Raw genomic sequence first — 230686 nt, 5'->3', positions numbered from 1 at the left:
ATTGTTCCCCTATTTTACGCTTAATTCCGGTTTCTTAGTACACGTTCTGCAGACTTTATTTCTCGTTTTCCCCTCCTTTGCCCCGGCGGCCAAACCCCTCCTGCGTTATAACCTAAACAGTATCTGCTGCTTGCGGAACAGTGCTTTTGTGTTTGCTTTAGGAGCTGAATCCCCTCCTTCTTTCCTCAGCCCAGGGCAGAGAAATGCCCCTCCTCATTGATTTGCACCTGCAGAACGCGCCGCGCGGGAGCACCCAGTACCTACGGCGGCTCTGCATTGCCGGTTCCTGCCAAAACGCAAAAAGAAGGGCTTACCGCTTTTGAAAAGAACCTTGCTGAAGCCAGAAGAAGGGCAGGCTGAACCAGTTGGGGGCATAGCCGAAAACAGTCAGGGCCAGGTTCTGCCAACGGGGCTTTGGGGTCTCCTGGAAGTGCTACGGAGGCAGCCAAGGCGCACCGGCCGTTTCATACCAGCTTGTTTGCAGCCCCAAAGATCAAGGCACAACCGGCTCTCCCCCAGGCGCCCTGCATGAACATGAAAAGCCATCTATCCCGCAGGCCAAACAATAAACCGGCAGGAAATCTGTTTACAAAGGGCTGGTATGCATTAACACCGGCGGCACTTTGTATTTAAACCACATGGCTTCTCTCTTTTCTTCAAGAACCACCCGCTGGGGGATGAAATCGCTGTTAACGCTGGCCGCGGCGCTCTTGCTGGCCCATTTTGCTCAGGCCCAGATCAAACTCAAGGACCTGAACAAGCTCAAACAGGTGGTGAGCGGCGGCAGCCCTCTTTCTTCTGAGGAGATTGGCGCGGCCCTGAAAGAAGCGTTGTCTAACGGCGTGGCCAAAGGGGCCGACATGGTGGCACAGGCAGATGGCTTTTACAAGAACCCTGATATCAAAATCCCTTTTCCGCCGGAGGTGAAGAAAGTGGAGGACCGGCTGCGGCAGATAGGCATGGGCCGCGAGGTAGACAAGTTTGTGCTGGCCCTCAACCGGGCCGCCGAAGACGCCGCCCAGGAAGCCAAACCCATTTTCCTGAACGCCATCAAGCAGATGACCATTCAAGACGCCGCAGCCATTCTGAAAGGGCAGCCAGATGCCGCCACCCAGTACCTGAACCGCACCACCTCGGCGCAGCTGCATGAAAAGTTCAAGCCTATTATTCAAAGCTCCCTCAACAAGGTACACGCCACCCAGTACTACGCCACGCTTATCACCGCGTACAACAAAATACCGCTGGTGCAGAAGGTAAACCCAGACCTGGACAACTACGCCACCCAAAAAGCCATTGACGGCCTGTTCACCATGGTTGCCAAAGAAGAGAAGAACATCAGGCAGAACCCCGCGGCCCGCACCTCAGAACTGCTGAAAAAAGTATTCGGCTCTTAAAAAGGTTGATGGTTCTACACAAGCGCCATCACGCAGCCGGTGCCAGCCTCAAAACCCGTGCCTGGCGGGACAACAGGTTGTTTCCCGGCTACCTTCACTGCCCGGCAGCAGCTCCGCATTGCAGAACGTGCTATGCAATATGTAGCGCTGAAGTCATTTTTAAGTTGCCAAAGTGACACCATGGTGTTAGCACCCGGCAAGTCTGGAGACCCGCGCCAGCGCCAGCGCTGAGAAGTCTGCAGAGCCTGGCATCTACCAGCCCAGGGGCTGATCCCCTGACTCTGCCCCAATACCTGATAGCGCCCGGAGGACCTGCAAGCGGCTGCGCCAGTAGTGCCCCAAAGGCTGTTTTCGGCTTGTTTTTCTAAAAACAGGCCAAAAACGCACGTATCATTTACAGCCGCATCTTTACCCCCAGGGCCAGGTTGAAGATCTTGGCGGGGCTCAGGTACCCGGGGTTCTGGATGTACGAGATCAGGTATTCGCCCATGGTGCCTACTTCATAGTAACCACTGAACCTACGCAGCTTTTCTACCCGCACCAGGTTCACCTGCCCCCCCGCGAAGAGGTAATAGTGAATGGCCGTAGAAAACCGGTAGTAGCGGTTGGGGTAGCGGGCCAGAAAACGCTCTGAGGCAAAGAAATCATCGCCAAAGGTATAACTGATCTGCATGCCCAGGCTGAGGGGCTGCCAGTCCAGCGTTTTCACCGGCACCGGTTTCACCGGAAAAAAAGTGGACTTGACGGCCACGGTGTAGAGCCGGTCACCCGCCAGCTTCTGGGGCAGGTAGCCGAAGGAAAAATCAGTTTCCAGCCGGCGGTTGAAAGACTGTTTGCCCACGCCCACTGAAACCAACCCAATACTCCCGGCAAACTGAGCCTTGAGGTAATAAGGGGTCAACGGCTTCTCCTCCTCCTGCGCCAGAGAATCTGCCACTTCCTGGCTAAAGGCGGTCTTACTTAGCAAGAAGCAGCCCAGCAGCAGCATGTAAAGGTATCCTTTCATCTTAGAAGTCAATTTTCTCCAGGCTGTAGCCGCCGTCCCAGAGTTTAAGGTAGGTAAAGCCTCTCTCCTTTACTGTGGTGGTGACGTGGTAGAGAATGCTGGGGTCATTGTACCGGGTCTCTGTCTGCCAGCTGTGCCTGTGCCCGTGCAGGCTCAGCGGCACCACCCCGCTTTGCGCCAGGGTCTGGTGGTACGGCAGCTCCAGCTGCGGGTCAAAATCTCCGTCAAACGGAGGCACGTGTGACACTACCACTGCCTGTGTCCAGGGGGCGTCGGGCTCTGGCGTAAGCTGCTGCTGCAGCCAATCCAGATCAGGTACCAACCCGTTGAAGCCGTACTCCCGGCCATTGGTGTCAATGAAAATGAACTTGGTATGGCCATAGACAAAAGAATAGTTGAACGCACCGTACATCTCACTGTAAACCGTTCTGGCGTTGCCCAGCATGTCATGGTTGCCTATCACGGTGAGGTACGGGTACTTCAGGTTTTTCATGATGTCATGCACCCACCTGAACTCCTGGGAGAGCCCAAAGTCTGAGATATCGCCCAGATGCACCACCAGGTCAATGTGGGGGATGGAATTGGCCTTGTCTACAAAGTCAACAGTGGCATCATAGAAGCGCTGGGTATCTCCCATCACCAGCAGCCGAAGCGTGTCTCCCGGCGCCTGCGCCAGCAGGCGGGCAAGGTTCTTCTGGGTGAGGTTCTTCTCGCTGTCCTTGAGTCTGATCTGGTTGGGGTGGTATTCAAAAATCCCCTCGCAGGCCGAGAGCAGCAAAAGCAGCAAAGGGTAGATCAAGAAGGGGATGCGTTTCATTCTTTTATTTTGTACGGGAGCGGCAGGAGCTTACACTTATAGCAAAAAACCTGTTCAACAGCCTGATGCACTTATATTGCCTATGGCCTATATAGAAGAGACAGATTGCCAACCTGCTACCCCTATCTAATATTTTATTGGCTTTAACTAATATCCGGCTCAAAAGTACACTTCTCTGCCGTGGCGGCCTCACAACTCAATGATACCTTTTAGTATAGCTGCTGGGCACTGTTCCTGCCGCCACCCCTCCTGGCTTCGCCAATTATTCATATAACACTCTGGCTAACAACACACTACGCGCTACGCCTTAACTTTATCAAATCCTCTGCCGCCCTTGGTGCTATAACTTTTCTGGTAGCAGGTATAGAAATGTATATTGACAAACGGGGCAGACAGACAAGCACAAAAGGAGCTCGCGGCAAGGAGGCTTTCCCCCTTCCCCGCCTTTGGGTGGGCTTTTCTGTTTTTGGGCTGTTTTGGCCAAAACAGCCCAAAAACAGAAAGTTGTCTTGGCGTGGGTGCTAAGAGCAGTAGCGGGCTTTTTCTTCGGCGGCCATGGTAAAGCCCAGTTGGGCCGCTTTGGCCAGCAGAGCGCAGCTGCGGGGCCCGTCATGCTGCGCTCTGGCAATGAGGGCCTGCAGGTAATAGCCGCGGGCGTTGCCGGGGTCTTGCGCCAGCGCCTGCCGGGTATCTTGCAGGGCCTGCCCCCACTGCTCCAGCCGGTAGAAGGCGTAGGCCCGGTGCAGCAGCGCCTCTGCCTGCAGCGTTTGCCTACCTGGCGGGTGGGTTAGAAAGCGGGTAAGGTCATTGACCGCCGCCTGCCAATTGTCTTCCAGCTGCAGGTGCGTAATGGCGCGGTCATGGTAGACGGCGGTGAGAGTGGGGTCCAGCTGCAGGGCGCGGTTGAAATCCCGGAGCGCCTCCTGGTACTGTTTCAGCTGCAGATAGCATTTGCCCCGGGCGGCATGCCAGGCGGGTTTGGGCACCTCTGCCTGCTGCACAAGCACAGAATAGTCCAGCGCGGCCCCTTCTGCGTCATGCAAGTGCCCATGCCTGATCTCGGCGCGCCTAAGCCTTGCCTCCGGCTCCTCCTGCCGGTACTCCAGCACGGCAGAATAGGCGGCCTCAGCCGCTTGCCACCGCTGTTGCTGCACGGCCAGGGCGGCGTCTTCCTTCGCCCGGCGGGCGGCCACGCTCTCCCAGCCCAGTTTCAGGCCCCATACCAGCAGAATTACCAACAGCACCACCCCTGCCACTATCTGCACGTCGCGCCGGGAGAAGCGGGAGCGGCGCTGCGGCCGCTGGTGGTAGGACCGTTCCCGGAAACCGGCAGGCGGGCGGGTGTGGTGGTAGCGGGGCACGCTGTAGGCCTGCGCCTGCCGCTGCTGCTGCTCATACTGGCGCTGCAGGTCAAAAGCGGCCTTGCGCCTGGGGTTAGACAGCACCTGGTACGCCTCGTTCACCTGCTTGAACCGCTCCTCGGCCTGCCCGTTGCCCGGGTTCTTGTCTGGGTGGTAGCGCAGCGCCAACCGCTTGTAGGCCGCCTTTATCTCGGCGGCCGAGGCGTTGGAGGGCACTCCCAGGATATGGTAAGGATTTGGGCTCAAGCAGTATAGCGTAAAGGTACCGTCTGCAAAAGTACGAGTTACACGCCGGAAGAATGGTAGCCGGCGCCTGTTTTTGGCTTATTTTCTGAAAAACAGGCCAAAAACAGAAACCGTCTGCGCTGGCGCAGGTTATCCTGTCTGTGCATATTTGCGTAAGGGATTTGGAGGCATGCCCGTTAAAGAATATTTTCCGGCACTATTCCCGTATATGCCCTACGCACCATCAACTATGAAAAAATAATGGCAAACGAAGACAAAAGCAGAACAGACAGCATCATTGGCAACCTGGTGGGGTACATAGACACCCGCCTTGACCTGATCAAACTGGACCTGCAGACCAAATTGAAGAGCATCTTTGTCAGCACCATACATGGCGTGCTGCTGGGGCTGGTGGCGCTCATGGTGCTGCTGTTCCTGAACCTGTTTATTGCCCTGCTCCTGAATGATGTTTTAGACAGCCAGTTCTGGGGCTTCGGGATTGTCACGCTTTTTTATCTTATCTTGCTCGTCATTTTACTGGTAGGGCTGGACAAGAAGGTGTTCCAGGGCATGGCCGACAAGGCGTTCAGGAACACTATTTACAAAGCCGATGAATCTGACCAAACCATTTAACTTCAACCGTTGCCATGAGCGAACTACACAACCCGCTTTTTGAGGACCAGCGTGAATTTCTGGAGCGTCAAAAAGAAGAATATAAAAACGCCTTACTCAGTGATGTGGCTGACATCAAAACCCAGTCACAGCAGATAGGCAAAAGCATTGCCGTGGGCGCCGCCCTTCTGGGGGGCATCTACCTGCTCAGCCGTGCCCTGAACGGGAACAAAGAGGAGAAGGCGCATAAGAAAAAACTGAAACGCCTCAACGCAGCTAAGTTCAAAGGTGCTGAAGACCGGGCCTGGATCTCCTCTATTCCTGAGGTGGAAGATGACGAGCCGCTCTACAGCGCCATTGAGCGCACCTACCCGGCCGTGTACCACCCCTCTGCTGGCACCCTGTCTACGGCGCCCAAACGGGAGAAGGCCCCGTCTGCGTTGATGGCTTTCTTCAAGTCTGACCTCTTCAAGCTGATTGAGCAGCAGTTGGCCACTATGCTCATGGTGTACGTGACCAAGATGATAGAACAGCAAATGAAGGCCCCAGAAGAGCAGCCGGTTCTGGTAGAGCAGGTGGCTATTGAAGGCATGGTACCCGTTGAACCTCAGGCAGACCTGAATGCCCCAGCCCCGCAATACTAACCTGTTTTCTGCGGCAGGCGCGCCAGCTACCGCCTACCGGCGGAAACACTTAGCCGTTCTCCTGGACCCGGACCACCTCACCGTGGCCCGCTGCCAGGAAATTCTGGCCTTAAGCCACCGCCACGGGGTAGACTTCTTTTTCATGGGCGGCAGCCTGATCTCCAACCCAGACCAGACGTCGTTTGTGAGTTACATCAAACAGCACAGCAGCATACCGGTCATTTTGTTCCCCAGCAGCGGCCTCTACATTGACGCCGCCGCTGACGGCCTGCTGCTGCTCTCGCTTATCTCGGGCCGCAACCCAGACTTCTTAATTGGCCAGCACGTGACAGCGGCCCCTCTGCTTAAAAGCAGCGGCCTAGCGCTCTATTCAACCGGGTATCTCCTCATTGACTCTGGCCGGCAGACTACCGCGTCTTACATGAGCGGCACTACGCCCATTCCGCATGACAAGCCCTCTATAGCCGCCTGCACGGCACTGGCGGGCCAAATGCTGGGCCTCCAGCACATGTACCTGGACGGCGGCAGCGGTGCCATGTACCCGGTGAGCCCCGCCATGATACAGGCGGTTAGGCAGGCGGTAGACGTGCCCCTTATAGTGGGTGGCGGCGTGAACACGGCAGAGAAAGCAGAAGCCGCCTGGAAAGCCGGCGCCGATGTGCTGGTGGTGGGCAACCATATTGAAAAGCAGCCACAGTTTATCTCTGAGGTGAGCGCGGTGAAGGAACGGTTCAACGTTGTATTGCCGCAGGCATAACCCTTGCGTTGCGCCGGCTCATTTAATTGCCTATCTTAGCCTTTGTTGTTGAACCACACCCGCTGTGATACCCTATAGCCACTCTATACGCGTTGCGCTCGCCCAGCCCTTTCTGGGGTTGGTAGCCGCATCACAGCATGCCGCTCTGCGGGATGTGCTAAACGGCTATTGCCTCTATTTTTTCGCTACGCCCAAGGCCTTCATTAAATAAGCCGGGAATTCCCGGCCTCCCCTTTGGTGCCCCCATGTACGGTGAGGGACGGCAGCAGCAGCAGCGCCGTCCCTCACCGTACATGGGGGCACCGTGTTTTTCCCAGCCTGCTTCCAAAGCCCTTTGCCTTTTCTACCACTTCCCGCCCGCGGCGGAAAACCATTTCCTTATACCGCAGCCGGGCTTGCTCTGCCTGGGAGAACAGCTTAGCCACCAGTAACCTATTTTTATATGAACGTGATTTATTTAACTGAGAAAGACCATGAGCGCCTGCACCAGCTGGTACAGCACCAGCGCACGGTTGGCGCGCCGCAAACGGTAGAAAACCTGTGCCAGACACTTCGGCTTGCCCACCTTATTCCGTCTGAGGAAGTACCGGAAGACGTAGTCACCATGAACTCGCTGGTACGCCTCAAAGAGAAGAAAAGCGGCACCGTAATGGAACTGACCCTGGTGTACCCAAAAGACGCAGACATGAATGCCCGCAAGATCTCTGTGCTGGCACCGGTAGGGGCGGCTATTTTAGGCAAGAAGGTAAACCAGGAGGTAGAATGCGCCGTGGCCTCCCGCACCCTTGCCTACCGCGTAGAAGAAGTAATCTACCAACCAGAGGCCGCGGGTGACTTTTTCCTGTAGCAGAACGTGCACACCCAGTGTAGTCATCTTTTCTGGCTTGTCTCCCGCACAGCTAGGCACCTGTACAGAAATAGTCAGGTATCAACGCTTTGCCATTCTGGAAGAACCCGAAGGACGAATGGTTGTAGCGTCAAGGAAATGCTGCCCTAGCTGGCTACCAAGATCCTTTCAGGATGACAAAATGTATAGATGTTCTTGCCACTGCACTTAGTTTCTGTTTTCGGCCTGTTTTTCAGAAAACAGGCCGAAAACAGAAAAGCCCGCAAAAGCGGGCTTTTCAATGATTTGTTTTGCGCGGTTACACGTTCATTGAGGACTCACGGCGGCGCATTTTACCGGCCGGTATCCCAAACATCATCTTGAAACGGCGGCAGAAGTAGGCGGTGTCTTTGTAGCCCACGTCTTTGCCAATCTCCCTGATGCTCTTCTTGGTGGTACGCAGCAAGAATACGGCACGCTCCATGCGCTGGTACTCAATATAGTCTTGCGGGTTGATACCGGTCAGCATTTTGAAATACTGCCCTACATAGTCTTCAGACACGTTGGCCACGTTGCTGAGCACTTTGTTAGACAGGTCACCGCCCAGGTTCTCCTTGATGTAGTTGAACAGGTCAATGAGCCGCGGGTCTTTGAAGTAGGTGCTGTTGGTGGCCAGCTGCTCCACAAACATCTTGTTCTTTAAGATGTAGCGAATCACCTCTACCACCATCTGCTCTGTGTACAGGCTAATGATGCGCTCCTTGCCCGGCAGGTCCTGCATGCTCTCCTCTACAATCTTGATGATGAGCGTGGCCAGTTTGTTGCTGGTGATCACAAACGCCGGCACCTCCAGAGACGTGAAGAAGTTCACAGAGTCAAACACCTTGGCTTCAAAGCTTACAAAGCTGTGGCTGTCTTCAGCGTCACCAATCAGGTCAAGGTCATTATTGCTTCTAAAGAACTTGTCTTTGGTGGTGATGTAGTCATCATTGGATATTACCCTGCTTTCTGTGTCACCATAGTAGATCTTGGTGCTGCGCCCCCCGGGGATGAAGAGCAGCTGTCCTTCTTCTACAATTTGCTTGTCGTCACCAAAGGCCACAATCCCGTTGTGCACCAGCATCAGGTTGTTTCCTACATCATAGTAGTTGCGCACGGTGAGTGGCTGCTGCAATACCAGGTTTTTAGCCTTGATATAGCGCACCTTCAGCGACTCAATTATTTTATTGTAATCTTCCATGTAAGGGTACTAGATTAAGGGTTGCTGTTTTTGTTGATATTCTGAGTTGTCTGTCGGCTTAAAACTAGCACTTATCTTTTAATTTATCAAACTGTATTAAAAAATATTTATAATCAGACCTCCTCTATATTCTTAAATATCAACCCCAAGCCCCTGCAAAACCCTCTTCTATTTCAATATCTCCCTAGAGATTACTATTTTCTGTATTTCTGACGTACCCTCGTAGATTTGGGTGATTTTGGCATCACGCATCAGGCGCTCCACATGGTATTCTTTCACAAAGCCGTAGCCGCCGTGAATTTGCACCGCCTCTACCGTGGTTTCCATGGCCACCTTAGATGCGAACAATTTTGCCATAGCCCCAGATTTTGAATAATCCCGATGTGCGTCTTTGTCTGCCGCAGCCTGCAAACATAACAGACGGGCGGCATCAATATTGGTGGCCATGTCTGCCAATTTGAACTGAATGGCCTGGTGCTGAGAAATAGGCACGCCAAACGCCTTGCGCTCCTTAGCGTATTTCAGCGCCAGCTCATACGCGCCAGAGGCGATGCCCAATGCCTGGGAGGCAATGCCAATGCGGCCGCCGTTCAAGGTAGACATGGCAAACTTAAACCCGAAGCCGTCTTCGCCAATGCGGTTCTCTTTGGGCACTTTCACGTCTGTGAACATGAGCGAGTGCGTGTCTGACCCTCTAATGCCCAGCTTATTCTCCTTCGGCCCTATCTCAAAGCCGGGGGTGCCTTTTTCTACAATCAGGGCGTTGATCCCTTTGTGCCTCAACTCAGGGTTGGTCTGGGCAATCACCAGGTACACAGAGGCGGTGCTGCCGTTGGTAATCCAGTTCTTGGTGCCGTTGATCACATAATGATCGCCCATGTCAACGGCCGTGGTGCGCTGCATGGTGGCGTCTGAGCCGGCCTCTGGCTCAGAAAGGCAGAAGGCGCCAATGATCTCATCGCTGGTGAGGCGGGGCAGGTATTTCATCTTCTGCTCCTCAGACCCGTACTTCTCCAGCCCCCAGCACACCAGTGAGTTGTTCACAGACATGACCACAGAGGCAGAAGCGTCTACCTTAGAGATTTCTTCCATGGCCAGTACATACGAAACGGTGTCCATGCCGCCGCCGCCGTATTTGGGGTCTACCATCATGCCCAGGAAACCCAGCTCCCCCATCATCTTGATCTGCTCTGTGGGGAATTTCTGGTGCTCATCCCGCTCAATCACCCCGGGGAGCAGTTCATTCTGGGCGAAATCTCTGGCGGCCTGCTGCACGGCCAAGTGCTCTTCTGTTAGTTGGAATTCCATATAGTTGTGGCTCTTACGTTCTTGTAACTCTTTCCTTAGCTTAAAGATACAGAAAATTTAGTATGCAAGCAGCATACCTTCTTTCCTTTTACGCTTACAAAGCTAACATTTGTTTGGTTTGTATAAAATACCTCTTCCTCTCCTGGCCCTGCGCTTCTTTTGCCTCCCAGACACCCGCCAGCCCTTACCCCTGCCTTTCTGTTTCTAGGCCGTTTTTCCCAAAACAGATCAAAAACAGGTGTTGCCCGCTAAGCAGCACAGCCTGGCTTCCTGACGCCATTTTTCTGATTAGCATTCCTACGGCAAAGGATCACAGCAAGCACCTGCCGCTCTCCTGACGGGGCTTACCACTCCACCATACCCTAATGACCAACAAAAAAAGAGGGCAGTGTAAACTGCCCTCTTTTACAATTAATGTTCTAAGAAAGTTACTAATCTCTGCGGCCAAACAGGAAAGAAGCGTAGTACAGCAGCGTGGCCAATGAACCAAGCGCAGCCACCACATAGGTCATGGCCGCCCATTTGAGGGCGTCTTTGGCCATACCGTGCTCCTGGGTGGTAACCACCCCTCTGGTGCTCATCCAGGCCAGGGCGCGCTTACTGGCATCAAACTCTACCGGCAGCGTGACAAAGCTGAACAGGGTGGTTAAGGCAAACAACGCCACCCCAATGGCCAGCGGCAGAATGGTGGTCTGGATCAGCAGAATCCCGATCAGCAGAATCCATTGCATGTAGCGGCTGGCCACACTCAAGGCTGGCACCATGGCCGACCTGAATTTCAGGAACGTATAGGCTTTGGCGTGCTGCACCGCGTGCCCGCACTCGTGGGCGGCTACGGCGGCGGCGGCCGCTGACCGCGCCTCATACACGTACTCACTCAGGTTTACCGTCTTGTCTGCGGGGTTGTAGTGGTCTGTAAGCTTGCCAGGGGTAGAAATCACCCGCACATCTGTGATGCCGTTGTCTGCCAGCATCATCTCAGCTATCTCACGCCCGCTCAGCCCTGAGCTGATGCCCATTTTTGAGTACTTCTCAAACTTGCTCTTCAATGTCCAGCTGACCAGCGCTGAGGCCAGCATCATGACAATCATTATTATCCAAATCCCTCCCATAGTAGTATCTCTTTAGTTTTTAGTGTAACCGGTGTTGGTCGGCCAGGACTTTTGCCACCACCTGTGAAGTAGAATACCCCTGCACCAGCGGAATAGTTTTCACTTCGCCACCGTTTGCCAGCACCACCTCATGGCCAACAATGGTTTCTACGGTGTAGTCATCGCCTTTCACCAGTACGTCTGGCTGCACGGCTTTGATGAGTTCATAGGGGGTTTCCTGATCAAACAACACTATAGCGTCTACAAACCAAAAGGATGCCATTACCCTGGAGCGTGACATTTCGTCTTGTAACGGGCGGGTGGGGCCCTTTAACCTACTGACAGATTGGTCAGTATTGAGGCCCAGCACCAGTTTGTCACCCAGCAGGCGGGCTTTCTCCAGGTAGTCAACGTGGCCCATGTGCACAATGTCAAAGCAGCCGTTGGTGAATACCACTTTCTGCCCCTGCTGCCGCCATTGGGCCACTTTGGCCAACAGCTGCGGGAGTGACAAGATCTTTTCTTGGGAAGGAAGCATAGTAAAGGTGATGATTCTAGAAGAAGAACGCCAAAAGCGGGTATTCTGTTTTAGGGCTATTTTTCAAAAATCAGGCCTAAAACAGCTAGGCCGTCTGTTCTACCAGGGCCGCCTCTTTCTTTTGGCCTACCACGCCGGCAATCAAGCTAACCGCGCCCATCACCACCACCTGCAAGGCGCCGGTGGTATGCACAATGAGGGCATAGGCCATGCCTGTCTCTAACGGCACGGCATACAACAGCAGGGCGGTACGCACCAGAATGTGGTACACACCTATGCCGCCCTGCACGGGGGCAGACATACCCAGGCCGCCTACCACCAGAATGGCCATGCCGGCCTGCCAGGAAAGCCCAGAGGTACCCGGAAGCGCAAAGAAGGCCAGGTACGTAGTGAGCCAGTAGGAAAACCAGATAAAAACCGTGTGAAAGACAAACATGCCTTTCCGCTCCATCTTCCTGATGCTGAAAACACCCACCCACAGGCCGCGCACAAAGCCGCTCACCTTCTGGAAGAGGAGGTTTCTCTGCAGCCGCTCAATGTTTTTGTATACCACCCAGGCCCCCAGAGCCCCTCCCAGCACCCCTACCGCCAGCAGCAGGTACAGCGTCTGCAGGTTCTGCTCCAGTTTCTGGTATTTGTCTGAGAAGATCCCCAGGAAGAATTCATGCAGCCGGTCAGACTCCACCAGCAGGGTAACGCCCATGCACCCCAGCAACATGACCAGGTCTATGACCCGTTCGGTAATGACCGTGCCCAGGGAGACGTTGACCGGGACATTCCCGGAGCGTTTCAAGAAGGTGCACCTGATTACTTCGCCGGCCCGCGGCAGCACCACATTAGCCAGGTACCCCACCATCATGGCGTGGTACGTCTGCCAAAAGGAGGGCTTGTACCCCAGCGGCACGTACTGCATCTGCCACCGCACCGCCCGGCTCAGGTACCCCAGCAGCGACACCACCAGGGTGAGGGCCACCCAGAAGTAGTTGGCCTGCGCCAGCTGCGCCTTCACCACGGCAAAGTCAATGCTGCGCAACGCATAGGCCATCAAGAAAACCGAAACCGCTAAGAGCAGAAGATACTTTAGTACGTTTACGACTTTCTTCATAACCTGGCGCCAGGGGTTATACTAAGCGGTTGTGCTGGTCTGGGAAAATAACGGTGGGCTCGTGGCTACGGGCGTCTTTGAAATCAATGAGCGCATATGAGATGATGATGATCACGTCTCCCACCTGCACCTTGCGCGCCGCCGGCCCGTTCAGACAGATGGTGCCGGTGCCCCGCTCCCCTTTTATTATATAAGTCTCAAAACGCTCCCCGTTGTTCACGTTCACAATCTGCACCTTCTCATGCGGCACCATGTTGGCGGCGTCTAAGAGGTCCTCGTCAATGGTAATGCTCCCCACGTAATGCAACTCTGCCTGCGTTACCTTGGCTCTGTGTATTTTGGATTTAAGAACTTCGATCTGCATCAAAATAATCTAAAAGAATGCAAAGTTATAGATTATTTATGAGACAAACAGGTGCCGCCCCTGGCGGAAATCAGGATCAGGGGCTCAAACATTGCCTGTGCCCAGTTCGGCACTTCTGTTTTGGGGCTGTTTTCTGAAAAACAGCCCCAAAACAGAAGTGGCTTTGGCCCTTACGGCTGCAGCAGAAGGTTGTCTATTAACCGCACCTCGCCTAAGAAAGCAGCCAGGCACAGCGCCACCCTGGGCGCTGAGGAAATCTCCTGCACCGGCTGTAATGTGTGGGCATCTACCACCTCCAGGTATTCAAGCCTCACCTCTGGGAACGTGCCCAGAAAGGCCACGGCCTCCTGCTGCGCCTGCGCCACCGGCACCTCCCGCAGCCTGGCCTGCAGCAGCTGCAGCCCCTCATACAGCCGCGGCGCCACGGCCCGCTGCTCAGGCGTGAGCCGCCGGTTGCGGGAAGACATGGCCAAGCCGTCTGCCTCTCTTATGATAGGGTAGCACACCAGCTCCAGGTCAAAGCTTAAATCCTGCACCATCTGCTGTATAATGGCAAACTGCTGCAGGTCTTTCTGCCCAAAGAACGCCTGGTGGGGTTTCACCAAATGGAACAGCTTGCTCACCACGGTGGCCACCCCGTTAAAGTGCCCCGGCCGGTGGGCACCTTCCATGACCCGCTCCAGGTCTCCAAAGTCAAAACTCAGCTTGGCCTTCTGCGCGTACATTTCTTCCGCCGAAGGCGCAAAAAGCACATCGCACCCTGCCTCTGCCAGCAACAGGGCATCATTTTCTAGAAGTCTGGGGTACAGGCGGTAGTCTTCTGCGTTGTTGAACTGCGTGGGGTTCACAAAAATACTGCAGACGGTGATGTCATTCTGACTTTTGGCGGCCTTGATGAGCGAGAGGTGCCCCTGGTGTAAAGCACCCATGGTAGGGACAAACCCAATCTTGAGGCTTTCCCTACGCAGCTTTTCAGTGTGCTGCCTGATATCAGATAAGGAAGAGAGCTGCAGCATTTGGCGCGGCTGATTTAAAATGGAATGAGTAAAAGGGGGCAAAGGTAGGATTTAAATCAAATAAATTGAAAATCAGCCAATAATTGCTTAATTTTGCATCTCGCAATGACTATTGCCTGTTCAAATTTAACACATTCCAACCTATGTCCAAATTGAGAATCTTATACGCGGCCACAGAGATTGATCCCTTTCTGCAGACAACAAAAGTAGCAGAATTCCTGAGGATGTTGCCCCAAGCTATGCAAGAGCGCGGGATGGAGGTTCGAATTTTTGTTCCAAGATTTGGGCTGATCAATGAGCGTAAGAACCGTTTGCACGAGGTGGTTCGCCTCTCAGGCATTAATATTGCCGTGGGCGAAGAAGAGAAACCCCTGATTATCAAGGTAGCCTCTATCCCCAACGCCAAGCTGCAGGTTTATTTTATTGACAACGAAGACTATTTTCACCGGAAGTCCGTTCTGGTGGACAAAGACAATAAATTTCATGCAGACAATGATGAGCGTGCCATCTTTTTCTGCAAAGGCGTGTTAGAAACGGTGAAGAAACTAGGGTGGGCCCCAGACATTGTACACTGCAATGACTGGATGACCAGCCTGATTCCGCTGTATTTGAAGAGCACTTACAAGAATGACCCTATTTTCAAGACAGCCAAGTCTATTTTCTCTGTTTACAACAATGAGTTTGCCCACAAGTTTGAGGGTGACCTGCTGGAGAAAGCCAGAATGCTGGACATTGAAGACGAAATGCTCGCCAACCTACGGGCCGGTGACTTTGGCGCCTTCATTAAAATGGGCATGCAGTACGCTGACAAGGTGATCAAATCAAATGAGGACTTCAGCGACAATCTGAACGCGCTGTTCCAGGAATACAACAACACCAACCAGATCAACACCCTCAACTCAGACGAAAATACCTTAGACTCTTACTTTGACCTGTATAATGAACTGGCGAATTAGTAAAGCAGCAGCCGTCCTTTTTCTTTCTTCCTTCCTGTTTTCTTCCTGTGAAGACCCTACGGCCATTGGCCTGGAGCTTCAGGAACCCGGGTCATTGATAGGCGTGACGTACACAGACACAGCCACTATCAATGCCTCTACCGTTCTGCTGAAAGACTCTATTGTTGCGTTAACCGCCGCCCGTACCCTGGTGGGCCGGCTGGAAGACCCGGAGACGGGCACCGTTACCGCCAGAACCTTCACAGAGATTTCGCTTACCTCCAGCAATGTGGCCTTTGACCCAAATAACGGGGCAGACTCGCTGGTGTTACGGTTAGACTATGACTATTACTATGGTGATACGCTGCAAGCCACTACCTGGAATGTACACAAGCTCACCAATGGCTTTAAAGATGACACTACCTACTTCACCTCTGGCCGCATGCCTTATGCCCCAGAGGTGTTAGGTTCTGTCACCTTTACGCCCCGCCCCCGTTCTACCTATGTCACCTTAGGCGGCACCAGCGGCACAGATACGTTAACCAAAGGCAACCCCGTGCTGGTGAACATCAAGCTGAACACTGAGGCCGGCAAGGCTTTGGCCAATGAGATCCTGGCCCAGTCAGACAAAGCCCCTTTGAAAACGCAGCAGAACTTTATCAACAGTTTGTTGAAAGGGTTAGCTATTGTTCCGGCTGCCGGCTCTACTAAGAATGTGCTTGGGGTAAACCTTACCTCTATTAACACGTCCCTCACCCTCTACTATACCTCTAAAACAGATAGTAAAGGGAAGTCTTATACCTTTGTGCCCAGCGACCGGTTCTTCAACCAGATACAGGGGGACAGGGCAGGAACAGCCTTAGCCAGTTTGGTCAACAATGCCAGTTCTATCTCTTCTGAGGCCGCCGGCTTCCAGACGTATTTGCAGGCTGGCACAGGGCTGGTCACTAAATTAACGTTCCCGTATCTGGCAAACTTCAGAAAGAACCAGGCCGGAGAGAAGAGAGACCTCCTGATTAACAAGGCAGAGCTGATTATTCCGGTGAAGGCTTCTACCGTGACGTCACAATACCCGTTGCCTAGCATGGTGACGCTGCTGGAAGCCACCACCAACAACCGTATTTCCCTTTCCAACTCTTACCCGGTTCCAGTACAAGGCGAAGGTACCGGCCAGGGCGCGGTGCTTGTGTATAGGGAGAAAGAGAAAGCGTACGTGGTCAACATCACCACCTACCTGCAAAACCTGCTGTATGAAAGACGGGTGAGCAACGGCCTCATTTTGTTCCCGTCTAGCCTTAGCTCTAATTTGTCAGCCCCCACCGCCAATGCGCAAACCATTAACCGTGCTATCATAGAAGCCAACCAACGCTCTGATAATACGGGAACTAATAAGATCAGACTAAAGGTTTACTACTCAACTCCTCAATAAAGGATTTTATTACAACAGCTAAACAAAAGAACTACTTACATGTGTGGAATTGTAGCCTATGTGGGGCAGCGTGAAGCTTGCCCTATCATTTTAAAGGGATTGAAACGCTTAGAGTACCGCGGTTATGACAGCGCCGGTGTAGCCCTGTTAAGTGACGGCAATCTGAATGTTTTCAAAAAGAAAGGAAAGGTTGCTGACCTGGAGACACATATTGGGGAACAGAATACCAGTAGCCATATTGGTATTGGGCACACCCGCTGGGCTACCCACGGGGAACCCAATGATGCCAACGCGCACCCCCACTATTCCAGCTCAAAAAAGATAGCCATCATTCATAATGGCATCATTGAAAACTATGCGGCCCTGAAGCAACATTTGATCAACAAGGGCTACGAGTTCCACAGTGACACAGACTCAGAGGTGTTTGTCAACCTGATTGAGGACATCAGGGAGAACAACAATGTATCATTGGCAGAAGCCGTGCGTCTGGCCCTCCATGAAGTAGTGGGCGCTTATGCCATTGTGGTGATTTCCCATGACTCTCCTTCGCAACTGGTAGCCGCCCGTAAAGGAAGCCCGCTGGTGATTGGCATTGGCCAGGGAGAGTATTTCCTAGCTTCTGACGCCACCCCCATCATTGAGTACACCAATGAGGTAGTGTACCTGAATGACTTTGAGATTGCCGTGATCAGAGACGGGCATCTAGACATCCGGACCAAAGAAGATGTGGCGCAAACGCCTTACATCCAGAAGTTGGAACTAGAGCTGGAGTCTATTGAAAAAGGAGGCTACCCGCACTTCATGCTCAAAGAGATTTTTGAGCAGCCCCGTTCTATCCTTGACAGCATGCGCGGTCGTTTGGTGGCAGAGAACACGCAGCTGACCATGTCCAGCATTAGAGAGTACGCCAACCGTTTCAAGAATGCTGAGCGTATTATCATTGTTGCCTGTGGCACCTCCTGGCATGCTGGCCTGGTGGCAGAGTACATGATTGAAGAATTAGCCCGTATCCCGGTTGAGGTGGAGTACGCCTCTGAATTCCGGTACCGGAACCCCATCATAAGAGAAGGTGATATTGTCATTGCGATTTCTCAGTCTGGTGAAACCGCAGATACCCTGGCGGCATTAGAGTTGGCCAAGTCAAAAGGTGCTTTGATCTTTGGGGTATGTAACGTAGTAGGCTCTTCTATTGCCCGCGCCACTGATGCGGGTGCCTATACCCACGCCGGCCCGGAGATTGGGGTAGCCAGTACCAAAGCTTTCACGGCCCAGGTAACGGTTCTTACGCTCATCTCTATGATGTTGGCAGAAATGCGGGGCACCATTGAGGCCTCTGCGTTACGCCAGCTGATGATGGAGATGGAGCAGATTCCGTCTAAAGTAGAGAAAGCGCTGGAGCTAGATGCCGAAGTACAGGTGATCTCAGAAATCTTCAAAGATGCCACCAACTTCATCTACCTAGGCCGCGGGTTCAACTTCCCGGTTGCCCTGGAAGGCGCCTTAAAGCTGAAGGAGATTTCTTACATACATGCAGAAGGGTATCCTGCCGCTGAAATGAAGCACGGCCCCATTGCCCTCATTGATGAGAACATGCCGGTAGTGGTCATTGCCACCAAAGACAGCTCTTATGAGAAGGTAGTGTCTAACATCCAGGAAGTAAGAGCCCGTAAAGGCCGCGTAATTGCCATCGTAACCGAAGGGGACACCGTAATCCCGCAAATGGCGGAGTTCGTGATTGAGGTGCCTAGCACCCATGAAGCACTGGTTCCGTTGATTTCTGTGATTCCTTTGCAGTTACTCAGCTACCACATTGCCGTACTGCGCGGCTGTAACGTTGACCAGCCACGTAACCTGGCTAAGTCTGTGACAGTAGAGTAATTCCTCTCCATACCCATAAAACAAGAAAGGGAAGCATGCTGCTTCCCTTTCTTGTTTTATGCCATACCTGTTTTCGGCCTGTTTTCAGAAAAACAGGCTGAAAACAGCATCAATTCTTCTGGCACCTACCTAAAGTTCACGGTATCGCAATGGGGAACAAAGCCAGCCGATGGAAAGAAGGCGCTTGTTTTAGAGCTGTTTTCAGAAAAATAGCCCAGAAACGGAAAGTCCTGCTGAGACATACCGGCACTTCTCCCCTAGCCCGCCGCTAAAATCCTGAAAAATTTAGCCCGGCCATTAAACTCTGGAAAGCTTTTCACATCTATAAGGAACAAAGCAACCCGCACCCCAAAACACAAGGGGCTCAAGGCCTTACCGCGCGTTCTCACCAGCAGTGTACAAACCCATCACCCTATGCACAGGTATATGAAAAAGACAATCCAGCTTTCGTTTCTCGTGACGCTCCTGCTGGTAGCGGGGCTTTTCTTCTCCTCCTTCGGGGAGAAACATACGTTGGCGGCCAAAGCGCCGAAGTTCCCTTACAAAAAAGCGGGCCTCACTGAGCGGCAGGCGGCGGCCCATTTGCTCAGCCGGTTCACCTACGGCCCCAAGCCCGGCCAGGTAGACGAAGTGGTGGAACTGGGGCTGGAGAAGTGGTTTCTGCAACAGCTAACGGCAGAGTTACCAGACCAGGACCTCAGCAAACGGCTCGCCGAATTCCCTACGCTCAAGATGACGAACCAGCAGATGGTGCAAACCTTTCCGCAGGGCGGGCAACTGGTGCGCATGGCCGTGAAAGACGGGGTCATTGAGCAGGATAAAGTGAAAGCCGGCTTCGCCGATAAAGACGCCAAAGAAGAATACCGCCAAAAGCTGGGCGACTATCTGAAACAGAAAGGCTACCGGCCCGAAGGCGATTTGTACAAAGAGCTCATCAGCCAGAAGATTCTGCGCGCCACCTACACCCAGAACCAGCTGCAGGAAATCCTGACCAGCTTCTGGTTCAACCACTTCAACGTGTCGCTTACCAACAAGAATTGCTCGCCCTACATTCTGTCTTATGAGCGTGACGTGATACGGCCCAACGCGCTGGGGCAGTTTGAAAAGCTACTGTTGGCCACGGCCAAATCGCCGGCCATGCTGGCGTACCTTGATAATTTTAAGAGCACCGTCTCGGCAGAAAGCCTAAACCCCACCCAGAAAAGAGTGGAGCAGCTGAAATTGCGGGCGCTGGAAGAACGGCAAGCCAAAGACACCTCGGCCCAGAACATGCAGATGCTGGAGATGGTGAAACAAGCCCAGAAAAAGCAGGGCCTCAATGAGAACTACGCCCGCGAAATCATGGAACTGCACACCTTGGGCGTTGACGGCGGTTACACCCAGCAAGACGTGACCCAGGCCGCCCGCGTGCTCACCGGCTGGACTATCAACCCCGCCATTGACCGTTACAACGTACGCGGCAAAAACGCCTATTCTCCCAAGCGCCTGGAGGCCATGACCAAGCAAGGCTATGTCTTTGAAAACGACTTTGTCTTTGCCGCCAACAAGCATGACAAAGGCAAGAAGGTAGTGCTGGGCAAGGTATTCCCCGCCAACGGCGGATATGAAGAAGGGCTGGAGCTTATCAAGATGCTGGCCCACCACCCGTCTACAGCCAAGTTCATCTCCAGAAAACTGGCCATACGCTTTGTGAATGACAACCCGCCGCAGAGCCTCATAGATAAAATGGCCAAAACGTTCACCGAGAAAAAAGGTGACATTCAGCAAGTGTTGCTGACCATGGTGGCATCGCCCGAATTCTGGGGGAAAGAGGCGCTGCGAGAGAAAACCAAGTCGCCGTTTGAGTTGGCCATCAGTTCGGCGCGCAGCCTGAACGCCGAGGTGAAAGCGCCTTACCAGCTCTACAACTGGGTTTCTAAGATGGGCGAGCGCATGTACTACTACCAGGCCCCCACCGGCTTCCCAGACAAAGGCACCTACTGGATTAACACCGGCTCATTGCTCAACCGCATGAACTTCGGGCTGGCGCTGGCCTCCCAGCGAATACCCGGCGTGAGCATAGACCTCATGGCCCTGAACCAGCACCGCGAGCCCGAGAGTGCCGAAGCCGCCCTGGCCACCTACAGCAGCTATTTAATGCCAGAGCGGGATTTGCAGGAAACCATTAAACGCCTCACCCCCTCGCTCAACGACCCCAACTTCAGCCGTAAAGTAGACGCCGCCGCTAACCAGCACACCTCTATGGCATCGGCCGGAGGCCAGGAAGAGGAAGAAGAAAATGAGGCCATGATGAGTACGCCGCGCCGCGGAAAGGTGAAAAGCAGCGGTAAAAACCTGGGGGCAGGCAAGGCGCTCTCTCCCAAAGCCCTGCAGGCGAACAACGGCAACAACACCATGTTGGCGCAAGTGGTAGGCATCATCATCGGGTCCCCCGAATTCCAGCGCCGGTAATTTATTTCACCTGACTTTAAATGACACTGATATGACCACCAGAAGAGGTTTTTTGAAATCTGGGGCGCTGGCCTTGTTTGCCGCCGGGCTGGGCGGCGTGCCCAACTTTCTGGCGCAGGCCGCCAGCAGCTACAAACTGTCACGGCCGTACAAGCGCAATAAAATTCTGGTCTGCATCTTCCAGCGCGGCGCCATGGACGGTCTCATGGCCGTGACGCCGTTCACCGACCCGTATCTGCAGAAAGCCCGTCCCGGTTTGTTCATGACCGCGGCCAAGTCCTCTGCCAACCCGCTGTTTGACTTAGATGGAAGGTTTGGTTTGCACCCGGCCATGCGCGCCTTTGAGCCTTTGTTCCGGGAGAAGCGGCTGGCCATTGTCCACGGCATGGGCTCACCCAACCCCACCCGCTCGCATTTTGACGCTCAGGACTACATGGAAGCCGGTACGCCCTTTGACAAAGGTACGGCCAGCGGCTGGCTTAACCGTGCCGTGGGGTTGATGGGCCATGAGGCCGCTACGCCGTTCCAGGCTGTGAGTTTGACGTCCAGCCTGCCCCGTTCGTTCTACGGTGACCACGCCGCCGTGGCCATCAGCAACCTGCAAGACTTCGGGATACAAATGCGCGGCAACCTGAAAGGCACCAACCTGGCCTCCCGCAGCTTTGAAGATTTGTATGACCAGACCTCGTCCTCGCTCCTGAACCGGACCGGCAAAGAAAGTTTTGAGGCCGTGAAAATGCTGAAACAGGTAGACACCAAGAAATACACGCCCGCCAACAACGCTGATTACCCCAACAGTCCGCTGGGGAATTCTTTGAAGCAGATTGCGCAGCTCATTAAGATGGACGTGGGCCTGGAAATCGCGTTCGCCGAATCTGGAGGCTGGGATACCCACTACAACCAAGGCACCGCCCAAGGCACCTTCGCCCGGAATGTAAACGACCTGAGCCAGAGCATCACCGCTTTCTGGACCGACCTAAGCGCTTATCAAGACGAGGTGGACGTGATGACCATGACCGAATTTGGCCGCACCGTGCACCAAAACGGCAGCAACGGCACCGACCACGGCCGCGGCTCCTGTATGTTTATCCTGGGCAATGACGTAAACGGCGGCCTGGTGCATGGCAATGTTCCTGTCTTAGCCAAAGAAAACCTGGAAGACGGCCGTGATTTGCCCGTCACCACTGACTTCAGGAGCATTTTTAGTGAAGTAGCCGGAAAGCATTTGCAAATTAAAGATGACCGCGTGCTGTTCCCAGACTGGGAGGGCACTAAGATTGGGGTGATGCGGCAGGGATAAGAGTTGTTTTGATTTAAATGGGAAAGGTGGCTGAAGGCTGCCTTTTCTGTTTTCGGCCTGTTTTGGCGAAAATAGGCCGAAAACAGGTTTTCCTTTTCAAGTCATTCTGAGAGTAGTCGAAGAATCTAACGAAGATTCCTTTGGGCAATGCATAGTTCGCTGTTCCCCTAGAAGTGCCGTTTACTTCAGTGCTTTATTGCTTCTATTTCCATTGTTTCCGCTAAGCGCTCACGGCCGCGGGGCCCCGTCCTGGCGGTGAGCACTGCTGTTAAAACTAAACCTTCGGTTTTGCCTTCGGCAGCGTATTAACAGAGGCGCTCACCGCCAAGACTGGTTTCTGTTCCTTTCCTGCTAATGCTTTTCTAATTACAATTTGTTTGCGGGTAACTGCTGTCGTTCCGCTAGCCTATGGCGGGCCCGTGCTGCGCACATCAGTCAAGGGGAATATCCCTTTCTCATGTGACTGTATTACTCTCTGCTGGCGTGTTGCTGTTGGCAGAGATGTCCGTGCCTGGACCACGTCGTTACGCGTAACGACGCTACATTCTCTAGTTCAAGTTTGAAACTTGGACCTAGAATGCGGGAAGTGTTCAACTTCCCTGAGGCGTAGCCTTAAACTACTATATCTGGTACTCCCCCTTTGAAGGGGGCGGAGGGGGATGTTTACACCTGCCGGTCCACGCTTTCCAGATATACGGACTGGTTGTGACATTCCCCTTGGGGTTCCCGGTGGTTCCCCTCCTCAGAGAGTTGAATTCAAGACAGCGCCACCGCATTGCCGCCTGCGCAAAAGACCTCGTAGCGTCCGGAGGACCTGCGAGCGTCTGCGCCAATTGCCGTTTGTGACCTTTTTCGCCAAAACAGGCCGAAAACGCAAAACATAATTTCTAAAACTCTTCGCCTTTCAGATACTTGGTCTTGAGCAGCGGGCAGATTTTATAGCGTTCATCTTTGGTATCTTCATAGACGGCGGCCAGCAGTTCATAGACATGCTTCACGCCAATGCGGTTGGCCCACTCAAACGGCCCGAAGGGGTAGTTGGTGCCCAGTTTCATACCCAAGTCAATGTCTTCTTTGGTAGCAGTGCCTTCCTGCAGGGTATAGCAGGCTTCGTTGATAATCATGCAGATGACGCGGGGGGTGACCATGCCAACGCGGTCTTCCACCAGCTCATAGAGCGTGGCCAGGAACACGCAGGCTTTGTCAACTTCGCGTTTAGATTCCTCGCGCAGCACACTTACTTCTAAGATTTCACGGTTGAAGAAGGTGGGCAGGGCGTTCACGCCGCAGAGGTGGAAGTTGACTGATCCGTGGGCAGCGGCCAGGGCGGCCAGTTGCACGGTGGCGGCGTTGCAGAAGACAATGAGTTTTTCGCCTCTTCCCAGTTCATTGTATTGGGCCAGCCGCTCGGGCTGCTCGTGCAGTAAAAAGTCAAACACCAGGTGCGCCTGCGGCAACCAAACGGCCAGTTCCTCAGGGGTGGTGGTGTGAATGTAAGCCCGGTTGGGGAATTTCAAGCTGAACTCTGCCTCCTGCTCGGCGGTAGCCAACACCAATGTATTCATAATTCTGTACCTTTAACGGCATAAAGATACAGATTAAACCTCTCCGTTTATGGCAACTACCATCATAGAAAGCAAACAAGCCCCCGCCCCCATTGGGCCGTACAGCCAGGCCGTGCAGGCGGGCAACACGTTGTATATCTCCGGACAAATTGCGCTGAACCAGGAAACCGGGCAGCTGGTGCAAGAGGATATCCAGACCGAAACCCACCAGGTCATGAAGAACCTCCAGTACATTCTGCAAGCCGCAGGCATGGATTTTACCAACGTGGTGAAATGCAGCATCTTTGTGAAAGACCTGGGCAACTTCGCCGCCATCAATGAAACCTACGGCAGCTATTTCACCAGCAACCCGCCCGCCCGCGAGACTGTGGAAGTTAGCCGCCTGCCCAAAGACGTGAACGTGGAGATTTCCTGCATTGCGGTGAAGTTTTAATGAGTGAATGCGTGAGGGAGTGAATGCGTGAATGAAGCAATGGGTGGAAGTACGATTGAGGGAAATGAGTTTCTGTTTTCGGCCTGTTTTCAGAAAAATAGCCCAAAAACGGGAAATGCACTTCTTCTTTCCTTTTAGTTATCCCTTCAAACTCACGCATTCAGGCTATCACTCCCTCACGCATTCGTTCATTCCTTAACTCCTTCCATCATTGATTCCCTCATTGGCCTTCGCCTCATTGGGGCCGGGTTCGTTATTGACGGGCGCATGCCCCACCTCCACTTCTTTGTTAATCACCCGCACCGCGTAATCTGAGGGGTAGATGCTGGTGCCGTAGCGGCGCGCGTAGACCAATGTGAACTGCGCGCCAAAGAACACCACCTGCGAGGTGTAGAAGACCCAGGTGAGCACAATGATGATAGACCCGGCGGCACCGTACAGGCTGGCAAAATCGCTGTTGCCCAGGTAGAAGCCCAAAAGGCTTTTCCCAAGGGTGAAGAGCACTGCCGTCACCAGTGACCCTATCCAGACGTCTGTCCAGCGCACCATGGCGTCTGGCAGAAACTTGTAGATCAGCGCGAAGAGAAAGGTAATCACGCCGGTAGACACCACCAGGTTCACCAGGCTCATCATCTGCAGAAAAGAATCGTCTACGCGGTTGGTCAGAAAGTTAGTGATGGCCACCAGCGCCGTGTGAATGATCAGACTGACCAGCAGCAGAAAGACAATGGCCAGAATCATGGCAAAAGACAGCACCCTGTCCCGCAGGAGCTTCAGGTACTCGTTCCTTGGCTTCGGCTTCACGCCCCAGATCTGGTTCAGGCTTTCCTGCAGGGAGACAAACACCCCGGTGGCCCCAATCAGCAGCGTGATCACCCCAATAATGGTTGCCCAGTTGAAGTCTGAGGAGCGGTTAATGCTTTCCACCATCTGCTGAATATCAGTGGCGCCTCTGCTGCCCAGCAGTTCCCGCAGTTGCCGGTACACCTGCCCCCGCACCTGATCGCGGCCAAAGAACGCCCCGGCAATGTTGATCATGATGATCAGGATAGGCGGCAGCGCAAAGACGGTATAATAGGCCAGGGCCGCCCCCTTCTGAAAAGAGTTGTTGTCTAAGAAGTCCAGCGCGGTCTCTTTGGTTAAACTCCAGGCTTCACACAGTCTCTTTTTCAGCATTGGGTCAGGTTTTCCCCTTCATACGTATGCCGCCCCAGAGGTTGTCTGAACCCGCTGAAAAGCAGCCGGTTTAGCCTTAAAATCATAAGAAAAGGAACTGAAACGGTATGGCCGCGGCGGTAGAGCGCACGTTTGTAAGGTTTTAGCGGCAAAAGCTTTACCGTAGCCGGTAAATACCGTACTTTTGCACCTCCATTCAAATTGAACAACATGGCTAGAGAAGTACGAGTACGCTTTGCCCCCAGCCCTACCGGCCCTTTGCACATTGGCGGGGTGCGCACAGCGCTCTATAATTACCTGTTTGCGAAGAAAATGGGCGGCAAAATGCTGCTGCGCATTGAAGATACTGACCAGACCCGCTTTGTGCCGGGCGCGGAACAATACATATTCAACAGCCTGGAGTGGTGCGGCATTCAATTAGATGAAAGCCCCCTTCACGGCGGCCCGCACGCCCCCTACCGCCAGTCAGAACGCAAGCCCATGTACATGGACTATGCCCTGCAACTGGTCAACGCCGGCCACGCCTACTACGCCTTTGACACCGCTGAGGAACTGGAAGCCATGCGCGAGCGCCTGAAAGCTGCCAAAGTAGCCACCCCGCAGTACAACGCCATTACCCGCGCCACCATGAAGAACTCGCTCACCCTGCCAGAAGATGAGGTGAAGCGCCGTCTGGAAAGCGGGGAGCCCTACGTGATTCGCCTCAAAGTGCCGCGCAAGGAGGAGATCCGCCTCAAAGACATGATCAGAGGCTGGGTGATGGTGCATTCCTCTTCTATTGATGACAAGGTGCTGATGAAGAGCGACGGCATGCCCACCTACCACCTGGCCAACATAGTAGATGACCACCTCATGGAAATCACCCACGTGATCAGGGGTGAAGAGTGGCTGCCCAGTGCCCCTTTGCACGTGCTGCTGTACCGCTACCTGGGCTGGGAAGACACCATGCCAGAATTCGCGCACCTGCCTTTGCTGCTAAAGCCAGACGGCAACGGTAAACTGAGCAAGCGCGACGGCGATAAGCTGGGTTTCCCGGTGTTCCCGCTCAGGTGGGTTGATCCCGTAACGGGTGAGGTTTCCAGCGGGTACCGCGAGAGCGGCTATCTGCCAGAGGCGTTCATCAACTTTCTGGCGTTCCTGGGCTGGAACCCCGGCACGCAGCAGGAGCTTTTCACCATGGAGGAACTGATTGAGGCCTTCAGCATTGAGCGCATTGGCAAGTCAGGCACCCGTTTTGACATTCAGAAAGCCCGCTGGTACAATGAGCAGTACCTGAGAGCCAAGCCAGACGCAGAACTGGCGCAGTATTTACTGGCGGCGTTGCCGGAACAAGGCATTGACTGCACCCCAGACCGGGCCGAGAAGATTGCCGGCCTCATGAAGGAGCGCGTGACCTTCCCCCAGGATTTCTGGAAAGAAGCCTCTTATTTCTTTGTAGCGCCTACCCAGTACAATGAGCAGGTAGCGGCCAAGAAATGGTCTGCGGCGGGCGCAGCAGCGTTTGAGCAGTTCAAGAACGAACTCAGCACGCTCTCTGACTTCAACGCAGATACCGTAAAGGCACTGCTCCTGCAGATTCTGGAGCGCAACGGCCTTAAAATTGGCCAGGTGATGCAAGCCCTGCGCATTGCCTTGACCGGGGTAGAGGCCGGCCCAGACCTAATGGCTATTATTGAAATCATTGGCCGCCAGGAAACCGAGCGCCGCATTGACGCGGCCTTGGCCAAACTGGCGCAGTACGCCGCGTAGATTCTCTTTCGCTTTACTTTAGATTAAAGCGAGTATTTTGACTTCCGTTTTCGGCCTGTTTTCTGAAAAACAGGCCGAAAACGGAAGTTTTCTTTTGGCCTCTGCGGCCCTAGTACCATGTTAATTGCTCATTTACTTTTCCCTTCCTGTATCTCTTCTTCTGACTTTCATCACCTCTTTTTTGTCATCCTGAAAGGAACTTAGGGAACAGTGGGCGAACGGTAGTAGCATTGCTTTTCTAGTTCGCCCCCAAGATTCTTCCAGAATGACAAAAGGGAAAAATAGTACGAGAAATAAAGGTGTAAAGCTGGAAACTCTCCCAACTATGCCGTGCAAGTTACTTCAGTGACTTATAACGCTTGCAAATACTCCCCCTTTGAAGGGGAATGTTTATACCTGCTGGTCACGCATTCCTGACATTCCTGTTTTCGGCCTGTTTTGGCCAAAACAGGCCGAAAACGCAAGCCTCTCCCCTGCCTTCCGCTGCAGGCGTGCAAACGGGTTATCCTTCTGCTTCAGTTTTGCGTTTTAGTAGAATCAATAGGCTGCACCCTTTGGCTGCGGTTTTATCACACCAACTAGCATTCTACTACCATGGCGAAGAAAAAAGCAGATAACAGCAAAAAAACCGACAAGCCAGAAAAGAAGGCGCGGGTACACCCGGAGCTGGAGGGCTTTGAGATCAAAATCAACCCGCTGGGTGATATCTCCTCCAATTTCAACATTGACCAGCTCAATGAGTTTCTGGACCGCAACGTAACTGACAAGAAACTGGTGGGCGACCAGGGCAAGAAGCGCGTGCAGGAGGAAGACGAGGAATATCCTATTGAGGAAACCGTGGAGGAGGAAGAGAACGAGGAAGATTTTTTCAAAGGAAGTGCTAACTTGGCAGACGATGAGGACGAAGACGACGCGCCCAAAGAGGAAGACGACGATCTGGCCCCTAAAAAACCAAAGCGAAAGTAAACCCAACTATGAAATCACACGAGATTGACTACCGCATCTTCGGCTCAGATATTCAGGTGCTGGAGGTAGAGCTGGACCCCCAGGAAACCGTCATTGCCGAGGCGGGCGCCATGGTGTACATGGAAGACGGCATCCGGTTTGAAACCAAAATGGGCGACGGCTCCAACCCCAGCCAGGGCTTTCTGGGCAAGCTGGTCTCTATGGGCAGCCGCATGATTACCGGCGAATCTCTGTTCATGACCCATTTCACGCACCGCGGCTACAGCAAGGCCAAAGTTGCGTTTTCGGCGCCGTACCCGGGCACCATCATGCCCATCAACCTGGCAGACTTCCCCAACGGGTTGATTGTGCAGAAAGACGGTTTCTTAGCCGCGGCGCTGGGCACCAAGATTGCCATGCATTTGAACCGCCGGTTGGGCGCGGGCTTCTTTGGCGGCGAAGGGTTTATCATGCAGCGCATTGAGGGCGACGGCCTGGCCTTCATACACGCGGGCGGCACGGTAGTAGAACGCCACCTGCACAACGAGACGCTGCGCGTTGACACCGGTTGCGTGGTGGCCTATGAGAACGGGATTGACTTTGATATTCAGCAGGCGGGCGGCCTTAAATCTATGGTTTTTGGCGGCGAGGGTCTGTTCCTGGCCACTCTGCGCGGCACCGGCCGGGTATGGATCCAGTCTATGCCGGTGAAGAAGCTTATCCAGGCCTTGATGCCGCACGGCGGTAACGCCAACAAAGAAGGCGGCTTGCTCAGCAGCTTTCTGGAATAGAGGGCACCTCTCTCCCCATCCCACAAAGTCCGGCACCACCGGACTTTTTTTGTGCCCATTTGCCAGGTTATCTCTCGTTTAATATCTCAACTTTACATTTTATATAAATTTAATATAGTTTATTATTCACATGCTACAAAAACACTTGTTAGCTTTGTAACGAAATAAATATTAGCTTTCACTTGCGCTCCCCCTGCGCCATGCAAAGAACTGCTTCTTTTCAGTCAGCCCGGGCTTTCACTTTCAGTTCCTGAAACAGCACCAGTTATGACCCGGGCAATCATCACCTCCTTTCTTTGGCTTTCGCCGCTGTTCTCTATGGCAGCCAGCTTTACCTCTGTCAAAAACGGCAACTGGTCCAGCCGTTCTACCTGGGGCTCTAATGGCATTCCGGCCGCCAACATCAACAACAAGGATGTCGGTCATCATTGACCATGTGGTGAATGCCGGTGCTTTGAAGATAAACAATGGGGGAACCATGTATGTTAACCGCCACCTGATTGTAGACCAACTCACCCTGCATGGCCCCAGCTCCAGAATTTACGTGGCGGCAGGGGCCGTGCTGGAGGCCGCTGAAATTAACGGCAACTGGGAGAATGTGATTTATGAGGAGCCGCTGCCGGTCACCTGGCTGGAGTTCTCCTGCAAGTCAGACGGTAAGGCGCACTCCCTTTCCTGGGCCACGGCCCAAGAGGTCAACAATGACTACATTGCCTTAGAATACGCCACACATGATCTGGTTTTCAAAGAGATTACCCGCCAGGCCGGCACTAACACCGCCTCTCCCGCTTACTATTCGTTCACCCATGCTTTTCCGGTGAAAGGCACCAGCTACTACCGGTTAAAGCAAGTTGACTATGACGGCAAGGCCACTTACTCCAAGATAATCTCAGGCACGTTTCATGCCTTCACCTACCAGCTATCAGCCAGTTCGCTCCAGATGAATACGCCCGTGACCGGCAGCGTCTCCCTGATCAGAACAGACGGGACTCCCGCCGTAGAAAAAGTTTTGAATAAAGAGGATCTGCTCCGTTTCCCTTCCCTGCCCGCGGGTATGTACATGCTGCGCATTGAGAGCCCGCAGTACAAAGGCCTTCACAAAGTGTACCTGCGCCAGTAGCAAGATACGCACAGCGCGGTCAAACACTCCCGCTCCAATTGGTAGGTGGGGTCTCTGTTTTTGGCCTGTTTTGGCCAAAACAGGTCAAAACCAGGTTTTCGGCCGTGGCCGAAAGGGATTAGGAGAGTTGGTTCACCTGCAGAATCTCCTCCAGGTACTCGCGGTTGTTGGCTAAGCGCGGCACTTTGTGCTGGCCGCCCAGCTTGCCTTTGTATTCCAGCCAGTTCAGGAAAGCGCCATGCGGGGCCACAGTAACCAGCGGCGCCTGCAGCGCCAGGTCTTTCTGTCGTTTGGCGTCATAATCTGAATTGACCTCGCGCAGGGTTTGGTCCAGTACGCGGGTAAAGGTTTCCAGGCTGGAGGGCTGCCGCGAAAACTCAATCACCCACTGGTGCCCACCGCGGCTTTTGCCCTCAAAATAGACCGGGGCGGCCGTGAAGTTGGTGATGGTGGCACCGGTGGCGGCGCAGGCTTTGGTGATGGCGGTTTCTGCGTTCTCCACTACTACCTCTTCGCCGAAGGCGTTGATAAAGTGCTTGGTGCGCCCAGAGATTTTGATGCGGTACGGGCTGAGCGAGGTAAATTTAACGGTATCGCCAATCTTGTAGCGCCACAGGCCGGCGTTGGTAGAGATGAGGAGCGCGTAGTTCCTGCCCAGTTCCACCTGGTCAAGGGTAAGCGCCTGCGGGTGCTCCTCTTCTGCCTGCTCTATGGGAATAAACTCATAGAACACGCCGTAGTCCAGCATGAGCAGCATCTCGTCCAGCAGCTCAGGCTCATCCTGTATCCCAAAGAAGCCTTCTGAGGCATTGTACACCTCCAGGTACTTCATCTTCTCACTGGGGATCAACTGCCTAAACAGCTCGCGGTAGGGGCCAAACGCCACGGCGCCGTGCACAAACAGCTCCAGGTTAGGCCAGATCTCAGTGATGTCCTGCTTGCCGTAGGTCTCCAGCATGCGGTTCAGGAGGACGTAGGTCCAGGTGGGCACGCCTGAGATGCTGGTCACGTTCTCTTTGGCGCAGATCTCCACCATCTTCTCAATCTTCTCCTCCCACTTGTCCATAAGGGCCACTTTGAGCGGGGGCGTGCGCATGACCTCGGCCCAGATGGGCAGGTTCTGCATGATCACCGCAGACACGTCTCCGCAGCGGGTGTTGCTGTTGAAGTCATTGGGGTGGTGGCTGCCGCCAATAGACAGCGCCTTGCCTGAAAACACCTTGGTCTCCGGGTAGTTGTTGGCGTAGATGGAGAGCATGTCTTTGCCGCCCTTGTAGTGGCATTCCTCCAGCGCCTCCGGGGTTACGGGAATAAACTTGCTGCGGGCGTTGGTGGTGCCAGACGACTTGGCAAACCACTCTACCTTACTGGGCCACAGCAGGTTCTGCTCCCCCTTCATGACCCGCTCAATGTACGGGTACAGGTCTTCATACGCGCTAATGGGCACCCGTTCCTGAAACTCCCGCACGCTCAGTTTATCGGCGTAGCCGAATTTCTGGCCCCACTCAGTGCCCTTGGCGGTATTGATCAGGTGGGAAAACAATTCATTTTGCACCTCATGCGGATATTTCCTGAAGAGGTCAATCTGATGGATCCGCTTCTTCATCACCCAAGACACAATTGAATTGAATATCTCCACGTGGTAGGTATTAGTTATTCGTTGCTAGTTGTTCGTTCTTCGGCGCAGCCGATTTGTTAGTGGTAGTTTTGGTCAGAATCTTATAACGGTCTCCCCATGTTGTCATTCTGGAAGAATCTTGTGGGCGAACTAAGAAAGCAATTATTCACGTCTAATCAACTTGTCGTTTCCGGCTTGTTTTTCAAAGAGTAGCCCAAAAACGGCGGCCAAAACTTAAACTTCTGCTTGTACTGCTCTCTGCTGATTTGGTTGCTGGTTATGGCGTTGTTGTTACCGCTTTTCTAGTTCGCCCACTAGATTCTTCCAGAATGACAACAGGGAGAAAGCATTAACGAAAAGCAATGAGCAATAAATTAACAATCAACCGTTCACTAAACCTTTCTTTTCAGCTCAAAATGCTTGCCCAGGTACACGCGGCGCACCTGCTCATCGGCGGCGAGCTCTTCGGCAGAGCCGGCTTTCAGGATTTTCCCTTCAAAAAGCAGGTAGGCGCGGTCTACAATGGAGAGCGTCTCGTTCACGTTGTGGTCAGTGATGAGAATGCCAATGTTCTTGGTTTTGAGCTTGGCCACAATGGTCTGGATCTCTTCTACCGCAATGGGGTCTACCCCGGCAAAGGGTTCATCCAGGAGCACAAAGCTGGGGTCAACGGCCAGGGCGCGGGCAATCTCTGTACGGCGGCGCTCACCCCCTGAGAGCACCACGCCTTTGTTTTTGCGCACGTGGGTGAGGGAGAACTCCTCCAGCAGCTCCTCTACCTTCTCTTGCCGCTGCTGTTTGTTCTTATCTGTCATTTCCAGCACAGACATGATGTTCTCCTCAACGGTAAGGTCTCTGAACACAGAGGCCTCCTGCGCCAGATAGCCCACGCCTTTCTTGGCACGGCGGTACATGGGCAGCTGGGTGATGTCTTCCTGATCCAGAAAAATATGCCCCCCGTTGGGTTTCACCAGCCCCACAATCATGTAGAACGAGGTGGTTTTACCGGCCCCATTGGGCCCCAGCAGCCCCACAATCTCTCCCTGGTTCACTTCCACGCTCACGTTGTTCACAACGGTACGGGTCTTATATTTCTTGAATAGATTTTCTGCGCGTAAGATCATTAGGGTAAAATTAGGCAATAAACCGCAATTGTTATACTGTAACGAAAAGAGCCGCCTGCTACGCATAGCAAACGCAGAAGGTTACCTGCTGCTTGGTATTTTTTAAACAACTTGATATAAATTTTTGATCATTTCTTGCATCAGAGCTTTAATCACCCTAACTTTTAATTCCCTTTAGTACAAATACTTATCTGTCATGCATGCATTAGTTGGTGCAGCCAGCCGTAGGGTAGCGGTGGCCGTAACTTTTTTAGTAATTTGTTTGGCGCTGCAAGGAGCGAAAACAGACAACCTTTCCTTTTTGCATGGAATTGATGTGTCTCGTTACCAGGCAGAGGTGAACTGGGCGCACGTGAAGGAGTCTAACATTGCCTTCGCCTTTATCAAAGCCACAGAGGGCAATTTTTTAAAAGACCGCTACTTTGACCGCAACTGGGAGTACAGCCGCCAGCATGGCATCAAGCGCGGTGCCTACCATTTCTTTTTACCCTGGGTACCCGCTGAAAACCAGTTGGAGCATTTCAAACGCACCGTGAAACTGGAACCCGGCGACCTGGCCCCGGTGCTGGACGTGGAGACCATTGCCAAAGACATTACAGACGCTGACCTGCGCAGCAACATACGCGCCTGGCTGGAAGGTGCCGAAAAGCATTACGGCGTAAAGCCCATCATCTACACGTACCAGGCGTTCTATGACCGCAAGCTCAAAGGGTATTTCCCGGAGTACCACTTCTGGATTGCCCGCTACAAAGACATGGAGCCCAACGTTCACCCTGGTGACAAGATGGCGTTCTGGCAGTATTCTGAAAAGGGCCTGGTAAAAGGCGTTTCCTCACCCGTTGATGTGAACTGGTTTTACGGTGACCATGCGGCCCTGAGCAAGTATTGCGTTCCCGCCCCCGCGCCAGCAGCCCCCCAGCCAGAAGAAGCCCTGGCGCAGGCTGAGGCGTTTTAGGCCTGTTTTCAGAAAAACAGCCCCAAAACAGCCTGCATGTTTTAACAAAAAATTGAGGGCGCCCCTCTGCCTCCTATCAGGCAGAGGGGCGCTTTTTCCTTTTGGCAAGCAGCCAACCCACCACCAGGCCAACGGCTGCGCCAAGGTAGTACGGCCGTGCCGAAGAGACGGGAATAAACCTGGTCTTTTTGGCGGTGATGACAAAAACACCTTTCGGGATGGTGAGCAAACCGGCTCCGGCACCAGCGCCTTCCCCTTCTTCATCATTGGCACCGCCTACTTCTTTTCGGCCTAGCCCGTAACCGCCACCCAGCCCCAGCGCCACCTGCGCCACGGGTATGATGGTTTTGCCCTGGGCTTCTATGGGTGCCCCGAAAATATTTTGGATAGAGGCATTCTGGTTGAGGCTAGCCGCAACGGTACCGGTTGTATTTATTTGTTCCGGTGAGGGGAGCGTTGGTTCCATATTGACTTCAGTTGGTTGTTCCTGCTTCTGTACCGGGTTTTTTATCTGAAAGTTGCTGTTGAGGTGGGGTTGGCGGGAAACAGAAACGCCCGGCCGCTTTTACGGCGGCCGGGCGTTTTGGACCTGTTTTTCTAAAAATAGGCCAGAAACAGGTTACTTCTCTGTAGTGGGCTGAGTCACGGTGGTGGTAGCCGGTTGCTGCCCGGGGGCAGGTGTGGCCGTGGCGGGTTCCTCAATCAGCTCCAGGCCGTATTCTTTGCCTTTGACTAGGGTAGGCACCCCTTTCTTCATCCAGGCGGGCTCTGGGGCACCTTTGAGGTAATGGTCAAAGAACTGCGACATGCGCACAGACAGGTCTTTGCGGTTTTTGCGCTGCATGAGGTTGTGGGCCTCGCCGTTGTAAACCAGCAGCCACACAGGCTTGCCCAGGCGTCTCAGCGCCATGAACATCTCAATGCCCTGGTACCACGGCACAGCGCCGTCATTGTCATTGGCCATCATCATGAGCGGCGTCTCTATCTTGGGCGCGTAGAACAGCGGCGAATTCTCAATGTACTGCATGGGCTTCTCCCATAGCGTACCGCCTATGCGGCTTTGGGTGCGCTCATACTGGAACTGGCGGCTCATGCCACTCTCCCACCGTATTCCGCCGTAGGCGCTGGTCATGTTGCTCACCGGTGCCCCGGCCATGGCGGCTTTGAACAGGTTAGTGCGGGTCACCAGGTACGCCACCTGGTAGCCGCCCCAGCTCTGCCCCTGTATGGCCATGTTCTTCTCGTCTACAAACCCTTTGGCGGCCAGCATCTGCACCCCCGGAATAATGCTGTGGTAGGCGCTTTCACCGGGGTAGCCGTCTTTGTACACAATGTCTGGCACAAACACCAGGTAGCCCTGGCTCACGAACAGCGGGATATTGATGGTAGACGCACTTGGGGCGGGTGAACGGTAGTTGTGCAGGGTCTCAGCGTTGCGCTCATAGAAATACACCAGCATGGGGTACTTCTTCTTCGGGTCAAAGTTCTCAGGCTTGAACAGCAGGCCGTCTAGCGGAATACCGTCATCTGAGCGCCAGTTCACCAGCTCTACGCTTCCCCAGAGGTATTCGCTCTGCTGCGGGTTGGCGTTGCTCACTTTCTCCGGATTGCTGAAACTGGTGTTGGTCACCCACACGTCTGGGTACTCCTGAAAGCTGCTCCTCCTGAAAATGAGGCGGTCACTGTCTTGGGCCTTGCGGATTCCTGTGTAACTGTACGGTTCCAGCAGGATTTTCTGCGGCGCCCCGGCCCTGGTCACATGGTCTGTGTAGAACCCAGAGCCCTTGGTTTTCAGGTCAAAGGTGCGCAGCAGGATTTTCTCATCTGCCGGTACGGTGCGTTGGGTTGGGTTCAGGCTCACGTACCGGAACTGCAGGTTGTTCTTTCGGCCAAAGCCATCTGTGATGTTCACAGCCGCCGCTTTCCCGGTGGGGTCCAGGCGCCAGATGTCATAGCGGTCGTTTACCAGCAGATGGGCGTCCTCTTTGGTCCAGCCGGTGAGGCCGTAATCATCTGGCAGCGCGGGAACGTCGTTCTGCTCGTCATAGAAGGCAACGTTCAGCTTTTTGGTGAGGTTGACAGGTGTGCTGGCTTTCACGCCCATGGCCTTCCAGGAGCTGTCCTGGGGTTCATACCAGTACAGGTACTTCCCTTCAGGAGACAGTCTGGGGTTGCCGCGGGTGGCTTTCACCACCAGCTTGCGGCGGCCGTCTTTGAGGTCAATCAGCCATACATCTTGCTTAGAAGGGGTGTCATAGCCCACACTCAGGAGGTAATTCACGTTGCTGGTGCCCAGGGCCACATCTGCGCTACGGGTAGGGTTGAGTGACACGTCTGGGATTTCAGGCGTAGCCAGTTGCACCATTTTGCTTTTCTTGAGGTCATACACCGCCAGGAAAGAGCGCTTCTGCTCACGCTCCAGCTGCTTGAGCTGCATGGGCTGGATCAATGGGTCGCGGTAGGTCCAGATGTCCAGGCTTACTTTGTCTTCGTCCAGTTTGGTGGTGTCTTTCTCGTACTGCGTAGGACGCGGGAACGTGCCAAAGAAAAGGCGGTCGCCTTTCTCGCTGAAGCCTAGCTGGGCGTGCTCACTCACCATGTACTTGGCGGGCATGCCTTTGGCGGCGGTGTCGGCCAGGGTTTTGGCGCGGCTGTCTTTGGCGGTCCAGTGCAGCAGCTGGAAGTAGCGCAGGTCTTTGCCCGTGCTGTCTTTGCTGGCCACAAAAGCCAGCTGCTCCCCCGCTTTGTCAGCCACCAGGTTCTTATACGTGACGCGGCCGCTGTCAACGGCCATAGATTTACGGGTGGCGGTGTTGAAGGCAAAGACGCCCGCCTTGTGCAGCGAGTCTTTCTCTGACTTCACCAGGAACAGGCGGTTGCCCTTTTCTGAGAACAGGTAGTCAGTGACCCGGTCAAAGCGGTATTCCTGGCCCGTAGGCAGGTGGCGCAGCACCAGCTCAGTGCCTTCGTCTTTTTTGGCGGTGGCGCCCCTGGCACCGCCTTTTGCGGCAGCCGCAGGAGCAGCGGCCGGTGCTTTGGCCTTAGCCGTGTCTTTGGCGGGTTTGGCCGGAAGCGGCGCCTCCAGATGATACGCCAGCCACTCCCCGTTTCTGCTGGGCAATTTGTAGGATTTGACCCGCGCCACGTACTGCGTCTTGCCGCCTTCCAGCTGGTAAATGGCCAAAGAGTCTTTGGGCATCTCTTCTGGCTTCTTCTTTTTCAGCTTGGCCTGGCGCGTGGCCGCGTACTGAGGCTTGATCTGAAATATAGCAAAGCGGCTATCTTCTGTAAAAGCCTGTTTGTAGCCCCGGCTGAACTGTTTAGAGGTTTTGTTGGCCAGGTTTTGCAGGTGCAGCACGCCGTCTCCCTCCTGCGGGTTCACTGCGTACAGCAGGTATTTTCCGTCTTGGGAGAGGGAGTCGCCGTCAACGCTTTTCCAGCTGTCATAGACATCATGGGTCAGCGGCTTTTTGGCGGTGGTTTGCTGCGCCTGCACGGTCAAGGTGCCCACGCCCAGCAGGAGCCCGGCCAATAGGAGCTTTGTGTTCATCTGTAGTTGGGTTGTTTGTAGAGAGGCTGAAAATACACTTTTTTAATCAGGAGATACGAACGTATAGCCGGGTAAATCCTGTTTTGAGGCTGATTTCAGAAATATAGGCCAAAAACAGACGCCAGAGGGCAGCTCCCAGACGCCCCCCTGCCGGGAAGTGAATAAAAAAAACCTGCCAGAAGCCAGAAGAAACCTTACGTTCCTGCTTACCCAGACCTGCTTCCACTGGTTTTTCTGCGGCAATGGGGCAACGGGTCAAACCTGCCTGCAGGGCGCTGCCCGGTAAGCCAAAACTGCTTTGCCAGCCCCCGCTCTGCCCCTTCTGGGTACTGACCTATTTTCCTATATGTTCCAGGGGAACGGCGTATACGCCCTTACCAGGCCCCCAGCAAGAAGCGTGAGCAGAAAAAGATGCAAAAGGAGTTGCCGCCGTTTGCCAAACGGGACGTTCAGGATGAAGGGAAAACCTTATAGAACTCCAGAAAAGAACTCAGGCACAGACTTGCCTGCCCGCCAAATGCGTTTTGGGCCTGTTTTCTGAAAAACAGGCCCAAAACAGGCCTCAGAAAGTAATGCTTATTCCGCGAAGCGGATGTCTTTGATACGCAGCTGCAGGGTCACATTGCCCCTGAACACGTTCTCCTCAATGCAGTAGCACACGTCAAACGGGATACCTTTCTGGATGCGCGGGTAAAATTCGGCCATGCCGAACGCAATGGCGTCAAAGAACACGTCACCATCCTGGGTAAGGCGCAGCTTGAGGTGGGCGTCACCCACCACTCTTGCTGAACCAGACTCATACACGCAGGTGCTCAGGAACACGGGGGCCATGTTGCCGGGGCCAAACGGCTCCATCTGTTTGAGAATCTTGAAGAATTTGGGCGTGATCTGCCTGAACTGCAGCGGCATGTCTATCTCTACCATGGGCACCAGCTGCTCCTCTTGAATTGTGCTGGCCACAATCTGCTCAAACTTCTCCCGGAACGCCGGCACATTCTCTACGGGCAGGGTGAGGCCCGCCGCGTACATGTGCCCGCCAAACTGCTCCAGCAGGTCTGAACACGCCAGAATAGCCTGGTGTACATCAAAGCCGTGCACAGAGCGGGCGCTGCCGGTGGCTTTGCCGTTAGACTCAGTGAGAATGATGGTGGGGCGGTAGTATTTCTCTATGCAGCGTGAGGCTACAATACCCACCACGCCTTTGTGCCAGCTGTCTTTGAACAATACGGTGGAGCGGGCGCTGCGCAGAAAATCATCTTCCTCTATCATCTGCAGCGCCTCTTTGGTGATGCTCATATCATGCCCGCGCCGCTCTGAGTTGGAGATGTTGATGTTCTGGGCCATGGCGTGGGCTTCGTCTTTGGTTTGAGCCAGCAGCATGGCCACTGAGCGCTTGGCATCCCCCATGCGGCCGGCCGCATTGATTCTGGGCGCAAACCCGAAGACGATCTGCGTAATATCCAGCTCTTGGCGCAGCCCTGCCAGTTCACGCAGCGCCTCCAGCCCCGGCCGCAGCTGCCGGCTGCTGTTCATGCGCTGCAGGCCGTGGTAGGCTAAAATGCGGTTCTCGCCGGTGATGGGTACTATGTCTGCGGCAATGCTCACCACCACCAGGTCCAGCAGCTGGAACAACGGCTCCTGGTCAAACCCCTGCTGCTGGCAGAACGCCTGCATGAACTTGAAACCCACACCGCAGCCCGCCAGCTCTTTGTACGGGTACGGGCAGTCAGCCCGTTTGGCGTCCAGCACGGCTACGGCCTCTGGCAATTCATCATCTGGCAAGTGGTGGTCACAGATGATGAAGTCAATGCCTTTCTGGTTGGCGTACGCTATTTTGTCAATAGATTTAACGCCGCAGTCCAGGGAGATGATGAGGGTGAAGTTGTGCTCCAGGGCGTAGTCAATGCCGGTAAAGGAGATGCCGTAGCCCTCTGCGTAGCGGTCTGGGATATAGTACTCAATGTTGTCCCTGAAAAAGGGCTGCAGAAAGCTGAAGACCAGCGCCACTGAGGTGGTGCCGTCTACGTCATAGTCGCCGTAAATGAGCACCCGCTCCTGCCGGTGCAGGGCGTCTACCAGCCGGTCAACCGCCTTGTCCATGTCTTTGAGCAGGAACGGGTTGTGCAGGTCATCTAACGAGGGCCGGAAAAAGGCTTTGGCTTCTTCAAAGGTACAGATGTTGCGCTGGCAGAGAATGCTGGCCAACGCAGAGCCAATGTTCAGGCTGTCAACAATATTCTGTACTTTTACGGCGTCCGGCGCTTCCTTAACAACCCATCGTTTCTGCATCTGCTGTCTGCGGCTTAATCTGTGGTAAGAGGCGCAAAAATACGAATTCTGTGATAGAACCGGGCACTCCCTTTGCTACCTAAGTGTTGCAGCAGGGTAAATGATTCCATTTTAGCCTTACTTCGCGTGAAAAAACTGAAAGAGATTTACCACAAGTACAAAGACTACGGTTTGGTAGACGGCCTTATGTACCTGTCTTTCTTCCTGTTCCTGGCCCTTCTGTTCCTGTTTTTCAGGGACTAGCGTTTTGGGGCTGTTTTCTGAAAAACAGCCCCAAAACGCAATTTGCCCCTCTTCCCCGGTTTTATCTTTTTAATTCCCGCCCTCATGCCCTCACCTGTTTTTCACTCTTCCAAAAGTAAAACTGTAGGTTTCATTCTATGGGGAGCCATGCTACTGCTGGTGGTGACCGTGGGGCAGGTGCTGCTCACGCGGGAGTTCACGGCAGGCACAGCGGCCTTGGCTTTGTTCCTGGTGCTGGTGCTGGCACTGCTCCTCTGGATCTGGTTTGGCACCTATTACATGATTGACGGCACTATGCTTGTCTATGCCTCAGGCCCTATCAAAGGGAAGATTGACATTCACACCATTACCCACATCAAGCCCAGGGAAAAACTTTGGTCTGGCCTGAAACCGTCTCTGGGCTTAGACGGTCTGGTGATTTATTACAACAAGTGGGACGAGATCTATCTGTCTCCTAAAGAGAAGGAGCAGTTTATACAGCAGTTGCGGCAGGTGAAGGAGGAGATTGTGGTGGAGGGGTAGTGCTCCCTCTAAAGGCTAGCCCTTTTTACGCTTAAAGCTGCAGCCTTACTTTTTAAACGAGACATAGTGCCCTGGCTCTTTGCCCTCCAGACTCTCAATGTGCAGCTCTGAGACCCCGTCAAACCTTGTTTTCGCCTCTTTTACCACGGCTTTTCTTTTTCCTGCAAAGATCAGAGTGTCATGCTGGAGTTTGAGGTTGTCTGAATGCAGGATATCCCCTAGCCGGTACCCGTGACTGTACTTCCAGGTTATGGAAGTTATTTCCTCCTTCTCCAGCTGGCAGGAAGCCAGTAAGAAGACCAGTATCCCGTAGATGTACCTCTTCATATCTTGCAGGTTTGTTTAGAAGCTTCTGTAAAAGTGGTAGCCAGACTTGTTCCCAGTACTTCAACTATCCTTCTTTCCACATGTGGGGAAAACTGTTTTTGGCCTGTTTCTGGAAAAACAGCCCGAAAACAGCATGCCCCACTGCAACGCTAGCCGGCAACTGCCTACACCCGGTCTCCCCGCAGCTTTCTGAGGCGCTTTCTGGCCTCAGCCACAAACACGCTGCCAGGGTGCTTCACCAGCAGCTGGTTGTAGAGCTCCTGGGCTTTCTCAGGCTGTTTCAGGTTCTCTTCATTGAGCTGGGCCAGCAGGAACAGGGCGTCATCTGAGAGAATGTCATATTTAGGGTTCTCTATGATCTTCTGCAGGTTCTGGGCGGCTTCTTCAAACTTACCCGTCTGTTGCAGCAATTCCGCCTTGCGGAAATAAATCTCATCTGTGAGGCTGTGGCCGGGGTACTTTACCAACAGGCTGTCTAAGGCGGTTAGGGCCTCTGGGAACTTGTGCTGGAACACCAGAAAGTCTATGGCGGCGTATTCTTTGAGGGCCACCGCCGAGGTGTCTAAACCGGTATTGTCAATGATGAGCAGGCTCAGGTCAAGGGCGTCATTGGCGATCTCGCGGCTGGTGGCCAGCTTGAGAATGTCCAGATGGCTCTGGGCCAGTTCAAAGTCGCCTTTGTAGTAGCTGAGGCGGGCGTTTCGCAACTTGGCCTCATGCCCCAGCGGCTGCTCTTTATGGGATTTCTCCACCTGGCTGTAGAGCAAGGTGCTTTCCCACGGCTCCCCGCGCAGCAGGTACACATCTGCCAGCGCCAGCTTGGCTTCTGCCACCACGTTGGGCTGGGCCCGGGGCATGGCAATGACTTCCTGCAGGTTCTGCACGGCCTGCGCCTGGTTGTCCAGGTAAAACGCCTGCAGCTCCCCCAGTTCTTTCAGCACTTCGGCGGTGCGTTCATGGCGCCCTAGTTCCTGCAGCAGCTTCTCATAGTCTTGCGCCAGCAGCTTGATTTTTTCATAGTTCAGGGGGAACGTGTTCTTCACCTGCTCTTCCCGGGCTTTGATCACCCGCTGCCGGGCCACCGGATAGAGGTCACCGTTGGGGTACTGCTGCTGCAGGTAGGTGTAGCCCTCAATAGCGGTTTCAAAGTCTTTGTTCCGGAGGCTGATGTCTGCCAGGGCAAGCACGCGCCCGCCGCCGCCCTGGGTGCGCCGGTCCAGTGCCCGGGCCTGCAGAAGGGCCGGCCCGAAGTCTTTGCGCTGCAGCAGGGTCCAGATGAGGAGTTCGGCTACATCGGTGTCGTCTGGGTTGGCTTGTACGGCATCCATCAGCTTCTGCTCCAGCAGCGTAAGGGAGGCGTCATCTCGCAGGGCGTTCTGCAGCATGTTCTGGGCAAAGTTGAGCGGCACGCCGTCATTCTTTATCTGCCGCAGCACCTCTTCTATCAGGGCCTCTGTTTTGCGCTGGTACGCATAGAGCTGCATGAGCTGTGGGGCGAAGGTTTTCTCGCTGCCGCTGATCTGCCTCGCCTTCAGATACGCCTGCTCCACGTACTCCATCTGGTCTGCCTGCTGAAAGCCGGCGGCAATGCCGTACACATTCTCTGGGGTGGTACTTTGCACTACTTGCGCCCACTTTTTCTCAGCGGCCGCGCCATTGCCGGAGGCTTGCAGCACCTTGCCCTCATCAATGTCATACTGGGGCACTGACGGGAATTTCTTCTGCGCCCGCTTCACCAGTTTATCAGCTTCTTTGTAGTTGCGCAGCGCCAGAAGGGTTTTAAGATAGTCTGGGTACACCAGGCCAAACTGCACATCCTGCTCAACCAACTGGCGCAGCAACACCTCTGCCTTCTGGTACTCACTTTGGCGCAGGTACTCTTTGGCCAGGGCCATCTGCTCCGGTACGCTTTGCGCAACAGACGGCAGCGGGCTCAGGCCAAAGCACCAGAAACCTATGAGCAGCATCACTAGGAACCTTCTCTTCATGGTATACATCCCTTATCTTCTGTTCTTTAACGTAACGGGCGGCTATACAATATACTGTTTTTGGCCTGTTTTTCAGAAAACAGGCCAAAAACGCAGGTAAAAAAGAAGAGCCGCGCTGGTGGCGCGGCTCTTACCCTATTTAAAAAAGTCTCTATTGCTTAGAAGAAGCGTACGCGGTTGTCTTCAACATTGGCATTTTTACGTACCGCCTCATACAGGGCGCCCTGCACTCTACCGGCGCGCAAGCCCACCAGCTGCTGCTTCACGTTGTTCAGGTCAGTGATGGGAGGGGCTGGGGCAAGGGCTGTTAACTCTACCACTACCACACCACCTTCCCCTTCAATAGGCTGGGTACGCTGGCCTGGCTTCAACCCGAAGGCGCGGCCAATGGCTACCGGCTCAAAGCCTAAGCCTGGCACGTTGGCCGTAGCCAGGGTAACATCAGTGGCTGGGCGAACAATGGCATCTGGGCCGTATTTGGCAGCCGCCTGGTCTAAAGAACCAGAGATGGTACCTAGTTTCTCTTTGATCTTCTGTGCTTTCAATTCATTTCTCACGGCCGCGGTCAGTTCATCCCGGACATCTTCTACCTTGGCAGTGCCTTTCTCCCGCTTGCCGGTTAAGACCGCCACCACAAACTGGTCATCAAGGGTGATCACAGGGGAAACATCTCCCACTTCCGTGTCTTCGCCGTACGCCCAGCGCACCAGTTCACGGGCATTTGCCAGGTTGTTGATGTTACGGTCAGCCGCGGCAATGTTTTTGGCTTCAGCTTTAGACAGGCCTTTCTCTTTGGCTACTTCCTGGTTAAAGTCTTCCAGGCTTGAGCTGGCAGAGGCAAGGGCGCTGGCTCTGCTGTACGCATACTCGCGGGAGTTGTCGCTTGGGGTTAAGGCGCGGGTCAGCTGGGCTACCTGGTAGGTCTTGGTAGTCTTAGGCTCAGTGATTTTAACAATATGGTACCCGTAATCAGTCTCTACCAGGTTAGGCAGAAGACCGGCACCGGTGGCACCAAACACGGCTTTCTCAAACGCAGGCACCATACGGCCTTCAGTGAACCAGCCTAAGTCACCTCCCATAGAGGCGGTTCCGTCTGTACCGTGCTGGGCAGCCAGCTGGGCAAAGTTGGCGCCCCCTTTAATCTGGTTCAGCAGGTCCTGGGCTTTGGCTTTGGCCGCGGCTTTGGCCTCTGGCGTGGTATTCTCTGGTTTGATCAGGATATGGCTGGCGCGGGCAGAGGCAGCACCACCGTTCTTAGTGCCAATAATTTTGTACAGGCTGAAGTTGCCGTTCTGCACAAAGGGGCCGTAGATCTTGCCCTGCTCCAGAGACTCTTTCTTCAGCTCCTCAGGCAGCTCGTGCGCCGGAACAAACGCCCCGTTGAAAGGGGTGTCAGACTCAGCCTTCACAAACAGGGAGTCATTCTCAGTGGTGGCAAAACGGGAGGCCAGTTCTGCGGTCTCGGTTTGGTAAGCAGTGCTGTCTTCTTTAGAAGGTGCCACCGGTACGGTCACGTACGCAATAGAACGGCCTGCCTCTACTTCAAATTTCTTCTTGTTCTTGTTCAGGTACTCGCTCAGCTGATCATCTGTGACCTTGATGGTAGAATCAGCAATGCTGAAGTAAGGCACAAACAGATACGTAAGGCTGGCCTTCTCATTCTGCTCCTGGTTGTAACGCTTGGCTTCTGCCGTGGTCACGTAGTTAGAGAGGGTGAACAGGTTGTAGTATTTGTTGCGCAGGCGGTCTGTAGCCAGATCCTGCTCATATTTGTACCAGGCCGCCTGCTGCTCTGGGGGCAGGTTCTTCAGGTTGCGCAGGGTTTGCTTCACCTGCTCTACGTTGAATTGGCCGGTTTGCGGGTCAGTGAACATCTGCTTCAGGGCAGGGTGCACGTTCTTACCCTGTACCATGTCTACTAACTCCTCATCAGAGACGCCAATCCCCAGGCTTTTGAACTCATCTTCAAAGGCATACTTGAACACCAGTTGGTTCCAGGTCTGCTCACGCAGTGAAGCCATCTCGGCCTCACTTGGCTGGCGGCCGTACTGGTTTGCATAATTGTTTCTGGTCTCCTCAAACAAGGCTTCGAATTCCTGCACTGACACCTCATGCCCTGCAATCTCTCCTACTGTCATGTTGTTTCCGAACAATCTGGAATTTGGCCCCAGCAAATCTCCCAACACAATGAAAATGAGCAAGCCAATGGCAATCGCGCCAATGGCGAAGCCAGACTTCTCCCGAATCTTGTTAATTAATGCCATGTAATTAGTGAACGAAATTTATGCGTTATGCAAAATAATCTGAATAAGTGGTAAAATCAAAATATAAGTATCTAAAGAGCAGCTTATTCTTCTGCCGGTGACTGGCGTACTGACAAATGCACGGTGTTAATGCGGTGTTCATCCATTGATAAGATGCGGATCTCAAAGGGCGGCATCACCACCACGTCTCCCGTAGCGGGTATTTCCTCCAGTACAGACAAGATAAAACCACCCAAAGTTTCATAGTCGCCCTCTGGCAGATTGAGGCTATATTTTTCATTGAGGTAGTCTATTTCCTGGCGGGCACTGAAGAGGTAGCTGCCCGGTTCTGGCAGGGGCTGCTCCAGCAGGTCTTCCTCATCATATTCGTCATTGATATCGCCAATGATCTCCTCCATCACGTCTTCCAGGGTCACAATGCCGGAGGTGCCGCCAAACTCATCCAGCACCAGCGCAATGCTGCGGTGCTCAGTGATGAACATCACAAACAGCTCCCGCGCCAGCATTGCCTCGGGCACCGCTTCCATGGGAGTCAGGATCTCTTCAATGGTCTTTGGCTGGTTGAACAGGCTGAACTGGTGGCAGTACCCCAGAATATGGTCCAGCGACTCCTGGTAGATCAGGATCTTGGAATGGCCGGTTTCAATAAAGGCTTCGCGCAGTACTTCTATGCCTTCCTCCAGTTCAATGGCGTCAATCTCTGTGCGGGGCACCATGCACTCGCGCACCTTCACATTTTTGAATTCCAGGGCGTTGTGAAAGATCTTGCTGTCTACCTCATGGGCGGTAATCATGGCCAAGGTGGCCTCCTCTGCTGTCTGCAGCCTTACAGCAAAAGGTTGCAGGGTGATAGCATTTGCGTAGTTGTCAATTCTGTTTTCGGCCTCTTTTTCTGAAAACAGGCCAAAAACAGCCTGGAACAAGAGCGTGATGGGCGAAAACAGAATCAGGAGAAAGGCCAGCGGCGCGGCGCTCCACCGCAATAAGGCAGAAGGTGTGAGCAGGGCCACCCCTAGCCCCACCAGGGAGAGTAGCGCCCAAATAAGCAGAAAGGTACTTAAAGCGGCCAGCACCGCAGACACCACCGCCGGGAGCAACAGCTGCAGCACCGGGTACAGCAGCCCGTACAAGCCTATACCCAGCAGCAACAAGCCACCTGTGTTTCCCAACTGTACCGTAAGCAGCGTCTGCCGCTCCCGTCTCAGCAGAAAGCCGGTCAGACTGGTGGCGCCTTCCTGGGTTTCCAGCTGAAGCAGCACCCTTTCGGCGTGCCGCAGGGCCACCTCTGCCATCTGGCAAAGCACCAGCAGCGGGGCGCCCACCGCAACCGCTATGTATAGTGAGAATTGCTCCATGGCCAAACAGACGCGGGGTTAGGTGTCTCTCCGCTCCAGGCGGAAAAGCATGACGAAAATGACAGACAGCATCAGGATCCAGTAGCTGTGCAAGATGCCGTTCACCATAGACTGGTGAATGCCTATCACCAACGTCACTACGGCAAGGGCTATGTAGATGGTTTGCTTCAGGTTCATTCGTTTAAGGTAAAGGACCCGGAGAATTTGTCCAGTTTGTAGTTAGAGAAGTCTTCATTGGCGGTGAGCCCCACCCCGGTTACCACTTCCTCGGCACTGGTGATGCGCACAAATTTGTCAGTAAAAATATTACGCTTCTGGCGGTTCCAGTACAGTTCTTCTGTGTTCAACTGCTCGTTCTTCACTATGTTCTTCACCACCACGTCATTCCGGACAAAGTACTGGTCTTTGAGTTTGTCATACTTGCCGTACTTAGACGTCACCATGCTGGTAGGCACGCCGTTTTCATAGAATGTGATGTACAGGCCCTTGGGGTACAGAATATCACCGTTCTCCAGATCCTGCTGCAGGGGGGCGGTCATTTTAAGTTTAATCTGGGCGGAGTCTGAGTAGATGGTTACCTGGTTGTAGGTCTCAGAAACAGGGCCTTTGTAATTCACCGGCTTTACGTTGTCATCTGCGTTCTTACAGCCCACGCCCAGCGCGCCCACCAGCAAAAGCATACAAAAAGAAAGCTGAATCTTCATGGGTCTTTACTACAGAGCCTTTCTTATTACCTATAAATGCGTCAGATACCAAAACAACAGATGCGGGACCTATTGCGCTGGTATCTGACCGTTTGTTGAGTTATGTAATATACGCGTTCTTAGTCAAAGCGGCGTTTAATAAACCACTGGTTGCTGAACGAGATACCCAGAGATACTTTAAAGTATTCTTCTTTGATCCCGGTGCCTTTCACTTCCTGCATGCCAATGGCAAAACCGGTGTTGAGCAGCGCCTGGGTATAATCTGGCGGCCTTACCCCTCTACCCATGGGTATGGAGAAACCCCATGTCAGCCCCACGTCGCTTAGGTCCTGACCACCGCCGTCTGTCATGATCTCAGCAGATCTGTAGTAACCGCCAACGCGGTAGGTAACACGCTTGAAGAAGGAGCTCATAGAACCGGCGTCTGGGGTGATCTCGCCCCCTACGCCAATCTTGAAGCCATCGCCCAGTTCGGCCCGGCCGGCTCCTTTGTCTTGGCTGAAGCCTCTAAAGTCAGAGCCTTTGGTATACGTAAAGTCAGAGGTGGCTACCCAGTTCTTGTTGTTGTCCAGGGAGAAGCCCAGCTGCATCATCTGCGGAAGGGAGGTGTGCCCTTCTGTACTGTCTGTCACTACTCTGCCTATTACGGTCTCATCTAGCAGACGGCTCTCCAAGGCAACCTCACGGTCTGCGCCCAAAGTAGCCTGGGCGGCGTACTTCGCCCCCACCCCCAACACCAGTTTGGGTGACAGCTGCTTCAGGTAATGCGCCCCGCCGCTCAGCATCACCCCGGTGTATTTGGTACTGGTATGCACCACTGCTTTTCTGGGTATGTTCACACTGTCTGCCTTGTCTACCACCGTGGTAGCGGCTTCACGGTCAATAGTCCCAAACAGATAAGACCCGGCCAGACCCAGGGTCAGGCCCTTGCCAATTCTTACCCCGTTAGAGAAGTGCACCTCATTGATACCGCCAGACCCTCTGTACTCATTGTAGGCAGACACGTCTGGCTCCCCGTCATTGATAAGGTCTGGGGCGCCGGGAACGGGTTGTCTTACAAAGGTGTAGTAGTTGACACGGCTGTAGGGTTTCAGCCCCAGGGAGGCGGTCCAGCGGTTAGAGACCGGAATGGCCAGTGACAGCGAGTTGAAGTTTGCCTCCCCGTCTACCTGGGTGTTCTCCCCGTCAGACAGCCTTTTCAGGTCAGAAGAAACAGACACGTCAAAAATTACCCTTCTGTTATAATACAACAGGGCAGGGTTCTGATCATTGATAAGCCCATAGCTTGGGGAGGCAACTCCTACCTGCCCCATGCCCTGGCTCCGTACGTTGCCGGTGCCATGCAGTATGTCGCCCACCCCAAAACGTGAGTAGGGTGAGTTTGAAATTTGTTGCGCCTGTACCTGAGACCCCGCCACCAGGCAGGAAAACAAAAACAGCGCTCTGAAAGGCTTATACATTATACTCAAGAATACGGTTTAACCCGATCAAAACCAGTTCGGGAATAACAAAGATGCGTGCTTTTACTGTACTTTCAAAAAACGGGGCGTCACCGCCACAGAGAATGACCGTCAAGGGTTTGTACTGACTATCATAATACTGAATCATGGCCTCGGCTTCTGCCAGTACTCCGTAAAGGATTCCCCCTCTAATGGCTTCTTCTGTGGTTTTGCCCGGCCTGGGCGGCAGCTCATGCCCTTCCAGCAGCGGCAGCTTACCGGTAAATGCATGCACCGCCTGGTACCGCAGGCCAATACCCGGTGAAATGCTTCCGCCTTGATAGGTGCCATTTGCCTCCAGCAGGTCATAGGTGATGCAGGTGCCTGCGTCAATGACCAGGCAATGCCTGTCTTTGAACAGTACCTGCGCCCCAACCGCGGCAGCCAACCGGTCCACTCCCAGCGTGTGGGGCGTGCCGTAGTTGTTGTTCAGCGGCAGGGGAAGCTGGTTGCTCATCACCAGGGTCTCCCCCGCTACCGGCAGGTACTTGCCCAGTTCTACCGGCTCACTGCTCACAGAAGACGTAATGGCATGTTGCACAGAGACACCCGCCAGTTCTTGGGCCAAGGCCGGAAAACTGGCACAGGCAACCTGCCGCACCAAATGCCCGTCTTCAAAAAGACCGGCCTTGATGCGCGTGTTGCCCCGGTCAATTACCAGATTCAGCATTCTTTGAACGACAGATTACATAAAGTATTTCAGGCGCACCACTTCTTTTTCTGACAAGAAGCGCCAGTTGCCCCTTGGCAGGTCTTTTTTGGTCAGGCTGGCGTATTGCACGCGGTCCAGCGTAACCACGTCATAGCCCAGGCTTTCAAAGATGCGGCGCACAATGCGGTTGCGGCCAATATGAATCTCAATGCCCAGGAACTTGTTGCTTTCCCCCAGCAAGGCAATGTCATCTACAATGGCTTTGCCGTCTTCCAGCTCCAGGCCTTCCTGAATCTGAGCCAAATGATCTTTGGTGATTGGCTTGTCTAGCTCTACCTGGTAAATTTTAGACACCTTGTTAGAGGGGTGGGTCAGTTTCTGCGCCAGCTCACCGTCATTGGTGAACAGCAGCAGACCTGTGGTATTCCTGTCAAGCCGGCCCACCGGGAACAGACGCTCTTTAGAGGCGTTTTTCACCAGGTCCATCACAGTTTTGCGGCCTTCAGGGTCTTCTGTGGTGGTGATGAAATCTTTGGGTTTGTTCAGGAGCACATAAACTGTTTTTTCGCGGTTCAGCACTTTACGGCCATACTGCACAGTGTCTGACGGGGCCACTTTGTACCCCATCTCCGTCACCACCTGCCCGTTTACCTTGATTTCACCGGCGGCAATCAGCTCATCCGCTTCGCGGCGCGAGCAGATACCGGCGTTGGCAATGTACCGGTTGAGGCGCAAGTCTTCATTCCCGTAGTTCTCATCCCGCTTTTTACGGCGCTCCTCGTAGCGTTTCAGGTTGTAGAAAGGGGCCTCCTGAACTTCTTCATCAGAACGGCCGAAGCGGTTCTCCCGGTTGCCTCTGCCTTCTCGCTCTGGGCGGTCTGTACGGCTATTGCCGCGGTCAAACTTGCCATCGCGCTTCTGGAAAGAGGGGCGGTCATCACGGCCGCGGCTCTCCCGTGCCGGGCGGTCAAAGCTGCGGCTGTCACCGTCTCTGCGCGCGGGGCGTTCAACGTTGTTTTCGGCCTGTTTTCCAGAAAACGGGTCATTTTCACGGCGGGTGTCTGGGCGTCTGTCATCAGAACGCTGAAAACCCCGGTCCTCCCGGCGGCCGCCTTCGCGGTTAAACGGCCGGTTTTCCCGGTCGCCGCCTCTTTCTCTGCGGTCATCGCCGCCGCGGGCAAAACCGCCGCGCTCCGGACGGTCGCCAGAGAAGCCTTCTCTTTTGAAGCCACCTTCCCGGCGCTCGCCCCGTTCCTCTCTTCCACCGCCAAAAGATGGGCGGTCATTGTCACGGCGCTCACCGCCCCGGTTGAAACCACGCTCCTCGCGGTTCCCGAAAGAGCGGCGCTCGCCTCTCTCCCCGTTGCGGGCAGCGGCGTCTCTGCCGCTTTCCCAGTTGTCTTGGTTCATGCCGCGGCCACGTCCTTCTGACCGGTTAGAACCACCCTCTCTGGCGGGTCTGCGGTCATCTGGGCGGCGGTTATCGCCACCGCGCGGGCGGAAGTCTGAAGACCGGTCATTGTTGCCTCTGTCTGGTCTCTCAAAGCCGCGGGCCGGACGGAAATCACCGCCTCTGCGGTCGTTCTCCCTTCTGGGTGCGCGCTCCCTGTTCTCGCGGTTGGTGTTTACATCACCGTCACGGTCATCACGGCGCGGCCTTTCAGCACGCTCGCGGTCACCGTACGGTTTTCTATCATTTGAATCTGAGTTTCTGTCCCGGTTGCCAAAGCCTGCTTCGCGGTTGCCGCCTTCTGGGCGGTCAAAGCGGGTGCCTCTGCCAAATACTTTTTTGCCCTGCTCCCATGAATTGCCACGGGGGCGGTTGTTGCCGTCTTGCGGCGTGTCTTCGTTTCTAGCCATGATGGTTGAGTTGCAGTATCGCTACTGTATAAAAGATGTGTGTAAATACTTATTGCGCGGCGGCTTCGCCGATGGTGTTCTCTTCTGGGGCCAGATCCCGCAGCTGCGGAAGGTCTCTGAGGTGGTTAATGCCAAAGTACTCCATGAACTTCTGGCTGGTGCCAAACAGCACCGGGCGGCCAATGGTGTTGGCTTTCCCCTTGATTTCCAGCAGGCCTTTCTCCAGTAGGCGCTGAATGGCATAATCACAGCTCACGCCTCTGATCTGCTCTACCTGAGAACGGGTAATGGGTTGTTTGTAGGCAATGATGGCCAGGGTCTCCAAAGCAGACGCTGACAGCTTCTTCTTGGATTTGTGCTTGAGTAAAATGCTCACCGAGTCCTGGTAAGCCGGCTTGGTCAGAAATTGGTACCCGCCCCCAATCGCGTAGACCTGAAACGCGAACGCGTCAGTAGAGAATTGAGCATTTAACTGCTCAATTCCCTCTAACACATCACTCACGCTCACCTCCAGCACCAGGGCTTCAGAAAGGCATTTCTGCAGTTCTTCAATAGACACCGGCGAGGTGGCGCAAAAAATCAGGGCCTGAAGATGGTTCAGTAACAGGTTCAAGGTACGTGGTTCTTTAAGTTTAGCAGACCCGCAGGTTAGTCGTTGCGCATCATTTTGGCCTCAATGGTGTGCTGCGTGTGCGGCACCGCCTTCAGGCGCTCCTTCGGGATCAGTCTGCCCGTCTTGATGCACACGCCGTAGCTGCCGTTCTTGATCCGGATGAGGGCGTTCTCCAGCTGCTGGATAAACTTGAGCTGGCGGGAGGCCAGCTGGTTCAGGCTTTCCTTTTCAGCGGTGTCTGCGCCATCTTCCAAAACTTTGGCCGTAGAAGCGGTATTATCTGTACCGGCATCATTGCGGCGGCTCAAGGTTTCTTTGATGAAAGCTACCTCCTTGCGGGCATTCTGTAACTTCTCAAGGATTATTTCCTGAAATTCGTTCAACTCCTCTTGGGAATACCGTAGTTTTTCTTCGCTCATGGCTTTACTGTTGATAACGGTGGTTCTGTTGTTTGTTAGTATAGTTTGCTTATGTGTTCCTGGCAACTGCAGCACTTGTCTGTTACAGCTCAACCGCCTTTCCGGTTGCACTTCCCCCCCGTTCTTTCCTTTTTTCAAAGGCATGTTTAGGGAAATTTTGCGCAAAAATACAGTTTTTATTTCGTAAAACTATGCAGAGACTCAAAATGATAGCAGTATTTTACTATTCTTTTGACCTTCTCCTTTTCTGGCTTCTTCTTTCTTGCCCGCCCGGCCTTTTTCACCTTCTTTGGCATCATTTCTGAAACAGGGCACCTACACCTTGTATGATGTATATGAAAAAGCTTCTCTCCCTTCTGTTTCTGGCTCTGTTGAGCGGCTATTCTTCAACAGCGCAAACCGTTACGTTGAAAGCCAATATTCTCAGCCCTGTTGTGAGCACCGGCTCCTTCTTTGGCGAGTACGCGTTCTCTCCCAACCTGAGCGCCCAGCTGGGCTTTTTCTCCACAGGTATCAAAGTGAAAGACACCCGGTTTGACGGGTTCGGCATCACCCCTGAGGTCCGGTACTTCTTTTCCGGCCACGCCCCCACCGGCTTTTACGGGGCCGGCTACCTCCGTTTTCAGGATTTTGACCTAACCCGCGAAGACACCCAGGCCCACGGCACCCTCACCTCTTTTGGCGGCGGCGCGCTGCTGGGCTTCCAGTTCAAATTTGCGCAGTTTCTGGTGGCAGACGTCTTTTTGGGCCCCGGCTTCAATGCCGCCTCTGTGAAAGGCGGCGGGGGCGAAGACAACTTCAACCTGGGCACTTTTGGCGGGTTCAGCCCCCGGGGCGGGATAACAGTGGGGATCGCCTTCTAAAGCCGCCCTTTCGGCGGTGCCGAAATCAGTATTCCGTTTTGGAGCTACTTTCTGGAAAACAGACCAAAAACAGAAAATTGAACATTTTCTGTTTCGCAGGCTTAAAGACCGCAAATACTAAAGACCAGGGAAATAGAAATCATAAGACAGGTTGCTGGCAGGCGGGTTTAAGAAGTAGGGCGTGTTGACATTTAGATCTCACAAGGTATTTTGAGTGAGTTATAGACTTGCTCAAGGTCTTTGAGAAGAGCAACACCTGCCTACCTATTACTCAAAGTAAGGTAGAGCAGGCTAAAAGCGCCTTCCATTTGCCAGTCAAGCGTACTTGTCAACACGCCCTAAAACACCTCTGCAACGGAAGAAGAAGTACAAAGGTAAGCTTTGCCTGAAACCCGTATGACAAGTTACAGAAAAGTTCTTCTGTTCTATTGGGCATTTCTGTTTTCAGGCTGTTTTGGCCAAAACAGCCCGAAAACAGAAAACAACTTTCTCTACCAGATCCATTGTGGGCAGATGATCTTCCTCTTGTTGTTTACCTTAAAGCCAATTAATATCTCATGAGAGCCGGCACTGGCTTCATTTAGTTCAGAGGTGGTGACATCATAAGAATACCCAAAGTCTAACAGGTGGTTGATGTTCAACCCTCCCAACAGGGTAAAGGAATCTTTTTTTCGGTAAGAGAGCCCCACCCACATCCGTTCACTGTACAGCGCCTTAATGTTGAAGTCAAAAGAAGCTGGCGTAGGTGTTGCTTTCCGGTACATAATGGATGGAGTAAGCATCAGATCACGGTTTATTTTTACTCTGTAGCCTGCCGTAATAAAGTAGTGTGGCTCAATCTTTCCGGAGACCGCCGTACTATAGGCATCTTTAAAATCACTCCCACTGTTGATCAAATGCGTGCCAGAGATACCAAGAAAAGCCTTAGAGGTATAAACCCAGATCCCTAAGCTGGCATCTGCCTTGGTACTGCCGGTATTATCACCGGCCAGGGTGGGGTCAGACTGATCTACTGCTTTTGCCTGCGCTGTATTGAAGCTGTTCCTGACTACTCCGGCCGAAATTCCTGTGGAGACATTTAGTACATTGGTAATAGGCAAATGGTAAGCGTACATCAGATTTACGGAGGTGGCTGTCAACAAACCGGCTCTGTCTACCTGGACTATGGCTCCTACGCCATGGTGTGGGTTAACTCTGTAGAACCGGTTGTTCTTGTTCACCCCGCTGCTTTGTGTTACCCCCGTAGAAGAGCGCTTAAATTTGTTTTTTGCGGGGGCGTTACGGTCATTTTTACCAATAGAGGCGTGTATACTTGTATAAAAGGTAATAGGCGACTCCTCAAGACCCACCCACTGCTTTCTAAACGAGGCCCTTATATCTGTATAGCTTTCAATCCCAGCCACCGCCGGGTTAACGACAACGCTATTGGTCATATACTGGCTGTACTGCGGTATCTGCTGCGCCCTTCCCTTCATTGAAACAAGGCCAATGAGCGCCAACCCTAAAACGCATATTCTTACTGCTTTCATTGTTCCTTGCTATTTAATGATGGTGATACTGCCAGAGATGGGAGCCTCATCTTTGTCTAGATACAAAATGTAGTAATAGGCAGAAACTGGCAATGGCTTGCCTTGGTAAGTACCGTCCCACCTGGTTCTGTAGCCCTCTGATGAGAAAATCTTTGCGCCCCATCTGGTAAATATCTCCACGCGGCAGTTAGGATAATGCTCAATGTTCAGAATCTCCCAATCATCATTGCGCCCGTCTTTGTTCTGAGTGATGACGTTAGGAATAAATACTTTAGGAAGCACCGTTACCGTCACCTCATCTGTAGACACACAGCCTTCTTTAGTAGTCACTGTGACCGTATAGGTAGTGGTTTCATCAGGCTTGGCCTGTGTCACGGCTGTGGTAGGTGAAGAAAGATTACTTGCTGGTGACCACACATATTTTATTCCTCCTGCTGCCCGCAGCTGTGTTGACCTTCCTTGAATAATGGTAACATCTGGACCGGCATCTGCCAATGGCGGAACAACTTCTACTTTCACGGGTGTTCTAATGGCACTAGCACATCCCTGACCAGACACTGCCTGCACATAGTAGGTAACGGTCTCATTCAGTGCCGGTGTAACAAATGTGGTGCCGGTGTAAATCACTGCACCGCCCTGCGGCTGCTCATACCATTCTACTGTGCCAGTCGGGTTATTCACGTGTAGGGTCACTGTACCCCCCGGGCAGATACGGGCACCAGGGTTCTGCCAAACAGGAGCCACCGGCAACGGGTACACCGTTACTTTTACTGCCGTACTCGTCTGGCTTTGACAGGGCAGCGAGGTAATCACCCTTCTAAACCATGTGCTCTGTGTCAACACTCCCGGCTGATAATCCCTGCCATTGTTCATACCTGGTGCTGGCGAAAAACCAGCAGTTGGTCCATTAGTGCTTATTTCCCATAGGTAAGAATAGGTACCGCCGCCACCCGCCGGGGCAGAGCCTTGCAGCAAGTTTGGCGTCAACCCGGAGCAGATGGTTTGGGCTGAGGCAATTACATTGTTAGAGACAGGAGCAGCTACTGTGATTTTGACAGGTATACTGATATCTTCAGAGCAAGGTACTGAGGTCACAATTCTACGGTACCACGTAGTGATGCTTAGAGGCCCGGAACGGTAATTTTGATCATTGTTATCACCTGTGGCAGAAGTATAGTTGATACCATCTGTGCTACTTTCCCATACATACGTATAGATCCCGTTGCCACCTGTTGGCAGAACTCCTGCAATCGCTGTCGGCACATCTCCCCTACAAATCAGCTGATCTGCACTTATGAGGTTGTTGCTCAGTGCCGGCAGAACCGTTACCTGTACGTACGCAGAAGTGTTCACGCACCCTCCTGAGAAAACAGTTCTTCTGAACCAGGTAGTGCGGGATAGATAGGCGGGCTGATAATTGGCTACGGTATTATCCCCTTCGGCGGGCCTCCAGCCGCTGTTTGGCCCTACTGTGCTTTCCTCCCACAGATACGTATAATTGCCACTACCGCCCTGGGGCGCAGTACCCGTTAACGCAGCCGGAAAGTTCCCCAGACACAGGGCTTGGTTAAACGATATGCGGTTATTAGAAATAGGTGGGTTCACTCTTATTCTGACAGAGGCACTGTAATGAGGATCACAAGGACCCGCACGTACAATTCTTCTGAACCAGGTAGTCTGCAGAATCATTTCAGGCGCATACGTAGCATTAGTGTTCGCTCCATTGGCTGGCCCAAAGCCACTGTTTGGCCCTACAGTACTGCTTTCCCACAGGTATGTATAGTTCCCGTCTCCTCCTGTAGGCTGCGTTCCCGTCAATGGCAGTGGCGTGGCACCCACACAGATTTCCTGCGCCTCTGTGATGACATTATTGGCAATGTTCCCGTTCACGGTTACCTGCACCGCCGCGCTTGCATTGGCACAGTTCCCAGACGTGACCACTCTTCTAAACCATGAGGTCTGGGTAAGGGTAGAAGCTTGGTAGTTCGCTGCGTTGTTCATGCCTGCAGCATCTTTAAAACCAGAGGTTGGCCCTTCTTCACTTATTTGCCAAAGGTAGACATACCCTCCGTCTCCGCCGGAAGGGCTGGTGCCCATAAGTTGTGCCGGGGCCGTCTTCTCACAAATAGTTTGCGCCTGCTGCACCACGTTATTGGCAATGACAGGGTTTACTGTGATCAGGACCATATTACTCGCCTGCGGCGGGCAAGGTGCAGAAATCACCACGCGTCTGAACCACGTGTTTTTGGTAAGCACCGGTGGTACATACTCTTTCTTGCTGTTAAGACCATCTGCCGGGTCAAAATCATTGGCCAGGCCAGTATAGCTCACCTGCCACTGATAGGTATAACTTCCGCTGCCACCAGAAGGAGTGGTACCTGTTAACGCAGCAGGGCTTTCACCTGCGCAGATTATCTGCGGTGCACTGATGGTGTTCCCCGTGATAGCCTCATTCACGGTGATCTTAACGGCACTACTGATTACACTTGGGCAGGAAGCCCCCGCTTTCACCACTCTCCTGTACCAGGTAGTTTGGGTAAGAATGCCAGGGCTGTAGTGCTGTTGGGTGTTGTTCCCAGCTGCCGGGGCAAAGCCAGAAGTAGCCTCCAAAGTACTTGCCTCCCACACATATTCATATAACCCGTTTCCGCCAGTTGGCAATGTACCCAGCAAATCTGCCGGTACGTTCCCGTAGCAAATCACCTGTGGTGCGGTTACTTGATTATTCTTGATGCTTTCCCGAACGACTACCTGGATGACATTTGAAAAATTCTCACAGCCACCAGACATAACAATCCGTCTAAACCAGATGGTTTGTGTAAGGGCAGCAGCCTGATATGCTTCTTTGGTATTCTCCCCATCTGCCGGCTTAAAGTTACCCAAAGGCCCTACTATACTGCTCTCCCAACGGTAAGTAAAGACGCCATCACCCCCAGTAGGACTGGTAGCCGTGAAGAGCTTTGGCGTATCTCCTTCACAAATCTCCTGACTACCGGTTATGGTGTTATTCGCAATAACTGAATTAACTACAATCTGAACCGTAGGGGAAACATCTTCACACCCGCCCGAGTTAATTCTTCTTCGGTACCATGTAGTTTGAGTTAAGGTACTTGGAGCGTAGTCTTTTGCCGTATTTACCCCAGTTGCTGGTTCAAAAGTAGAATTATCAGCACTTTCTTCCCATAGATATGAATAACTCCCATCTCCCCCGGTTGGCAAAGAACCCCGCAGGGGTACCGGCGCAACTCCGGTACAGATAGCCTGTGAGGCAGAAGCTGTATTATTCTTAATAACTGGATTCACCGTTACCGTCACGCCTGCTCTAGGACTGATACAGCCATTCACATCTGTTACCTGCACATAATAACGGGTAGTGGCGGTGAGTAGCGGCGTGGGGTAGATAGCACCTTGCCCTACAGGTGTAATCTCTGTTTCTGAGGTAAACCATTCATATTTCCCCGTAGTGGAGCCTATTACCCTTAACGTAGCAGAGGCACCTGTACATATCACCACATTATTAACCACTGGTGAAACGGGCAAAGGGTCTACCAATATCTGTACGGCAGAAGAGGCATTGGTACAACCTCCAGAGATGGCCACTCTTCTAAACCAGGTAGTTTGGGTTAATACAGACGGTTGATAGTCCTGGGTATCATAGACGCCTGGTGCTGCGGCAAAACCTGCGATAGCTGAGGTGGTACTGCTTTCCCAGCGGTAAATGTAGCTGGCATCCCCTCCGGAAGGCACAAGACCTGTAAGTTTTGTGGCAGGTGCACTCCCTGTACATACCCGCTGCTCCCCAGTAATATTGTTACCTGTTATACCTGGATTTACAGTGATCTTGATGGCACCACTTGCATTCTCAGCACATACTCCTGAAATGGCTACTCTCCTGAACCAGGTAGGCTCCTGCAATACATCTGGGGTATATTCCTGGTGTATAGCCCCAGGTATAGCGGTGAATCCGCCGGAGGCACTCTCAGTACTCTTTTCCCACCGGTACGTGTAGGCACCAGTACCACCTGTTGGCAAGCTGCCTGCCAGTTGTGCTGGGAGAGCCCCTGCACAGATTACCTGCTCTCCTGAGATAGTATTATTGGCAATTGGCTGCTCCACCGTCACGTGCACTACCGTACGGGTGGCGCTTGGGCAATTATCTTTCACAGCCTCTACATAATAGGTAGTGGTCTGGAGCAAAGATGGGGTTTGAAAAGACGGCCCCTCATGTAAGGGTGAGCCTCCAGTTGCTACAGCATACCATAGGTACTTATCTGCAGGCCCGGTGACAGTAAGGGTAGTGGTGCCGTTGGCACAAATAGTAGTCACTGTTGCTGCAGCAATAACAGGAGCCGCGGGCAACGGCGTAACCTCTACCTTCATAAGAAGGCTTTTCACTGTACAGGCTCCTGATGTCACTACTCTTTGATACCAAGTGGTCTCCATTAGTATTCCCGGCTGAAAATCTTTCCCAACTGCCCCAAGGATCTTTAAGAAGGTAGTACCATTGGTACTTTCCAGCCATTCATATTTAAAGGCACCGTCGCCTCCTTTAGGATTACTGCCCAGAATTACCATTGGAGCAGTGTTCGCACAGATGGTTTGGTTGCCTGACAGGCTATTCTCTGTGATAGAAGGTGTAACAGTAACCTGTATTGTGTTGCTTTCACTCTCTTGGCAAACACCTGCCATGACCACCCTTCTGTACCAGGTTGTCTCTGTTAGGATTGCCGGTGTATAGTCTTTTGCATTTGCACCAGCAATGGCCATAAACCCAGCAGAAGCCGAAGTTGTACTGGCCTCCCAGCGATAGGTATACGTAGCAGCTACCCCTGTTTCAGCACCTCCAGACGGGGTGCTCCCCATTAGTGCCACAGGCGCTGAACCAGAACATATGGTTTGGTCTGTGGTGATGCTGTTATTGGCAATAGGTTGCTGAACCACTATTTTTACGGCAGCACTGGGAATGGAACATCCTCCAGAGCTCACTACTCTTCTAAACCAGGAAGTACCTGTTAGCACCTCTGGCTGGTAGTCACCCACCGTTGCCCCATTGATTGCGGCAAAGCCCGTTGAGGCAGAAGTGGTGCTTTTCTCCCACTGGTAAGTGTACACACCATCACCCCCTGTAGGCACAAGACCTTGCAGCAACTCAGGATTTTGCCCCACACATACCGTTTGGTCAGCAGAGATCTTATTACCAGTGATACCTGTGTTTACGGTGATTTTAAGGCTATTACTCACAGATGCGGCACAAGCCCCAGAAAGCACCTTTCTTCTGAACCACGTATGGGCATTTAAAACACCTGGCAGATAGTTGGCTCCTGTAGCTCCGGAAAGGGTTGTAAAGGTGGCTCCGTCAGTACTGCTTTCCCATTGGTACATGTATGTTCCAGAACCACCAGCCGGGGCAGACCCCTCTAACTCACCTGGGCTGTTCCCCACACAGATGGTTTGTTCTGCCGTGATAGAATTATTGGTTATTGACTGCTCAACCGTTACCTGTACCGGGGTGCGGCTGCCGCTAGAACAATTATCTTTTACTGTTTCTACATAATACACCTTTGAACCAGTTAAGGCCGGAGTAGTAAAATTAACTCCCTCATGTAGGGCAACTCCGTTTTTATCTGTTTCAAACCAACGGTAGTTATCACCTGCCCCGACAGCTGTTAACGTAGCAGTAGAACCGGAGCAAATAGTAGCCGCGGCTACCGTAGGTGCGGCTGGCAACGGGGTCACAGTTATTTTTATAGCGGCGCTGTTCACTGAACACGCTCCAGATTTGACAATTCTTCTATACCAAGTAGTGGCAGTCAAGGCATCTGGTTGGTAATCTTCAGAAGAAATACCCGAAATAGCGGTAAAGACAGAACCATCTGCACTTATCTGCCATTCAAAAACAAAAGAAGTATCCCCTCCGGTGGGAGTGCTTGCATCTATCAGCTTTGGTTGGGCACCAGAGCAGATGGTCTGATCTGGTGATAACGTATTCGCGGAGATGGCTTTTGTAATCTTGACCTCTACCACCCCGCTCTCGCTTGGTGGGCACACCCCTGACTCTACCTTTCTTCTAAACCAGGTAGTTTGTGTCAGAACCCCAGGAGAATAGTTAGGCGTATTGGTATTCGCGATAGCTGTAAAGTCACTGGCAGTAGGCCCGGTGGTGGTCTTTTCCCAAACATAGGTGTAAGACCCCGTACCGCCTGAAGGGGAAGAACCCTGTAAAGTAGCAGCGGTGGTACCCTCGCAGAGACTTTGGGAAGCCGTGAGAAGGACGTTATCAGTAATGGGCACTTGAACCTGTACCGCAATGACATTACTGATAACCGCACATGCCCCTGACTTGGCTCTCCTTCTAAACCATGTGGTTTTATCTAAGGGCCCAGAAGTATAATCTTTATCGTTAGCCCCTGCTATGGCTATATAGTCTGAAGCACTGGCGCCAGTAGTGCTTTTCTCCCATACATAAGAAAATGTTCCCGTTCCCCCCAAAGGCTCTGTGCCCTCTAAGATAGCCGGAGCGGTATTTGCGCAGATGGTTTGAGGCGAACTAATAGCATTATTAGTAATAGGCTCTGTAACTTTCACTTCAATCACATTACTGACCGTACCGGCACAAACACCTCCCGTGACACTTCTTCTGTACCAGGTAGTCTGGGTTAAGCCTGTTGCCAGCTGAAGGCTTTGCTGTGTTGCCCCGGCTATGGGTGTATACTCTATGCCGTTGGTGCTGAACTCCCACTGATAGGTATACACCTCTGAACCTCCAGAAGGCTTTACCCCCACAAAGGCTGACGGAGTCTCGCCAGAGCAGATTGCCTGATCACCGCTAATGGTATTCCCAGTTATTAATTCCTGCACTATGACCTGTACTGCCCCACTTTGGGCAGTGCAACCACCTGAAGTTACCAACCTTCTGAACCAGGTAGGCTCAGTTAAGATATGAGGCGTGTAGTCTTGTTCTGTGGCATTGGCAATATTAGTAAAATTGCTACCATTAGCACTGCTCTGCCACTGGAACGCATATTTCCCATCTCCCCCACTGGGGCTTGTTCCCAGTAAGGCAGCAGGTGCGGCACCTGTACAAATAGTTTGGGGGGTGGAGTTGGCAATGGTGTTATTAGTAATAGCAGGGTTCACGGTCACCTTTACCGCTTTGCTCTCGTTAGGCGCGCACGCTCCCCCGGCCACCACTCTGCGGTACCACACGGTAGAAGTGGGTGACTGACCTGCTGCAAAAGCCAGATGAGGTGCCGTAGCCCCTGCTATGGTGACATAGACTCCATTCTCAGCGTCACTTTTTTGCCATTGGTAAGAATAGGGCGCCCCTCCGCCCGCCGGGCTTGAACCAGTTATCTGGGCAGCGTCTTCTCCTCTACAAATAACCTGCTCACCTACAATGGTATTATCTGTAATAGGCTGCTGCACTTTTATTTCAACAGCTGATAAACTTTCTAATGGGGTACAGGAACCAGACTTTACTGTTCTTTTAAACCAGGTTGTCTGATTTAACGCTGTTGGCTGGTAATCTTTCTCTGTAGCATTCAGAATGTCACTAAAACCACTTGTAGCTGAAGTGGTACTAATAGCCCATGAATAGGTGTATCTGTTATCCCCGCCCTGCGGGTTAGAACCTACTACTTTGGCAGGAGTGGCTCCAGCACAAATTATTTGGTCGCCACTTAACGTGTTATTAGAAATCTGCGGCCGCACCAGCACCTGCACAACATTACTAAAGGTGACACAGGCACCAGATGTAGCTTTCCTCCTGAACCAGGTTGGTACCTGTAGTTTATCTGGACTGTAGTTCCGGCTGTTCCCGTTAGTAGATACAACGACAAAACCGGTTGTAGCCGAGGTAGTGCTAACCTCCCAGGTATAGGTCATATTTTCATCTCCACCAGTTGCCGCGTCCCCGGTGAGTTCCTTAGGAACCTGATCATAGCAAAGGTCCTGATTTCCGCTAATGGTGTTGTTTACAATGGCTGGCGTCACCTGTACGGCTACCGGGGTTCTGGATGAGCTGGCACAACTGGTACTGATTGATTCTACATAATAGGTAGCGCTGGTAGTGAGAGGGCCGGTGGTCAGGATTGTGCCACTGGCATTAACCCCTGCAACAATGGCGGTTCCCCCCTGGCCTGTGGTATACCATCTGTAAGCGTACCCCACAGGTGGGTTCTGTACTGTTAACGTAGCGCCGGTACCTTCACAAATAGTGGCACCTGCTACTACCGGGGCCACCGGGCGCTGCGTTACCTTCACCTGAACAACATTACTGGTTTGGGCACCACATTCCCCAGATGTTACAACTCTTCTGAACCATGCATCTTGGGTTAAACTCACAGACGGGGTATAGCTTTGTTCTGTACTGGTACCGGGTGCATTGGTAAACGTGCTGTTGTCTGTGCTAATCTGCCATTGATATTTGTAATTGACCTCATCTCCTCCCGTTGGTTGAGAGCCGGCAAGAATACCTGGTGTCTCCCCGGCACAAATGGTAGCATAAGCCGGTGCTGAAATGCTGTTAGAAGCAATAGGTTTGGTAACCGTTATAGTGATTGGGGTTCTGATAGCACTAACACAACCAAATTTGTCAACAACCTCTACATAATAGGTAATGGTATTGGCAGGTGTAGACCTATAAATTGCTCCAATAAATCCTGGGGTGACGGCTGTAGCAGAGGTATACCATTTATACATACTGGTACTTTCTGCTCCAGAGACAGCAAGGGTAGCTGTTTGCCCGGCACAGATTGTCTGCCCTGGTGCTGTTGGCGCAGGGGGCAGTTCCCTGATGGTGATTTCTTGTGTAGCCGCAGTAGACGTACCGCACTCATTGGTAGCGGTATAGGAGACTATATAGGTACCCGCCGTTGGGAAATGAATAGATGGGCTTTGGCTTGAGCTGCTTGTACCCGCCTCAAAGGTGGCACCTGGCGTACCTGACACACTCCAATGATAAGTAGAAATAACGCCATAGTTAGCGTTTATGCTAGGCCTATGGTTCTGGCTGCTCGCCGAAAAAGCAATGGTTTGTGCTCCACAATATGCCTGTGCTGACGGGAGCGAAACTGTTGGGGGAGCTTTAACAGTGATTTGGCTACTAGCTGTACTGATTCCGCAAGGGTTAGTAACGGTTAGAGCAATTGTATATACACCACTATTTGTGAAATTAAATATAGGCTCAGCGCTCGTTAGAGTACCAGAAGTTAAGGTATAGCCACTACTAGGAGTTATCGTCCATTTATGGGTCAATAATTCCCCAGTAGATTGGTTTTTTATAGTTACTGGCAAATTTATACATCCACCAGAAGGATTATCAGTTATGTTGAATTTGGCTACAGGAGGAGCAATGATGGAAATATCTTTTTCGATGGTGCTAAGGCCACATCCATTGCGTATAGTAAATTTAACTTTATAAATTCCAGGCTGTAAGAATTTAATTGATATGTCTTTAGTAAACTGCCCACCTAATTCAAATTGCCATCCACTTGCTGGAAAAACCTCCCATTTATATTCTGTATATTCAGTTGTACATGTTCCATTACTTAATGCCTCAACACCTTGATTAGAGATATCTTTGAAATTATATATCTCATTAATGCAGCCTTTATTCGAGCTAGGTGATATAGAAAAATTTGCAGTAGGCTTTTGTCCTACACGGATTGACTTAACATCTAGAGTAGTAGTTCCACATGGGTTAGTAGCTGTTGCTGTTAAAGTGAATTCATTGTTTGGCTTACCACAAGACGATATATTAAACTCATGAGTGATACTATTTGGTATATCCTCTTGTGTATATTCAATTGGCTCACTCCCGTCATTGAATACAAAGGTATACTTAGTGGCAGGACTGTTATTAACAATACCACTAATTGGAAAGGTATAAATTGCATTTGATCCGGCGCAACCTACTGTGTTACCGGGGCTCCCTACCGTAATACTAGGATTACTACCGTTATATACTTGTTGATTAAGGATAGTTACACATCCATCGCGAGTTGCTGTTACTCTTAGATTAAATGATCCTTGTTGTTTATATGTATGTTCTGCTGTTGAGAATGAATTAGATATTTGATGGGAGGAATTATCGCCCCAATCTATTATATAGGTAGTGTTAGATTGAACTAAAGACCTATTCTCAATTCTCACCAAATAATCACTATTAGAAGATGTAGAATTACATTTACTAAAAGCAGGATTACCAGGAGTTCTCGTTAAATCAGCTAAAATTATATCTGGCTGCTGCTTTACCCGTACCGTCTTTATCTCAGTATCAGTGCAGCCCTCCCTGTTGGTGACCGTCAGCTTTACAGAATAGGTTTTTACCCCTCCCCCTATAGACGTGAATACATGGTTTGGATCTTTGTCTGAACTGGTATTGCCAGAACCGGGATCGCCAAAGTCCCAGGAGTACCTAAGACCATCTCCTGTAGAAACATTGGTAAATTTTATACTTGTGCCAGAGCAGACATCATTTGTAAATGTGAAATCTGCCTTGGGCAAATCATGAACCGTTACAATAAATACTTCTGATGTTTTAGACGCACAGGTATCTCCCTTCGCTTCAACCGTATAATTGCCAGACTCTACTATGGTTAGCTTATCACTGGTCTCTGGCAGGGTGGTGTTACCTCTGCGCCACGTGTAAGTGGGCTTTGGATCAGTAAAAGAGGCAGACAGCACCACATTTCCGCCTTTACAGAAAGAAAGAGGCCCTGAGGCCGTAACAGAGACAGTACATGTAGAGCTTTGGGCAAAAGAGCCCACATGAAAAAACACTGACAACAAGGTTGCCCACAACAGGCTACGGTAGAGCTGCGCCATAAAAAGCGATAAAAGAAAAACAGAAGATAAAAAAAATGGAATAGAGAACTACAGGGGGAATAGTACTTTTTAGAGGACAGTTTGAGAAAAGTACCTATGTTGCCTTTCCTCAACCTAAATTATATATATAGTTTATTTAATTAATTAACGTATTAATTATAAGCCGTTTATTAACTTAAATTCTTTGTATAACTCTGTTAGAACAGCTTCTTTAAATCTTAATTATAAAGAGAAGCTACTTATCATTTTCCACTTAGTCTCTGGTGTAAGCGGTTGCCTGCGTCTTTAGCTGCATACAGCTTCTGTTTCTGTCCTGTTTTTCAGAAAACAGCCCCAAAACGCAGGCACCAGCCTACGCTGTAGCCAGACAGAGCCCATGAAAGGGCGGTAAAACAAAAACACTAAACAGGTTCAGAGTAAAACAGAACTTTCAAAACACATCTAGTTTAAAGAAAGACTATACAGTCTTATTTTAAAAGTTCTTAGCTATTCATAGTTTGAGATGGGGCAGGCACAGAAGACCAACCGTTAACGGCAACGTGATCTTCATCATTTTGGTGGGGGAACCAATGAGAGGCAAAAATAATAAAAGCTTTCGTTTTATGTCTAATCTGGTTGATAACTACCTCAAAATAATTCAGTTCAATTAGCGAAACTCTGTTCCCCGTATACAATATGAAGCAGAATCAAGGGCAGTAAGCAAAAAGCTAAGAATTAATTTTCTCTATCTTAAGCCTAAAGTTTGTCTCTTCCCTGTATATGCCATAAGTAAAGAGCTTTACTTTGCCCTTTTACCACCTTTTAGTTTAAGCTTAACATCGGCTAAACCTTGCGTTGTTTATTGAGCTTACAAACTCAGAACCTAACCCAACTTTAACAGCCCAAATGACTATTATCTTAGACAGCTAGAGGAGCGTTTCTGTTTTGGGGCCGTTTTGGCCAAAACAGCCCGAAAATAGAAATACTCCTTAGGCATTTAACAAACCAGAGAGGGCCAGCCGCAGTAACGGCTGGCCCTCTCTGGCACCAGGCGGGGAACCAACTACGGCTAGCTGTTCCCGCCAAAGCTCAGCATCTGGATAGCAGTGGCGGCGGCTTCTACGCCTTTGTTACCGTGCTTTCCGCCGGCGCGGTCCCAGGCCTGCTGCTCGTCATTGGTGGTCACCAGCCCAAAGATCACTGGCTTGTTGTACTTCATGCCCACATGGGTGAGGCCCTGGGCCACGGCGTGGCAGATGTAGTCATCATGCTTGGTTTCTCCTTTGATCACCACCCCCAGGGCAATGACCGCATCAATCTCATAGCTTTGCGCCAGGTACTGCGCCCCCAAGGTGAGTTCAAAGCTGCCGGGCACAGTGTTGCGGTGAATGTTCTCGGGCTTGGCCCCATGCTGCAACAGGGTCTCATAGGCGCCTTTGCAGAGAGCGTCTGTTATTTCTTTGTTCCATTCTGCTACTACCAACCCGAATTTTTTGCCGGAAATGTCTGGCAGGTTGTCTGAGTTATACTCGCTTAAGTTCTTTAGGCTGCTGGCCATTGGAGGTAAAGGTTAGAGGAGTGATTTCTCTTGTTGAGGAATTTCTGTTTTAGGTCTGTTTTCAGAAAATAGCCCGGAAACGTATACGCAAAAGTGCATAAAAAAACGGAGCGGCTGGCCAAAAATAATCTCGGCAGCCGCTCCGTCTAATAAATTTTATTCTGGGTTTATTTCTTTGCCAGGCCTTCAGCGCGCGCCTTGTATTTTTTGGCGTCTGCCACCTCTGCGCTCAAGGGGTAGTCATTAATGATGCGGTCATACACGTCAACGGCCTCAGCAGGCTGGTTGGCCGTTTCATGGGCCATGGCTGCTTTCATGAGGTACTGGGGCGAGAAATAGTCATTGGCTTTGTGCTCTGCCGCTTTCTTGTAAAGCGAGGCAGCCTCTGCGGCCTTGCCTAACTCCAGCTGGGCATCACCCTGCAAAGAGTACGCCCGGGCCTGCAACAACAAATCATCTGAGTTGAACTCCTCCAGGTAATTCAGGGCATCTTGGTATTTGCCTTGTTTCAGCAAGATGGTACCGGCGTAGAAGTTTGCCAGGTTCCCTGCCTTGGTGCTGCCGTACTCCTCTGCAACAGATTTGAAACCGGCATACTGGCCGTCACCGTTCAGGGCTTTGTTCAGCGAGTCAGCCTCAAAGTAGTACTCAGCCTGGAACATGGCCGACAAGGCCTCTGCGTTCTTCGCCTCGCGGTTCTGGTAATACAGGAACCCTCCTACCACAGCGGCAGCAATGGCTACAAAAATCCCGATGAAGAGGTTTTTATGACGCTCCACATAGCTTTCCGACTTTAAAAGGCGGTCAGCCAACGCATCTGGATTCTCTAGCACCTCCAATTCGCTTTCTCGCTTCATTGTGTTAATTGACATCAGTAATGTATGAACTAATAAATTTGAATACTGCTCCAATAAAAAGCCCTGCCCGTTCAACCCCAAATCTTGTGGGAGCGTTCCCGCGCGGCGGTCTTTTTACACCATCACGTACGGATAGTCTTTCTCTACGTAAATATCTGTATATAATTCAGATGGCTCTGGGTACGGCGAGTTTTCTGCAAACTCTACTGACTCCTGTACCTGCGCCTTGATCTTGTTATCAATCTCCTCCAGTTCCTGCTCAGTGGCGAATTGGTTCTCCAGAATGGTGAAACGCACGCTCTCAATGGGGTCCTGGTTCCGGTAGTTTTCCAGCTCCTCTTTGGTGCGGTACTTAGCCGGGTCAGACATGGAGTGGCCTTTGTAACGGTACGTTCTGAACTCCAGGAAGGTAGGTCCCTCGCCGGCACGGGCACGCTCTGCGGCGCGGGCTACGGCCTCATGCACGTCTTCGCAGCGCATGGCGTTTACCGGCTCAGACGGCATGTCATAGCTCAGGCCCAGTTTGTACAGCTCGGTCACGTTAGACGTACGCTGCACCGAGGTTCCCATGGCGTACCCGTTGTTCTCTACCACAAAAATCACGGGCAGTTTCCAGAGCATGGCCATGTTGAAGGCCTCATGCAACGCCCCCTGGCGCACGGCACCGTCACCCATGTAGCAGATGCACAGGTTGCCGGTGTTGTTGTATTTCTCGGCAAACGCCAAACCGGCCCCCAGCGGAACCTGGCCGCCCACAATGCCGTGGCCGCCTACAAAGTTCACCTCTTTGTCAAAGATGTGCATAGAGCCGCCTTTGCCTTTAGAGCAACCGGTGGCTTTGGCAAACAGCTCTGCCATGACCGCGTTGGGTGACGTGCCCAACCCCAGCGGGTGCGCGTGGTCACGGTAGGCGGTGATCCATTTGTCATCTTTGGTGAGGGCGGTGATGGCACCGGCCGCACACGCTTCCTGCCCAATGTACAGGTGGCAGAAACCTTTTATTTTCTGTTGGCCATATAACTGGCCGGCTTTCTCCTCAAACTTGCGCATGAGCTGCATCATCTCATACCAACGCAGGTAGGTCTCTTTTGAAAATGCAGGGGCACCTTTTACCTTTGTCTTCTTCGCTGCTTTCGCGTCCGCCATAACGTGTGTCTGTTATTCGTAAGGGTTGATCAAGTCACATTACTTTGAAAAACGGGCTACTCCGGTTGAGTAGACTATTTTTTCTTCCGTAAGGTGTTATAACACGCGAAATTAAGTAAAAATCTGGAAACAAGTTCATGCTCCTCGAAAATCTACACGTGCTGCACTTCAAGAACTACGAGGAGGCCACCCTGCCTTTTTCTGCGCACATCAACTGTTTCATTGGCAACAACGGCAGCGGCAAAACCAACCTGCTGGACGCCATTCACTACCTCTCCCTCACCAAAAGCGCCTTCACCTCCAGTGATTTGCAGAACATCAAAGAGGGCGAAGACTATTTTATTGTGCGCGGCCGGTTCAAATCTGACGAGAAAGTGAGCGCGGTGCAGTGTTACCTGAAGGCGGGGCAGAAAAAGATTATCACGCTCAACAAGGCCCCGTATGAGCGGGTGAGCGAGCATGTGGGCAAGTTTCCGGTGGTGTTGATCTCGCCGTATGACACAGATTTGATCAGGGAGGGCAGCGAAGACCGCCGCAAGTTCTTTGACTCTCTCATGGCCCAGCTGGACCACAGTTATCTGGACTTGCTCATCCAGTACAATTATGTTTTGAAACAGCGCAACTCGCTGCTCAAGCAGTTCTATGAGAAGCAGTACGTTGACAAGGAATACCTGCAGGTGCTGGATGAGCAGCTCATGCCGCTGGGCACCGAACTAGGCATCAGACGCGCTACTTTCCTGGCTGCCTTTGAACCTGTTTTCCAGCGGCATTACCAACACTTATCCGGCTCCTCTGAGGTGGTGACCTTAGATTACCAGAGCCAGCTCACTAGGCAGAATTATGCCTACCTGCTGGACCAGAGCCAGCGCAAAGACCTCTTGCTGCAGCGCACCACCGTGGGCCCGCACAAAGATGACTTTGTGTTTCTCATGGACGGCAAGAGCGTGAAGAACTTTGGCTCACAGGGGCAGCAGAAAAGCTACGTGATTGCCCTCAAGCTGGCGCAGTTTGAGGTGCTGGCCCAGAAAAACGGACAGAAACCACTGCTGCTCTTAGATGACATTTTTGACCGCCTGGACCAGAAGCGCATTGAGCAGCTCATGCAACTGGTGGCCAACAACACCTTCGGGCAGATCTTTTTGACAGACACGCACCTGGAGCGCACAGACGCCATTCTGCAGCCGCTTTCCAATAACATCAGGCGGTTCCGGATTACGGAGGGGAAAGCAGAGACGATTGATGACGACCTGTAGCGTCGTTACGCGTAACGACGTGGTCCCATGAAACAAAACCGCCCTTTTTGTGAACAATTTCCTCCTGGGCAAAAGGATTTCTAATTTCAAAGGCGCGTTTATCAGGAATAGAGATTATGCTGCTACGAGAGCCACGGCGTTACGCGTAACGCCGCTACGAGAGAATATCGCCTGTTTCTGGCCTTCTTTCTGAAAAACAGGCCGAAAACGCATTTTGCCAAAATGTGCAGAACTGGGGGAAAACCAGGTGGATAAATTCATCTGCCTTAAACCCGGTTTGCGTATAGCAAATACTGTAATTTAGCGCTGTAGAATTAGTATTCGCTCCTTCACGCCGTCACTCCTTCGCCCAATAAAACTATGTCCCTGCGTCCGCTCAACCCCAGAAGTCCGTTCATGCGCAAAGCTGATACCATCAGCTTGAAAGACAGCATTGAAGCCATGCTGAAGGCGTACAAACTGAACGGGAAGCTCAGTGAGGTGCAGCTGGTGAGCTCCTGGGAGAAAATCATGGGCAAGGCCATCTCGCTTAAGACGCAGGAAGTGTTTGTACGCAACCGCAAGCTGTTTGTGCGCCTGTCTTCGGCCCCGCTCAAGCACGAGCTCAACATGGCCAAAACCAAAGTCATCACCCTCATCAACACAGAGATGGGTGATAAAGTGATTGACGACGTGGTGTTCCTGTAGCCCTTTGAGAAATGCTGTTTTTGGCCTACTTTTCCCAAAACAGCCCCAAAACGCCCTATGCCCACAGACGCTTTCCCTGGCGCCGTTTGCCAAATTACCGGCAAATCCCTCCCCCTGAGCCAGCTCATGCCGGCCAACGCCGTGCGTGAACCCATTGTCCAGCTCATCAAACAGCAGCACCCCCACTGGGACCCCACCGGCTACATCTCGCTGGAGGCGCTGAACCGCTACCGCACTGATTTTGTGGAGGATGTGCTGCAGCAGGAGTACGGCGAACTCTCCCAGCTGGAGAAAGAGGTGGTGAGCAGCATCTCGCAGAACGAGCTGCTTTCCCGCAACGTGCAGACCGAGTACACTGAGCAACTCACGTTTGGGGAGCGCGTGGCAGACCGCATCGCCACCTTTGGCGGAAGCTGGAATTTCATTCTCCTGTTCCTGGGCTTTCTGGTGCTCTGGATGCTGGTGAACATTCTGGCCTTCTTCGGGCGGGCATTTGACCCCTACCCGTTCATTCTGCTCAACCTCATCTTGTCCTGCATTGCCGCGCTGCAGGCCCCCGTGATCATGATGAGCCAGAACCGGCAAGAAGAAAAAGACCGCCTGCGCGCCGAGCACGACTACCAGGTGAACCTCAAAGCCGAGCTGGAGATACGGCAGCTGCACGAGAAAATAGACCACCTGCTCATGCAGCAGGGCCAGCGCCTGCTCCAGATTCAGCAGATACAGCTGGAGCTGCTCCAGGAAATCAACGCGCGCGTGGGCAAAGAGAAGTAGCACTTTCTGTTTTCGGCCTGTTTTTCTGAAAACAGCCCCAAAACAGACATCACAGCTTATAAAAGGCCACGGCGTTGCCGCCGAAAACCAATTCCTGCTCCTGTGGGCTGAACGGGGAGAAATACTCCTGCACAAGGCCCAGCACCTCTGCGTAAGAAGCCGCCACCAGACACACCGGCCAGTCAGAGCCAAACAACAGCCGCTTCGGCCCGAAGACCTCGGCCAGCGTATCCAGGTACGGCGTGAAATCACGTTTCTGCCAGTTTTGCCAGTCAGCCTGCGTCACCAGCCCAGACACTTTGCAGCACACGTTCTCCTGCGCCGCGAAGGCTTTCATGGCCTTTCGCCAGGTCTGGAAATCACCGCCTTTGATGTCTGGCTTGGCCAAATGGTTGAGCACGAAGGGCTGGTCTGGGAAGGCCGCCGTTAATTCTGCGGTGTAGGCCAGCTGGTCTGGGTAAATCAAGATATCATAAGAAAACCCGTACCGCCGCAGCTGCGCAATGCCGTGCTGGAAAGCGGGCTGGAGCATGAGCGCCTTGTCCTCGGCGCCTTGCAGCACGTACCTGAACCCTTTTAGCTTTGGGTGCTGGCTCAACCTGGAAAGCCGCTCTTCAATATCTGCCGCAAAGAAGTCTACCCAGCCCACCACGCCTTTGATGCACTCATGCGCCCGCGCCCACTCCAGCAGAATCTCGTTCTCGTGCTCGGGCTGCGCGGTCTGCACCAGCACGCAACCGTCAAACCCGTGCTCCTGCAGCAGCGGTTGCAGCTCCTGGGGCAGAAAATCCCGCCGTATCACAGCCATGTCTTCCGTAACCCAGGATTCCCGGGCTGGGTTGAATTTCCAGAAGTGCTGGTGGGCGTCAATTCTTGGCATGGGTCTTTCTCTTGAGCGGTGGCAGTGGCCGCAAAGCTACCATTCTTGCGTTAGCGCAACTAGCGCCGCAACTAAGTAAAAAGACAAAAACAACTCTATCCTTTTGTCATCCTTTCAGACTGACAGAGAGGCGAAACATCTATAGATACTTCTGTTCAACAACTTTACTACAGCTACAACGCTTTGAAAGTGTACGTCTGGCCCGCCTTCGTTTCCATGTCTAACAACTGCGTGTGGGGCAGGTTCACATTCCCAGCTTCGGCCTTGGCCGAAACCAAGGGCTGCTTGATGCCCGGTGCCTGGTAGAACGGATTTGGGTTCTCGCCTTGCGCTGGTTTGAGGGTTCCTTTTCCGCTGAGAGCCAAAGCATTGCCTGCGCGCAGCCTGCAGGTGCCGCCTAGTTTGGAATGAATGGTGAGTGACGTGACTTTATGGTTTTCCCAGCGCAGGTCTACCACAAAGCCGCCACGGGCGACCAATCCTTTTACCCCGCCGCTGGGCCACTGGTCTGGCAGGGCGGGCAGCAGGTGCAGCGCCCCGTCATGGCTCTGTAACAGCATTTCGGCTATGCCGGAGGTGCACCCGAAGTTACCGTCTATCTGGAAGGGCGGGTGCGCGTCAAACAGGTTGGGGTAGGTGCCGCCGCTTTCGCCTTTCTCAGCGTTCTGGGCGGGCGTGAGTTGGTCGGCAATGAGTTTGTAGGCGCGGTTGCCGTCTAGCAGGCGGGCCCAGAGGTTCACTTTCCAGCCCATTGACCAGCCCGTAGATTTGTCGCCGCGGTGCACCAGGGTGGTTCTGGCGGCCTGGAACAGCTCCGGATTGGAAAATGGCGAGATCTGGTTACTGGGGAACAGCCCGTACAGGTGCGACACGTGGCGGTGTTGGTCTTCTTTGCGGTCCCAGTCCTGCAGCCACTCCTGCAGCTGCCCGTGCTGCCCCACCTGCATGGGCGGGAGGCGGTCGCGCAGCTGCCGGAGCGTATCGGCAAAGCTTTTGTCAAGGTTCAGAATGGCGGCGGCCCGCAGGGCGTTGGAGAACACGTCAAACACCAGTTGGTTGTCCATGGTGGTGCCTGCGGCGATAGAAACGCCGCTCTGGTGCTTGTTCTCTGGTGACATAGACGGCACCACCACCAGCCATTTATTGGTGGGCTCCTCCTGCAGCACATCTGCGTAGAATTGGGCCGCCCCTTTCAGCACCGGGTAATACTGCTTCAGGAACTGCTTGTCTCCGGTGTACAGGTAGTGCTGCCAGAGGTGCTGCGTGAGCCAGGCCCCGCCCATGGGCCAGAGGCCGTAAAACGCGCCGTCAATGGGGCCGGTGAACCGCCAGATATCTGTGTTGTGGTGCATGTTCCAGCCGCGGGCGCCGTACATTTTGCGGGCGCTCTCCCGCCCCGTCTCAGACAGGTCTTTCACCATCTGGAACAGCGGCTGGTGCATTTCGGGCAGCTGAGTGACCTCAGCGGGCCAGTAGTTCATCTCAGTGTTGATGTTCACCGTGTACTTGCTGTCCCAGCTGGGGCTGAGCTTGTCGTTCCAGATGCCCTGCAGGTTGGCGGGCTGGGTGCCGGGTTGGGAACTGGAGATGAGCAGGTACCGCCCAAACTGGAAATACAGCGCCACCAGCTGCGGGTCGTTGACTTTGCTGAACGCGGCGAGCCGAACATTGATGGGTTTCTGGGCGGCCGCGGTGGTGCCTAAATCCAGTGACACCCGGTTAAAGTAGTTCTGGTAGTGTTTTATGTGCGCAGACTTGGCCTTGGCGTACTTCTTTTTGAGCGCCTTGTTCAGAAAGCTGGCAGCTTTGGCGGCCTCGTCGCCAGACAGGTCCTGGTAGTTCTTGAAGTTGGTGGCCATAGACACGTAAATCACCGCCTCGTCTGCGTTCGTTATTTGCAGGGCATCGGCCGTGGCCGACACTTTACCGCCCTTCACCTTAGGCTGCACCCGTGCCTGGAACCGCACTTTCCCTTTCTTGTTGTCCACATTGCCGGAGGTGCCGGAGAGAATCAACTGCTGCCCCTGCGTCTGCACCTGCTGAACTTTATGCGGGCTACTGGTGCGCAGGGTGCAGGTGATGCTCCTGGGTTTATCGGCGGTGAGCCGAATGATGAGCACTTCGTCTGAGAAAGAGGTGAACATCTCACGGCGGAAGTTCACGCCGTTCACGCTGTACGTCACCGTGGCCACGGCCTGGCCTATGTCCAGGTCACGGGAATAGGTGGTGGCGTTCTGGTGTCCGGGGAAAGAAAGGAACAGGTCGCCCACGGGCTGGTACGGCATGCCGTAGTTGCTGTTGGCGGGTGCCTGCCGCGGTAATTTCTCCAGCGCCAGCGCCTGCGCCTCTTTGTGTTGGTTGGCAAAAATCAGTTTTCTAATCTCCGGCAGGGCGGTGAACAGCTCGGTGTTGAGGTTGTTGCCCGGCTCGCCCGCCCACACCGTCTCCTCGTTCAGCTGCAGCTGCTCCTGTGCGGCTCCGCCGAACACCATGGCCCCTATGCGCCCGTTGCCCAGCGGCAGCGCCTCGTTCCAGTTGGCGGCGGGCTGCGTGTACCAGAGTTTCAGAAGGTTTTGTTTCGGCTGCGCCCTTGCGGATAAAAGGAAGCAGCAAAAGAGCAGAAAGCAACTGGGGGAAACGAATCTTTTCATTTTAAAGGAAGTTGGCTTGCGCAAACGATTGCACAAGCTAGTGAATTTTTACCTCCTTCACAACCTGATCCTGTTGAGTTGAGGTAGACCAGCCGCCACAATTTGTCCCGCCTAACCAGAAAATTCCTGTTTTTGACCTACTTTTAGGAAAACAGCGCCAAAACAGACATGCAAAAAACCATTCCTGAACCAGACATCTACCGCCCCGTCTCCCACTCCCGCACCACCCTCACGGAACTCATGATTCCCAGTTATGCCAACTTTGGGGGCAAGATTCACGGGGGCATCCTGCTCTCGCTCATGGACAAAGTGGCCTATGCCTGCGCCGCCAAACACGCGGGCAATTACTGCGTGACGGTTTCTGTAGACGGGGTGAACTTTCTGCAGCCGGTAGAGGTGGGCGAGCTGGTAAGCCTCATGGCCTCTGTGAATTACGTGGGCAAAACGTCTCTGCTGGTGGGCATTAAGGTGATTGCAGAGAATGTGAAATCCGGTTTTGTGAAGCACACCAACACCTCTTATTTCACCATGGTGGCCAAAGGCGAAGATGATGCACCCACCAAAGTACCCGGCCTGACCCTGGAGACGCCAGAAGATGTGCGCCGGTTTATGGAAGCCCTGCAACGCAAAGAAATAAAGGCGCGCTCAGAGCAGGAGTTCAAAGCCGTCAAAACCCAACTGGAGCTACAGCAGAACCTCTCTACGCTGCTGGGGCAACGGTGCCAGCTGGCATTTGAGCTGTAGGCTGTTTTTAGAGCATGTTTAAATTTGTCTTTCGCGCTGCAAACGGGTATCAAAAGAACCTAACTTTGCCTTTTTCTCGCACTGTAGCGGGGCGTATGCTGCTCAAGAAACCGCTATAGAAGAACCTTTCGCTCCCCGTTTTCGCTTGCAAAATCAAAATTTAAACAAGCTCTTAGCCTGTTTTCTGAAAAACAGCCCCAAAACAGCCTGGCTGGGCAGGAGAGAAAGGCTCATCTTCTACAGCAGCGGCGAGAGCAGCCGGGCCAGCTTCTCAAAGAACTGCTTGAGCCGGGGGCGCTGGCGCCATTCCCGGAGATTGATTTTTTCGGCCTGCCGCAGGTCTGCATAGAAGACATCTCTTAGCTGCTTTGAAATGGCTTCATCATAGACCACGGCGTTGACTTCAAAGTTAAGCTCAAAGCTGCGGTTGTCCATGTTGGCAGTGCCCACCATGCTCACGGCACCGTCAATGACCACCGTTTTGGAGTGGATGAAGCCTTTCTGGTACAAATAAATTTCAACGCCCGCGTGCAGCATGTCATCATAGTAAGACCAGGCCGCCGCGTTCACCAGCGCTGAGTCTGAGATGCCCGGCACCAGCAGCTTTACCTTCACGCCGCCCAGGGCTGCCACCGTGAGTGCCTGCAGAATGCCTTCACCGGGAATAAAGTACGGGGTGGTCACCAGAATCTCCTTCTGGGCCAGGTAAAACGCCTGCAGCAATGAGAACACAATGGTGGGCCTGGGCGAGTCTGGCCCGCTGGCGGCTATCTGCACCAGGGAATGGCCGACAGGGTGCGGCTGGGCAATGAAGTAGTGCTCCTCTGGGTGCAGGTGCTGGCCAGAGGCAAAGTTCCAGTCGCAGAAAAACAGGTACTGCAGGTAGTAAATGCCGGGGCCGTCTATGCGCAGGTGGGTGTCGCGCCAGAACAGGCGGTTGGGGTCTTCTGGCCGGTTAATGTAGCGGTCAGCCACGTTGATCCCGCCTACAAACGCGGTTTGGGCGTCTATGATGATGATCTTGCGGTGGTTGCGGTAGTTGAGCCGGTTGGCCAGCAGCCAGAAGAGCACCTTGTGAAACGGGTACGCCTCTACCCCCGCCGCCCTCAGCTCAGCCACGTATTTCCGCCGGATGGAGCGGCTGCCGTAATCATCATAGATAAACCGCACCTGCACCCCCTCCCGCGCCTTCTGCATGAGAATCTCCTTGATCTGGTTTCCAATCTGGTCGTTGTCCAGGATGTAATACTCCAGATGGATGTGGTGCCGGGCCTCCCGGAGCGCCTGCAGCACCGCCGGGAACTTCTCCTCGCCGTTCAGCAGCAGGGTTACCTGGTTTCTTCCGGTCAACGGGCTCAGGCCGTCATGCAGCAGCAGGTTCACCAGTTCGCGGTACCGCTGCACGGTAGGGTTACTCCCCGCCAGCACTTCCTGTGAATAGGCGTGCACCCGCTCCTCCAGCCGCTGAATGAACAGCTCGTCTTCCACCAGCTTTTTGGAGTACAGCTTCCGCTTCTTATAGTTGATCCCGAAGGAGAAGTAAATCACAATACCCGCCACCGGCACAAAAATAGCCAGCAGCAGGTAGGCCAGCGTTTTAGCCGTAGAGCCGGTGTCATAGACAATACGCAGGCAAACCGCCACCAGCACCGGAATATAGACTATGTTCCAGACCAGTAGCCAGTCAATGTTCTCCAGACTTTTCAGCAGTTCTGCCACACGCGTCTTTGTTCAAGTATTTTCAAGTGCAATAATAAAGATTCAGTGGGAAATGCCTTTACAGTACCCTTTGCCCCCAGGCTGTTTTACCCAAACCAGAGGCATACCGGTTTTGTCTGCTGCAAACAGCACGGCTTTGAGCTGGTTTTCTACCGCGCACGCTGTTCCTTTATTTTTCCGGCTCCCGCCGAAGGAACTTCTGCTCAGGGGCTACAAATATCAACCGGCCCATGGCGTGCAGGGTCTCCCAGTTCCAGCCCCGCATTCTGCCGCGCTGCATGACCAGGCGGTTGTCAGCGCGCGCGGGTTGCAGAAAGTAGTGGAACGTGAAACGGGCTTTCTCCTCCTGCCACCCCAGCATCTGCCCAAACCGGAGCACATTCAACACCAACGTGTCATTCCAGCGTTCTACGGTATAGAACCCGCTCGCAAACTGCCGTAGATCCTGGAGTTCGCCTGGGTTATCCACAGGGGTTAGCAGCTTCTCCTGCTGTGGATAAAACCGCAAAACGGTTTTAGTAGCGGCTGGCCAGAACACAGAGCGGTAGCCAATGTAATACCCTGTATCTGTAGCCACCACCGCGTACCACAGCCAGTTGTTAAAGGGAGTGGGGGTCACAAAATAGCTGGCCGCCTTTAGCTGCCTGTGCCTGAGAGACGCCTCCAGGTGGCTCTGCACCTGCTGCCTGTTGAAAACGGCATACCCTAAGTACAAGCCTGCAGGCACCAGGCCCCACAGCGCCCACTTCAGCCTATGGCCAGAAGACGCTTTTCTAAATAGCAGCAAAGCCAGGGCTCCCAGGCAAGGCCACAAACTAAAGAGCGGGTCTGCCACGTAGAGCAGGTGAAATGAAAAGCGCTCGCTACTGAACGGCAGCAGCAACCCCGTACCGTACGCGTTGCACGCATCCAGCAGGTCATGCACCAGCAGCTGAAGCAGAAAGAACAGGAAAAACTGCGGCCACGGGATCTGCCGTTTCTGGTGCCATCTGCCCGCCACCAAGGTCAGCAATACCGCCATGATCAGCGCCAGCAGAAAGGAATGGGTGATGCCCCGGTGTACCAGCAGGTTTTGGTGCGGCGGCAGCCAGAGCGCAGCCACGGTGTCTATGTCTGGTAAATTCTGGGCCAGCGCCCCCCACAGCAGCGCCCGCCTGCCTACCTTTTTAGAAAGCAGCGCTTCGCCCAGACAGGCACCTATTGCGGCATGGGTCAGTGAGTCCATTTGGTTGTGTGTGCTGTTCTATACGCACAGGACGGTGCAGCGTTTTCTGGCTGTTTTTGGGAAAACAGGCCAAAAACAGGTCTCAGGAAAGCGCCACCTCCACGGCCCGCTCTGCATGCAGCTGGGCTGAATCATACAGGATGGCCGCTGTGTCTTGTGGCCTTATTAACAACCCAATTTCAGTGCAGCCCAGTATAATACCCTGCGCCCCTTGGTGCAGCACCTCCTCCATGATCTGAAGGTATTCCTGCCGGGAGCTTTCCTTCAGGATTCCCTTCACCAGTTCCTCAAAGATAATGGCGTGTATTCTCTCCCGGGCCCTCTCTGACGGAATGATGGTGCTGATGTGGTGGTGCTCCAGAAACCGCCTGCGCAGAAAGTCCTGCTCCATGGTGAACCTGGTCCCCAGCAACCCCACCGTGGTATGCCCCTGGCGGTGAATTTCATGGGCCGTGGCATCAGCAATGTGCAGAAACGGCAGCGGGGTGCTTTGCTCAATCTCTTCGGCCAGCTTATGCAGGGTGTTGGTGCAGAGGACAAGGAAATCGGCACCGCCGCGCTCCAGCTTTCTGGCCGCGTCTACCAGTATAACGCCAAGCGCCTCCCAGTCACCTTTGTGTTGCAGCTCAGCAATTTCAGCAAAGTCAACGGAGTACATGAGGGAGCGGCAGGAGTGTACGCCCCCCAGGGTTTCTTTCACCTTCCGGTTAATGATCTGATAGTAGGTGTCTGAACTTTGCCAGGACATTCCCCCAATCAAGCCAATCGTTTTCATGGTACGGTGTTCTTACTCCGCTTGCTGTGCCGTGAATATAAAACGTCTCTTCTGTTTTAATGCTATTTTCTGAAAAGTAGCCTTAAAACAGAAGAGACGCAAGGGCAGCTGTGGCAGCAGAAAGGTTGAGCTACGCTCCTTTTTACCTGTGCTCCCGCTGTGGATAACTAAACTGTAAAATAGCTTTCCAGCTGCTGAAGCGTGGTTTCATTGGTTTGCATGTCTTCTACCACCTTGCCTTTCTCCAGCAGCACAATGCGGTCACAGACTTCAATCACGTGGCTAAGGTCATGGCTGGAGATGAGCATGGTCATGCCTTGGCTCTTGAGGTTTTTCAACAGGTTCTTCAACCTGATCTGGGAGCTGGGGTCCAGGTTGGCAAACGGCTCATCTAAGATCAGTAGCTCTGGGTTAGACATGACGGCCGCCGCCACGCCCACCTTCTTCTGGTTTCCTTTGGAGAAGTCTCTGATGTACTTGCGCTGCTCCAGGATCTCACCGTTGAAAAAGTCTTTGAAGCTGTCCAGAAACGCCTGCACATCTCCGGTTGAGAGGCCGTGCAACTTGCCAATGAAGGTGAAGTACTCCTCTGGCGTGAGAAAATCAATGAGAAAGCCCTCATCTAGGTGGGAGCCGGTGTAGTGTTTCCAGTCTTCAGTGCTGCGCACGTTTTCGCCTCTGCTGAACACTTCGCCTTTAGAAGGCCTGATCAGGTCCAGAATCATCCGGAAGAAGGTGGTCTTACCGGCGCCGTTGTTGCCTACCAGGCCAACGGTTTCGCCTTTCTGTACCGTTAGGGCCGGAATGTTCACCACGGTTACCCCGTTGTAGCTTTTTTGAAGGTCACGTACTTCTATCATCACTTTTATATTTTAGGCACAAGCTTTTCCAGGTAAATAGCTTATACGGTTGTTAACAATTTATTTTTTCTGACTGATAGCAAACTTATCAACAGGGCTATACCTGCCGGAAACCAGCGGCAATGGCATATTTCTGTTGCTGGAAACGCTTCACCACAATGCCCAGCAGTTGCCTGTGCAGCAGGAACCCTATAATCCCAAACACGCCCAGGGCGGCAATTCCCCACCAGGGGTTGCCCATCAGCCCGAAGGGCAGGTAAATCAGGATAGGCAGCACTAACGCCGGGAGCATCATGATAAACTGGGAGGCCCCCACCCCCTGCCAGTTGAAGGAAGCGCTCTTGCTCAGGTCTATGCGTTTTTTGTTGAAGGTACTCATATACAGGATCACGAAGGTGTTCATGCCAATGTTGTACAGGAAGCAGGCCGTATTGATGGCGACTATCTTGCCTCCTACCTCCGGCATAAACCCATAGAGCAGCGTAACGATATAGGCGGCCACGCAGGTGGGCACAAACATCCAGAACTTGCTCAGGTAGAACGTGTACGGACTCAGACGCTTGGTCAGCAGGGCGTCAAAATGCGCACTCTGCCAGCCCGGCACAAACTGACCGTAGCTCATCATCATAAAGCCCGTCATGAAGATACCTGGGAAGATAAGCATGGCAAAACCGTCTGTGTAGATCTTGTTGGTGTAGAAGATAAAGCCATACGCCAGGAAGAAGATAGACATGGTGACGGTTGACTTTGTGCGTTTGTGGCGCATGATCAGTTTGAGTTCCATGCCCATCAAGGCACCCACCTCGCCAAACTGCTGCAGGAAACCTATCTCCTTAGAGTCTCCTACTTTAGCGGCTTTGCGTACCCGCATTTCCTCTGGGTAAGTATGTTCTATCATGAACTTGTAGTTCACCAGATACACCACCACCAGCAGCACCAACGGGAGAATTATCCACACGGGTTGCATTCCCAACGCATTGAAAAACACGCCTGAGGCTGCCCCTAACGATATATAGCCCAGATAATCTACCAGGGCCAAGGCTACTACGGCCAGTAGAAAGCCTACCGTTACCAAGGGTTTTTCCACCAGCTGGCGCTTAAAGTACAGGGTCAGGAAGTTGTTGGCCAAGGTGATCAGGAACAGCCCCAGCACCCACAGCCAGGCTCCGCCAACCCCATACACCTCTGGCAGCACCTTCAGCGCGAACGGGATGAACAGCATCAGCGGCAGGAAATTGAAGAGGCTGGTGATAGATTTCCACAGGACGAAGTGTACCAGTTTGCCTTTGCCCACCGGCAGGTGCAGGTACGGCTGAATGCCCAGCACCGGCAACTCCTGCATGAAGAACCGAAGCGCCAGATCAATCAGGAAGTAATACAGCAACGCACTGTTCACCACCGTTACCGGATTTTTATCTGGCATTAGTTCTTCCAGAATCTTGTCAAGGAACAGGCTCAACAGGACCACGTACAGCAGCATGAGGAGCATAAAGAAACCCAGCACCAGGTTAACGGCCAGATTCTTCTGCCATACGCTGGACCTGGTGGCCTCTTTCCATTGGTGGGAAAGTAATAGTTTAATCATGAGGGTAAAGGTTGTTTGTTTAGAATGGCTGTTTCCCTGTTAGTCTCCCAAACTCCCTAAATATTACAGCTTTGGCCATGTTTTTCAACTGGAAAGTCAATGGGCGTAAGTTTCCCCACCCACCACCAAAGACATATACTTCCGTTTTCGGGCTGTTTTCATAAAAACAGCCCGAAAACGGAAGTTGCCCCGCCCGCCCGCAGGTTCTCCGGAGGGTATGGGGTCTGTGGAGCGATTAACTGGTGGTTCTTGGCTGATGGTTGGAAGATGGAACTGGCGCGAGACTCCAGACCTCGTGCCCTGGGATAGGGCGATTCTCCAGCCTGGCGGGAAACCGCGGGGAGTTCAGCCATGCGTAAAGCTCACCCCTACCCCCTCCCGGGAGGGGAATGATCTGGAATGCGTGTCCTCCTGTGTCAACATCCCCCTTCGCCCCCTTCAAAGGGGGAGTATCGGAGTGAGTTCTGAGTCCTGAGTCCTGAGTCCTTTCTTTTCATCTTAGGGAATTCAGCCGGAATGAAGCCGCAATGCCTGGTCTCGCTGCCGTGCCGCGAGGGCAGCCAGAGACCGCCCGTCAGCTGTAGGCACGAGTCTGGGGACCCGTGCCAGCGCGGGAGTATCTGGTGGCGTTAGAAGGCACGGAAGTAACTTCCGCGCCATAGAGGAGCTATAGAGGGCAGAGGTAATGTGAGGCTTTGCCTCCTGGCCGCTGCAGACTGCCGCCACCATAGGTCCAAGTTGGAAACTTGAACCAGAGAAAGCGGCAAAAAAGCAGCAATAAGTAAGCAAACAAACAACAATCAACACTTCTGCTAGTGGTACTCCTTTTTAGCACTTCTGCTCTGACTGATGTGCGCAGCACGGGATCGCCTCAGGCTAGCGGAACAGCTGTGGTTACCTACTGGAACAGATATAATCAGTGAGGCTGATCAGGAGAGGAACCCAAACCAGTCCTGGGGGTGAGCGCCTCTGTTATACGGTGCCGAAGGCAACGCCAAAGGCGTAGTTTTAACAGCAGTGCTCACCCCCAGGACGGGGCCCCGCGGCCGTGAGCGCTTACCGGTAAAGATGAAACAATACCGCCAGTAAGCACTGCAGCAAACAGCCCAGCCAAGGGAGCAGCAAACTAGGCATTGCCGTGGCAGTGGCAACTGGCAGTCACCAAACTCAGCATCAAAAAACTCAGCCTATGCAACAGCACACCATGCTCCCCAACAACAAAGGCGGCCTCAATTGGCCCCGTCAAGGGAACCACCACCCCGTATTCCAGCTAGAAGCAGCCGCAGCAACTGAAAAGCCAGCACGTGCGGCACTGCCGTTGCAGCAGTAAGATGAAGACAATGCCGTACTTTCCTGAATTCCATACTACTGCCTACAGCCGCAGCAACAGGAACTACCTAAGGGTCCGTTACTGAAAAAGAAAAACCTGTTTTGGGGCTGTTTTCCAGAAAACAGCCCCAAAACAGGTTCTAAAAGCGCAGAAGAATTCCTCTGGTTACGCTGCTATCTCCAAACTCTCCAACTCACAGTAGGCCCCCTTCAAGGTTTTCAGGTGGTTCCCAAACATCTTCCGGATGTACCACTTCAGGAACAGATACCCTACCACGGCCCCAATCACAAAGCCCACCATCAGGCGAAGGTACATCTGCTCCCACGGCAGATGGGAAATATTGATGCCGTAGGCGAGCTTCAGAATCACCAACTGCCCTGCCACCAGCCCCAGGGGCGCTAAGAGCATGTTGGTCCAGAAATACAGTTTGATGAGCCCGGTGAGCATCTCTGTCAAGTTGCGCAGGGTGGCGCGCAGGTTGGCAGTGGTCACGTTCAACTGCCGAAGATGCTGCAGGCGCGCCCAGAAATACCCTAAAAACGGCAAACAGATCACCATGATCATCACGCACAGGGCTTTCATCACCTCATCTCCCTGCACCACCACCGCCCCAATGCCAAAGAGCACAACCGTGAGCAGTTGCACGCCCAGTTCAAAATAAATGTTCTTCTTGAGTTTGGTCACCGCATTTTCTGTACGGGCTTTCATCAAGCCTGAGATCTGATCCTCAGTAACCTGGTGTACGGCGGCGGCTTGGGCAGCGTACTGCTTCCATGCGTCTTTGAGGTTATCTAATTTCATCATACACCGGGGTTAGGATTTTCTCTAGCTTCGCTTTGATGCGGTTCAACTTCACGCCTACGTTTGATTTGGTAATACCAATGATCTCGGCCATCTCATCATATGATTTATCCTCCAGGTACAGCATTACAATAGCCTTCTCCACCTGGCTCAGCTGGTCAATGGCAGCGTAGAGGTACTTGATTTTCAACTCGTATTCGGCAGAGGTGTCTGGTGCAGCCGGAATCTGCAGGTCTGTATCTGAGAGGGAACCGTAATGCGGACGGCGGCTTTCCTTTCTAAAACTAGATACGGCGGTATTCAGGGCCACCCGGTACATCCAGGTGCTCACCTTAGACTCGTGCTTAAACGTAGGATAGGACCGCCAGAGTTGCAGTACAATCTCCTGAAACAGGTCCTTCCGCTCCTCCGGGTCCCGGCAGTACATGCTGCACACCTTATGGATCAGCGCCTGGTCCTGGGCAATGAGCTTGACAAATTCTGCACGTAAGGCCGGATTTTCCACCGTATTGGGTAAAGGTTTCAGTATTAGTAGCCACCGCCTCCGGTAAATTACACTTTCTCCCAATGAAATCTCACCTCTCCTTTCTGTTTTCGGGCTGTTTAGGGAAAAGTAGCCCGAAAACAGAAGTTGGCGCAGACGCCCGCAGGAGCTGCGCGCATTATCAGGTCTTTGGAGCAGGTGGCACTGTGGGGGCAGACCGCCCTGGAACCCACCCCTACCCCTCCCGGGAGGGGAATGATCTGGTATGCGTGGGGCATATGCGATAGGCCCTGCCTCTTAAATCTCGGCTGCCCGGGATTTGCCATCCCGGACCTATTTACTTGCGAATTTGTAATCTGCGGCCCCTGCAGATCAAACGTGCCGCCGCGTGGATTGCAAATCCCCGTGTACCAGCTTCCGGATTGCAAATCCGGAAGAGCGTGATACCGGGTAGGACTCAACTATATGTGGTAACAAGGGAATTGATCAGGAATGCGTGTCCTCCTGTGTAAACATCCCCCTTCGCCCCCTTCAAAGGGGGAATATCGAGGTGAGTTCTGAGTCCTGAGTCCTTTCTTTTCATCTTAGGGAATTCAGCCGGAATGAAGCCGCAATGCCTGGTCTCGCTGCCGTGCCGCGAGGGCAGCCAGAGACCGCCCATCATCTGTAGGCACGAGTCTGGGGACTCGCGCCAGCGCGGGAGTATCAGCTGGAGTTAGAAGGCACGGAAGTAACTTCCGCGCCATATAGGGCCATAGAGAAGCTATAGAGGCAGAGGTAATGTGAGGCGGCAGCCTCCTGGCCGCTGCAGACTGCCGCCATGGCAGATACAGGTTCCTAAGATTGGATTAGGGGAACGGAGGTGTAAGAAAACCGCCTTTGCGTTTCTGGCCTGTTTTCCGGAAAACAGGCTGAAAACGCCACTCCTCTAACTGAAGGTGCACCTGCCCTGGCTGATGTGCGTAGCACGGGCTCGACTCAGGCTAGCGGAACAGCAGTAGTTACCTACTGAAACAGACAGAGCAAGTAAGAAAGTAGCAGGAGAGGAACCCAAACCAGTCCTGGGGGTGAGCGCCTCTGTTACTACGGTGCCGCACCAGCGGCAAGGCCGGAGGGCCTAGTTTTAACAGCAGTGCTCACCGCCAGGACGGGGCCCCGCGGCCGTGAGCGCTTACCGGAAAAGATGAAACAATACAGCTCGTGAGGCACTGTCAACAGCAGACCAGCCAAGGGAACAGCAGACTACACCTTTCTGCAGCAGCAAGTGCCACCGCCAAGGGGAACAACAGACTACCGCACAGCAGCCCAGCCAAGGGAACAGCAGATTACGCATTGCTACAGGCTGCAGCGGCAAAAATGAAACATCTGATCCAGTGAGGCCCTGCATCCAACAGCACTGACCAGGAAACTACGCATTCCACCAGCAAAGGCAGCCTCAGTCAACCCAGCCTCAAGTGGAAACCAAGACGACGCATGCTAACAGCAGCAAAGAGAAGCTTCAATCAGTGAGGCACGGCATTCAGCCGTCCAGCCAGAGGAACAGCAGATTACGCACTACCACTGCAGCGGCAGCCAAGGCAACCCCTGACCACACATTCCCACCGCAGCTGCCAAAGTAAATTCTGTGACTAGTGGCTATCTCTAACCTGCCCTATTCAAACTTAGCATTCTGCGCGAAAAGGCGTTCCCTCTGTTTTTGGCCTGTTTCCAGGAAAACAGGCCAAAAACAGAACAGATCTTTCTAGCCTTTAATGCTGGAGAAAGCCGCTAGTTCCCCTCCTACCCCCAGGACAGCCTGAGAAGGTGCAGAGACCTCAAAAAAGAAAACCCGTTTTGGGGCTGTTTTCTGAAAAACAGCCCCAAAACAGGTTCTATGCAAATGCTGAACAAAGTGACCAGATCACGGAAAAATACCCAACGACTGGTAACTCACGCCAATCTTCTCAATGGCACTGTAGAAACCGGCGGTACGCAGGTCCTTGATGTTAGGGACTTGCTTCATCACCTCGCGTATCTGGTGATAGGCGGTGATCATGGTGTCTTCCAGGCCGGAGTACACCAGGTCGCGCTCATCAGCGCCGTGAATGATCAGCAGTTTCTCCTCAGCAGAGAGGGTTTTGCCAGTGGTTTTCTCAATAGTGTTCACCAACCGCTTCAGGCTGGCCTCTTCGGCACGTTTGCCCATACGCCCAAAACGGACGTTAGACAGGTTCTTCAGCCACTCAAAATATGAAACGGTCACCCCGCCCGCGTTCAGGTACAAGTCTGGGATTATGATAATGCCGCGCTCCAGCAGAATACGCTCCGCCTCCTGCGTCACAGGTCCGTTGGCCCCTTCGGCAATGATCTTGGCTTTGATGCGGGCGGCATTTTCGCCGTGAATCTGGTTCTCCAGGGCGGCGGGCAGCAGTACATCACACTCATGCTCCAGCAGTTCAGCAGAGCTTTCCAGGAACACGCAGCCTTCATAGCCTTTCAGGGTGCCGTTCTGCTGCCGGAACTTGAACACCGCCTCCACATCCATACCGTCTGGGTTGAAAAGACCGCCTTCGCGCTCGGCAATACCGGTAATGATGGCCCCGGCGGCCTGGCAGTAGTGGGCGGCGTGGTAGCCCACGTTACCCAGCCCCTGCACAATGAAGCGTTTGCCTTCAATACCAGAGGAAAGGCCCAGCGGCTTGATCAACTCTGTATCTTCCAAGGTCTCTCTGATGCCGTAGAACACCCCCAGACCGGTAGCCTCGGTCCGGCCTCTGATCCCGCCTTGGCCCACCGGTTTACCGGTTACGCAGCCCAGCGCGTTGGTTTCGCCATATTTAAAAGTATGGTAGGTATCTGCAATCCAGGCCATTTCACGGGAGCCGGTTCCGTAGTCGGGCGCGGGCACGTCCATGGCGGGGCCAATCAGGTTCTTCTTGATCAGCTCACTTGCGAAGCGGCGGGTCACTTTCTCCAGCATCTCGTCTGAAGAGGTGCGGGGGTTGATCTTCACCCCGCCTTTGGCACCGCCGAAGGGCACATCTACCACGGCGCATTTAAAGGTCATGAGCGTAGCCAGGGCCACTACCTCGTCTTCGTCTACGTGCATACTGTAGCGTATACCGCCCTTGGTGGGCAGCTTGTGGTGGCTGTGCTGCGCCCTGATCCCTTCAAACACATGGATCTGGCCGTCCACTTCCACCGGGAAATTCACTTTGTACACGCTGTTGCAAATCTTGATCTGCGCCAGAATGCCCGGGTGGAGCTGAGAATGTTGGGCAGCCTGGTCATAGTAGTAGTGCACACTATCTAAGAACTCCCGGCCCCCTGAGATTGGTTGACTCATAGTTTCTGCGGTTGGTGGTTTGTGTAAAACGTACTAACCCCTGAGCGCGTTGCTTCTGCTGAAATTGTTCCACGGAGAACATTTTCCCGTTTTGGGCCTGTTTTCAGAAAAACAGCCCCAAAACGGCCCGCTGCCCAAGTTGCGGCAAAGGTAGTATGGATTTCTGCGGAATAATACGGAAATTACCGAATAGAAGACCACCCTTACCACACAACCCAGACATGACCAGTATCTCCTCTTTCGCCCGGGCCGGCGTGGCCGCTTTGGGCATTTTCTTCTTTACGCCCTCCTTGCACGCCCAGGTACTTGTAAAGGCTGACCCCACCATCCAGAACCTTACCCGGCAGGTGAGCGCGCAGGAACTGGAGCGGCTGGTGCGCGGCCTGGTCAGCTTTGAGACCCGCCACTCGCTCAGCAGCACCAAAGACAAAAAGAAAGGCATTGGGGCCGCCCGCAACTGGGCGCAGGCAGAGCTGGAGAAAGCCGCCGCCACCGCTAACGGCCGCATGACCGTGACCCAGGACAGGTATACCGTGAAAGCAGATGGCCGCCGCATTCCGCAGGACGTGGAGATGGCCAACGTGATGGCCACCCTCAAAGGCACTGACCCCAATGATGACCGCGTGTTTATAGTGAGCGGCCACATAGACAGCCGCAACACAGACGTGATGGATGCCACCGGCAAAGCCCCCGGCGCCAATGATGACGGCTCTGGCACCGCCGCCGTGATTGAACTGGCGCGCGTCATGGCCAGACAGACATTTCCCGCCACCATCATCTTTGTCTGCGTGCAGGGCGAGGAACAGGGGCTTTACGGAGCCAAGCATCTGGCCGAACGCGCCAGGAAAGAGAACTGGAACCTGGTGGCCATGCTCAACAATGACATGATTGGCAATTCGTACTCAGATGAGACCAGGCTCCATGACAACACCCGCGTGCGCATCTTCTCTGAAGGCGTACCCGCCCTGGAAACCCCAGAAATGGCGGCATGGCGCAAAAGCACCGGCGGCGAAAACGACAGCCGCAGCCGCCAACTGGCCCGCTACATGAAAGAGATGGGCACCCGGTACGTGCCGCAGCTAGACGTGGTGCTGAACTACCGCACAGACCGTTTCCTGCGCGGCGGCGACCATACCCCGTTCAGCCAGGCCGGTTTTACTGCCGTGCGCGTCTGCGAGATGAATGAAAATTACCAGTACCAGCACCAGAACGTACGCACTGAGAACGGCATCGCCTACGGCGATTTCCCCGAGCACGTAGATTTTGAGTACCTGCGCAAGAACACCACCCTGAACCTGGCCACCTTGGCCAACCTGGCCCTGGCCCCAGCCTCGCCAGAGGAAGTAGGCGTTGTCACCAGCAACCTCACCAACCAGACCGAACTGCGCTGGAAAGCCCCCACCAAAGGCGAAAAACCGGCGGGTTACTACATCCTGATGCGGGAAACGGCTTCACCCATGTGGGAAAAGAAAATCTACGTGGAAGGCACCACCACTACCCTGCCCTACTCCAAAGACAACTACTTCTTTGCCGTGCAGGCCGTTGACGCAGAAGGCCACGAGAGCCTTCCTATTATGCCAAAGCCCATCAGGTAGCGTTTTTAGGCTGTTTTTGCGAAAACAGCCCAGAAACAGCCCGGTTGTGAAAGCAGCCGGGCTGTTTCTGTTTAAACAGAAGGGTAACTTTAGAAGATGCCACTGGCGCAAGCGCCTGCCTGTGTCCACGGTTTGGGTCTACTTTCACAAAAACAGCCCAGAAACGCAAAAGCTATCTTACAAGGCACAAACCGGCGCTTTTGCCAGGGACTAAAAGGTAAACCCTATGCAGCTTTACAACTACTAGCTAAGCGGTCTGGTGCTGCGTCTGTTTCTTTCTTTGCACCGTAGATAAAACTTTGGTTCAACTGTTTCAGCTGTCTTAAGTAATATTACGCATGCTCACCACCTCTACTTACCCACCGGCAGAACGCTCTTTCCTGAACTGGCTCTGGCAGCCGGTAGAAAATGCGCCGCTGGTGGTGTTCAGGTGGTGCTTCGGGCTGTTGCTGTTTCTGGAGACGGCAGGGGCCATTGCCACGGGCTGGGTGCGCCAGAACCTGGTGGAGCCTAAGTGGCATTTTCCGTTCATTGGTTTTGAGTGGCTCACGCCGCTGCCGGGCAGTGGCATGTACTACTATTATGCGGTGATGGCGGCGCTGGGGCTGCTGGTGATGGTGGGCTTTTACTACCGCGCCAGCCTGACCCTTTTCACCCTGATGTGGTGGGCCAGCTACCTCATGCAGAAAATCAGCTACAACAACCACTACTACCTGCTCTTGCTGCTGTGCTTCCAGATGCTGCTGGTGCCCGCCCATGCCTACGCCTCTTTAGACGCCAGACGGAAACCCGCTTTAAAAGCGTACACCTGCCCCCGCTGGTGCCTGCTTATTTTTGTGGCGCAGATGGGCATGGTGTACACCTATGCGGGGGTGGCCAAGTTAGATGCCGACTGGCTGGCGGGCATTCCCATCAAGATCTGGTTTTCGGGCAAAGCCCATTTCTGGCTGATTGGCCCGCTCTTGCAGGAGCCATGGTTTCAACAACTGGTGGTGTACGGTGGCCTGGCGTTTGACCTGTTGATCACGCCGCTCCTGCTCTGGCGCCGCACCCGTGTGTTTGCCTTTGCGGTGGCCGTCTTCTTTCATGGGTTTAACGAGGCGGTTTTCCACATTGGCATTTTCCCGTTTCTGGCGCTGGCCCTTTGCCTTTTCTTCTTTGAGCCGGAAAGCGTTCGGCGCATGTTCCTCCGGAGGAAACCGGCCGTTACGCCTGAAGAGTTTACCCCTCGGCTACCTGTCTCTTGGCGGGAAAAGGCGCTGCTGGTGCTCTTGGGCGTCTACTTCGTTTTCCAGGTTCTGCTCCCGCTGCGCCATTTCTGGTTTCCGGGCAACCCTAACTGGACCGAAGAAGGGCACCGCATGGCCTGGCACATGATGCTCCGGAGCAAATCTGGTGAGGCCAACTTCAAGGTGGTGGCAGACGGCCACACGTTTTGGGTAGAACCCGCTGCACACCTCACCCCCAAGCAGGCCCGTAAACTTGCCGCCTACCCAGACCTGCTCTGGCAGTTCAGCCAGTACCTGGCCCGTGACTTCAAAGCCAGAGGATATCAACAGGTAGAGGTATACGTGCATGCGCAGGCCAGCCTGAACCTAAGACCCTCCCAGCCTTTGGTAGACTCTACCGTAAACCTGGCGGCCGTGCCGTGGCGGCCCTTCACCCCTGCTTCCTGGATTGTACCGCTCCAGGGAAAATAGCCGCAACGCCAACGTTCTGTTTTAGAGCTGTTTTTTGGAAAACAGCCCTAAAACGTTCCCTTTTATTGGCCGCTTTCCTACACAGCAGAATATTCTTCCTTCTTTCCCCCAGAAGACCCTGAAAAGCAAAACTTTTCTGGAGCAGATGGGTAATGCAGGTAAAGTATGTTCAATCTTCTATATTCGGCCGCACGTACACCTTCCTTAGGAAGGCGTCATGGGGTGAAGCGGCGCACTGCTTTTCTTACCTGAAGTTCAAATTGCTACCTATATGCGTCACAACCGTTCTTTCTTCTGGTTCCCTCTGGCCCTGGTGCTCCTGTGTACCGGCATGGCCCCTGCCCAAAAAGTAGGCCTGGTCTTAAGCGGAGGGGGCGCCAAAGGGCTGGCTCACGTGGGGGTGCTCAAGGTGCTGGAGAAAAACCAGATTCCCATTGATTACATTGTGGGGACCAGTATGGGGGCCGTGGTGGGAGCTCTGTACTCAGCGGGCTACTCCCCAGAAGACATTGAAGAACTGGTGCTGTCGCCCAGGTTCCAGTACTGGGTGTCTGGCCGGCAGCTGGAAGACCATGCGTTCAACTACTTCAGCCTGGACCCCTCCCCGGCAGCCCTGAGGTTACCGCTTGTGCTTAAGTCAAAAGTTAAGGTGCAGACCAGCCGGGGCCTGATCAATGACGTGAACCTGAACTATGCCCTGGCCTCTACCCTGTCTGCCGGCAGTGCCATTGCCCGATATAATTTTGACAACCTGTTTGTGCCGTTCAGAGCGCTTACCGCCGAAATCTTTACCCGCCAGCAGATTGTGCAGCGCAGCGGCTCCCTGGCAGACGCCGTCAGAAACTCCATGGCGGTTCCGCTGGCGTTCCGGCCCATCAGGCAGGCAGACGGGCGTTACCTTTTTGACGGCGGCCTTTTCAACAACTTCCCCACAGACGTGATGCGGAAGGAGTTCAAACCAGATGTGATCATTGGCGTGAACGTGGGCGATGTCTCTTTTAAGAAATACCCGCATGAGAAAGATGATGAGATTCTGGGCTCCTCGCTCATTTTCCTGAGCTTTGACGTGGCAGACACCACCGCCGTTGGCCCTGGCGGCGTTTTGATCCAACCTGACCTGGAAGGCTATGCCACCACTGACTTTGCCCGGGTAAAAGAGCTGATAGACATTGGCGTGAAGACCACAGAAGAAAAACTCCCCCAGCTGCAACAGCGCATCGCCAGAAAAGCAGACTCAGTGCAGCTGGAGAAACGGCGGCATAATTTTAGGGAGAAGGCCCCTACCCCCAAATTTGTACGCGTGCAGGTGCAGGGGCTCAAAGAAAGTCAGAATGACTATGTAAGCAAATTTTTTCTCAAGCAGGGGAAAAACTACACCATTGATGAGATTGAAGAGGGCTACTACCGGCTGGCCGCCAATGACTTTTTCAGGAGTATTTACCCGCGCATCAACTATGACAGTGCTGCCGGGGGCTACGTGTTGAGCGTTGATGCCCGCCAAAGCAACAATGCCACCGCAGAGGTGGGTGCCGTGTTCAGCACCCGCCCGGTAGACAACCTCTACCTGGGGCTGGAGTACCGTTACCTCAACCGGCTTCTGTACACCGTGGGTGCCAATGCCAACATAGGCCGGTTTTATTCTGCAGGCCAGTTTGGCCTGCGGGTAAACGTGCCGGCACGGCTGCCTTTCTATGTGGAGCCTTCTGTGATGTACCAGAGCCTGAACTACCAGGACACCAATGATTTTCTAGACCGCGGGGTGGCCGCCAGCACGCAGGTGCGCCTCAGGGACTTCAAGGTGGGCTTGCAAGCGGGCATTAGCCATAACTTCAGGAGCCGGTTTGTGCTGGATGGGGCGTGGTTCTCCAATGAAGACCAGTATGCCAACATGGAGAATGTTTCATCAGCTGACCGGCTGGATGAGACAGATTTAAGTGGCCTCACAGCAGCCGTCCGGTTTGAGCGCAACTCCCTCAACCGGAAGATGTATTCCACCAAGGGGCACCGGGCCGTGCTGGGCCTTAGAGGGGTAAAGGGGTCTGAACTGTACCGCCCCGGCTCTACCGCCCTCGCCACAGACACCAGAGAGGCAGACCACCAGTGGCTCCAGTTTTCGGCCACGTATGAAGGCTATTTCCCGTCTGGGAATGACAAGAGAAGCTGGGGCTACTTCTTTGAAGGAATGGTCAGCACCCAGGGCAAGTTTTCCAATTATAGGTCTTCCCTCACCACGGCCCCCACTTTTCTGCCGCTGCCAGACTCCAGAACGCTTTTCTTAGACAATTACCGCGCCCCCCGTTACGCCGCCGCCGGTCTGCGGTACTCTAACACCTTCTGGACAAGGTTTGAATGGCGCACTGAGGTGTTCACCCACGTTCTGCACCAGCCCTGGAAAGAAGGCGAGCTGCAGCAAGCGGTTAGAAGTTCTACCTTCAGCCGGCCCTACCTCACTGCCAGCTCTGGCATCATCATGCAGCTCCCCATTGGCCCCGCCGCCCTTCATGTCATTCATTATGACAACAGAGTACACCGCTGGTCTGTCTTTGGCCACGTAGGCTTTCTGCTGTTCAGAGGCCGTACGCTGCAATAGAAATAGCCCCTGTGGATAAATGCTCCCGTGTTTTTGGCCTGTTTTCAGAAAACAGGCCAAAAACGTCTTTAGCGGCTCAGAATTCCAGTATTTACGTTTTATAAACAGACGCAGCGGAAAGCATTAATTGCAGGTTATCCACACTATTCCATCTGCTGTTTTTCTTTTCCCCAGAATGCACGGGCAAGAGGACAGTAGCGTTTTCGGCTTGTTTTTCTGAAAACAGGCCAGAAACAGAAGGTCCCTGTTCGGTTAGGGTTGTACCATACCGGGCAGAGAGTTAGCTTAGGGAAGGCACTTGGGGGAGAAACGGTACTAGAGATGGTGGTGGCTACTTAAAAGAAGCGCCGAAAGAAAAAAAAGAACAGCAGGCATCTGCGGTAAACCGCAGAGTGGGGCTGCCTGCTGTCCGGCTATATCTTTGGCTTAGGGAATAAAACCAAAGGAAGAAAGCTCAAAAGGGGAAATGTACTTTTTTGCAAAAGTACAGGAAATAACCTGAAACCAGGTATGAAGTTAGCTCCGGCGCTTTACAGAACCGCTACCGCTCACCCGGCTGTCTACACTGGGGGAACCGTCATAGTACACGTTGCCGCTCCCGCTAATGCTGGACTTGAGGGTAGACTTGGCATTTATTTCGCACTTGCCAGAGCCGCTGATGCTCACCTGGGCCTGGTCAGTCTCAAAGGCATACCCACGCAACGCACCAGACCCGCTGATAGACACTTTGCTCTCTTTGCCTTCGCCTTTCAGCACAATACTACCGGAGCCTGCAATGCGGCTGGAAACTTCGTTTACCCTGGCAGACAGCTTAATGCTACCAGAGCCACTCACGGCCAGGTCCAGATTATCTGCCTTGAACGTATCTTCGCTGGTGATTTTACCGGAACCGGCCACTGCAATGGCTTCTACCCGGGGCATAGTGATGTAGATGTTCACGCGCTCCTTGTTGTTCCAGCTCATGTTCCAGTGGCGTTCTTTGGTTCTGATGTTCAGCTTCCCGTCTTTTACCTCGGTTACCAGATCTTTTAACTGGTCAGCGTCGCCTTCTACCTTCACGCTGTGGGTATTGCCCTGGCGCAGAACAACGTTGGCCGGATAACTCAACCCTATTTTGGTGAAAGCGCCCACGTTCCGGCTCTGCTCCTCCACCAGACGGGCAAAGGTGAAAGAAGACAGGGTAACCACCAAGGCTACAAAGGCAAGCAACGGGAGAAGGTTCAGCTTTTTCATGACAGATTTGGGTTTTGTTACATGCTAAAGATGAAAGAGAAGGCCTGAGGGTTGCTTCTGCAGGCAAAAATTTCTAAGAAAATTTCTGCGGTTCTGTTTTTAGCCTGTTTTTCTGAAAACGGCCCCAAAACAGAAGACATAAAAAAGGCTGCCCAACTGGGGCAGCCTTTTAACATTCACTATACAATAGTCTTCTAGAAATTTGAAGCCGTGGCGGCAGGCTGAAAAGCTCCTTTCAACTGGTGCATCACCCCGTTGGCAAATACCTGGTCAGTGGCCTGCAGCCTAACCCCGTCTACAATGACAGCTCCTTTCTTTTTGCAGATGCGCAGTTTGCCGCCGTTAATGGTTTGCACATCAGCCCCGTCTCTCAGGTCTGCGGCCGTATAAGCCCCTTTGACAATGTGCTTAGACAGAAATGATCTCAACGTTTCTGGTGCTTCGCTCTGGTATTTGGCCAGTGCCTGCGGCGAAGGGGCAAAAAAAGTATACGCCTCCCCGTTAGAAAGCAAGGGCATGAGCCCGGCTTTGGTCACCAGTTCCAGTAACTCCTGTTGGTTGTTCGCTGCCAGCCCCTCGCCCACGCTCATGCGGGCTGTTTTAGCAGACGCTGAGGTTCCCGTGGCCAGAAACGCCTGCGCCTGGCCGCTGGTCTGAATGGCTACCCATAAGAATAGCAATAAGAATATCTTTATAGAATGTAATTTCCGCTCCATCTGTTCCTCCTCTCCTTTAGCCGTTTATAGTTGATTATACGGCACTTCTGGAAAAAAAGATGGAAATCGCTATTTTTAGAAAAGTCCAATTGAACTCCTAATCATACCCAGGAAGGCAGAAAGGTGGCCGGGCACCAGGATCAGGCTCAGGATAAACCCGAAGGCGGCCCCGTAAAAGTGAGCGCTGTGGTTAATGCCGTCATTGCCTTTCTTGCTAAGGTAGTAGGAGTAAAACAGGTACAGCGCCCCAAAAATGTAGCCCTTGATGGGCAACGGGATAGGGAAAATAATCAGCTCTGTGAGGGGGTTAAAATAGATGCTGGCAAAGATAATGGCCGCCACCCCACCAGAGGCACCCAATGAATAGTACCGGCTGTCATTCTTATGCTTGAAGTAGGAAGGCAAATCTGACACAATAATAGCCACCAGGTACAGCCCCACATAGATGATGGCCCCTGTGGTTACCCCAAAGATGCCCATAAACTGCTGCTCTACCACGTTGCCAAAGATGTACAGGGAGAACATGTTGAAGAACAGGTGCATGAAATCTGCGTGCAGGAACCCAGAGGTCAACAACCGCCACCACTCGTTCTGCTGCGCCACACTCTGCGGGTGGTGCACCCAGTTTTCCATCAGGTTCTGGTTCCTCCAGGCATACAGCGAGGCAACTACCGTAATGGCAATGATGATAAAGGTGATACTAAGGGGCATGGAACAGAGAATAGAGATGATACCAAAAGTAAGCTTCTGCCCTTCAAGAACAAAAACCGTGCTGAAGCCTTCATGCGAGGGGAATGAACTTTGTTGAAAATTCTATACCCCTGTTTTCGGCCTAATTTAATAAAAACAGGCCAAAAACAGGAGGCACCACTCCGTTTGTCAACTCTCCCGCTCAATCAGTTGAATAGCCAGAAGACGCAGCAGTTCCTTTTTACTGTTCAAGGCGTTTACCTCATTCAAATGATGCAACCCCTTTTGGAAATAGTGGTTAATCTGGTTCTGGGTCACTTTCTGGATTTCAAGCCCGTCATAAATCTCCTTTACCGCCTGTACCTTCTCCTGCTCATTGGCCGTTTGCCCCTGCCATTGCAACAGCTCCTGCTTTTGCGTGGCAGATGCCCGCTCCAGGGCAGTCAGCAAAAGGTAGGTCTTCTTGTCTGAGACAATGTCACCACCCACGCGCTTGCCAAATTTGGCCTGGTCACCGTACACGTCCAGCAGGTCATCGCGCAGCTGGAACGCCAGGCCCATGTTAATCCCGAACTCTTTCAGATGCCGGGCATCTTCTGGGGCGGCGTTGTTGATAAGTGCGCCCACTTCTAAGGCAAAACCCAGCAGAACGGCTGTTTTCAGCTTAATCATGTTCAGGTACTCGTCAATCTGCACATCTTGGCGGGTCTCAAACTCCATGTCCAGCTGTTGGCCTTCACAGACCTGGGCGGCGCAGGTAGAGAAAAGTCGCAGCACCGTGGCCAGTTTCTCCGGCTCAATCCCTAAGAAGAACTCATAGGCCCGCACCAGCATCACGTCTCCGCTCAAAATGGCGGTGTTGGTGTTCCATTTCTCGTGCACGGTCTCTTTTCCGCGGCGCAGCGGGGCCTGGTCCATGATGTCATCATGCATGAGCGTGAAGTTGTGGAAAACCTCTACCCCAATGGCGGGCATCAAGGCTTTATCCACATCATCATGGAAAAGATACGCCCCTAGTAACGTCAGCACCGGACGCACCCGTTTCCCGCCCAGTTCCATCATATACCGGATGGGCGCATATAGTTCATCTGGCTGCTGCCCGTACGTGAGCGTGGACAGCGTCTGGTTTATTCGTTCAGAGAAATGTGAAATATCCACAGAAGAAATCTTTAATGTTCAAGCCGATTAGCGGCTGAGGTGATCAAATTAGTAATAACGTGGCCATTCCCTAAGTTCTTCCCCTTCTCTCTTGTCATCCTGAAAGGATCTTGGTGGCAAGCTAGAAAGACAACTCCTACTAAAGTTCGTCCACAAGATCCTTTCAGAAGACATAAGGGGGAGTGACACACACCCAAAACTACTGTAAAATCAGGAAACAGGCGGTTTTGTTTTCTGGGAAAGAAGAAAAAAGCGTTTTCAGCCTGTTTTTCTCAAAACAGGCCAAAAACGCCTTTACCTTATTAGCCAACTACTTTTTGGCCACGGTATCAATGAGTTCCAGGTCAATGGTGCGCTCCAGCACATTGGCGGCTTTCACCTCCACAATCACCTCATCTCCAAAAGAAATGATGCGTTTGTTGTTCTGCCCAATGATGCGGTAGTTGGCGGAGTCCAGTTCGTAGAAATCATCCTGCAAATCGGCGAGCCGAACCATGCCTTCGCACTTGTTCTCCTCAATCTCCACGTACATGCCCCAATCCGTCAAGCCAGAGACAATGCCCTTGAACTGCTGACCAATGAACCCGGAGATATATTCTACCTGCTTGAACTTGATGGAAGCCCGTTCAGCGTCTGCGGCGCGTTTCTCCATGTCTGACGAATGCAGGCAGCGCTCTTCGTACTCCTCTTTCTCGGCGGTGTACTGCGCGTGGTTGTACTGGTCAATGAGGCGGTGCGCCATCATGTCTGGGTAACGCCTAATGGGCGAGGTAAAGTGCGAATAATGCGCAAATGCCAACCCAAAGTGGCCTTCCTCCTCGGTGCTGTACTTGGCCTTGGCCATGGTTCTGATGGCCAGGTTCTGCAGCACGCTCTGCTCCGGTTTGCCCTCCGTAGCATCGGCCAGCTTGTTCAGCTCTTTAGAGATGTCTTTGCCTTCCTCCAGGTCTACCTTGTAGCCAAACTTACGCGCGAAGAGCGAGAAATTCATCAGTTTCTCTGGGTCTGGCGCGCCGTGGGTACGGTACACCATGGTGAGCTTGTTCTTGCCTTTGCGCATCTTGTACACATGCTCGGCCACGTATTTGTTGGCTAACAGCATGAATTCCTCAATGAGTTTGTGGGCGTCTTTGCGCTCTTTCACATACAGAGAAAGCGGCATGCCGTTCTCATCCAGCTTGAATTTCACCTCAATGGTTTCAAAGTTCACCGCGCCGTTCTTGAAGCGCTTGTCTTTGAATTTCTTGGCCAGTTCGTTCAGCTTCAGGATTTCCTCTTTGTAATCGCCTTCACCAGTTTCAATCACCTCCTGCGCCTCTTCATAAGCGAAGCGGCGGTCTGAGTGAATGATGGTGCGGCCAATCCAGTACTGGTGTACTTTGGCGTTCTCATCAATTTCAAATACTACGGAGAAGGTCAGCTTGTCTTCATTCGGTCTTAACGAACAAAGTCCGTTAGACAGGCGCTCAGGCAGCATGGGAATGGTGCGGTCTACCAGGTACACCGAGGTGGCGCGGCGGTAGGCTTCTTTCTCCAATCTGGTGCCCGGCTGCACGTAATGCGTTACGTCTGCAATGTGCACCCCAATCTCCCAATTACCGTTCTCCAGCTTTCTTACGCTCAAGGCATCATCAAAGTCTTTGGCATCGGCGGGGTCAATGGTGAACGTGGTCACGTCCCTAAAGTCGCGGCGTTTGGCAATTTCCTCACGCGTGATGACGTCTGGAATGGCGTTGGCTTCTTCCTCTACTTTCTCCGGGAACTCAAACGGCAACCCGTACTCGGCCATGATGGCGTGAATCTCAGCGTTGTGTTCCCCGGCAGGGCCGAAGGTCCGGATGATTTCGCCCGTGGGGCTTTTATTGGGGTCTTCAGGCCATTCGGTAATCTTCACCAGCACCTTGTCGCCGTGTTGGGCATCGGCGAGGCCGCGTTCGCCCACAAATACGTCAAAGTACATGCGTTTCATGTCTGCCACCACAAACCCGAAGCCTTTTGACATCTCCAGCCGACCTACAATCTCTTCGCGCTCACGTTTGAGTACCTCTACCACTTCGCCCTCTGGGCGCTCGTTGGGTCTTCTGCTCTTGCGCAACTGCACGCGCACCGTGTCACCGGCCATGGCGAACATAAGCTTCTCCACAGGCACGCGCACGTCCTGCTCTGAGTCTTCGCTAATCACATAGGCATGGCGGCCGTTGGCCAAGTCTACTTTACCTACAATAGTAGGCCCGCCTCTGCGGGAAGCGCCACCAGAACGGTCACTATCTCTACGGCTGCTGCCGCGCTCTCCGCGCCCGCCGCGGTCAAAGCTACGTTCAGAAGAACTGCTGCCTTTAAAATCTGGGTTGAAGATATAGGCATCTTCCTGCAGGTGAATGAGCTCGCCGTTTTTGCGCATCTTCTTCAACAGCCCAAACACTTCTTCTCGGCCTTCTTTGTCATTGACGCCCAGGCGGCGGTGCAGCTGGCGGTAGGTGAATACTTTCTTAGGCTCCTGGCTGAAAATGTTCAGTAATACTTCCCTGGAGACGGTGCCCACATTTTGGGTACGGCCACCACGGCCGCGCGAACCGCCTCTTTCGCCTTTGGGGGCGCCTTCTTTTCTTCTACTATCAGACCGTGGGGCGGCATCTTTGCCAGCGCCTGGGCCTCTTCTTTTTCTTTCCATTAATTCTTCTCAAAAGTACTTGGCGCATTCTTATTCGGTTCGCCAAGGGTGGCAGTTCATTTTTCTGCCTTATCAATTTATTTCTTTTTTGCTTTCCGCCGCGGCGGAAAACGTTTTTCTGTTTCTGGCCTGTTTTTGGGAAAATAGGTTAAAAACGTCCCTAGATTCAGAGGCAACCTATTGCGCCTTCACTACTTTATATCCCACCCACATACATCTATATTCCCCATTTTATCATTCTGGAAGAATCTTGTGGGCAAGCTAGAAAAGCGTTTACTCAACAGTAATTACCGTTCTTCACCTGTTCCTTTCAGGAAGACAAAAAGAGAGAAAGCTTTTGAATTCCATCTTATCAAGTTCCTGAATTTCTGCGCAGGCTACTTTTCCGTTTTTAGCCTGTTTTGGCGAAAACAGATCAAAAACGCCGGCACAAGCGGACGCTTGCGCCATGGCTAAGTAAATGCAACTGCTGTTTTTGGCCTGTCTTCAGGAAAATGAGCCGAAAACGTAGGCTTACCTTAGCGTTTCGCAAATATATTCATTCGTCTATACTTGCTTTATATGCTTTTCGTTTCTCTTGCGCCGCTAAAATATCTGCTAATTCTCCGGTGGGCACAGCTTGTAGCAACGTTTTGGTGTACGCGTGCTGCGGATTACTGAAAATTTGCGGCGCGGGGCCCTGCTCCACAATCTGGCCTTTGTCCATGACCAACAGGCGGTCTGCCATAAACTTGGCTACTGCCAAATCATGCGTGATGAACAAGATGGTAAGGTGGAACTCGCGTTTGAGGCGGTTGAGCAAGTTAAGTACCTGTGCTTGCACAGATACGTCTAACGACGAAACTACTTCGTCACAGATGATACACGTGGGTTCCAGCGCCAGGGCGCGCGCAATACAGATGCGCTGCTGCTGTCCGCCGGAAAATTCATGGGGATAACGGTTAAAATGTTCGGGGAGCAGCCCTACCGTTTCCAGTAGTTCCAGCGCGCGTTGCCTTCTTTCCCTGCTACTTTTCAACACCTGATGCGCCTGCATGGGTTCCATGATAGCCTCCCCAATTTTCATGTGCGGGTTGAGCGATGCGAACGGGTCCTGGAATATCATCTGGAAGTCTTTCCGGCTTTTACGCAGCTCTTCTTTGGGCAGATTGCTCCAGTCTTTGCCGTTGAAAAGTATCTTGCCCGAACTGGGTTCTATCAACCGTACTAACGCGCGGCCCAACGTAGTTTTTCCACAGCCAGACTCCCCTACAATGGCCATGGTTTCTCCGGGGAAAACTTCAAAGGAAACACCGTTAACCGCAGTTATTCGCTCTTTCTGCTTCAAAAGAAAGCCGCTACTCACAGAGAAGCCTACGTGTACATCTTCTACCTGCAACAGCGGCTGCTCCGGCTCCTTTTCTGGCTGTGGATTGTGTGATTCTGCCGTGATAGGTGCTGCTTTGTCCACAGCAAAAGATGGTTCTGGAGAAAAGGTTTCCTCCCTTGCTACAACTTGTTTATCGGCCTTGGCCGAAAGGAAATCTGCAATGGTGGGCAGCACACTTACCTGCGTCTTGAGCGTAGGCCGGCAGGCCAGCAGGGCTTTGGTGTACGGGTGCTGCGGTTGGGTGAAAATATCAAGGGTGGTGCCTTGTTCCACTATTTGGCCTTGGAACATGACCAGAATCCTGTCGGCCATTTGAGCCACTACGCCTAAGTCATGGGAAATAAAGAGGACCGAGGTGCCGTTTTTCAAGCGCAGCTCGTTCAGCAAGTCCAGAATGGCGGCCTGTACGGTGACATCAAGGGCGGTGGTAGGCTCATCGGCAATCAAGATAGACGGTTCACAGGCCATGGCCATGGCAATCATCACCCGCTGCTTCTGCCCCCCTGACAGCTGGTGTGGAAAACTCCTGTAAATCTTCTCCGGCTGCGGCAGCTGTACCATCTCCAGAAGCCGCAGGGTACGCTGGTACGCCTCTTCTTTGGAAATAGTCAAGTGGATTTGCAAGACCTCCATCACCTGTTTTCCACAGGAGATAACGGGGTTCAGAGAAGACATGGGGTCCTGGAAAACAATGGAGATATCATTGCCCCTTATTTTCTGCATCTGCTTCTCGGGCAGAGAAAATAAGTCTACCTCCCCTAACTTGGGAGAATTGAAAAGCGCATTTCCTGCTACTGTGGCTGACTGCGTCTCCAGCAGCTGCATCAATGACAACGCCGTAACCGTTTTGCCGGAGCCGGATTCGCCCACTATGGCCAACGTCTCCCCTTTCTGCAGTTGAAAAGACATATTCTGCACCGCCTGCACCAGCCCCTGCCGCGTTTGGAACTGTATGCTTAACTGGTCAACTTGTAGAAGCGGTTTTTTCAAGGAGGAGATGTTGAGGGCACTTTTCTTTAGGAGCTATTTTAAAATAAGGAATTGGGGCTTATTCTTTCTCTTTCACAGAGCCGGTACAGGCATCCGTTTCTTTGACACCTGTGAGCCATACCCGCAACTTTTTAATTCTTTCACTGGTGAGTTCTTCCAGAAAGGCTGCCCTGCAGATGGCATGAATGGAGCCATAGTGCCCTGGCTCCCGCTCTGGGTACTTCATTTTGAGTTCAGCATCTCTAAAGGAAACCCAGATTCTCTGTGAGGCTTTGAGATTAGAAATAAAGGCGGTATCTGATTTGTAGTCAGTGAGAATCTTCTGGTACACCTCATTCAATTCTTTATCAGCTTTCTGGTAGTCAGCGTACGCCTGGCGGTTCATTTCGGCCTGCGTCTGCCCAAAGCAGTAACCTGTAAGAAACAAGAAGAAGATGAGGAACAGATTTTTCACACTATGCTTCGTCAAAAGTTTTATGATTCCTGTTTTGGGGCTGTTTTTATGAAAACAGCTCCAAAACACCTTTTTAAATACCCACTAATAAGCCAGGCGGTGTACACCAAAGATAGCCAAATACCCTTACAACCAGAATCTCGTATAGAGGCAAAAGCGAAGCAAATTTGGCATTGGGCACAACTAAAATAGAGATTCTTAAGTAATGGTCTTTACCGCATGATAGGCTTCTGCTTTCAGATCTTCAATACCACACCTTTTTATGAAACACATTCACTACTACGCATCCTTTTTATTCAAGTCATTCTTAGCCGGTATCTTCTGCCTTTTAGTGGCTCAAAGTGCTTCTGCCCAGCATATCTATAAAAACAACTTTAGAACGGGTGTGGGCTTCGCCTATATTGTGGAAGGCGACAACAGCGGCGCCATCTTTACTCAACAGTATACCCGCGAGTTGAGTGACCGGTTGAACTTTTCTATCTCTGGCGAGTACCTGAGCTCGTCCCGCTATGACCAGAGCAAGGAGATTTTTACCTCCCGCAAGGCCTTTGTGATGTTTGATGCCTCGCTTTTCTTTGATTTAATTGAAAGTGAGAAATATTCCATTAGAATTGGCGCGGGTCCGGCGGTGCGGAGACGTTCTGAGGTAGACCTGGTACAGGGCGTCCTGGGAAATAATACCACGCCGGGAACTACCGCCGGTGAAAATTTCATCCATAGCCGGGAGAAGGACTTTGGCGGAAAGGTAGTGCTGGAAAACGACTTCTTCAGTGACAACCGCCTGTTCTTTGGCTGGAGGGCCTCTGGCTACTTCTACAATGCCGGTACGTCTATCTTCTCTGCCGGCCTGACCATGGGCTACTCGTTTTAGTTGTTCGTTCTTGGTTATTTGTTGTTCGTAACCTCAAGATTTTGCGTTTTCGGGCTGTTTTTCTGAAAACAGGCTGAAAACAGATGTACCATAAAAAGAAAGGCCGCTTCTGGGAGCGGCCTTTCTTTTTATGCTTCTACTATGTTTATCTCCTGCGGATTGCTGTTCTCCAGGTTCTGCTTTTGCGGCTGGTGGTTCAGAAACTTGTTCTGGTTGAGAATAATAATGGCCACACCCACAAAAATAGCCGCGTCTGCTATATTAAAGATTGGCCAAAGCGACATAGGCGTTCCGCCAATGAGGGGAATCCAGTGCGGCAGAATCCCTTCCCAGATATCAATGTAGAACATGTCAATCACCTGGCCGTGCAGCCACGGCGTGGGCGCATCATAGGGCGCATTGTCTAACATCACACCGTAGAAAATACTGTCAATCAGGTTGCCAATGGCCCCGCCCAGAATCAGACCTACGCACCAGATCAGCCCTTTGGGGTAACGGTGCTGCACCAGGTAGTAAATCAAGTACCCAATGCCCACTGCGGCTCCCATTCTGAAGACCGTGAGAATAATCTTGCCGTACTCTGAGCCTAACTGCACGCCAAAGGCCATGCCGGGATTCAGCGTGTAGTGCAGCTTAAACCAGTCCCCAAACACCGGGATCTGGCCAGGCAGGCCCATCTCCATGTTGTAATGCACCAACAGTTTTACTACGTGGTCAATGATGATCACCAGCAGGGCGGCCAGATAAAATTTAGTATACTTCATGAGTTATGGTTAACCGTCTGTTTTCGGCCTGTTTTTCTGAAAACAGGCCGAAAACAGACGGCAGTTTATGCTCTATTTCAGGGGTTGCTGATTAGCGGGCTACTTCCAAACGTACCGGCAGGTTGAATTCGTCTAGTTCCAGTACGGTGGCGTCAGTGAGTTCCGGTACCAGCTTCAGCTCCACGGCCTGTACTTCCTCAGAAATATAGGCGCCGTAGGCTCTCAAGGCCGCTGCCACTTCTTCCTGGCCTTCCTGCAGGAACACCCTGATTTTGTCTTGCACATCCAGGCCGCTGTCTTTGCGCAGGTTCTGCAGACGGTTCACCAGTTCGCGGGCCATGCCTTCCAGTTTCAGGTCCTCAGAGATGGTGATGTCCAGGGCCACGGTCAAGGAACCTTCAGAAGCCACCAGCCAGCCGGGGATATCTTCGCTCAGGATTTCCACGTCTTCACGGCTCAGCACGGTGGTTTCGTCTTCGCCCAAGGCGATTTCAAAGAAGCCTTCGCGCTCCATTTTGGCGATGTCTTCCTGTCCCATCTGCTGGATTTGCGCGGTTACCAACTTCAGCTTCGGCCCGAATACCTGGCCCAGACGCTTGAAGTTGGGCTTAATTTTCTTCACCAGAATGCCGGTGGTGTCTTCCAGGTACTCCAGCGTTTTCACGTTCACCTCAGACAGAATCAAATCTTCCACAGCCTGCAGTTGGTTCTTCGTTTTCTCGTCTAAGATAGGCACCAAGATACGGCTCAACGGCTGACGCACTTTAATCATCTGCTTCTTGCGCAGCGAGTGCACCAGCGAAGAAACCGTTTGCGCTAAATGCATGCGCTGCTCCAAATCTACGTCAATCAGGTCTTGCTGCACGTCTGGGAAGAACTCCAGGTGAATAGACTCGGCCTGGCTGCGGCCACTTACGCGGTTCAGATCCAGGAACAACCTATCCATGTAGAAAGGCGCAATGGGTGACGCCAGTTTAGCCACGGTCTCTAAACAGGTGTAGAGCGTTTGGTAGGCGGCGCGTTTGTCCTGGTTCAGTTCGCCTTTCCAGAAGCGTTTGCGGTTCAGGCGCACGTACCAGTTACTTAGGTCATCGGTCACGAAATCCTGAATGGCGCGGGCGGCTTTGGTAGGGTCATAGTCGTCAAAGAAAGCGGCTACTTCCTGCACCAGCGTGTTCAGGCGGGAGATAATCCAGCGGTCACTTTCGGTACGCTGCGCCACCGGCACTTCGGCCTCCTGGAACGTGAACCCGTCAAGATTGGCGTACAGCGCGAAGAACGAGTACGTGTTCTGCAACGTGCCGAAGAAACGGCGCTGAATCTCAGTGATGCCGTCAATATTAAACTTGAGGTTATCCCAAGGCGGAGCGTTCACAATCATGTACCAGCGGGTGGCATCCGGACCAAACCGACCGATGGTCTCAAACGGGTCAATGGCATTGCCGAGGCGCTTGCTCATTTTGTTGCCGTTCTTGTCCAGCACCAAGCCGTTCGCAATCACGTTCTTGAAGGCCACGCTGTCTTCCAGCATCACAGCCAGCGCGTGCAACGTGAAGAACCAGCCACGGGTTTGGTCTACGCCTTCGGCGATGAAGTCTGCCGGGAAGTTCTGCTCAAAAATCTCTTTGTTCTCAAACGGATAATGCCACTGCGCATACGGCATCGCGCCCGAGTCAAACCACACGTCAATGAGGTCGGTTTCCCGTTTCATGGGTTTGCCGCTGGGGCTTACCAACACAATGTTATCCACATACGGGCGGTGCAGGTCAAAGCTGTAATAATCAAAGTCTCCCATCTGGAACTGGGCATTTTCGTCCTCAGCGCCAATGGCTTTTTTCAACAGCTCCTCGGCTTTGTCCAGCAAAGATTCTTTCTCATTAGCCTCTGCGGTTGCGCCCGTCCCTCCTGCTTTGCGCAGCGGGTTTTCAGTCATCACGTCGGCGGCGATGCTGCGCTCAATCTCGCGGTCCAGTTCTACAACCGAGCCGATGCAGATTTCCTCGTCGCCGTCTTCGGTGCGCCAGATAGGCAGCGGCGTTCCCCAGTAGCGCGAGCGCGACAGGTTCCAGTCTACCAGATTCTCCAGCCAGTTACCAAAGCGGCCACTTCCGGTTGATTCTGGTTTCCAGTTGATGGTTTTGTTCAGTTCAATCAACCGTGATTTAACCGCGGTGGTTTTGATGAACCAGGCATCTAACGGGTAATAGAGAATAGGTTTATCGGTGCGCCACGAGTGTGGGTACGTGTGCTCGTATTTCTCTACCTTGAAGGCTTTGTTCTCTTCTTTCAGAATGATGGAGATGATGACATCAGTGTTCTTGTAATCCGGATGACTTTCATCTTCATTGGTGTAATTCTTCACGTAGAAGTCATCTGCGCCCAGCGGTTTGTGGGTTTTGATGTTGTACTTTTGTACGCCTTCCTGCAGCCGCAGCCCAATCTCGTTGATGAATTTGCCCCGTTTATCAACAGTGGGTAACTCATTGCCCAACTCATCTTTAATAGTAAGCGCCGGAATGCCGTGCTGCTTGGCTACCCTAAAGTCATCGGCCCCGAAAGTAGGCGACGTATGTACTACGCCGGTTCCGTCTTCGGTGGTCACAAAATCACCGGCAATTACCTGGAACGCTTGGTCTGCGTCATAGAACGGCTGCAGATACGGCATAAGTTGCTCATACCTTAGACCTACTAATTCCCGGCCAGTGAACTCCTGCACCATCTCATACGGAATAGCTTTGTCGCCGGGCTTGTAGTCTGCAAGAGCTAAGTCTTTGTTCTTCTCAGAGAAATATTTGCCTACCAGCGCCTTCGCCAGCACCACGCTCACGGGTTGGTGCGTGTACGGGTTGAAGGTGTTGATTTGTACGTAGCTGATTTTCTCACCCACGGCCAAAGCGGTGTTAGACGGCAAGGTCCAGGGCGTGGTGGTCCAGGCCAGGATAAAGACATCGCCCGTAGGGCGCGTGAACAGAAAATCTGATTGCGCGTCTCTAGTGACTTTGAACTGCGCCACAATAGAGGTGTCTTTTACTTCTTTGTAGCAGCCCGGCTGGTTCAACTCATGCGAGCTAAGCCCCGTTCCGTCTGAAGGCGAGTACGGCTGAATGGTGTAGCCTTTATACAGGTAACCTTTGTCATAGAGTTTCTTGAGCAGCGCCCAGTTTGACTCTATGTATTGGTTGTCAAAGGTGATGTACGGGTTGTTCAGGTCCACCCAATAGCCCATGCGCTCGGTGAGGTCGTCCCACTGGTGCTTGAAACGCATCACGGTTTCGCGGCAGCGGGCGTTGTACTCCTCTACCGAGATGGTCTTGCCGATGTCATCTTTGATGATGCCCAACTCTTTCTCTACCTGCAGCTCAATAGGCAGGCCATGAGTATCCCAACCGCCTTTACGCACTACCTGAAAGCCTTGCAGGGTTTTGTAGCGGCAGAAAATATCTTTCACGGCGCGGGCCATCACGTGGTGAATACCCGGGGCACCGTTGGCCGAAGGTGGCCCTTCATAAAATACGAAGGTGGGGTTGCCCTCGCGGGTCTCTACCGACTTCTCGAAAACGCGGTTCTGCTTCCAGTAGGCTCTCACCTCTTCGGCCAGACCGGCATAGTCTAATTGTTTATACTCGTTGTACTTCACCTTTTTGAATGTATGGTGGGTTCGCTGAAATTTACGTGGCTGGCGCTTCAGAACGTCTCTTGTCCTGAAGCAACGCTTGCTGAAACCGGCTGCCGCCGACATATTGGCGCACAGCTTCTTTGGCTCAACTTAGCAAAGTTAAGCAATAATTAACTTGTGCACGGGTTCTGCCCGTTTTTTCCGTTTCCGGGCTGTTTTCCAGAAAATAGCCCAAAAACGGAAAAGCCAGCTCAAAGTTCTTAGGTTTCTAAGAGAACATTCTCTCACTGATGCTGGCTAATTAGTGCTGGCGCGAGTCTCTGACTCGTGCCTTTTAGTGCGTGGAGTCTCCAGACTCCCGGTTCCGGCTTATGGTTTCCGGCGAGTCTGGAGACTCGCATCACCTTTGTCACGAGTCAGAGACTCGCGCCAGAAATTGGTAGAACCAATAAACTTCTTTTCCATTTCTGGCCAGTTTTCTGAAAAATAGGCCAGAAACGCAATGTTATTTATTCATGAACAACTGCTGATTTCTACTTGAGCTAAGCCGCGGTAACTAAATCCTGAAAATTTTAAAGAATCCTGAAAATCCTGCTTTTCTTTGCTCCTCTATTTATTCACCTATTCTATGGCTCCCACCCAAATTGTCTCGGTACGTTTTCAACCGCTGAACCTCCCTTTGAAAGAACCTTTTGCCATTGCCACGGGCACACAATACAACGTGGAAAACGTGCTGGTACAGGTGGAGTTATCCAGCGGAATAGTGGGTTTGGGTGAAGCTGCGCCGTTTCCGGCGGTGAGCGGCGAGACGCAGGAAAGCACGCTTTCCACGTTGAAAGGCTTGGAGCCGATGCTGCTAGGGAAAGACGTGCGGGAATGGCGTACGCTGGCAAAAGAATTATCCACCCTCGCCTATGACACACCCGCAGCTCGTTGCGGTGTGGAAATGGCCTTGTTGGATGCCCTTTGTCAACAGTACAACATGCCGCTCTACGTGTTCTTCGGAGGGGTGGGAACTGAGTTGAGTACTGATTTAACCATTACCGCCGGCGATGAAGCCCATGCCGCCGCATCTGCCAAATCTATTGTAGACCGCGGCTTCTCTGTGATTAAAGTCAAAACTGAAGGCGTAGATGTGGACTATGATATTCGCCGTTTGCAAGCTATTCACACCGCCGCGCCCCAAGCCACGTTGATTGTTGACGGGAACTGCGGCTATGATTTGGCCCGCGCCCAAGCATTTGTCCACAAAGCTGTAGAGGCGAAACTTCCTATTATTCTGCTGGAACAGCCGCTCGCCAGGGAAAACTGGGAAGACCTGAATGTGTTGGCAACCTCCTGCCCTTTCCCCATTGCCGCAGATGAATCGGCGCGCAGCGCCGAAGATGTGGCCCGCCTCGCTCAAGACCTAAGCGCGGCGGTTGTCAACATTAAATTGATGAAGTGCGGCGTGCTGGAAGCGCTGCAGATGGCGGCGCTGGCGCAAGTGCATGGCTTGGGCCTCATGATTGGCGGCATGGTAGAAAGCCTGCTGGCTATGACTTTCTCCGCGCACTTTGCAGCGGGCATTGGCGGGTTTGACTTTGTAGATTTAGATACGCCCCTGTTCATTGCCGAGCACCCGTTCACCGGCGGCTTTGACCAAAACGGTCCTTCTTTAAGATTGCAGGCAGACGTGGCGGGGCATGGGGTGAAGATGGCTGCGCCGATGGTTGGGTAAAATTCCTGATAAAGCTTGTGAAAGCGTTTTCGGCCTGTTTTCTGGAAAACAGGCCGAAAACGCTTTTTTGTTTTTTAGCCTCTTATGTAGATACTCCCCCTTTGAAAATAGAACAGATTATATTCTAACTACAAGATGCTAAGGTTGCTCTTCCGGATTTGCAATCCGGAAGCAAGTACGGAGGGGATTTGTAATCCCCGTATCTGCACCTTTGAGCGGCAAAAGCCGCGGATTGGAAATCCGCAGGATATTCAAGTTCGGGATTTGAAATCCCGAACAGCGGTGACATACGCGATAGCAATTATTGGGAACGCCATTACCGGCTGGTGTCAACATCCCCTGCCCCCTTCAAAGGGGGAATATCTACTGGAGTTAGGGAATATCTCCTAGAGTGGAAGGATTATCATGTGGGAAACTTTATTTCTCTATTTCACCACTGTCTGCATCTTTCCACAATAAAAAAGGCGCTCCTGCGGTAGGAGCGCCTTTTGTTTGTTTTCGTTTTTGACCTGTTTTGGTGAAAACAGGCCAGAAACACACAGCTACAATTTCTCGAAAATACGCTTGAAGCTCACCGCATCACCAATGTACTGGCGAAGCTCTGAAATATGCATGCGCTTCTGCTCGCGGCTGTCGCGGTCCCGGACTGTGACGGTGTTGTTCTCCAGGGTTTCGTAATCAACCGCAATGCAGAATGGGGTTCCAATCAAGTCTTGGCGGGTGTAGCGTTTGCCAATGGCATCGCGCTCTTCATAGATCATGTTGAAGTCAAAGCGCAGGTCGTTGAAGATTTCCATGGCTTTTTCTGGTAGTCCGTCTTTCTTCACGAGCGGGAACACGGCGGCTTTTACTGGGGCAATGGCCGGGTGGAACTTCAGGAAAGTACGGGTCTTGGTGTTCTCGCCTTCGGTGATCTCCTCTTCCTGATAGGCGTTGCAGAGCGTCATCAGGAACAGACGGTCGGCGCCTACGGAGGTTTCCACTACGTATGGCACGTAGTTTCCATAGGGTTTGCCGTCTTCATTGAGGTCGTTGTCAAAGTACTGCTGTTTTTTGCGGCTTAGTTCCTGGTGCTGGGTCAGGTCAAAGTCAGTGCGGGAGTGGATTCCTTCCACTTCTTTGAAACCGAACGGGAATTCAAACTCAATGTCAACGGCGGCGTTGGCGTAGTGGGCCAGTTTCTCGTGGTCATGGTAGCGTAGTTTTTCGGCGGGCACGCCGAGGGCCTCGTGCCAGTTACGGCGCATGGTTTTCCAGTGCTGGTACCATTCCATCTCAGTGCCAGGCCGCACGAAGAACTGCATCTCCATCTGCTCAAACTCGCGCATTCTGAAGATGAACTGACGGGCCACAATTTCGTTCCGGAAGGCTTTTCCAATTTGGGCAATCCCGAAGGGTACTTTCATACGGCCCGATTTCTGCACGTTCAGGAAGTTCACAAAAATTCCCTGGGCAGTCTCGGGGCGTAGGTAAATGGTGCTGGACTCCTCGGCCACCGAACCTACTTGTGTGGAGAACATGAGGTTGAACTGGCGCACCTCGGTCCAGTTGGAAGTGCCTGACAAGGGGCACTTTATGCCTTCTGCGATAATGAGTTCCTGTACACCTTTCAGGTCTTCGGCCTCCAGCAGACGCGCCATTTGGTTGAGCAGGTTCTGCTTTCTTTCCACATCACCGGCTTTCTCATACTCGGCGGCTTTCTCCTCTATCAGGACATCGGCGCGGTAGCGCTTCTTGGAGTCTTTGTTGTCAATCATGGGGTCGTTGAACGAGTCAACGTGGCCCGAGGCTTTCCAGGTGAGCGGGTGCATGAAGATGGCGGCGTCAATGCCCACCACGTTCTGGTGCAGCTGGGTCATGCACTTCCACCAAAGTGTTTTGAGGTTGTTCTTCAGCTCCACCCCGTTTTGGCCATAATCATACACGGCCTGCAGGCCGTCATAAATCTCGCTGGACGGGAACACGAAGCCGTATTCCTTGGCGTGCGAAATGATATCTTTTAACTGTGCGTTTTCTGTGGTTTTCTCAGTAGTGCTCATACGCGCAAATATAGGGGTTTTGGTGGCACATACGTTTTTCAATTTGAGAGAACTAGGGTAAAGGCGAAATAGAACCGCATCTTTCTGAGACATTTTACCGCTTTTTAGTAGCGGTTGGGCGTATGTTACCGCAATGTTATCTGATTTAACAATTCGGTAACATTGAAAGGAAATTAAACAGGTACTTTTGGCGTCTTTTTTTTACTCTTTAAATCTATGTTCGGCTTAGAAACTGACTTGTTGATCCTGCTGGTAATCTGTTTACTGGCAGCCTGCGCCTTTGAGTTTGTGAATGGTTTCCATGATACGGCAAACGCAGTGGCCACTGTTATCTACACCAACACACTGCGCCCCTGGGCGGCCGTGATCTGGTCTGGCTTCTGGAATTTCATTGGCGTGTTTGCCGGCGGTATTGGGGTAGCCATGGGTATTGTGTACCTCCTGCCTATTGAGACGCTCATTGACCAGGACGTCTGGCACGGCATTGCCATGATTGGGGCCCTGTTGATCAGCGCCATTCTCTGGAACCTGGGCACGTGGTACTACGGCCTTCCCTCTTCCAGTTCCCACACGTTGATTGGCTCCATTCTGGGTCTGGGGATTGCTTACTCCCTGCTTCCGTCTACCAACGGCGCCACTTTTGCCTGGAGCGAGGCTACCAAAACCGGCATGTCTTTGATTGTGTCTCCGTTCCTGGGCTTCACCCTCACGGTATTCCTGATGTTCATCCTGAAGCGTTTTGTGAAGAACAAGACCATTTTCAAGGAGCCGCATAAACGCAAAGCCCCGCCATTGTGGATCAGAATTATCCTGATCATCACGTGTACGCTGGTTTCTTTCTTCCATGGTTCTAATGACGGACAGAAAGGTGTGGGTCTGGTCATGCTGATTCTGATTGCCATTGTCCCTACCTATTTCGCCCTGGACCATACCAAGAACCCGTTTGAGCTGCAGACCTCGCTGGTAAAAGTAGAGCAGGTGTTGGGCAAAGTAGACAGCACGGTTCTTTCTGCCTCAGATGCAGAGGAACTGCGTAAGTTAAACGCCGAAGTGCTGGAGATGAAAGGGATTTTTGCCGCCAGCGCCGGTTTAAAAGAATTACCCAAAGATGACCGCTTTAAGCTCAGAAGAGACATTCTGCTCATCACCAAAGGCACTGATAAATTGATGGAGAGCAAAGACGTGAGCCTGAGCCCCCGTGACCGTGGTACCTTGAAAGAAGGCGTAACGGGTATGCGGGCTTTCACAGACTACGCGCCTAACTGGGTGATCATGATGATTGCACTGTCACTGGGCATAGGGACCATGATTGGCTGGAAACGCATTGTAAAAACCATTGGCGAGAAGATTGGGAAAGAGCATCTCACCTACGCCCAGGGCGCCTCTGCTGAGTTTATGGCGGCCAGTGTGATTGGCTTCTCCACGTTTGTCTTCAAACTGCCCGTTAGTACTACCCACATTCTGTCTTCTGGTATTGCCGGTAGTATGGTGGCTAACCGCGGTATCAAAAACCTGAACCCCAGCACCATCAGGAACATAGCCATGGCCTGGGTGTTAACCCTCCCGGTTTCTATGTTTTTATCAGGCACGCTGTTTCTGCTCTTCCGGTGGATGTTCAGTTAACCTGTAATTTCCCATAAATTAAAAGGGGGTGCTGATATTTCAGCGCCCCCTTTTTTGTGCCCCGCACCTGCCGTTTTTCCACCTACGGTGTCTGTTGACAAGTTAGAGAAGGGGGCTCACTCTTTGACCTCTTCTTTCTCAAATTATGCCCTTTTTTGACGCGGAGCCGGTATTTTGTATAAAGGTCTCTGGTGGATAACCTTACTTCTACTTTTTCTGTTTTTGAGCTGTTTTCAGAAAAACAGCTCAAAAACGCACTAGGTGACAGAGGTTTCTCCTGCATTCAGGAACTGGCTTTGGTGGGATTGAATATGTACCTGGTAGTTTTTATCTCGTATGTATTTTGATAATTTCAGCTTCTCCTACTTTCAAAATGCCTCAACTAACCCTCCCTAATTTTCATGGCTAAATCAAGAAAGAGTAAAGGTTCGCTGGTTCCTGCCCAACCTTACAAGTTCAGAAAGAGAACCGGTGTGCTGGACCTGCTAATCCGGAAGGAAAAGAACTTTCTTTACTTCATTGCCTTCTCCCTTATTCTGTGCGGGGCAGTTTATCCTTACACGCCGGTGGCCATGTGGGTGGGTTTTGCCTTTGCCGGGTATTCTGCCATTGCCAATGACAGCATCCAGACCATAGGCACGTTCATTGTTTCTAATGAAGACAAGAAATGGTACTGGCAGTGGCTTTTCATGGGCGGCATCTTTCTGGCTACTGTCTTCTACAGCTGGTACATGTTTAACGGTGACGTGACGTACCAGCGGTTGGCTTCTAAAGGCTTTAAAGACACGCCAGAGAATTTTGTGTTCCTGCAGCTGGCCTCCCCGGTGATTCTCCTGCTCCTGACGCGCTTTAGAATTCCGGTGTCTACCACGTTCATGCTGCTGAGTGTGTTCACCATTGACTCCTCCGCTATTTTCAGCATGGTGAACAAAAGCCTGCTAGGGTATGTGGCGGCCTTTCTGGCGGCGCTGCTGCTTTACCTGGGGCTGTCCCCTATCATCAAGCGTTTCATCAAAGGCGAAGCTCATGGCGCCTGGATTTGGGCCCAATGGATCATTAGTGGGTTTTTATGGCACACCTGGCTGGCGCAGGATCTGGCCAATGTGGCGGTTTACCTGCCCCGCCAGCTCAGTTGGGTGGAGTTCTCGGTGTTTGCAGGTTTCATCTTCTTTGGGTTGGCGTACCTTTTTTACAGGCGCGGTGAGAAGATCCAGCATATTATCAATGAGAAGTCTGAAGTACGGGATGTGCGCAGTGCCACCATTATTGACCTGATCTACTCTATTATCTTGTACTTCTTCAAAGAGGTGAACAATATTCCTATGAGTACCACCTGGGTGTTTGTGGGGCTGCTGGCGGGCCGTGAGCTGGGCATGCGCATCAGGGCCAAAGATTCTGGCAGCAAGTTCTCTAAAACCTTTAAACTCATTGGGAAAGACGTTTTCTCTGTAGCCATTGGCCTGGTGATCTCTGTGCTTCTGGCCATTGCCATCAATCCTGCCATCCAGGATGAAATCAAAGCTTTTTTCACACGATAAACCTCCACTCTTACCCAACAAAAAAGGGCGATCCAGATCTGGACCGCCCTTTTTTGTTAGGTAGATGTTTCACGTTTTTGGGCTGTTTTTCTAAAAACAGCCCAAAAACGGCTTTTAGCCTTCGTTGCTTTCAGCTGGCCATAGTACCTCCAGGTTGTCATCCATGTGCACCCCGAAGTTTACGGCCAATAGTTTGCCTTGCTCAAAGTAAAGGTCAATCATCTCCTTGTCATAAGAGAGGCAGGTCACGTTGTCTTCTATTTTCTCTTTCTCAACGCTCTGTATTCCGTGTTGCTTGAAGAGGTCTTCTACCTCTTGCTGGCTTAGTTCAAATATCTTCTTACCCCAGAGGGTCACGTTGGGGTTGGCCGTCTCAATGCAGCTCAAACGGTAGTCGTCTTCCTGGTCAAAGTAGAAGGAGAAGCCAGTGTCCCAGTAGTTCCAGGCCTTGTGCTCAAACTCGTCTTCCTCATCTGACTCTTCTATTTCTTCGGGCTCGCCCATGATCTCTTCCACGTCGTCCATGGTCAAACCAAATCTTAAGTCGCCAATGCCGTAGCCCAGCTTTATCTCATGATCGAATTGCTCTTTGTCCTGTTCCATAGTTTTCTTACGGTTGTATGGTGCCGTTTCTGGCTTACTTTTTATAAAACTACTCAAAAAATACCGGGTATCCACATGTTCAGGCGGCAGAGGCCCTTATTTCTGAACCGGGCCGCGCCCCAGCTCCCCTTTCTCCTTTCCGGTCTGCGCGAGTTTCCCACTTTTCCACGGGTTCCACCTGATATCTATTATAAAATGAATTTTTAAATAAGAATTTTCTTCATCATTAGGGATGTGCAGAAGTGGACAACTGTGGAAAGCCCGGAGTTATCCTGATCAGTGTTAAGAAAGGAGTCTTCTGTTCACATTTTTACTTTCTGCTGTGGATTCTTTTGGGTTCTTCTTCAAGTACTTAAATGGTCTTTCCACTTTTTCACATTCATGGCCGTGGAAAGAGGGTTAAAGTTATTCGCAGGTGAATAACTTTTTGTTTCTGTAGATTTTATTCACCGTCTCCCACATTTTGCTCTTTGCGTGCTATGTTTCACGGTGGGCTACTCTCAATTATCAAGTTTGTTGCGAGTTTATCCCGATTTTTGTCCACAGTTTTCCACGTTGTTTCCACCATTTGTGGAGGAAGGGTCTAATTTCAGAGATACGGCAAAAAAAATTCCTGTTTTCGGGCTGATTTTAGAAAAACAGCCCGAAAACAGGAATGTCAGAAAATGAAAGTTATTGGAAGGGTTGGGTTAAAACGTAAGCGGAGGGCTCATTTCAATTTCCCAATCTGCCCTGATCTCATAGATTTCCGGGTGAAGGATGACTGGTTCGGGTTGCCTTCTTTGGCTTAATAAGCCGTTATCCCATTTTCCGTTGCCATTGGTGTCAACCAGTACCCGTACCTGGTATTTAGCTGGCACCAGGTTTTCCCATAAAACAGTTTTTACGTTTCTGGCCTCCCTGACCACCTTGTTCTCCCGCAGCAGCTGAATGGTGTAGTTTTTTTCAGTCGTGCTGGTGACTACTTTTAAGCTACCGGTATTGGTCTTTTTGATCACTTGTAGCTTAGTGGTGGCACTGGCATACGGTGCCCCAATGAACGGTACTATTTTGGTGGTGTCAATGCTGAGGCTGATTTGACGGGTTGCCTGCAAGGGCAGTAGTAGAGTGGCCTCTGTCTGGTTTTTGTTCCACCTTAATTGTTTTGCGTCTGTAGTGGTTACTGTGGTGGTGGTGTCAAAGACGAGTGTTACGGCTCCCGCCGGATTAATAACTTTGGTAGGAAGCTCAAATCTCAGTTTTAACGTGTCTGTGGCCTTTACTGCGGTTCCATTCAGCACTTCAAAGTTTTTGATGGTTCTGGGTGCTGCTTTCCCAGACAAACGGGTGGTGACTGTATCTGTTCTTTGAATAGAGGCGCTGTCTGTGGCCAGGAACAGCCATTTCTGCTCTTCTGCCACTACCGGGTAGACCCTCACGGTCTTCCCGTTTTCAGTTAAAGTCCATCTAGCCTCACTGGGGGTTGGCTCAATGCTGGTTATTTGTACGTTGGTGAGGCCTTCTGCATACTCTACTTCATACACATTGGTAAAACTTCTTTTGGTGATTACCCGGGGCGGTGTGATGTCTTGGGTATGCAAGATAATGGTGAGCTCTTCTACGGCCGGTTGTACCACAATGGAGTCTGAGGCATATGCTATCAGTTCACTTTCATTGTCATACCTGAGGTTATTGTTGGTTTCTGACAGCGCATAGATGTAATAGTTGCCAACTTTTATGTTCCTGAAGCTGAAGGTACCTGTAGAATCTGCTGTGGTCACATACAGAGGCCGCCCGTTTCTGATCTGAGCGGTGTCCCTGGTTGGGTACAGCAGTACGTTCACGTCTTTTGGGACAGTGGCGCTATACAAGGCTTTTACCGTGCCGCTTACTCTCCCTGAATCTAGCTGGCTACCGGTACTAAAGGTAATGACCACGCTTTTTGCTAAATTTTTCTCTGTGACATCTGCTATGCTGTTTCTGAAGTTAAGGCTGTAGGTGGTGTTTTCCTCCCAGGGTTGCGTGAACTCCAACTCCAGGGTGCCGTCTTTTATCTTCTCTTTGAAGGTAGCCTCTGTATAAGGGGCCACAATGAGCTGGCGGTAAAGATCAATGGTTTGTATGGCTTCATTGAAAGTTAAGACAATGGTTTTAGGCTTTACGTTGGTTTGGCCGTCTTTTGGGTTGGTGCTGAGTAATTTTGGAGCCGTGACATCTTTGGGTCCACCAGAGGGACTCCCAATGTTGGCGCACCCGGTTATCATGAGGAGTGAAACCCAATACACTGCGTTTTTGAGCTGTTTTTTCATTTTTGGCGGTAAAATGGAAATGACCTTATAGTAGCGCTATAAGGTCATTTTTATTTTGTGTGATCGTCTTTTATTTTTTCTGGGCAATAAAGATCTGGCTTGAATAGGAGTTTCCGTTTTTGGCCCCGTGCAGGTTAGACCTGAAACCGGTAAAGAAAGAATCCAGCATCTTGGTTTGCCCGTGCTTGTACTTCTCACTCAGGATGCTCACGTAGTAAGAATCCCACTTCATGGGGAGAACTTCCTTTAGATCCAGCTTGTGCTTTTTCAGAAGCTTCTGCATGCTGGCTTTGTTGAAGTGGTACAAATGCCGGGGAACATCATACGCTGCCCAATCTGCTCCATACTTTTTGGCGTCATATGAATCTGCATTAGGTACGGCAATGACTAAATGTCCCCCTTTTTTGGTTGCCCGCACCAATTCTTTGAGCGTTTCATTTAATGTGTGTACGTGCTCTAACACATGCCAAAGCGTAATCACCTCAAAAGTTTCCTCAGCCAGATTCTGCAGCGGGCCTTGAACCAAGGGTTTCCCAATTTTCTCTTCAGTCTGTTTTCTGGCCTGTTCATTTGGCTCTATGCCTTCTACCTCCCAACCCTGTTTTTGGCACGCCTGCAGGAAATACCCCACCCCGCAACCGTAGTCCAGAATTTTGCCTTTGTTGCCCAAACGGTTTACCAGATCTACTTTGGTTTTTACTGCCATGGACCTGACCAGCCGGTAGGTTTTGTTCAGTAGACCTTTGCTGGTGTCTGAGTGTGAAATATAGGCTTCAGAGGCATAGTATGGACCAATGCTTCCTTCTTCTGGCCGCGGATTTGTGAACTTGAGCTGGCAGTTGGTACACTGCACAATGACAAAGCTCTCCTGGCTCACACTCTTGTCTTGTACTACTAGAAAATTCTTAAAATCTGTTTTTGAACAAATGGGGCAATGGTCTAGCCGTTCGTAGCTCATTCTATTTTCCTAAGTATACCATCAGGATGGAGATATCTGCGGGAGACACGCCACTGATGCGCGATGCTTGTCCTAAGGTTTCTGGCTGTACTTTCAGCAGTTTCTCACGGGCTTCGTTTGAAAGCGCGGTGATAGCTTTGTAGTCCAGCCGGTCTTTAATGCGGTAATTTTCCAGCTCCTCCATCTTAGAGGCCATCTGGTTTTCTTTGTCAATATAGCTCGCATATTTCAAAAGAATAACCGCCTGCTCTAAACTTTCTGGCAAATACTTGCTCAGGTACAGGTTCAGGCTTTCTGAAGATTGCAGCAGATGCTCCAGTTCTACGTTTGGCCGCTTTAGCAGATTACCGGCTTTGGCTCTTTCACTGATGGGGGCAGAATTCAGCGAAAGGAGCATGGCGTTAACTTCTTCTGGCTCTATTCCCTTTTGCTGCAGATACGTCAGTACCTCCTGGGTTTCCTGTTTCTTGCGGTTTACCTTTTGCAGCCGCTCCTCAGAGGCCAAGCCCAATTGGAAGCCTTTTTCTGTTAGCCTAAGGTCAGCGTTGTCCTGGCGTAACAAGATGCGGTGCTCTGCCCGTGAGGTAAACATGCGGTAAGGCTCATTGGTGCCTTTGTTTACTAGGTCATCAATCAAAACACCAATGTATGCCTCTGATCTTTTCAGAACAAACGGTTCTGCGTTATGCACCTTGTTATGGGCGTTAATTCCCGCCATAAGGCCTTGGCACGCCGCTTCTTCATAACCTGTAGTACCATTAATCTGCCCCGCAAAATAGAGGTTTTCCACCAGCTTTGTTTCCAGAGTCAGGTTTAACTGGGTGGGCGGGAAGAAATCATATTCAATGGCGTAACCAGGTCTGAACATTTTAGCGTTTTCAAACCCCTGGATTTCTCTCAGTGCTTTGAACTGCACATCTTCTGGCAAGGAGCTGGAGAAGCCATTCACATACACTTCAACTGTGTTCCATCCCTCTGGTTCTACAAAGATTTGGTGACGGTCGCGTTCCGCGAAGCGGTTGATCTTGTCTTCAATGGATGGGCAGTACCGCGGACCCAACCCCTGGATTCTACCCTGGAACATGGGTGATTGCTCAAAACCCGTTTTGAGAATCTCATGCACCTTAGAATTAGTGTAGGTAATGTAGCAACTTCTCTGGTTGCCCAGTGCCGGAGTATCTGTATAGGAGAACTTTGATGGGTTTTCATCTCCCTTCTGTTCTTCCATGACCTCATAGTTCAGGCTACGGCCGTCTACTCTGGGTGGAGTACCGGTTTTCATACGGCCTGCCTCAAACCCTAGCTGCACCAGTTGCTCAGTAATTCCTTTGGCTGCTTTTTCAGCGGCTCTACCGCCACCTAATTGCTTTTCACCAATATGGATAATGCCGTTCAAGAAGGTTCCGTTCGTTAACACAACGGCTTTGGCCCGTATCTCCAGACCCAAACTTGTCTTCACCCCTACTGCCCTGCCACCTTCTACTATTATCTCTGACACCATTTCCTGCCAGAAATCTACGTTAGGTGTCTGTTCCAGCGCCAGTCTCCATTCCTCTGCAAATCGCATGCGGTCACTCTGAGCCCGGGGGCTCCACATGGCGGGACCTTTAGACATATTAAGCATTCTGAACTGGATCATAGTCTTATCTGTAATGATCCCGCTCATACCGCCCAAGGCATCTACTTCTCTTACAATTTGGCCTTTAGCTACGCCCCCCATAGCTGGGTTGCATGACATTTGGGCAATGGTGTTCATGTTCATGGTTACGAGTAATACCTTCGATCCCATGGTGGCGGCCGCATGTGCAGCTTCACATCCGGCATGTCCCGCCCCTACTACTATTACATCATAACTTGTGAACATGGTGTGGATTACTTTGATGTTTCACGTGAAACATTGTTGATAAGTGAGGTAAAACTATACAGTCTGGTGTTTACAACCTGCGTAGTTGTAAACACGCATCTTCTTTAGAACGCATTATAATTTGGTTTTCTTCGCCTTTATCTTCAAATCCAAGCAGATGAAGAAGGCCGTGGGCCATAACCCGGTGAAGTTCTTCTTCTGGTGAAATGTGGAAAGAGGCAGCGTTGTCCACAATGCGGTCTATACTAATGAAAACATCACCTTCAATAACTCCCTCTACATCGGAATTATCAAAGGTGATGACATCAGTGAGTGTATCATGATCTAAGTATTCTACATTCATCTGATGAAGATATTCGTCAGAACAAAAAATGTAGTTCAAAGATTCTAACTCGAAGGAATAATTTTCTATTATTTCAAAAAGCCACTCTTTAACTCTTTGCTCGTTCTTTACCTCAAACTCTACGTCTTCAGCAAAAAACTCAATGGGCAACTCAGGCATTGGCAATATTGAAGGTTAACGATACGGTGCGGCCGTCATTGCTGAAAGAAACATCATCACAGAGGTTACGCATTAAGAAGATACCTCTCCCGCCCGGGTTCTCCAGATTTTCTGGGGCGGTTGGGTCAGACAATGATTCAGGGTCAAACCCGTTTCCTTCATCTTCTACTTCAAACCGCAGTTGGTTGGGCTCTACAAAAAGAGAAAGATAAACGTTTTTATCCTTATCAAACTTGTTACCATGTCTAATGGCGTTGTTGACAGATTCCGTAACAGCAACCATAATGTTGCCATAGATGTCGTCTTCAATCTGGAATTTCTCACGCGAGTTGTCAATGAAGCTCTCCACGATCCTGATATTCTCAATGATGGACGGAATCTGAATTTTTACTTGATTCATAATATGTTTACTATATCTGAAATGTCTGCAAATCTAATAACCTAATTGCTTAAAATAAGCATCTACTTGCTTTTTATAATAAGGAGTTAAAGCCGGTAGGTTCTGACGGAGCGATTCTGTCTGCTGTTTCTGCCGTTCCTGGTACTTCTGCAATGAAGGTGGAATGCGGGCAGGCAACTCCTTAGCCGTATTCGCTTCCCTTTTTTCATCCAGGTCCCGTTCATTGGCGGCTTTTTCAGCCTGCAGCAATCTAGTCAAAATCTCTTTCTGCCGCATCATTGTCTGCTCCGTGAGACGTTTATTAACGAGATCAGTTTCGGTTTGTTCCATGAGCTTGCCCAAATTGCTGAGATTCTCCCCTGCTTCTTTGCTGCCCGGCGCCGTAGAGGGCGGCGCCAGCTCTTTCATGGCATTGCGCAGCATTTCCTGCTGCGCCGCCAATTTGGCCAGCTGCTCAGACAGCGCTTTGCCGCTTTGCCCGCTTTTTTGCAACTGCTGTATCTGCTCATTCAGTTGCTGCTGCATCTGCCCCATCATACTTTGGCCTTTGCCGTTTTTGCCTTTGCCTTTCTTTTTGCCGGGTCCGCTCTGCTGCGCCGCCATCATAGCCTGTTGCATCTGCTTTTGCACATCACTGAGCATGAGGGCGAGGTTGTTCATAGACGTCATGGCTAACTGCTGGTGGGTTCCCGTTTTACCTAGATTACGGTCTTTGATGGACTCAGAGCTTTTGCGCATCTCCTCCTCCATGGCACCCACTTCTCTGGTCACAAAAGACTGTATCTGCATTACGCGTTTGGCCAGGGAAAGTAAACTGTCTTCAATGATTTTGGCATCATCAGACAGTTTAAGCTGCTGTTGCGCCATAGAAATGAAACGGGGGTCGCTCTGCTGCACGTTTCTAAAGTCTTTCATCAGCTTCTCCTGACCGAAGGATAGAGTTACCAGGTTCTCCAGAATGTCCCGCAGGTGGTCTAAGTTCTGTTGCATCTGCTGCATGTCTGCGCTGGCTTCTTGGCTCTGCATCTGCTGTGACATTTTCTGCATTTTCTGGGCGGCAGATTTCTGCTGTTGGCTGGCTTTCTGGTTCTGCCCTTTCTGCAGTGATTCCTGCGCCCCTTCCTGCTCCTGTTCTATCTGCTCTTGCAGCTGCTCAGTCTCTGGCATGTCTTCAGGGTGCTCCAGCTGCTCGTTCAGTTTTTCAGCCTCTTTGAGGTCTTCCTGCATTTGCTTAAACTGCTCCTGTAGGTTCTTCTGCTCCTGTTGCAGGTTCTGGTCAGCTTTGTTTTTCTGATTAGCCGTTTTATTTGACAGGTCTTCCTGTTTCTTGGCCATATCTTCTAGCTTCTGCATGGCGTTGTCCAGCTTCTGTTCTACCTGCAGCTGCTTGAACATTTCCAGCAGTCGGTCCAGCTCTTTCTGCAGGTTTTCCTCTTTGTTGTTGAGTTTGTCTAGCAACGGCTGAATTTGCGCGGGGTCTGGCTGTTTCTGCTGCAGGAGCTTCTCCAGTTCCTGGTACAGTTTTTTGGTTTCCTCATCCAGCAGCTGGTCCATCATCTTCTGGAGCTGGTCGCGTTTCTCGGCTAGTTTTTCGTTTTTAGGCGAAAACTGGTCCTGCTGCTGGTTCAGCTGCTCATTCATTTTCTTGAGCGCCTCCAGGTCTTCCTGCAGGGCTTTCTTCTTCTCAGCCAGTTCCTGCAGCGCCTTTTTGTCCTGGTAAGAAAGCTCCCGCTTGAGCTTGGTCTTCTCTTCGTTCTGTTCCAGTGATTTCTTGAGTTCCTCTGCCTTGTTGAGCGAAGACTTCATCTGTGACTGCACCTGCTGAGACGTCTGCTCAATTGATTTCTGCAGTTCAGCCGGGTCTGGGTATTTAAAGGTGAACGTAGACGTGCGGGCGCTCTTAGGTTGCGGCACCTGGTCATTGTCAGCCACCTGCACAAAATATTCAAGCTTGTCACCGGGTTGCAGGTTGAACTGCTTCAGGTTGAGCTGGTGGAAATAAGACTGGGTGGGCAGGGAGCCATTAAATGGAATTGAAACCGTTTTGTAGCCTGTGCTACCGTTATTGCCTTTGAGCACCCGGTAATGCAGCGCCAGACGGCTAAAACCGTAATCATCTGAAATGGTTCCCCCTACCACCAGGTAAGAATACATCACCGAATCCCGGAACTGCTCTAAGGTTATCTCAGGAGCCCGGTCTGGGATCACCGTGATCTGGTAAGAGATCTGTTCTTTGTTGCTGGAGTACCGGTTGCGCAGGTGCATGCTGTAACGCTGGCTTTGCATGAAAGTCTTGTTCACTACATATTCCTCGTCTTGCAATTGCGCTTTCACCTTTTGGGCGGGAGCCTCAAACTGTAACCAAAGCGAGTCTGCGTTCTCTGCCGCCAGATGCCATGTCACCTGGGTGCCTTCAGGCACGGTAAAATCGCCGGTGTTGGTCACGGTCTCTGCGGGTTTGCGCAGGTAAGCGGGGTATTTAAGCTCTGCCCGCAACTGCCGTAACGCCGGACGTGCCACCACCCGCAAATGGTTGGTTTTAGAATAAAAACCCGCTCCGGTTAACTGAAAGTCTACTGACTCCTGCACCTTCTGGAACTCATGCACATACGTGTTGCCCTTCTCCCTCTTCAGCGGGATTTCCCTCCCGTCAAGAACCAACGCTACTTCTTCGGGCACTGAATTGCCTTCAATAGATACTTTCAGTTGGAAATCCTCTCCTTTAAAAGCCTGCAGCAACTCATTTTCAATTTGAAACTTAAACGGTGCCTCTGGGGAGTAATGGGTCTTAAAGTTGATAATGCGCTCGGTGCCCTGCACAAACAGCGTAGGGTAAATGAACGCCAGCACCAGTACCAGGACCAAGGGCAGCAGCAGGTACTTGAAGTAAGATTTGTTCTGGGTAAGCTTTATCCTTTCAGGGAACTGGTAGGTGGCCAGTTCTTCTGAGCGCTGCTCTACGCTGGCCGCCACCAGCTCATTGGTCAGGGCCACGTTCTTAAGCTGGAGCAGGTTCAGAAGCCGGTCCTGGATCTCGGGGAAATATTGGGCCACCTGCCGGGCCGCCTGCTCATCTGAGAGCAGCTTTTTCAGGTTGGCCAACGCCAGTAGCGGTGTCCAGAGCCATCTTACCACCGCAAACGCGCTAATGGACAGAAACGAAAACAAGAGAAATGCCCGCACCTCTGGCTGGAAATAAAAATAATACTCCAGCAGCGTGATAAGCAGGAAAGAAGACAGCACCAGCCCCGTTGCCAACAATGCTCCCTTTACCAGCAGGTTCAGATAAAACTTGCGCTTGAACGCCTGAAGCTGCTCTAATACAGTCTGTAATGATCCGGCAGCCCGCATACTTTGTAATTGATTAAAGAAAAGTAGCCCCTACAGCCTCTCAGATAAGATTCTGGAGCACTGTTTCACTATACCCATACGTATTTGATCTGTAGAGTAGTAACTCTTAGGCTTACTAATTTATTGTTAATTCTCTGATTTGACCAAAGTGCCACCTGTTTTTGGCCTGTTTTCAGGAAAATAAGCCAAAAACAGAAACAGAGAGGGAAAATAAGATTAGAAAAGAAGGCCCCGCAGCTACTCCCTCCCGTGCACCTGAAAGGATTTGATAGTTGAACAGGTAAAAGAAGAAAGCAGAGAGAAGTAAGGCGCCTTTCCTGCCACTGCTGTTCTTTGATTGGTACACTGGTTATAGCTTTTCTTGTCTCTGGCGCAAGTACCTGCCTTTGCGGATAGAAGATGTGTATAAGATTGATTCAAACTGCAGGTTTAAGCCTTGCACATGCAGACGCTGGCGCCAGACAGATAAATTCTTCTCAACAGGTTTGAAGCTAAGCACAGAGACAGTAACCTTTAAAGACTTCTTCAATAGTACTGATAACGCTTTATATCGAGCAGGAGTAGAGACCAGTAATTATTTATCTAACTTCTCCACAAGATTCTTCAGCCGTACAGGCATGTAGATATAAAGACAAAGAGTACATAGTTTGTCTTGCTGAAAAGAATCTTAGTAATGAACGGGAATAGTGTCCAATAAATTTGTTTCTAAAGTTTTCCACCTAAATTCTTATAAACTATCAGAGAAAATAAATTTTAAAGTAGTAGTAGACAAATGTTTATGTTCTGAAGTAAGTGTAGAATGGCTCAATTATAATTTGAACATCTGTTGATAGTAAAGTGAGGTATGAACAACAAAAAGCCGTGTTTTCAGCCTGTTTTTGAGAAAACAGGCCGAAAACACGGCTTTGGAAAATAAGATATCTTAGGCCTCTACCGGGTGCATCTCCAGCAGCACCGGGCAATGGTCAGAATGCTTGGCTTCGGGTAGAATAGCGGCCCGTTTCATGAGCGGCTTCAGGTGCTCAGAAACCAGCAGGTAATCAATGCGCCAGCCCAAGTTCTTCTCCCGTACATTAAAACGGTAGCTCCACCAGGTGTAATGATGAGGTTCTGGGTTGAAGTGCCGGAAGGAATCAATGTACCCGTCTTGCAAAAAGCCGCTGAACCAGTTGCGTTCCTCCGGCAGGAAACCAGAACTGTTGGCATTGGCCTTGGGGTTGTGGATATCTATGGCCTGGTGGCAGATGTTATAGTCACCGCAAATCACTAAACCTTCTACAGAGTTCTTCAATTCCCGAATGTACTGTTGAAAATCGCGCAGCCATTCCATCTTGAACGCCTGCCGATGCTCGCCACTGGAGCCAGAGGGCATGTACACGTTCAGCACAGAATACCCGTTGTAGTCGGCTCTGATTACCCTTCCCTCCTGGTCATACTGGTCAATGCCACAGCCAATGCAGACATTCTTAGGCTCTACCTTTGAAAGGATGGCCACGCCGCTGTAGCCTTTCTTGATGGCGGGGTGCAGGTACACGTGGTAGCCAAGTTCCTCAAAGGGGGCTTTGTCAAACTTGGTTACGTCTGCTTTGATTTCCTGCAGGCACAGCACGTCTGGGTTGGCAGCCCTTACCCAGTCAACAAACCCTTTTGTGACGGCCGCTCTTATGCCGTTAACATTATAACTGATGATTTTCATTTGTTCATTTGATCAAAATACTCCAGCGCGTGCCACTTGAGCATTCGCTCCTGCTCTTTTAAATTACAGGCCGGCAGCGGTTTCACAGACTTCCAGTGAGGCCATCCCTCCTGATCAAGTCCTTCCAGTTCATAATAGCCAGACAGGCTGAGCAATTTGCAGGTGGCAATGTGCATGAGATCCTGTTTCTGTTCTTTGGTGAACTCCTGCACCCCCTGCCCTAGCTCCTGCACGCCAATCAGAAATAAAATGGCATTCAAATCTGGCTTCTTCCCAAAAATGCTCTTTATCTCCTGCCGCAGCGCCGCCCACCGGACATCAAAATCTTCTTCGTTCTCCATGGGGGAAATGAATGTGTGGCTGTTAACATGACCAAAAGCAGTGAACTGCAACAGTTTGCTCTATATAGTGCCGGGTAACAGCCAGATAATCAATAGTTTAATTTGTTCTTCTGAATCAGGGAAAGATGATCTGCCTGAAAGCTCAGAAAGAGGTAAGACCTAAACCGTGGGTAAGATCCTCTTCTTTACAAAGCCGTTGCCTATTTCCCTTTCCTGATACTTCCGTTTTCGGGCTGTTTTGATAAAAACAGGCCTAAAACGGAAGTAAAGTGAGAACAACAGAGTTAGGCATTTTCGTTCTTTAACTCTTCCCAATATTCCACGGCTCTCCTGAAATGGGGGATCACAATAGAACCGCCAATCAGGTTGGCGATGGAGAAAATCTCATATACCTCTTCATCAGTGAGGCCGCACTCAAAGCATTTGCCCAAATGGTATTTGATGCAGTCATCGCAACGGAGCACCATGGAGCAGGCCAGGCCCAGCATTTCCTTGGTCTTCACATCTAAGGCGCCTTCAGCGTAGGCGTTGGTGTCCAGGTTGAAAAAGCGCTTGATTACTTTATTATCCGCGGCCATGATTTTTTCATTCATGCGGGTGCGGTAGTCGTTGAATTCTTTTACTAGGCTCATTGTTGTCACAAATTAGATAGGGCGATGTCTGCCTACTGTAAAGTTACACCAAAATCTGCACTTGTTTTTATGCAGCTGTTGACTTCAAGCTTTCGCACGTTATACCAGGATTTTCTGGCGTTGCTTTTCCCGGAGGAATGCCAGGCGTGTGCCGGCGAGCTGGCTATGGGCGAAGAAGTGATCTGTAGCTACTGCCGGATCAAGCTGCCGTACACCAATTTCCACCTCTGCCCTACTGACAATGCCGTGCACCAGGTTTTCTGGGGAAGGGTGCCTGTCCAACTGGCGGTGGCGTACCTGAAATTTCAGGAGAAAAGCCGGGTGCAGCGGCTATTGCACCAGCTCAAGTACCGTGGGCAGGAAGAAGTGGGGGAAGTTTTGGGAAGGTGGTTAGGAAAGAACATGCAGGAGCACGGGGCTTTCCAGCGCATTGAGGTGGTGGTTCCTATCCCGTTGCACAAGCAGAAACTGCAGCAGCGGGGCTATAACCAGGTGGCGGCCTTTGCCAAAGAAATTGCGCAGGCGCTAGAGGTGCCGGTAGCAGAGCAGGCTTTGCAAAAGAAAAGGAGCACCGGCACGCAAACCAAGAAAAACCGGTTATCCCGTTGGGAAGCCATGCGGGAGTTGTATGCCCTCCTGAACCCTGCTGCCATCAAGGGGAAACATGTATTGCTTGTAGATGATGTCATCACCACCGGAGCCACGCTTGAGGCTTGTGCCAATGTCTTGTTAAGCGGTGGGGCAAGTACGGTAAGTGTGGCGGCTATTGCGTATACTTTGTAGGTGTCCCTGTTATATCTGGGAACCTTAATAAATAAAAAAGGAGCCGTTTAACGGCTCCTTTTTCTATAACTAGTTGAAACTGTTCTTTATTTGTTTGAGCCGGTGTTGATCATGGCACAACGGAAACCAATGGTTGAAGTGGCAGAATCCTGCTCCATGAATCTACGCGTTCCGGGTGATAACCAGTAGGCTACGTCTTTCCAGGAACCGCCTTTGTACACGCGCACGGTGTTGGTGATCAATGACTGGAAGCCGGCCACGTCATAGTTAGAAGAATCATCCATTACCCCATTGCGGCGTACCGGGTTCAAGTCTTCTACATCCTGGAAGGAAAGCGGGCGGTAAACATCTTGTACCCACTCGTTTACGTTACCAGCCATGTTGTATAGACCGAAATCATTGGGTGGGTATGCGTATACATACTCAGTGATCATGGCGCCATCATTCAAAGAACCGGCAATACCGGCGTAGTCACCACGGCCCCGTTTGAAGTTAGCCAGGAACTGACCCTGGTTTTTGCCATACGGGTTACGCACCTGGTGCCCATCCCATGGGTAGATACGCTTGTTCAACTGGTTTTCTTCTTCGTCTAACTGCACACCAATCAACGCCTGGGCGGCATATTCCCATTCTGCTTCTGTTGGGAGGCGGTAGTTGGGTAGAACAGCACCAGACTCAATGGGAGGCGTAGCACCTTCAGCAAGGTCCCCGTCAAAATTAGCAGCCAGGCCTTTGTTCACCATGGCGGTACGCCAGATACAGTAGTCCTGGGCTTGCTGCCAGCTCACCCCTACCACCGGGTAAAACCGGAAGCCTGGGTAACGCAGGTAATAATTCACGTAAGGGTCATTGAATGACAACTCACGCTCCCAAACCGTAGTGTCTGGCAAAGCTCTGGTATATACCTCCTCAGAAGAGTCTTTACGTACATAGTGCAGGTATTCCAGCCAGTGAATATTGGCTACTTCAGCTTCATCCATGTAGAAAGAAGCCACGGTTACGGTACGCTCTATGTTATCACGGGTCATGGCTATATCTTCCTCAGAAGAGCCAAGGGTGGTTCTACCGCCTTCAATGAATACAAGACCTGGTCCTTCAGGAATATCACTGTAATCTGCTACGGCAAAGCCACCTTCTTCATCATCATACTCAATGCCGGTAGCAGTACTGGTTTTACCAGGTTTCCGGCTGGTAGGCCTGCTATCCTTAGAACAGGAGCTGAAAACAAGCGCCCCTGCTGCCATCACGTAAATTAGTTGTTTAGACAGTCTCATAAATGTTGGTAAGTACCAGGTAAAATTGTATTCTCTAAACTAGTTATGTCTATTAACACGCAATAATATAGAATTTTAGAAAGCCGGGCAAGCAATCCGATTGTAATTTTTGTCGGTGCCTGATCTTTTAAAGATTTTGAGATAATCTACCTTCTCAAAAGAAAGAGAAATCTCGTGCGTTGGGCCTAAAGCAACAGGACTGGCAGACAGCGGGTGCCGGTAACTATACCCTATTTTGAATCCTTTATGCGAAACGCCCGCCAAACCAGAAATAGTACTGGCGGCGGGTAGATTTTTTTCACCAGGTAACATGCTATATCCCAAACCAATAGTAACGGGGGTGACAATACCGTAAAATGTGGCATCAACGCGTTTAAAGGCACGCTGTTGTGTATACGAGAAAGTAGGAATAAAGCTGACTTCTTTGAAAAAATTTCGTACAAAATACTGTTTAACATAAAACCTGTAGCCGGTGTGAGCCTGAAACACCGGGGGAATGGTATTATCAGAAGATTCACCAAGAGCGGGGGAGTTTAAATGCTGGGCTGAGGTGCCCACCCAGAACTGTCTGGTGAACAGCAGGAAACCAGCGGCCACGGTACCGTAAGATGCCCGTTCAAACGAATTCCTTTCGGCGGTAGGTGAAGTTATAGAGCCGTCAGGGGCTAACTGGTCTTCAAAGACCAGTCGGGAGCTGGGGCTAAGGCTGCCATACGCCGCCTGCAGGCCCACACTCAAATCCAGGTGTTGCCTCAATTTGGTATGGTAGGCGTAAAGAGCGCCCGCCTGTAGCTTGGTGAACCCGCCTGCCGGGCTCCGGTCAGAGGCAAAAGTGAGGCCAACGGCATTCCGGTTCTCAGAAAAACGGTACTCCCCGCTCAGCACCTGGGTGCTGTACCCGCTGTTGGTCCCAGTCCATTGAGAGCTGTGGCCGGCAGTAACGCTGTAATCAGACAATAAACCGGTAAACGCGGGGTTTAGAAATAAACGGTGGGCATAAGGCTGGGACAGGGGCGTCTCCTGGGCCAGAGCAACGGAACTCTGGATGGCCAGAAAACAACCTATCTTTGCCGCTTGCAGTACTGTCTTTGCCTTTAGAGCACGGCACGTAAATTGCAGAAGCTTAAAAAAGCCTATATTCATTTTAAAATCAGTAAACTTACCTGCTCAGTAGACAGCAACAGATATGAAGAAAGTAGTCATTGGCATAGCCGTCTTTTTTGTAGTGCTCATTGCCGCCGCCGCGTTGGTTCCCATTCTTTTCAAAGATAAGATCAAAGATAGGCTGGATAAAGAAATAGCCAAGAACATCAACGCTCAGGTTCTATACGAAACTGATAACGTAAGTCTATCGCTTTTCCGCACATTTCCTGATCTGGGCCTTTCTATCAAAGAGCTGACCATTGTGGGCAAAGACTCCTTTCAGCGCGACACATTGGCGTACCTGCCTGATTTTGCCTTGGGTCTGGACCTCATGAGTGTGATCACCGGTGATGAGATGGTCATCAAATCAATTGAGATGCAGGACCCCCGCCTTAAACTGCTGGTGCTTAAAAGCGGAATGGCCAACTGGGATATTTTCATTCCAGACACGGCGGCCGCGGCCCAGACAGACACGGCAGATTTCAAGATGGGCATTGAGAAGTGGACCATTAACAACGGCCAGATCATTTACCAGGACCTGAGCATTCCGTTTGGCGTGGCGGCATACAACGTGCAGCACACCGGCAGCGGCGATCTGGCCAAAGACGTGTTTGACATGGAAACCCACACCCAGGCAGACCGCTTCACCATGACCTATGGCAATGTCAACTACATTGAAAACAAGAAACTGAACGCAGAGGTGACCCTGGCCATGGACATGGCCAACAGCGTGTATACCTTCAAAGACAACAATTTTAGACTGAATGATTTCGCCCTGGGCATGGACGGCTCTATTGCCATGCCTACAGATGACATTAAGTTTGACTTAACCTTTAAAGCCTTGGAGACAGATTTTAAAAACCTGTTCTCCCTGGTGCCCGGTGTCTTCACAGACAAGTTCAAAGATGTTCAGACCGATGGAAAAGTTGCTTTCAACGGGTACGTGAAAGGTACTTTCAATGAAACCACCCTGCCCGGCTTTGGGGTGGATCTTACGGTGAACAACGGAACCTTCAAATACCCTGATTTACCGCAGGCGGCTAAGAATATCAACGTGGCCATGAGTGTGAAAAACGCAGACGGCAACCTGGACCATACCGTTGTCAACATCAAAAAGCTGCACCTTGAACTGGGGAAAAACCCCATTGACGGGCAAGTGCTGATTGACGGGCTGTCACCTATGAAAGTAGACGGAAACCTGCAGGCCAGGCTGGATCTTGCTGAAATGACCAAGGTTTTCCCCCTGGAAGGCACTACCCTGCGCGGTCTGCTGGATGTAGATGCCAAAGCCAATGGGGTCTACTTTGAGAACCACATGCCTGTCATGAGCGCCAAGCTGAACCTGACCAACGGCTACGTGAAGTCTTCCTCCTTCCCTGCCCCGCTGGAGCAAGTGACCGTGGCATCTACCGTCACCAACACCACTGGCAACGCCATGGACACTGATATTCAGGTCTCCCGCTTTAAGATGCTGCTGGACAAGGAGCCTTTAGAAGGTAGAGTTTCTATCAAGAACCTGAGCCAGCCCCAGTTTGATGCCGCCGTAACCGGGGTGCTTGACTTGACCAAGCTGACCAAGATCTTCCCTATTGAAGGCACCACCCTGAGCGGCCGTATGGCCGGCAACGTGCAGGCCAAGGGCAAGATGACAGACGTAGAGGCAGGGCGCTATGGCAACGTTCAGTCCAGCGGGACCGTCACCATCAACCAGCTAGCCTACAAGAGCACAGATCTGCCGCAGGGCATGCGCATTAACAGCGCCACCGCTACCTTTAACAATGAGCAGGTGCGGCTGCAGCAGCTAAACGGGTTTTTAGGTAAAAGTGATGTGCAGATGAACGGTACGGTGTCTAACTACATGGGCTACCTCTTCTCAGAAAACCAGCCGCTGCGCGGAAACTTTACCTTGCAGTCCAGCAACTTCAATGTGAATGAATGGATGGTAGACGAACACACCGGCCAGGCAGTTCCCGCCTCCACTACCCAGGAGGCGCAGGGGGTTGTGCAGGTACCGGCTAATCTGGATATGTTGTTAAATGCCCAGATAGGGACGGTGGTGTATAACAATCTTAAACTGCAGAACCTCAACGGCAAGGTTAGTTTGAAAGATCAGATTGCCAAACTCGAAGATGTGTCTTTCAATACCCTGGGAGGCCAGTTTTCCACAACGGGCACGTATGATTCCAGGGATTTAATCCACCCTAAATTCGCTTTCGGGCTGAATATCAAGAACCTGGATTTTCAGCGTTCCTTCCAGGCCTTTAACACCATTCAGCAGGTGGCGCCCATAGCCAACCTCCTGAAGGGGCAGTTTTCCACCAACTTTAACCTGAGTGGTGAACTGGGCAGTGACATGATGCCGGTGATGAGCACCCTTTCTGGCAAAGGTCTGGTAGAAGTGGTAGAGGCGGTAGTGACCAACGTGAAGGCACTCTCCAAAATCAGCAGCCTCACCAATTTGTCTGAGGTGCAGAACTTCACCATCAAGAACAAAGGCTTTGCGGCTGAGATAGTGGCAGGTAACCTGGTAATGAAGCCGTTTGAGTTTGAAGTGAAAGACATTAAAATGACCGTGGGCGGTACCAGCAACCTGGGCGGGAAGCTTGACTATGTAGTAGCCATGGACGTACCCTCTGGCAAGGTGGGAAATGCCCTGGCGAGCAAGCTGACCAGCCTGTCTGGGGTGCAGAACCTGCAGGGGCTGGAGCGGGTGACACTGCAGTTAGGCGTTACGGGTCCATACAAAGACCCATCAGTGGCGCTGAAGGGCAGCAGCCTCAAAGCCGAAGCCTCTAATATTGTGAAGCAGGTAGTGACAAACAAGCTGGAGAACGTGCTGAAAGATAAACTGCCAGTAAAGAATGCCACCAACACAGACAGCCTGAAAGCCGAACTGGCCAGACAGCAGGAAGCCGCCAAACTCAAAGCCCAGCAGGAACTGGAGAAGAAGCGGCAGGAGGCTGAGGCAAAAGTGAAAAGCGAAGCGCAGAACCAGTTGAACAAACTCTTTAACCGGACAAAGAAACCAGCTGCGGCCACTCCGGCAGACACTACCAAAAAGTAAGAGGTCTCCACCCTGTGCGCCTCCTGTTTTGGGGCTGTTTTCCAAAAAACAGCCCCAAAACAGGAGGCTTCTTTTTGGCAAGGATACGCCCTCATCCCTTTGGGGTGGGTCTGTGGAAAGCAATGGCCAGACCGGTTTCAACAGGCTCTAAACATTTTCTCCTGCATACGTATAATCGTGCTGCGCCTGCAGTGATGTAATTAACCTATTTCAGAAGTATGAGAAAAGTCTTTTTGTTTGGAATGCTGCTGTTCACAAGCCTTGGGTTCAGCTCCTGTTCAGAGGAAGATGAGGCCACGGGTGCCGCCCGTATGGAGGTAAGATTGACAGATGCCCCCGGCGACTATGAAGAAGTAAACGTAGACATCCGGTCTGTGCAGATTCACCGCGAAGCCAATGATGACGGCTCTGGCTGGACCACCTTAGACAACATCAAACCCGGCGTGTACAACCTCTTAGATTTTGCAAACGGCAAAGACACCCTGTTGGCGAGTGCCACCCTTCCGGCTGGCCGCATCTCCCAGATACGGCTGGTCCTGGGGAACAACAACACCTTGAAACTGAAAGGTGCGAACGCCCGCATTCCCCTCACCACCCCCAGCGGACAAACCTCTGGCGTTAAACTGCAGATCAACGCTGACCTGGAGGCTGATGTCACCTATGTGGTACTCTTAGACTTTGACGCCGCCAAATCTGTGGTGAAACGCGGCAACAGCGGTAACTACAACCTGAAACCTGTGATCAGAACCCTTACCCAGGCAGTGGCTGGCGGTATTAGAGGAACCGTAATCCCGGCAGCGGCCAGACCGGGTATTCTGGTGATCTCGGCGGCCAATGACACCATTGGCGGCTTCACAGATGAGACAGGCCGTTTCCTGATTAAAGGTGTGCCAGCAGGTACGTATAAAGTACAGTTCACCGCCACTGAGCCTTACCAGAACAAAGAAATACCAGACGTTACCGTTACCAATACCCAGATCACTGAACTCCCTCCGGTTGATTTGAACTAAGTACTTGGGCAGAAATTTTCCTGTCTGTCATCCTGAAGAGACCTAGGTGGCGAACTAGATAAGCGCTTATAGGCTGCTACGGCTGTTCGCTTCCTAGAGCCTTTCACGGCGACAAAATGTATGGCTTAAATTTGTCTTTATACTTAGGTGAACGGGCACTGTAAAAGTTATTGCTTATCTCCTGAAGGTCCTTGTCACAGAACAAGGGAAGCTGTCTCAGGTTAGCGCTTCAGATTTTGCAGGGGATATAAGAACTGTAAGAGCTCATCTCTGACTTTTTTGCAAAGTCAGAGATGAGCTCTACGTTTTAACAACAGTCTTTCTATAAAAAGAAAGGGAACCTCTGCAGAGGCTCCCTTTCTTTTTATAGAAGTTTGCGTTTTTGGTCTGTTTTTTCTGAAAACAGACCAAAAACGCTATGGGGTTTACAGTTCCATGTCCTGGCCGTACTGAATGCGCACGTAGGTCACATAGTCAGAGTTGACAGGCTCATGCCCTGCCAATCTCAGGCCACGGGCCACCTGGCCGCGGTGGTAGGTGGCGTGGTTGATGGCGTGGGTCAGAATGTCACGTACTTTGGTAGAATATGCCTTGCCCTGCGTGTTGGTGTACTCAATGGTGCGGTTCAGTTCCGCCTCATCTGCATTGGAGTACAGTTCCACCAGTTTGGGCGACGTCTGCTCATGCAGTTTGTGCAATTCTTCCAGTGAGTGTACCTGCAATACGGTTACCGGGCTTTTAGTGCCGGTGATGCGGGCAATCCAGATAGCCTGGGCGTTCAGCAGGTGGCTGAACATGAGTTGTGAATATTCAGGCAGTTCACCTTCTACGCGGTCAAAGCTTTTCAGCACGCGCCAGTTGGCCCATACATTGTATTCGGCTAGGTTTTTAAGTACGTCGTTACCAGTCATGGTTATGGGTTTGGTATTATACATCATCGGCCTTGGCCGAACAAATTGGGCAAAAGTAGTAAACGGGCGGGTGAGAAAGAATGTTTACCTGAGCTTTTGGAAGAATTGAGCCGCATACGGGGAAAAAACCAGCAGCCCTACCACCACCGCCGTCATAGACGCCACCAAGACCGCGCCGGCCGCTATGTCTTTGGCTTTGCCCGCCAGCGGGTGCCGCCCCGGTGAGACCAGGTTGACCACTACCTCCAGGGCCGTGTTAAACAGCTCAGCCATCCAGACCAGGCCAATGGCGAAGGCAAGCAGCGCCCATTCTGTAGCAGAAAGGCCCACGTACCACCCCAAGGCCACCACCATGCCGGCAGACAGCACATGCCAGCGCATGTTGAATTCAGACCTGAATGCCGCGGCAATCCCGTTCCAGGCATACCCGAAATTGTTCAGCCTTCTTCGTACAAAATGAGGTTTTCTTGGTTCCATGGCGCTTGGGTGTTCGTCTAACCAGATGAATGTTCTGGGGCTGGTAGCAGAGGGTGCACGGTAGAAGGTTTCCTGGCTGGTAACTTCCTGCCACTGCTCCTGAAGGTTCTGTTTTGGGGCTGTTTTCCCAAAACCAGGCCAAAAACAGGAATACAGTTTCAAAAATAGGAACGCCTTAGCCGTGCCACAAGCAGCTAGCTAAACGCTCCTCCCTTGCTGGCGTAGCAGTGGCCTGCTCCAGGAATGCACGACACTGTTTAAAAGGAAGCGCTTTCTGGAATGGCAGGGACCTGACGTTACACTTTAATGATAATGTTCTTCCGGTACATGATCCAGAGAATAATCATCCAGAAAAAGATCCAGGTGAGGGCCCAGGCCAGAGAGGCGTTGTAGGGAGACAGGTGCGGCGTATAGAAGGACTCATACAGCCACGTTTTGCTGTCTACTTCGCCGGTGGGGGTAGAGACTTTGACCATGTTCATGATACGCGGGATCAACCCAGACAGGAAGAAGACGGTGATGGCGTTGACTCCGTACACTAAAAAAGGGGTGGTGAATCTCTGGTATCCTTTCACATCAATGAGCCAGTAGCATACTCCCAGGCCCAGCATGGCCAAGCCGGCTGTATATAAAACGAAGGAACTGGTCCAGAGGCTTTTATTGATGGGGAAGTGCAGGTCCCAGATGAGTCCGGCGCAGGTGCAGATCACGCCCCACACCATAAGCCAGGCAATTTTGTTGCCGGGCTCATCTTTCTGTTTCAACCATTGCCCCACCAATATCCCTATCAAAGCTGTGGCAATGGCTGGCAGGGTGCTTAAGATACCTTCAGGGTCCCAGACTTTGGTAGATTTCCAGAGGTGGCCGGGGAGCAGTTGGTGATCCAGCCAGGCAGCCAGATTGGTGGTTTGTTGAAGGTTCGCCTCCCCTACCCCCGGTACCGGCGCAAACATCATGAGCAGCCAGTACCCTACCAGCAAGGCGGTTATAATAACCAGTTGGGAGCGCCGTTCTGTTTTCAGAAAGATAGAGGCGGCAATGATGAAGACTACCCCAATTCGCTGGAGCACCCCCGGGATACGCACCGTATCAAACTCAAACTTAGGGAACAGCGCTAAGAACAAACCAAGGGCAAACAAGGTGAGCCCTCGCCTTGCAATTCTCAGCAGCGTTTTACCGTGTGTTTCAGGCTTTTGCTTTGCGCCAGATAAGGCATAGGCAATAGACACCCCTACTATAAACAAGAAGAACGGAAACACCAGGTCTGTGGGTGTACAGCCGTGCCAGGCGGCGTGCCGGAGCGGTGCGTAGATCTTGCCCCAATTGCCCGGGTTGTTCACCAAGATCATAGCCAGTACAGTGATCCCCCTGAAAACGTCTAATGAGCGGAGGCGAATGGCAGTAGTTTTTGCTAGGCTCTGTTCCTGTGGGCTGGCATGCACAGATAAATCTGGAGGTGATGTGGTGGGCATAGGTTGTGGTATATGAGAAGTAAAAATAAATGCAGACGAATGGTCTAGCGCTTTAATATATTAACGCGCTATGTCTGGTGGTTTATGGTAATGGCAGTAATATTAAGCTTTTGCTGATAGAATCATGTGATTAAGAGATAGGTTTTGAAATGATTTTAAACAAAGTTAAAAAGTTAGCTTGTTTGATAAATTTAGCTTCTCTATATTTTGGCCGGTTTACAACTGCTCTCCAATCCAAATCATTTGCTCCTGAAGTGTTTAGCATCTTAAATATCATAGAAGATATTTAAAATTATACTAGACCCATTGTGATTTTTTAAAATGCAGGGCTTTTTAAGATCTGCTTTTTATAAAATTATTACTAGGATCACATTCTTTAGGCATAATTGCTTTATCTTGCACATTATTTTGCCTTGTTCTTTTGTTTTACATAACTCAATTATATTGTTCCTCTTCTTTGAAGACTTAGACCAAACAGGCATCAAACAAATTCACAACAATTATCCTAAATCCTTTTCTATGAAAGTAGTATTACGACTTATGTTGTTTGCTATGAGCTTGTTTATAGCTCAGGCAGGTTTTGCCCAAAGCAAGACCATTACCGGGAGGGTGACTTCTTCCGATGACGGCTCCCCCATGCCGGGGGTGAGTGTGGTGCTAAAGGGCACTACTGTGGGTGCTTCTACAGACGGTGATGGACGTTATTCTATCCAGGCTCCTGTAGGCGGCACGCTGGTATTCAGTTTTATTGGCACTATTCCACAAGAGAAGGTAGTAGGTGCCGCCAGTACAGTTGATGTGGTGATGAGAACTGACTCTAAAGCCTTAGATGAGGTTGTTGTAACGGCTTTGGGTATTGAAGAAAGAAAAGCTGCGCTAGGTTATGCCATTACAGAGGTTAAAGGAGCAGATGTGGCACAAACTCAGCGTGAAAATTTTATAAATGGATTGGCAGGCCGTGTAGCAGGTGTTGAAGTAAATGCTACCTCTGGTTTGCCAGGTGCCTCAGCTTCAATTACTATTAGGGGGGTGAGCTCTTTAAGCGGAAGCAACCAGCCTCTGTTCGTAGTTGATGGGCTCCCGGTAAGTAATAATACCTTTAGTACAGCTAATTTTGCTGGTGCTGCGCAACTTGAAAACAGAGGGGTGGATTATGGAAACAGAGCTTCAGATATAAACCCAGAAGATATTGAGAGTATAACAGTTTTAAAAGGTCCAGAAGCTTCAGCGCTATATGGTATAGATGCGGCCTCTGGTGCTATTGTCATTACTACCAAAAGAGGGAAAGTTGGTGCAGCCAGAATCAACTATAGCAATAGCTTCCGGATGGATAAAATTAGAAAATATCCAAAGATCCAGCGAATTTATGATAGAGGTACATTAGGGGTGACAGATGAAGGTTCTACCATCACTACTTACTTTGGTCAGCCATTCCCAGAGGGAACCCAGTTTTATGATAACGTAAAAAATTTCTTCCAAACCAACTACACCCAGAAGCACAATCTATCTGTTTCAGGCGGGACAGACGCTTCAACTTATAGAGTATCAACATCTTATACAGGTAACCAAGGATTTATCCCAAATACAGGCTTAGATAAGTTTACTTTAAGTTCAGCGATCACATCAAAGTTAAATAAATACATCTCTTCAGATGTGACCTTTGCTTATACACACCAAGATGTAGAGTCTATTTTTAATGTAAGCGGCGGCCCTTTATTGGGTCTTTTGTCTTGGCCTTCAGATGATGATGCTAGCGTGTACATGAACCCAGACGGTACTAGGAGATTCTTTACGGCTGGCGGTACAACGGCTTTCCCAGAAATGGAAAATCCATTCTTTAATGTTAACAAAAACTCCAACAACAATGTTAGCGACAGATATATAACTAATGTGAAATTAGTAATTGACCCTGCACCATGGTTGAAGTTTGTAGGTAACGTTGGGTTTGATTACTTTACCCAAAAAATTACGGCTGTTCGTCACCCAGAGTCTAGGCTTTCTGGAACAAGAGGTGGAGTTTTTGACCAAGCAACCAATACGTCAAGAAATTTGAACATCCAGTACTATGCTCAGATTACTAAGAAATTCTTTGGCGATAAATTCTCTACTGATTTTAAATTAGGCAGTGCTGTGAATGACCAAAACGGGTTCACGCAGGCAGTAAATGGTGAAAAATTCCAGGCACCTGGTCTTTATTCTATTGAAAACACAGATCCAACTACTCACAGAGGTAGGAACCGGTTATCTCAAAGAAGATTAGTAGGCGTATTCTCAAACTTGAATTTAGGCTATGGCGGTTTCCTATACTTGAACCTATCTGGAAGAAATGACTGGACCTCAACATTACCTAAAGACAATAACTCCTTCTTCTATCCTTCTGCAGGGTTGAGTTTTGTATTTACAGAACTTGCTCCTTTGGCAGGCATCAAGAATGTACTCTCTTTTGGTAAGATAAGGGCTTCTGCTGCTCAAGTTGGTAAAGATGCGGACCCATATATGATCCGCCCTTGGCTAGAACCTAGAACTACCACCGGCGCTGGCTTCGGATATGCCTTCAACGGGCCTTCAGAATCACTTAATCCAGAAATGACCACTTCTTATGAAGTTGGAGCTGAAATGAAGTTCTTCAATGATAGGCTAGGTATTGACTTTGCTACGTACAAAAAAGTTTCTAAAGAGCAGATAGTAAGAGGTATGCGCTTAAGTTATGGTACAGGATATGTGCTGAAAACATTTAACGCAGGTGAAATAGAAACAGGTGGATACGAGTTTCAAATCAATGCAACTCCATTAATTTTTAAAGATTTTACTTGGGATATTACAGCTAATTATAGCCATAATTATTCTGAGTTAGTAAAATTGCCTTCTTCAATCCCGGAATATTATAGTTCTGATACTTGGTTGTATAATAACATTAGAAATGGTGCTAGGGTTGGCGGGCCTGTGAATTCATTCACAGCGTATGAATATGAAAGAAACAACAAAGGTGAAATTTTAATTAGTCCATCTACAGGTTACCCTATCAGACAGACAACAGACTGGGTAGTAGTAGGTGATAGAACTCCAGATTTCTTAATGGGTATCACAAACACTTTTACCTATAAGAATCTGTCTTTGAACTTCTTATTAGATATTAGAAGAGGTGGCGATGTGTTTAATGCAACGGAACATTTCTTAACAGTTCGTGGTTTGAGCATGAGAACCCTTGACCGCTTTGAGCCAAGAATTTATAGTGGTGTATTAAAAGACGGATTAGAGAATACAGCTAATCCTACCAGAAACAATATTGTGATCAATCCAGCTTGGGACGCAAACTTCTTCTCTGCTACATCAGGTGAAGTTGATTATGTAGAAAAAGATATCAATTGGTTGAGATTGAGAGATGTGACACTTAGATATACACTTCCAACTGCACTATTACAAAGAACAAAATTCGCAAAGTCTGCAAGTGTGTTTGTAACAGGCACAGATCTATTCTTGATCACAAATTATTCTGGACTTGATCCTGTTGGAAGTGCTACAAGTTTAGCTACTGGTGGTAGTGGAGGATATGGCTTTGACTATGGAAACCTGCCAATGCCAATGGGAATAAATGTTGGGATTAATGTTAGCTTTTAATTAAAAACAGGAAGAATGAAAAAAATTATATGTGGTACACTCATAGCAGCAGCTATGTTTGGTTCAGTTAGCTGTGAAGAATGGCTAGATGTAAACACAAACCCTAACGGGCCTGATCAGGTTGTTGACCCGCATTTATACCTAGCACCCATGCTTTCTGAGTTGGCTATTGCCTTACAAAATGATGGTCGTTACATTGGGAAATATACTTCAAACTTTTTCAGTGCAGCTCAGGATGTGACTTGGGATAGACATGGGTATGCTTCTGCCAGTGATGCGGCCGCTACTCTTTGGAGATCTACCTACTATACCATGGGGCTTAACCTGCGGGATATGATCCTGAAAGCAGAAGAGCAGCAGAAGTGGGAATTTGTAGGCATTGGCCACGCTCTTCAGGCCTATAACTGGCAAATGACTACAGACCAACATGGTGAGATCATCATGTCTGAAGCGTTTGACCCAACCAAGTCATCTTTCAATTATGACAAGCAAGAGGTTATTTATGCTGAAGTAAAACGTCTTGCTGAGTTGGCTATAGCTGATTTTGCAAAAGCAAAAGCTAACCCGCATCCTAACCCTATGTCTAAAGATGCAGATTTAATTTATGCAGGTGACATAAGTAAGTGGGAGAAGTTTGCTTATGGACTTCTTGCTATTAATGCCAACCATTTATCCAACAAAAGTAATTATGAACCAGATAAGGTTGTTGAATATGTAGATAAAGCTCTAGCCAGCAATGCAGATGATGCAGCTATTAAGTTTTTGGGTACAAATACAGCTAACTCTAGCTTCTTTGGCCCGTCAAGAGGAAACATTGGTAGCGCAGGTATCAACTTACGGCAATCTAAATTCATTGTAGGTTTATTAGATGGTACTAACCCCGCTCTTCGTGATGTGGAATATGAGAAAGTAACTGTTCCTAATTCGAATCCACCTAGAGATACTGTGCGAGTAAAACTTGTTGCAAATTTGCCAGTACCAAAAACAAAAGATCCTGTAGCTGCCTTCAATACGCAGCACTTAAAAGATCCTCGTATAGCTGCAATGTTGGCTCCTGCTGGAGACGGCCAATATAGAGGTATAGGTTTTTCTGGTACTGGAGAGTATACAACTACTACGCAAAGACCTTTGAACCTTTGGGGTACTGCTTCAGATGTTACGAGTGCAACTACAGTAGGGAAATACTTGTTTCAAAACAATGCCAGCTTTCCTATTATGACTTATGCGCAATTGCAGTTTATAAAAGCTGAGGCCTTATACAGAAGCAATAAAAAGGCAGAAGCTTTAGTTGCCTACAAAAATGGGGTTGAAAAGCACATGGATTTCACAAGGACTTTCCTAACAACTGCAGAAGAAAGAACTGCTTTTGATAGTAGAAAAGCAGCTTACATGACCAATCCGTGGTTAATTCCTACAAATACAGAACCCTCAACGACTCCGGAGGGCTTTCCAATACCGTATTTAACTCTTTCACATATCATGCTGCAAAAATATATAGCGCAATGGGGATGGGGCTTTCTGGAAACTTGGTCTGACTTAAGAAGATACCATTACTTTGATAAGTATGATGAAGCTTCAAGAACAAATGTGCCAGGAAATCCTGTAACGGTTGGATCAGATCTTAACTTGAATGATAATGTATTTACAGCTTTCCAGATCAACCCAACTATGTTTGGGGTTAATGGTGGAATGCCAGCGTACAGAATTAGGCCACGGTATAACTCTGAATATCTGTGGAATGCAGAAGCATTGCGCCAAATTGGTGGTTTTGACGCGGCTTTCCACACATATGAGACTTGGTTTAGCAAGAAAAACTAATTATTGACAGAATAAGTATGAAAAATACACTCAATAAGTTATTCACTATAGCAGCTGCGGCTTTTTTACTTAGCTCTTGTGAAGATAATGCGATTCCAGTGCGTACTGATTATGTTTCTGATGGAGCACTGGTTAAATTGTATAACCACGTAGAAGGTTCGGGAAATGTCAATTATTATTTAAATGATCAAAGGATTACAGCTAACACCGCCTTAGCAAATGGGGCCTTACGGGGTTTAGCTTTTGGTAGTACCTTTCCAAGTACGTATGGTTATGCCAATGTTCCTGCTGGATCATTTAATTTAATTGTGCGTGATACAGCAACCATGACACCGGATACCTTTAATGATACAGCCAAGTTAGCGGTCAATAATTGTAAGCCCGTAACTTGGAAAGCTTTGGCTTCTCCTTATAATAAGATAGCAGAGAAAGCTGTAACGTTAGATAGAGGTGCAAGTTACACAGCTATATTAGTGGGTACACCTGTTGTCATGGGTACAAGAAAGACGGTGCCTGCAACAGATACAAGCCCAGAAATACCTGGTAATTGTGGGCAAATTGTAACGCCTGCTACCTATGAGCTTCTTTTCACTAGAGATAATTTGCCCGCACCTGATTTTTCAAAAGTTTACTTCAGATTCGCTCATAACTTGGCAAATGCTCCATACAACTTTGACGTAGTAGCTACTCGTGCTGCAAAAGCTGCTTCTGGAACTACACCAGCAGTAGAAAAAGTTGAAACAGTAATTGCAACCAATATTGGTTTTAAGGAATTTGGTCAATATGTTGAAGTGCCATTAGGAGATTATAATGTTGATTTCTATAAGGCAGGTACTTGGGGTACCGCTGCTCCTGTAAAGTATTATACTTATACCTCATCAAGTGGAGCTACTACAATTACTTCAATAGCATTAGGTAGAGTTTATACTTTCTTCCTTCGTGGTACTCACAACAATGCACCGAGAGCTGCAAATGTTGATTACTGGAGAGAAAGATAACATCGAATTATAAAACACCTAGACGGCCTATAAAGAGAAAAGCCCCGCTGCACTGCAGCGGGGCTTTTCTCTTTATAGGCCGTTTTGGCCAAAGCAGGCTAAAAAACGGAAGTTACTTCTTTAAACTCCCAATCATATCTTCCGGCTTCACCCACTCCGTAAACTGCTCATCTGTCAACAGACCTAAGTCCAGAGCAGCCTGACGCAGGGTAGTACCTTCTTTATGCGCTTTCTTGGCTATTTTGGCCGCGTTGTCATACCCTACGTGCGGGTTTAACGCAGTGACCAGCATGAGGGAGTTTTCCAGCTGGCGCTTGATCACCTCATAGTTGGGCTCAATACCCACGGCGCAGTGTTTATCAAAAGAATCACAGGCGTCACCAATAAGTCTAGCACTCATAAGTAAGTTATAGATCATTACGGGCTTGAACACGTTCAGCTCAAAGTGGCCGTTCATACCGCCAACTGAGATGGCCACATCATTGCCCATGACCTGGGCGCACACCATGGTCATGGCTTCGGCTTGGGTAGGGTTTACTTTGCCAGGCATGATAGAGGAACCCGGCTCATTCTCAGGGATGATGATTTCGCCAATGCCAGAGCGCGGACCAGAAGCCAGCAACCGGATGTCGTTGGCAATTTTCATCAAGCTCACGGCTAATTGCTTCAGAGCACCGTGGGTCTCTACCATGGCATCATGGGCGGCCAGCGACTCAAATTTGTTCTCCGCAGTTTTCAATGGCAGGCCAGAGAACTCGGCAATCTTCTGGGCCACCAGTTCGGCGTAGCCTTGGGGGGTATTCAAACCAGTACCAACGGCAGAACCGCCTAACGCCAGCTCACTCAGGTGGTCTAAGGTGTTTCTGAGGGCGCGCATGCCATGGTCCAACTGAGACACGTAGCCAGACAGCTCCTGGCCCAGCGTTAAGGGCGTGGCATCCATCAAGTGGGTACGGCCTATCTTCACTACGTGCATAAATTCCTGTGATTTGCTGTGTAGCGTGTCACGCAACTTCTGCACCATAGGCAACGTGGTTTGGGTTACGGCTTTATAGGCGGCAATGTGCATGGCCGTGGGGAAGGTATCGTTAGACGACTGTGACTTGTTCACATCATCGTTCGGGTGAATCTTCTTCTTCTCATCCATCAGGTCACCACCTAACAGAACGTGCGCACGGTTGGCCACCACTTCGTTCACGTTCATGTTGCTTTGGGTACCAGAACCGGTCTGCCACACCACCAGCGGGAACTGGTCGGCCAGCTCACCGGCCAGAATCTCATCACACACGCGGCCAATGATTTCGGCTTTGTCTTGCGGCAGCACGCCCAGCTCAGCATTGGTGTAGGCGGCGGCTTTCTTCAAGATGGCGAAGGCGTCAATGACCTCAACAGGCATTAATTGCCCTCCAATGGTGAAGTTCTCTTTGGAGCGCTGGGTTTGGGCGCCCCAGTATTTATCTGCGGGTACCTCTACCGGACCCATGGTGTCTTTCTCTATGCGTACGCTCATGTTTGTAAGAATATGGTGAATACTTAGATGGCTCAAAACTACGCAATTATTCATAAAAAACGGGAGACAACCTTGCCTCCCGTTTCTGGCCTGATTTCCTGAAATCAGGTCAAAAACAGGCATATTCAATTTAATAGTTAGTTACGCACGCAGATGGAAGATTAGTTAATCCAGAACAGAGGATAATCACCTGAAAAGCTCCAATCTTTAAAATCCCTCATCTTCAAATTAAATCACTCTTGCTGTTCGGGGGGGATATTCCCGAACCAATCTATCGGGGATTTGCTAATCCCCGTGATACGCTTTCTGAACTAGCCGGGAACGGGGATTGATAAATCCGGAAGAGCAGCTGACGTGAGGGAATTGCTAAACTTCCAGCTGGTAAATTGGTGTAACCCAAAACGTAAAACCCCACTTTCTGTTTCTGGCCTGTTTTCACAAAAACAGGCCAGAAACAGAAAGTGGGGCTATTATCAAAATGACGGTCGTGCTACTTGCTACGTGATACAAAATGTTACTTCTTCCGCTTGCCGGCCACGGTTCTGGAAAGGGCGCTTTCATTATGCAAACGGTCAACAGCCGTAATGCCGTAGGTATAGCGTTGTCCCGGCTTGGCCGAAGTGTCTGTGAAAGAGGTTGGGCCGTTGTGTACTTTCAGAATATGCGCCGGGTTCTCCGGGTTGATGGTCTGGCCACTGAGAACGCGGTAAATGACGTAGTAACGGGCGGTTTCTTTGTCTGGGGCCGGAGCCGGGGCATTCCAGTATAAGCTCACACCCTCTAGAGTGGCATGCGCCTTTAGGCCTGTAGGTACCAACGGGGCTACGTTGTCTTTCCAGGGCATGGTAGGCACCAGGGCCGGGTTCTTGTAAAAGTTCTGGCGCAGGCTGTCTTGCACGCCCAGCGGGTTGCTCATCACAGATTTAGAACTGAAGTACACGCTGCCGTGCACACCGCTGTTGGCTCGGTTCAAACGTATTTGGTTTCCGCTTTCCAGCGGATTTGACCACTCTTTAAAGCGGGCATCATTGTTCACGCGGTAGGTTCCCTGGCCAATATAATTGTGTTTCCCGAAGCTGTTCTTAGCCCACCAGTCCAGCATTTTGGCGTAGTCTGCCACGAGGTAGCCAATATGGAAGTAGAGCTGCGGCACGTTGTAGTCAATCCAGCCTTTCTCCAGCCAGCCCCGCACATCTGCGTACAAATGGTCATAGTTGGTGAGGCCACCTTTGGTGTCTGAACCGCGCGGGTCCTGGCTGGCATTCCGCCAGATGGCGAAGGGGCTAATCCCGAACTTCACGTACGGCTTCTCGGCTTTGATGCTGTCTGAGAGCACCCGTATCACCTCATCTACATTATAGCGGCGCCAGTCATCTTTGTTGGTGAAATTAGTGCCGTACTTGGCGAAATCCTCGTCATCTGGAAACGGGTCTTTGGTGGGGTACGGGTAGAAATAATCATCAAAGTGCACGGCGTCAATGTCATAGTTGCGCACCACGTCCATGATAATGTTCACAATGTATGCCCTAACTTCGGGGAGACCCGGCTTGAAATATTTCTTGCCGGCGTAGGTCACAAACCACTCGGGCTTGGTCTTGGTGATGTGTTTGGGTGAGATGTTGGCGCTCACGGTGTCATGGGTGGCCCGGTACGGGTTGAACCACGCGTGGAATTCCATACCGCGCTGGTGGGCTTCCTCAATCTGGAACGCCAAAGGGTCATACGGCGGATTAGGCTCCTGCCCCTGCTTGCCGGTGAGCCAGTGCGACCAAAGCTCTTTGTCGGTCCGGTAAAAAGCATCAGTGGTGGGCCGTACCTGCACAAACAGCGCGTTGATGCCGTTTTTCTGGTGCTCATCCAGAATGTACCGGAACTCCTCCATCTGCGTCACCGCCGACAGCCCTTTCTGACTGGGCCAGTCAATGTTGGCCACAGTGGCAATCCAGACGCCGCGCAGTTCGCGCTTAGGCGACACCTGGGCCTGAAGGGAAAGAGCGAACAACCCCAGCAAAACAGCCAAAAAGGCCGCCGCCCTAAACTGGAAAGATAGCTTCATTGTGAAAAGGATAGGTATTGTGGAACAGAAGCAGCAAGTAAGGCCCTTTCTGTAACTATTGCAACCTTCTTTCGCCCGCCTCCTGTTTTTGACCTGTTTTCAGAAAAACAGGCCAGAAACGCAACTGCCTACTTCTTTCCCTCCTGTAGTTTTTCAAACGGAATATCCATTAACGGAAATCTGCGCCAATCTTTAAAGTCATAGTGCCACCACTCATTATGGAAAACGGTAAAGCCGTGGCGCTCCATGACGGTAATGAGCAGAGTGCGGTTTTTCTTCACCTGCGCAGACACGTGCGGGTAGTCTGGGTGAGACTGTACCACGGTGGCGTCATAGGGAGTGGGCATTTCCAACTCTTTCCCGTCTGAGAGCCGGACAATGGTGAGGTCAACGGCGCAGCCGCGGTTGTGGCGGGAGCCGTCTTTGGGGTTAGCCACGTAGGCCTTTTCCTTCACTTTTCTGAAGAAGTGCTCTGTAACGTGGTACGGCCGGTAGCCGTCATAGATTTTGAGGCCCAGCCCCAGCGGCTTCAGGTCTGCCTGCACTTTCTGGAGGGCATCAGCCACGGGTTTGCGGGCGTAGGCGGCGGCTATTTTGTAAACCGGCTCCCCCACCAGATTGTCAGCCGTGGCGTATTTGATGTCCAGCACCAAACCGGGAACATAAGACTGCAGTTCCACCAGTTCATGGCTGGGGTCCTGGGCCACCTGCTGCCGGTACAGCGCCACGGTAGTCACTACCGGCAGACCGTACCTGTTCTTAGGGATGCTCCCGGGGGCAGTGGCCTGGGGCCAGGCTTCGGCGGTGACGCCGAAGAGGAAAAGCAGCAGCAGCAGGTGCTTTCTCATTTGCGTTGGTAGACTACGTAAGCCAGGATGCCTGAAATCAGGAAGGTAAGCAACCGGAGCCATTCTATGCGGCCGGTGGTGAAATAGGTGAGGCAAAGTGCCGTCCAGGCCAACAGCGTGCCCAGGCAAAAAAGAAACAAGATCAGTTTTCTATTCTTCATGGAATGAGTGTCAGTAAAAGGGGGAGCGCCAAGCCGCCCCCCGCCTGGTTTCTGCTTCTATGGGAGAACAACCGCAGCCGTGAAAAAACTCGTTTTTGACCTGCTTTTCTGAAAACAGGCCCAAAACAGAGAGCTGCCTCACCGGTTGCACAACAAAAGCGAATATAAGGTTTCTTCAGTATTTGCTGCGTACGCGCCCCGCCAGCCAACTCTGTAAAAGAAATTCTGTTTTTGACCTGTTTTGGCAAAAACAGGTCAAAAACGCCAGCTGACACTCTACGGGGAAAAGCCGCCGTGAGGTGTAATAAACTCCCGCTTTCGCCTACTAATATAAGGCTGAACCTCACCACCACCTAATTTCTGAATTCCTCTATGAACAACAAACTTACCCTTGCCTGCCTATCACTGCTGCTGGGCAGTATGACTGTGAGCCCGCCCCAACAGGCATGGGCGCAGGTGGCAAAAAAGACAACCGCTAAGACCTCTGCAAAACCTTTGGGCAGCGCGGCCCCGCAGTTTACCCTCAAGTCTGAGAAATACAAGCTGCCCAACGGCCTGGAGGTGGTGCTGCACCAGGACAAATCTGACCCCAAGGTGGCCGTGGCCATCATGTACCACGTAGGCTCCAACCGGGAGAAGGAGGGCCGTACCGGTTTTGCGCACTTCTTTGAGCACATGCTGTTCCAGAACTCAGAGAACGTGGGCAAGGGCAACTTCATCAAAGCCATCAACCAGGTGGGGGGCTCTTTTAACGGCGGCACCTTTGAAGACGGAACCGTGTATTATGAGGTGGTGCCCAAAGATGCGCTGGAGCGGGTGCTGTGGCTGGAGTCTGACCGCATGGGCTTCTTCATCAACACCGTGAGCGAGTGGGGGCTGGAGAACGAGAAGCAGGTGGTGAAGAACGAAAAGCGCCAGCGGGTAGACAACCAGCCCTATGGCCACACAGACTACGTCATCAAAAAGAACCTCTACCCTGCCGGCCACCCCTACAGCTGGGATGTGATTGGCTCCCTGGAAGACCTGCAGAACGCCACCCTGGCAGATGTAAAGGAGTTCTATGACCAGTGGTACGGCGCCAGCAACGCCACCTTGGTGCTGACCGGTGACTTTGAGACGCCAGAGGCGAAGAAACTCATTGAAAAATACTTTGGGGAGCTGAAAACCAAGCCAGAGGTGAAGCCGCTCCCGCCCATGCCGGTAAAATTATCTGCTACCAAATCCCTGTTCCATGTAGACAATTTTGCCAATGTGCCAGAGTTGACCATGGTCTACCCTACCGTAGAGCAGTACCACAAAGATTCATACGCGCTGAGCATGCTGGGCAGCCTGTTGGCCGAAGGCAAAAATTCACCTTTTGAGAAGATCCTTGTTGAGGAAAGAAAGCTGGCCCCCGGTGCCTCTGCCGGTCAGAACTCCAATGAGATTGCCGGTACGTTCAGAATACGGGTGCGGGCCTTTGACAAAAAAGATCTGGATGACGTGCAGGCCGGCTTGCTGGCCGCTTTTGACAAGTTTGAGAAAGAAGGAGTAGACGCCAAAGAGCTGGAGCGCCTCAAGATCAAGCAAGAGACGGCGCTGTACAACGGCATTTCCAGTCTGCTGAACAAAGCGTTTCAGCTGGCGCAGTACAATGAGTTTGCCGGTGACCCCGCCTTTGCCCAGAAAGACATTGCCATGACCCAGGCTGTAACGGCGCAAGACATCATGAACGTGTACCGCAAGTACATCAAAGGCAAACCCTACGTGGCCACCAGCTTTGTGCCCAAGGGGCAGGAAGCGCTCGCCCTGAAAGGTGCCGTGAAAGCAGATGTGGTAGAAGAGAAGATTGTGGCCGGGGCCGAAGGCGCTAATTTGGGTCAGGAGCCTACCTCGTTCCCTAAAACCCCTTCTAAGATTGACCGCAGCAAGATGCCGGAGCTGAGCAACAATTTCAGCTTTACAGCACCTGCCATCTGGACCGGCCAGTTGAAGAACGGCATGAAAGTCTACGGCATTGAGCAGAATGAGCTGCCGCTGGTGCAGTTCAGCATTCTGATCAAAGGCGGCATGCAGCTAGATGACCAGCAGAAGATTGGTACCGCCGCCCTGGTAGACGCCATGCTCCTAGAAGGCACCAAAAACAAGACCGCCCAGCAACTGGAGGAAGCCATTGGCCAGCTGGGTGCGTTTATAGGCGTAAATGCCAGCTCAGAGGGCATCACCCTCACGGGCAACACGCTGAGCCGAAACTTTCCGCAGGTTATGAAACTGGTAGAGGAGATTCTGCTGGAGCCGCGCTGGGATGAGGCCGAATTTGCGAAAGCCAAACAAGCCGCCCTGAGCCGTATCAGGCAGAACATGGCCAATCCCAATGCCATTGCCTCGCTGGCGTTCAACAAGGTGCTGTACGGCCAAGACAGCCGCTTCGCCTACCCAACCAGCGGCACCATGGCCACGGTAGAGCGCATCACCCTGCAAGACCTGAAAGAGTACTACCAGAAGAACTTCTCGCCCAGTGTGGCCAGCTTCCAGATTGCCGGCAACATAAAAAAAGAAGAAGTGACTAGGGCACTGGCCAGCTTAGAGCAGAAATGGGCCGCCAAGCCGGTAAAGCTTCCGGCACCGGTCACGGCTATCAACACACCGCCTAAGCGCTTGTACTTTATTGACCAGCCAGATGCCAAGCAGTCTGTGATCTACGCGGGGTACCTGGCGGTGCCGGTGAACTCTACAGATTTCGACGTGATGCAGGCCATCAACCACAAACTGGGCGCGGGCTCCGCCTCTACCCTGTTCAACGTGCTTCGTCTGCAGAAAGGCTACACCTACGGCGCGTTCTCAGGTTTCTCCCGCAGGCCAACGGCACCGGGCACGTTTGTGACTTCTACCAGCGTGCGCACCAATGTTACCAAAGAGTCACTGCAAACCATTGGGGAGATTCTGAAGAGCTACGGCACCAGCTACAGTGAGCAGGATCTGGCCACGTCTAAAGGCGCGCTCCTGCGCCAGACCGCGCTAGGCTATGAAACCTTGGGCAGCCTGGTGGGCCTGCTGGAAACTATGAACACCTACAACCTACCCGCTGACTACCTCAAGCGCGAAGAAACCGCCATTCAAGGCCTGAGCTACGCCCAAGCCAGAAACCTGATCAGCCAATATATTGACCCTGCCAAGATGATCTATGTAGTGGTGGGTGATGCCAAGACCCAGCTGGCCGGCCTCAAAGAATTAGGCTTGGGAGACCCGGTGGTGCTGCCCAACCAGTAAAATTTTTAATTAGTTGTTGTGTTGAAAAGGCCCGTTGCAGAAGCAGCGGGCTTTTCTTTTAAACCTGTTTTAGGCCTGTTTTCCTAAAAACAGGCCTAAAACAGGAGTATCAGTTTATAGGCGGGTAGAAAAGCAGCTCAGGCTAACGTCAAAGAAACCAGTCATGTAGCAGTGGGCCATTGAAACTTTGGGCATTGTGCCCCATCTTTGTCACCAGAAACATGACCGGCTGTTTTACAGTTAGTAGACGCAATGGCAAGAAAAAGAGTGATTTGGGCATTAATAGTGGGGGCTTGCGCTGTGGTTGGGGCCTGTGAGCCAGAAAAGCTGGACAGGGGTAAAGAAATGGCCGTAGAGGCTGAACGCCACAAAGTAAAACGCATTACCCAGGAAGACATGGAAGCGTGGGTTCAGGCCGCCGGTGACACCGTGGTAAGCCAGATTGAGGGGGCTTTCCTTCAGCTCGCAGAGAGCCAGCCCAAAGAGCAGGAGCTGTTTGTAGCCCAGCCTGAGAAATTACCCCTGGTGCAGTCCATTCTGCGGCGGTACAAGGCCCGGTTAACGCGTAAAACCTTCTCTTCTGAGACAGACGCGCAGCAAACGCTTGGGCAGGATATACGGGCCGCAGCGGGGGGAACTCTGCCTTCCACCACCACCTTCTCTGTGCCAGAGCAGGAGTTCCTGTTTCAGCGGCCCATCCAGATCAGGCGCCGTAACTGCGCCAGCTGTGAGGAGCCCAGCGTGTTAGACTTTACCGGAAAATCCCTTGACCAACTGCGGGTGTTCTCTGCCCAGGGCAAACCGGGCGGCTTTGAGGTGGGGCAAGTGCGGGGCGTGTGGCAAATTTACTTTCCGCGGGCTAAAGTGATTGAGCAGATTACCCTTAAAACCAAGGTGTCTCGCCGGGGCAGATTCTTCAGCAGTAAACCAGACAGTGTTTCCTCATCCAAATAGCCGGGGCTTGCCTTCTCAGCTATTTCTATTTCAGAACGAAAAGGGCAGTCCGCTCAACTTTCTGTTTCTGGCCTGTTTTCACAAAAACAGGCCAGAAACAGAAAGTTGAGCGGACTTTTTTAGCGGAAGAGGTTCCGCTACGGCCCCAGCGGGAGATTACTTCACCAGAAATGAGTTGCGCAGGTAGCCTACTTTGCCAGTGGCAGTCATGCCCTGTAGAACCGCCTGGTAGGTGGTTTTCTGGTCTGCGGCGTAAAATGTAATCTCGGCTTTGCCGGTGGCGTCTGTCTGCACCGTAGGGCTCCAGAAGAGAGTGGTTCTCAGATCTGGCATGACCACGTTGCTGGTGTCTGGCTTGTCATACTTGGGCTGATAGAACTCGCGGGTCTTGGAGTAGTACAGGCCCTGGTACGTGGCCGTGCCGGGCAGCTGGGCGGCGGCCCCACCGGTAGGAGATGTGTTGGAGCTGCTGGAGCCACCTTTTTTGAGGTTGATGGCAATGACGCCGTTGCCGCCCTGGCCACCGTAGATGGCAGAGGAGGCACCCGGCTTCAGTACCTCAACAGACTCTACCTCATTGGGGTTGATAGACTGAATGAACTGGGCATCAGAAGGCATGCCGTCCAGGAGGTAGAGCGGTGAACCGCCGCCCCGCATGCTAACCTGCCCGTTGGTCACCTGCAGCCCGGCTACCCGCCCCTGCAGAGACTGAATAATGTTAATGCCAGGTGACAGGTCAGAGCCTTTTAGAATATAGTCAGGGGTAGCATGCAGGTTGCCAGAGGCGGCGGGGCGTTCCTCTTCCTTTCTTCCGCGCACAATCACCTGCTGCAGCAGAATGCTGCTCTTGCCTGAGTACTGATCCAGTTTGAGCTGCTCCCGGTTACGCTGCAGGTACGTCCAGACTTCATTTGAGAACGGGGCCGGAACGGGGTGGTACGGTGCCTGCGGGTGCACCTGGATCTGCGGCAGGTTGTTGTCCAGCACCAGCATAGAGCCAACGCCTTTAGAGGATTTGACTACCAGGTTAGAGCTGTCTGTGAAGCTGTCTAACGGAAAGCTGAACTTGCCCCGGTCATCTGTCTGAATAGTGATGGTGCTTTTGAGGTTGTTGAGGTCTGAGATCACCACACTGGCGTAGGCATCTGGCTGACCGGTTAATTTGGTAGAAGTACCACTGAGGTACAGCCCTTTCTCAGCCTTGAAGCTGGTGCTGGGGAACTTGTCCAGCAGGAGGTCTTTCCAGATAAACCGGCGCCAGCCCTGGGTGAGCATGAGGTTGTCTAAAGCGGTGGCCACCTCAGGCGAAGACGAGGTAAAGTAATAAGACGGTTCTTCAATATAGCCTTTGAGGTCTGAGCTCATGAGCAGGTAAGACACAATATTGGCCGCATTGGGTGCCGGTATAACAGCTTTCTGGTCAGTGACGGCGAGGGAAAAATGACCCGCTACGGGGGCCCCGGCCTCATCTTTGGCTTGCAGCTGCAGGGTTACCTTCTCCCGCGGTTTATAGGCCGGTTTGTCTGGGGTCAGGGTTAACTGCAGTTGAGGGGAATGCTTCACAAACACCAGCCGTTCAGCCAGGGGCTCCCCTTTTTCTGAGAAAACCGTGAACTGCACAATGCCCGTGGGGAACTTACTGGCGGGTATCTCAACCTGAAACACATCACGGGCGGTAGGGCTAACGGCGGCATAGAGGATTTCGCCCCGCACCTGCCCCACCAAGGTAAGGGTTTTAGGTCTGCCGGTGCTGTCTGGGCTAAAACCAAGCGTGTAAAATTTAACCCGAAGGTTTTCTGGCGCCTTGCTGTCTACGGTTAAGATAAAACCTTTCTGCTGGGGTTCTGGCAACGCGTACTCTTTGGCCGCCCCTTTGGTGGTGAGCCGTGCGGTATATTTTTTCCCCGCCTCCGGCACAAACCCAAAGCGCCCCATGCCAAACTTCTGGCTCTTGAAATCTAATAGTTTCTGGCCCTGCTGGTTGTAAATGCCCCCCTGTACCTCTTTGCCCAGCCCGTTGGCGTCTACTGCCTTAAACGCAATGGTGTTCCAGAGGCCGCTTACCAGGTTGCCGCCCTCCGGAAAGAACTGGAGGTCAATTTGCTCCTGCTTCTGGGGGAAGGCAATGGTATGGTTGAGAGCCCTGCCCCCCTGCTCTACCGTGAAGTGCAGTTTGGGGCTTTGGCTGGCTCCGTCTGGCAGGTAGAGGCGCAGCAGGGCTTTGCCGTCTGCGTTGGTGGTTATCTTTTTTGAGGAGGCTTTCTTGTCATAGCTGGTAGAATAGGCCACTGCGGTTTGGGCCAGCGGCTTCTCCTGGTAGTTGAGCAGCCTCAGGTTCACCAGAACAGAGTCACCGGCTCCCTGGCGCTTATAGGTAAAGGCGGTGGTGCTGACCAGGTCTGTCTTGCGGGGGCTGAAGATGTTGAGGTTCTGGTGGTAGACATAGTCTTCATCAAAGTTCTGCATCCAGCTGGTGTAGGCCCGCAGGCGGTACATCCCCTCCGGAATATCATCTGGCAGCTCCATGTTCCCGGCCCCCTGCCCTTTGCTCAGCCTGAAAACGGCGGTTCTGAAGAAGGTGTTCTCCGGGGTGATGAGCTCTACGTACAGCACCCGGCTGTGCGTACTGGGGGTGTGGTCATGGGCATTGACCAGATAGGCTTTGAACCAGATATCCTCCCCGGCGGCGTAATACGGTTTATCCAGGTGCAGGTAAACTTTTTCCTGCGGATACCTGTTGTGCAGAAAGGTTAATTTTGCCACCAATCTGTTGATCAAATCTGACTGCTGCCACGCCGGGGCAAAGGCAGAGAAAGCCAGGGCGGCAAGCGGCAGAAGCAGGCAGATACTTATTTTTGTGCGGGTGGAGAGCGGCATGAGCGTATGATGGTGAGGCGGGCAGAAGCTGTTTTCAAACTATCCTGAACCGGAAAGTGTTGAAAGAACGCAGCACAACCTGTCTCTAGTCTTTAGAACTGTGGAAACAATGGTTTTGGCCTGTTTTCATAAAAGTAGGCCAGAAACGCTATCTTTGCAAGTAACGTAACCCAGACCTAAAAATAGAAAATAGATTACACCTATGGCTATTATTCAAGCTACAGATCAGGATTTTCAGAGTGTGTTGCAAAACAACGAGCGCGTGGTAGTGAAGTTTTTTGCTGACTGGTGCGGCAACTGCCGCCTGTTTTCACCAAAGTTCAAGCGCATGGCAGACAATGAGGAGTTTGCCGGCGTGGCGTTTGTAGACGTGAACGCAGAAACCAGCCCAGAGGCGCGCAAGTTAGCCGGTGTGAGCAACCTCCCCTTCTTTGCCGTGTTCAAAAACGGCGAGTTGGTAGAGGGCGCTGCCACCAGCAAAGAGGAGTATGTACAGGAGATGATCAGAAAAACCGTTTAACGTAACATGAAAGTACCAGCAATCAAGAAATTGGTAGAGACGCAGACCATTGAGTCACTCATGGAAGCCGAAGCCCAATTGATCAATGAACAAATGACCGCCTTTGAGATTGAAGGCGCAGATGAAGGGGAAAAACTCACCCACGTGTTTGGCGCCATCTGGATCCTGAACCACATGAACGACCAGGAGACAGATTTTAAAACGGCGCTGAGAGAATTCACGCAGAAAGTAAGAACCTCTATCAGCTAAAACAGGAGAAAGAACATGTTCAGAGTTTGCATGCACTGTCTCTGAAAGCGTTTTATCTGGCGCAAGCCAGGCAGGGCATGTGTTGCGTTTTTAGCCTGTTTTCTTAAAAACAGCCCTGAAACAGAACCCGAGGTACCCATAGAGGCCTTTGGGCCCGCATCCATAGATTCTCTAAACATGCTCTCCTCATAAAAAAGGCTGCCCACGCATGGGGCAGCCTTTTTTATGAGGCAGGCTTAGGCCTGCTATTTCAGAGAGGCAAAAAAGTTGTCTGCGGTTTTCATGCCCGCCTCTGTGCACAACCCCCTGATGTAGTACAGGAAAACACTCCTGAAAACTTCAGCTATGTCAAATTGCTCTGGAGGGAAAAGAACCGGGTTGATCAGCATGCTCAGCTGTTCCATCATGATCTTGGCCACCAGTTGTATGTTGATATCCCGGCGCAGCTCGCCAGCCAGCACCCCCTCATTCAGGAGCTCATGCAGCAGTTGCTTGGTATATTGGTCTGAGTGCTCCCAATACAGTTTCCAGGCATTGGGGTATTTCTCCATGATTTCCTTGAGTACGGTAGGCTGGGTCATTCTAAGGGTTTCCAGGCCTAGCTGCACCACCAGCAGCAGGCGGCGTAAAGGGCTCTGCTCATCCCTGAAAAGCCGTTCATGCTCCTGTTTCCTGTTTTCCAGGTCAAACGTCACCACTTGCGTCACCAGGTCCTCCATGCCTTGAAAGAATTCATTGAAAGTGGCAGAAGAGATGTCAACACGCTCAACCACCTCCTGCTCATTCAGGTGGGAAAGCCCCTCCTGCCTGATAAGCGTCAGTAATTCCTGCAAAATGGTTTGTTTGAATGTCATAGATTTGTATTAGAGTCCTTACCCATAGGCTCCCAACAAAATGGGGTTCTAAAGATACGTTTTTTTGCAAATGAATGATCTGCTTATGGCCCTACAGTGCGGTCATTTTAAGAGAGGGCAAAATCAGAGAAGAAATTTTCCAGCTCCTTGTTGCCTTGCTCTGTAGAGATACCTTTCAGGTAGTAGAGAAAAATGCCCCTGAACACCTCTGCCAGATTAAACCGCTGGGGCGGAAAGAGCGCCCTGTTCAGCAGCACATTGATCTGCTCCAGCAGTACTTTGGTTACCACTTCCAGGTTAAGGTCTTGCCGGAAGAGACGCTGCTGCACCCCTTTGTTCAGGAGCTCATAGAACAGGTGGTAGGTGTGCATCTGGATATGCCGCTGGTAAAGCTGCCAGACCTGCGGGTACAGGTACTCAATCTGAATGAAAAAAGCCGGGGTGATTTTGAGCAGTTCAGCGGCATGGTGCTTGATCACGTTGAGCAGCTCAGAGATGGGGTGGTGTGACTTCGCCAGCAAAGTAAGCTGTACTTTGCGCTGTTCCTCCAGGTAAAGGTTGAGCGCCTGCCTTAGAAAGTCTTCCTTGTTAGAGAACTGCGCCTGGAACTCAGCAGCGGAGAGACCGTACTCCTGCATGATTTTGCGTTGGGAAAGATTTTTCACCCCGTTCAAACTAAACGCCCGCATTGCTTTCCGCAGGAGCTCATCCCGTGCAATTCCCTGTTCCATATCCGTTCAATAGCCGTAAACAAATATAATACTTTTTAGGAATGCAGCAGCAAACAAGGTGGCAAGACAGCAAGAATGGATGGTCATCACAGAAGAGGTGGCGGCAAATTGGCGGCCTGAAAGGCAGATTTCAGGGTGTCTGAGTAAAAAGAGGCCCCTTTCACCCTAACAATGGCAGAAGTTAACATAACCAATTTTGTAACTTTTAATAGAATAGATTAGGCAGGATCCTGAGAAAAGCTTGTGTTCCCCAAGGGAGAGAACCTCCGGTACGCCAATGGCACTGCAGAGAACATGGCACCAAGGGAGGAGGCACTCCGGGAGGGGCTATGGCTTACATCAGGCGGGAACTGTTGTAGAGGGGGCCGGTACCAGCTCCCCTACTATTTTAGCCGAGAGCAGGCACAGCGGTATGCCGCCGCCGGGATGCACGCTACCGCCGGTAAAGTACAGGCCTTTGAGTTTGCCGGTGAAATTGGGGTGCCTGAGAAAAGCCGCCATCCGGTTGTTAGAAGAGCTGCCGTAGAGGGCGCCGCCAAACGAAGACGTGTCTGCCTCAATGCCTTTGGGGTCCCAGACCCGCTCTGCGGTGATAAGCGCCTCTACGTTGGTACCCAGGGCCCGGCTGATCTTCTGCAGGGCATGCTGCCGGGTCTGCTGTATAAGCGTCTCCCAGTCTTGCCCGGTGTTGTGCGGCACGTTCACCATCACAAACCAGTTCTCATGCCCGGCGGGCGCATCTGTTGGCGTGTATTTAGAGGTGATGTTCACATACACGGTGGGGTCTTCTGACACGCTGCCCTGCTGGAAGATATGCTGGAACTCCTGCCGGTAATCCTGGCTGAAAAAGATGTTGTGCAGGTCCAGCTCTGGAAACGTGCGGGAGATGCCCCAGTAGTAAATGAGCGCCGAAGAGCTGCGGGGCTGTTGAAGGGTTTTCTCCGGGGCGGGCTGCTGCGGCAGGAGCCTGCGGTAGGTAGGCACAATGTCCATGTTGCTGACCACCAGCTGCGCAGGGTATTCCCCTTGCTCGGTTTGTACGCCTACCGCTTGCTTGCCTTGCGTGAGAATCTGCTGTACCGGCTCCTGATACCTGAACTCCACCCCCAGCTCCTGGGCCAGCTTCACCAGGCTCTGGGCAATGGCATAAATACCCCCCTCCGGATAAAAAGCACCAATGTTGAACTCCAGATGCGGAATCAGGTTCAGGGTGCCCGGGGCTTGGTACGGGTCTGACCCGTTGTAGGTGGCGTAGCGGTCCAGCAGCTGCACCAGCCGCGGGTCTTTGAAGGCGCGGGCGTTGGCCGCGTGCATGGTGGTGGTCAGCCCCAGCTCTGGCAGAGCGGGCAGGGTTTTCAGCACGTCTTTGCTCAGGTAGGTGTCCAGGCGGTGCAGGGACTTGTGCAGGAATGTGCTTTCAGTGGCGTGGTAGAGGCGGGCAACTTTCTGGAGGTGGCGCTGCAGCTGCTCCTGCGGTACCCCCAGCTTCTGCTCCACTTCATGGGCAAAGGCGTCTGGTTCTGCGTGGGCGGTGAGGCGGGTGCCGTCTGGCCAGAAATATTGCGTTACCACCGGCAGCCGCTGGTAGTTGAAATAGTCCTTGGGGTTTCTGCCGGCCAGCGTGAACAGCTCATCTACCAGATGCGGCAGGGTGAACAGACTGGGCCCGGCGTCAAAGCGGTACCCGCCGGGCAGCGTGAACTGCGTCATTTTTCCGCCATAGCTGGGGTTGGCCTCAAATACGGTGACTTGGAAGCCTTTCACGGCCAGCCGTACCGCCGCCGCTATGCCGCCAATTCCAGAACCAATGACTGCTGCTTTTGCCATGTTGCCAATCTACGCAGAATTGCGCTTTTAGTGAGCATAACTTGCCAGGGCGGTAAAAGGTTTAGCCCGCGGAGGAGCTGGGGAAAACCGCCCGTTTCTGTTTTGGGCCTGTTTTTCTGAAAACAGGCCCAAAACAGAAACGGGAACAGAAACCAGAGCCGCTGGGGAGCGGTAGTTGCACTGCTTCTTTCTCGCTTGTACACGCGGGCTGCTGCCAATTTCAGCCTTGGCTGGGACCGCATATAGTACCAGAATAGTTTTCTGTTTTGGCCCTGTTTTTCTGAAAACAGGGCCAAAACAGCTATTGCACCTTTCCAAAGACTCTCTTATACACCGGTGCCCGCAGGGCAAACTGCGCATACAGGACCGGGTACAGCAGCAGGTCCAGCAGTTTGGAGCCGGTGCGGTACTCAATCTTCTCATGAATGATGCTGTGGGTGCCGTGGTGGGTGACAAGGTGCTGGTGGCGCCAAAACGTGAGCGGGGCGGGTAGCTCCTGCCCTTCGTCTACAAACCAGACCGCGTTTTCACTTTCCTGCCGCTCCGTGATGAGGCTGGTCCAACGGCGGGAAAAAGGTCCGGCTACCAGCGCTACCTCTACCCTGTCGCCGGGGTGGCTGCCGTCAAAGCGTAAAATTTTTAGTTGGGGGAATGGGGGGGAAAGGGCCTTGAACAGGTCTCTGTTGAAAGCCTGCAGAACTGCCTGGTAGTGCTGGGCCACCGGTACCTGTATATGGAGCTTCATGTTGGCCAGATGTGGTTTCTTTTCTTAACCCCCCAACCCAAGGAAAGTTTTGCCAGAGCCTACGCAGGTAGGCCAAAAGAAAGATAAGAACATTGCTTTACATACCCATAGAAATGAAATTAAGAAGTACCTTTTTGCTGGCCTTGGCCACGGTGTTGCTGTCCTTGTCTGGTTGCCATTACGCCTCAAAAAACGTATACACCAGCAAATCCTTTAGAACGGCTGCCAAAAACCACAAGACCATTGCCATCCTTCCGTTTGATGTGCGGGTGGGCCTGCGCCCGAATGAAATGCGGAACCTGACCCCAGAGCGACATTATGATCTGGAGCTGAAACACGGGCGGGCGGTGCAGAGTGCCCTGCAGGTGTACTTCCTGAAGACCGTAAATGCCAAACGGGAAGTGATCTCTGTGCAGGACGTGCGCACCACCAATGCCATTCTGGAGGAAAAAGATATCCAGCCCGAGGAGCTGACCCAATTCATCCCCACTGAACTGGCGCAGCTGCTGGGGGTTGATGCTGTGCTTATGGGCTCCCTTACCACTGAGAAACCCCTTTCTACCGGGGCCGCCCTGGCCATTGCAGCCTACACCTTCTTCTTCACCCCAGACATTACAGACGGTGGCCCCACCAACGCCGGAAACACAACCATGAAGATCTATGACGGGGCCACCGGAGACCTGCTCTGGAGCTATGATAAAATGCTGGCCCGCGGGCTGGGGAGCGACACCCAAACCATTGTGCGTGCCATCACCAGAAAAGCCAGCAAAAAGATTCCTTATGGTAAACTGAAAGCGTAAGCAAGAGCAACTATTTTGGTATGTTTATTCAGGGAAAAGCTCTTTTTCTGCTATTTTTGATCAGGAAACCCTCAAAAATAGTGGCAGGCGGTACCAGTTCCCTACCTACACACCCAATTGAATGACGCTATCTAAGAATTAACCAAACTTTAATACTTAAATCAACCTACACAAACCTTTCTAATGAGACGTACCCTTTTTGTTTTAGTGCTGCTGGCGCTGTTGACCAGCTTGGGGAGCTATGCCCAAACAAAAGAAATTTACACAAACCCTGCCTTTGCTACCATTGCCAAAGAGCATAAAAAGCTGGCTATTCTTCCGTTTGAGGCCTCTATTGGTATGCGGCCTAACCAGATGAAGACCATGACCCCAGAGCGGATCAAAGAAATAGAGAAAAATGAGGGTCTGGCGGTACAAAGTGCATTGCAGACGTATTTCCTGAAAGAAAGTGGCAAAGATGACTATACTGTTTCCTTTCAGGATGCCAACACCACCAATGCCCTTCTGCTGAAGAACAACATCACTGCTGAAAACATCAAATCTTTCACTCCCGGCGAACTTGCCAAAGTGTTAGGGGTAGACGGTCTGATCATGGGTACCTTTAAAACTGATAAGCCTATGTCTGACGGAGCTTCTCTGGCTTTAGGCCTGGCTGTGGGCTTTTACGGGGCTACCAACTCTGGCAAAACAGCTATTAATATCTATGATGGTGGGTCAGGTGAACTGCTCTGGAAATATGAGAAAACCCTCTCCAGAGGCTTGGGCAGCGATACCAGCACAATCATCAACACCATCATGCGCAAAGCTTCTAAAAGATTTCCTTACTCTAAGCTGAAGGCATAAGCCAAGAGTACCATAAACAGAAAGGCATCTGTTCTATTTGGAGCAGGTGTCTTTCTGTTTATGGCCTGTTTTTGAGAAAATAGTCCCAAAACAGCTACATCTCTTTCAAGTATCCTAATGAGTTAAAGCTGATCCCAATTATTAGAAGTCTTGATCTTCTGCGGTCTGCCAATGATCAGATACAGGATGGCGCCTATGAATGGTAGAAACGCAATTACAATCAGCCAGATAAGTTTTTCAGTGCTGTTCGCGAACTTGCTGGAAAGCAGATCAACCACCGCCCAGATCCAGAGAATACCCGGTATGCCTAGAATGAGCAGGAGAAGAAACAGCTCTCCCATTCCAATGTTGCCAATAAACAAAAGGGTGCTTTCCATATGCTTACAGATTTGATTTCAATATACATTTTCTAGATAAAATATTGAATGAAAGGAGATAAGATTTTCAGTTTGGGAAGCAGCAGTAATGTCTAAGGAAGTTCAGTTTGTGCTGGGAGAAAGAGCTGTAGTTACTTCTGGGGCTGTTTATAAAACTTTAACGCCACGTAGTAAACCCAGGCAAAATAGAAGAAGAACACCAGCCGCTGACCTACCGCTGGGAAATCTTGAAAAACAAAAGGCCATGCTCCAAACAAGATGGTGAGCCACGTAAAAAGAAGGGTGGGTTTGATGGCATCTTTCCAATAAATAGAGGTTCTCATTACCGCCGGAAAAGAAAAGGCTGCCATCAGAAAGAATATATAGCTCCCAAAACTCCCAATTGTGTGCAGCAGCATAGTCAGCGTTTGCCTGTTCTCAAAATCTCCCGGAAAAATGCCAGCCAGGGCCATGAAGAGCCCGCTGAGGAGAAGACTGTAGGCGGGTAATTTACTTTTTTTTGCGGTAGCCATATGGCGGGAAAGCCCCCAAGAGAAAAGGACGATCAGCAGCCCAGGCAGCACATAGCCTAACACGTTCCAAAGGACTTTTCGCGGGGCGTCAACAGAACCCAGTTCGCTCACCGCTTTGGTCAATAGACTGTATTCAGGCCGTAAGGCTGCTAAGGCCAGATACGTAACCCAGAACAGAATAGGAGCCACTAAGCCTGGTAGGGCAGCTTGTCTTTGAGTCATGATGATTTGGTTTCAAAAGATGCTCCAAAGCTAGCGGTCTCTCCTATTTCAGAATTTGATCTACATCAAAAAGCATCCTTCTCTGCCCTGATTCTGCTTAAAGTTTCTTGGGTCATGCCCAAGTGCGAGGCCAACATACCCAGCGGAACGCGGGTAGCCTTGTGTTTGGCTGTTTTCAGGAAAAACTCATACCGTTCCTTCGCGGTGTGGAACTGTAGGGAAATAATGCGCTCAGACTGCTCCAGAAAATAGGTTGACATAAGCATGCGGCCAAAGCGCTCCATCTCCGGAAAATCCAGGAAACACTGCTCCAGTTGCTGTAGATCAATACCCATAAGGGCAGACGGCTCCAACGTCTGTATATAACAAGCGTCCGGCACGTTCTTCAAAAAACTGTGAATAGAGGTGATCCACTCGCCTTCGGCGGAAAACTGATCAGTGATTTCCTTCTCTCCCTTCCGGTAGAAAACCCGCACCAGCCCCTTTTCAATGAAATAGGTAGTGGTGCAGACTCTATTGGGTTTGTGCAAGTAGGCACCTTTCTCCAGTGTGTGCTCTTTGCCTATCTGTTGCAGACGTGCCGCTAACTGCTCTGAGACGGGGATAAACCGCTCAATGTGTCTGATCAGGTGGTGGGACATGGCGGTCACTGTAAAAACAAGAGCAGGCGGAGTGCTTAACCTTCTCTGTCTGCTCTTGTAAAAACGAATAAGGCCTAGTTGATATACTTCGTTCTCATGAACTCGTCTACTTTGCTCTGCACAAAGAAATTCATATAATCTTTGATGTTGAGCATATCAGCTACGGCCTGTTTTTTGTCTTTGGCTTGGGTATAGTAGGCCTTGCAGATCTGATACCCGGCCCAGTACATGCCATTGCGGGGGCGTTTTGGTTCTTTGGCATTCAGCCACTCATCATACTTATCCAGGTACATGTCTTTTTTGAAATCATCCCAGATCAACAGTTCGCGGTCATGGAAGGAAGAGTAATCGCCGTCAGTCTTGCCGGTGACCAGTTCGGCCAGGAATTCGGCGGAGCCTTCTACCAGTGCGTATTTGAGCAGCGTGTTCTCTTTTTTCATGCCCTGCTGGTTGAAATGAATCAGCTCATGTGCCACTGTGACCGGAATGTGCTCAAAGTCCATAACCGTTTTCTTCTGCCGGTCACTCCAGTTTTTTAGAGAGGTAGAGGGTGTTTTGCTCATGAGTTCGGTGCCAATGAGCAGGCCGTTGTCTGAGGCGGTGCCGTTAGAGGTAAAACTTCCTATTACAAAATACACATCCGGGAAAACGGCTTTGGGGTACAGGTCTTTGAACTGGGTAAAAGAGGTGTAGATGTGCTTTTTAAAGTCACCCGCTTTAGTGACAGTGGGCTGAATGGAACTGTAGAAACGGTGATTTTGAAGCACAGCCTTAGAAAACGCCTGCTCATTTTTGATCTTACTGGCGAAGAAATCCTCTAACCCGGCGGTGCCTTTTTCAAAGTAGTGCTTCTGGAAAACCTCCGGCGCCTTGGCGGTATCCTTTTTGGCCAATTCAAACGCTTTAAAGAAATTCTCCAGGTCTGCCGTGATGATCTTACTGGAGGTAGCATTCTCACTGTACGCTGGCTTCACAGCGTTGACGAGGCTCTTCCACCGTTTGTCTGCATGCAGCGCCTTTAAATCTGCATCTGTGCTCAGGTGGTCTTTGTCCCGCCAGCCGTTTTTGACCGCCAGGTTCAGGTACGTAAACGCACTCTCTATGTCCTGGGCCATGGCATAACAGCAGGCAGCGTTGTAGTAACTGGATTTCTTCTGGCTCTTGTTCGTAGTAGCCTCAGCAGCCTGCACGTACAGCGGTCCCGCCTGGGCATAGGCTTTCTGGCTGTACAGCTTGGCTGCCTGGGCCGCCGTTTCTGAGCTGGTTTGCCCAAAGGCGGTGATGGCGCAAACCAGAGCAAGTAGAAGGAAGGGTAAGCGTAAGGTCATTGGGTGGGTTTAGGTAGTGGACTGGAGGATGAGGATAATCTGTTTGAATTTTGAAGATAACGGTATTATTTCAAGAAAGCCAAACTGACAGAAGTATTTTAGAGATGATTAAATTGGGGCCTTGAGTTATGCCTGTGAACGTGCAAAGACGTTTATTCCCTCAATAAATTATGTCTAGATAAGCTTTGGTGCAAGCGTTCGTTTGTGTTAATACCTCTCCTGATCAACAAGCTTTCAGCTTTTCTCTCAGTTTAACCGTCGCTCATTTGCTCAAATCCGTGTCTCAGAATAAGCTCGTCGCACTCCTCCTGAAATGTTTTTTTGCTGTGGTGCTCCTCTTGTCTCTTAATGTACTACCTCACTTTGTCTAACATTGATGCTGAGACAGAAACTGCAAAATATTCATCTTGCCACTTAAATTCTGAGGCAGTTAAGCGGTGTTTGTTGATCCAGTAAGAAGATTCGCCTTTGATCAGTTGCGCCACTTTCTGAATAGTCTGGTCTGTTCCCAGCGAAACCAAGCAGTGGCAGTGATCAGCATCCCCGCTGATGAAGTCCAGAAAAATCCCCTTTTCTCTGGCATTCTCTCTGATATGGTTCCAGACCTGTAACCGTAATACTTTGTTGTCAAGCAGAGGCTCTCAGTTTTTGGTAGCCCACACAAAATGAATATATACCTTGATGAACGGCACCTCTGGAAATGTTAATTGATAGATTCGGCTAAAGCCAAGATTTAAATCTATGTTGAATGGGTTAAAACCCATTTCTATTCAAGCCTGCACGTGATATTGGAGTCAATATTTTCTGTTAGCAGGAAGGTATAGTGCACATTAGCGTCTAACTATATATCCCTTATCAATTGGAATGGGTTTTAACCCATTCAACAATTATTCTCCAAACTTTAGCCGAATGCATTTTTCCCGTTTTTGGCCTCTTTTCCCAAAAACAAGCCAAAAACAAATTAACTCAGCAAACTCTCAATATCCTCTTTTGTCAGACGCTTGATCACGGCCTCATCGGTAGAAATCAGATCAGAGACTAATTGGATTTTCTTGTCCTGCAGGGCCAGTATCTTCTCTTCTACGCTGTTCTTGGTGATGAACTTGTAGGTGAAGACGGTGTTCTGCTGGCCTATGCGGTGAGCACGGTCAACGGCTTGGGCCTCTACGGCGGGGTTCCACCAGGGGTCTAAGATGAACACGTAGTCGGCGGCGGTGAGGTTGAGGCCAACGCCCCCGGCCTTGAGCGAAATCAAGAACACGGGCAGGTTGGGGTCATTCTGGAAGCTATTCACCTGCGCCTGCCGGTCTTTGGTGGAACCGTCCAGATAGGCGTACTTGATCTTGCGCTCGTCCAGCGCCGCCCTCACCAAATCCAAGTGCTTCACAAATTGACTGAAGATAAGCACTTTGTGTCCTTCGCTTACCACGTTCTTGGTCAGGCGCAGTACCTCGCCCAGTTTCCCGGATTCGGCTTCATACGTAGGATCTGCCATGAGCGGATGGTTGGCGATCTGGCGCAGCTTCATGAGGCCCTGCAGAAGCATGAACTGAGATTTGCCCGTGCCCTGCTCCTCAATGGTTTTCAGGATTTTGTTGCGGTAGTAAGATTTGGTTTCCTCGTAGGCATGCTCCTGCTCCTCGGTCATCTTGCAGTAGGTGACGTGCTCAATCTTTTCGGGCAGCTCAGTGGCTACCTGGCTCTTGTGGCGGCGCAAGATGAAGGGTTTGATGAGCGCATGCAGGCGGCGGGTCTTGTGCTCGTCTTTCAGCTTCTCAATGGGGCGCAGAAACTCCTTCTTGAAGAAATTCTGCGTACCCAGCAGCCCCGGGTTGATAAACGACATCTGGCTCCATAGATCCAGCGTACTGTTCTCCACGGGCGTACCGGTGAGGATTAAACGGTGCTTTGACTTCAGCTCCCTGATAGATACTGAGGTGTTGGAATTTGGGTTTTTGATGGCCTGTGACTCGTCTAAGATCACATAGTCAAAGACGTACTTCTGCAGGATCTCGTGGTCCAGCCGCACAATGCCGTAAGACGTCAGGATCAGGTCATAATGCTTGAACTGAGAGACGTTCTTATTGCGGTACGTGCCGGTGTAGGTGAGAATACGTAGCTGCGGCGTGAACTTTTGAGCCTCAGCTAACCAGTTATAAATCAAAGAGGTGGGCATGACCAGCAGCGAGGCGCTCTGCGCACCGTGCTCCTTGCGGTGCTGCAGCATGGCCAGCGTCTGCACGGTTTTCCCAAGACCCATGTCATCAGCTAAACAGCCGCCAAAATGGAACTCCTGTACAAAGTGCAGCCAATTGTAGCCCGCCTTCTGGTACGGGCGCAGTTCGCCTTTGAAACCGCTGGGCAACGGCTTGTCTTCTACGGCCTCAAACTCGCGCAGCTTCTCCAGTTTACGGCTCATGGTGACGGTGGCCAGGTTGCCGTTCTGCAGGTCACTGACCAGAGAAAGGTGGTGCTTGTGCAGTTTGAGCTCGTCATCGCCTTCAGAGAAGGCAAACAGCTCCAGGTACTGCGTAAACCATTCCTCCGGAATGATAGCGATCTGGCCGTTAGGCAGCTTGTATTCGCGGCGCTTGGTGAGAATGTGGTTGCGCAGTTTGATAAACGGTATCTCGTACGGCCCAAACCGCACCGTCCCGTAAATATCAAACCAGTCATTGGTCTCGTTGATGCCCACGCTCACGCTGGTCTCGCCAATGAAATAATTCTTGTCAGACTGGCTTTGCTTGACTGTGAGGCCCAGTTCTTCCAGCGCTGATGCATGCGCATTGAGCCAGCTAAAGGCTTTTGACTTGTCCAGCACGGCTTTGCCGTTCCTGATCTCCAGGCCGCGGCTGGCCAGTTCGCGCATCACCGTCTTCTCCTGCTCCAGATCCCGGTGCACGCGGTGGAAGATGTACGAATCTGGCGTTTTCTCCACGTTCACACTGATCTGGCGCGTCTCCTGCGTGCCCACAGTGTAGTCACCGTACTGGAAGTGCAGCTGAAACACAATCTTATCAGCGTCTGATGGTTGAGGGTACTCCTCCTCTTCTTCTTCGCCGTGGGCGGAAAATAAAACGGGGGCGGGTTCTGCCACGGCCAGTTCAGAGATCTGGAGCTGCGGCTGCGGCACGTACCGCTCAGACTGTATCTCAAAACCCTTGGCGTAGACATCAAACTGCTCTACCAGCGGGGCCACAAACTTGCGGTAGTAGCTTTCCTCCACGTTGCGGGGCACCACAATAAACTTCTTATTCAGGAACGGCTGCAGCTTTTTGCCGTCTACCTGCTTCTCAAAGCTGTAGAACACGTCATTGAGCAGCAGCCACGCCGGCTCCTTGCACACCAGCACGGCGTTCTGGTACTGGAACTCCAGCTTTTCGCCTTTGTACTTGATGGTGGGGAAATAGTGGGTATTGTCGTCATTCCGCCGGAAGTGGAACAGCACGGTGGCTTTCTCAGTGGCCATCTGCACCTGCTTCCAGGTGGGTTCACCGTCTTTGCCCATGATAAAGACCATCTTGTGCTGCAGCAGGTCCAGAATCTTAGACATTCTAGCCTGTACGTAGTGGTCAATGGTCTCCTGCAGCAGCTTATCGCCTTTGGCGGGGTCATAGGTCTTGAAGAAGAAGTCGGCCAGGGTGGTTTTCTTTACGGCAAATTTCTTGAACACCGCGTCCTGCTGGATCTGGTCCATGAGCTCAATGAGCTTGAAGTCCACCTCGTCCAGGCGGGCGGCAAATTCCTCGGCATTCTTGCTGGAGATGTTCTGGTGCTGGAGCGTGAGCTGCTTTTTAGAGTTGACCTGCACCACAAAAGACTCAAAGAGATAGCCCAGGTATTCGTGCTCAAAGAGCGAATAAATAACTTGAAAAGGCTGTGTGGTGAATACTTTCATGGCAGAGGCTCGCTATCCCAATCTTGAAATTACTATAAATTCCAATTCGCTGTACAGGGAATGGTAAAATTTTTAGCAAATCAACCTCCGGCAGGCCGTAATGTTTTGAACCGGCAAGAAAAGTAGACGCTTTTTCTGTTTTCGGCGTGTTTTCTGAAAATCAGGCCGAAAACAGAATTCGTTAAAAAGAGAGCTCTCTTCTGCGAGGGGTACCGTTCTTTCTTTCCCCTAATTGGGCGCTAGGGTTGCTGTGTTTGAAAGGAAACAAGGACCGCTCCTGCTGGCGGGGATTGGGCTTACAAGTGGTCTCTGACGGAGATGGCTGCGGCTTTACGGGCCGGTCTGATGGAAACCAGCAGGGTAATGAGAATAATGGCGGCCGCGGTAAGCAGGAAGTCCATGGGCCGCATGAGCACAGGATACGCCTCTACCACTGAGGTGGTCATGCCCATGGAAACAAGGCCGTACGTTTGCTGAATCCAGCAGATGGCCCCGCCTACGGCCAACCCTACAAACGCACCGGTAAAGGCCACAATGGCCCCCTCGGTGAGGAAGATACGCCTGATGGTACCCGGGTCTGCGCCCATAGAGGCCAGAATGGCAATGTCTTTCTGCTTGTCCAGCACCAGCATGGAGAGTGAGAAGAAGATGTTGATAGAAGCTATGAGCAGCACAAAGGTGAACGTGACAAACACAAACAGCTTTTCTACCTTCACAGCCCTGAGCAGGCTCACGTGTTGCTGTTCACTGTTCAGGACCTGAAAGCCGGCTCCTAGGGTGCGCTGCAGGGCGGCCTGTACCTTGTCAATGTTGGCAGGGTTGTGGGTTTTAACCTCAATAGAAGTGCGCTTGTTCTCATAGCCCAGCAGTTCCTGCGCAAAAGCGAGCGGCACAAACACGTACTGGTCATCATACTGCCGCTCAATGGCAAACACCCCGCCTGCCTGAATCCCAATCTGCCTGAACGCGTTCTCTGGGTTGATAATGGTCTTCTTGCCTGCCTTGGGGTACAGGAACTGGAGGGGCGAGAACGGGTTCTCTGGTCTGATAGAGAGCTGGTACTGCACACCGCGGCCAATGAGGGCATATTGCTTGCCGTCGCGTTTGAGGCGGTGGTCGCCGTCTACAATGACAGAGTCAATCTGGTTCTGCTGAAAGAAGTTGTCACTTACGCCTTTGATCTTCACCACCATCTGGCGGTCATTGTAGCGCAGCAGGGCGTTGTCTTCAATGACCTCTGTGATAAGGGCGACCCCGGGTGTTTGCCTGATTCTGTTGAGAAGATCAGCATTGGCCTCAAATGACTTGCCCTGCAGGGCCGTGATTTTGATCTCCGGGTCAAACTTGCCATACAGGGACTTGATCAGGTCCTCTAATCCGTTGAATACAGACAGCACCACAATCAGGGCCATGGTTCCCACGCCCACGCCAATCATGGCAATAATGGAGATGATATTGATGATGTTGCGCTTCTTCTTAGAGAAGAAGTAACGGCGGGCTACTAAAAGGGCAACGTTCATCTTTAAGGTATGCGTGTAAAGTAAGGGCAGGGTGGCGTCCAGCCACCCTTAAGTTCGGTTTACTGTTCTCAGGCCAAAGGGTTTTCTTTTCTGTTGGCCGTAAGCGCCTGTTTATATTTGTCTCTTACGCTGCATAACGCCATAAAAGAACCGGCGTGCACACTTTTCCCGTTCTGTAGCGCTGCTGCTGAAGAACTTTTCCCCGGCTCTTTTCGCCAGTAAAATCAAAATTTAAACATGGGCTAAGGACAGGGGGCAGCACCGGCAAAAAGTTACAGGTGTTCTACTTTCTCCTCTTGCAGCGGCTTGTGCATACACACGCTGCTCTCAATGTTCTTGTACTGGCCGTAGTTAGGGATAGGTGTGTAGCCGTTTTTGCTGTAGAGCCTGATGGCTTCTGGCATGGCCTTCCCGGTCTCTAAGATGAGCTTCTCAAAGCCCAGTTCAACAGCCCAGCGCTCCAGTTCCCGCAGCACCCGGCCTGCAATGCCCTGGCCCCTGAACTCAGGCAGCACAAACATCCTTTTTACTTCGGCGGTAGTGTCTGCATACGGTTTGATGGCGCCGCAGCCTGCTGGCACCATGCCCTGGTACGCCACCACCACGTGCCGGATCATGTCTATTTTGTTAAACTGGGCAAAGAAGGAGTGGTCGTCTCCGTCTCTTACGTGCAGGTCAGCGTCTAGAAGGGCCACCAGCTCTGCAAAGTCTTGGCTGCCGGAATCAGTTCTGAGGAGCTCTGTCATAGGGGGTTGGTTTCAATAGAGCAAGGTACGCAGCAAAACGCAAAAAACTTACCGGGTCAATACGTGCGTTTTTGGCCTGTTTTCTGAAAAACAGGCCAAAAACAGAAAGACAGTCTCTGCTTTTACGGGTTCTGGCTTGGCTGCTGCGTTTCTCCCGGGTAACCTGTTCCTGCTTTGGTCACCGGTAAAGAGGGCTTATTTCCAGGCTTTCACAATAAGACCTGTCCCGGTGGGGTGCTTGCTGTGGGTGTCAAGCCAGTTGAGCAGCAGGCAGAACGGGAAGGTCACCAGGTAATAGAACGGCAACAGCACAAAGAACGCTTTTGACGCACCCAGCATCAGGATTGGGTACTTCATGCTCAGGCGCCACGAGATCTTGCCGGGGGTGCCGTATGAATAGTTGGCCTCCATGCGGGTAAAGCCGGCCGTGCGCAGCTTCTCCTGGATCTCCTGAATGTTGTAACCGTCCCGCACGTGCTCCTCAATAAACGAGCTTTCCTCATCGCCGTGCACGTCTGAGCCGCCCTGGTCAGACGGGGTGGAGATCAGCAGCATTCCGCCGGGGCGAAGCGAGGCGTGAAAATTTTTGAACACGTCCACGTCTTCTAAGATATGCTCCATCACGTCTACAGACAGCACCAGGTCAAACGCCTGCGGGTCCTGGAACGTCACCAGGTCTTCTACCCTGAACAGCACATTGCGGCGGTTGATCTGCCGGAAGAAGTTGTTACAGTCTGCCACCTGCTCGTCTTTCACGTCAACGGCCAGGGTGCGCCACTTGTCACTCATGCCAGACAGATAATAGGTGTACTGGCCAAAGCCCGAGCCGGCATCCAGTATCTGGATGGGCTGCTGCCTTTTGCCTTTGGCCCAGGCCTTCAGCTCCTTGTGAATGTGCCACGAGCGGAGCAGCAGCAGGTCTAGCAGGTTGTAGAAAAGCTTGCGCAGGAAAGGCGTTTTGTTGAACGCTTCGCCCAGGACGCGTTTAATAGGATCGTACTGCATGGGTGGGTTTAGTAGCTGTGGGTGGGGCTGCGGTTATCGGTCACTCAGATCGTCTTCGTCTTCATCTTCCAGGCCTTCCTCGTCATAAAGGTCCTCCTCGTCTTCCTCAGACCTGAACGGGTTGGAGGGGTCTTCTTTTGACTCAGCGGGGATGTCCAGCTCAGAGATGATCTTATCCATCTTGGCGGCATACTCGGCGGTGTCATCCAGATAGAAGATAAGCTCCGGGATCACGCGCACCTGGTTTTTGATGCGCTTGGCCAGTTCATGCCTGATGGTCTTGGAGTTCACCCTGATCTCATTGAGCAGGTCCCGGCCATTGGGGTTGAGCAGCAGGCTCAGGTGTACCTTGGCCACACCCAGGTCAGGTGAAACTTTTACATCTGTGATGGATATATAGGCCCCTTGAAACAAGTGGGAGACGTTGCGCTGAAAGATTTCAGCCAGCTCCTTCTGAATCAGCCGGGCGAATTTTTGTTGTCGTTTACTCTCCATGGTTCAGCAAATATCGCATTAATTTCACATTTTTACCCCACAAACCGCCGCCCACTTTGCAAGGGTGGCTCAGCCGCATGTACGATTGATACGATTCTTCCGCAGTTTGTTCCCGTCTAGGTGGGTGGTGTTGGTGCTGCTGTTTCTCCTGATCCGGCTTCCGTTACTCTTTTTTGGGGTGCCTGCCACGCTTTCTGAGCTGCACCACATGCTCTTGGGGGAGCGCCTGCACGAGGGTTTTGTCCTGTACCGCGATGTGTATGACGCCACCGCCCCGCTTTCAGCAGCGGTGTACTGGCTCCTGGACTCGCTCTTTGGGAAATCTTACCTGGCGCATAGGCTGCTGGCCACGGCGGTGCTGGGCTACCAGGCCTTTCTGCTGAACCATATTTTCAACAGAAACCAGGTGCACCCCTACAAGAGCTTTGTGCCGGCGCTGCTGTACCTGGTGTTTGGCAGTGTCTTTTTTGAGCTGGACGTGCTCTCACAGCTGCTGCTGGGGCAGACGTTCATCATTCTGGCGGTTTCTAACCTGACGGCTATCTCCAAAGAGGCCACCAATGCGGGGCGCCTGTTCAGGGCAGGTTTCATGCTGGGGCTGGCGGCGCTGTTTTACCTGCCGCTCATCTGGTTTCTGGTGCTGGGTTTCTTTGCCATCATCTATTTCGCCTCTAACGCGTTCCGGAGCATTCTCCTGATGCTGACCGGGTTCATGTTTCCGTTTAGTGTGGTGTTCACCCTTTTTCTGTACCAAGATGCCACCCTGCCGTTTCTGGAGCAGGGGCTGGCGTGGTCATGGCAGTTTAAATTTACGTTTGTGTTGCCGTTCTGGCAGGTGGTGAAGATTGCGGCTATCCCGTTAACGGTGCTGCTGCTCTCTTTCTTAAGCCTGCCGCTGGTAAACCTGGGGCTGAACTACCAGGCGCGTTTTCTCCAGTTCATGCTCATCTGGGTGATTGTCTGCGGCCTGGTGCTGATAAGCGGACATGACGGCTCTGCCAAGGGCCTGGTGCTGCTCCTGCCTTTGCTGGGGTATTTTGGGGTGTTCCTCTTCTCCTGGCAGGGCAAGAAGGTCTGGCTCGCTGAAATCCTTTTTCTGGTCTTGCTGGCAGGGGTGGTGGTGATGCGGTACAATCCGCTGGGGTTGGTGTACGCGCCGCTGGGCATTGAGCCGCAGCGGGTGCAGGTGCAGGATAGCCCCCTCTACCAGCAGGTCAGAAACGAGCGTCTTCTGGTGCTGGGGCCTGACCTGAACTACTACCAGCACAACCACCTGGGTTCACCGTATCTGCGGTGGGATCTGGCGCAGCCGTATCTGGGCCGTCTGCACTACTATGATGCCCTGTTCACTGTCTACCAGGACCTGCGGAAGAACCCGCCCACCTATATTGTAGACCAGCAGGGGCTTATGCCGGAGCTGCAGTACAAAATTCCCGCTCTCTTTCAGCGGTATGAACGGGTGGGGAATGGGGTGTTTTACCGCCTGGTGCAATAGCTGTTTTGGAGCTGTTTTCCTGAAAACAGCTCCAAAACAGGTCAAGTTGTTTTTGAGTGGTGGGAAAGGTTGTTGCTATGGAAGTCTGCAGTTGTCCCTTTGGCGGAGCGGCCTGTTTCTGCAGTGGGTAGCTTGCTATTTTCCTGGTGGTGCGGGTTAACGCAGGGTCTCCCTCTTTTCATTGTTGCAGTGGCGTAGTCTGCTGTTCCCCTGGCTGGACAGTGGGATGAGTGCCTCATAGGCTGTGTTCCATTGCTGCTGCAGTTGAAATGCGTAGTCCGCTATTCCCTTGGCTTTGGTGGTTGACGCGGTGCCTCACTCACTGTGTTGTTTCATCTTTTCCGGTAAGCGCTCACGGCCGCGGGGCCCCGTCCTGGCGGTGAGCACTGCTGTTAAAACTACGCCTTTGGCGTTGCCTTCGGCACCGTATTAACAGAGGCGCTCACCCCCAGGACTGGTTTGGGTTCCTCTCCTGATCAACTTCTCTAGCTCTATCTGCCTCTGCATGTAACCGTTGCTGTCCCGCTAGCCTGGGGCGAGCCCGTGCTGCGCACATCAGCCAGGGGCAGAAGTGCTAATTAACAGAGGTGCCACTGGCAGAAGTGTTGGTTGTTCATTGCTGCTTGTTTACTTATTGCTGTTTGCCTGCCGCTTTCTCTGGTTCAAGTTTCCAACTTGGACCTATAATGGCGGAAGCTTTCAGCTTCCATGAGGCGGCAGCCTCACATGACCTCTGCCCTCTATAGCTCCCTCTTCTGCCCCTCTATGGCGCGGAAGTTACTTCCGTGCCTTCTAACGCCAGCTGATACTCCCGCGCTGGCGCGAACCTCCAGACTCGTGCCTACAGCTGACGGGCGGCCTTCCCCGCGGCGCGGCAGCGAGAGCAGGCATTGCTGCTTCATTCGTACTGAATTGCCTAAGGAAAAAATGAAAGGACTCAGAACTCAAGACTCATAACTCAGAACTCACTCTGATGCTCCCCCTTTGAAGGGGGCGAAGGGGGATGTTGACACAGGAGAGCACGCATTGCAGATCATTGTTCGTGTAATTTACTAACACTACGGCTCTTCCAGAGTTGCCCCCCTCGTTGCTTCACCTGTGATCTGTAAGAGCCGCAGATGGTAACTCCCGGGAAGCCGAGCATTCAACCGCCCCCTCCCTCCCCTGAGCTGACGGGCTCAATACCATTAACCGCAGTACTGCCTGCACCAACTGGTTTTCTGACTCCTGTTGCTGTTCGTGTCACTGCTACTTGCTGGTGCTTACCCCATGCGGTCCATTTAGGGCTGCATTGTGAATCCTGCTTTACAAAAAAAAGCCCTCTCTGGTTCTTAAACCTGAGAGGGCTTGGGGCTGTTTTGGGCCTGTTTTCAGAAAAACAGGTCAGAAACAGAAAAGTGGACTATGCGCAGGCAATCTTGTTGACGCGGTTCTGGTGGCGGCCTCCTTCAAACGGGGTGCTCAGAAAGGCAAGCGCCATTTCTTTGGCTGCCTCGTCGGTGACAAAGCGGGCGGGAATGCAGAGAACGTTGGCGTTATTGTGGGAACGGGCCAGCTGGGCCAGTTCTTTGTTCCAGCAGAGAGCGGCTCTCACGCCGGCGTGTTTGTTGGCGGTCATGGCTACGCCGTTGCCGCTTCCGCAGATCAGGATGCCCAGTTCGTACTCCTGGTTTTCCACGGCTGTGGAAAGGGGGTGTACAAAGTCTGGGTAGTCTACTGAAGCCTCAGAGAACGGCCCGAAATCTTTCAGTTCGTGCCCCTGGGCCTCCAGTGCCTGCTTGAGAACTTCTTTGTACTGGTATCCGGCGTGGTCGCCGCCTAAGGCAATTTTCATAGCGGTGGTAATAGGTTAAGAAGTCGCTTGTTCATTTAAACGGGCCACGTCACGGCGCCGAACCATCCAGGAGATGTGAATGCTCACCTCATAGAGCAGCAGCAGCGGGATGCCCATCAACGTCATGCTCAGTACGTCTGGCGGCGAGAGAATGGCGGCTACCAGGGCAATTACTACAATGGCATGTTTGCGGTACAGCTTCATGAGCTCTGGGCTCACCAGCCCCACCCGTGACAGGAAGAACACAATCATGGGCAGCTCAAACATGATGCCGCATGACAGCACCAGTGTCACCAGCGTGGTCACATAAGAAGACAGGTCAAACTCGTTGGCAATGCTGGGGTCTACCTGGTAAGACGCCAGAAAGTTGATAGAGAGCGGCGAGACAATGAAGTACCCAAACAGTGAGCCTATCAAGAACAGGAATGACACAAAAAACACGGCACCTCTGGAGTTTTTCTGCTCGTTTGGGTACAGCCCCGGTTTGATAAACCGCCAGATTTCCCAGAAAAGGTAAGGGAAACCCACCAGTAACCCAATCACAAAGGAGCTGGTCAGGTGCATGGTGAACTGCGAGGCCAGCTCCCGGCTTTGCAGCGTGAAGTCCAGCTCATTGATACAGAGGCCCGGTGAGTTCAGCGCGGCGCCTATCTCACAGAGTTTGCGGTACGTAAAGAAGTCTGTGCGTGACGGGCCCAGAATAATTTCATGGAAGACAATCTCCGGGTAGCTGAATGCCAGGCCCGTCACCACCACAATGGCAATGGCTGAACGAATCAAGTGCCACCTGAGAACCTCCAGGTGGTCTAAAAAGGTCATCTCATGCTCTTCCCCGCTGTGTGCTGCCACCTCTTGAGAACGTTGTGCCATTTAGTTGAGTAATGCTTAGTAGCTGAACAACGGGAACTGTTCCATCCAGTTGTTGATTTCGTTTCTGGTCTGGGTGATGACGGTGTCATTGTCATGGTTCATGAGCACGCGGTCAATGTAGTCTACAATGCGGTCCATGTCCTGCTCCTTCAGCCCCCGGGTAGTTACGGCGGCAGAGCCAATCCGGATTCCGGAGGTTACAAATGGCGACTTGTCATCAAACGGCACCATGTTCTTGTTGATGGTGATGTCTGCTTTGATCAAGGTGTTCTCTGCCAGTTTGCCCGTGAGGTCTTTTGACCGCAGGTCAATCAGCATCAGGTGGTTGGCCGTTCCGCCCGAAATCAGTTTATAGCCTCTGTCTACAAAGCCTTTGGCCAGCATCTGGGCGTTTTTCTGCACCTGTTGCGTGTATTCTTTGTAAGAAGGGGACAAGGCTTCAAAGAACGCCACGGCCTTGGCGGCAATCACGTGCTCCAGCGGCCCGCCCTGCGTACCCGGGAACACACCGCCGTCCAGCAGAGAAGACATCATTCTCACTTCGCCTTTTGGCGTTTTCAGCCCGAACGGGTTTTCAAAGTCTTTGCGCATCATGATCATTCCGCCGCGCGGGCCCCGCAGGGTTTTGTGGGTGGTAGTGGTCACAATGTGGCAGTGCTCAAACGGATCATTCAACAGACCGGTGGCAATCAAGCCGGCTGGGTGGGAGATGTCGGCCAACAGCAGTGCGCCAACGGCATCAGCGGCTTCGCGCAGGGCTTTGTAGTCCCAATCACGGGAGTAGGCAGAGGCGCCGCAGATGATCAATTTGGGTTTTTCACGCCCGGCTACCTCTCTGATCTTGTTGAAATCAATCTCACCCGTCTCTGGTTCCACTCCGTAAAACACCGGCTGGTACAGTTTGCCGGAGAAGTTCACGGGGGAGCCGTGGGTCAGGTGACCGCCGTGCGACAGGTCAAAGCCTAAAATTTTATCACCTGGGTTCAGCACCGCCAGCATTACCGCTGCGTTGGCCTGTGCCCCGGAGTGCGGCTGCACGTTCACCCATTCTACCTTGAACAGTTCTTTGGCGCGGTCAATAGCCAGTTGCTCTGCCTGGTCAACCACCTCGCAGCCGCCGTAGTAGCGCTTGCCGGGTAGACCCTCAGCATATTTATTGGTTAACACGCTGCCCATGGCCTGCATTACCTGCTCAGAAACAAAGTTCTCAGAGGCTATGAGTTCTAAGCCATGCAGCTGGCGCTGGTGCTCTTTCTGGATAAGGTCAAAGATTTGGGAATCGCGTTGCATGCGTTTGATTTTAGTGGGTGCCCAAAAGTACAGCCAATGCAGCAAATTACCAATGATTTGTAAAGGCAGCTTGCCTCTGTGGGTACAGAAATACCTGCGGGCATAAAAAAAAGCCCTGGTGTTCCAGGGCTCCTTTACGGGGGATGGGCAAATCTTATTCTTTGATTAACCGGTGGTTTGTTTTATGCCCGTTTAGCTCTACCGTGACAAAATATAGACCGGGGGCTATGTTCGCATCAATGGGTAGCTCTATTTTGTTCGTGCGGCTTCTGACCTGGATATTCTTCTTTATCAGTTTTTGACCCGTAAAATTTGAAAGGGAGAATGAGATAAGATCATTTTCTTCTGCGTCAAGTTCTACTGTAAGGGTTTTTGTGAAGGGGTTGGGGTACACCTTGGCAGCGTTGGCTTTCACCAGGCCTTTCGCCTCTACTGCAATGACCTTGCTGTACTCACTTCCGCCGTCTATATCAACCTGCTTTAGTCTGTAATAGGTGACTGCCCCCTTTGCGGGAGCCATATCTAGATAAGAATAGTCTGTAAGCACGGCGCTGGTGGTGACTTTGCTGCTGATACGAGCCAACGTGCTGAAATTGCCTTGCCGTAAATCAGTGGTTGACTGCACCTCAAAATAGTCATTGTTCAACTCAGTGGCCGTCTGCCAGATGAGGGCTGTGCCGTTGGCAGAAGAGGTGGCCTCAAATTTGACTAGTTCTACGGGCAGGGTGTTCTCAACAAAGAAGGGGAAAGAGGTGCTGCCCCCTCCTGCCGTGAATGCCACAATCTCTCCCTCGCCCTCTGTGGCCCCTAAGGGGACTTCTGTGGTGAAACCGTTACTGGTGGGGGTGATAAAAGCATTTTTCCCGTTAATGGTGACTGAAGCTATGTTCCCCGCAATGCCCACCCCTTCTACCGTTACCGGGGTGCCAATGGGGCCTCCGTTAGGATTGGCAGCAGTGATGCTGGACACTGTAAAATCAGAGGGGGATTCTGCCAGGCCCAGAATATCATTGATGTACACTTTGCCTGTGACGGCCCCAGGGGGTACTACGCCTCTTACTTCTGTAGGACTAATAAATTCTATACTGTTTGAGAAGATCTGATTCCCGTTTGCGTCTAGAAAATACATGCCGAAGTAGGACGTGAAATTCTCTCCAGTTAGAGTGAGGGTGGTTCCTATACCGCCAGCCTGGTAATCAAAGGATGTAACCACGGGTGGGGCATTGTTCCAAATGATGAATTCTTCCGGGCTGGTGGCTACGGCCCCTCTGCTAGGGAAAACGGTTACTCTGCCTGTAGTAGCGCCCTCTGGCACTATGGCCACCACCTCTGTTTCAGACACAGAGACAATCTCTGCCTCTACCCCGTTGAAAGCAACAGTGGTTACTTGGCCAAGATCAGTTCCAAAAATGGAGATAGATTCTCCTGCAAAGCCGTCTGGATAGTAAAGTTCTGTAATAGGTGAGATGGCAGTCCCTGTCAGGTTAAGTACATAAGAGGGTTCATCTGCATCATTATTGGCAATGGTGATCACTGCCTCTTTGGTGGGAACGGTTGCCGAAGTGGGGGTAAAGGCAACCGTAAAAGTTGTCTCCCCGTTGCCGGGAACAGAAGCGGCGGGTTGAGAAATAATTCTGTACTGATCTGCAGCGCCTCCACTCAGGGTAATAGAAGTGATGGCAAGCGGCCCAGAGCCGGTATTCTTGATTTTGAACACCGCCTGTACAGTTGTGAAAATATTGGGACTGCCAAAGCTGTATGGCGTTGTGGTGATTATTCCCCCGTAAACGGTGCCGTTTTGTTCTACGCTGATTTCAGGGTTAGGCGTAGTGATACTGACGGCATCAAGATTGACAATGGTGGAACCTGCTTTTAATTCATACAGAAACTTAACATGCCTTGTGGTGGGGGCAAGGGAGCTGCTGAAAGCCTTGGCAGATGTAGTCAGCTCGTTCCCGGTGAATTCCTCAACAGAAGTGTAGTTTTTGCCGTCTGCTGATTGGAGCACGTTGAATATCCCTGTAGACAAGCCCGCGCTAGCCCTTAAATTATAGTTCAGTTGGCCTGCAGCCCTGTCAAAATGTATGACTAAACTGTCTCCGGTGGTGTCAAAAGACGCTGAATTGCCCGCATTGTCACCATAGTTAGAGAGGTTGTCTCTGCCCAGTCCTTTTTGTACCCAGCCTGTAGGCAAACCGCTCTGCCAGGGGCCGCCATGCGCAGTAGGGAGGCTGGCAACCTGGGCATAAAGGTCAAAAGCCAGAAAAAAACTCACTGCTAAAAGAAATAGAATCTTACGATCTCCCCTATCGGCCCTCAACTTTGCGTAGCGTAAAAACTGTTTCATGAAGATTTTATTGAAAAATATAAAAAGCCTGCAAAAATTTAAATTTAGGTGGTAAGGGGCAATACTAATTTATAGGTAAATACCTGTAGTAATTACCTTAGTTGTAATATGACATATTAGTTATAATTAATATAACTGGGAGGCATTACGTAAGGGTAATTAATTTAGTTTTATGATTTTCGAATAAAAAATAGAGCTAATTCCTTCTAAATCATTAAGCAACTGAAAGACAAGTAAATAAAAGTTGAATTTAGTAGTGTTTTCCTACATGAAAAAGTAGTTGATCCGAAAGGAATGAAGAAAAGATTGATTTTGCAAGGAGATATTTATATTCAATTTATTGAATGTTTTTGAAGGGATAACTGGAGGAGAAAGAAAATTATTGATTTAAAAAAATAGAAATTTCTTCAATTAAAGTCTATACATTGAATATAGGTAAAACTATATTTTAGGTAATCCATTGGAGGTGACGGAGATCTATTTAACTTTAATAAAGTATGGCGTGTCTTGGTTGGGCAGCCAGTAGAGTTGCCAAGTGTCTAAGTTAAAGCCGCAGAGCTGCCCAAACTCCTCATTTTTGTAGTACACGCACCCGGCGTCTAAATTAATGGCTGCCTTTTTTTTCTTCACTGCTTTCTCAATGGTGGCTTTAGGCACTGGGAGGTGCCCGTGTACCAGCGTTCTGCCGCTCAGTTTCTGCGCCGAAGGCTGCATGCGCTTGATGTTCATGAGCGTGTAGTTCTCTGTGGCCAAGAGGTTGGGCAATGAGAAATCCAGCCCCGCGTGCACCAGTACATAGTCTTCCAGCACCACCAACACCGGTAGGTTCCGCACAAAGCTGAGGTACTGAGCCGGTATCTGACTGAACTGGCCCACCCCAAAGTTCTCCAGCGTTTTCTGCTTGTCTTCGGGTGTGAGCCAGACGGCCTGCTCGCCTTGGTCTACCGCGTCTAGCAGCAGCTGGTCATGGTTGCCGCGCAGGCAGGTGAGTTGGTAGCCCTGCCGCTGCAGCGAAAAGATGTAGTCCAGCACCCCCTGGCTGTCCGGACCTTTGTTGATGTAATCGCCCAGCAGGTACAGGTGGTCGTTCGGCTGCAGCCGAAGGATTTCTTCTACCATCATCTGAAAGGTCTTGAGGCAGCCGTGGATGTCTGTGAGGGCGTAGCGGGCCATGGGGTGATTTCTGGTTTTTGAAATTAAGAGATTGGAAGCTGTAGAGATACTTTCTGTTTCCGGGCTGTTTTTGTCAAAACAGCCCGGAAAAGTGAGGCTTAGGCCTTCTGCTTCTTTCCAAGTCCTTGGGCGGGAATAACAGTGTTGTCATTCTGGAAGAATCTTGGTGGCGAACGGTAATAGCCTTTCCTTCACCGCTACTGCCGTTTGTCGCCAAGATCTTTCCAGGATGACAGGAGCAGATAAGGGGCTATTCCTTTATAGCAAACTCTTTCCTTAAAAGAAAGGAAAAAACCTCATGCGTTACCCGTTCCTGTTTCTGGCCTGTTTTTCTGAAAACAGGTCAGAAACAGACACAAAAAAGCACCTTCTTGTAGGGAAGAAGGTGCTTTTTTGTGAAGACTTTGTTTATCAAGACCCGCCGTAGCTGGGCTTGTCAATGTCTTGCTTGTCTGTGTTGCGGTTTGGGTGCGTACGGGCTTCTGGCACCGGACGCTCCTGGTCATCTAAGTGCTTGGCCACAAGATCCTCGGCCCGTTGGATTTCATCTGGATCGCCGGGGCTTTTCACGCCGGCTTTGCTGATGCCGCGGTTAGATGGGGCGCCTTTGTTTTCTGAGCCTTGGTGGCTGCTGTTATCGCTCTTATAGGGCATGGTGTCCTCCTTTTCTGGTTTGGTTCAACATTAAACAATCGGCCTTAGGGCCTGGATCACGTACCGCGGCCTTCGTCCTCGGTACGCATGTTGTCTTTCGGATGCTCAGTCGCGTCAGCATCTTCGTTCACTGATACGCCGGTTGGGCCGTCTGAGGAGTCAGTGCCGTAGCCAGACTTGCCGTCGCGGTTCCCGAAGCCGCCGCGCTGGGCCTCATTCTTAGGGGCGTCTGCGCCCGGAATGATGTGGCCGGCCATCATGTCTTCCATGTTGCTCGCCGTATCGTCAATCACGCGCACGGGGCGGTCATGCCCGTTGGGGTGGTTTTTATCTTCAGTTGCCATAGGCGCTTGTGTTTAGGTGAATTGGTCTTACCGTTTACTGGTTTCCACGTGGAAAGGTTGAGGCCCTAGCCGCCAATCTGCTCGCCGCCGTTCACGTGAATGGTCTGCCCCGTAATGTAAGAGGCGTCTTCACAGGCTAGGAACACATAAGCCGGCGCCACCTCAGACGGCTGACCCAACCGGCCCATGGGCTGGTCTTTGCCAAAGTCACCTACTTCTTCCAGCGTGGCGGGAATCAAGGGCGTCCAGATGGGGCCTGGCGCCACGGCATTCACCCTGATTCCCTTCTCCGCCAGATTCGCCGATAATGAGCGGGTAAACGCAGTAATGGCGCCTTTGGTGGCCGAGTAGTCCATTAAATGGCTGGAACCGCGGTACGAGGTAATGGAGGTGGTGTTGACAATGCAGTCGCCTTTCTGCAGATGGTCCAGTGCCGCCTGCGCCACGTAAAAATACGCGAAGATGTTGGTCTTGAACGTCTTCTCCAGCTGCTCAGAGGTGATTTCGCGCAGATCATTTTTCTCGTGCTGCTCGGCGGCGTTGTTCACCAGAATGTTGAGCCCGCCCAGTTCAGCCACGGCTTTCTTCACCGCCTCCACGCAGAATTTCTCCTCGCGCAGGTCACCGGAGATGAGCACGCATTGGCGGCCCTCCTTCTCTACCATCTCCTTGGTTTCCTGGGCGTCTTTGTCTTCATTAAGGTAGACAATGGCCACGTCTGCGCCCTCCCGGGCGAAATGCACCGCCACCGCCCGGCCAATGCCGCTGTCGCCGCCGGTGATGAGGGCTTTCTTGCCTTTGAGTTTGTCGCTGCCCTTGTAGCCGTCTCTGATCACAATGGGCTCTGGGGTCATCTTGTGCTCGTCGCCGGGCTGGTGCTTCTGGTGCTGGTCTGGCACTTCCTTGGGTTTCTGTTCTTCTGCCATCTCTGTAGTTGTTAGTTGGTTGTTCTTAGTAGTTCATGTATTCCTAAAAGGGGAAGCACAAACAGATACTGACTTTTGCCTTCCGCCCCTGGTCGATGGAATAAAAGAATACGAGCCCCATTCAGGAAGTGCTGCGTTTTTGGCCTACTTTTCTGAAAACAGGCCAAAAACAGTAGTTGCCGTAACCCTTTACAGAACCATGTGGATAGAACAAGAAAACGCCCTCACCCAGAGCTTCATCTTCAAAGACTTCCAGCAGGCCTTCGCATTCATGACAGCGGTAGCCGCCGCAGCCGAGGAACTGAACCATCACCCGTGGTGGAGCAACGTCTACAACCGCGTAGAAATCAAACTCACTACCCATGACGCCGGCAACGTGGTCACCCAAAAAGACTGGGAACTGGCAAAACGCATTGATGAAGTGGCGGAGAAATACATTAACAATGATTGAGTAACCGTCTCCTTTGCCATCTTGGAAAGATCTTGTGTGCGTACTAGAAAAGCAGGGAAGAGACGCAACTACCGTTCGCAACCAAGATCCTTTCAGGAGGACAAAAGAATAGGGAATGCGTTTTTGGCCTGTTTTTCTGAAAACAGCCCCAAAACGCATTGCCACTCAGAACTCCAGACTCAGAACTCTGAACTCAAAAATGTAGTATCTTTGACCTATGGCCGAACCTGTAGAAGAGACCGTACTGTATTTAGTGCCCACGCCCATTGGCAACCTGGAAGACATCACCCTGCGCGCCATCAGAATTCTGAAGGAGGTAGACGTGGTGCTGGCCGAGGATACCCGTACCAGTGGCAAACTGCTCCACCATTTGGGCATTGAGAAGCGCATGCACAGCCACCACCTGCACAACGAGCACAAGGCCGTGGCGCACCTGGTGGAGCGCCTCAAAAAAGGCGAAAAGATGGCCATGGTCTCAGACGCGGGCACGCCCGGCATCTCTGACCCCGGTTTCTTGCTGGTGCGCGAATGCGTGAAAGAAGGCATCAAGATTGAATGCTTGCCTGGCCCCACCGCCTTTGTGCCCGCGCTGGTCAAATCTGGCTTTAGCACAGACCGGTTCACGTTTGAGGGCTTTCTACCCGTAAAAAAAGGCCGACAAACGCGTCTGCAGAGCCTGGCGCAGGAAGAACGCACCATGATTTTCTATGAGTCGCCGCACCGGGTGCTCAAGACGCTGGAGCAGTTTAAGGAGTATTTCGGAGCGGAGCGCCAGGCCTCAGTGAGCCGCGAGATCAGCAAGTTGTTTGAAGAGACGCTCAACGGCACCCTGGAAGAGCTGGTGCAGACGTTTACCACTAAACCTATCAAAGGAGAATTTGTCATTGTTGTTCAAGGAAGCAAATAATCGTTTTTACCTCCCCCTTATGGCGCTGCTGAGCGCCTTTTTGCTGTGGTTGGGCTGGCCGGTGAAACCGCTGGCTATAGTTTTATTCATTGGTTGGGTGCCGTTCCTGTACCTGGAACAGGCTATTTCGGCTAAAGCCGAACCAAAGCGTGGGCGCACTTTTTTCAAGTACACGTACCTGCTGCTGCTGCTCTGGAACATCTTCACCACGTACTGGGTGAGTTATTCTACGCTGGGCGGCGGCATTGCGGCGGTGGTGTTCAACGCGCTGTTCATGTCTGTGCCCATGATGGCTTTTTTCTGGACCAAGCGGGCGGCGGGCAACACCCTGGGTTACCTGAGCCTGCCCGTGTACTGGATTGCCTTTGAGCAGTTTCACCTCAACTGGGACCTGAGCTGGCCGTGGCTCACGCTGGGCAACGGTTTTGCCGCCCTGCCCAGCTGGGTGCAGTGGTATGAGTACACCGGTTTTCTGGGCGGCTCGCTCTGGGTCTGGGTGGTGAACCTGCTGGTCTTTTTCGCCCTGCAGGCGAAGGCAAAATCTGCGGTGACCAGATGGTTGGCTCCGGCGCTGGCGTTTTTGCTGCCGCTGGCGCTTTCGTTCTTCATTTACAGCCGCTACCAAGAGAAAGGCGCTGCCGCCGAAGTGGTGGTGGTGCAGCCCAACGTAGACCCGTACAAAGAGAAGTTTGAAGGCGGCGAAGGCTATATCCCGTTTGAACAGCAGTTTGCGCGTCTGCTCCAGTTGTCTGAGCAGCAGATCACGCCCAATACCAAATTCGTGCTCTGGCCCGAGACCTCTATCAGCAACGGACTGAACTGGGAAAAAGGCTTTGAAAACACCTCTGTCAGCTACGCGCTGCGTGATTTTCTGGGCCGGCATCCGGGGCTGGAGCTGGTGGGCGGCATCACCACCGGTGACCTTTACCCAGACTCCACCCAGCGCAGCGGCACGGCCCGTTTCCATCCGCAGGTGGGGTATTTTGATGTCTATAACACGGCCATGCATTTCAAGCCGGGCGGGCAGCATGAGTTTTACCATAAATCAAAGCTGGTGCCGGGCGTAGAGAGAACCCCGTACCCCGGCTTCTTCAAGTTCCTGAAAGCATTCGCCATTGATCTGGGCGGCATAGCCGGAAACTTTGGCGTGCAGGAGGAGCGGTCTGTGTTCACCCATTCTCAGGACACGGTATGGTCTGGCGCGCCGGTGGTGTGCTATGAGTCTATTTACGGGGAATACGTGAGTGAATACATCCGGAACGGGGCCAACGCCATCTTCATCATCACCAATGACGCCTGGTGGAGCGACAGCCCCGGTTACAAACAGCACCTGAGCTACGCTTCGCTCAGGGCCATTGAAACCAGAAGAGACGTGGCGCGGTCGGCCAATACGGGTATCTCCGGCTTCATAAACCAGAAGGGCGAAATTGGGCAGCGCTCCGGCTGGTGGGAACAGGCCGCCCTGCGCGGGCAGGTCCGGTTCAACAACGAGCTGACCTTCTACACCCGCCACGGCGAATTCATTGGCCACGGCACCCAGTGGCTGGCCATGGGTTTAGTGGTTTTGGCCGTTGTGCTGGGTTTCACCCGCCGCAGAAGAACGGTGTAGCAATTAATTGATATTTTCTGTTTTCGGCCTGTTTTCCCTAAAACAGGCCGAAAACGTATAGTAACAGACGTACCACTTTTTTAGACACCATGACAGACTTATCCGCGCTCCGCGACCAGGTAGTTACCCTCACCAAAGCAGTAGGCCGCTTCATCAGCACCGAAGCCCAGAACTTTGACCGCTCCAAAATGGAGGAGAAAGGCCTGAACAACCTGGTATCCTACGTAGACAAAGAGGCCGAAAAGCAGCTGGTGGCAGGGCTGGAGCAACTGCTCCCGGCGGCGGGGTTCATCACCGAGGAGGAGACCAAAAACGAACGCGGCGAGGAATACAACTGGATCATTGACCCACTGGATGGCACCACCAACTTCATTCACGGGCTACCGGTGTACTCAGTGAGCATTGCGCTCATGCGGCAGGAGGAGCTGGTGCTGGGCGTGGTCTATGACATTACCCGTGATGAGTGCTACCACGCCATTAAAGGCGGCGGCGCCTACTGCAATGACCAGCGCATTTACGTGTCAAAAGCCGCCACGCTGGCCGATGGCCTTATTGCCACGGGCTTCCCGTACTACAGCTTTGATTTGATGCAGAAGTACCTGCAGGTCATGGGCTCGTTCATGCAAAACTGCCACGGCGTGCGTAGATTGGGTTCTGCCGCGCTGGACCTGGCCTACGTGGCCTGCGGCCGCTTTGAGGGCTACTTTGAATTCAACATTAACTCCTATGATGTGGCGGGCGGCGCTATTCTGGTGCAGGAAGCTGGCGGCCAGGTCACCGATTTCAGGGGCGGCCAGAACTACGTCTTCGGGCGTGAGATCTGCGTGAGCAACAGCCCCGCGGTACAGGAGGAAATGCTGAAGTTGATTGAGCCATTCTGGAAGGAGTAGAGCTGGGGCAGACTTTTATGAACCAAAAAAAGCTTGAGGAACGCTGCCTAATTCTGGAAGAGTTAATAATCTCTACAGCGAAAATCTACAACAGTGAATCAACCAGTCTTGAACAGAAAGCACTTTTAGAAACAATCATTGGTGCAGCTATTTGGTACTTACCTAGTGGACAAGAATTATGGACTGGTAAAATGTCTGTAAAAGCTCTAGAGCATATTAAAGAAGGAAAGCCAAAGAGTCAGTTAACAAAAGAGCATAAGTACCCAAGAAAGCAGGCAGGAAAGCAACTTTTGACAATAAAGTATAAAGAGTTTCAGTCTGGAGAATCAAAACTAGTTGACTTATATTTAAATGAGTATGGGAAGTATAACTACGTTCTGAAATCAGAAAACAGACAATTGGTAACGTTTCAGAAGGATTCGAACTTTATAGATGATGAGACTGCTTACAAAGCTGCTAATATTATTTTATTAGATGCAGCATCCAAAGAGTCTTAAATTGGCTTCCTGTTTCCGGGCTGTTTTAAGAAAAACAGCCCGGAAACAGGAAACCAATCGCCTATGGTACTGTTCAATTCGCTATTTTGGATGAATCAACTAAACAGGCATGGGCGAAACGATTTTCCTTCTGGATGAGAATAGAAAGCTGGTAGAATTAAATGAGGCTACCTATGACTCAGAAGATTTGCTCCAGCAATTGCTGGCAGATTATCCCAATCTTATTTCAGGAAGCCAGATCAACAAGGATAACCCACGGCGGTGGCTGTTGATCTCCCGCGAGTTTGGCGTGCCAGATGAAGAGAACGCTGGTAACCGCTGGTCTTTAGATCATCTGTTTATTGACCAGGATGGGGTGCCTACGTTGGTAGAAGTAAAACGCAGCAATGATTCCAGAATTAGGCGCGAAGTAATTGGGCAAATATTAGATTATGCGGCCAATGCGGTCTCCTATTGGTCCATTGGGGAGATACAGCGCAGGTTTGAGGAGCAGTGCAAAGCCCGGGGCAGTCAATGTGAGCGGGTGCTGGAGGAGTTTTTGGCCGCCGAAATGGAGTCGGAAACCTTCTGGGAACTTACCAAGACCAATCTGAAGGCCGGCAAAATAAGAATGCTCATCATTGCTGACAAAATCCCCAAAGAGCTACAGCGCATCATTGAATTTTTGAACGAGCAGATGCAAACCGCCGAGATTCTGGGGCTAGAGATCAAGCAGTTCATTGGGCAGAACAACCTGAAAACGCTGGTGCCCCGCGTGATTGGCCAGACTACTGTGGCTGAGGACCTGAAGAATATTTCCAGAGGAAGGGCAGATCGCTGGACCCAAGATGCTTTTTTTGATGAACTTTTTAACCAATGCGGCAGTAGAGAAGCTGGCATTGCAAAAGAGCTACTTGATTATTTTACACCTAAAGTTACACGGGTTAGGTATGGAAGAGGGCATCAATTAGGGTCTTACCAGCCTGTTTTCCACAGAAATGGACACGACTATCGGCTGTTTGGAGTATGGACGAATGGATATGTGGAAATGTACTTCCAGTATTACAAAGACCAACCAGCATTTCAACACGAGCAAAAGCGTCTTGAATTATTAGAGCGGCTAAATCAGATTGAAGGTGTTTCTATAGCCAGAGATAAGGTTACAATGCGTCCCAGTTTTCGGCTTCATCTTCTAACAGATGAAAAGCAGCTTCAAAAATTTATTGAAGTGATTGATTGGATCATTGAGGAAGTGCAGAACAGCTAATCATTTCTTGAGCAGTAGCTCCTGTTTCCGGGCTGTTTTTGGGAAAACAGCCCGGAAACAGGAATTGCCTCAGGTATACCTCCCTTTTCTGCCCAAGACTAAACTATTTATACCGTGGCGGGCGTTATCTTTGCGTTATGGTACAGGAAATCATCATCTTCTTGATTTTTGCGGTAGCGGCGGGGTACCTGCTGCGCATGGGCTACAAGAGCTTCTTCGCCAAAGAGGCGGGGTGCGCCAAAGGCTGCGGCGGGGCGTGCTCTGCTATTGACCTGAAAAAGATTGAGCGCGAGATACAGGCGAAACGTGCTTCGGCAAGGCCGTAAAGGAGAGAGGGAGCCTGTAGAACCGGTTTCAGCCTGACAGAAGGAGCAGGCTGAAACCGGTTTTTTTATGCTTCAGGGGTGTTGGTGACAGAATTGATGATTTCTACAAACTGCTCGGCGCGCATGGGTTTGATCATGTATCCTTTCACCTGGGGGTACTTCTTTGCCCGGTCCTGGTCTATCATACTGGTAGAAGAGCTGGCAATGTACAGGGTGACTTCTTTGGCTAACTGCAGTTGGGAGAACTGGTCCAGGAACTGCCAGCCGTCCATGTAGGGCATCTCCAGGTCCAGCAGAATCAGTTCTGGCAGCAGCCCGGCCTCGTGCTGGTGTTGGGTGAGAAACTCCAGGGCTTCCTGGCCGTCAAAGAACTGAAGTACCTTTTCGGCCTTGCCAGAGGTGAGAATGAGGCTTTTGGAGTAGTATTGGTAGATGTTGTCATCATCTATCAGGCAAATGCTTGACAAAACAGTCATTAGGAGAAGTTAAAAGGTTACTATGAATTTGCTGCCTACCAAGGGCTTGCTCTTTACTTGAATAGTGCCCCCCAGGGTTTCAATTTGGTTTTTCACCAGAAAGAGCCCCACTCCCCTGCTGTCAAACCCCTTGTGGAAGATCTTCTTCAGTTTAAAGATGTCATTGCCGTACCGCTTGAGGTCAATGCCCAGGCCATTGTCCCTGACAGACAGCACCGTTCTGCCTTTGGCAGTGTAGGTTTTGATCTTGATATGCGGGTAAACCCCCTTCTGGCTGTACTTGAGGGCATTGCTCAGCAGGTTGTAAAGAATGCTCTCTAAATAAATTTTAGGGTAGGCCACGGTTTCAAGCGCCAGGTCCTCTTCAATGCGGGCGTGGCTGTTGAGAATCTGCCCCTCCAGGGCACTGTAGGTTTTCTCCAGCACCTCTTTAAAGGAGCAGGTGTCATACGCAATGTTCTTGTTCATGCGCGCCTCTACAATGTTCATGAGGTCAGCCAACGTCTCGTTCAGGGCGTCGCTTGATTTGAGCAGCATCTGGAAAGCCGGCACCTCTATGGCCTGCGGCAGGTCAGTGGGCAACAGATCCAGCATGAGCCGCACATTGCCGGCGGGCCCCCGCAGGTTGTGGGAGACAATGCGGTTGAACTCTTCCAGCTGGTGAATCTTGTTTTCCAGGTCATGGGTGGTGATGCGCAGCTTCTGGTTGTTGTCTTCCAGCTGGGCAATCAGATTCTTGGAATGGCTGATGTCTATGATCTGCGAAATGAAGAAAGACGGCTGGCCCGCCGTGTCCCACACCAGTGATACTGAGAGCAGTACCCAGATGAGGTGCCCGTCTTTGTGAAAGTACCGCTTCTCCATCTGGTAAGACGTGATCTCCCGGCTCAGCATGCGCTGCACGTTGTCCAGGTCTGCGCCCAGGTCATCTGGGTGGGTAATGTCCTGAAAGGTTATGGCCTGCAGCTCATCCTGTGTGTACCCCAGCATCTGGCAGAGGGCAGGGTTTACCTCCATCCAGGCACCTTCTGGGGAAACCAGAGCCAGCCCTATAGACGAGAAGTAAAAGGTCTTGGAGAACTTGCTTTCACTGAGCCGCAGCTGCTGCTCAGCCATCTTGCGGTCATGAATGTCTTTGAGCGTGCCCACTAACCGGAGCGGCTTGCCTGAGGCGGAGCGGGTCATGACCTTGCCAGAGGTGAGTATCCATTTGTAAGAGCCGTCTTTGCAGCGCAGCCGGTGCTCTATCTGGGAGGTGGAGTATTCGCCGCGGGTAAGTCTTTTGATAATGCCCATCACCCGGGGTTTGTCATCTGGGTGAATGCGGTCTTCCCACTCTCTTATGTCATTGCTCAGCTCAGTCTCGCTGTAGCCTATCATTTTTTTCCAGGTGTTGGAGAAATAGGTCTCCTGGCGCTCAACGCGCCAGTCCCAGACCCCCAGGCCGCTGCCGTCTACCGCCAGGTGCCAGCGTTCCTCACTCTGCCGCAGTTCATCCTCCAGCCAGTAATGCTCTGTCACATCCAGCAGGGTGACCATGACAAACGCCCCCTGGTTCAGGGTGAGCAACTTGGTGCTGATCTTTAGCCAAGGCGAGATCTTGCCTTTCACCTTGACCCCGGTTAACACATCCTGCTGAGGGGCACCCGTCTGTAATGTAAGCTGGCAGGGGTACTGGTCTTCCGGAATAACTGCCCCAGAGGCATCTACCAGTTCCCAGCCCTCTGGGTGAGAACCGGGGTTTAGCAGCTGTGGCTTGCTGAGGTGCAGCAGTTGGAGGGCTTTTTCATTGAACCCCACAATCTCCGCGGCGCGGTTCTGGAGCAGCACGCCCTCCTCAATAGAGTCAATGACGGCTTTGAAGAAATCTACTTCTGGTAACATCCTGATAGTGAAAATGAAGGCAGCGTATCACTGGGTATCTGCCTGAAACAAAAAGTCTCTTAATAAGCAGGGTCTTATCTATCAGGGGAGTTAAGATAATGGCAGCTTTTCTGGTAAACATAACGTTGCGGGTGCAAATATAATTGCTTTACACCTTACGCGCCTTTACGGCGAAGAATATTATATTTTGAATATAACCCGGCAACAAACGGTTTGTTTTACGTATAGCCCAAATACGAACAAAAGCTATTCACCATACCTAACCATACTAGCTATGCAAGACAAGGAAGAACTTACCAGCCAGCTGAAAGTAGAGGCAAAGCTGAAAAATGAAGGCTATACAGAAGATTTCAGGGTCACAGAAGATAACCGCCTTTGCTCTTACAGCGGTGACAAGAGCTACAGCGTTGATGAAGTAAGAATTGTAGACTTTTACCGCTTTGAGGGCGAGACCAACCCAGATGACATGGCCATTCTGTACGCCATTGAATGCAATGACGGTACCAAAGGCAAAATCTCCAACTCCTACGGCCCGTACGCTGACCAGAACATAGACGCCTTCTTAAAAGAAGTAGAAGACTTGGGTAAGAACATAGATGAGAGCGGCGTGTAAGCCCCCAATCACCAAAAGCAAAAGCGGCCGAAGACTATTCTTCGGCCGCTTTTGCTTTGTCCCGGTCTCCGCCCGTGGCAGAGGGGGACAAAGGAGCCCCCGCACCTTCCTCTGCCTCTGCCGGCTGTGACAACTGCGGAAGTGCCTCCTTGAGCTGGATAGACAGGTCTTTGCCGCCCTTCACCCCAAAGTTGAGCGTACGTATTGGGAACGGAATCTCAATGTTGTGCTGGTCAAACGCCTTCTTGATGCGCATAATGGCCTCGCTCTTGGCGTAGACAAAATCAGTCTGGCGCTTGTACTGGATCCAGTAGCGCACCAGAAAGTTAATACTGCTGTCTCCAAACTCCTCATACACCACCTCTACCTCTTTGCCTGAGATCATGTTGGGGATGTCTACCATGGCCGCCTTCACCACCTGCTGCACGCGCTCCAGGTCCTCTGCATAAGAGACGCCCACCTTTAAGTCAATGCGCCTGATGCCGTAGTGCGAGTAGTTGATCAGGGCAGACTCAAACACCTTGCGGTTAGGCATTTTCACCAGTTCACCGGTTTGCCGCCTTATGTCTACCGTGCGCAGGTTAATGCGCTCAATGGTGCCAAAGTGCTCATTGGTGTCAATCACATCACCCACCACAAACGGTTTCCTGATGGCAATAATCACCCCTGAGATAAAGTTGGCTGCAATGTCTTGAAATGCAAAACCCAGGGCCAAACCTATGATACCGGCACCCGCCAGCAAGGTGGTGACGGTCTTGTCCAGCTTAAGAATGCTCAGGGTGAAAAAAATACCCAGGGCCAGGGTGGCCACGTACACCGTGGTTCCCACCAGGTTATTGAGGGAGCTGCTGTGCGTGAACCGGATGAGAAGTTTATCTGACGCCCGGCGGGCCAGGCGGGCCACTAAAAAAGAGAGAATTAAAACAACCGTGGCCAGGAAAAGCTCAGGCAGCATGAGCACAATCTGCTTGAGCCAGCGCTCCAGTTTACCCCACAAAAGTTGAAAAGCTTCATTAAGTTCAGTCACAGGCGAGCAAGTAAGAGGTCACAGAATTGGGAGCCGCTGAAAGCGTGGCAACAACTCCCATACGAAAGATAACGCGTGCGGGGTACACAAACTAATGGGGCCACGCAAATACCTGCCGCTGCGCCTGCATGACGGTGCAAGAAAGCCACCGGCTGTTTTTGACCTGTTTTCCCAAAAACAGCCCTAAAACAGCTTTCACCAGAGATTACCCCCAGACTTTGGTGCCTTCTGAGCAGTTGCGGCACATGTCTAGCTGGCTCCGGCTTTGCAGCAGCGAACCCCTGAACTGGCGGTAGGCATCACTCTTCCAGAGGTCGTTGAAGGTTTGCTGCTGCAGGTTGCCCAGGCGGTAGTGGGCGTCTTTGTCAAAGCAGCAGGGCACCACCAGGCCGTCCCAGGTGATGACGCAGGAGTGCCACATCTTCCAGCAGCCGTCAATCAGCTTGTTCTTTAAGGAATACGTGCCGTTGGGCTGCGCCTGGTAACGGCTGTAATAATCAATGGTGGGGATGAGCGGCGAGCCGTGCTCATAGTCATAGATCTGCGCGGTCTTAAACCACACGTCATCTACGCCCAGCGCTTTGGCCAGCTGCCTGGCGTCTTCAATCTGGTGCTCATTGGGTTTGACCACCAGAAACTGGAAGATGAGGTACGGGGTTTTGCTCTTCAGTTCGCGCTTGTATTTCACCAGCCGTTTGGTGCCTTCCAGCACCTTGTCCAGTTTTCCGCCCACGCGGTACTGCTGGTACACGTCTTGGGTGGTGCCGTCTAAGGAGATGATCAGGCGATCCAGCCCAGATTCTACGGTTTTGCGGGCGTTTTCTTCGGTTAAATAATGGGCGTTGGTAGAGGTGGCCGTGTAAATGTTCTTGCCGGCGGCGTATTTCACCAGCTCCAGGAACGACGGGTTCAGGTACGGCTCCCCCTGAAAATAGAACAGCAGGTACAGCAGCCGGTCATGCAGCTGGTCAATGGTCTGCCGGAACAGCTCTGGTGACAGCATACCCGTGGGCCGCGTAAACGACCGCAGGCCGCTGGGGCACTCGGGGCAGCGCAGGTTGCAGGAGGTGGTGGGTTCCAGCGAGATGCTCACCGGGCTCCCCCAGTGGCGGGGCTTTTTGGTGAGGCGGGCCAACGCATAGCTGCTCACCACCTGCAGCGCGTTCCAGGCGCGGCGCGGCGTGAGTTTAGATGCTAAGTTGAGTCCGTCCTGTAAAGTGCCTCGGGTCAAGGGGTCAAAGGGCTAAGCAGTGAAGTTCGGCTACGCCGATGCAAGAGTAGCACGTGAAACCGCACCGGTTGGTTGTGCACAAATGCGTTTTAGCGCTGTTTTTGCAAAAGTAGCCCTAAAACAGGAAGTAGCCTACTCCCGGGGTTGCCCTCAGCGCTGAAACCAACCGTCTCACCGCCCGGCCGCAGCGGAAGCTGACTGTAAAATGCGCTAGTGGGCTATTTAGCGCCTGTTTACATTTTAGGTTCATCAGCGAAAAAAGCAAGAGCGAGGTTCTGCCAAAGCGTTTTTTGAGCCTCGTAGCAGCGCCACGAAGGCGCTAAAAGTGCTAGCCAGCTTCTTGCTGTGGCCTGTATGAAAGCATGAAGGCCATTTTTTAAACAGGCTCTTAACCCACACTTTCTTCAGAAGTTTAAAAGAGAAGAAGTTAACCCATGCTGCCGTTTAAGCCGTTCTGTTTTGGGGCTGTTTTCTGAAAAGGAGGCCAGAAACAGCTTATTTCCCCTTTGCCTGGGTTTGGGTCAGGCGGTACTGGTCAATGAGGGCGGCTATCTCGCGGGCACCTTCGGCGTGGCCGGGGCGGCGGGCGTTAGAGCTGATGATGTTGCCGTTGGGGTCAATCAGATAATAACTGGGGAACGTTTTCAGGTCATAGTCTTTCACCAGCTTGGCAGATGGGCTGGCCAGGTGCAGCTGGAGCGCAGGAATGGGTTTTTGGGCTACTTTCTGTTTCCAGGCCTCCAGCTCCTCCCCCACAGACACTTGTACCAGCACCACGTCTTTGGGGGCCAGCTGTTCGGCAAAGAACTTGTACGCCTGCTGGTCAACGGTGCAGATACCGCAGGCGGCGCGCCAGAAACCCAGGTAGACGATCTTGCCTTTTAAGCTGCTCAGGGAAACGCTGTCACCGGTAGAAGACAGCAACGTGAAGTTAGGGGCCGCGCTGCCCATGCCTACTTTTCTGAACTGCTGGTACTGGCCTTTCACGTAGCTGATAAACTGGGGTATTCTTGCTTCCTGCTGAAAATCACGGTACATGGCATCTGTGTCTGGCACGTACCCAAACTTGATAGACTGAGACAGGATGCGGGACATCATCATCTCCCGGGCGGGGCCTTTGAGTTCCTGCTTCACCATGTTGTACATAATGGGGTAATAGTCCCGCTCCGGGTTGCCGCGGCGGTCACTCAGGGCCTTGTGCTGGAAGTAGTTCACCAGAAAGTCAAGGTAGGCCTGGTTGCGCACCGCCCCCGCCTTGTTCAGGTCAATTTCTTTCAGGTAGCCATAATAGCTGCTGGAGAGCTGGGGCGGGAGGCCACCCACCCGCTTGCGTACTTCCGGGTAGGTCAGGCGGTCATTGGCGTAGCTGAACTCAATCTGGGCCTGGGCATATTGCATGAACGCCTCTGAGACGGGGGAGCTTTTGGTGAATTTCTCCAGGAAATCGCGCTGGTCCTGGCGGCGCTCCTCCAGAAACTGCAGGAACTCCTTCTCCCGTTTGTGCACGTTGTCTGGCAGCACCTGGTAATCTTCCTCCTCCTCAAACTTGCGCTCGTATTGCAGCAGGTAAGCGTTCTCATTGGTACCTTTGCCTTTGAATTTGATGCTGTAGATAAAATCATCAGCGTTCACCTTGACATCCAGGTTGTCTCCCGGCTGCAGGAACAGCATGATAGACTCTGAACCGTGCACCAGCTCAGCCAGCATGGGCTCTGCCAGGGGGGCGGTGATAGTGAAGTCGCCGCTCTTAGACAAGGCCGTGGTGTGCGACTCACCGGTGTAGGAGGCCGGTACGGTGTAAATCTCCAGCAGCACGCTGTCACTAATAGGCTTATTGATTTTGCCAGAAATGGTCACCGTTTTCTGCGCCCACGCTGAATAGCTCAGCAGGAGCGTAAGAACCAGAGCGGTCAACAGCTTTTTAGAGAACTCAAGCATAGCTGATAAAATATAGGTTGGGGATGCCGGTACGCGTTGTTGAAAATCAGAACAGGTTACAGGTTGGTTTGTTCCGGCCACTGGCCGCCCCTATGCCAAACTATAAACATGTCCTTACAACATATTCTCCAAAAAACAGTTCAAAACAGGAAATCCTTACCCAAAAAGTCCGCTGAACACTTCCTCTAACCGGCTCACCGCGTGAATCTTAATGGTAAATCTGCTTAAATCTACACCTTTCTTGTTGTACTTGGAAATATAAATATCCTGAAATCCCAGCTTCTCTGCCTCTGAGATGCGTTGCTCAATGCGGTGCACCGCGCGCACCTCGCCGCCCAAGCCCACTTCTGCGGCAAAACAGGAGGTATGCGGAATGGCAATGTCTTCAAACGATGACAGCAGCGCCGCGCAGATAGCCAAATCCAGCGCCGGGTCTTCTACTTTCAGGCCGCCGGCAATGTTCAAAAATACGTCCTGCGTGCCCAGCTTAAAGCCGCCGCGTTTCTCCAGCACGGCCAGCAGCATGTTCAGGCGTTTCACATCAAAACCGGTGGCAGTACGTTGCGGCGTGCCGTAGGTAGCGGGCGTCACCAGGCTCTGCACCTCAATCAGCAACGGGCGGTTGCCTTCCATGGTGCCGCCAATGGTAATGCCGCTGAACGTCTCCTCGCGCTGCGATATCAGGATCTCAGAGGGGTTGCTCACCTCTCTTAGGCCGGTGCCCAGCATCTCGTAAATGCCCAGTTCAGACGTGCTCCCGAAACGGTTTTTGGTGGTGCGCAGAATGCGGTACGTCATGTGGCGGTCGCCCTCAAACTGCAGCACCGTGTCTACCATGTGCTCCAGAATCTTAGGCCCCGCCAGGTTGCCTTCTTTGGTGATGTGCCCAATCAGGAACACTGGCGTGCCGCTCTCCTTTGCGAACTTTAGCAGCTCTGCCGTACACTCGCGCACCTGCGCCACGCTGCCCGCCCCGCTCTCAATAAACGATGAATGCAAGGTCTGGATGGAGTCTACAATCAACACCTCGGGCCTTAGCTGTTCAATCTGCTTGAAAATGTTCTGGGTGCCGGTCTCGGTGAGAATAAAGCAGTTGGGGTGTTGGGCGCCCAGCCGCTCGGCGCGCATTTTAATCTGCTGCTCGCTTTCCTCGCCCGAAATGTACAAGACGCGCTCGTTCTTCAAACTCAGCGCAATCTGGAGCATGAGCGTAGACTTACCAATGCCCGGCTCCCCGCCAATTAAGACCATGGAACCCGGTACAATGCCGCCGCCCAGCACGCGGTTCAGTTCGCCGTCTTGGGTCACAATGCGGTGCTGCTCAGAATAGGTAATCTCGGCAATGGGCTTGGGTTTGGCGGCTACGGTCTGGCTGCTGGAACCCACTTTCCAGGCGGTGGTGGGCGTCACGTCCTCGCGGGCCACCACTTCCTCTACGTACGTGTTCCATTCGCCGCAGGCCGGGCAGCGCCCCACCCACTTCGCCGACTGCGCCCCGCAGTTCTGACAGAAATATGCTGTTTTAATCTTCGCCATAAATAAGAGAATTCCGCGCCGCGGAAAACGGTTCAAGTTAGGGATTTGCGGCTGATAAATACGGACAGCAGAAGAACAATTTCTAACAGAGAAAAACTCCGTTTTTGGGCTGTTTTCCTGAAAACAAGCCAAAAACAGGTATATCTACCATTGGCTTGCCGCCGTTAAAAGAGAAAATAGATCAAGGAGGTAAAAGAATGGAATACAAGAATATAAGAACGGTTTTCTTTGCTTTTTGGGTGGTGGCCCTTGGTTGGCTGGCAGGCTGTAAAACGGCCAACGCGCCGGCAGATGCCAACGCTGAGGCGGCTACGGTGCAGTATAAAAGCATGGCCCCGCAGCGGGTAGACATTAGAGGTTCTATTTTTCAGAGCCGCTATGACCAGGGGCAGGTGATGCTGGAGGTAGAGGGCTTTGGTTCTACCCCAGATTCGCGCTACAACCGGGCGTATGTGCTGGTGCTGCCCACTACCCAGATAGTGGACCCCGAAGGCAAAACCATAAGCCTGAGCGAGCTGCGGCAGGGGCAGGATGTGGCCATTGTGCTGCGCGGCGGTGGCCGGGGCAATTTTGTAGGGGTGGGCGTGGCCCGAAAAGTCTGGCTAGAACAGCGGCTCTGATTCTGGCCTGTTTTTCGTAAATTGCAGCAAAACTGAACTTTACGATTCTCTGCCCTATGGCTTTTTTCTCCCCACGGCGCATTCAGGTTCTGTACGGCCTGCTCCTGCTGTGTTCTTTTCAAGCGCTTGCCCAAGGCGGCAAGGCCCTCAAAATAGCTGATCTGGAGGTGCAGGTGGCGGGTACGGCCCAACCGGTCACGCAGTTCCATTATGCGTTTCAGGCGGGTGATGTGGTGGTGCTGAACCTGGAGAACAAGGCCAAGGTCAACTACAGGCTCACCGTGACCGAGTATTTCTCCAGCTCCCCGCTGTATGCCACCGAGGAAGCCAAGAAGGTGAACAATCTGAAACTCAACATTCCGCAGAAGTCTGTGTACACCATTACGTTGCAGAGTCTGTCTGAAACCAGCACCAGGAGCCACTTCACGCTCACCAGAATCCCGGGCAGCGCAGCCACGCAACATTTCAACACCCACGTGGCCTGGCGCACGGTACAGGACACCACCTGGACCACCGCCACCCAAAAGGTGCTGGTGAAAACCGAGCTGGTGCCGGAGCCGCTGCTGGACAAGACGTTCAGGGTGTCTTCCCGGGCCAGCCTGGGCAGCAACAACCGCACGTATGAGCGCTTTAAATTACCGGCTGGTACCAAGCATTGGGTGTACTGGGTGGGGGTGGGCCAGGAGTCTGTAGAGGCGCTGCAGGAGACGGGCAAAACCCTGGCCAAAGGCGCCTCTGCGTTGCTGACTGGGAGTAACCCGCTGGTGGCGTTCGGGCTGGGGCTGCTGCCGCAGTTGCCCCAGGTGAAGAGCAGCGGCTACATCAGCTACTACCTGTTCAACCAGAAGAATGCCGCGCTGTTCAAGAATGAAGAGGAAGGCTGGAAACCCTACGCTGTGGCCAAGGGGCAGGACGTGCTCAGCGACTACGGCAAAGTGCTGGCCACGCAGACGCCCAAAACCGAAGACGGCTACCTATACCTCGGCTTTGACAACCCCAGCACCATCACGGGGCTTGATTTGACCTTGAAGGTGGTGGCCTTTGTGGAGCAACCCACGTACCAGAACAAAACCATACGCAAGCCCGGCAAGATTAACACCCGCAAAGAACCCATTGTTCCGGCAGATTAATTCTGTTTTTGGCCTGTTTTTCTGAAAACAGGCCAAAAACAGGACCTCACACCAGCCCCCTCTCCCGTGGAGAGGGAGTGTGCTGTTCATCACTTCCATTCATCGCACGTTGCTGCTTTGCTGTTCGGGATTTCTAATCCCGAACTACTCTGTCGGGGGTTTCCTAATCCCCGTAGCTAGCTGGCTGCAATAACGCAGGCACGGGGATTGGTAAATCCCCGACAAACAACTTTCGGATTAATAAATCCGAAAGGGCGATGTTTACATCACGATAGCCGTGCCCCCACCATCTTGTCATTCGGGAAGAATCTTGTGGGCAAGCTAGAAAAGCCCTGATTACTTATTAATGCCGTTCGCTACCAAGATCTTTTCAGGATGACCACATTCTTGATTGATTCTGAAGTCCTGTCTTTCCGTTTTTGGCCTGTTTTTCAGAAAACAAGCCAAAAACAGAAATGGTATCTTTGCGGCGGCTTAGGCTTTACGTTTTGACTTTCATTTATGCCTGTACAACTTCCGTCTTCGTTCCAGAACCGTATGCAAACCCAGTTGGGAGCAGATTTTGCCGCTTTCACGGCGGCTTTGGGCCAAGCCTCGCCTACCAGTATACGGGTGAATACAGGCAAAGCAGATTTGCCATCGGGCTTGCCCGAAGTGCCCTGGACCCAAACCGGCTTCTACCTCCCCACCCGCCCCAGCTTCACGCTGGACCCGCTGTTTCACGGCGGCGCCTACTATGTGCAGGAGGCCAGTTCCATGTTTCTGGAGCAGGCGCTGCGGCAAAGCGTGGACCTGGAGGAACCGCTGGCGGTGCTGGATTTGTGCGGCGCCCCCGGCGGAAAATCGACCCATTTGGCTTCGCTGCTTTCGCCTGAGAGCCTGCTGGTGAGCAATGAGGTCATTAGGGCCCGCGCCGGCATTCTGGCCGAGAACATTCAGAAATGGGGTAGCGGCAACGTGGTGGTCACCAACAATGACCCCAGCCATTTCCAGTCGCTCACGGGGTTCTTTGACGTGCTGGTGGTAGACGCGCCCTGCTCGGGCGAAGGCATGTTCCGGAAAGACCCGGATGCCATTCAGGAATGGTCAGAGGCCAACGTGAAACTCTGCTCAGAGCGCCAGCGCCGCATACTCATGGACGTCTGGGACTGCCTCAAACCCGGCGGAGTCCTCATTTACAGCACCTGCACCTATAATGCTGAGGAAAACGAAGAAAACCTGGCCTGGCTGGCGCAACAGCAAGATGTAGAAACTATAGCCTTAGAGCTGCAACCCTCTTGGCAGGTCACCCAAACCCAGGAACAAGGCATGCACGGCTACCGTTTCTACCCCCACAAAACCCAGGGCGAGGGCTTCTTTCTGGCCGTGGTGCGCAAAACCGGCGGCGACGAAGCGGGCAAATACCGCAAAAGCAAACGGCCTTATCTGGTATCAGCGTCAAAGCAGGAGAAAGCGCTGGTGCAAAACTGGCTCAAGGAGCCGAAAGACTGGGAAATAGTCAAACACCAGGACACCCTCAGAGCTTTACCCGCCGCCTGGATGCTGGAACTGGAGCAGGTGTATGAGAAACTACGGGTGGTCTATGGTGGCATTGAGCTGGCCGAGGCCGTCAAAAACAACGTAAAACCGCTCCCCGCGCTGGCGCTCTCGCAGCACTTGGCCCCAGACGCTTTTCCGCGCGCGGAGGTAGACCTGGCTACCGCCCTCAAATTCCTGCACCGCGAAGACGTTTCCTTAGAAGAAGCCGCCAACGGCTGGGTGCTGGTGCAGTTCAACGGCGTGGGCCTGGGTTGGGGCAAAAAACTCCAGAACCGCGTGAACAACCACTACCCCAAAGAATGGCGCATACGCATGAGCCTGGATGAGGCCCTGCAGCCGGAGAACCTGGCAAAGCAGTTTGTGCTGGGGAGAGTTTAGTATCAAGTATCGCGTATCAGGTAGCAAGACACTGGTTTTCCTGTTTTTGGCCTGTTTTCTGAAAAACAGGCCAAAAACGGAATATTCAAGTCTTTGCGTACCTGTTATGGCGCGGAAGTGACTCCTGTGGCTTATCAAGTTAACAACCTTCTGGCGCGAGTCTCCAGACTCGCGCCTACGGATAACTGGTAGTCTCCAGACTACCCTCGCTGCCCAGCAGCGAAAGGTCCATTCCCGATCCTCTATTGGCTCAAATTTATTTCCATGTCCTCTGAGTCATATAAATAATTGATACACGTTCAAGAAATAACAGGTGGTTCCCGGCGGGTCTGGAGACTCGCTTCATCCCCAGTCACGAGACTGGAGTCTCGCGCCAGTGCTTCTCCGGCAACTGGCGGTTAGAAAAAAACAGAAAGGCCTCTGCCGACATCAAACGGCAGAGGCCTTTCTGTTTTCGGGCTGTTTTCTGGAAAACAGCCCGAAAACAGAAATCACAAGTCTTGCTACTTGATACGCGCTACCTGCTACTAACTATTCTACATACAGCACCAGGCCCTTCAAATACTCACCCTCCGGGTGGAAGATGCTCACGGGGTGGTCAGCGGGTTGGGAGAGGTGGTGCATGACTTTCACGTTACGGCCGGCTTCAATGGCGGCGGCCATGACGGTGCTCTGGAACAGGTCTTTGTCCACCACGCCCGAGCAGGAGAAGGTGAAGATGATGCCGCCGGGCTTGATCTTTTCAATGGCCTCGGCGTTCAGGCGCTTGTAGCCCATGAGCGCGTTATGCCGCACTTTCTGGCTCTTGGCAAAGGCAGGCGGGTCCAGGACAATCACATCATACAACCCTTCTTTGCCGCGCAAGAACTCAAAGGTGTCAATGGCGGTGGCTTGGTGGCGGTCCTGGCCGTGGTTCAGCTCAGCGTTCTGCTCCGTGAGGGCAATGGCTTTTTTAGAGACATCTACTGAGTGCACGGCGGTGGCCCCGGCGTTCAAAGAGTAAATAGAGAAGCCGCCGGTGTAGCAGAAGGTGTTCAAGACGGTTTTACCCTTGGAGTAGTGCGCCAGCAGGGCCCGGTTTTCGCGCTGGTCAATGAAGAAACCGGTCTTCTGCCCCGTCACCCAGTCCACCAGAAACTTGTTGCCGTTCTCGGTGACCACGTGCGGCACGGGCGTTTCGCCAATGAGGTAGCCGTTCTGGCCCTGCTCGGTTCCTTTGCTGGGCAAGGTCTCGGCGCTTTTGTCATACACGGCGGTGAGGGTGCCGTTATAGACTTCTACCAGCGCCCGGGCAATCTCATGACGCACGTGGAACATGCCCACGTTGTGCGCCTGCAGCACGGCGGTGTTGCCGTACACATCTACAATGAGGCCGGGCAGGCTGTCGCCTTCGGCGAAGATGACGCGGTACACGTCTGTCTGGGGGTTGTCCAGGAAGCCCTGCTCCCGGCGGTAGTCCACGGCGCGCTGCACGCGGCTCTTCCAGAAGGCGTAGTCAATCTCCACTTCGTCAAACGAGAAGATGCGCACCGCAATGGAACCCGGCTGGTAGTGGCCAATGCCCAGGAACTCGCGGCGGTTGGTATAGACGGCCACCACGTCGCCCTCCTGCACGCCCTCGTCCATCTTTTTGATGGCCCCTGAGAAAACCCACGGATGAAAACGTTTGAGCGAGTGCTCTTTGCCGTTGTGCAGGATGATAGAAGGTAGTGCGGTCATAATCTGTGGGCTGTGCTTTCGGCTGCGCCGAAGTTTGTTTCTGCAAAAATCGGGAAAAAATATGGCTTTGTGGTGCGGGAGCCGCCGCTTCTTTGTATGTTGGCAGAACAGGAAGCCCAAAGAAGGGGGAATCTGCCTTCTGGATAGCCGCTGGGCCACCAGGACAGAAGCAGGTGTTTTCGACCTGTTTTCCAGAAAACAGGCCAAAAACAGGAATTTTTTGTCCGCTCTGGGGCTAGAGCTGGTTTTTAGCTGAATTTCTGTTTTGGAGCTGTTTTCCCAAAAACAGCCCTAAAACAGAAGCCCAGGGGAAGGCCGTAAATGACAGGGGTGCAAAGACAAACCGGGCCTGTGCTTTTTACCGTGCCTTCTGAAAAATATTTGGGCCGAATGGGAAAGGCTTCCGTAGACCGCCTTTTCACTTTGTGGGCAAGCTTCTGTATTGCTTTTGAATACGTTCACTCAGGCTTAGGGGTATGCCCCGGGCGGAAAGAGATATACCTTAAGAAATAACACAAGGAATAATACATTGAACCATCCCCTTCCCATCATTGACCTGCACTGCGACCTTACCGGGTACCTGGCGTGGGTACCGCAGGCCACAGCCATGGATGTAGACATGATAGGCTGCGCCATTCCGCATTTGCAGGAAGGGCGGGTGAGGCTGCAGGTCATGGCGTTCTTCACCCCCACCGAGCCCGGAAGTGCGGCGTTTACTTTGAAACAGGCCCGGCTTTACAGGGAGGACCTGCTGCAGGCGGAGAGCTGCTTTGCCGGGGTAAACCAGCAGCAGGTGCTGGCGCAGGTGACGCAGGGCGAGCGGGTGGCCATCATGGGGGCTATTGAGAACGCGTCTGGCCTGGTGGAAGAGGACGAGCCGCTGGAAAAGGCCTTTGAGCGGCTGGAGGAAATCATACGCCTGGCCGGCCCGCTGCTGTACATCAGTTTCACCCACGCTGAGGAGAACCGGTTCTGCGGCGGCAACTTTACCCCGGGCATAGGTCTGAAACCAGACGGCGAGGAGCTGCTGCGCTACCTGCACGGCCGCCGCATTGCCCTGGATTTGGCCCACACCTCAGACGCCGCCGCCTATGCCCTGCTGAATTTTATTGATAAGCATGGGCTGGAGGTTCCGGTGATTGCCAGCCACTCCAATTTCAGGGAGGTGTACGGCAACGCCCGCAACCTGCCGCTGGAGTTGGTGCAGGAGGTGGTGCGGCGGGAGGGGCTGATTGGGCTTAACTTCCTGAAGAAGTTTGTGCACCCAGAGCGGCCCGAGGTCTTGCTGGAACATGTGCACTACGGGCTGGAGCACGCGCCGCAAGCCCTCTGCTTTGGCGCAGATTTTTTTCAGGAGACGGGCAACATGGCTGGCGGGGAATCTAATTTTCATGAGGGGCACCGCAACGCCCGGCAGTACCAGGTTATCTTACAGGAGCTGAGGGAGCAGTACCCTGAGACAGCGCTGGCAGCCGTGAGTCACCAGAATGCGCTGAGGTTCCTGCAACGGTTGTGGGCATAAGGTGTCTTTCAGGGAATAGCTGCCAGCCATCTGTAAATGCTCTACAAACTAGTCAAGCTCAGACTTTGGCAGGGCAATCATAAAACCTAACCAGTTTAATGATTGCAGCTTCATGAGCGGCTTCTTCTATGTTAAAAATTATATTTGATCACCTATAGTTTAAATCAATTCTTTCAGTAGATTTATTGATTCATATAGTTTGTATACACTAGCCTATCCCCTTTATTCATGTCCCCAAAATCAAAGATTGCCTTCAGGTTACTGTCTGTGGCCTGCTTTTGCTTGTTTGTTGCTTTTGTCCCCAAGGCTTGGCAAGAGGGAATGCTGGAAAAAATAATTGGTAAGCTTACTTTCTTTGAAAATAACTATCCGCAGGAGAAAGTCTACCTCCATCTTGATAAGCCCTACTATGCCGCCGGGGAAGATATGTGGTTTAGTGCCTACCTGGTGAACAGCTCAGATCACGCTCCTAGCCCCATCAGTAAAGTATTGTATGTTGAATTGGTGAACCCGCAGGATTCCATTGCCCAGCGGGTGGTGCTTCAGATAAAAGAAGGGAAGGGGGCTGGTGATTTTACCTTGTCAGATACTATTCCGGCAGGGCTGTACCGCCTGCGGGCCTATACCAGCTGGATGCAGAACTTTGATGAGGCGTATTTTTATCACCAAAATGTGCAGATCTGGAACCCGCGGGAAAGTGACTTAACCCCTGCTGCTGATTTTGCCTTCAAGCCTCAGGCCAAAGGGGACTCTGTTCTGGTTGACCTGCAGTTACTGACTCCCTCTGCCGCGCCCGGGCCGCAAACAGCGCTTACTTATACCGTGCTGCAAGGGGCAAAAAAGGTGGGTACCCGTAAAGTGACCACCAACCCTTCGGGTAAAACCAAACTCAGGTTCTTCCTGCCAGATACAGATGGTCTGCAGAACGCCCAGCTGCGGTTGGCTTTTGTGCAGGGGCAGCAGACAATCACTAAGAACCTGCTTATACCTAAACCGAACAAGATAGACCTGCAGTTTTTTCCGGAGGGAGGAAATTTAGTGAGCGGGTTCTGGAACACCATAGGTTTTAAAGCGGTAGATGCCCAAGGCCTGGGGGCAGAGGTGAAGGGCGGTATATTTGATCAGAGTGGAAACAAAGTCGCAGATTTTGCCAGCCTCAAGTTTGGCATGGGCCGTCTGGGGTTTATGCCAGAGAAAGGAAAGCGGTATGAAGCCAAGGTCAAAGACGCAACCGGATCTGTGACTACTTATCACCTGCCGCTGCCTTTGGACCAAGGCATGGTTATGGCGGTAGACAATACTAAGTCAGACAAAGTGCGGGTAAAGTGCTATGCAGTTGGGTTTGCAGAAGGCACTGGCAAGCCTACGGGGCTGCATGTGGTAGCGCAAGCAAGAGGTGTCACTTTCTTTGGGGCCAGCAGTGCCACCGGGCGTGATGTCTTCCAGGTAGATATCCCTAAAGAGAAATTTCCTTCAGGGGTGTCGCAGATTACGCTCTTTAATCAGGCTGGCGAACCTCTGGCAGAACGGTTGGTTTTTGTAAATCAAAGCAAGAACCTGAAGATAGCTGTTATCCCAGACAAGCCTGCTTACAAGCCAAGAGAAAAGGCTACGCTGCAAATTGAAGTGAAAGATGCAGCGGGCGCGCCGGTTGTTGGCAATTTCTCCCTGAGTGTGACAGACAGCAAGACGGTAGTACCCGCCCCCCATGCTGCCAACATAGTTTCGTATCTGCAATTGTCTTCAGATCTGAAGGGGTACATTGAGCAGCCAGATTATTACTTCTCTTCTGATCAGCCAGAGGTGCAGCTGGCGCTAGACAATCTTATGCTCACGCAAGGCTGGCGCCGGTTTGTCTGGCAAGAGATCATGAAAGATAAGTTTCCAGTTATGTCTTCTCCGTTAGAGCAGGGGCTGTCAGTGAGTGGCGTGGTAACCCAATATAATGAGAAGAAGCCTGTGAAAGATGCGGTGGTGACTATGTTTGATGTGGCTAAAATGAAGAATATGCTGGTAGGGCAGTCAGATGCGCAGGGAAGGTTCTCTATTGCGTTGCCACCCTTAACAGATAGTTCCAGGGTGGTGCTGCAGGCCAGTAACCAAAAAGGGAAGAGTAATTTACTGGTCAACCTTGAGACGTTGGCTCCTGCTGTTGTGCAGCCCAAGGTGCCTTATGCACCGCTTGCCACTCCGTTGTCTGGCCCACAGTGGGCATACCTGCGCAGCAATAGGGAACAGTTGAAAGTAGATCAGTCTATGGGCAAGGGAGTGATGCTGGGTGAAGTGGTTATCAGAGGCCGTAAAGATCCTGATGCAAACAGAAGTATGGCTGACCGCAGTACCCTTCATGCCCCCAGAGATGTTAGTTACTCCGTTTCTGGCAGCAGATTCTCACCAGGAATAGATATTATCTCCAGTCTGCCTGGAAGAACACCGGGAGTTGCCATGGTTGAGGGTAAGTTGGTGCTCAGGGGGGCGGCAAGGCAATCGTTTGATTTTGGCGGAGAAGGAGGGGCAAGTGAAGCCGGTTCTACAGAACCACTGTACTTGATTGACGGCGTTCGGGCAGACATGGGTATGGCGCAAGCGGTTGATGTGACAGAGGTGGAACGGGTAGATGTGCTTATGCCAGGTGCCCCCTCTGCTATTTATGGTTCTGAAGGGGTGTATGGAGTGATTTCCATTATTTTAAAGAGACCAGGTACGTATGCCGCAAAGACCAATGCCCGTTGGCAAGGTGTAGCAATTTATAGGGGGCCAAAATTTCTGACAGAGCGGGAGTTCTACATGCCCAAATATGATAAGCCGTCTGAGGTGCATGTGCCAGATTGGAGAACCACCTTGTACTGGCACCCCGCCATCAAGACCAATGCAGAGGGAAAAGCGCAGGTGGCCTTCTATTGTGCAGACTCTAAGACAAGTTATATGGCCGTGGTAGAAGGAGTCACTTCAAAGGGAAGCCTAGGTAGGGGTAATGGCGAAATGCAGGTGCGGTAACGGCTATAGAAACTTTCACGCTGCTGCATTTAGGGTCTGTAAGAATATCAATTTAAATTAAAGATGAAGTCAAGGATACGGGTACTGGTTTTCTCCTGCCTTCTGCTGGGGCTGTTCTGGGTTTCAGCCTTTGCGCCTAAACAGTGGCAGGATGCAAGCATGCTGGAGAAGATTCTGGCAAAGCTCGCTGCCTTTGGGAAAAACTACCCGCAGGAGAAAGTCTACCTGCACCTGGACAAGCCGTATTATGCCGCCGGGGAAGACATCTGGTTCAGTGCCTATCTGGTAGACGCGGCGTACCATGTGCCCAGCCCGTTGAGCAAGGTGCTGTACGTGGAACTCATCAACCCCCAGGACTCTGTGTACCGGCGGGCGGTGGTAGACATACAGAATGGGTTTGGGCAGGGTGACTTTGCCTTAGAAGACACTATACCGGCGGGGTTGTACCGGGTGCGGGCTTTTACCAGCTGGATGCAGAACAAGGGTGAAAGTTATTTCTTCCACCAGAACGTGCAGATTTGGAACCCCCGGGTAGACGGTATTTTGCCTGCGGCGGAATTTACGTTCAAGCGGAAGGGCAATGGAGACTCTGTGCTGGTGAACCTGGGGTTATCTAATTATAAAAAAGAGGCGTTGGGCCTGCTTCCGTTTACCTCTGCCATTCAAATGGGTAAGAAAACAGCTGGTAAGCAAAAAGGCACCACCAACCTGGGCGGAGCCGCCCAACTGCGCTTTTACTTACCAGACAATGAAAACCGGCAGCAGGCCCAGTTACTCCTGAATGTGCAGCAAGAAGGCAGGCAAATTCAGAAGGTGCTAAAAATTCCCACCGCCACAGAGAAAATTGACTTGCAGTTCTTCCCGGAAAGCGGAGAGTTGGTGAATGGCATCTGGAGCCGGATTGGTTTCAAAGCAGTTGGGGCCAACGGTCTGGGAAAAGACGTGCAAGGGGAGATACTGGATGAGACAGGGGCCAAGGTGGCAGATTTTAAGAGCCAGAAGTTTGGCATGGGGCGGTTTGGGATGATGCCCCAGGCGGGCAAACGCTATGAAGCCAGGCTGCAAGACAGCAAAGGTACTGTGACCGTTTATCCGTTGCCGTTAGCGAAGGAAAAAGGTGTGGTCATGATGGTAGACAACACTAAGCCAGACAAAATTGTGGCCCGGGTGGTTTTGAATGGCTTCTCGCCCACTGATAGGCCTAAACTTATCAATGTAGTAGGTCATTCCCGCGGCAGGGCATGCTATTCTGGTTACAGCGGTACGGGCAAAGACATGCTGTTGCTGGATATCCCCCGCAAAACGTTACCGGCGGGTGTCATTGAGCTGGCCTTGTTTTCTGAGACGGGTGAACCGTTGGCGGAGCGGCTGTTTTTCATGCATGAATCACAGGGGTTACAGTTGGCTTTAACCTCTCCAAAAGAGGCCTACAAGCCCCGGGAGAAGATAACGATGCAGCTGCAGGCCAAAGATGTGACGGGCAAACCGGTGCAGGGCCGTTTCTCAGTAGCCGTGACAGATGCCAAAAAAGTAGAGGCAGATCCGCAGGCAGGAAACCTGTTCACCCACCTGCTGCTTACTTCAGACCTGCAGGGGTTTGTAGAGCAGCCGGGGTACTATTTCCGGTCACAGGACACAGAAACCCAGATAGCCCTTGACAACCTCCTGCTTACCCAAGGCTGGCGGCGGTTTGTCTGGAAAGACGTGCTACAGGAAAAAGACGTGATGTTGGCTTATCCGCTGGAGCGGGGATTGGCCATTAGCGGAACAGTACAACGGCTTTCGGGCAAGCCCGAACCGGGGGCTGTGGTTACCCTGCTGGGGCTGAAAGAGTCGCCGCTGTTTGTCATGGCCACGGCAGATGCCCAGGGTAAATTCATCTTCGGGGTGAAAGACCTCACAGACAGTGCCAAATACGTGGTGCAGGCGCGCGGGCCTAAAGGCCGAAGCAGCCTTAACGTGCTCTTGGACAAAGGAGTGCCTTTGGTACCTGTAGTTGGGAGGCCCCCTTACGGCCTGCCGCTATCCTTGCTGTCTGATCAGATGTGGGCGTACCTGCGGGGCAATCAGGAACAGCTGCGGCTAGACCAGCTGGCCGGCAAAAGTATTCTCTTAAATACAGTAGAAGTGCACGGCAGAAAAGAAGAAAACGATGAGGTTGACCTGAGGCGGGGTATTCATAGCACTGCTGACCGAACCATCAAAGGCGCAGACCTGCCCCCGGGCCTGGACATCATCAGCAGCCTGCAAGGCCGGGTGGCTGGGCTACAGGTCATCAACGGCGAAATCTCCATGCGCGGTAGCCAGTCGCCGCTGTACTTGCTAGACGGCATGCCCGTAGACGCGGAGCAGATCAGAATGCTCAACTCAGAAGAGGTAGAAACCATTGATGTGCTGAAGCCGGGGCCCATGGCCGCCATTTATGGGCTGCAAGGCGGCGACGGTGTGATTGCAGTCACTTTAAAGCAAGGCCAAAGTGTAGTGGGCAGCAGCCGCAACGAGGGGTTGGCAGCCTATAACGGCTTCCGGTACCAGAAAGTACGGGAATTTTACGCTCCCCGCTATGATCAACCCCAGGAAGTGGATATGCCAGACATACGCTCTACGCTGTACTGGAACCCGTCAGTCACCACCAACGCCCAGGGGCAAGCTGAAATTGCCTTCTATGCCGCAGACCCCAAAACCACATACCGGGCAGTGGCAGAAGGACTTACGGCGCAGGGCCAGCTGGGCCATGCCGTGGCAGAGGTACAGGTGCGGTAATGGCAACTTTTTGCGTTTCCGGGCTGTTTTTAGAAAAATAGACCAAAAACGGCCACGGGCAAATGCAAGGGAAATTCCCTATCTTTGCGGCCTGAATTAAGTAACGCAGAAGATGTTAGATAAACTGGAAGCGATCAAGCAGCGGTTTGAAGAGGTAAGTGAACAGCTTATCCAGCCAGACGTGATCAGCGACATGAAGAAATACAAGTCACTGAACAAAGAGTTTAAGGACCTGGAGAAGATCGTGTCCGAATACGAGCGCTATAAACTGTTGCTCAGCAACATTGAACATACCAAAGTGGTCATTGCCACTGAAAAAGACGAAGATTTCAGGGAGATGGCCAAAGAGGAGCTGGATGAACTCCTTCCGCAGCGCGAGGAGATGGAAGATACCATCAAGGAGATGCTCATCCCCAAAGACCCCAATGACAGCAAAGACATCATCATGGAGATCCGCGCGGGCGCGGGCGGTGACGAGGCTTCGCTTTTCGCCGGTGACCTGTACCGCATGTACAGCCGCTACGCAGAAAAGCAAGGCTGGAAAATGGAAGTCATTGATGTGATGGAAGGCACCGCGGGGGGCTACAAAGAAGTGATTGTGGGCATCAAGGGCGAAGACGTGTACGGCAAACTCAAGTTTGAGTCTGGGGTGCACCGCGTACAGCGCGTGCCGGCCACAGAAACCCAGGGCCGTATCCATACCTCGGTGGCCTCTGTGGTGGTACTGCCTGAAGTGGAGGAGCTGGACATTGAGCTCAACATGAACGACATCCGGAAGGACCTGTTCTGTTCCTCAGGGCCGGGCGGTCAGTCTGTGAACACCACCTATTCGGCGGTACGCCTCACCCACATTCCCACCGGGTTGGTGGCGCAGTGCCAGGACCAGAAGTCACAGCTCAAGAACTTTGACAAGGCACTGGCGGTGCTGCGCTCCCGTATCTATGAGCAGGAACTGGCCAAGAAAAACGAAGAGGAAGGTGCCCAGCGCAAGAGCATGGTAGGCGGCGGCGACCGGTCAGACAAGATCAGGACCTATAACTACCCCCAAGGCCGTGTCACAGACCACCGTATTGGTTTGACCGTGTACAACCTGCCCAACGTGGTTGACGGGAACATTGACGAGTTTGTGGAGCAGCTTAGAATTGCGGAGAACGCCGAGCGCCTGAAAGAAGGCGCCCAAGCGTAAGAAATACCCTGTGAAAAGCGCAGCCTTGGCTGCGCTTTTTTTGTTTCTGCCGTTTTTGGCCTATTTTTCTGAAAACAGACCTAAACCGGATTCCGTAGCCAGACTAGCTGCTGCCGTACCTTTACCCGTTCCTGCATAGATGTTCAATCACCTGATACGCCGTTCCCGCAACGCCCTGCTGCCAAGCCTGGCGCTGTTGTGCGTGTTGGTCTGGTGGAGCGCCTGCACCCCGCAGGAAGAAGAATTCACCCCAGACGCCGGCGCTCTGTTAAGGTTTGAGGCAGATTCAGTGGTGTTTGATACGGTGTTCACAGAGGTTGGCTCTATTACCAAACGCCTGAAAGTGTACAACCCCCACAAGAAGGCCGTCAGAATCTCTGAGATCAAAGTAGGGGGATTGGGAAACTCCCCGTTTCAGGTGCTGGTGAACGGGAGACAGGGGCCACAGCTGCACGGGGTGGAGTTATTGGGCGGTGACAGCCTGCTGGTCCTGGTGAAAGCGGCCATCAATCCCCACGCAGATGACACACCCTTTCTGGTAAATGACTCCATCCTGTTTTTGACCAACGGCAATGAGCAGAAGGTGAAGCTGGTGGCCTACGGCCAGAATGCCACCTATTTCCGGCGCAACTACCAGACGGCCTGTGCCGAGACCTGGGCCGGGAAGAAGGCATTTGTGATCTATGATTCTGTGACGGTGCCGGCCGGCTGTACCCTTACCATAGAAAAAGGGGTGCAGGTGTACCTCCAGAACAAGGCCAAGCTGAAGGTGCTGGGCACGCTCAACGTAATGGGGACCCATGAGGAGCGGGTGCGGTTCCAGCAGATCAGGCAGGAAGAGCCGTATAGAAATGCCCCAGGGCAATGGCAGGGCATTGAGTTTCGGGCGAGTAGCCCGGGGAGTGTGCTGCGCTATGTAGAGATTAAAAACGCAGTGACGGGCTTAAAGCTGATGGCGCAGGGGGCTTCTTCCCCTGAGGTCACGGTAGAGCACGGTTTCCTGAAAAACATGCTGCAGGCCGGGGTGCTGAGTGTGGGGGGAAAGGTGCAGCTGGTCAACAGTGTGGTCACCAACTGCGGGGAGTATGCCTTGGCAGGCCTGGGGGGCGGGAACTACAAAATCCTGTACAGCACCATTGCCAACTACAGCAGTGACTTTATCAGGAATTCGGCCTCTGTTGTTTTTCAGGAAAGATATGTGGTGGAGGGTAAGGTGCAGCGGGAGGCGCCGTACCAGGCAGAGGTGGTGAACAGCATTCTGTGGGGCCGTCTGGACGAAGAGCTGCAACTGGGCGGCATGGGGGCGGGATCAGGCCGAAGCATCAGGTACTCGTTCGTGAAAACCCTGCTGCATAAAGGGGAGCTGGAGGCCGGCGCCCTGCGCAATCAGGTGAATGTAGACCCCAGGTTTGTAGACGGCGAAAAATTCAACTTCCAGCTCATTAAACTTTCTCCCGCCAACAAAGCGGGCACTCCCCTGCCCGGCCTCCTGCTGGACTATGAGAACAAGCCGCGTGACCCCGCTACCCCAGACGTAGGGGCCTTTGAAGTAGACTTTTAATGCATTCTTCCCGCCTGACATGAAATGGTTTCAGAAAACGCTTCGTCTGCCCGCCGTGAAGCGAGGCTTTCATCTTATCACTGATCTGCTGGAGGCACAGCTGCCTGAGCTGGAGGAGATACAGATAGGGCTGGCGCATATTTTTATACAGCACACCTCGGCCAGCCTTTCTATCAATGAAAACGCAGACCCCACGGTGCGGCATGACTTTGAGCAGCATTTTAACCGCATGGTGCCAGAGAACGCCTCATATTACCGGCATACCTTAGAAGGGCCAGATGACATGCCCGCCCACCTCAAAGCCTCTATGCTGGGGGCATCAGTCACCATACCCATCACCAACGGAAGCTTCAACTTAGGCACGTGGCAAGGGGTCTATCTCTGCGAGCACCGGGACCACGGCGGCAAGCGCACGGTGGTGGTAACGTTGCAGGGGAAGTAAGCTGATCACCTCCCGTTAGGGAGAAGGAAGGAGCGTCCTGGTTTGGGGCTGTTTTCAGAAAAACAGGTCATAAACAGGAAATATTTTTTCAGACAAAAATGGTTGATAGGCTGCGCACTCCCTGCGGGCGCAGTGGCCGTTAAAATGTATTTGTGTGCTTAAGCCGCCTGGCGCTGACCGTATTGTAGGACCTGCCAAAATGAGCTAAGTTCTGTTTTAGGCTTGATTTTCTGAAAACAGCCCCAAAACAAGATGCAGATAAGTATTCCTTTGGCAAATGTCTCAGGTATGATTTCTAAGACAGGAGAAATCCCTGCCGGGTAGAAAAAAGAACCTGCAAAAACCAAATTAACGGCACGCCGAAAACAGATTTTGGCTACTCCTGTTTTGGGGCTGTTTTCAGAAAAACAGCCCCAAAATAGCCCCAAAAAGGTTCTTCGGATTCAGGCAGATGTAAAGCGCAGGGTACTGCGGGTAGCTGTGGGCAGCAAGCCATTGTTGCCAGAAACGTGTTAATAAGGGCAAACAGAAACGTGCAGTTACCGCTTCTTGAGCGCCTCATAGATTTGGGCATAGGTGGGGGTGGGTACACCCAACTGCTGGCCCAGCTGCACCACGTAGTCCGTCAGGGAATGCACCTCAGTGGGTTTGCCCGCTTTGAAATCACTGTGCATAGAAGAGGTGGCACCCGCCGGAATATTCTCCAGGCGGGTAAAAATCTCCTGGGCAACCGTGTCTGGCAGGGAAATGTGTTTGGCGGCGGCCACCGCCGTGATTTCAGATAAAAGCTGCCGCAACAGCTCCTTGTTCTGCGCCTCTGTGACTATGCCTTTAAAGTCAGCGTCTGCGTAAGAGGTGAGGGTGGCGGTAGAAGAAATGAAAACATACTTCTGCCAGATAGTCGCCTCAATGTCTGGGGCCAGCGTGGCCTGCATGCCAGCGGCTTTAAACAGTTGCTCGGTTGCCTTCAGCTGGGCTGGGGTGCCCTGGGCGGCGCCAAAGAACAGAGACCCGAAGTTGCCGTTCACCGTCACCCGCCCGGGGGCGCGCAAGCGGGAGAGAATGTACACGCAACCGTCCCAGACCTCGTTCTGCGGGTAAACGGCCTTAATACGGTCACGGGAGTCTACGCCGTTGAGCAGTGGCAGCAGAACGGTATGCGGGCCAATGCACGGGGCCAGCTGCTGCAGGCTCTGCTCCAGGTCATAGCTTTTGGTGCAGCAGATGAGCAGGTCTACCCCGCCTATCTGGGAGGCGTCTGAGGAGATGAGGCTGGGGCGGACGGTAAAGTCTTCCTGAGGGGTTTCAATGCGCAGGCCGTGTTCTCTGATCTCCCGCTCGTTTTCGCCCCTGGCGATGAAGATGATCTCAACTTCGCCTGAGGGGGCATAGTGCCGTGCCAGTAGGCCGCCAAAGTACCCTCCTACCCCTCCTATTCCTGCAATGGCAATTCTTTTCATAGTTGTGTGCTTGTGGTGGTGTGTGCCTTGTCATGTACGATGGGCGCGGCGTAAAAGGATTGGACGCCGTGTTACTTCTGCTGTACTTTCCCTGCCACACTGTACCGCTGGGGGCCCATGAACATCAGTTTCTGGGTTTCGTCTAGCGAGTAGCTCTGTAGTCTGGGGGAAGCAGCTGGCTGCAGTTCCAGGTGGAGCTTTTTCTGCGTGTTGAACAGCATATTCTCCTGTACCAGGGTTGCGTCTACCTGTACCAGCTGACCCTGGGCGTCAAAGGTGTAAGCCACGTCACGCACGGTGGCGTCTGCCTCTTCTTTGGCGCGGTACCGGTGCACCGTCTGGCCGGCGGCGTTGGTGGTTTTTTCTTCCGTGAAGGCGCCCAGCAAGGCAGGTTTGTTAATGTCTGCCTCGGCAAACGGACCCAGCTCCTCTGCCCAGTTCAACTGGCTGAACGTTTTGGTCTCCTGCGCCTTGCCGTTCTCAGAAACCGTTTTGGTTACGGCTGCCGTTGCCTGGTGCAGGTTCTGTGCCTCCTGGTTCAGATAGGCTTCTAAGCCAAAAGCCTGCTGCTTGCTTTGAGCCGCGGTAGGCGCTGGCTGCTCCTGGCAACTGCTGACCCAGACGGCAAGGGCGCAGCAGGAAAGGGTAAAGTATTTTTTCATCATAAAGTAGTACGAAGGTAGCATTCTAACTTCTCACCTGCTTTTGTTATTTCGCAACAGCAGGTTTCCCCGGTGAAAGCATAAGAACAGATCTTTCCTGTTTTTGGGCTGTTTTCAGAAAATTAGCCCAAAAACAGGATTCTGCAGGAGGCTTCTTCATGAACAGTATCTGCCATCCTGGAAGGGGCTGCGGGGCAAGCGGTAGCGGCTTTTCCAGTTCGCCCACAAGATACTTTCTGTATGACACTGTGGAGTTGGTTTGGCATGTTTTTCAGATCATGGCTAAACTTCTGTTCATAAGCATTAGAGATGAAAGACCGCTATTCCCCAGGTGCGTTTTGGAGCTGTTTTCAGAAAAACAGCCCTAAAACAGGAAATGCGTTAGCCTCTGTCATAAGAACTAACGCATTTCCTGGTGGTTTTGTATTCCGGTGAGGTTAACCGGCAGAAGGAATCAACAGTGAGGTACCGGTCATGTCTGCGGGGGGCTGTACGCCCAGCAATGCCAAAACGGTGGGGGCTATGTCTCCCAGTTTGCCGTCTTTCAATTCTCCTTTATAAGACTCGTCTGCCAGAATGAAGGGCACCAGGTTGGTGGTGTGGGCGGTGTTAGGCGTGCCGTCTGGGTTGCGCATCACATCTGCGTTGCCGTGGTCAGCAATGATGATGCTGGCGTAGTTGTGGGCTAGGGCGGCGGTCACCACCGCCTGGGCGCACTGGTCAACGGTTTCTACGGCTTTCACGGCGGCTTCAAACACGCCGGTGTGGCCCACCATGTCTGGGTTGGCGAAGTTCAGGCAAATGAAATCTGCGGTCTCCTGCTCAATCTCCGGCACAATGGCGTCTCTAATGTCAAAGGCGCTCATCTCGGGCTGCAGGTCATAGGTGGCCACTTTGGGCGACGGGCACAGCAGGCGCTTCTCGCCGTCAAACGGTTTTTCACGGCCGCCGGAGAAGAAGAAGGTCACGTGCGGGTATTTCTCGGTTTCCGCTATGCGAATCTGGGATTTGCCAACCTGCTCCAGCACCTGGCCCAGTGTGTTGGCCAGGTTGTCTTTGTCAAAGATGGGTTGCACGCCCACAAAGGTGTCATCATAGTTGGTGAGCGTGTAGTAGCGCAGGTTCAAGGGCTGCATATCCTGCTCCGGGAAAGCGCGCTGGGTCAGGGCCTGCGTGATTTCACGGCCGCGGTCTGTCCTGAAATTGAAACAGATCACCACGTCCCCTTCCTGGATCCTGGTCATGGGCTCGCCGTTCTCGTTCAGGCAGATGATGGGCTGGATAAACTCGTCGGTCACGCCTTCGTCATACGACTCCTGCAGGGCTTCGCGCCAGTTGACAGAGGCTCTGCCCTGCCCTTTCACCAGCAGGTCATAGGCCAGCTTCACGCGCTCCCAGCGGTTGTCACGGTCCATGGCGTAATAGCGGCCAATAATAGAGGCAATCTTGCCGGTGGTGGTGTCCAGGTGGTTCTGCAGGTCTGTCAGATAGCCTAGGCCGCCTTTGGGGTCAGTGTCACGGCCGTCTGTGAAGGCGTGCACGTACACCTGCTCCAGCCCCTGCTGCTGTGCCAGCGAGCAGAGGGCTTTGAGGTGGTCAATATGCGAGTGCACGCCGCCGTCTGAGACCAGGCCAATCAAATGAACCGGTTTCTGGTTCTCTTTGGCGTACTGCCACGCATCTTGCAGCACCGGGTTCTGGCCTAAGGTATTCTCTCTGATGGCTACGTTGATGCGCACCAGGTCCTGGTACACCACGCGGCCTGCGCCCAGGTTCATGTGGCCCACCTCAGAGTTGCCCATCTGGCCTTCGGGCAGGCCCACGGCTTCGCCGGATGCCTGCAGCCGGGCGTGCGGGAAACGCTGGAACAATGAATCAATGAATGGGGTATTGGCGTGCTCAATCGCCGATACGGAAGGGTCTGTTCCCAGTCCCCAGCCGTCTAGAATCATCAAAAGTACCTTCTTGCTCATGCGCGTAAAGATACAAGCCTCTGGTTAAAATGCAGCTAAAACGGGTTGGTTCTCTCAAATTGCTGTATATTTAAGCAGTGAAACCGCCTTTCCTTTGGCATAGTTTTGGCTTAACAACAGGTAAATCTGCATAAACATAGACATGAAAAATTTGAAGAGATGGCTGGCAATGGCCGTGGTGCTGATGGGAATCTTGGTGGGTGCCGGACAAGTGGCGGCCCAATCTGACATTATGGGGGGCGTGCAGTCTGCCATCAAAGCCGGTTCCTCCCGTGACCTGGCCCGCTATTTCAACTCTAAGGTAGAAGTGAGCATTAACGGTGACAACGCCAGCTACAGCCAGAGCCAGGCAGAAATGGTGCTGCGCAACTTCTTCGGGAAGAATGCGCCGGTCAGTTTCAGCTTTGAACACCAGGGTGGCTCTGAAGACGGCCAGAAGTATGCCATTGGGAAATATACCCACAAAGGCGGCCGCTACAACGTGGTGGTGCGGGTAAAACGTTACGGTGATGCCTATAAAATTGACACCATTGAGTTTAAATGAGTGAAACGTTAGATTTTAGACTTTTTTCTGAGCTTTCTCCAGGAATGATGTTCTTGTAGATAAAGAGGCGTGTTGAGGTGAAGTTATAAGGTAGCGGTTAAAGGCTTGAGATTTAGTTGTTTAATCATTGAATCCGCATGCTTTGTGCCACCTAATGTTAAAACTTCTATCTGGCGTCTTATGTCTAACATCTAACACCGTAAAATTTATAATAGACTGGTTTTGGTCTTATCACAGAAAAGGCACCGAATGTTCGGTGCCTTTTTTTATTTTTGCACCGTGAAAGCACCGTACCTTACCCCAGAAGGCATTAGGGCATTTATCCGGCAGGCCCTGCAGGAAGACGTCAGAGACGGCGATCACTCCTCGTTGGCCGCCATTCCGGAAAGTGCCACCAACCAAGCCAAGCTTTTGGTGAAGGATGAAGGCGTGTTGGCGGGCGTGGAGCTGGCCTGGAAAATCTTTCATGAGGTAGACCCTGCGCTAAGGCTGGAGGTGCTGCTGCAAGACGGGGCGCAGGTGCGGTACGGTGATGTGGCCTTTACCGTGCACGGCAAGGCGCAGTCTATCCTAACCGCTGAGCGGCTGGTGTTGAACTGCATGCAGCGCATGAGCGGCATTGCCACTTACACGCAGAGCATTGCCAAACTGATTGAAGGCTCCGGTGCCAAACTGCTGGACACCCGCAAGACTACCCCCAACTTCAGAATGATGGAGAAATGGGCGGTTCTGATAGGCGGCGGCACCAACCACCGGTTTGGGCTGTTTGACATGGTCATGCTCAAAGACAACCATGTAGATTACGCAGGCGGCATAAAACAGGCTATCAAAGCCACGCATGAGTACCTGCAGAAGCTGGGCAGGCAGTTGAAGATTGAGGTGGAGACCCGTAACCTGGACGAGGTGCGGCAGGTGCTGGAGGTAGGCGGCGTAGACCGCATCATGCTGGACAACTTCAAGGTGGAACTGCTGCGTGAAGCCGTAGAACTGATTGGCGGTAAGTATGAGACTGAGGCCTCTGGCGGGATCACAGAAGAAACCATCAGGGCCGTGGCCGAAACCGGGGTGAACTATATTTCAGTAGGAGCCTTGACGCACTCCAACCGCAGCTTAGATTTGAGCCTGAAAGCGTTTTAGGGTATCAGGTAGTACGTATCAAGACAGAAGAGGAAAGAATAAAAAACCATTTAAGGTAGTAACGTAGGAAGCAGCAAGTTGGCAAGACAGTAGTCATGATACGTGATACTTGCTACGCGATACCATTGAGTTATGCAGCAACCAAACCAAAGAGGCGGACACCGCGTGGCGCAACAGCAGCCATCCAATCCGCTGGCCATTAAGACGAAGAAGAACCAGGTAGACAAGAATGACTACGCCAAAATGGCGCTGGTGCAGGTCTGGAAGAAAGAGTGGTGGCGGGCATTGATTCCGCTGGTGCTGATTTCCCTGCCTGCGGTCTTTGACTTCTCCTGGTGGTGGATCAGCATTGCCGTGGTTGTGACCATTCTGTATGTGCTGGTGCGCTCAGCGCAGGTGATGGGCGTGACCCAGATGGAGCAGAGCAGCGTGCTGTTTGAGCGGGTCATGTTTGAGATTGACCAGCGCCAGATCCTGATGAAGCGCAATGACCGGGAGGGCATGGCCCTGCAGTGGGACATGATTGACAGCGTAACCCAAACCAAAGATGCCTATAAGATGTATCTGAAGGGCCCAACCCCAGATCAGCTGCCGGCAGGTTTCAGAGGTTGGCTGGCCAAAACGTTCAACGTGCCTATCTTCCTGTACCTGCCGCACCGCATCTTCAACAGCCCTAATGACTTAAAGCTCATGGATTCGCTGCTGCGCCGTAAGAACTTTCTGGCCGCGTAAGCGTCTAACCCTACTAAAACCCGTTTTTGCCTTAAACTCCTGAGAAATGATAAAAAATATTCTTTCCGTTTTTGCCGTGGCCAGTGTGCTGGTTTTGTCTTCTTGCAGCAGCGAACCGTCTGACCTGCGCCCAGAAACCAAAGTGTCTGTTGACTCTGTGCCTCCGGGGCACCGTAACAATACGTCTAACATTGATGCCGGCTCTTACCAAGAAGGGCATGATGATGTGTACATCAACCATGATGAGCATGCCAATGAGATCAAGAAAGAGGTAGAGGGGGTGCCGGCCTCACAGAAAGCCACCAACGCTGAGAACGTAACCAACCACAAGTAATACGTTTGACCGTGAACCCGTTTCTGGCCTTCTTTTTAGAAAACAGGCCAAAAACGGGTTCACTTTATTTTACCCTTATGAAAAAGAATGTAAAGGCCTTACTGCTTGCTTTGGCGGTTTTCTCGTTTGCCGCCTGCCAGTCTTCTTCTAAAGAGGCCCCCCAGGCAGAGGCGGGCGTAGAAGGCGCAGCAACGGTTGCGGCAGACAGCACCTCGGCCGCAGGCCGGCAAATGGCGTATATGTGCCCCATGGAGTGTGAAGGGAGTGCGAGCATGCAGCCCGGCAAGTGCCCGGTATGCGGCATGGACCTGGTAGAAAACCCAGACTACACGCCGGCAGACTCCACCATTACACAATAACGGGTACGCCCACGCCCGCCCTTGGGGCGCGGATTTCAGATTCTATCCTTTCCCCCTCCACCAATGGCACAGCCGGCAGATTGGTTTAGCACCTGGTTTGACTCTCCGTATTACCATGTCCTGTACAAGAACCGTGACGTACATGAGGCGCAGCGGTTCATGGACAACCTCCTGGCCTATCTGCAGCCCAAGCCTACCTGCCAACTGCTGGACTTAGCCTGCGGAAAGGGAAGGCACGCCATTTACCTGAACCAGAAAGGCTATGACGTGACCGGGCTGGACCTGTCAGCCCGCAGCATTGCCTATGCCCGGCAGTTTGAGAACGAGCGCCTGCATTTTTACCGGCATGACATGCGGGACGTCTTTCGGCCGGAGGCGTTTGACCTGGTGCTGAACCTGTTCACCAGTTTCGGGTATTTTGCCAATGACTATGAGAACGTGGTGGCCTTGCGGGCAACCACAGCGGCGCTCAAACCGGGCGGCAGGCTGGTGATTGACTTCATGAACACCCCCAAGGTCATCTCGCGGCTGGTGGCCAGGGAAACCAAAGAAGAGGCCGGCATTGCCTTTCATATTACCCGGCAGGTGGAGCAGGGGTTTCTGGTGAAAACCATCAGGTTTCAGGACCGGGGGCAGGAGTTTGAGTTTGTAGAGCGGGTGCGGGCCTTGCAGTACGGGGAGTTTCTGGAGTACTTCGGGCTGGCGAACCTGCGGCTGCGGGCTGTCTTTGGAGATTACCAGTTAGGGCCGTTTGACCCCGAAAAGAGTGAACGCATGATTTTCGTGCTGAAAAAATAAGACCATGGTCATAGCCGTAGCTATTCTTTTTATCACTGTTTTAATGGCGGGGTGGCTGGTGCGGTTTCTGCCGCAGAACAACCAGCGCTGGCTTAAGTTGTTGCTGGCCTTTAGCGGGGCCTATCTGTTCTCCCTTACCATTCTGCACATTCTGCCAGATGTGCTGCTGAGTACCCAGGAACCGCACCGGGTGGGTTTTTACATCTTGGGCGGGTTCTTTCTGCAGTTGGTGCTGGAGGTGTTCTCCCACGGGATTGAGCACGGCCACATTCACGCCCACGGTGGCCATGGCCATGGGGGGCAGCACAGCCACTCAGTGCCGGTGCTGCTGCTGGTGTCTCTGATCATACACTCGCTGCTGGAAGGCAGTGTGTTGATTCAGAGCAGGATGGCGGCGCAACAAGCCCATGAGCACCTGCACACGCACGCCCACGTGGGCGATAACTTCTACCATATTCTGGCAGGCATTGCCCTGCACCATATTCCGGCGGCCATTGCGCTCATGTCTGTGCTGGTAGACCGATTACACAGCTTCAAAAAGGCATTTGGGTATCTGCTGCTGTTTGCGTTGGCGGCACCGGCGGGGTTGCTTTTTAGTAACTATGTGGCGCTGGAGCAGCTGCTCTCCGGCGAGGCCTATACGGTTCTAACGGGTCTGGTGGTAGGCAACTTCCTGCATATTTCCACTACCATTCTGTTTGAAACCAGCCCGGAGCACCGCTTTAACCAAGGGAAGCTGTTGGCAACCCTTGCCGGGGCGTTTTTAGCGATTGGGGCGGGGATGTTGTAGGGCACTGTTTTTAGCCTGTTTTACGAAAAACAGGTCAAAAACAGGTTTCCCAAGCCTGTCTGGGCTCTTCTTTTATCAATTTGAATCCCTCCCTTTGCTGTTGTGATGCATAGTTGGCTGCTCCGCTGGCTTAGCCGGTTGGTGCTACCTGAGTTTGATAACTGCCAATTGCTGCCGCTGCAGTGCATAGCCTGCATGTTCCATGCTGCTGTTGCAATACAATGCGTAGTCTGCTGTTCCCCTGGCTCTCCCGTTTGCTGCGGTGCGAAATCCTATTGCTGTTTCATCTTTTCCGGTAAGCGCTCACGGCCGCAGGGCCCCGTCCTGGGCGGTGAGCACTGCTGTTAAAACTACGCCTTTGGCGTTGCCTTCGGCACCGTATTAATAGAGGCGCTCACCCCCACGACTGGTTCAGGTTCCTCTCCTGTTACTGCTTGTGCTATTATGTCTGCTTCAGTAGGCAATGGTTGCTGTTCCGCTAGCCTGAGGCGAGCCCGTGCTGCGCACATCAGTCAAGAGCAGAAGGGTTGATTGATCATTGTTGCTTGCCTGTTGCGATGGTTTCCCACATCCCGCGCTGGCGCGAGTCTTCAGACTCGTGCCCGTCTCTGCCTGCCCTCGCGGCGCGGCTGCGAGACCAGGCATTGCTGCTTCATTCGTGCTGAAGTACCTGAGATGTAAAGAAAGGACTCAGAACTCATAACTCAAGACTCAGAACTCTCTTTGATACTCCCCCTTTGAAGGGGGCGAAGGGGGATGTTTACACAGGAGGACACGCATGCCAGATCAATACCCATGGTGCTACATATCGTTGAGCCCTGACAAGCATTGCGCTCTTCCGGATTTGCAATCCGGAAGCTGGTACACGGGGATTTGCAATCCCCGCGGCGGCACGTTTGATCTGCAGGCGCCGCAGATTGCAAATCCGGAGGTAGCAGGTCCAGAATGGCAAATCCCGGACAGCCGAGGACATGCATTGCAGATCTACGGTCACCCGGCACTTGCCCCACGCATTCCAGATCATTCCCCGCCAGGGAGGGGTTGGGGCTGGGATCCACGTATGGCTGAACTTCCCGCGGTTTCCCGCCAGGCTGGAGAATCGCCCCATCTCAGGGTACGGAACCGGAGTCTCGCGCCAGTCCCATCTTCCAACCATCACAAATGCCCAAAGGGCTCATAGCGTCTGCAGGGCCTGCGGGCGTCTGGGCCCATTTCTGTTTCTGGCCTGTTTTTCTAAAAACAGCTTGAAAACGAAGAAGTGAACCTAAACTTAGGCCGCGTGTGTATTTTCGCGTAGAAGGAGTAACGTCTGGTTTAAAGGCTGAGATATGAAAAAATCTGTGATCTGGGTAGTGGTGCTGCTCCTGCTGGCGGCGGCGGGCTACTGGCTTTATAAGCGGTACGGGCAGGGACCAGAGTACTCCCTGTACAAACTCAAAGAGGCCGTAGACGCCCGTGACATGCAGGCGCTGGAAAAATATGTAGACGTGGAGCAGACCACCACCAGCCTGCTCAACCAGACGGTGCAGGCCGGAATGGCCGACCTGCCGGAGCAGGAACGGGCCATGGCGGCCATGTTTCTGGGTATGGCCATGGCATCACACAAAGACCAGATGCTGGAGGCCATCAGGGAGCAGGTGACGCGCTATGTGGAGCAGGGTCCGGCAGAGGGCGGTCCGCCCGCGGGGGTGACGCAGCAGGAGTGGGAACAGGTGCAGGCGCTGCTGCCCATGCAGAAACTGCTGGAAGAAAGCCAACTGGCCCAGAGCAAATTGGAGGGCGTCTCGTACGTGAACAGGAAAGACTCGCTGGCCGTGGTGGGGCTGGACCTGCGGGTGCCGTCCAGGGCAGAGCCGGTGGTGGTAGAGGTGCAGATGCGCGACCGTAACGGCTACTGGCAGGTCATTGGCCTGCCCAATGCGGGGCTGGTGCTCAAAGAACTGGGGCTGCTGGAGCTCTGGCGCAACAGCCGAAACCTGCCCAGGCTGAAGCTGCGCATGTAATAAGAATACTTTTCCTCGGCGGTGCCGAACCCGAATTTTTCAACCCATGTAGGCACATTTGCTGTTTTTGACCTACTTTTCTGAAAACAGCCCCAAAACGGCGGCGGCTCCTAACTCATGAACCATATCCTTTTGATTGACTGCCCAGACCGCAAAGGGCTGATCTTTACCATTACACAGATTGTCTTCGGGGCAAACCTGAACATCACCAGCAATGACGAGTTTGTAGACCGCCAGCGCAATCATTTCTTCTTGCGGGCTGAACTGGCCGGCGAGGTGCAGCCCCCGCACCTGGTGGCGCAACTGCAGGCCGTTCTGCCGCCAGAGGCCCACATCAGGCTGGTGCCGGAGCGTAAGAAAGACATTGTGGTGCTGGTTACCAAAGAGCACCACTGCATTGGCGATCTGCTGCTGCGCCATGAGTACGGCGACCTTAACGCCAACCTGCTGGCCGTGGTGGGGAACTACGCAGAGCTGGAAACGCTGGTGGCACGGTTCAACATCCCGTTCCATTTCATTACGCACGAAGGCAAAACCCGGGAGGCGCATGACGCCGAGATGGCGCAAGCCATACAGGCCTACAACCCCGAGTACGTGGTGCTGGCCAAGTACATGCGCGTGCTGAACCCCCAATTTGTAGAGCAGTTCCCCAACCGCATTATCAATATTCACCACTCGTTTCTGCCCGCTTTCATTGGTGCCAATCCTTATAAGCAGGCGTTTGAGCGCGGCGTGAAGATTATTGGCGCCACCGCCCATTTTGTGAACAATGAGCTGGATGAAGGTCCTATCATTGCCCAGAACGTGATCCAGGTGAACCACGCCCAGAGCGCCAGAGATATGGCGCAGGCGGGGCGTGATGTGGAGAAGATTGTGCTGGCGCAGGCGCTTAAGCTGGTATTCTCAGAGAAGGTGTTTGTGAACAACAACAAGACCATCATCTTTTAGGGATTAGACTTCCTGTTTTGGGGCTGTTTTTCTGAAAACAGCCCCAAAACAGGAAGTCCCTTTCGGCAGGGCCGCCCTCTGTTGCCCGCCCAGCTGCTGGCGCAGATGTTAACGTCCTGTTAAAGTGGCGTATAGATGGTGTAAGTCACGGGGGTTCTGCTAACTTTACTGAAGTTAGTTCTGAAAGAAGTTCCACGTTTTCCCCCTTGCCTGCCCATGAAAACAAAACTACTGTTGCTGCCCGTGCTGTTTAGCGGGGCGCTGGCGTCTGCCCAAACCCCCTCTGGGGCCCTCACGCTAAAACCGGCCCAGCCGAAAGCAGGCCAGGAAATCAAGCTCACCTATAACCCCGCCGGTACTAACCTAGCCAACGCTTCATCGGTGACGGCGCTGGTGTATGCCTACAATGATGACAAGCCCAACGTGCAGGAGGTGGCCATGGCCAAAACCAAGAACGGCTGGGAAGGGAACTTCAAACCCGCCCCCGAGGTAGACGGGGCCGTGGTGCTGTTCCGGCACGAGGAAACTATTGACCACAACAAAGGCAAAGGCTATTCCTTTTACCTCTATGATGCCAAAAAGCAACCGGTGGCGGGAGCGGCGTTTGGGCTGGGGGCTATGCGCGCCGAGTGGGGCTCTTTCATTGAACTGGACCGCGATCCCAAGCAGGCGTTAGAGCTGCTGGAGCAGGAGGAGGCCCGTTTCCCGGCCCGCAAGCGCGAGGTGCTGCCCATCAAGCTCTACACCCTCATGGCCGTGTATAAGGGAGACGAAGGAAAACAGAAAGTAAAGGCTGAGCTGGATGCCCTGAGCAAAGAACCAAACCTGACCGTGAAGGACCTCTCTACCCTGGCTACCTACTACGGCCGCGTGGGCGAAAAAGAGAAAGCCGCGGCCTTTGCCGATCAGGTGAAAGCCAAAGAGCCCAAAGGCGAGTACGTGCAGAGCCAGCGCCGCATGGCCTATTTCATGGAGAAAGACCCAGACAAGCGCAAGGAGCTGGCGTTTGCCTTTGCGGCAGATTTCCCTGCCTATGAGCAGCTGCCCAGCCTGTTGGGCAGTATTGCCATTGACTATGCCGTAGAAGGCAAGATGCAGGAATTTGAAAGCCTGCTGCAAAAGTATCCTTCGGTAGGCACGTCTGGCACGTATAACTCGGCGGCCTGGAAATTGTATGAAAGCGGCGAGAACCTGCCCCAGGCCAAAGCTTTGGCCCAGAAAGGCTACCAGCTGGCCCAGAAGGAAGTGACCCAGCCAACTGCCAAGAAAGATGAGTTCACCCCTGCCTCAGACTGGAAAAAGAGCCGGGAGTATGCCTTAGGCCAGATAGCCGATACCTACGGGGCCATTCTCCTGAAAGAGGGGGACAAAGCCGGGGCCGCCCAATACCTGGCTGAGGCGTACACCTACACCCGCGGCCGCAGCACCAGCATCAATGACCGCTACGCCGAGGTGCTGGCTGCCAGCCCAGACCGCGCCCGCGCCCAGAAAACGTTAGAAGAGATAGTGGCCAGTGGCAACAGCACCCCCAAGGTGAAAGGCTACCTCAAAGACCTTTACACCCAGGCCAAAGGTGAAACCGGCTTTGATACCTATTGGGCAAAAGTAGAGGTCCCGGCCATTGAGAAGCTTAGGGCAGACCTCAAGAAGAAGATCATATCAGAGAAAGCCCCCTCGTTTGAGTTGCTAGATTTGAACGGCAAGCCCGTTTCACTGGCGTCTCTGAAGGGCAAAACCGTGATAGTAGACTTCTGGGCCACCTGGTGCGGCCCGTGTGTGGCCTCTTTCCCGGGCATGCAGCAGGCCGTGAACAAATTCAAAGACGATGACAAAGTGGCCTTCGTGTTTGTGAACTCCTGGGAAAACGGGGAAGACAAGAAGAAGAGCGCCGGTGACTTCATGGCCAAGAAAAACTACACGTTTCAGGTGCTCCTAGACGACCAGAACAAGATGATAGAAGCCTACAAGGTGACGGGTATCCCCACCAAGTTCGTGTTAGACGGCAACGGCAACATCCGGTTCAAGAGCGTGGGCTACTCTGGTAACAACGAGAAGACCGTGCAGGAGATCAGCATGATGGTAGAACTGCTCAAGCCGGAACTGCTGACCAGTGTGCAGTAAGCAGATATTTTTTCAAAAACAGGAGAGGCCAAAGCAACAAGTTTGGCCTCTCCTGTTTTCGTCCTGTTTTGGCCAAAACAGGCCGAAAACAGAAATTCTAAAATCATAAAAGCAGCGTCTGTTGCTCCGTTTTTTGGAGTTCAATTTGTGGCTGATTGAAGATAAAGGTCAGCCTATACCATAGGGCAACAGCAAAGAACAGGAGCAGCAAAACCTCATAAAGCCAAAGTTTAGACCTGAACCTCTTATCAAAAATTGCTCTAACCAAGAGAATTAAGATAAGCAATACCGTGAACATCAATAGACCAATCCCTAAAAGCCCGTGCGGGTCAATTGGGGCAACGGCTATCATGATAGAGAGCAACAAGTGCCCTCCTAGAAAAGCTATTGCCCAAATATCATAATACCCTCCCAGTTTCATTGTCTGTTAGTACATCTTGGGCAACTCAATTCCCTTGATCTTGCGGTATAAACTAATGGCAGTGCTGTCTGTGAGCCCAGAGATAAAGTCTGTGATGTTCAGGATGCGCTCATAAGCATCTGTCGCAATTTTCCGGTCACGGGCCAGGTACTGGTCTGGGATCAGGTCCAGGTATTTTCTGTGGCGGCTGGCGGTGGGGTTGAACACGGCTTTGAGGAAGGCATCCAGCAAACCGCCCAGCACCTCAAAGCCGGCGGCCTCAATCTCCAGCACGGGGCGGTTGCGGTATATCTTCTCAATAGACACCGCCTTGATCTGGTCTAGGGCCGCCTTCTGCTGGATCTCATTGATGAGCGGCTGGTCATACGTGCCTGCCAGAATGGCTTCTTCGTGCCGCAAAAAAATAGCGGCGCATTCCTGAATCAGGTTGCCTATGATGAGGGCCCGCCAGAAGCCCAGCTGCTCATGCCGGTCATAAAATTCTATGCTGGACTTTCTGCCCGGGTCCCGGTTCAGGAGGGGCTGCAACAGGGCTTCTGCCTGCTCAAACGGAATCAGGCCCAGTTTGCAGCCGTCTTCAAAGTCAATGATGCGGTAACAGATATCATCAGCGGCTTCTACCAGAAACGCCAACGGGTGCCGGTGAAAGGTGTGCTCCCCGCTGGGGATCAAGCCCAGTTCAGTGGCAATCATCTGGAAATGTGCCTGTTCAGACTGAAAGAAGCCGTATTTTTTCTCGCTGGTGCGCCGGGTGCCTTTCACTACCTGGTCAGAGGGGCGCGGGTATTTGGTGAAGGTGGCCAGGGTGCTGTAGGTGAGGCGCATGCCGCAGCTGCCGCTGCTCTGGCCCGGGTGCGTGTGCGTGAGAATTCTGAACCCGGCGGCGTTGCCCTCAAAATTCTGCAGGTCGGTTTTCTGGGCCTGGGTGAGCGAAAGCAGGTAAGGCGCGGCTTCGTCACTCTTGAAATAGGCAGAGATGGCGTCTTCGCCGGAATGCCCGAAGGGCGGGTTGCCAATGTCATGCGCCAAACAGGCCGCCGCCACCATGTCGCCAAAGTCAGAGGGTTCCAGGTGCGGGTGTGTCTCTTTCAGGGCGGGGTACTTTTCCAGAATAGTCTTACCCACCATGCGGCCCAAAGACCGGCCTACGCACGAGGTTTCCAGGCTGTGGGTGAGGCGGTTGTGCACAAAGTCACTTTCGGGCATGGGCATGACCTGCGTCTTGTTCTGCAATCGCCGGAACGGCGAAGAAAACACAATGCGGTCATAGTCTATCTGGAAGTCTCCGCGCACCGAGGTGTCTGTGGCGGCGGATGAGGCTGGGGCGGCAGCGCGCTCTTTGGAGATGAGGCGCTCCCATTTCATCTGTGGCATGGCAAACTCTAAAACACTAAGCTACGGTTACCCGCGCTCCCATGCAAGCCCCTGGCTGCCCATCTGGGCAAATTGCGTTTTGGGGCTGTTTTCTGGCAATACTTCGGACATTTTAAGGTAGAAGGATAAAAAAGGGCAGAAGCACTGTTAGCGGTGTGTGAAAACTACTACGGCTTCCGCCCCCGGCCCCG

The 230686-nt window shown here is 52.1% G+C and carries 176 protein-coding genes and 2 pseudogenes; 70 read left to right on the top strand and 108 right to left on the bottom strand.

Features of this window, described 5'->3' with window-relative positions:
- The first annotated feature begins 638 nt into the window (after window positions 1-638).
- On the top strand, window positions 639-1394 hold the full coding sequence (locus tag FHS90_RS03510) for a DUF4197 domain-containing protein (RefSeq protein WP_241499067.1): 756 nt from the start codon (window positions 639-641) through the stop codon (window positions 1392-1394).
- A 394-nt stretch (window positions 1395-1788) separates the two neighbouring features.
- Here the strand turns inward: FHS90_RS03510 and FHS90_RS03505 are convergent, their stop codons facing one another.
- The 3 genes from FHS90_RS03505 to FHS90_RS03495 form a co-directional block, all read right to left on the bottom strand.
- Window positions 1789-2400: a hypothetical protein gene (locus FHS90_RS03505; protein ID WP_182511775.1), complete on the bottom strand. Its 612-nt coding sequence runs from the start codon at window positions 2398-2400 to the stop codon at window positions 1789-1791.
- 1 nt (window position 2401) lies between these two features.
- Window positions 2402-3217, bottom strand: a complete 816-nt coding sequence (locus tag FHS90_RS03500; RefSeq protein WP_066837242.1) for a metallophosphoesterase family protein — start codon at window positions 3215-3217, stop codon at window positions 2402-2404.
- 521 nt (window positions 3218-3738) lie between these two features.
- Entirely contained in the window at window positions 3739-4824 is a 1086-nt protein-coding gene (locus tag FHS90_RS03495; RefSeq protein WP_066837245.1) for a J domain-containing protein, read from the bottom strand.
- A gap of 240 nt (window positions 4825-5064) precedes the next feature.
- Here FHS90_RS03495 and FHS90_RS03490 point away from each other — a divergent pair, with 240 nt between their 5' ends.
- The 4 genes from FHS90_RS03490 (at window position 5065) to rnk (ending at window position 7663) form a co-directional block, all read left to right on the top strand.
- Complete coding sequence (locus FHS90_RS03490; protein ID WP_066837248.1) at window positions 5065-5436, top strand: phage holin family protein; 372 nt, start codon at window positions 5065-5067, stop codon at window positions 5434-5436.
- 14 nt (window positions 5437-5450) lie between these two features.
- Window positions 5451-6059: a hypothetical protein gene (locus tag FHS90_RS03485; RefSeq protein WP_066837252.1), complete on the top strand. Its 609-nt coding sequence runs from the start codon at window positions 5451-5453 to the stop codon at window positions 6057-6059.
- Window positions 6037-6816 (top strand): geranylgeranylglyceryl/heptaprenylglyceryl phosphate synthase, encoded by a 780-nt coding sequence (locus FHS90_RS03480; RefSeq protein WP_082893711.1) that lies wholly within the window; start codon window positions 6037-6039, stop codon window positions 6814-6816. The genes FHS90_RS03485 and FHS90_RS03480 overlap by 23 nt, the downstream gene beginning before the upstream one ends.
- 442 nt (window positions 6817-7258) lie before the next feature.
- Window positions 7259-7663 carry a nucleoside diphosphate kinase regulator gene (rnk, locus tag FHS90_RS03475; protein ID WP_066837259.1) on the top strand — a complete coding sequence of 135 codons (405 nt, stop codon included), beginning with the start codon at window positions 7259-7261 and terminating at the stop codon, window positions 7661-7663.
- A 298-nt stretch (window positions 7664-7961) separates the two neighbouring features.
- Here rnk and FHS90_RS03470 read toward each other — a convergent pair whose 3' ends face one another.
- From FHS90_RS03470 to panC, 7 genes are all read right to left on the bottom strand, one after another.
- On the bottom strand, window positions 7962-8882 hold the full coding sequence (locus FHS90_RS03470) for a helix-turn-helix domain-containing protein (RefSeq protein ID WP_066837261.1): 921 nt from the start codon (window positions 8880-8882) through the stop codon (window positions 7962-7964).
- Window positions 8883-9050: 168 nt separating this feature from the next.
- On the bottom strand, window positions 9051-10190 hold the full coding sequence (locus tag FHS90_RS03465; RefSeq protein ID WP_182511773.1) for an acyl-CoA dehydrogenase: 1140 nt from the start codon (window positions 10188-10190) through the stop codon (window positions 9051-9053).
- Between the two features lie 431 nt (window positions 10191-10621).
- Window positions 10622-11302 carry a zinc metallopeptidase gene (locus FHS90_RS03460; protein ID WP_241499068.1) on the bottom strand — a complete coding sequence of 227 codons (681 nt, stop codon included), beginning with the start codon at window positions 11300-11302 and terminating at the stop codon, window positions 10622-10624.
- Window positions 11303-11321: 19 nt separating this feature from the next.
- Complete coding sequence (rfaE2, locus tag FHS90_RS03455) at window positions 11322-11819, bottom strand: D-glycero-beta-D-manno-heptose 1-phosphate adenylyltransferase (protein WP_066837270.1); 498 nt, start codon at window positions 11817-11819, stop codon at window positions 11322-11324.
- Window positions 11820-11904: 85 nt separating this feature from the next.
- On the bottom strand, window positions 11905-12924 hold the full coding sequence (locus tag FHS90_RS03450) for a lysylphosphatidylglycerol synthase transmembrane domain-containing protein (RefSeq protein ID WP_182511770.1): 1020 nt from the start codon (window positions 12922-12924) through the stop codon (window positions 11905-11907).
- 16 nt (window positions 12925-12940) lie between these two features.
- Window positions 12941-13288, bottom strand: coding sequence for an aspartate 1-decarboxylase (panD, locus tag FHS90_RS03445; RefSeq protein WP_066837277.1), 348 nt, complete (start codon window positions 13286-13288; stop codon window positions 12941-12943).
- A gap of 170 nt (window positions 13289-13458) precedes the next feature.
- Window positions 13459-14304: a pantoate--beta-alanine ligase gene (gene panC / locus FHS90_RS03440; RefSeq protein WP_066837279.1), complete on the bottom strand. Its 846-nt coding sequence runs from the start codon at window positions 14302-14304 to the stop codon at window positions 13459-13461.
- 143 nt (window positions 14305-14447) lie between these two features.
- Here panC and FHS90_RS03435 point away from each other — a divergent pair, with 143 nt between their 5' ends.
- From FHS90_RS03435 to FHS90_RS03415, 5 genes are all read left to right on the top strand, one after another.
- Window positions 14448-15260: a glycogen/starch synthase gene (locus tag FHS90_RS03435; protein WP_066837282.1), complete on the top strand. Its 813-nt coding sequence runs from the start codon at window positions 14448-14450 to the stop codon at window positions 15258-15260.
- Complete coding sequence (locus FHS90_RS03430) at window positions 15244-16668, top strand: DUF4270 family protein (RefSeq protein ID WP_082893712.1); 1425 nt, start codon at window positions 15244-15246, stop codon at window positions 16666-16668. Before FHS90_RS03435 ends, FHS90_RS03430 begins: the two co-directional genes overlap by 17 nt.
- A 39-nt stretch (window positions 16669-16707) precedes the next feature.
- Window positions 16708-18546: a glutamine--fructose-6-phosphate transaminase (isomerizing) gene (gene glmS / locus FHS90_RS03425; protein WP_182511768.1), complete on the top strand. Its 1839-nt coding sequence runs from the start codon at window positions 16708-16710 to the stop codon at window positions 18544-18546.
- 426 nt (window positions 18547-18972) lie between these two features.
- Window positions 18973-20997, top strand: a complete 2025-nt coding sequence (locus FHS90_RS03420) for a DUF1800 domain-containing protein (protein WP_182511766.1) — start codon at window positions 18973-18975, stop codon at window positions 20995-20997.
- Between the two features lie 31 nt (window positions 20998-21028).
- Window positions 21029-22297 (top strand): DUF1501 domain-containing protein, encoded by a 1269-nt coding sequence (locus FHS90_RS03415; RefSeq protein ID WP_182511764.1) that lies wholly within the window; start codon window positions 21029-21031, stop codon window positions 22295-22297.
- Window positions 22298-23184: 887 nt separating this feature from the next.
- Here FHS90_RS03415 and FHS90_RS03410 read toward each other — a convergent pair.
- Complete coding sequence (locus FHS90_RS03410) at window positions 23185-23862, bottom strand: 3-hydroxyacyl-CoA dehydrogenase family protein (RefSeq protein ID WP_182511762.1); 678 nt, start codon at window positions 23860-23862, stop codon at window positions 23185-23187.
- 49 nt (window positions 23863-23911) lie between these two features.
- On the opposite strand from FHS90_RS03410, the gene FHS90_RS03405 reads away from it, so the two are divergent.
- Entirely contained in the window at window positions 23912-24295 is a 384-nt protein-coding gene (locus FHS90_RS03405; protein WP_066837301.1) for a RidA family protein, read from the top strand.
- 195 nt (window positions 24296-24490) lie between these two features.
- Here FHS90_RS03405 and FHS90_RS03400 read toward each other — a convergent pair whose 3' ends face one another.
- Window positions 24491-25471, bottom strand: coding sequence for a YihY/virulence factor BrkB family protein (locus FHS90_RS03400; protein WP_182511760.1), 981 nt, complete (start codon window positions 25469-25471; stop codon window positions 24491-24493).
- A gap of 210 nt (window positions 25472-25681) precedes the next feature.
- Here FHS90_RS03400 and gltX point away from each other — a divergent pair, with 210 nt between their 5' ends.
- The 5 genes from gltX to FHS90_RS03375 all read left to right on the top strand — a co-directional run bounded on the left by gltX (window position 25682) and on the right by FHS90_RS03375 (window position 30076).
- Window positions 25682-27220, top strand: coding sequence for a glutamate--tRNA ligase (gltX, locus tag FHS90_RS03395; protein WP_066837317.1), 1539 nt, complete (start codon window positions 25682-25684; stop codon window positions 27218-27220).
- A 594-nt stretch (window positions 27221-27814) separates the two neighbouring features.
- A complete protein-coding gene (locus FHS90_RS03390; RefSeq protein WP_066832545.1) occupies window positions 27815-28186 on the top strand; it encodes a hypothetical protein in 372 nt (123 codons plus the stop codon).
- An 8-nt stretch (window positions 28187-28194) separates the two neighbouring features.
- Entirely contained in the window at window positions 28195-28956 is a 762-nt protein-coding gene (locus FHS90_RS03385) for a TIGR00266 family protein (RefSeq protein WP_182511758.1), read from the top strand.
- Between the two features lie 267 nt (window positions 28957-29223).
- The gene (locus FHS90_RS03380; protein ID WP_182511756.1) at window positions 29224-29388 is read left to right on the top strand and encodes a hypothetical protein; all 165 of its coding nucleotides are present in this window, start codon (window positions 29224-29226) and stop codon (window positions 29386-29388) included.
- Window positions 29372-30076 (top strand): hypothetical protein, encoded by a 705-nt coding sequence (locus tag FHS90_RS03375; protein WP_182511754.1) that lies wholly within the window; start codon window positions 29372-29374, stop codon window positions 30074-30076. Before FHS90_RS03380 ends, FHS90_RS03375 begins: the two co-directional genes overlap by 17 nt.
- A gap of 118 nt (window positions 30077-30194) precedes the next feature.
- Here the strand turns inward: FHS90_RS03375 and FHS90_RS03370 are convergent, their stop codons facing one another.
- Together FHS90_RS03370 and lptB are read right to left on the bottom strand one after the other, a co-directional pair.
- On the bottom strand, window positions 30195-31715 hold the full coding sequence (locus FHS90_RS03370; RefSeq protein ID WP_484592913.1) for a GH3 auxin-responsive promoter family protein: 1521 nt from the start codon (window positions 31713-31715) through the stop codon (window positions 30195-30197).
- A gap of 371 nt (window positions 31716-32086) precedes the next feature.
- On the bottom strand, window positions 32087-32818 hold the full coding sequence (gene lptB, locus FHS90_RS03365) for an LPS export ABC transporter ATP-binding protein (RefSeq protein WP_182511752.1): 732 nt from the start codon (window positions 32816-32818) through the stop codon (window positions 32087-32089).
- Between the two features lie 301 nt (window positions 32819-33119).
- On the opposite strand from lptB, the gene FHS90_RS03360 reads away from it, so the two are divergent.
- Window positions 33120-33773, top strand: a complete 654-nt coding sequence (locus tag FHS90_RS03360) for a glycoside hydrolase family 25 protein (RefSeq protein ID WP_066832558.1) — start codon at window positions 33120-33122, stop codon at window positions 33771-33773.
- 76 nt (window positions 33774-33849) lie between these two features.
- On the opposite strand, the gene FHS90_RS03355 is transcribed toward FHS90_RS03360, so the two are convergent.
- The 4 genes from FHS90_RS03355 to recJ form a co-directional block, all read right to left on the bottom strand.
- Entirely contained in the window at window positions 33850-34239 is a 390-nt protein-coding gene (locus FHS90_RS03355) for a spore germination protein GerW family protein (protein WP_182511750.1), read from the bottom strand.
- Window positions 34240-34392: 153 nt separating this feature from the next.
- Window positions 34393-37323, bottom strand: coding sequence for a S9 family peptidase (locus FHS90_RS03350; RefSeq protein WP_182511748.1), 2931 nt, complete (start codon window positions 37321-37323; stop codon window positions 34393-34395).
- A gap of 46 nt (window positions 37324-37369) precedes the next feature.
- Complete coding sequence (locus FHS90_RS03345) at window positions 37370-37549, bottom strand: hypothetical protein (RefSeq protein WP_182511746.1); 180 nt, start codon at window positions 37547-37549, stop codon at window positions 37370-37372.
- Between the two features lie 350 nt (window positions 37550-37899).
- Entirely contained in the window at window positions 37900-39612 is a 1713-nt protein-coding gene (gene recJ / locus FHS90_RS03340) for a single-stranded-DNA-specific exonuclease RecJ (protein ID WP_066832564.1), read from the bottom strand.
- Window positions 39613-40002: 390 nt separating this feature from the next.
- Between recJ and FHS90_RS03335 the strand changes: the two genes are divergently transcribed.
- Window positions 40003-40377 carry a PH domain-containing protein gene (locus FHS90_RS03335; RefSeq protein ID WP_182511744.1) on the top strand — a complete coding sequence of 125 codons (375 nt, stop codon included), beginning with the start codon at window positions 40003-40005 and terminating at the stop codon, window positions 40375-40377.
- A 45-nt stretch (window positions 40378-40422) separates the two neighbouring features.
- On the opposite strand, the gene FHS90_RS03330 is transcribed toward FHS90_RS03335, so the two are convergent.
- The 11 genes from FHS90_RS03330 to FHS90_RS03280 form a co-directional block, all read right to left on the bottom strand.
- The gene (locus FHS90_RS03330; RefSeq protein ID WP_066832569.1) at window positions 40423-40704 is read right to left on the bottom strand and encodes a hypothetical protein; all 282 of its coding nucleotides are present in this window, start codon (window positions 40702-40704) and stop codon (window positions 40423-40425) included.
- 164 nt (window positions 40705-40868) lie between these two features.
- Window positions 40869-42692 carry a tetratricopeptide repeat protein gene (locus FHS90_RS03325; RefSeq protein WP_246386644.1) on the bottom strand — a complete coding sequence of 608 codons (1824 nt, stop codon included), beginning with the start codon at window positions 42690-42692 and terminating at the stop codon, window positions 40869-40871.
- Between the two features lie 158 nt (window positions 42693-42850).
- On the bottom strand, window positions 42851-44956 hold the full coding sequence (locus tag FHS90_RS03320) for a peptidylprolyl isomerase (RefSeq protein ID WP_066832573.1): 2106 nt from the start codon (window positions 44954-44956) through the stop codon (window positions 42851-42853).
- A gap of 83 nt (window positions 44957-45039) precedes the next feature.
- Entirely contained in the window at window positions 45040-46311 is a 1272-nt protein-coding gene (locus FHS90_RS03315; protein ID WP_182511739.1) for a hemolysin family protein, read from the bottom strand.
- A gap of 18 nt (window positions 46312-46329) precedes the next feature.
- Window positions 46330-46488 (bottom strand): hypothetical protein, encoded by a 159-nt coding sequence (locus FHS90_RS03310; protein ID WP_161947712.1) that lies wholly within the window; start codon window positions 46486-46488, stop codon window positions 46330-46332.
- Window positions 46485-47015: an LPS export ABC transporter periplasmic protein LptC gene (gene lptC / locus FHS90_RS03305; RefSeq protein WP_074987947.1), complete on the bottom strand. Its 531-nt coding sequence runs from the start codon at window positions 47013-47015 to the stop codon at window positions 46485-46487. Before lptC ends, FHS90_RS03310 begins: the two co-directional genes overlap by 4 nt.
- A gap of 119 nt (window positions 47016-47134) precedes the next feature.
- Window positions 47135-48475, bottom strand: coding sequence for a BamG family beta-barrel-assembly machinery protein (bamG, locus tag FHS90_RS03300; RefSeq protein WP_066832578.1), 1341 nt, complete (start codon window positions 48473-48475; stop codon window positions 47135-47137).
- A complete protein-coding gene (locus tag FHS90_RS03295; protein ID WP_082893501.1) occupies window positions 48468-49184 on the bottom strand; it encodes a type III pantothenate kinase in 717 nt (238 codons plus the stop codon). Before FHS90_RS03295 ends, bamG begins: the two co-directional genes overlap by 8 nt.
- Window positions 49185-49199: 15 nt before the next feature.
- Window positions 49200-51026 (bottom strand): pseudouridine synthase, encoded by a 1827-nt coding sequence (locus FHS90_RS03290; protein ID WP_246386641.1) that lies wholly within the window; start codon window positions 51024-51026, stop codon window positions 49200-49202.
- A gap of 49 nt (window positions 51027-51075) precedes the next feature.
- Window positions 51076-51639, bottom strand: a complete 564-nt coding sequence (gene scpB, locus FHS90_RS03285; protein WP_182511737.1) for an SMC-Scp complex subunit ScpB — start codon at window positions 51637-51639, stop codon at window positions 51076-51078.
- Window positions 51640-51674: 35 nt separating this feature from the next.
- Window positions 51675-52058 (bottom strand): TraR/DksA family transcriptional regulator, encoded by a 384-nt coding sequence (locus tag FHS90_RS03280; protein WP_066832585.1) that lies wholly within the window; start codon window positions 52056-52058, stop codon window positions 51675-51677.
- A gap of 335 nt (window positions 52059-52393) precedes the next feature.
- Here FHS90_RS03280 and FHS90_RS03275 point away from each other — a divergent pair, with 335 nt between their 5' ends.
- Window positions 52394-52921, top strand: coding sequence for a DUF3575 domain-containing protein (locus tag FHS90_RS03275; RefSeq protein WP_066832654.1), 528 nt, complete (start codon window positions 52394-52396; stop codon window positions 52919-52921).
- A gap of 491 nt (window positions 52922-53412) precedes the next feature.
- Here FHS90_RS03275 and FHS90_RS03270 read toward each other — a convergent pair whose 3' ends face one another.
- The 6 genes and pseudogenes from FHS90_RS03270 to pdhA form a co-directional block, all read right to left on the bottom strand.
- Complete coding sequence (locus FHS90_RS03270; RefSeq protein WP_182511735.1) at window positions 53413-54450, bottom strand: PorP/SprF family type IX secretion system membrane protein; 1038 nt, start codon at window positions 54448-54450, stop codon at window positions 53413-53415.
- A gap of 9 nt (window positions 54451-54459) precedes the next feature.
- Window positions 54460-63399 carry a DUF8696 domain-containing protein gene (locus FHS90_RS03265; RefSeq protein ID WP_377047731.1) on the bottom strand — a complete coding sequence of 2980 codons (8940 nt, stop codon included), beginning with the start codon at window positions 63397-63399 and terminating at the stop codon, window positions 54460-54462.
- A 1317-nt stretch (window positions 63400-64716) separates the two neighbouring features.
- A pseudogene (locus FHS90_RS22830) lies at window positions 64717-65277 on the bottom strand (PKD domain-containing protein); the annotation flags it as partial.
- A gap of 1048 nt (window positions 65278-66325) precedes the next feature.
- Window positions 66326-66814 (bottom strand): 6,7-dimethyl-8-ribityllumazine synthase, encoded by a 489-nt coding sequence (ribH, locus tag FHS90_RS03260; protein WP_066832604.1) that lies wholly within the window; start codon window positions 66812-66814, stop codon window positions 66326-66328.
- A 167-nt stretch (window positions 66815-66981) separates the two neighbouring features.
- Entirely contained in the window at window positions 66982-67671 is a 690-nt protein-coding gene (locus FHS90_RS03255; protein WP_066832606.1) for a tetratricopeptide repeat protein, read from the bottom strand.
- 114 nt (window positions 67672-67785) lie between these two features.
- Window positions 67786-68817, bottom strand: coding sequence for a pyruvate dehydrogenase (acetyl-transferring) E1 component subunit alpha (pdhA, locus tag FHS90_RS03250; protein WP_066832609.1), 1032 nt, complete (start codon window positions 68815-68817; stop codon window positions 67786-67788).
- Window positions 68818-68954: 137 nt separating this feature from the next.
- Between pdhA and recF the strand changes: the two genes are divergently transcribed.
- The 3 genes from recF to FHS90_RS03235 all read left to right on the top strand — a co-directional run bounded on the left by recF (window position 68955) and on the right by FHS90_RS03235 (window position 71531).
- On the top strand, window positions 68955-70070 hold the full coding sequence (gene recF / locus FHS90_RS03245) for a DNA replication/repair protein RecF (protein ID WP_182511731.1): 1116 nt from the start codon (window positions 68955-68957) through the stop codon (window positions 70068-70070).
- Window positions 70071-70430: 360 nt separating this feature from the next.
- A complete protein-coding gene (locus FHS90_RS03240; RefSeq protein WP_182511729.1) occupies window positions 70431-70757 on the top strand; it encodes a DciA family protein in 327 nt (108 codons plus the stop codon).
- Between the two features lie 57 nt (window positions 70758-70814).
- A complete protein-coding gene (locus FHS90_RS03235; protein WP_066832613.1) occupies window positions 70815-71531 on the top strand; it encodes a DUF1003 domain-containing protein in 717 nt (238 codons plus the stop codon).
- A gap of 49 nt (window positions 71532-71580) precedes the next feature.
- Here FHS90_RS03235 and FHS90_RS03230 read toward each other — a convergent pair whose 3' ends face one another.
- Both FHS90_RS03230 and FHS90_RS03225 read right to left on the bottom strand, forming a co-directional pair.
- On the bottom strand, window positions 71581-72411 hold the full coding sequence (locus tag FHS90_RS03230; protein WP_182511728.1) for an amidohydrolase family protein: 831 nt from the start codon (window positions 72409-72411) through the stop codon (window positions 71581-71583).
- A 173-nt stretch (window positions 72412-72584) separates the two neighbouring features.
- Window positions 72585-75062, bottom strand: a complete 2478-nt coding sequence (locus tag FHS90_RS03225) for a glycoside hydrolase family 95 protein (RefSeq protein ID WP_182511726.1) — start codon at window positions 75060-75062, stop codon at window positions 72585-72587.
- Between the two features lie 168 nt (window positions 75063-75230).
- On the opposite strand from FHS90_RS03225, the gene FHS90_RS03220 reads away from it, so the two are divergent.
- Window positions 75231-75806, top strand: coding sequence for an acyl-CoA thioesterase (locus FHS90_RS03220; RefSeq protein WP_182511724.1), 576 nt, complete (start codon window positions 75231-75233; stop codon window positions 75804-75806).
- A 237-nt stretch (window positions 75807-76043) separates the two neighbouring features.
- Here the strand turns inward: FHS90_RS03220 and cls are convergent, their stop codons facing one another.
- The 8 genes from cls to FHS90_RS03180 form a co-directional block, all read right to left on the bottom strand.
- Window positions 76044-77525, bottom strand: coding sequence for a cardiolipin synthase (gene cls / locus FHS90_RS03215; RefSeq protein WP_343049562.1), 1482 nt, complete (start codon window positions 77523-77525; stop codon window positions 76044-76046).
- Window positions 77526-77694: 169 nt separating this feature from the next.
- Window positions 77695-78750, bottom strand: a complete 1056-nt coding sequence (locus FHS90_RS03210; protein ID WP_066832624.1) for a metal-dependent hydrolase — start codon at window positions 78748-78750, stop codon at window positions 77695-77697.
- An 82-nt stretch (window positions 78751-78832) separates the two neighbouring features.
- Window positions 78833-79525 (bottom strand): aspartate/glutamate racemase family protein, encoded by a 693-nt coding sequence (locus tag FHS90_RS03205; protein ID WP_182511722.1) that lies wholly within the window; start codon window positions 79523-79525, stop codon window positions 78833-78835.
- A 167-nt stretch (window positions 79526-79692) separates the two neighbouring features.
- A complete protein-coding gene (locus tag FHS90_RS03200; protein WP_182512006.1) occupies window positions 79693-80385 on the bottom strand; it encodes an ABC transporter ATP-binding protein in 693 nt (230 codons plus the stop codon).
- Between the two features lie 97 nt (window positions 80386-80482).
- Complete coding sequence (locus tag FHS90_RS03195; protein ID WP_066832636.1) at window positions 80483-81970, bottom strand: DUF5687 family protein; 1488 nt, start codon at window positions 81968-81970, stop codon at window positions 80483-80485.
- Between the two features lie 1495 nt (window positions 81971-83465).
- Window positions 83466-84104: a magnesium transporter CorA family protein gene (locus tag FHS90_RS03190; RefSeq protein WP_153042698.1), complete on the bottom strand. Its 639-nt coding sequence runs from the start codon at window positions 84102-84104 to the stop codon at window positions 83466-83468.
- Complete coding sequence (locus FHS90_RS03185; RefSeq protein ID WP_066834499.1) at window positions 84088-84606, bottom strand: RNA polymerase sigma factor; 519 nt, start codon at window positions 84604-84606, stop codon at window positions 84088-84090. The genes FHS90_RS03190 and FHS90_RS03185 overlap by 17 nt, the downstream gene beginning before the upstream one ends.
- Window positions 84607-86485: 1879 nt before the next feature.
- The gene (locus FHS90_RS03180) at window positions 86486-87910 is read right to left on the bottom strand and encodes a Glu/Leu/Phe/Val family dehydrogenase (RefSeq protein ID WP_066834498.1); all 1425 of its coding nucleotides are present in this window, start codon (window positions 87908-87910) and stop codon (window positions 86486-86488) included.
- Window positions 87911-88131: 221 nt separating this feature from the next.
- On the opposite strand from FHS90_RS03180, the gene FHS90_RS03175 reads away from it, so the two are divergent.
- The 3 genes from FHS90_RS03175 (at window position 88132) to FHS90_RS03165 (ending at window position 93795) form a co-directional block, all read left to right on the top strand.
- Window positions 88132-89505, top strand: coding sequence for a M20/M25/M40 family metallo-hydrolase (locus tag FHS90_RS03175; RefSeq protein ID WP_182511719.1), 1374 nt, complete (start codon window positions 88132-88134; stop codon window positions 89503-89505).
- A gap of 338 nt (window positions 89506-89843) precedes the next feature.
- Entirely contained in the window at window positions 89844-91205 is a 1362-nt protein-coding gene (locus FHS90_RS03170; RefSeq protein WP_182511717.1) for an HTTM domain-containing protein, read from the top strand.
- Between the two features lie 271 nt (window positions 91206-91476).
- Window positions 91477-93795 carry a patatin-like phospholipase family protein gene (locus FHS90_RS03165; RefSeq protein ID WP_182511715.1) on the top strand — a complete coding sequence of 773 codons (2319 nt, stop codon included), beginning with the start codon at window positions 91477-91479 and terminating at the stop codon, window positions 93793-93795.
- 516 nt (window positions 93796-94311) lie between these two features.
- On the opposite strand, the gene FHS90_RS03160 is transcribed toward FHS90_RS03165, so the two are convergent.
- The 7 genes from FHS90_RS03160 to FHS90_RS03130 form a co-directional block, all read right to left on the bottom strand.
- Entirely contained in the window at window positions 94312-95028 is a 717-nt protein-coding gene (locus FHS90_RS03160) for a head GIN domain-containing protein (RefSeq protein WP_066834489.1), read from the bottom strand.
- A 194-nt stretch (window positions 95029-95222) separates the two neighbouring features.
- Window positions 95223-95708, bottom strand: coding sequence for a fasciclin domain-containing protein (locus FHS90_RS03155; protein ID WP_066834487.1), 486 nt, complete (start codon window positions 95706-95708; stop codon window positions 95223-95225).
- Window positions 95709-95819: 111 nt separating this feature from the next.
- Window positions 95820-96455 carry a rhomboid family intramembrane serine protease gene (locus FHS90_RS03150; RefSeq protein ID WP_066834485.1) on the bottom strand — a complete coding sequence of 212 codons (636 nt, stop codon included), beginning with the start codon at window positions 96453-96455 and terminating at the stop codon, window positions 95820-95822.
- Window positions 96456-96623: 168 nt separating this feature from the next.
- On the bottom strand, window positions 96624-97592 hold the full coding sequence (locus tag FHS90_RS03145) for a polyprenyl synthetase family protein (RefSeq protein ID WP_182511713.1): 969 nt from the start codon (window positions 97590-97592) through the stop codon (window positions 96624-96626).
- A 310-nt stretch (window positions 97593-97902) separates the two neighbouring features.
- Window positions 97903-100263, bottom strand: coding sequence for a ribonuclease R (gene rnr, locus FHS90_RS03140; protein WP_182511711.1), 2361 nt, complete (start codon window positions 100261-100263; stop codon window positions 97903-97905).
- Window positions 100264-100801: 538 nt separating this feature from the next.
- On the bottom strand, window positions 100802-102622 hold the full coding sequence (locus tag FHS90_RS03135) for an ABC transporter ATP-binding protein (protein ID WP_182511709.1): 1821 nt from the start codon (window positions 102620-102622) through the stop codon (window positions 100802-100804).
- 58 nt (window positions 102623-102680) lie between these two features.
- Window positions 102681-103091, bottom strand: coding sequence for a lysozyme inhibitor LprI family protein (locus FHS90_RS03130; RefSeq protein WP_246386635.1), 411 nt, complete (start codon window positions 103089-103091; stop codon window positions 102681-102683).
- Window positions 103092-103338: 247 nt separating this feature from the next.
- On the opposite strand from FHS90_RS03130, the gene FHS90_RS03125 reads away from it, so the two are divergent.
- A complete protein-coding gene (locus tag FHS90_RS03125; RefSeq protein ID WP_182511707.1) occupies window positions 103339-103947 on the top strand; it encodes a hypothetical protein in 609 nt (202 codons plus the stop codon).
- 128 nt (window positions 103948-104075) lie between these two features.
- Here FHS90_RS03125 and FHS90_RS03120 read toward each other — a convergent pair whose 3' ends face one another.
- Complete coding sequence (locus FHS90_RS03120) at window positions 104076-104711, bottom strand: lipoprotein signal peptidase (protein WP_182511705.1); 636 nt, start codon at window positions 104709-104711, stop codon at window positions 104076-104078.
- A 91-nt stretch (window positions 104712-104802) separates the two neighbouring features.
- Window positions 104803-108348, bottom strand: a complete 3546-nt coding sequence (ileS, locus tag FHS90_RS03115) for an isoleucine--tRNA ligase (RefSeq protein WP_182511703.1) — start codon at window positions 108346-108348, stop codon at window positions 104803-104805.
- 607 nt (window positions 108349-108955) lie between these two features.
- Here ileS and FHS90_RS03110 point away from each other — a divergent pair.
- Complete coding sequence (locus tag FHS90_RS03110) at window positions 108956-110047, top strand: dipeptide epimerase (protein WP_182511701.1); 1092 nt, start codon at window positions 108956-108958, stop codon at window positions 110045-110047.
- 542 nt (window positions 110048-110589) lie between these two features.
- Here the strand turns inward: FHS90_RS03110 and FHS90_RS03105 are convergent.
- On the bottom strand, window positions 110590-112086 hold the full coding sequence (locus FHS90_RS03105) for a glycine--tRNA ligase (protein ID WP_182511699.1): 1497 nt from the start codon (window positions 112084-112086) through the stop codon (window positions 110590-110592).
- 216 nt (window positions 112087-112302) lie between these two features.
- Here FHS90_RS03105 and FHS90_RS03100 point away from each other — a divergent pair, with 216 nt between their 5' ends.
- Both FHS90_RS03100 and FHS90_RS03095 read left to right on the top strand, forming a co-directional pair.
- On the top strand, window positions 112303-113709 hold the full coding sequence (locus FHS90_RS03100; RefSeq protein WP_066834467.1) for an inorganic phosphate transporter: 1407 nt from the start codon (window positions 112303-112305) through the stop codon (window positions 113707-113709).
- 401 nt (window positions 113710-114110) lie between these two features.
- Complete coding sequence (locus FHS90_RS03095; RefSeq protein ID WP_066834465.1) at window positions 114111-115247, top strand: hypothetical protein; 1137 nt, start codon at window positions 114111-114113, stop codon at window positions 115245-115247.
- Window positions 115248-115361: 114 nt separating this feature from the next.
- On the opposite strand, the gene FHS90_RS03090 is transcribed toward FHS90_RS03095, so the two are convergent.
- The 10 genes from FHS90_RS03090 to FHS90_RS03045 all read right to left on the bottom strand — a co-directional run bounded on the left by FHS90_RS03090 (window position 115362) and on the right by FHS90_RS03045 (window position 127882).
- A complete protein-coding gene (locus tag FHS90_RS03090; RefSeq protein WP_182511697.1) occupies window positions 115362-115850 on the bottom strand; it encodes a hypothetical protein in 489 nt (162 codons plus the stop codon).
- Between the two features lie 689 nt (window positions 115851-116539).
- Complete coding sequence (locus FHS90_RS03085) at window positions 116540-118138, bottom strand: Ig-like domain-containing domain (RefSeq protein WP_182511695.1); 1599 nt, start codon at window positions 118136-118138, stop codon at window positions 116540-116542.
- 70 nt (window positions 118139-118208) lie between these two features.
- Window positions 118209-119096, bottom strand: coding sequence for a class I SAM-dependent methyltransferase (locus tag FHS90_RS03080; RefSeq protein WP_066829895.1), 888 nt, complete (start codon window positions 119094-119096; stop codon window positions 118209-118211).
- A 1-nt stretch (window position 119097) separates the two neighbouring features.
- Window positions 119098-120960 (bottom strand): tRNA uridine-5-carboxymethylaminomethyl(34) synthesis enzyme MnmG, encoded by a 1863-nt coding sequence (mnmG, locus tag FHS90_RS03075; protein ID WP_182511692.1) that lies wholly within the window; start codon window positions 120958-120960, stop codon window positions 119098-119100.
- A 70-nt stretch (window positions 120961-121030) separates the two neighbouring features.
- Window positions 121031-121462 (bottom strand): rRNA maturation RNase YbeY, encoded by a 432-nt coding sequence (ybeY, locus tag FHS90_RS03070; protein WP_182511690.1) that lies wholly within the window; start codon window positions 121460-121462, stop codon window positions 121031-121033.
- Window positions 121455-121862: an ATP-binding protein gene (locus FHS90_RS03065; protein ID WP_066829887.1), complete on the bottom strand. Its 408-nt coding sequence runs from the start codon at window positions 121860-121862 to the stop codon at window positions 121455-121457. Before FHS90_RS03065 ends, ybeY begins: the two co-directional genes overlap by 8 nt.
- A gap of 33 nt (window positions 121863-121895) precedes the next feature.
- Window positions 121896-125213 carry a DUF4175 family protein gene (locus FHS90_RS03060; RefSeq protein ID WP_182511688.1) on the bottom strand — a complete coding sequence of 1106 codons (3318 nt, stop codon included), beginning with the start codon at window positions 125211-125213 and terminating at the stop codon, window positions 121896-121898.
- A gap of 922 nt (window positions 125214-126135) precedes the next feature.
- Window positions 126136-126909 carry an exodeoxyribonuclease III gene (locus FHS90_RS03055; protein ID WP_066829879.1) on the bottom strand — a complete coding sequence of 258 codons (774 nt, stop codon included), beginning with the start codon at window positions 126907-126909 and terminating at the stop codon, window positions 126136-126138.
- On the bottom strand, window positions 126906-127250 hold the full coding sequence (locus tag FHS90_RS03050; RefSeq protein ID WP_066829942.1) for a hypothetical protein: 345 nt from the start codon (window positions 127248-127250) through the stop codon (window positions 126906-126908). Before FHS90_RS03050 ends, FHS90_RS03055 begins: the two co-directional genes overlap by 4 nt.
- A gap of 284 nt (window positions 127251-127534) precedes the next feature.
- The gene (locus tag FHS90_RS03045) at window positions 127535-127882 is read right to left on the bottom strand and encodes a carboxymuconolactone decarboxylase family protein (protein WP_066829877.1); all 348 of its coding nucleotides are present in this window, start codon (window positions 127880-127882) and stop codon (window positions 127535-127537) included.
- Window positions 127883-127951: 69 nt separating this feature from the next.
- On the opposite strand from FHS90_RS03045, the gene FHS90_RS03040 reads away from it, so the two are divergent.
- On the top strand, window positions 127952-128665 hold the full coding sequence (locus tag FHS90_RS03040; protein WP_182511686.1) for a ComF family protein: 714 nt from the start codon (window positions 127952-127954) through the stop codon (window positions 128663-128665).
- Between the two features lie 86 nt (window positions 128666-128751).
- Here the strand turns inward: FHS90_RS03040 and gldJ are convergent, their stop codons facing one another.
- Together gldJ and FHS90_RS03030 are read right to left on the bottom strand one after the other, a co-directional pair.
- Window positions 128752-129939, bottom strand: a complete 1188-nt coding sequence (gene gldJ, locus FHS90_RS03035; RefSeq protein ID WP_066829871.1) for a gliding motility lipoprotein GldJ — start codon at window positions 129937-129939, stop codon at window positions 128752-128754.
- A 75-nt stretch (window positions 129940-130014) separates the two neighbouring features.
- Window positions 130015-131082, bottom strand: coding sequence for a PorP/SprF family type IX secretion system membrane protein (locus tag FHS90_RS03030; protein ID WP_182511685.1), 1068 nt, complete (start codon window positions 131080-131082; stop codon window positions 130015-130017).
- A gap of 43 nt (window positions 131083-131125) precedes the next feature.
- Between FHS90_RS03030 and FHS90_RS03025 the strand changes: the two genes are divergently transcribed.
- Window positions 131126-134146 carry an AsmA-like C-terminal region-containing protein gene (locus tag FHS90_RS03025; RefSeq protein ID WP_182511683.1) on the top strand — a complete coding sequence of 1007 codons (3021 nt, stop codon included), beginning with the start codon at window positions 131126-131128 and terminating at the stop codon, window positions 134144-134146.
- A 218-nt stretch (window positions 134147-134364) separates the two neighbouring features.
- A complete protein-coding gene (locus tag FHS90_RS03020; RefSeq protein ID WP_182511681.1) occupies window positions 134365-135156 on the top strand; it encodes a DUF4382 domain-containing protein in 792 nt (263 codons plus the stop codon).
- Window positions 135157-135581: 425 nt separating this feature from the next.
- Here the strand turns inward: FHS90_RS03020 and FHS90_RS03015 are convergent, their stop codons facing one another.
- The 3 genes from FHS90_RS03015 to FHS90_RS03005 all read right to left on the bottom strand — a co-directional run bounded on the left by FHS90_RS03015 (window position 135582) and on the right by FHS90_RS03005 (window position 138016).
- The gene (locus tag FHS90_RS03015; protein WP_182511679.1) at window positions 135582-136067 is read right to left on the bottom strand and encodes a DinB family protein; all 486 of its coding nucleotides are present in this window, start codon (window positions 136065-136067) and stop codon (window positions 135582-135584) included.
- 84 nt (window positions 136068-136151) lie between these two features.
- A complete protein-coding gene (locus FHS90_RS03010) occupies window positions 136152-136544 on the bottom strand; it encodes a diacylglycerol kinase family protein (RefSeq protein WP_182511677.1) in 393 nt (130 codons plus the stop codon).
- A 296-nt stretch (window positions 136545-136840) separates the two neighbouring features.
- The gene (locus tag FHS90_RS03005; protein ID WP_182511675.1) at window positions 136841-138016 is read right to left on the bottom strand and encodes an acyltransferase family protein; all 1176 of its coding nucleotides are present in this window, start codon (window positions 138014-138016) and stop codon (window positions 136841-136843) included.
- 444 nt (window positions 138017-138460) lie between these two features.
- On the opposite strand from FHS90_RS03005, the gene FHS90_RS03000 reads away from it, so the two are divergent.
- From FHS90_RS03000 to FHS90_RS02990, 3 genes are read left to right on the top strand one after another with little or no spacing between them, the layout of a single operon-like run.
- Window positions 138461-141634, top strand: a complete 3174-nt coding sequence (locus FHS90_RS03000; protein ID WP_246386631.1) for a SusC/RagA family TonB-linked outer membrane protein — start codon at window positions 138461-138463, stop codon at window positions 141632-141634.
- 15 nt (window positions 141635-141649) lie between these two features.
- Window positions 141650-143452: a SusD/RagB family nutrient-binding outer membrane lipoprotein gene (locus tag FHS90_RS02995; RefSeq protein ID WP_074988009.1), complete on the top strand. Its 1803-nt coding sequence runs from the start codon at window positions 141650-141652 to the stop codon at window positions 143450-143452.
- A gap of 17 nt (window positions 143453-143469) precedes the next feature.
- Window positions 143470-144450, top strand: coding sequence for a DUF4397 domain-containing protein (locus tag FHS90_RS02990; RefSeq protein ID WP_066839509.1), 981 nt, complete (start codon window positions 143470-143472; stop codon window positions 144448-144450).
- Window positions 144451-144562: 112 nt separating this feature from the next.
- Here FHS90_RS02990 and fumC read toward each other — a convergent pair whose 3' ends face one another.
- The 4 genes from fumC to FHS90_RS02970 all read right to left on the bottom strand — a co-directional run bounded on the left by fumC (window position 144563) and on the right by FHS90_RS02970 (window position 149025).
- Window positions 144563-145960: a class II fumarate hydratase gene (gene fumC / locus FHS90_RS02985; RefSeq protein WP_066839511.1), complete on the bottom strand. Its 1398-nt coding sequence runs from the start codon at window positions 145958-145960 to the stop codon at window positions 144563-144565.
- A gap of 514 nt (window positions 145961-146474) precedes the next feature.
- Window positions 146475-148016 carry a glycoside hydrolase family 10-like protein gene (locus tag FHS90_RS02980; RefSeq protein ID WP_182511673.1) on the bottom strand — a complete coding sequence of 514 codons (1542 nt, stop codon included), beginning with the start codon at window positions 148014-148016 and terminating at the stop codon, window positions 146475-146477.
- 128 nt (window positions 148017-148144) lie between these two features.
- On the bottom strand, window positions 148145-148864 hold the full coding sequence (locus FHS90_RS02975; protein ID WP_182511671.1) for a M15 family metallopeptidase: 720 nt from the start codon (window positions 148862-148864) through the stop codon (window positions 148145-148147).
- A complete protein-coding gene (locus FHS90_RS02970) occupies window positions 148861-149025 on the bottom strand; it encodes a hypothetical protein (RefSeq protein WP_161947715.1) in 165 nt (54 codons plus the stop codon). The genes FHS90_RS02975 and FHS90_RS02970 overlap by 4 nt, the downstream gene beginning before the upstream one ends.
- A 372-nt stretch (window positions 149026-149397) precedes the next feature.
- Here FHS90_RS02970 and FHS90_RS02965 point away from each other — a divergent pair, with 372 nt between their 5' ends.
- Window positions 149398-152274, top strand: a complete 2877-nt coding sequence (locus tag FHS90_RS02965; RefSeq protein WP_182511669.1) for a M16 family metallopeptidase — start codon at window positions 149398-149400, stop codon at window positions 152272-152274.
- Window positions 152275-152526: 252 nt separating this feature from the next.
- Window positions 152527-153228, top strand: coding sequence for a hypothetical protein (locus FHS90_RS02960; protein WP_182511667.1), 702 nt, complete (start codon window positions 152527-152529; stop codon window positions 153226-153228).
- A 156-nt stretch (window positions 153229-153384) separates the two neighbouring features.
- Here FHS90_RS02960 and FHS90_RS02955 read toward each other — a convergent pair whose 3' ends face one another.
- A complete protein-coding gene (locus tag FHS90_RS02955; protein WP_066832849.1) occupies window positions 153385-156105 on the bottom strand; it encodes a TonB-dependent receptor plug domain-containing protein in 2721 nt (906 codons plus the stop codon).
- A 202-nt stretch (window positions 156106-156307) separates the two neighbouring features.
- Between FHS90_RS02955 and FHS90_RS02950 the strand changes: the two genes are divergently transcribed.
- Both FHS90_RS02950 and FHS90_RS02945 read left to right on the top strand, forming a co-directional pair.
- Window positions 156308-156625, top strand: a complete 318-nt coding sequence (locus tag FHS90_RS02950; protein ID WP_182511665.1) for a thioredoxin family protein — start codon at window positions 156308-156310, stop codon at window positions 156623-156625.
- Between the two features lie 6 nt (window positions 156626-156631).
- Window positions 156632-156874, top strand: a complete 243-nt coding sequence (locus FHS90_RS02945; RefSeq protein ID WP_066832843.1) for a DUF6952 family protein — start codon at window positions 156632-156634, stop codon at window positions 156872-156874.
- 245 nt (window positions 156875-157119) lie between these two features.
- Here FHS90_RS02945 and FHS90_RS02940 read toward each other — a convergent pair whose 3' ends face one another.
- From FHS90_RS02940 to FHS90_RS02925, 4 genes are all read right to left on the bottom strand, one after another.
- The gene (locus tag FHS90_RS02940; RefSeq protein ID WP_066832840.1) at window positions 157120-157728 is read right to left on the bottom strand and encodes a TetR/AcrR family transcriptional regulator; all 609 of its coding nucleotides are present in this window, start codon (window positions 157726-157728) and stop codon (window positions 157120-157122) included.
- 107 nt (window positions 157729-157835) lie between these two features.
- Window positions 157836-158459, bottom strand: coding sequence for a TetR/AcrR family transcriptional regulator (locus FHS90_RS02935; RefSeq protein WP_066832836.1), 624 nt, complete (start codon window positions 158457-158459; stop codon window positions 157836-157838).
- A 339-nt stretch (window positions 158460-158798) separates the two neighbouring features.
- Window positions 158799-160286, bottom strand: coding sequence for a 1-hydroxycarotenoid 3,4-desaturase CrtD (crtD, locus tag FHS90_RS02930; RefSeq protein ID WP_182511664.1), 1488 nt, complete (start codon window positions 160284-160286; stop codon window positions 158799-158801).
- A 301-nt stretch (window positions 160287-160587) separates the two neighbouring features.
- Entirely contained in the window at window positions 160588-161031 is a 444-nt protein-coding gene (locus FHS90_RS02925; RefSeq protein WP_182511662.1) for an SRPBCC family protein, read from the bottom strand.
- 113 nt (window positions 161032-161144) lie between these two features.
- On the opposite strand from FHS90_RS02925, the gene FHS90_RS02920 reads away from it, so the two are divergent.
- Window positions 161145-161831 carry a hypothetical protein gene (locus FHS90_RS02920; protein ID WP_182511660.1) on the top strand — a complete coding sequence of 229 codons (687 nt, stop codon included), beginning with the start codon at window positions 161145-161147 and terminating at the stop codon, window positions 161829-161831.
- 183 nt (window positions 161832-162014) lie between these two features.
- Window positions 162015-162674, top strand: coding sequence for a hypothetical protein (locus tag FHS90_RS02915; RefSeq protein WP_182511658.1), 660 nt, complete (start codon window positions 162015-162017; stop codon window positions 162672-162674).
- Between the two features lie 122 nt (window positions 162675-162796).
- Here FHS90_RS02915 and FHS90_RS02910 read toward each other — a convergent pair whose 3' ends face one another.
- The 10 genes and pseudogenes from FHS90_RS02910 to rbfA form a co-directional block, all read right to left on the bottom strand.
- On the bottom strand, window positions 162797-163051 hold the full coding sequence (locus FHS90_RS02910) for a PLD nuclease N-terminal domain-containing protein (protein WP_182511656.1): 255 nt from the start codon (window positions 163049-163051) through the stop codon (window positions 162797-162799).
- Window positions 163052-163182: 131 nt separating this feature from the next.
- Complete coding sequence (locus tag FHS90_RS02905; protein WP_182511654.1) at window positions 163183-163785, bottom strand: DUF998 domain-containing protein; 603 nt, start codon at window positions 163783-163785, stop codon at window positions 163183-163185.
- Between the two features lie 65 nt (window positions 163786-163850).
- Window positions 163851-164426 carry a Crp/Fnr family transcriptional regulator gene (locus FHS90_RS02900; protein ID WP_182511652.1) on the bottom strand — a complete coding sequence of 192 codons (576 nt, stop codon included), beginning with the start codon at window positions 164424-164426 and terminating at the stop codon, window positions 163851-163853.
- Window positions 164427-164500: 74 nt separating this feature from the next.
- The gene (locus tag FHS90_RS02895; protein ID WP_182511650.1) at window positions 164501-165754 is read right to left on the bottom strand and encodes a TPR end-of-group domain-containing protein; all 1254 of its coding nucleotides are present in this window, start codon (window positions 165752-165754) and stop codon (window positions 164501-164503) included.
- A 251-nt stretch (window positions 165755-166005) separates the two neighbouring features.
- Window positions 166006-166389, bottom strand: a pseudogene (locus FHS90_RS02890) (IS200/IS605 family transposase).
- Between the two features lie 326 nt (window positions 166390-166715).
- Window positions 166716-169652 carry a DEAD/DEAH box helicase gene (locus FHS90_RS02885; protein ID WP_182511648.1) on the bottom strand — a complete coding sequence of 979 codons (2937 nt, stop codon included), beginning with the start codon at window positions 169650-169652 and terminating at the stop codon, window positions 166716-166718.
- Between the two features lie 296 nt (window positions 169653-169948).
- A complete protein-coding gene (locus FHS90_RS02880) occupies window positions 169949-171172 on the bottom strand; it encodes an FtsX-like permease family protein (RefSeq protein WP_066832809.1) in 1224 nt (407 codons plus the stop codon).
- A 272-nt stretch (window positions 171173-171444) separates the two neighbouring features.
- Entirely contained in the window at window positions 171445-171918 is a 474-nt protein-coding gene (locus FHS90_RS02875; RefSeq protein WP_066832806.1) for a GNAT family N-acetyltransferase, read from the bottom strand.
- A 195-nt stretch (window positions 171919-172113) separates the two neighbouring features.
- A complete protein-coding gene (locus FHS90_RS02870; protein ID WP_182511646.1) occupies window positions 172114-172923 on the bottom strand; it encodes a class I SAM-dependent methyltransferase in 810 nt (269 codons plus the stop codon).
- Between the two features lie 33 nt (window positions 172924-172956).
- The gene (rbfA, locus tag FHS90_RS02865; RefSeq protein ID WP_066832804.1) at window positions 172957-173418 is read right to left on the bottom strand and encodes a 30S ribosome-binding factor RbfA; all 462 of its coding nucleotides are present in this window, start codon (window positions 173416-173418) and stop codon (window positions 172957-172959) included.
- An 85-nt stretch (window positions 173419-173503) separates the two neighbouring features.
- Between rbfA and FHS90_RS02860 the strand changes: the two genes are divergently transcribed.
- Window positions 173504-174913 (top strand): hypothetical protein, encoded by a 1410-nt coding sequence (locus FHS90_RS02860; RefSeq protein ID WP_182511644.1) that lies wholly within the window; start codon window positions 173504-173506, stop codon window positions 174911-174913.
- Window positions 174914-176315: 1402 nt separating this feature from the next.
- Here FHS90_RS02860 and rpiB read toward each other — a convergent pair.
- The 8 genes from rpiB to FHS90_RS02820 form a co-directional block, all read right to left on the bottom strand.
- The gene (gene rpiB, locus FHS90_RS02855) at window positions 176316-176747 is read right to left on the bottom strand and encodes a ribose 5-phosphate isomerase B (RefSeq protein WP_066832798.1); all 432 of its coding nucleotides are present in this window, start codon (window positions 176745-176747) and stop codon (window positions 176316-176318) included.
- Between the two features lie 15 nt (window positions 176748-176762).
- A complete protein-coding gene (gene tatC, locus FHS90_RS02850) occupies window positions 176763-177617 on the bottom strand; it encodes a twin-arginine translocase subunit TatC (RefSeq protein ID WP_066832795.1) in 855 nt (284 codons plus the stop codon).
- 15 nt (window positions 177618-177632) lie between these two features.
- A complete protein-coding gene (glyA, locus tag FHS90_RS02845; RefSeq protein WP_220482970.1) occupies window positions 177633-178907 on the bottom strand; it encodes a serine hydroxymethyltransferase in 1275 nt (424 codons plus the stop codon).
- Between the two features lie 154 nt (window positions 178908-179061).
- Window positions 179062-181182 (bottom strand): choice-of-anchor D domain-containing protein, encoded by a 2121-nt coding sequence (locus tag FHS90_RS02840; RefSeq protein WP_182511642.1) that lies wholly within the window; start codon window positions 181180-181182, stop codon window positions 179062-179064.
- A 549-nt stretch (window positions 181183-181731) separates the two neighbouring features.
- Window positions 181732-182427, bottom strand: coding sequence for a metallophosphoesterase family protein (locus FHS90_RS02835; protein WP_182511640.1), 696 nt, complete (start codon window positions 182425-182427; stop codon window positions 181732-181734).
- 411 nt (window positions 182428-182838) lie between these two features.
- Complete coding sequence (locus tag FHS90_RS02830) at window positions 182839-183081, bottom strand: hypothetical protein (RefSeq protein ID WP_066832785.1); 243 nt, start codon at window positions 183079-183081, stop codon at window positions 182839-182841.
- A 56-nt stretch (window positions 183082-183137) separates the two neighbouring features.
- Complete coding sequence (locus FHS90_RS02825) at window positions 183138-183425, bottom strand: hypothetical protein (RefSeq protein WP_066832782.1); 288 nt, start codon at window positions 183423-183425, stop codon at window positions 183138-183140.
- A 65-nt stretch (window positions 183426-183490) separates the two neighbouring features.
- Window positions 183491-184351: an SDR family oxidoreductase gene (locus FHS90_RS02820; RefSeq protein ID WP_066832779.1), complete on the bottom strand. Its 861-nt coding sequence runs from the start codon at window positions 184349-184351 to the stop codon at window positions 183491-183493.
- A 199-nt stretch (window positions 184352-184550) separates the two neighbouring features.
- On the opposite strand from FHS90_RS02820, the gene FHS90_RS02815 reads away from it, so the two are divergent.
- From FHS90_RS02815 to FHS90_RS02785, 7 genes are all read left to right on the top strand, one after another.
- On the top strand, window positions 184551-184802 hold the full coding sequence (locus tag FHS90_RS02815; protein WP_182511638.1) for a 4a-hydroxytetrahydrobiopterin dehydratase: 252 nt from the start codon (window positions 184551-184553) through the stop codon (window positions 184800-184802).
- Between the two features lie 217 nt (window positions 184803-185019).
- A complete protein-coding gene (rsmI, locus tag FHS90_RS02810) occupies window positions 185020-185709 on the top strand; it encodes a 16S rRNA (cytidine(1402)-2'-O)-methyltransferase (RefSeq protein ID WP_182511636.1) in 690 nt (229 codons plus the stop codon).
- A 19-nt stretch (window positions 185710-185728) separates the two neighbouring features.
- Complete coding sequence (gene lnt, locus FHS90_RS02805; protein WP_182511634.1) at window positions 185729-187318, top strand: apolipoprotein N-acyltransferase; 1590 nt, start codon at window positions 185729-185731, stop codon at window positions 187316-187318.
- Window positions 187319-187407: 89 nt separating this feature from the next.
- Window positions 187408-188208 carry an inositol monophosphatase family protein gene (locus FHS90_RS02800; RefSeq protein WP_182511632.1) on the top strand — a complete coding sequence of 267 codons (801 nt, stop codon included), beginning with the start codon at window positions 187408-187410 and terminating at the stop codon, window positions 188206-188208.
- Between the two features lie 17 nt (window positions 188209-188225).
- Window positions 188226-188705, top strand: coding sequence for a hypothetical protein (locus FHS90_RS02795; RefSeq protein ID WP_182511630.1), 480 nt, complete (start codon window positions 188226-188228; stop codon window positions 188703-188705).
- A gap of 109 nt (window positions 188706-188814) precedes the next feature.
- A complete protein-coding gene (locus FHS90_RS02790) occupies window positions 188815-189951 on the top strand; it encodes a hypothetical protein (RefSeq protein ID WP_182511628.1) in 1137 nt (378 codons plus the stop codon).
- Between the two features lie 137 nt (window positions 189952-190088).
- Window positions 190089-190277, top strand: a complete 189-nt coding sequence (locus FHS90_RS02785; RefSeq protein WP_066832764.1) for a FeoB-associated Cys-rich membrane protein — start codon at window positions 190089-190091, stop codon at window positions 190275-190277.
- Between the two features lie 65 nt (window positions 190278-190342).
- Here the strand turns inward: FHS90_RS02785 and FHS90_RS02780 are convergent, their stop codons facing one another.
- Together FHS90_RS02780 and FHS90_RS02775 are read right to left on the bottom strand one after the other, a co-directional pair.
- On the bottom strand, window positions 190343-190753 hold the full coding sequence (locus tag FHS90_RS02780) for a response regulator (RefSeq protein ID WP_182511626.1): 411 nt from the start codon (window positions 190751-190753) through the stop codon (window positions 190343-190345).
- A 9-nt stretch (window positions 190754-190762) separates the two neighbouring features.
- Window positions 190763-192637: a PAS domain-containing protein gene (locus tag FHS90_RS02775; RefSeq protein WP_182511624.1), complete on the bottom strand. Its 1875-nt coding sequence runs from the start codon at window positions 192635-192637 to the stop codon at window positions 190763-190765.
- A 274-nt stretch (window positions 192638-192911) separates the two neighbouring features.
- Between FHS90_RS02775 and FHS90_RS02770 the strand changes: the two genes are divergently transcribed.
- A complete protein-coding gene (locus FHS90_RS02770; RefSeq protein ID WP_066832755.1) occupies window positions 192912-193250 on the top strand; it encodes a hypothetical protein in 339 nt (112 codons plus the stop codon).
- 34 nt (window positions 193251-193284) lie between these two features.
- Here FHS90_RS02770 and FHS90_RS02765 read toward each other — a convergent pair whose 3' ends face one another.
- The 4 genes from FHS90_RS02765 to radA all read right to left on the bottom strand — a co-directional run bounded on the left by FHS90_RS02765 (window position 193285) and on the right by radA (window position 198982).
- Window positions 193285-194277: a mechanosensitive ion channel domain-containing protein gene (locus tag FHS90_RS02765; RefSeq protein ID WP_182511622.1), complete on the bottom strand. Its 993-nt coding sequence runs from the start codon at window positions 194275-194277 to the stop codon at window positions 193285-193287.
- A gap of 205 nt (window positions 194278-194482) precedes the next feature.
- A complete protein-coding gene (locus FHS90_RS02760; RefSeq protein WP_182511620.1) occupies window positions 194483-195508 on the bottom strand; it encodes an SPASM domain-containing protein in 1026 nt (341 codons plus the stop codon).
- 495 nt (window positions 195509-196003) lie between these two features.
- On the bottom strand, window positions 196004-197446 hold the full coding sequence (locus FHS90_RS02755) for a peroxiredoxin family protein (protein WP_066832748.1): 1443 nt from the start codon (window positions 197444-197446) through the stop codon (window positions 196004-196006).
- Window positions 197447-197602: 156 nt separating this feature from the next.
- Entirely contained in the window at window positions 197603-198982 is a 1380-nt protein-coding gene (gene radA, locus FHS90_RS02750) for a DNA repair protein RadA (RefSeq protein ID WP_066832745.1), read from the bottom strand.
- Between the two features lie 197 nt (window positions 198983-199179).
- Between radA and FHS90_RS02745 the strand changes: the two genes are divergently transcribed.
- From FHS90_RS02745 to FHS90_RS02735, 3 genes are all read left to right on the top strand, one after another.
- Window positions 199180-199602: a hypothetical protein gene (locus tag FHS90_RS02745; protein WP_182511618.1), complete on the top strand. Its 423-nt coding sequence runs from the start codon at window positions 199180-199182 to the stop codon at window positions 199600-199602.
- Between the two features lie 56 nt (window positions 199603-199658).
- Window positions 199659-200732 (top strand): hypothetical protein, encoded by a 1074-nt coding sequence (locus FHS90_RS02740; protein WP_182511616.1) that lies wholly within the window; start codon window positions 199659-199661, stop codon window positions 200730-200732.
- A gap of 501 nt (window positions 200733-201233) precedes the next feature.
- The gene (locus tag FHS90_RS02735) at window positions 201234-202649 is read left to right on the top strand and encodes a methyltransferase RsmF C-terminal domain-like protein (protein ID WP_182511614.1); all 1416 of its coding nucleotides are present in this window, start codon (window positions 201234-201236) and stop codon (window positions 202647-202649) included.
- 531 nt (window positions 202650-203180) lie between these two features.
- Here the strand turns inward: FHS90_RS02735 and FHS90_RS02730 are convergent.
- Window positions 203181-204368, bottom strand: a complete 1188-nt coding sequence (locus tag FHS90_RS02730) for a class I SAM-dependent rRNA methyltransferase (protein WP_182511612.1) — start codon at window positions 204366-204368, stop codon at window positions 203181-203183.
- Between the two features lie 529 nt (window positions 204369-204897).
- Between FHS90_RS02730 and FHS90_RS02725 the strand changes: the two genes are divergently transcribed.
- From FHS90_RS02725 to FHS90_RS02700, 6 genes are all read left to right on the top strand, one after another.
- On the top strand, window positions 204898-205890 hold the full coding sequence (locus tag FHS90_RS02725; RefSeq protein WP_182511610.1) for a dipeptidase: 993 nt from the start codon (window positions 204898-204900) through the stop codon (window positions 205888-205890).
- A 321-nt stretch (window positions 205891-206211) separates the two neighbouring features.
- Window positions 206212-208887 carry a TonB-dependent receptor plug domain-containing protein gene (locus FHS90_RS02720; protein ID WP_182511608.1) on the top strand — a complete coding sequence of 892 codons (2676 nt, stop codon included), beginning with the start codon at window positions 206212-206214 and terminating at the stop codon, window positions 208885-208887.
- 63 nt (window positions 208888-208950) lie between these two features.
- On the top strand, window positions 208951-211650 hold the full coding sequence (locus FHS90_RS02715; protein ID WP_182511606.1) for an MG2 domain-containing protein: 2700 nt from the start codon (window positions 208951-208953) through the stop codon (window positions 211648-211650).
- 112 nt (window positions 211651-211762) lie between these two features.
- A complete protein-coding gene (gene prfA / locus FHS90_RS02710; protein WP_182511604.1) occupies window positions 211763-212836 on the top strand; it encodes a peptide chain release factor 1 in 1074 nt (357 codons plus the stop codon).
- Between the two features lie 139 nt (window positions 212837-212975).
- Window positions 212976-214397: a hypothetical protein gene (locus tag FHS90_RS02705; protein WP_182511602.1), complete on the top strand. Its 1422-nt coding sequence runs from the start codon at window positions 212976-212978 to the stop codon at window positions 214395-214397.
- A gap of 19 nt (window positions 214398-214416) precedes the next feature.
- Window positions 214417-214839: a secondary thiamine-phosphate synthase enzyme YjbQ gene (locus FHS90_RS02700; protein ID WP_182511600.1), complete on the top strand. Its 423-nt coding sequence runs from the start codon at window positions 214417-214419 to the stop codon at window positions 214837-214839.
- Between the two features lie 539 nt (window positions 214840-215378).
- Here the strand turns inward: FHS90_RS02700 and FHS90_RS02695 are convergent.
- The 3 genes from FHS90_RS02695 to gpmI form a co-directional block, all read right to left on the bottom strand.
- Window positions 215379-216299 carry a ketopantoate reductase family protein gene (locus tag FHS90_RS02695; protein ID WP_182511598.1) on the bottom strand — a complete coding sequence of 307 codons (921 nt, stop codon included), beginning with the start codon at window positions 216297-216299 and terminating at the stop codon, window positions 215379-215381.
- Window positions 216300-216370: 71 nt separating this feature from the next.
- Complete coding sequence (locus FHS90_RS02690; RefSeq protein ID WP_182511596.1) at window positions 216371-216985, bottom strand: hypothetical protein; 615 nt, start codon at window positions 216983-216985, stop codon at window positions 216371-216373.
- A 413-nt stretch (window positions 216986-217398) separates the two neighbouring features.
- Window positions 217399-218934 carry a 2,3-bisphosphoglycerate-independent phosphoglycerate mutase gene (gene gpmI, locus FHS90_RS02685; RefSeq protein ID WP_182511594.1) on the bottom strand — a complete coding sequence of 512 codons (1536 nt, stop codon included), beginning with the start codon at window positions 218932-218934 and terminating at the stop codon, window positions 217399-217401.
- Between the two features lie 142 nt (window positions 218935-219076).
- On the opposite strand from gpmI, the gene FHS90_RS02680 reads away from it, so the two are divergent.
- The 10 genes from FHS90_RS02680 (at window position 219077) to FHS90_RS02635 (ending at window position 228700) form a co-directional block, all read left to right on the top strand.
- On the top strand, window positions 219077-219478 hold the full coding sequence (locus tag FHS90_RS02680; protein WP_066832700.1) for a DUF4783 domain-containing protein: 402 nt from the start codon (window positions 219077-219079) through the stop codon (window positions 219476-219478).
- Between the two features lie 279 nt (window positions 219479-219757).
- Entirely contained in the window at window positions 219758-220615 is an 858-nt protein-coding gene (gene nadC / locus FHS90_RS02675) for a carboxylating nicotinate-nucleotide diphosphorylase (RefSeq protein ID WP_182511592.1), read from the top strand.
- Window positions 220616-220747: 132 nt separating this feature from the next.
- The gene (locus tag FHS90_RS02670) at window positions 220748-221347 is read left to right on the top strand and encodes a hypothetical protein (protein WP_082893507.1); all 600 of its coding nucleotides are present in this window, start codon (window positions 220748-220750) and stop codon (window positions 221345-221347) included.
- Window positions 221348-221393: 46 nt separating this feature from the next.
- The gene (locus FHS90_RS02665) at window positions 221394-221681 is read left to right on the top strand and encodes a hypothetical protein (protein ID WP_182511590.1); all 288 of its coding nucleotides are present in this window, start codon (window positions 221394-221396) and stop codon (window positions 221679-221681) included.
- Window positions 221682-221758: 77 nt separating this feature from the next.
- Window positions 221759-222040 (top strand): heavy metal-binding domain-containing protein, encoded by a 282-nt coding sequence (locus tag FHS90_RS02660; RefSeq protein WP_153042629.1) that lies wholly within the window; start codon window positions 221759-221761, stop codon window positions 222038-222040.
- Between the two features lie 63 nt (window positions 222041-222103).
- Entirely contained in the window at window positions 222104-222838 is a 735-nt protein-coding gene (locus FHS90_RS02655) for an SAM-dependent methyltransferase (protein ID WP_182511588.1), read from the top strand.
- A gap of 4 nt (window positions 222839-222842) precedes the next feature.
- The gene (locus tag FHS90_RS02650; protein ID WP_066832688.1) at window positions 222843-223628 is read left to right on the top strand and encodes a ZIP family metal transporter; all 786 of its coding nucleotides are present in this window, start codon (window positions 222843-222845) and stop codon (window positions 223626-223628) included.
- A 1328-nt stretch (window positions 223629-224956) separates the two neighbouring features.
- Window positions 224957-225631: a DUF2939 domain-containing protein gene (locus tag FHS90_RS02645; RefSeq protein ID WP_182511586.1), complete on the top strand. Its 675-nt coding sequence runs from the start codon at window positions 224957-224959 to the stop codon at window positions 225629-225631.
- 117 nt (window positions 225632-225748) lie between these two features.
- Window positions 225749-226579 carry a formyltetrahydrofolate deformylase gene (gene purU / locus FHS90_RS02640; protein ID WP_182511584.1) on the top strand — a complete coding sequence of 277 codons (831 nt, stop codon included), beginning with the start codon at window positions 225749-225751 and terminating at the stop codon, window positions 226577-226579.
- A gap of 216 nt (window positions 226580-226795) precedes the next feature.
- Window positions 226796-228700, top strand: a complete 1905-nt coding sequence (locus tag FHS90_RS02635) for a redoxin domain-containing protein (RefSeq protein ID WP_182511582.1) — start codon at window positions 226796-226798, stop codon at window positions 228698-228700.
- A gap of 427 nt (window positions 228701-229127) precedes the next feature.
- On the opposite strand, the gene FHS90_RS02630 is transcribed toward FHS90_RS02635, so the two are convergent.
- Complete coding sequence (locus FHS90_RS02630; RefSeq protein ID WP_082893506.1) at window positions 229128-230495, bottom strand: deoxyguanosinetriphosphate triphosphohydrolase; 1368 nt, start codon at window positions 230493-230495, stop codon at window positions 229128-229130.
- Window positions 230496-230686: the final 191 nt, after the last annotated feature.

The organism is Rufibacter ruber, assembly GCF_014138425.1.
Taxonomy (GTDB): Bacteria; Bacteroidota; Bacteroidia; order Cytophagales; family Hymenobacteraceae; genus Nibribacter; species Nibribacter ruber_C.
Note: the sequence above shows the minus strand (reverse complement) of the source record. Positions and strands in the feature narration are given on the sequence as shown.

Coding starts and splice junctions, on each gene's coding strand:
- FHS90_RS03510 (WP_241499067.1), top strand. CDS start 639: ATGGCTTCTCTCTTTTCTTCAAGAACCACCCGCTGGGGGATGAAATCG.
- FHS90_RS03505 (WP_182511775.1), bottom strand. CDS start 2,400: ATGAAAGGATACCTTTACATGCTGCTGCTGGGCTGCTTCTTGCTAAGT.
- FHS90_RS03500 (WP_066837242.1), bottom strand. CDS start 3,217: ATGAAACGCATCCCCTTCTTGATCTACCCTTTGCTGCTTTTGCTGCTC.
- FHS90_RS03490 (WP_066837248.1), top strand. CDS start 5,065: ATGGCAAACGAAGACAAAAGCAGAACAGACAGCATCATTGGCAACCTG.
- FHS90_RS03485 (WP_066837252.1), top strand. CDS start 5,451: ATGAGCGAACTACACAACCCGCTTTTTGAGGACCAGCGTGAATTTCTG.
- FHS90_RS03480 (WP_082893711.1), top strand. CDS start 6,037: ATGCCCCAGCCCCGCAATACTAACCTGTTTTCTGCGGCAGGCGCGCCA.
- rnk (WP_066837259.1), top strand. CDS start 7,259: ATGAACGTGATTTATTTAACTGAGAAAGACCATGAGCGCCTGCACCAG.
- FHS90_RS03470 (WP_066837261.1), bottom strand. CDS start 8,882: ATGGAAGATTACAATAAAATAATTGAGTCGCTGAAGGTGCGCTATATC.
- FHS90_RS03465 (WP_182511773.1), bottom strand. CDS start 10,190: ATGGAATTCCAACTAACAGAAGAGCACTTGGCCGTGCAGCAGGCCGCC.
- FHS90_RS03460 (WP_241499068.1), bottom strand. CDS start 11,302: ATGGGAGGGATTTGGATAATAATGATTGTCATGATGCTGGCCTCAGCG.
- rfaE2 (WP_066837270.1), bottom strand. CDS start 11,819: ATGCTTCCTTCCCAAGAAAAGATCTTGTCACTCCCGCAGCTGTTGGCC.
- FHS90_RS03450 (WP_182511770.1), bottom strand. CDS start 12,924: ATGAAGAAAGTCGTAAACGTACTAAAGTATCTTCTGCTCTTAGCGGTT.
- panD (WP_066837277.1), bottom strand. CDS start 13,288: ATGCAGATCGAAGTTCTTAAATCCAAAATACACAGAGCCAAGGTAACG.
- panC (WP_066837279.1), bottom strand. CDS start 14,304: ATGCTGCAGCTCTCTTCCTTATCTGATATCAGGCAGCACACTGAAAAG.
- FHS90_RS03435 (WP_066837282.1), top strand. CDS start 14,448: ATGTCCAAATTGAGAATCTTATACGCGGCCACAGAGATTGATCCCTTT.
- FHS90_RS03430 (WP_082893712.1), top strand. CDS start 15,244: ATGAACTGGCGAATTAGTAAAGCAGCAGCCGTCCTTTTTCTTTCTTCC.
- glmS (WP_182511768.1), top strand. CDS start 16,708: ATGTGTGGAATTGTAGCCTATGTGGGGCAGCGTGAAGCTTGCCCTATC.
- FHS90_RS03420 (WP_182511766.1), top strand. CDS start 18,973: ATGAAAAAGACAATCCAGCTTTCGTTTCTCGTGACGCTCCTGCTGGTA.
- FHS90_RS03415 (WP_182511764.1), top strand. CDS start 21,029: ATGACCACCAGAAGAGGTTTTTTGAAATCTGGGGCGCTGGCCTTGTTT.
- FHS90_RS03410 (WP_182511762.1), bottom strand. CDS start 23,862: ATGAATACATTGGTGTTGGCTACCGCCGAGCAGGAGGCAGAGTTCAGC.
- FHS90_RS03405 (WP_066837301.1), top strand. CDS start 23,912: ATGGCAACTACCATCATAGAAAGCAAACAAGCCCCCGCCCCCATTGGG.
- FHS90_RS03400 (WP_182511760.1), bottom strand. CDS start 25,471: ATGCTGAAAAAGAGACTGTGTGAAGCCTGGAGTTTAACCAAAGAGACC.
- gltX (WP_066837317.1), top strand. CDS start 25,682: ATGGCTAGAGAAGTACGAGTACGCTTTGCCCCCAGCCCTACCGGCCCT.
- FHS90_RS03390 (WP_066832545.1), top strand. CDS start 27,815: ATGGCGAAGAAAAAAGCAGATAACAGCAAAAAAACCGACAAGCCAGAA.
- FHS90_RS03385 (WP_182511758.1), top strand. CDS start 28,195: ATGAAATCACACGAGATTGACTACCGCATCTTCGGCTCAGATATTCAG.
- FHS90_RS03380 (WP_182511756.1), top strand. CDS start 29,224: ATGACCCGGGCAATCATCACCTCCTTTCTTTGGCTTTCGCCGCTGTTC.
- FHS90_RS03375 (WP_182511754.1), top strand. CDS start 29,372: ATGTCGGTCATCATTGACCATGTGGTGAATGCCGGTGCTTTGAAGATA.
- lptB (WP_182511752.1), bottom strand. CDS start 32,818: ATGATCTTACGCGCAGAAAATCTATTCAAGAAATATAAGACCCGTACC.
- FHS90_RS03355 (WP_182511750.1), bottom strand. CDS start 34,239: ATGGAACCAACGCTCCCCTCACCGGAACAAATAAATACAACCGGTACC.
- FHS90_RS03350 (WP_182511748.1), bottom strand. CDS start 37,323: ATGAACACAAAGCTCCTATTGGCCGGGCTCCTGCTGGGCGTGGGCACC.
- recJ (WP_066832564.1), bottom strand. CDS start 39,612: ATGCAGAAACGATGGGTTGTTAAGGAAGCGCCGGACGCCGTAAAAGTA.
- FHS90_RS03335 (WP_182511744.1), top strand. CDS start 40,003: ATGCTACTGCTGGTGGTGACCGTGGGGCAGGTGCTGCTCACGCGGGAG.
- FHS90_RS03330 (WP_066832569.1), bottom strand. CDS start 40,704: ATGAAGAGGTACATCTACGGGATACTGGTCTTCTTACTGGCTTCCTGC.
- FHS90_RS03325 (WP_246386644.1), bottom strand. CDS start 42,692: ATGAAGAGAAGGTTCCTAGTGATGCTGCTCATAGGTTTCTGGTGCTTT.
- FHS90_RS03320 (WP_066832573.1), bottom strand. CDS start 44,956: ATGGCATTAATTAACAAGATTCGGGAGAAGTCTGGCTTCGCCATTGGC.
- FHS90_RS03315 (WP_182511739.1), bottom strand. CDS start 46,311: ATGGAGCAATTCTCACTATACATAGCGGTTGCGGTGGGCGCCCCGCTG.
- FHS90_RS03310 (WP_161947712.1), bottom strand. CDS start 46,488: ATGAACCTGAAGCAAACCATCTACATAGCCCTTGCCGTAGTGACGTTG.
- lptC (WP_074987947.1), bottom strand. CDS start 47,015: ATGAAGATTCAGCTTTCTTTTTGTATGCTTTTGCTGGTGGGCGCGCTG.
- bamG (WP_066832578.1), bottom strand. CDS start 48,475: ATGTATAAGCCTTTCAGAGCGCTGTTTTTGTTTTCCTGCCTGGTGGCG.
- FHS90_RS03295 (WP_082893501.1), bottom strand. CDS start 49,184: ATGCTGAATCTGGTAATTGACCGGGGCAACACGCGCATCAAGGCCGGT.
- FHS90_RS03290 (WP_246386641.1), bottom strand. CDS start 51,026: ATGGCTAGAAACGAAGACACGCCGCAAGACGGCAACAACCGCCCCCGT.
- FHS90_RS03280 (WP_066832585.1), bottom strand. CDS start 52,058: ATGAGCGAAGAAAAACTACGGTATTCCCAAGAGGAGTTGAACGAATTT.
- FHS90_RS03275 (WP_066832654.1), top strand. CDS start 52,394: ATGAAAAAGCTTCTCTCCCTTCTGTTTCTGGCTCTGTTGAGCGGCTAT.
- FHS90_RS03270 (WP_182511735.1), bottom strand. CDS start 54,450: ATGAAAGCAGTAAGAATATGCGTTTTAGGGTTGGCGCTCATTGGCCTT.
- ribH (WP_066832604.1), bottom strand. CDS start 66,814: ATGGCCAGCAGCCTAAAGAACTTAAGCGAGTATAACTCAGACAACCTG.
- FHS90_RS03255 (WP_066832606.1), bottom strand. CDS start 67,671: ATGAAGCGAGAAAGCGAATTGGAGGTGCTAGAGAATCCAGATGCGTTG.
- pdhA (WP_066832609.1), bottom strand. CDS start 68,817: ATGGCGGACGCGAAAGCAGCGAAGAAGACAAAGGTAAAAGGTGCCCCT.
- recF (WP_182511731.1), top strand. CDS start 68,955: ATGCTCCTCGAAAATCTACACGTGCTGCACTTCAAGAACTACGAGGAG.
- FHS90_RS03240 (WP_182511729.1), top strand. CDS start 70,431: ATGTCCCTGCGTCCGCTCAACCCCAGAAGTCCGTTCATGCGCAAAGCT.
- FHS90_RS03235 (WP_066832613.1), top strand. CDS start 70,815: ATGCCCACAGACGCTTTCCCTGGCGCCGTTTGCCAAATTACCGGCAAA.
- FHS90_RS03230 (WP_182511728.1), bottom strand. CDS start 72,411: ATGCCAAGAATTGACGCCCACCAGCACTTCTGGAAATTCAACCCAGCC.
- FHS90_RS03225 (WP_182511726.1), bottom strand. CDS start 75,062: ATGAAAAGATTCGTTTCCCCCAGTTGCTTTCTGCTCTTTTGCTGCTTC.
- FHS90_RS03220 (WP_182511724.1), top strand. CDS start 75,231: ATGCAAAAAACCATTCCTGAACCAGACATCTACCGCCCCGTCTCCCAC.
- FHS90_RS03210 (WP_066832624.1), bottom strand. CDS start 78,750: ATGGACTCACTGACCCATGCCGCAATAGGTGCCTGTCTGGGCGAAGCG.
- FHS90_RS03205 (WP_182511722.1), bottom strand. CDS start 79,525: ATGAAAACGATTGGCTTGATTGGGGGAATGTCCTGGCAAAGTTCAGAC.
- FHS90_RS03200 (WP_182512006.1), bottom strand. CDS start 80,385: ATGATAGAAGTACGTGACCTTCAAAAAAGCTACAACGGGGTAACCGTG.
- FHS90_RS03195 (WP_066832636.1), bottom strand. CDS start 81,970: ATGATTAAACTATTACTTTCCCACCAATGGAAAGAGGCCACCAGGTCC.
- FHS90_RS03190 (WP_153042698.1), bottom strand. CDS start 84,104: ATGATGAAATTAGATAACCTCAAAGACGCATGGAAGCAGTACGCTGCC.
- FHS90_RS03180 (WP_066834498.1), bottom strand. CDS start 87,910: ATGAGTCAACCAATCTCAGGGGGCCGGGAGTTCTTAGATAGTGTGCAC.
- FHS90_RS03175 (WP_182511719.1), top strand. CDS start 88,132: ATGACCAGTATCTCCTCTTTCGCCCGGGCCGGCGTGGCCGCTTTGGGC.
- FHS90_RS03170 (WP_182511717.1), top strand. CDS start 89,844: ATGCTCACCACCTCTACTTACCCACCGGCAGAACGCTCTTTCCTGAAC.
- FHS90_RS03165 (WP_182511715.1), top strand. CDS start 91,477: ATGCGTCACAACCGTTCTTTCTTCTGGTTCCCTCTGGCCCTGGTGCTC.
- FHS90_RS03160 (WP_066834489.1), bottom strand. CDS start 95,028: ATGAAAAAGCTGAACCTTCTCCCGTTGCTTGCCTTTGTAGCCTTGGTG.
- FHS90_RS03150 (WP_066834485.1), bottom strand. CDS start 96,455: ATGCCCCTTAGTATCACCTTTATCATCATTGCCATTACGGTAGTTGCC.
- rnr (WP_182511711.1), bottom strand. CDS start 100,263: ATGGAAAGAAAAAGAAGAGGCCCAGGCGCTGGCAAAGATGCCGCCCCA.
- FHS90_RS03125 (WP_182511707.1), top strand. CDS start 103,339: ATGAAACACATTCACTACTACGCATCCTTTTTATTCAAGTCATTCTTA.
- FHS90_RS03120 (WP_182511705.1), bottom strand. CDS start 104,711: ATGAAGTATACTAAATTTTATCTGGCCGCCCTGCTGGTGATCATCATT.
- FHS90_RS03110 (WP_182511701.1), top strand. CDS start 108,956: ATGGCTCCCACCCAAATTGTCTCGGTACGTTTTCAACCGCTGAACCTC.
- FHS90_RS03105 (WP_182511699.1), bottom strand. CDS start 112,086: ATGAGCACTACTGAGAAAACCACAGAAAACGCACAGTTAAAAGATATC.
- FHS90_RS03100 (WP_066834467.1), top strand. CDS start 112,303: ATGTTCGGCTTAGAAACTGACTTGTTGATCCTGCTGGTAATCTGTTTA.
- FHS90_RS03095 (WP_066834465.1), top strand. CDS start 114,111: ATGGCTAAATCAAGAAAGAGTAAAGGTTCGCTGGTTCCTGCCCAACCT.
- FHS90_RS03090 (WP_182511697.1), bottom strand. CDS start 115,850: ATGGAACAGGACAAAGAGCAATTCGATCATGAGATAAAGCTGGGCTAC.
- FHS90_RS03085 (WP_182511695.1), bottom strand. CDS start 118,138: ATGAAAAAACAGCTCAAAAACGCAGTGTATTGGGTTTCACTCCTCATG.
- FHS90_RS03080 (WP_066829895.1), bottom strand. CDS start 119,096: ATGAGCTACGAACGGCTAGACCATTGCCCCATTTGTTCAAAAACAGAT.
- mnmG (WP_182511692.1), bottom strand. CDS start 120,960: ATGTTCACAAGTTATGATGTAATAGTAGTAGGGGCGGGACATGCCGGA.
- ybeY (WP_182511690.1), bottom strand. CDS start 121,462: ATGCCTGAGTTGCCCATTGAGTTTTTTGCTGAAGACGTAGAGTTTGAG.
- FHS90_RS03065 (WP_066829887.1), bottom strand. CDS start 121,862: ATGAATCAAGTAAAAATTCAGATTCCGTCCATCATTGAGAATATCAGG.
- FHS90_RS03060 (WP_182511688.1), bottom strand. CDS start 125,213: ATGCGGGCTGCCGGATCATTACAGACTGTATTAGAGCAGCTTCAGGCG.
- FHS90_RS03055 (WP_066829879.1), bottom strand. CDS start 126,909: ATGAAAATCATCAGTTATAATGTTAACGGCATAAGAGCGGCCGTCACA.
- FHS90_RS03050 (WP_066829942.1), bottom strand. CDS start 127,250: ATGGAGAACGAAGAAGATTTTGATGTCCGGTGGGCGGCGCTGCGGCAG.
- FHS90_RS03045 (WP_066829877.1), bottom strand. CDS start 127,882: ATGAGCCTAGTAAAAGAATTCAACGACTACCGCACCCGCATGAATGAA.
- FHS90_RS03040 (WP_182511686.1), top strand. CDS start 127,952: ATGCAGCTGTTGACTTCAAGCTTTCGCACGTTATACCAGGATTTTCTG.
- gldJ (WP_066829871.1), bottom strand. CDS start 129,939: ATGAGACTGTCTAAACAACTAATTTACGTGATGGCAGCAGGGGCGCTT.
- FHS90_RS03030 (WP_182511685.1), bottom strand. CDS start 131,082: ATGAATATAGGCTTTTTTAAGCTTCTGCAATTTACGTGCCGTGCTCTA.
- FHS90_RS03025 (WP_182511683.1), top strand. CDS start 131,126: ATGAAGAAAGTAGTCATTGGCATAGCCGTCTTTTTTGTAGTGCTCATT.
- FHS90_RS03020 (WP_182511681.1), top strand. CDS start 134,365: ATGAGAAAAGTCTTTTTGTTTGGAATGCTGCTGTTCACAAGCCTTGGG.
- FHS90_RS03015 (WP_182511679.1), bottom strand. CDS start 136,067: ATGACTGGTAACGACGTACTTAAAAACCTAGCCGAATACAATGTATGG.
- FHS90_RS03010 (WP_182511677.1), bottom strand. CDS start 136,544: ATGGAACCAAGAAAACCTCATTTTGTACGAAGAAGGCTGAACAATTTC.
- FHS90_RS03005 (WP_182511675.1), bottom strand. CDS start 138,016: ATGCCCACCACATCACCTCCAGATTTATCTGTGCATGCCAGCCCACAG.
- FHS90_RS02995 (WP_074988009.1), top strand. CDS start 141,650: ATGAAAAAAATTATATGTGGTACACTCATAGCAGCAGCTATGTTTGGT.
- FHS90_RS02990 (WP_066839509.1), top strand. CDS start 143,470: ATGAAAAATACACTCAATAAGTTATTCACTATAGCAGCTGCGGCTTTT.
- fumC (WP_066839511.1), bottom strand. CDS start 145,960: ATGAGCGTACGCATAGAGAAAGACACCATGGGTCCGGTAGAGGTACCC.
- FHS90_RS02980 (WP_182511673.1), bottom strand. CDS start 148,016: ATGAAGCTATCTTTCCAGTTTAGGGCGGCGGCCTTTTTGGCTGTTTTG.
- FHS90_RS02975 (WP_182511671.1), bottom strand. CDS start 148,864: ATGAGAAAGCACCTGCTGCTGCTGCTTTTCCTCTTCGGCGTCACCGCC.
- FHS90_RS02970 (WP_161947715.1), bottom strand. CDS start 149,025: ATGAAGAATAGAAAACTGATCTTGTTTCTTTTTTGCCTGGGCACGCTG.
- FHS90_RS02965 (WP_182511669.1), top strand. CDS start 149,398: ATGAACAACAAACTTACCCTTGCCTGCCTATCACTGCTGCTGGGCAGT.
- FHS90_RS02960 (WP_182511667.1), top strand. CDS start 152,527: ATGGCAAGAAAAAGAGTGATTTGGGCATTAATAGTGGGGGCTTGCGCT.
- FHS90_RS02955 (WP_066832849.1), bottom strand. CDS start 156,105: ATGCCGCTCTCCACCCGCACAAAAATAAGTATCTGCCTGCTTCTGCCG.
- FHS90_RS02950 (WP_182511665.1), top strand. CDS start 156,308: ATGGCTATTATTCAAGCTACAGATCAGGATTTTCAGAGTGTGTTGCAA.
- FHS90_RS02945 (WP_066832843.1), top strand. CDS start 156,632: ATGAAAGTACCAGCAATCAAGAAATTGGTAGAGACGCAGACCATTGAG.
- FHS90_RS02940 (WP_066832840.1), bottom strand. CDS start 157,728: ATGACATTCAAACAAACCATTTTGCAGGAATTACTGACGCTTATCAGG.
- FHS90_RS02935 (WP_066832836.1), bottom strand. CDS start 158,459: ATGGAACAGGGAATTGCACGGGATGAGCTCCTGCGGAAAGCAATGCGG.
- crtD (WP_182511664.1), bottom strand. CDS start 160,286: ATGGCAAAAGCAGCAGTCATTGGTTCTGGAATTGGCGGCATAGCGGCG.
- FHS90_RS02925 (WP_182511662.1), bottom strand. CDS start 161,031: ATGAAGCTCCATATACAGGTACCGGTGGCCCAGCACTACCAGGCAGTT.
- FHS90_RS02920 (WP_182511660.1), top strand. CDS start 161,145: ATGAAATTAAGAAGTACCTTTTTGCTGGCCTTGGCCACGGTGTTGCTG.
- FHS90_RS02915 (WP_182511658.1), top strand. CDS start 162,015: ATGAGACGTACCCTTTTTGTTTTAGTGCTGCTGGCGCTGTTGACCAGC.
- FHS90_RS02910 (WP_182511656.1), bottom strand. CDS start 163,051: ATGGAAAGCACCCTTTTGTTTATTGGCAACATTGGAATGGGAGAGCTG.
- FHS90_RS02905 (WP_182511654.1), bottom strand. CDS start 163,785: ATGACTCAAAGACAAGCTGCCCTACCAGGCTTAGTGGCTCCTATTCTG.
- FHS90_RS02900 (WP_182511652.1), bottom strand. CDS start 164,426: ATGTCCCACCACCTGATCAGACACATTGAGCGGTTTATCCCCGTCTCA.
- FHS90_RS02895 (WP_182511650.1), bottom strand. CDS start 165,754: ATGACCTTACGCTTACCCTTCCTTCTACTTGCTCTGGTTTGCGCCATC.
- FHS90_RS02885 (WP_182511648.1), bottom strand. CDS start 169,652: ATGAAAGTATTCACCACACAGCCTTTTCAAGTTATTTATTCGCTCTTT.
- FHS90_RS02880 (WP_066832809.1), bottom strand. CDS start 171,172: ATGAACGTTGCCCTTTTAGTAGCCCGCCGTTACTTCTTCTCTAAGAAG.
- FHS90_RS02875 (WP_066832806.1), bottom strand. CDS start 171,918: ATGACAGAGCTCCTCAGAACTGATTCCGGCAGCCAAGACTTTGCAGAG.
- FHS90_RS02870 (WP_182511646.1), bottom strand. CDS start 172,923: ATGCAGTACGATCCTATTAAACGCGTCCTGGGCGAAGCGTTCAACAAA.
- rbfA (WP_066832804.1), bottom strand. CDS start 173,418: ATGGAGAGTAAACGACAACAAAAATTCGCCCGGCTGATTCAGAAGGAG.
- rpiB (WP_066832798.1), bottom strand. CDS start 176,747: ATGAAAATTGCCTTAGGCGGCGACCACGCCGGATACCAGTACAAAGAA.
- tatC (WP_066832795.1), bottom strand. CDS start 177,617: ATGGCACAACGTTCTCAAGAGGTGGCAGCACACAGCGGGGAAGAGCAT.
- glyA (WP_220482970.1), bottom strand. CDS start 178,907: ATGCAACGCGATTCCCAAATCTTTGACCTTATCCAGAAAGAGCACCAG.
- FHS90_RS02835 (WP_182511640.1), bottom strand. CDS start 182,427: ATGGCCCGCTACGCCCTCACAGACATCCACGGCTGCCTCAAGACCTTT.
- FHS90_RS02830 (WP_066832785.1), bottom strand. CDS start 183,081: ATGCCCTATAAGAGCGATAACAGCAGCCACCAAGGCTCAGAAAACAAA.
- FHS90_RS02825 (WP_066832782.1), bottom strand. CDS start 183,425: ATGGCAACTGAAGATAAAAACCACCCCAACGGGCATGACCGCCCCGTG.
- FHS90_RS02820 (WP_066832779.1), bottom strand. CDS start 184,351: ATGGCAGAAGAACAGAAACCCAAGGAAGTGCCAGACCAGCACCAGAAG.
- FHS90_RS02815 (WP_182511638.1), top strand. CDS start 184,551: ATGTGGATAGAACAAGAAAACGCCCTCACCCAGAGCTTCATCTTCAAA.
- rsmI (WP_182511636.1), top strand. CDS start 185,020: ATGGCCGAACCTGTAGAAGAGACCGTACTGTATTTAGTGCCCACGCCC.
- lnt (WP_182511634.1), top strand. CDS start 185,729: ATGGCGCTGCTGAGCGCCTTTTTGCTGTGGTTGGGCTGGCCGGTGAAA.
- FHS90_RS02800 (WP_182511632.1), top strand. CDS start 187,408: ATGACAGACTTATCCGCGCTCCGCGACCAGGTAGTTACCCTCACCAAA.
- FHS90_RS02795 (WP_182511630.1), top strand. CDS start 188,226: ATGAACCAAAAAAAGCTTGAGGAACGCTGCCTAATTCTGGAAGAGTTA.
- FHS90_RS02790 (WP_182511628.1), top strand. CDS start 188,815: ATGGGCGAAACGATTTTCCTTCTGGATGAGAATAGAAAGCTGGTAGAA.
- FHS90_RS02785 (WP_066832764.1), top strand. CDS start 190,089: ATGGTACAGGAAATCATCATCTTCTTGATTTTTGCGGTAGCGGCGGGG.
- FHS90_RS02780 (WP_182511626.1), bottom strand. CDS start 190,753: ATGACTGTTTTGTCAAGCATTTGCCTGATAGATGATGACAACATCTAC.
- FHS90_RS02775 (WP_182511624.1), bottom strand. CDS start 192,637: ATGTTACCAGAAGTAGATTTCTTCAAAGCCGTCATTGACTCTATTGAG.
- FHS90_RS02770 (WP_066832755.1), top strand. CDS start 192,912: ATGCAAGACAAGGAAGAACTTACCAGCCAGCTGAAAGTAGAGGCAAAG.
- FHS90_RS02755 (WP_066832748.1), bottom strand. CDS start 197,446: ATGCTTGAGTTCTCTAAAAAGCTGTTGACCGCTCTGGTTCTTACGCTC.
- radA (WP_066832745.1), bottom strand. CDS start 198,982: ATGGCGAAGATTAAAACAGCATATTTCTGTCAGAACTGCGGGGCGCAG.
- FHS90_RS02745 (WP_182511618.1), top strand. CDS start 199,180: ATGGAATACAAGAATATAAGAACGGTTTTCTTTGCTTTTTGGGTGGTG.
- FHS90_RS02740 (WP_182511616.1), top strand. CDS start 199,659: ATGGCTTTTTTCTCCCCACGGCGCATTCAGGTTCTGTACGGCCTGCTC.
- FHS90_RS02735 (WP_182511614.1), top strand. CDS start 201,234: ATGCCTGTACAACTTCCGTCTTCGTTCCAGAACCGTATGCAAACCCAG.
- FHS90_RS02730 (WP_182511612.1), bottom strand. CDS start 204,368: ATGACCGCACTACCTTCTATCATCCTGCACAACGGCAAAGAGCACTCG.
- FHS90_RS02720 (WP_182511608.1), top strand. CDS start 206,212: ATGCTGGAAAAAATAATTGGTAAGCTTACTTTCTTTGAAAATAACTAT.
- FHS90_RS02715 (WP_182511606.1), top strand. CDS start 208,951: ATGAAGTCAAGGATACGGGTACTGGTTTTCTCCTGCCTTCTGCTGGGG.
- prfA (WP_182511604.1), top strand. CDS start 211,763: ATGTTAGATAAACTGGAAGCGATCAAGCAGCGGTTTGAAGAGGTAAGT.
- FHS90_RS02705 (WP_182511602.1), top strand. CDS start 212,976: ATGTTCAATCACCTGATACGCCGTTCCCGCAACGCCCTGCTGCCAAGC.
- FHS90_RS02700 (WP_182511600.1), top strand. CDS start 214,417: ATGAAATGGTTTCAGAAAACGCTTCGTCTGCCCGCCGTGAAGCGAGGC.
- FHS90_RS02695 (WP_182511598.1), bottom strand. CDS start 216,299: ATGAAAAGAATTGCCATTGCAGGAATAGGAGGGGTAGGAGGGTACTTT.
- FHS90_RS02690 (WP_182511596.1), bottom strand. CDS start 216,985: ATGCTACCTTCGTACTACTTTATGATGAAAAAATACTTTACCCTTTCC.
- gpmI (WP_182511594.1), bottom strand. CDS start 218,934: ATGAGCAAGAAGGTACTTTTGATGATTCTAGACGGCTGGGGACTGGGA.
- FHS90_RS02680 (WP_066832700.1), top strand. CDS start 219,077: ATGAAAAATTTGAAGAGATGGCTGGCAATGGCCGTGGTGCTGATGGGA.
- FHS90_RS02670 (WP_082893507.1), top strand. CDS start 220,748: ATGCAGCAACCAAACCAAAGAGGCGGACACCGCGTGGCGCAACAGCAG.
- FHS90_RS02665 (WP_182511590.1), top strand. CDS start 221,394: ATGATAAAAAATATTCTTTCCGTTTTTGCCGTGGCCAGTGTGCTGGTT.
- FHS90_RS02660 (WP_153042629.1), top strand. CDS start 221,759: ATGAAAAAGAATGTAAAGGCCTTACTGCTTGCTTTGGCGGTTTTCTCG.
- FHS90_RS02655 (WP_182511588.1), top strand. CDS start 222,104: ATGGCACAGCCGGCAGATTGGTTTAGCACCTGGTTTGACTCTCCGTAT.
- FHS90_RS02650 (WP_066832688.1), top strand. CDS start 222,843: ATGGTCATAGCCGTAGCTATTCTTTTTATCACTGTTTTAATGGCGGGG.
- FHS90_RS02645 (WP_182511586.1), top strand. CDS start 224,957: ATGAAAAAATCTGTGATCTGGGTAGTGGTGCTGCTCCTGCTGGCGGCG.
- purU (WP_182511584.1), top strand. CDS start 225,749: ATGAACCATATCCTTTTGATTGACTGCCCAGACCGCAAAGGGCTGATC.
- FHS90_RS02635 (WP_182511582.1), top strand. CDS start 226,796: ATGAAAACAAAACTACTGTTGCTGCCCGTGCTGTTTAGCGGGGCGCTG.
- FHS90_RS02630 (WP_082893506.1), bottom strand. CDS start 230,495: ATGCCACAGATGAAATGGGAGCGCCTCATCTCCAAAGAGCGCGCTGCC.